Raw genomic sequence first — 230,686 nt, forward strand, 5'->3', positions numbered from 1 at the left:
GTAATTTACTCTTGATAAGATGTAACACCTTCAAATGAAGATATTAAAACCACTGCAAGACTTAGAGATTGCGGTCAACTATTAGGTATTGATTTATTAGATCATGTCATTATAGGCGACCATGAATATTTAAGCATGGTAGAAGCGGGTTACTTTGATTAAATAACAGTGATTTAAATATAATATTACTAACGATGTTTGGTTAAATTGTCATCGTATACTTAACGAGTATATTATATTTGAGGCATCAAATTAGGAGGTTAAAGGATGGAAAGTATACTTTTAGTAGCGCTGTTATTACCTGTGATTTATTTAATGCAAATGATTAAAATGAAAACTAATATGAGAATGAAACATATTTACAATACTTTATTGATTTCAACGATAGGTGTTACTATTTCCTCAACAGTACTAAGTTTTTTAAAGGATTATAATCATTCGCTTTTTAATGTGGTTTTTGGCGCGATTGTCCTTGGGGTTATTTGGGCGCTGTTATTGTGTGGTTGTTATTATTGTTATCAAGTACTTGCGAAAAAATAATCATTTGAATTATTAAAAAGCGCTTAATGGACGTCAATGTCTATAAGCGCTAAAATTTTAATTTATAAAATTAAAAAATTGATTATAATTTTCCATTAACCAAAGAATACCTTGGTATCCTAGATAAATACATAATACAATTATGCCAACATAGATTAAAAATCTTAAAATAGATAAACCTACTCTAAATAATAAGATAACTAAGAGTGCAAGCAGGATTATAGATAAAATACTCATCGTCTATTCACTCCTTTTAATATAGTTTAATATTAATGCATGAAACATACATCGGTCTATAGTTAAGATATAAATACACCTATAGTCTGATGATAAACTTTATTAAACATACTATAATTTTGATGAATAAAATAGGAGGATGGTTCATGCGTTTCATTTTTAGTATTATAAAGAATATTATAGCTATTATTGCAATTATAGTAATTGTATTTTTCGCACTCAAATATGCGCCCTTTTTGAAAGACCAAGATTGGAACCCAATTCATAATGATGAATCATCCTTAAATAATAGCGCAAATAAAGGTCATCTTACAGGTGGACAAAGATATTCAGTAGAAGATAACGATATTTTGAATAATGTTCCACTTAGTCAAACAAAAAATATGTTTAATTGGATTGATAAACGGGAGTTTATGTCAGTAACTGGTATCGAAAGAATGGGATATAATGACACTTATTTAGCTGGTCAACGTGGAGATGAATTTATTATTTATAAATTTGGTTCTGAATCTATGAGAGTTTATAAAACTGAAATAGAGATGAATCAAGACCTTAATCAATTGGGCGAACATATAGAATTGAAGCCAGCTTCAAATTATGAGTAATGGGTTTGAATTCTTTTAATAAATAAGTTAGCCTTATATAAGTAATATGAAAAGGTTGGTGTTTATAATGAGTGAAAAATCTAATGAAAAAAAAGCAGACGAACAAGCAAAAGCACAAAATTTATTTGCGCGTTGGCGTAAAGAAGAAACGCTTTATAAAGAAGATGAAAAAGAATCTAGTAAGTCTAATGACTCTAAAACATCATCAGATGAAGAGCAGAAATAGTATTCGTTTAATACGAGTACAGTAAGTTAATTAAATGTGTATGTAAGCTGTAGTTTATGTAGCTTCTAGGTAATTTTTTAGTTTAAAAAATTAATATGATAAATAACCGGGACGAGTTTTAAATCAATATGGATATGATTGATTTTAACTCGTCCTTTTTTATGAGATTGGATATTTATCAAAATGAGTAAACTGTTGTCCTAAAAAGGAATTTTCAATGACTATTTTAAAAATCAAATGGAACGTTTAAATTAATACTAAATAATACACTATTCTCTAAATTTATTGCTATAATACAAGTTATCACAATGTTTTAATATAAAATATAGTAAACTTATCTTCATATTAAAATTCTCAAATGAATTTTGTTTCATATTCTTTATGTTCGTGCTTTATTTCGTTTAAGTAGTAATATAAAATGATAGGAAGAAGATAAAATAGTTGGTTAATAGAGGTGTTTAGGTTGTCAAAGTTTTTTAGAAACAACAAATTGATTGTTATATTATGTGCAATCATTGTTTTTATCGCCTTGATTGGTGTGTCATTGCGATCCCAATCCCAATCACATGTTGAACAGTATGTTGGGGATACAGTAGCTTTTGGCCAAAAGGCTGTGAGTTATCCAGTCCATTTTATTACTGGATCTATCAATAGTATTTTTACCAGTGGTGATTCAAAAAAACAATCAAGTGAATTGAAACAGTTAGAGGCGGAAAATCAAAGGTTAAAGTCAGAGAATAAAAAGTACAAAAAAGAATTAGATATTGAAGATATATCTAAATTCGATCCAATTTCAAGCACAGTTCTTTCTAGAAACCCTGATCAGTGGATGAATACATTAGTCATTAATCAAGGGTCAAAAGATGGAATCAAAAATAATATGGCAGTAATGACTTCTGATGGTTTAGTTGGTCGAATCTCTAAAGTGAATCAGTTTTCTTCACAAGTAGATTTAATATCAACAAACACAAGGGCAAATCGCTTATCTGTCAATATCCAACATGATGATAAAAACGTGTTTGGCCTCATAGACCATTATGATGCAAAAAAGGAAGAGCTAGTAATATCTGATATTAACAATAAAGACAGTGTTAAAAAAGGAGATAAGGTAGTTACAAGTGGATTAGCTGATCAGCTTCCAACTGGGTTATACATAGGTGAAGTAGCAAAGGTTGAAAATGATGAGTATGGTTTAGCTAAAGAAGTAAGAGTGAAAACTGGTACTGATTTAGCTGATTTAAGTCATGTTTATGTTGCTAAAAGAGACCCTAATACAGTACCTGATACTGAAAGTGGTGATAATTAATGCGAGCTTTATACTACTTTCTAATAGGTATCATCCTTTTTTATATTGATACCGCAATTGCACTTGTCATACCTATGCAAATTTCTGGTAAAGAGATCATTTTTGTACCTCATTTAACAATTATGTACATCTTAATCATTAGTGTCTATAGAGGTTTTGGTGTAGCTCTGATTTTATCTACAGTATTAGGATTAATTACCGATTTATATTATGGTAGCTTTTACGGATTATATTTATTTGGCTATATTTTATTAGTCGTTATCATGGATTTTTTCTTCAAAGTATTTTATCGAGATCATTCGATGTTATTTACTATCGTATTGTTAAGTACACTCGTGTTAGAAATTTATGTAGCAGTTATATATAGTGTTTTAGGATTAGTTCAATTTAATCTGTTTGAGTTTGTGATTTTTAGAATGATACCGACATTAATTCTAAATTTAATTTTATTAATTGTTTTGTATCCGCTAATAACTAAATTTCTCAAAAAATCCAATTGAAGATTGACAGTGAAAGATCATAATGCTAAAATGCAGTAGTTGAGTAGTTTCTAGCTACATACAACCGCTCGGATTCAGGTTTAAGTACAAAGATGTCACCTGAGTTTGGCGTGACTTAAATTATAGGAGGTGCAAAGTATGTTTGCTATTATTGAAACAGGTGGAAAACAAGTAAAAGTTGAAGAAGGACAAGAAATTTTCGTTGAAAAATTAGACGTAAATGAAGGTGATTCTTTCACTTTTGATAAAGTACTATTTGTAGGTGGAGATTCAGTTAAAGTTGGTGCACCAACAGTTGAAGGTGCAACAGTTACTGCTACTGTAAACAAACAAGGTCGCGGTAAAAAAATTACTGTTTTCACTTATAGACGTCGTAAAGACTCTAAACGTAAAAAAGGTCACCGTCAACCATACACTAAATTAACAATCGACAAAATCAACGCGTAATTATGATTAATGTAGATGTTACATTAAATGATTCGGGTCAAGTAACAGACGTTATCATGGATGGTCATGCCGATCATGGTGACTACGGTTACGATATTGTATGTGCAGGAGCATCTGCAGTTATTTTCGGAAGTGTTAATGCTATAATGGGATTAACATCTGAGAAACCCGACATTGACTATAGTGATGACGGTGGATACTTCCATGTTAGAAGTGTCGATACGAATAACGAAAAAGCGCAATTAATTCTTCAAGCAATGTTAGTCTCTTTGCAGACCATTGAAGAAGAGTACAAAGAAAATATTAGATTAAATTATAAGTGAGGTGCAACCAAATGTTAAAATTAAACTTACAGTTCTTCGCATCTAAAAAAGGGGTAAGTTCTACAAAAAACGGACGTGACTCTGAATCAAAACGTTTAGGTGCTAAACGTGCGGATGGTCAATTCGTTACTGGCGGTTCTATTTTATTCCGTCAACGTGGTACTAAAATTTATCCTGGTGAAAATGTTGGTCGTGGTGGCGACGATACATTATTCGCTAAAATCGACGGCGTTGTAAAATTTGAACGTAAAGGTCGAGACAAAAAACAAGTATCTGTATACGCAGCTGCTGAGTAATTTTTGTTCATGTTAACACCAGAAGTGATGACTTCTGGTGTTTATTTTTTGTCTTTATTTTCTAGTTATATAGAAAATGCTATAATATACAAGATATGTAAATTAAGTTTTATAAAAAAGAGGTGAAATCATGTTTGTTGATCAAGTTAAAATATCACTCAAAGCTGGTGATGGCGGTAATGGCATAACTGCATATAGAAGAGAGAAATATGTACCATTTGGCGGTCCAGCAGGTGGTGATGGTGGTAACGGAGCTTCAATTGTGTTCGAAGTAGATGAAGGTCTAAGAACGTTATTAGATTTCAGATACCAAACACATTTCAAGGCTAAAAGAGGTGAAGGTGGTCAAAGCAGTAATATGCACGGTAAAAATGCTGAGCATTTAGTATTAAAAGTACCACCAGGTACAATTATTAAAAGTGTAGAAACTGAAGAAGTTCTAGCTGATTTAGTAGAGAATGGACAGCGTGCTACAGTTGCAAGAGGTGGTCGTGGAGGACGTGGGAATTCCCGCTTTGCTTCTCCACGAAACCCTGCACCAGATTTTAGTGAAAACGGTGAACCAGGTGAAGAAATTGAGGTTACTTTGGAACTGAAACTACTTGCAGATGTTGGTTTAGTCGGTTTCCCTAGTGTTGGAAAATCTACATTATTATCAACAGTTTCTAAAGCAAAACCAAAGATTGGAGCTTATCACTTCACAACAATTAAACCTAATCTAGGCGTTGTTTCTACCAAAGATCATCGTAGTTTTGTGATGGCAGATTTACCTGGACTTATACAAGGCGCTTCTGAAGGTGTCGGACTGGGTCACCAATTTTTAAGACACGTTGAGAGAACCAAAGTAATCGTGCATATGATTGATATGAGTGGTTCAGAAGGTCGTGATCCTTACGAAGATTATCAAGTTATTAATGAAGAATTAAAAGCTTATGAACATAGATTAGAAGACCGACCACAAATTGTGGTTGCTAATAAAATGGATATCCCTGATGCAGAAGATAATTTAACCATTTTTAAAGAACAATTAAATGATAAAAGTGTACGCATTATTCCCTTGTCTACAGTAATGCATGATAATATTGATGAATTATTATATGCTATTGCTGATACATTAGAAGAGGTCAAAGATGTAGATTTTAATAAGGAAGAAGAAGATTTAGGTGTTAATAGAGTAGTCTATAAACATACGCCTAGTCAGGATGCATTTACGATTACTAGAGACGATGATGCTGCTTACGTAGTGAGTGGTAAAGCTATAGAAAGAATGTTCAAAATGACTGACTTTAATAGTGATCCAGCAGTTAGACGTTTTGCGCGTCAAATGCGTTCAATGGGTATTGATGATGCATTACGTGAACGTGGTTGTGAAAATGGAGATATTGTAAGAATACTTGGTGGAGAATTTGAATTTGTTGAATAGGAGTGCTTGATATGGGCAAAAATGAAAATAAAAAGTTTTATTTAATTCGTGAAGATGTGTTACCTGAATCAGTGGTTAAAACTTTACAAATCAAAGAAGTTTTGAAAAACGACCCATCATTGTCCATATTTGAAGCAGTGAAACAATTCGATTTATCCCGAAGTGCATTTTACAAATATCGTGATACGATATTTCCAGTTGACGAAAAATTAGAAGAAACAAGAGAGTTTACATTGATTTTGTATGTGAATGACATCATAGGTATGTTAGCTGAGGTTTTAAATACACTTTCCAAATTAGATTTGTCAGTGTTGACGATTCATCAAAGTATACCGATGGACGGTAGAGCTACCATTACATTATCATTAGATGGCAAAGGCACAGATTTAGAAATAGATGAAGTCATAAATGCATTAAAAAAGATTGAACATATTTCTAATGTGGAACTCATTAGTATGACGATATAAGGAAGTGTGACTGTGTACGCATATATTAAAGGAACTTTAACCGTTTTAAATCCCACGCATGTAGTTTTGGAGGCTTCAGGCGTAGGTTATGAGATTCAAACTCCAAACTCATATCGATTTCAAAAATATAAAGACCAAGAGATTTTGATTCATACTTCGTTGATTGTAAGAGAAGATGCACAGCTGCTTTATGGTTTTATAAATCAAGAGGAAAAAGATATGTTTTTAAGCTTAATTAAAGTGACAGGCATCGGTCCAAAATCAGCTTTAGCAATTTTAGCTAGTAGTTCACCAAACGAAGTAAAAATTGCAATTGAAAATGAAAATGATGCTTATTTAACAAAATTTCCTGGCATAGGTAAAAAAACAGCGCGTCAAATTGTTTTAGACCTCAAAGGTAAAGTACAAGTAACAGAGGAAGATAGCAGTCAATTGTTTAATGTGGACCAAAATAATCCGCAAAATTCTGCAATTGTAAAAGAAGCGTTACTAGCTTTAGAAGCACTGGGTTATTCTAAGAGAGAGTTGAATAAAGTTGAAAAAACTTTAGATAAGGAATCTTTTGAATCAATAGATGATGCAGTGAAGCGTGGTTTACAGTTGCTTATATCTTAAGTTTGCTGAAATTTTATGAAGGGGGAAATATAAATGGATGATAGAATGGTAGATCAGTCTATGCATGAAGATGAATCATCATTTGAATTATCTTTAAGACCTGAAAGATTACGCCAATATATAGGACAATCAACGATTAAATCAAATTTAGAAGTTTTTATAAAAGCAGCTAAAATTAGGAAAGAACCGTTAGATCATGTACTTTTATTTGGCCCCCCTGGATTAGGTAAAACGACTTTATCCAACATCATTGCTAATGAAATGGAAGTCAATATTAGAACCATTTCTGGACCGTCTATTGAACGACCGGGTGACTTGGCTGCTATTTTGTCTAGTTTACAACCTGGTGATGTATTATTTATCGATGAAATTCACAGATTGAGTAGTGTTGTAGAAGAAGTTTTATATCCAGCAATGGAAGATTTCTTTCTTGATATTGTGATAGGTAAGGGAGAAGAAGCGCGAAGTATACGTATTGACTTGCCTCCTTTTACATTAATAGGTGCTACAACCAGAGCCGGGAGTTTAACCGCGCCTTTACGTGATAGATTTGGTGTTCATCTGAGATTAGAATATTATAAAGAACATGAATTGAAAGAAATTATAATCCGTACCGCAGAAGTTTTAGGTACAACTATAGATGATGAAAGTGCCATTGAACTTGCGAAAAGAAGCAGAGGTACGCCGAGAGTGGCAAATAGGCTGTTAAAACGAGTTAGAGATTTTCAACAAGTTAAAGAAGATGAATCGATAAGTATTGAAACTACAAAGCAATCTCTAGCATTATTACAAGTGGATGATGAAGGGTTAGATTATATCGATCATAAGATGATGAACTGTATCTTAGAACAATATAAGGGTGGCCCTGTAGGTTTAGATACAATCGCTGTTTCAATTGGTGAAGAACGTGTCACAATTGAAGATGTTTATGAGCCATTTTTAATACAAAAAGGTTTTATTGAACGTACACCAAGAGGGCGTAAAGCGACAGCGTATGCTTTTGAACATTTTAGTAAGAATGGAAAGAAGGAATAGTTTTGGATATTGAAGCATTTGATTATCATTTGCCAGAATCATTAATCGCTCAAACGCCTCTGAAAAATAGAGATGAGAGTAGATTGCTTGTGCTTGGTAGAAAAACTGGAAATATCGCACATAAACACTTTAAAAATATTATTGATTATATTGAATCAGGAGATACATTAGTACTTAACGACACCAGAGTGATGCCTGCACGTTTATTTGGTTTAAAAGAAGAGACAGGTGCAAAAGTAGAAATGTTGATGCTAACACAACTTGAAGATAATGATTGGGAAGTCTTATTGAAGCCAGCAAAAAGAATTAAAGTAGGCGACAAATTATCTTTTGGTGAAGGCAAAATAGTTGCTGAATGTCTTGAAACTTTAGATCAGGGCGGAAGAATCATGCGTTTAAATTATGAAGGTATACTACAAGAACGTTTGGATGAGTTGGGTGAAATGCCACTGCCTCCGTATATTAAAGAACGCTTAGATGATCCAGATCGTTATCAAACTGTTTATGCAAAAGCATCAGGATCAGCTGCAGCTCCTACAGCAGGACTTCATTTTACTGATGAACTACTTGAACAATTAAAAGCTAAAGGTGTTAATATTGCATTTATTACTTTACATGTCGGGTTAGGTACATTTAGACCTGTGAGTGTTGAAAATATAGATGACCATGAAATGCACAGTGAATATTATCAAATGAATCAAGAAACAGCAGATTTGCTAAATGCTACAAAAACAAATGGGCACCGTATCTTTTCAGTAGGGACAACTTCTACTAGAACATTGGAAACCATTATGCAAACACGTAACAATTTTGTAGCAGAGAGTGGATGGACCGATATTTTTATCTATCCTGGTTTTGATTTTAAAGCAATAGATGGTTTAATAACAAACTTTCACTTGCCGAAGTCAACACTAGTTATGTTAGTTTCGGCATTTAGTTCAAGAGATTATATTTTGAACGCTTATCAACAGGCTGTCAAATCTGAATATAGATTTTTTAGTTTCGGCGATGCAATGTTAATTTTTTAGGAATGAAACGAAAGGAGTTTTTGTATGCCAGCTGTAACATATGAACATATAAAAACATGTAAACAATCTGGAGCAAGATTAGGAATCGTGCATACACCACATGGATCGTTTGAAACACCAATGTTTATGCCTGTTGGTACTAAAGCCACAGTTAAAACGATGAGTCCTGAAGAATTGCATCAGATGGAAGCAAAAATAATATTAGGAAATACATATCATTTGTGGTTGCAACCAGGAAATGATATTATCAAAAAGAGTGGGGGATTACATCAGTTCATGAACTGGAATGGTCCAATACTGACAGATTCAGGTGGTTTTCAAGTATTTAGTTTAAGTAATTTAAGAAAAATTACTGAAGAAGGTGTTGAATTCCGTCATCATACTAATGGTTCTAAATTATTCTTGAGTCCTGAAAAATCAATGCAGATTCAAAATGATCTTGGCTCAGATATTATGATGGCATTTGATGAATGTCCACCTATGCCAGCTGAATATCAATATGTAAAAGAATCAATCGAAAGAACAAGTAGATGGGCAGCTAGATGTTTACAAGCGCATCAAAGACCTGAGGATCAAGCTTTATTTGGTATCATCCAAGGCGGAGAATATAAAGATTTACGTCAACAAAGCGCTGAAGAATTAGTAGCGTTGGATTTTCCCGGTTATGCTATCGGAGGTTTATCTGTTGGGGAACCCAAGCCAGTAATGTATGATATGGTTTCGCATACACAACAATTTATGCCTAAAGATAAACCACGTTATTTAATGGGTGTGGGTTCACCAGACGCATTAATAGAATGTAGCATTAGAGGTATGGATATGTTTGATTGTGTATTACCTACACGTATTGCACGTAATGGTACATGTATGACTTCACATGGCCGTGTTACTATAAAAAATGCTAAATATGCTGAAGATTTAGGTCCACTTGATGATAATTGTGACTGCTATACTTGTAAAAATTATAGTAGAGCATACATAAGACATTTAATAAAAGCAGAAGAAACTTTTGGTATCCGTCTTACTACTTATCATAATTTACATTTCTTGCTGAAATTAATGGAAAACATCAGACAAGCTATTCGCGATGATCGTTTACTTGATTTTAAAGAAGAATTCTTTGAACAGTATGGACTAAATGTAGAAAACCCAAAAAACTTTTAAAAGGGAGAAATAACTATATGCAATTTACTTCATTGATATTACCGATATTATTATTAGTATTAATGTGGTTCTTCTTAATTAGACCACAACAAAAAAAGGCTAAAGAGCATCGTGAAATGATTAGCCAAATTTCATCAGGTCAACATGTTACTACTATAGGTGGAATTAAAGGTACTGTACGTAGCGTTGACGAAACTACAGTTGTATTAACTTTAAATGGCAATGGTACAGAAATCACTTTAGAAAAACCAGCTATTAAACAAGTTGATCCTTCATAAATGATCTTATGATTACGAACTGATATATACTATCAGTTCGTTTTTTGTTTAACAAAACCTAAAGATATTGGACTTTAAAGACATAGTTGGTGTTATAATGAAAGATAGACAAAATCAAATTTTTAAATAGCTTAAGTAATCATTACATTTGGTAACACTTACATTTAAAAAGAAGTTACAAATAAGTTAAGTTTGTTTTTACACTACATGTAATGTGTTAAAATATGTAAGGTTATTTAGAAAATTTAATCGTTTAGTATATGAGAACGAAGGCGATTGAATTATGAATTTATAACATAAGCTTACAATGAGGTGTTCAAGTGAAGAAAAGTAGTAGAATTGTTGCATTTATATTGCTTGTAGTTCTATTGTTAGGCGGGATAGGACTTACATATAAAAATGTAGTAAAAAATGTCAGCCTCGGATTAGACTTACAAGGTGGCTTTGAAGTCTTATACCAAGTTGACCCTTTACAAAAAGGTGATAAGATTGATGATAAAGCTGTAAAAGCCACAGCAAAAACACTTGAAAACCGTGTAAACGTTTTAGGGGTTTCTGAACCTAAGATTCAAGTGGAAGATAAAAATAGAATCCGTGTACAATTAGCGGGTATCAAAAATCAATCTCAAGCTAGAGAAATTTTATCTTCACAAGCTAATTTAACGATTCGTGATGCTGATGACAATATCAAATTAACGGGTAAAGATATTCAACAAGGTTCAGCGAAACAAGAATTTAAACAGAATACGAATCAACCCGCAGTTACTTTTAAATTAAAAGATAGTGATAAATTTAAAAAAGTAACTGAAGAAATTTCTAAAAAAGATGAAAATGTCATGGTTGTATGGTTAGATCACGAAAAAGGTGATACTTACCATAAAGAAATGAACAAAAAAGATCCAAAATATGTGTCTGCTGCTTCAGTTGACAAACCTATCAATTCAGATAGTGTAGAAATTTCTGGTGGATTTAAAGGTGAAAAAGGTATTGAAGAAGCAAAACAAATTGCAGACTTATTAAATTCTGGTTCATTACCTGTAGACCTTAATGAAATTTACTCTAATTCTGTAGGTGCGCAATTTGGACAAGATGCTTTAGATAAAACAATATTTGCTGCAGCAATTGGTATAGCGGTAATTTATTTATTTATGTTAGGTTTCTATCGTTTACCAGGGCTAGTAGCTGTTATTGCACTTACTGTTTATATTTATTTGACATTAGTTGCATTTAATTTCATTTCTGGTGTATTAACATTGCCAGGCCTTGCAGCTTTAGTACTGGGTGTCGGTATGGCAGTCGATGCGAATATTATCATGTATGAACGGATTAAAGATGAACTGAAAATTGGACGAACGCTCAAACAAGCCTATAAAAAAGCGAATAAAAGTTCATTCTTAACCATAGTCGATGCGCAGCTTACAACAGTGATTGCTGCTGCTATATTGTTCTTCTTTGGTGAAAGTTCTGTAAAAGGTTTCGCTACAATGTTGCTACTTGGCATTTTAATGATTTTTGTAACAGCAGTATTTTTATCAAGATGGTTACTTTCACTACTTGTTTCTTCAAATTTCTTCAAAAAATCATCTTGGTTATTTGGTGTCAACAAGCATCATATTGCAGATATAAATGAAGGTAAAGAAGTTCATGATTTAAAAACACCGTATGAGCGTTGGGATTTCATGAAGCTAGCCAAACCATTATTGTCACTAAGCGTACTAATTTTAATCGTTGGTGCGGTTATACTGTTTATTTTCAAACTTAACTTAGGTATTGATTTTACAAGTGGTACAAGAGTTGATTTTGAATCGAAAGATAAAATATCTGAAGCGAAAGTGACAAAAACACTTGAGGATCAAGATTTTAAACCTACCCAAGTTTCTTTAGGTGAAAATGGCAAAAATGCAACAGTACAATTCAAAAATGACTTATCTAAAGATGAAGTGTCAAAAATTAAGAACACGATTGATAAATCATTCGGTAATGATCCAACTGTTAATACGGTTTCACCAGTTATAGGTCAAGAATTAGCTAAAAATGCAATGATGGCGCTATTGTATGCAGCTATCGGTATCATTATTTATATCACATTCAGATTCGAATGGCGTATGGGACTGTCCTCAGTGTTAGCACTGTTACATGATGCCTTTATGATTGTGGCTGTATTCAGTCTGTTTAGATTGGAAGTTGACATTACATTTATTGCAGCTGTGCTAACTATTATTGGTTACTCAATTAATGATACGATTGTAACGTTTGACAGGGTACGTGAGAACTTGCATAAAGTTAAAGTGATTACGAAACCTGAACAAATCGATGATATTGTTAATAGATCAATTCGTCAGACAATGACGCGTTCTATCAATACAGTGCTGACAGTGATTATTGTCGTAGTTGCACTATTAGCATTCGGTGCACCAAGTATTTTCAATTTCTCATTAGCGTTGTTAATTGGTTTAATATCTGGTGTGTTCTCATCAGTATTTATAGCTGTTCCTTTATGGGGAATTATGAAAAAACGTCAGCTTAAAAAATCAGACGACAATAAACTTATTGTATATAAAGAGAAAAAATCAAATGATGAAAAAATATTAGTATAATTAATATCAAAACATGTACTAATATAAAATAGGGTGGAGCAAAAGCGCACACTCTAAATGAAAGGCTAATCCATGGGATCATGGATTAGCCTTTTTTATTGTTAATATTTGCGATTTTGACCGTGCATGGTTGCCTGGGGATATGGCTCGAACCTGTAGTCTCTCACTCATATCATTTCCCTGGGCGTCCGCACGTTACAAAATCGTTTGAAATATTTCACAAGATACAAAATAAAAGGTTCATTTAAAACAACTCATTAACCCTAATAAATTGATGAAGTTCTTATTTTATAACCTTAATAACATGAATTAGCTTGAAATAATAAGTGATAAAGAATTGGTCCTTTTTATATGGATAACTTGCGATTTTGATCGTGCGTACTTGCCTGGTATATGGTTCGAGTCTGTAGATGCTCACTCATATCATTTCCCTGGGCGTCCGCACGTTACAAAATCGTTTGAAGTTTTAAGTATGGTTGAAATAAAGGTTACCACTTTTTATTTTTCAAATTCTTTTGTATAATTGCTTGTGGAAATGAGGGAGAATAGTATGATTAAATCAAAATATAATTGGGACGTTAAATTACCTGAAGTTGAAATAGCAGAAAATATTGCAACAGATTTAAAGCTAACTCCTATTGTAAAAAAAGTTTTGGAAAGTAAAGGTATAACTGATGAAACTGATATTCGAAATCTTTTAGAAGGGGTTCAAATTACACATGACCCTTGGAAGATGAGTGATATGGATAAGGCTATTGAGCGTATCAATGTAGCGATAGATCAAAACCAAAAGATTTTAGTATATGGAGACTATGATGCGGATGGTGTCACTTCAACGACTATAGTGGTTTCTACATTGAAAGAACTTGGTGCTCATGTAGGCTGGTATATACCGAACCGCTTTTCTGAAGGTTACGGGCCAAATGAATTGGCTTTTAAAAATGCTTATGATGAAGGGATATCATTAATTATAACAGTGGATAATGGTATTCAAGGGCATGATGAAATACAAATGGTTCAAGACCTAGGTGTTGATGTTATTGTCACAGACCACCATGAAATTGGTGAAACAATGCCTAATGCATATGCGATTGTCCATCCAATGCATCCTGAGTTTGAATATCCGTTTAAATATCTGTGTGGTGCAGGTGTTGCTTATAAGTTAGCTCAATGTTTATTGGATGAACCACCAGTTCATTTTCTAGGTTTGGTTGCTATTGGAACAATTGCTGATTTAGTATCCTTAACGGATGAGAATAGAACGCTGGTTCAAAATGGTTTAGCGTCATTAAATAAATATTGTCCGCCATCAATAAAAGCTATTTTAAACCAAGCTGGTTATAATGACGAAATAAATGAAGAAACTGTCGGATTTATTATAGGACCAAGGTTAAATGCTGTAGGGCGTTTAGAGGATGCTGCACTTGCTGCAGAGTTATTAATGACTGAAACAGAAGATGAAGCTATGTTTTTAGCTGAACAAGTTGAATTTTTTAATCAAGAGCGAAAAGATATCGTGTCTCAAATTACTGAAGAAGCGCTTGTAATGGCAGAAGAACAAGTACAGCAAGGTTCAAAATTCTTACTGTTAGCTCAAACAGATTGGCATGAAGGCGTACTTGGTATTGTAGCGTCAAGAATTGTTGAAACTTACAGTCTTCCAACATTAATTTTAAATATTGATAAAGCCCAAAACCACGCAAAAGGTTCAGCTCGAAGCATTGATCAAGTATCGATGTTTGAAATTTTAAGCGATTATTCACAGTTAATAACGAAATTTGGTGGACACCATATGGCAGCTGGGGTCACAATGCCTATAGAAAATGTTCAACAATTACAGAGTAGTTTAAATGCATGGATGGCACAATTAGCAGAAACAACTTCACTTGAACCACGTAAAAAAGTTGATGTAACTATTTCAGAAAGTGATATTACTATACAAAATATTAAAGATATTCAAAGATTGCGACCATTTGGTACAGATTTCACTAGTCCATGCTTCGAATTACAAGACGTCCTTGTTCAACAGGTAAAAGGTATTGGTCAAGAAAAAAAACACTTAAAACTCGTTATTGGCGAAAGTCAATTACAAGCAATCTTTTGGCAAAGCGGTCACTTAGTAAAAGAATTGGGTGTGCAACAACCTATCAATGTAATTGGAACATTACAAATTAATGAATGGAATGGATTTCAATCTCCTCAATTTATGATTGAAGATTTAGCAAGTCATAATTTACAGATTTTAGATTATAGAAGCAAAAACAAAGTAAATGAATTAAATGCAGATGCTGAGAATGTTGCTTACTTGATTCATCAAAGAAGTGAAAAGTTAGGTGAAAATTATCACTATTATGGTGATGAAATTATTAATAAGTATGATAAATACGTCTTTAGAGATTTGCCGACATCCATTAATGATTTAAAAACAACATTAAAAACAGTTGATATATCTCAAATTTATCTCGTGTTAAATCATGATAGATCGATATACTTTGAAGGTATGCCAAAAATAGAAACATTTAAACAATGTTTTAAAGCACTTGCAGCTAAAAAAGAAACAAATTTAGCTAAAGAAGGTGTACAACTAAGTAAATTTTTAAACATTCAACCACATATACTTAAATTTATCTTGAAAGTTTTCTTGGATTTAGAGTTTATTCAAGTTGAAAATGGTATAATTAAATTAAATAATGTTTCAACAAAACGTGATATTGCTTCAAGTAAATATTATCAAAGTCGTATCGACAGAATTGAAGTTGAAAAGTTATTGCTTTATGAGGATTTTAATCGTTTGAAGCAATGGATAAAGGATGAATTGGTAGAATAATAGGAGGAAGTTTGTATGGATTTAAAACAATATGTATCTGAAGTATCAGACTGGCCACAACCGGGTGTTAACTTCAAAGATATTACAACGATAATGGACAATGGCGAAGCTTATGGTTATGCCACGGATCAAATAGTTAAATATGCAAAACTACGAGACGTTGATGTAGTTGTAGGACCGGAAGCTAGAGGATTCATCATTGGTTGTCCTGTTGCATATTCAATGGGTATTGGCTTTGCACCAGTGAGAAAAGAAGGCAAACTTCCTAGAGAAGTCATTCGTTATGAGTATAATTTGGAGTATGGTACAAACGTATTAACCATGCACAAAGATGCAATTAAACCAGGGCAACGTGTGTTAATTACAGATGATTTATTAGCTACTGGCGGTACGATTGAAGCGGCTATTAAGTTAGTTGAACAATTAGGTGGTATTGTTGTAGGTATTGCATTTATTATAGAATTAAAATATTTAAAAGGTATTGAAAAAATTAAAGATTATGACGTAATGAGTTTAATTTCATACGATGAATAATCACATTTATAATAAAAGAAATTTTATAGCCAAATGAAAACATTTAAAATGATTTCATTTGGCTTTTTATATTTATAAATAGTTTTAATGATTCGTTAACTTAAATTATCTTTTATTTGTATTAAAAAATTAAAATTCAGCTACATTTTGCCAATTGTCTTATGTACGCATTTATTTATTTAATAACATGTAGTATTATATAACTATTATACATAATTTGACCTAATAGCGTAAAAATACGTTACAATCGATATAAAATAATACTGGGTATCTAATCGTGATTAATATTTAGTATAGGGGTGTCTTAAGTGAACAATGAATATCCATACAGTGTGGACGAAGTATTATCCAAAGCAAAATCATATTTGTCAAAAGAAGATTATGAATATGTATTGAAGAGTTACCATCTAGCTTATGAGGCACACGAAGGTCAATTTCGTAAAAATGGCTTGCCATATATTATGCATCCCATACAAGTCGCTGGGATTTTAACTGAAATGCATTTAGATGGCCCCACCATTGTTGCAGGTTTTTTACATGACGTGATTGAGGACACACCTTATACGTTTGATGATGTAAAAGGCATGTTTAATGAAGAAATTGCCATAATCGTAGAAGGTGTGACTAAGCTTAAAAAAGTAAAATATCGTTCTAAAGAAGAACAACAAGCAGAAAACCACCGCAAGTTATTTATTGCTATCGCAAAAGATGTGCGTGTTATTCTAGTTAAATTAGCGGATCGATTACATAATATGAGAACACTGAAAGCAATGCCAAGAGAAAAACAAATAAGAATATCAAAAGAAACTTTAGAAATCTATGCACCATTGGCACATAGATTAGGGATTAATACGATTAAATGGGAATTAGAAGATACAGCACTTAGATATATTGATAGTGTGCAATATTTCAGAATTGTTAATCTTATGAAGAAAAAGCGAAGTGAGCGAGAAGAATATATACAAAATGCTATTAACCGCATTGATTCAGAAATGGAAAAAATGAATATAATTGGTGATATTAATGGTAGGCCTAAACATATATATAGCATTTATAGAAAAATGGTTAAACAAAAGAAACAATTCGACCAAATATTTGATTTATTAGCTATAAGAATTATCGTTAATTCAATAAATGATTGCTATGCAGTACTAGGTCTTGTGCATACACTATGGAAACCCATGCCAGGTAGATTTAAAGATTATATTGCTATGCCAAAGCAAAACATGTATCAATCTTTACATACAACGGTCGTTGGACCGAATGGTGATCCTTTAGAGATTCAGATAAGAACTTATGAAATGCATGAAATTGCAGAACACGGGGTTGCAGCGCATTGGGCATATAAAGAAGGCAAAAAGGTTACTGAAAAAACACAAAATTTCAATAAAAAATTAAATTGGATTAAAGAACTCGCTGAAACGGATAGCACTACCACCGATGCAGAAGAATTTATGGAAACATTAAAATTTGATTTACAAAGTGATAAAGTCTATGCTTTTACGCCAGAAAGTGATGTAATAGAATTACCTTATGGTGCTGTACCAATCGATTTTGCATATGCTGTACATAGCGAAGTAGGAAATAAGATGATTGGTGCTAAGGTTAATGGAAAAATTGAGCCGATAGATTACGTGCTCAAAACTGGTGATATCGTTGAAATCAGAACAAGTAAGCACTCTTATGGTCCAAGTCGTGATTGGTTAAAAATTGTTAAATCTTCTAGTGCTAAAAGTAAGATACGTAGTTTCTTTAAAAAACAAGATCGGTCTTCCAATATTGAAAAAGGTAAGTTTATGGTCGAGGCAGAAATAAAAGACCAAGGGTACCGTGTAGATGCAGTTTTAACGGATGATAATATTGAAGTCGTAAAAGATAAATATAATTTTTCGAATGAAGAAGATTTATTTGCCGCAGTAGGGTTTGGTGGTGTAACAGCTTTACAAATTGTTAATAAGTTAACAGAAAAGCAACGCATTCAAGACAAACAAAAAGCATTGAATTCAGTGCAAGAAGTACAAAAATCTGTGCCAATTAAGGATGACATCACAACAGATAGTGGCGTATACGTTGAGGGAATTGAAAATGTACTCATTAAATTATCAAAATGTTGTAATCCAATCCCTGGTGATGATATTGTTGGATATATCACTAAAGGGCATGGTATTAAGGTGCATCGCACGGATTGTCCTAATATCAAAAATGAAAAAGACAGATTAATTAGTGTTGAATGGGTACGCTCTAAAGATGCGACACAACGTTATCAAGTTGACTTAGAAGTTACCGCTTATGACCGAAATGGATTATTAAATGAAGTTTTACAAGCCGTTAATTCCACTAAAAGTAACTTAGTTAAAGTTTCTGGTCGTTCAGATATTGATAAAAATGCAATCATTAATATTGGTGTTATGGTGAAAAATGTAAATGAAGTCTATCAAGTTGTTGATAAGATTAAACAACTCGGAGATGTTTACACAGTAACAAGAGTTTGGAATTAGAGGTGAAATACACATGAGGATTATTGTTCAAAGAGTGAAAGAAGCATCCGTTTCTAATGGTTCAATAGATAATAAAATAAATAAAGGCTTTTGTTTGCTTGTTGGCGTAGGTAAATCATCTACAGAAGCGGACATTGATACATTAGTAAGAAAAATTGTGAATGCCCGATTGTTTGAAGATGAGAATGGCAAACTTAATTTGAATTTACAGCAAGTACGAGGAGAGATTCTTTCTATCTCACAATTCACACTATATGCAGATGTAAGAAAAGGTAATAGACCTGGTTTTACCAATTCAATGCCGCCTGAAAAAGCAAATGAACTTTATGAAAAATTTAATGAGGCATTACGCACTTATAACATAAATGTATTAACAGGAGAATTTGGCACAGATATGCTTGTTAATATTGCTAACGATGGCCCAGTGACAATTATTTATGAAAGTCAGGATGGCAAAATCGTATGAAAACAATCAATACTTGGCTAGATAAACATAATTTAAAAAATTTCCCTACACTTATTGTTACGTTAGCATTTGTCATATTTATTTTTATGCTCATCGCTTTTCTAAATCACAATGATGAAGATGCGAGTACGATATATATAACGGAAGATACTGATTTGAGAACAGGTCCTAATGCTGTATATCCTACTATTAAACCGGCTAATCAAGGTCAAAGTTATAATAAAATTGGTAAATCCGGCAAATGGATTGAAGTTGAATCAAGTAATCATAAAGATAAAGGTTGGGTGGCTGGTTGGCATACAAATCTAGATATTCAAGCAGATGCTAATGCTAACGATAAACCACTTAAAGATAAAACAATTGTACTTGATCCTGGTCACGGGGGAAGTGACCAGGGAGCTTCAAGTATTACAAAGAAGAAGAGCACTGAAAAAGTTTATACACTGAAAACAGCGAAAGAATTGAAAAGTCTTCTTGAAAAAGAAGGCGCGACTGTAAATATGACGAGAAGTTCAGATAGTTATGTTAGTTTGGACGATCGTAATATTAAAGGTGATGCTTTTATCAGCATACATAATGATTCGCTAAAATCTTCTAAAGCTAATGGAACTACAGTTTATTGGCTTCAAGATAATCAAAAAGCACTTGCAGAAACATTAAATCTTTACATACAAAAAAAAGCGTTACTGACAAATAAAGGCGCTCGACAAGAAAACTTCCAAGTATTGAGACAGACGAATGTCCCCGCTGTTTTATTAGAGTTAGGTTATATTAGTAATCCAACTGATGAAGATATGATAACGAATCAATTACATCGCCACATTGTTGAACAAGCAGTTGTCGATGGTTTACGTGCATATTTTTCAGAATAAAAAGGTTGCATATTAATCAATAACTCGTTATTATTAGATATGAATTCTATATTAAAACCGTTATTATTCTTGACTATGCTAAATGAAACGTCAACATTTTAAATGTGTAGAGACATAATTCGAGGCTGGAAAATTATGCTTAGTAGTTTAGTTATTAAAACGCAAGAAGAGGTGCTTTATGAAATTAAAGCCGTGTGACGAACGTTATCCGTATGAAGTGGGTTGATATAGCTTGTTGATAAACTATATCTAACCAATTAGGGTGGCAACACGGATATTCGTCCCTTGTATAACTGTACAGTTATGCAAGGGACTTTTTATTGTATAAAAGGAGAGGTTTTATGATAAATATTCCTAGAGGAACACAAGACATTTTACCAAGCGAAACAAAAAAATGGCGATATATAGAAACAAAATTAGATGAATTGATGGAATTATATAATTATGAAGAAATTCGTACGCCTATTTTTGAAAGCACTGAATTATTTGCACGTGGCGTTGGTGATTCTACGGATGTCGTTCAAAAAGAAATGTATACATTCAAAGATAAAGGCGACCGCAGTATCACTTTGAGACCTGAGGGTACTGCTGCAGTAGTACGTTCATATATAGAAAATAAAATGCAGGGATTACCTAACCAACCGATTAAATTGTACTACAATGGTCCAATGTTCCGTTATGAACGAAAACAGAAAGGACGTTATCGTCAGTTTACACAATTTGGTGTAGAAGCCATAGGTGCAGAAAATCCTAGTATTGATGCTGAAATTTTAGCAATGGTCATGCATATTTATCAGTCATTTGGTCTTAAACATTTAAAATTAGTTATTAATAGCATTGGCGATATTGATTCGCGCAAAGAATACAATGAAGCCCTGGTTAAACATTTTGAACCAGTAATTGGCGATTTTTGTAAGGATTGCCAAGCACGTTTGCATACTAATCCAATGAGAATTTTGGATTGTAAAGTTGATAAAGATAAAGAAGCAGTGAAAACAGCACCGCGCATTACAGAATATTTAAATGATGATTCAAAAGCATATTTTGAGGAAGTAAAACAGCATTTAAACGATTTAGACATCAAATATGAAGAAGATCCTAACTTAGTAAGAGGCTTAGATTATTATACACACACAGCATTTGAACTGATGATTGATAATCCAAATTATGAAGGTGCGATTACGACTTTATGTGGTGGCGGCCGTTATAATGGTCTACTTGAATTGCTAGATGGTCCAAGTCAAACAGGTATTGGTTTTGCACTTAGCATTGAAAGATTGTTAATGGCATTAGAAGAAGAAGGCATTGATTTAGATGTTGACCATGATTTTGATTTATTTATCGTTACTATGGGTGAAGAAGCAGACCGTTATGCAGTAAAATTATTGAATGATTTACGTAAAAATGGTGTTAAAGCGGACAAAGATTATATGGAACGTAAAGTTAAAGGACAAATGAAACAAGCTGATAGACTGAATGCCAAACATACTGTTGTTATTGGTGATCAAGAATTAGAAGAAAAAAATATTAATGTAAAAAATATGGAAACCGGAACATCAGAACGTATTGATTTAAATGAACTTGTTAACTATTTTAGAAATTAAGGAGAAGATATCATGAGTAAACGTACAACATATTGTGGTTTAGTGACTGAATCATTATTAGAACAAGAAGTTATATTAAAAGGTTGGGTGCATAATCGTAGAGATTTAGGTGGACTTATCTTTGTAGATTTACGTGACCGTGAAGGTTATGTGCAAATTGTATTTAACCCGGATTTTTCAGAAGAAGCCTTGCGTATAGCTGAAACAATTAGATCTGAGTACGTTGTAGAAGTAAAAGGTATCGTAAAAAAACGTGACCCTCAAACAGTAAATCCAAAAATTGCTACAGGCCAAGTTGAAGTACAAGTTTCAGAGATTGAAATTATTAATAAAGCCGAAACACCACCATTTGCATTAAATGAAGATAATCAAAATGTGGATGAAAACATAAGACTAAAATATAGATATTTAGATTTAAGACGTCAAGAATTAGCACAAACTTTTAAGATGAGACATCAAACAACACGTTCAATTAGACAATATTTAGATGGTGAAGGTTTCTATGATATAGAAACACCAGTGCTAACTAAATCAACACCTGAAGGTGCGCGCGATTATTTAGTACCATCCCGTGTTCATGAAGGTGAATTTTATGCATTGCCTCAATCACCACAAATATTTAAACAATTGTTAATGATTAGCGGCTTTGATAAATATTATCAGATTGTTAAATGTTTCCGTGACGAAGATTTACGTGCAGACCGTCAACCAGAATTTACGCAAGTTGATATTGAAATGAGCTTTGTTGATCAAGAAGACGTCATGGATATGGGCGAAGAAATGTTACAAAAAGTTGTAAAAGATGTAAAAGAAGTGGAAGTGCCGCGTCCATTCCCAAGAATGACTTATAATGAAGCAATGGCACGTTTTGGTTCTGATAAACCAGACACACGTTTTGGTATGGAATTAATTAACGTTTCAGAACTTGGTGAAATCATGGACTTTAAAGTCTTCAAAGATGCAGTAAATAACGATGGACAAGTGAAGGCAATTGTAGCTGAAGGTGCATCTGATAATTACACTAGAAAAGATATTGATGCTTTAACTGAATTTGTTAATATATACGGTGCGAAAGGTTTGGCGTGGGTAAAAGTAGTTGAAGAAGGTTTAAATGGCCCTATAGCTAAATTCTTTGAAGCAGACCATGTTGAAAAATTAAAATCGTTGACTGGTGCAAAAGCTGGAGACTTAGTATTATTTGTAGCTGACAAACCTAATGTTGTTGCTCAAAGTTTAGGTGCGCTAAGATTAAAATTGGCTAAAGAATTAGATTTAATTGATGAAAGTAAATTAAACTTCTTATGGGTAACAGACTGGCCATTGCTTGAATATGATGAAGAGTTAAAACGTTATACTGCTGCGCATCATCCATTCACAGCACCAAAACAAGAAGATATTAATAAATTAGATGCTGAACCTGAAAATGCTCAAGCTAATGCATACGATATTGTGTTAAATGGTTATGAACTCGGTGGTGGTTCAATCAGAATTCATAATGAAGGTTTACAATCAAAAATGTTTGAAGTATTAGGATTTACTGAAGAGCAAGCTAGGGAACAGTTTGGTTTCTTATTAGATGCATTTAAATATGGCGCACCACCACATGGTGGAATTGCTTTAGGTCTAGACCGCTTAGTGATGTTGTTAACTGGTCGTACAAATTTACGCGACACAATTGCATTCCCTAAAACTGCATCTGCAACTTGTTTATTAACAAATGCGCCTAGCGAAGTATCAGAAAATCAATTAGAAGAACTTTCATTAAGAATTAGACATTAATTTTTACCAAGGCTTTATTCTTGCTAAATTCCAATAATGTGTTATTATACTTGCATAAGGTAGTCATCTGTCGTGTTCGTAAGTTTGCTTCATATTTGGGCCTAACACTCTTTGATCCGGGAGCCCAATAGGTTTTCTTGCAGCGCACACGCCTCTTAAGGAGGACTTGCAAAACAAGAAACAGGGCACCCACCTGTTAATAGCAGGCCGAATGATCAAGCAATTTATAACTACGGCACGCACGGACTCTATCGGTACGCAAGACTTCGGTCTTGCGTATTTTTTATATCGTTATAAATTAACAGAAAATGTTGTTTTACAAATAATCAGCAAGCAAAAATGTTATGATAATAGTATTCGCTAAATAAGGAGTTAAAAAATGAAACATCAATTTTCGAGAAATGAATTGGCATACGGCCAAGAAGGTTTAGATTTATTAAAGCAAAAAACCGTTGTTGTTTTAGGAGTAGGAGGCGTTGGCTCATTTGCAGCTGAAGCATTAGCTCGTACTAATATAGGCCATATTATATTAATAGACAAAGACGATGTTGATATAACGAACGTTAACCGTCAGCTACATGCATTAACATCTACAATTGGTCAAAGTAAAGTAACATTAATGGAAGAGCGTATTAAATTAATCAATCCAGAGTGTAAAGTCACATCACTTCATATGTTTTATACAGAAGAAACATATGAAGCCTTGTTTAATAACTATGATATAGATTATTTTTTAGATGCGAGTGATACACTTATTTACAAAGTTCATCTTATGAAAGAATGTCTTGAAAGAGGTATTTCTGTTATTTCAAGTATGGGTGCTGCAAATAAAACAGATCCTACACGTTTCCAAATTGCAGATATTTCTAAAACTTATATGGATCCAATGGCTAAATTGATACGTCGTAAATTGAAAAAGTTAGGTATATACAAAGGGATTCCTGTAGTATTCTCAGATGAAAGTCCAATCGTCATAAGAGAAGATGTCAAAGAAACAGTTGGCGATGCAAATGCCCCAACCAGAAAAGGGCAAATGCCACCATCCTCAAATGCATTTGTACCAAGTGTTGTAGGACTCATATGTGCAAGCTATGTAGTGAATGATATATTAAAAGATATACCCGTAACAAGAATCAAAGATAAATAAAGGAATTAAACAACCGCGTTTAACACAAGCAGTCTTTTGTAATGTGTTAACGCGGTTGTTTCATATGGTTGTAAATTAACTTTTATTTTGTTGCGCCTTATTGATGTTGTCAAAAATAGATTTAAGCTGTTGCTCAGTTTTTGATGTTGTTTTAGGCGTATAGTAAATTTTGTTTTTTAATTTATCTGGCAAATATTGTTGTGGTATAAAACCATTGTCATAATTATGAGGATATTTATAGCCTATTGCTCTACCCAATTCTTTGGCACCTGAGTAATGCCCATCTTTTAAATGATCGGGAATTTGTCCTACATGACCTTTTCGAATATCTGACAGTGCTGCATCGATAGCAGTGATTCCAGAATTAGATTTAGGTGACAGACATAATTCAATTACCGCTTGACTCAAAGGTATTCTTGCTTCTGGAAAGCCGAGTCTTTCAGCTGATTCAATCGCTGCTAAAGTACGTTGTCCAGCACCTGGTGAAGCTAAACCTATATCTTCATAACTAATAACTAATAATCTTCTGACAATAGTAGGTAAGTCTCCAGCTTCTATCAAACGTGCTAAATAATGCAATGCTGCATTAACATCACTTCCTCGAATTGATTTCTGAAATGCACTCATCACATCATAGTGCATATCGCCATCCTTATCACTGACAAAAGCACCTTTTTGTAAGCAATCTTTAGCATCTTCCAATGTAATATGTCTTTGATTATCAACCACCTCAGAACTGAGTACGGCTAATTCTAAAGCGTTCAGCGCACTTCTAACATCTCCTTGGCTTTGCGTTGTGAAATAATTCATCGCTTCTTCATCAATGACTGGATTGTATGAAGCTAGACCACGTGTTTCATCGGTTAGCGCTCTTTCTAAAGAAACTTTTATGTCGTTTTCATCTAATGGGTATAACTCAAAGATTTGTGCTCTTGATCGAATTGCAGGATTAATCGCATGATATGGGTTTGAAGTTGTAGCACCAATTAATACAATTTTTCCATTTTCAAGATGAGGCAATAAAAAATCTTGCTTCGCTTTATCTAAACGATGAATCTCATCTAATAATAGAATGACTTGTCCAGACATTTTTGCTTCTTCGACAATGAGTTGCATATCTTTTTTAGTATTAGTTACAGCATTTAGTTGGCGGAATTTAAACTGAGTACTGCCTGAAATAGCTTTAGCGATACTCGTTTTGCCAATTCCAGGAGGACCATAAAAAATCATGGACGATAATCGTTTGGTATTGACCATTCTGCGTATAATACCTTTGTCACCAACTAAATGATCCTGTGAAATGATTTCATCAATATTATTTGGTCGCATTCTTGAAGCGAGTGGTTCGTTCGTCACAATCTTTCACACCTTTCTAATATTATCTTAACGTAAAAAATGATAGAATGTTAATATATAGTATTCGAATTAAGTGAGGTTATATAATGAAAATATCAACAAAAGGTAGATATGGCTTAACACTAATGATATCCTTAGCCAAAAAGCAAGGGCAAGGATGTGTTTCGTTAAAATCTATAGCTGAAGAAAATAATTTAAGTGATCTTTATCTAGAACAACTAGTAGGTCCATTAAGAAATGCTGGTTTAATTCGAAGTGTTCGTGGTGCAAAAGGTGGTTATCAATTGAGAGTCTCAGCAGAAGAAATTACGGCTGGTGACATTATTCGTTTGTTAGAAGGACCAATTACATTCGTAGAAAGTATTGATTCTGAACCTCCTGCACAGAAACAACTTTGGATCAGAATGAGAGACGCAGTAAGAGAAGTATTAGATAATACAACATTGAAATACTTAGCAGATTATAATGAAACTAATAATTTAGATGGATATATGTTCTATATTTAAGATGTGAATAACGTTGTAAATTAAAACATTTCTTTGACTTTAACTGAAAATATTAAAAAAATTTGTTTTAAATGTTTATGACTTAATTATTGTGGTATTTAATTAATACATTGCTAAGGAGGTATTATTTATGGCAGATGAAAATAAATTCGAACAAGCAAAAGGAAACGTTAAAGAAACAGTTGGTAACGTAGCCGACAATAAAGAGTTAGAAAAAGAAGGCAAAGAAGATAAAAATTCTGGTAAAGCCAAAGAAGTAGTAGAAAATGCAAAAGATAAAGCAAATGAAGTTATCGATAAATTTAAAAAATAATAATCGTTAACTAATACTAAAAAGGTGGTTTTATTATGGCTGATTTCTTAAATAAAGCAAAAGAAACTGCAAAAAACGTTTCTGACAAATTAAAAGATACTGATAACGAAAAAGCAAAACAAGCATCTGAACAAATCGATAATTTCACTGGTGGCAGTGACGATAAAAAAGATGATAAAAAAGACGATAAAAAATAAAGTTGTCTTAAAAGTTTAAGCTTTTTCGCTTAAATATTAAAAAGCCCAGTTTCTAATATAGGAACTAGGCTTTTTTTATATTTAATTTAGTGTTGTAATCATATTTTTAAGTTTACGATATGATTCAAGTTGTGCTTCTTGATCATAAATGTAACTAATAGCCATCAATTCATCTATTTCACCGTATTCATCTATAAATGATTGTAATTTTTGTTTGACGGTTTCTTCAGAGCCAATAAGGGAACTTTGCATACGTTGTTTTGCTATTTCATACTCAGTAGGCGTAAGTAGTCCTTTTAAATCGTCAGTAGGTGGTTGTACAGGTTGCATTCTTCCTCGAGTAATACTTACCATAACCTGAGCCTGAGTTGTGGCCAGATATTCTGCTTGAGCATCTGTATCGGCAACGATTGCATTTAAACAAACAATCACATATGGTTTGCTCAACACGTCTGAGGGTTCAAATAGTTCTTTATAAATTTCAATAGCTTCTTTCATTTGTTGTGGTGCAAAATGCCCTGCAAAGACATAAGGTAATCCTTTGCGTGCAGCTAAGTGTGCTGAATCAGTTGAAGAACCCAATATATAAAGAGGAACGTTTTTACCAACTGCTGGATATGCACGGACATAAGTTTGTTGATTACCCGGTCCGAAATAAGTTGCAAGCTGTTCTACTTCTTCAGGAAATTCATAAACGCCATTGTGTTGATCTCTACGTAAGGCACTCGCTGTCATCATATCAGTACCTGGTGCACGGCCTAAACCTAAATCAACGCGATTTGGAAATACAGTTTCCATTGTCCCAAATTGTTCTGCAACAACAAGTGGAGCATGATTAGGTAACATGATACCACCAGAACCTACTCTTATTTTAGAAGTATGTTCTAATGTATGTTGTATTAATAACGCAGTGGCTGAACTGACAAGGTTAGGTGCGTTATGATGTTCTGCAATCCAATATCTCTCATAATCCAGTTCTTCTAAATTTTGTGCTAATTTAACCATATCGCTAATTGCATCTTGATCGGTTTGACCTTCTCTAATAGGAACGAGATTAAGTGCAGATAATTTTAAATCGTTCATTACACGATATCCTCCTTAAATATATTAATATATTGCAGTATAACAGTCTAAATAAAACTTGCGTAAGAAATTGCTCACTGTTATACTGTATGAAATTAAAAAAGTTAGGTGGTCTTATTAAGACAATGGATAAATCTCATAAGAACAATCAAAACAATTTAATTAATCAAAAAAGTAATATATGGGATACGATTATGTCTTAATAAAAAATGATCAGTAAAATACCTAACATAAATAATGTTCGGATTGTTAAGGCGTATCGTATCTCTTGAGAAAGAGGGAATTGGTATGTCTTTTTATTATGTTCAAAAACCATTTGAAAAATTTGGTAAAAATTTAATTAACTCTGTAGAAATTCAAATTGATAAGGGCGAACATGTTGCAATGATTGGTAACAATGGCGTAGGGAAAACAACATTGTTAGAAGCAATAAAGATGAAATATCAAGATGAAGCTTATTTAATGCATCAAAATATGTCTGTTTATGAACACTTAACAGGATTAGACTATGTAATGGCTATAAATCCTGAGTTGCTGCAGATAAAACAGAAGCTTAAGAGTAATTATAAGTATATTGCTGATTATAGTGCTTTAAATGGCTATGAATTTGAACAGAATATTATCACTCAAGCAAATCAATTGAATTTAACTGAAAGAGATTTAGAAAAACAAATTCAATATTTAAGTGGCGGCCAACAAATGAGACTAGCATTATTAAAAGCATTTATGTCAAACAAACCATTGATTTTGCTTGATGAACCTACAAATCATTTAGATTTAGAAATGTTAGAACAACTGATTAAAAAAATACAAAAATCAAAATATACAATTATCTTTGTATCACACCAGCGTGATTTTATCGATCAAACAGCGACTCATGTCATTGAAGTAACGTCTGAAAAAACGAATAAATATAATGGTAATTATTCCAAGTACCGTAAAATTAAAGATTTAACGTTACAAACACAACAAAATATGTACGAAAAGCAACAAAAAGAAATAGCAGAACTTAATCGCACGATACAACGAATACAAACATGGCATCATTCAGCACAACAAAAAGCAAGTGTCCGTAGCCCTCTTGAGCAGAAGAAACTCAGTAAGTTAGCTCAAAGAGCAAAGACGAAAGAAAAGCAAATGACTCAAAAATTAAATGAGAAGACGATAAATCAGCCAGATAATGAACAAAAACATTATCATTTTAATCATCAAGATCGTTTACGTAAACGCTTTTTAATTCATTTTGAAGACTTCAATGTTGCTATAAATGAACATCATATATTTGAACATGCTCATTTTGAAATGAAACAAAAAGAAAATATTTTAATTACTGGGCCAAATGGGAGTGGTAAATCACTTTTAATTGCAATGATCAGACAAAAGATACTTCCAAATCAAGGAAATATAAAAATCACCCCTTCACTAAAAATTGGATATTTTGATCAGACAAATAAAAACTTAAATGAAGCAGAATCTCCACTTTCGATGCTATTAACTACAAATAAAATATTACGAAGTGAGGCACAAACTATTTTAGCTTCATTTGGTTTTAATGAAGAAAAAATTAATGCGCCAATTAGTCAATTATCTATGGGCGAGAAAAGTAGATTTCAATTTGTACTACTATATTTCTCTGGTGCCAATTTATTAATTTTAGATGAGCCAACTAATTATTTTGATATTTCAACACAGGATTTAATTTTAAATATGATAAAAAGTTTTAACGGTCAAGTATTAGTTGTGACACATGATGAGTATTTTCAATCTAGATTTAAAGCGACACACTGGGAAATCAAAGATAAAAAATTATACAACTTAACGTTAAATAATACGACAAAATCAAATGTAGACGAAACATTAGCATTATTAGATGAATATGAAATGATAGATGAAAATGGACATTTTGAAACAGACAACTAGAAAAATTAAATAGATGGTGCTATCATTGGAACATTGATAAATTTGTAAGGAGTGTCAAACATGGAAGTATATGCAGATTACGCTGCTACAACGCCAGTTAAACAGCAAGTAATAGATAAAATGATGGAAGTCTATACAACGCATTACGGTAATCCGTCCTCTATACATAGTATAGGTAGAGATGCACGTAAATATTTAGATGAGTCACGTCGTTTCGTAGCAAAGCAACTCAATTCTAAGCCGAGTGAAGTAATCTTTACAAGTGGAGCAACCGAATCTAATAACACAGCGATTAAAGGTATTGCGTATGCAAATCAGGATAAAGGCAAGCATATTATTACAACTAAAATAGAACATCATTCAGTACTCCATGTTTTTGAACAATTAGAAAAAGAAGGTTTTGATGTAACATACCTTGATGTAGATGTGGAAGGCTTGATATCGTTAGAACAATTAAAAAGTGCGTTAACTGATGAGACGATACTCGTTTCAATCATGTTTGTTAATAATGAAATTGGAACAGTACAACCAATGTATGATATTGATGAAATTGTAAGTCATTCAAATGCCATATTTCATGTAGATGCGGTACAAGCAATCAGCCACTTAGACATAGATTTTCATGAATTTGATATCGATGCAATGAGTATTACAGCACATAAATTTGGCGGGCCAAAGGGTATCGGAGTTTTACTAATAAAAACAGGTACAACCATCAAGTTTCCACAATTAGGTGGAGAACAAGAAGTGAAAAGAAGAGCAGGTACAGAAAATGTTCCCCAAATTGTGGGGTTGTCTGAAGCTTTAAAACTAGCAAATCAGTATAGAGATGAAAACAATGTCCATTTGATGAATTTGAAAAATCAATTTCTTGTTTCATTACAAGAACGATCAGTTCCTTTTGAATTAAACGGCTCAATGACAGATACTACAGGTCACATCGTTAATTTGTATTTTCCATTTATTGATGTAGAAACCATGTTAACATTGCTAGATTTAGCCAATATATATGTAGCTTCTGGTTCAGCATGTACTGCAGGGTCCACATCGCCTTCACATGTTTTATTGGCAATGTATGGTGATGATACAAGAGCAAATCATTCTGTACGATTTAGCTTTAATGAACAAACGACCGAACAAGAAATAAAATATTTAGTTACTGAAATTCACAAAATTTATCATAAATTCAAGGAGGAAGTTTAGTTGTCAAATAAAGATACACGTGTTGTTGTTGGCATGTCAGGTGGCGTAGATAGTTCAGTTACAGCACACTTATTAAAAGAACAAGGTTATGATGTCATTGGTATTTTTATGAAAAACTGGGATGACACGGATGAAAACGGTGTGTGTACAGCTACGGAAGATTATAACGATGTCATAGCTGTATGTAATCAAATTGGTATACCATATTATGCAGTTAATTTTGAAAAAGAATATTGGGATAAAGTGTTTACTTATTTCTTAGATGAATATAAAAAAGGACGCACACCAAACCCCGATGTGATGTGTAATAAGGAAATTAAATTCAAAGCATTTTTAGAACATGCACTTAAGTTAGGTGCAGATTATGTAGCTACAGGTCATTATGCACGTATACGTCGCCATGAAGATGGACATGTTGAAATGTTGCGCGGTGTTGACAATAATAAAGATCAAACTTATTTCTTAAATCAATTATCACAATCTCAATTATCAAAAGTAATGTTCCCGATAGGTGATATTGATAAAAAAGAAGTTCGTAGAATTGCTGAAGCACAAGATTTAGCTACGGCTAAGAAAAAAGATTCTACTGGTATTTGTTTTATTGGTGAACGTAATTTCAAAACATTTTTATCTCAATATTTACCAGCACAGTCTGGTGAAATGCAATCATTAGATGGTAAAAAAATAGGCACACACACAGGATTAATGTACTATACTATAGGACAACGTCACGGTCTAGGTATTGGTGGAGATGGTGATCCTTGGTTTGTTGTTGGCAAAAATTTAAATGAAAATGTCTTATATGTAGAACAAGGTTTTCATCATGAAGCCCTTTATAGTGATTATTTGATTGCTTCAGATATTTCATTTGTTAACCCTGTCGATTTAGAAAATGGCTTTGAATGTACAGCAAAATTTAGATATCGTCAAAAAGATACAAAAGTTTTTGTTCAAAGAGAAAATGATAATGCGATTCGCGTAACATTTGATGAACCTGTTCGCGCAATTACTCCAGGTCAATCAGTTGTTTTATATGATGGTGATGTATGTCTAGGTGGCGCTACTATAGATGATGTATACAAAACATCAGGTCAATTAAGTTATGTTGTTTAAACAAATAAATTAATTGGCTTAGTAAATAGTAAAATAACAATGATTTATTGTTAATTAAATATAAAGTTTTATAGATGAACATGTTTTGAGGAGTAAGCGTACAATATCAAATTTAAATTTTTGATTTGTCACTTACTCCTTTTTACTGTTTTTTCATTCTTAAATGTTATAATAAGATGTTGAGAGAGAGGGATAGCATGAATCAAGAACAAATTTATACGCTGATAAAACAAGGTAATTTTGAGCAAGCTTTAGCAGCACTATTTGAAAATATAGAAGCAAACCCGAATGAAGTCGAAAACTATATCAATGCAGGTATATTAATAGCTGAAGCGGGTGAAATAGATAAAGCGGAAAAATTTTTCCAAAAAGCACTAACCATTGATCCGGAAAATGGTGCTGTTTATTACAATTTAGCTAATGTCTATTACAATGAGGGACGTTATAAAGAAGCGGTTAAATTATATCAACAAGCTTTGCAATATAAAGTAGACGAAATAGATACAAATTACATGATTGGTATGTCTTTTAACCAGTTAGAAGCTTTTACAGAAGCACTTCCCTTTTTAATGACTGCCGCTGAAAAAGATAATCGCAACGATGTAGAAGTACAATTTCAGTATGGGTTAGTATTGTGTCACTTAGAAATGTATGAACAAGCCGTTTCACAATTAAAGTATGTACTCACATTAGATGAAGCCCATACGGATGCTTTATATAACTTAGGTTTAGCAACCTATATGTTAACTGAAGATACTGAAAGTGCCATCGAATATTTTGAACGTGCAGTTTCTATCAACCCAGAACATTTGATGAGTCAACATGCCATCAAAACGTTTAAATCAATCGCAGAGGAGGAGTAATTAAATGGATAACCCTACATTATTTAATAATTCAATGATTAAAGGTACTGTAGATGCTATCTTGTTTCAAAACAAAGACAATTTTTATACTGTTTTAAAAGTAGATACGATAGAATCTAATGAAGAATTTGATTCTATGCCTACAGTTGTAGGGTTTTTTCCAGAAATTGCTGAAGGCGATGTTTATACTTTTAAAGGACAAGTCGTTTCACATCCTAAATATGGTAAACAGTTAAAAGCTGAAACGTTTGAAAAAGAGTTGCCTCAAACAAAAGAAGCTATAATTAGCTATTTATCTAGTGATTTATTTAAAGGCATAGGTAAAAAAACGGCCCAAAATATTGTAAACACACTTGGAGAAAATGCAATTTCAGATATTTTAAATGATTCATCTATTTTAGAAAAGGTACCTAGTTTGCCAAAGAAAAAGCAAAAACAAATTGCTGAACAAATTGCGAGTAATCAAGAAACAGAGCAAATCATTATTCGATTACATGATTTAGGGTTTGGGCCTAAACTCGCGATGGCAATCTATCAAGTTTATTTAGGCGATACACTCAATATTGTAGAAAACAAACCCTATCAATTGGTTTACGACGTGAAGGGTATCGGATTTAACAAAGCAGATACTTTAGCACGAAATGTAGGTATTCAATATAACGATGATGAGCGTTTAAAAGCTGGTTTATTATATGTATTAGAAGAAGAATGCATTAAGCAAGGACACACATACTTGCCGACACAAACTGTATTAGAAATGACACAAGAAATGTTGTCTCAACCACCTAATGAAGTGATTGAGCATCAACAGTTAGAAAATATGATTCAAGTCCTTGTTGAAGATACAAAATTAGTAAAACAAGAAAGTGAAATAGCAATTCCTAGTTTATATTATTCAGAACTTAAAAGTGTTCAAAACTTATATCGTAATTACACATATACGAATAAATTAAAAGAAATAGAACAATCTGAATTACAATTAGAAATTGGTGAAATAGAACAACGTAATCAGGTTACATATGCTAATTCTCAAAGAGAAGCGTTACAAACTGCAATCAATACTAAAATTATGCTGTTAACTGGCGGTCCAGGAACAGGAAAGACGACTGTTATTAAAGGTATTGTTGAATTATATGCAGAAATACATGGTTTATCTTTAGATTATGATGATTATCAAAACGATGACTATCCCGTTGTACTAGCAGCCCCGACAGGAAGAGCTTCAAAACGGTTGGCTGAATCTACGGGATTGGAAGCTATGACTATACATCGGTTAATAGGTTGGAATCAAGACACACAACCAGAGGATATTTTAGATAATGAGATTTCAGCGAAATTAATTATTATAGATGAAATGTCAATGGTCGACACTTGGTTATTTCATCAATTCCTTAGTGCCGTCCCTATAGATGCTCAAGTCATATTAGTAGGTGATGAAGACCAATTACCTTCTGTAGGCCCAGGTCAGGTTTTTAAAGATCTCATTGATTCTAAAGTAATTCCCAGAGTGAATCTAACTGAAGTTTACCGACAACAAGATGGATCTAGTATCATAGAATTAGCACATAGAATGAAATTGGGTGAACCTATTGATATTACACAAAGATTTCACGATCGTAACTTTATCAACTGTTCAACAGATCAAATACCTTCAGTAGTTGAAAAGGTGGTTTCAAGTGCTGTAAATAAAGGTTATGATATGAGTGATATACAAGTATTAGCTCCGATGTATAAAGGTTCAGCTGGTATAAAAAAATTAAATACTGTATTGCAAACAATTTTAAATCCTAAAGAGAAAGAAACACGTGAAGTTGAATTCGGGGATGTTGTCTTTAGAAAAGGAGATAAAGTACTACAACTAGTAAATAGACCAAGTGATAATATATTTAATGGTGATATTGGAGTGGTTGTTGGTATATTTTGGGCAAAAGAAAATGCCTTAAATAAAGATGTGATTGTCGTTGATTTTGACGGAAATGAAATTACTTTTGTAAAGCAAGATTTATTGGAATTAACACATGCATATTGTACGTCTATTCACAAATCACAAGGTTCCGAATTTCCAATCGTTATTATGCCTATGGTTAAGCAATATTTTAGAATGTTGCAAAAACCAATATTATATACTGGACTAACAAGAGCTAAGCAATCACTGGTATTTTTGGGGGACCCACAAGCTTTCGAAATCGGTTTAAATACACATGGCCAAGTGAGAATGACACAGCTTTGTACGTTCTTAAAAACGTATTTTAATAATGATGATCGTAAAGATGAAGATGAAGTTAATGCTACATTTGATTCGACGACTGTTTTAACAGAAGAAAATATATATAAAATTAATCCTATGATTAATATGGGAGATATTTCGCCATATGATTTTGTTGAACATTGACAACGTAGGTTAAAGTAAATACAATATAATTGATTGTGCATAAAGATGAGTAAACTATGGTAGTCGACAAGAGATGTACTGGCTGGTGAAAAGTACAGATAGCATAGTTGAAAGCTACTTTATGTTAAATAATAAATATACTTATTTAAAGTGATAAGCGAAATTAGTAATCATTATTAATGCTTATAACTAGGGTGGTACCGCGAAACGTTCGTCCCTTTTGATAGGATGGACGTTTTTTATTTTCTTTTTTATCAAATAACTGATATAACTTGAGTTGAGATGGAGGAATTTTAAGTATGAAAAACTTAAAAGCAAGTGAAATTAGACAGAATTTTATTGATTACTTTGTTGAACAAGGGCATATGGTTGAACCTTCTGCACCATTAGTACCTATAGATGATGATTCTTTACTATGGATTAACTCTGGTGTTGCGACATTAAAAAAATATTTTGATGGCAGAGAAACACCTAAAAAGCCTCGTATTGTTAATTCTCAAAAAGCTATAAGAACCAATGACATTGAGAATGTCGGCTTTACAGCTAGACATCATACTTTTTTTGAAATGTTAGGTAATTTTTCAATTGGTGATTATTTTAAAAAAGAGGCTATTGAATTTGCTTGGGCATTTTTAACGAATGAAAAATGGATGGCTATGGATCCAAAACGATTGTATGTAACGATACATCCTGAGGACAAAGAAGCCTATAAAATATGGAATGAAGACATAGGTTTAGAAGAGAGTAGAATTATTCGTATAGAAGGAAATTTCTGGGATATCGGAGAAGGACCTTCAGGCCCTAATACTGAGATATTCTATGATCGCGGTGATCAATTTGGACAAGATGATCCTGCAGAAGAAATGTATCCAGGTGGTGAGAATGAAAGATTTTTAGAGGTTTGGAATTTAGTATTTAGTGAATTTAATCATAATAAAGATCATACGTACACACCATTACCAAATAAAAATATTGATACTGGTATGGGGCTTGAAAGAATGGCATCTATAGCGCAAAATGTTCGTACAAATTACGAAACTGATTTGTTTATGCCAATCATTAATGAAGTAGAAAAAGTTTCAGGTAAAAAGTATCTTGAAAAAGATACTTATGATGTAGCATTCAAAGTCATTTCTGACCATATACGCACGATTTCATTTGCAATTGCTGATGGCGCATTACCAGCAAATGAAGGACGAGGTTATGTGTTGCGTAGGCTTTTACGTCGTGCTGTAAGGTTTAGTCAATCATTAGATATTAATGAACCATTTATGTATAAATTGGTTGATATCGTTGCAGATATCATGGAACCTTATTATCCGAACGTTAAAGAAAAAGCTGATTTCATCAAACGCGTGATCAAATCGGAAGAAGAACGTTTCCATGAAACACTGGAAGAAGGTTTAGCGATATTAAATAATTTAATTGCAAAAGCAAAATCAACGACAAATGAAATCAGTGGTAAGGATGCATTTAAATTATATGACACATATGGTTTTCCAGTTGAACTTACTGAAGAAATTGCAACACAAGAAAACCTTTCTGTTGATATGAATACTTTTGAAGATGAAATGCAAAAACAACGTGATAGAGCTAGACAAGCCCGTCAAAACTCTCAATCTATGCAAGTACAAAGTGACATATTGAAAAAAGTAACAACAGAGAGTCAATTTGTAGGTTATGATGTCATGGATCAAAAAACGTTTATTACCGATATCATTTATAATGGAGATTTCGTAAACGAAGCTGAAGCTGGAGAAATCATTTACTTTATTTTAAAAGAAACACCATTTTATGCAGTGAGTGGTGGACAAGTAGCAGATGAAGGTACAATAAGTAATGAACAGTTCGAAATCAAAGTTACTGAAGTAACCAAAGCACCTAATGGACAAAATTTACACAAAGGTGAAATTCAATTTGGAACTGTTAAAAAGAATGACGAAGTGCTTGCTAGTGTAAACCATGTTGAACGAAGAGATATTAAAAAGAATCACAGCGCCACACATTTATTACATGCGGCATTAAAAGAAGTACTTGGAGATCATGTCAATCAAGCAGGTTCACTTGTTGAAGCGGAGAGATTAAGATTTGATTTCACGCACTTTGGACCTTTAACTCAAGATGAAATAGATCACGTTGAGCGAAGAGTTAATGAAGAAATTTGGAATAGTATAGATGTGAATATACAAGAAATGCCTATTGCTGAAGCTAAAAAATTAGGTGCGATGGCATTATTTGGTGAAAAATATGGCGATGTCGTTCGAGTTGTCAATATGGCACCTTTCTCCATTGAATTATGTGGAGGTATCCATGTTAATAATACTTCTGAAATAGGTTTGTTTAAAATAGTGAGTGAATCGGGTACAGGTGCTGGTGTGAGACGTATAGAAGCATTTACTGGAAAATCAGCATTTCTATATTTAGAAACAATACAAGAACAATTTAATGCGGTGAAAGCACAAGTTAAAGTGAAATCAGATGATCAAGTTTTAGAAAAAGTTATCCAAATGCAAGCGGATGAAAAAGAATTATCTAAGCAACTTGAACAAAGAAATAAAGAAATCACTACACTGAAAATGGGTGATATTACAAATCAGGTAGAAGAAATTAATGGATTTAATGTACTTGCAACTGAAGTTGAAGTCGCAAACGCAAAAGCGATTCGTGAGACAATGGATGACTTTAAATCTAAGTTGCAAGATGCTATTATAATTTTAATCAGTAACATAGATGGCAAAGTGTCTTTAGTAGCTACAGTACCAAAAGAATTAACAGATAGTGTAAAAGCTGGTGACATTATTAAAAACATGGCACCAATTGTAGGTGGTAAAGGTGGCGGCCGCCCAGACATGGCTCAAGGTGGGGGCACTCAACCTGAAAACATAACAGAATCATTACGTTTCATTAAAGATTACATTAAATCTCTATAAGTTCTACGTTTAGTAATGTAGAATTAACAATAAGTACTTTTTAGTCGATACGAAGGAGTGTTACAAAATGGAAAACTTTGATAAAACAATGAAATTTAATTATGATGAAATTCCAAAAGAAGATGTCAAAACAGTACTTCAAAATGTCTATAACACGCTGAATGAACGTGGCTACAACCCTGTAAATCAAATTGTCGGTTATTTATTATCAGGTGATCCTGCGTATATTCCACGTAATAATGAAGCTAGAAACCAAATTCGTCGTATTGATCGCGACGATATCATGGAAGAATTAGTTTCAAATTATTTACAAGAGAACTCAAAGTAATTAATGCTAAAACATAAAATTTTAGGTTTAGATGTAGGAAGTAAAACTGTTGGCATTGCTATAAGTGATCTCATGGGTTGGACAGCCCAGGGATTAGATACACTCCATATAAACGAAGATAAGAATGAACTAGGTATAGAAAGACTAGTAACGATCATAGAGAAAGAAAAAGTTGGTACTGTTGTCATAGGTTTGCCAAAGAATATGAATAATTCTATTGGATTTCGAGGCGAAGCTTCGTTACAATACAAGGAGCAACTTCAGGAAGCATTGCCATCTGTAGAGATAATCATGTGGGATGAGCGTTTAAGTACCATGGCTGCAGAACGTTCTTTACTTGAAGCAGATGTTTCTAGACAAAAACGAAAAAAAGTAATAGATAAAATGGCTGCAGTATTTATATTACAAGGCTATTTAGATTCTATACAATAAAAAGGAGCGTTTTATAATGACTGAACATAACCATGAATCTGAATTAGAAATTAACAACCAAGAGGAATTATTAACTTTATTTGATGAAGATGGAAACGAAGTACTTTATCGAAAAGTATTAGAATTTTTCCATCCTGAATTCAAAAAAGAATATGTGATTCTTGCTGAAGAAGGTGCAGAATCAGATGATGATGATTTAATCGAATTAGTACCAATGATTAATGAGCCTGATGTAGATGGCGAAGGCGGAAAATTTTTACCAGTTGAAACTGATGAAGAATGGGATATGATTGAAGAAGTCGTTAACACTGAAATGGACGACCATGATCATAACCATGAATAATATTTGGACAACACTAAAAATACGCATTGATATTTAAAGTGTGAATCTGAATTACAAATTGATTCAATATTGTTTACACTTTGTCTTAGGTGACAATGTGTTTTTACCACTAATTTTACAAAAGCTAATGTGTAAAAATTCTGGTCATTATGTATTAATATCACGTTATCAAGCTGAAATTTTTAAATTTCAGCTCATACTGTCGACAAAGTTTCTGACTTTGTTGGCAGTTTTTTGTATTCATTATGTCGGGTGCTAACTCTTTCTGAAATCTGAGACTAGTGTTTTTTTACTCCAAGAGACAACACAAATCACTACAATATTTTACGCAAAAATTGTAATATATAACCATTGCACAATTGTGGTGTTTATTCTGTTAGATAATTTAATCGATAAAAGAGATAAAAACATAATAATTTCGATTTTTGTATTAGTTTCTTATACGCATTTATTATGTGAAGTTGATGTAATATTCAATATAGCTATATAAACAAGTTGGTTATCACAATTTACACTTATAATATATATGCCTTTGTGGTAAAATATATAAAGTTAAAATTAAATTTATGAGATAATTTCAAAGAATTATATAAAAAGTAGTTCGTAATATAAGAACATATAGCCGTTGTTATTAATTGAAATACAATCAGTCACAATCATTGACTGATTTATTTTATTTGTCAAAAACACTTTGAAATATTTACATTGAAGGAAGTTTTGAAATGGATAATAATCAATCATATTTATTAGAATTGCACAAAGAGAATGATATTGCTATAGAACAACTTAGACCATATGCTGTGGAACATCATGTTCCAATCGTGGATAGGCTAACTTTAGATATGATTAAACAACTGATCAGAATACATAAACCCAAGCGTATTTTAGAAATAGGCACTGCAATTGGCTATAGTAGTATGCAATTTGCTTCTGTTTCTAAGGATATAAAAGTGGTTACCATTGAGCGTGATGTCGATATGCAATTAAAAGCCAAAGAAAATTTTGCAAAATTTGGATATCATACGCAAATAGAGTTAATTGAAAAAGATGCCTTAGAAGCTTTTGAAAACATCCAACATGAATCATTTGATATGATATTTATTGATGCTGCGAAAGCACAATCAAAAAAGTTTTTTACTTTGTATGAGCCTTTACTCAAAGAAGGTGGAATAATAGTTACAGATAACGTTTTGTATCATGGTTTTGTTTCAGATATTGCTGTAGTGAGAAGTAGAAATGTCAGACAAATGGTAAAAAAAGTACAAGAATATAATGAATGGCTGATGGTTCAACCTCGTTTCACAACTAATTTCTTAAATATAGATGATGGTCTAGCTATTTCGATTAAAGGAGAATCAAAATGACAGAATTATTAGTAACGCCAAAATCTGTTAAACATATTGAGGCATTAATTGAAAAAGGTGCAGATGCTTTTGTAATCGGTGAGCAAAAATTTGGTTTAAGATTAGCAGGAGAATTTAAAAAAGAAGCATTGGTGGAAGCAGTGACATTAATACATAATCATGGGAAAAAGGCCTATGTGGCAGTAAATGGTATATTTCACAATTATCATTTAAATGCGCTGAAAGCATATATTGACTTTTTACATGAGATAAAAGTTGACCGTATTATATTTGGTGATCCAGCGGTAGTTATGTATGTAAATGAACAAGAAAACCCAATTCCATTAAATTGGGATGCAGAAGCATTAGTCACAAATTATTTTCAATGCAACTATTGGGGAAAAAAGGGGGCGCAACGCGCGCAACTAGCTAGAGAATTAAGTTTAGATGAAATATTAAATATAAAACAACATGCAGATGTAGAGGTTGAAGTACAAGTACATGGTATGACTTGCATGTTCCAATCAAAACGCATGTTATTAGGCAACTATTTTACTTTCCAAGAAAGACAAATGAAAATTCATCGAAACAAAGTAGCTAATGAGTTGTTATTATATGATGAAGAACGAGATAACAAATATCCTGTTTTTGAGGATTACAATGGAACACATATTATGTCTCCCAATGATATATGTTTGATTGAAGAGTTAGATCAACTTTTAGCAGCCAATATTGATGCATTCAAGATTGACGGTGTATTACAAACTGAAGAATATATCAATGTTTGTACAGAACAATATAGAGAAGCTATTGATTTATTCAATGAAGATCCAGAGGCTTATGATGATGAAAAATTTATGCTCGTAGATCCGATCGAAGCTATTCAACCTGAGCATCGTCCGTTTGATGAAGGATTCTTGTATAAGCAAACAGTCTATTAAGGGAGGTTTAAATAATGAAATTATTAGAAAAAGTTGAAGGCAATACTAATAATAAGATTAAAAAACCTGAACTACTCGCTCCAGCAGGTAATTTAGAAAAACTCAAAATAGCAGTACATTATGGTGCAGATGCAGTATTTTTAGGTGGACAAGCGTATGGTTTAAGGTCCAATGCGGATAATTTTACGATGGAAGAAATCAAAGAAGGTGTGACATTCGCACAGCAATATGGGGCAAAAATTTACGTTACGACTAATATTATTGCACATGATGAAAATATTGCAGGTTTGGATGAATATTTAAAAAATTTAGAGTCAGCCGGTGCCACTGGTATTATTGTTGCGGATCCACTTATCATTGAAACATGTAAGCGCGTAGCACCGAACTTAGAAATTCATTTATCAACACAACAATCACTTTCAAATTATAAAGCTGTAGAATTTTGGAAAAATGAAGGTTTAGATCGTGTAGTATTAGCACGTGAAACAGGTGCTATGGAAATGAAGGAAATGAAAGACAAAGTAGATATTGAAATTGAATCATTTATTCATGGCGCAATGTGTATTGCGTATTCTGGTAGATGTACATTAAGTAATCACATGACAGCTCGAGATTCTAATAGAGGTGGTTGTTGTCAAAGCTGTAGGTGGGATTATGACCTATTGGAAATTGATAAAGATGGTGATTTAGATTTATATTATGATGAAAATGCAGTGACACCTTTCGCAATGAGTCCAAAAGATTTGAAACTTATTGAGTCAATCCCTAAAATGATGGATATTGGTGTGGATTCACTTAAAGTTGAAGGACGCATGAAATCAATACACTACATTGCAACTGTTGTATCTGTATATCGCAAAGTCATCGATGCTTATGCAGAAGATCCTGATAATTTTAAAATTAAGCCAGAATGGTTAGCTGAGCTGGAAAAATGCGCTAACAGAGACACTGCTTCTGCATTTATTGAAGGCACACCTGGTTACGAAGAGCAAATGTTTGGGCAACAAAATAAAAAGAACTCAGCTTATGATTTTTGTGGATTAGTCCTTGGTTATGATGAAAAAACCAAACTCGCTACGATTCAACAGCGTAATAAATTTGAGCCTGGAGAAGAAATAGAGTTTTTTGGTCCTGAAATTGATACATTTAGACAAGTTGTTGAAACTATTTATGATGAAGAAGGTAACAAACTTAATGCTGCACGACACCCATTGCAAATTGTGCAAATTGAAGTTGATCATCCAATTTATACCAACAACATGATGAGAAAGGAAATTGGATAATGAAACGTACGACTATTATTGGAATCGCTGGTGGTTCTGGTTCAGGTAAAACATCAGTCACAAACGAAATTATGAAAAATTTAGAAGGCCATAGTGTTGCATTATTAGCACAAGACTATTATTATAAGGACCAATCGCATTTAAGTTTCGAAGAACGTTTAGAGACCAATTATGATCATCCTTTTGCTTTTGATAATGACTTATTAATAGAAAATTTAAACGATTTGAGAAATGGTAAACAGATTGAAGTACCAACATATGATTATACAAATCATACTAGAAGCGATGAAACGATTGCATTTAAACCAAAAGATGTTATTATCGTAGAAGGCATATTTGCGCTTGAAAATAAAACGTTAAGAGATTTAATGGATGTCAAAATTTATGTTGATACTGATGCAGATTTACGAATCTTACGTCGCTTACTTCGCGATACAGAAGAAAGAGGTCGTACAATGGATTCTGTTATAAATCAATATCTAAATGTAGTTCGACCAATGCATAATCAATTTATAGAACCTACAAAAAGATATGCAGATATTATCATTCCCGAAGGTGGAAGTAATAAAGTTGCGATCGATATAATGACGACAAAAATTCAGACTTTAGTAAGTAAACAATAGTATTTTAGTAAAGGAAGATGACAATATGGAAAACCAAAAACAATACCCTATGACGCAAGAAGGTTTCGAAAAGCTAGAAAATGAACTTGAAGAGTTAAAGACAGTTAAGAGACCAGAAGTCGTTGAAAAAATAAAAGTAGCTCGTTCATTCGGAGATTTATCTGAGAACTCTGAGTATGATGCTGCTAAAGATGAACAGGGATTCATCGAACAAGACATACAAAGAATTGAGCATATGCTACGTAATGCACTTATAATTGAGGATACAGGTGACAACAATCAAGTACAAATTGGTAAAACTGTAACTTTTGTAGAATTACCAGGTGAAGATGAAGAAGAATACCAAATTGTTGGATCTGCAGAATCTGATGCATTTAATGGTAAAATCTCAAATGAATCACCAATGGCTAAAAGTTTAATAGGTAAAAAATTAAACGAAGAGGTTCGTGTTCCACTACCAAATGGTGCAGAAATCAATGTAAAAATTGTAAATATCAAGTAATATTAAAATCCCCTTAACAACTAATGTTAGGGGGATTTTACACTTTATAAATAAAAATATATACTTATCTTCAACTATTTGATAAATTTATATCATTGATACAATTATTGAAATATTAAGATAATTTAGGGTTAATTTGTATTTAACAATAGTAGTTTATTATCACCAATTATAACTATTTCTAATTAAACATAGTGCGTTAGTTAATGATACAATTATAATGTTGTACACATATTAATGTTTAAAAAATAGTTTAATGTATATAATACAAAGGGGGAAAAGTGTTGGAATATAAATTAATCAATGAAGAGACAATTATGATTTACTTTGAACAACAAATTGATCCTTCGACATTTAAGGAAGTACAAAAAGTTGAAAAGTACATTAAAGATCAGCAACATGAAGCTATTATTGAAGTGATACCTTCTTATCGTGCAATTATGCTACATATAGATATTACTAAACAAAGTTTAGCGAAAGTTGTTAATGAACTGAAACTAGAACAATTAAACAAACTGGATTTTGATGAAAATTTAAATAGAGTAAAAACCATTAGTTTACCAGTACTTTATGGTGGTAATTATGGCCCAGATATTCAAGAAGTAGCTACACATAATCAATTATCAATAGAAGAAGTAATTAAGTTACATACAGAGAATACATATTTAATTTATATGCTTGGATTTATGCCAGGTTTTCCATTTTTAGGAGGATTAAATTCAAAGTTAGCTACTCCTAGAAGAGAAGAACCAAGAACAAGTATTCCTGCAGGTTCAGTTGGTATTGCGAATAATCAAACAGGATTATATCCAAAACAATGTCCAGGAGGTTGGCAAATCATCGGTCGTACACCAATTACGGTATTTGATATTTTAAGAACGCCTATGTGTTTATATGAATCCGGAGACTATATAAAATTCTATTCTATAGATGAATCTACGTTCGAACAGATTGTTGAAGCACAACAAGGTGAATTTGATATTGAGAAATGGGTGAAAATTCAATATGAGTATTAAAATTATTAATCCAGGTTTATTTAGTACGATCCAAGATTTAGGAAGAATCGGCTATCAAGACCAAGGATTTTCTACTGCAGGTGTTTTGGATCAATATGCTTATAGAACTGGGCTAGCGCTAATTGGTAATGAAGGGCCAGCGATTGAATGTACAATTATTGGCCCAACGATTGAATTTTTAGAAGATAATACGTTTGTATTAATAGGTGCTGAGTTTAACGCAACCGTTAACGATGCAACTATTGATGAATCTACTGTAATAGCAGTAAAAAAAGGCGACGTTTTGAAAGTTGGACAAGTCACTAATGGGGCAAGAGGATACTTATTATTTGGTAAACCTTTGAAAATTCAAAAAGTTGCAAATAGCTATGCTACTCATACACGAAGCCAAATTGGTGGTTTTAAAGGGCGTTCATTAAAATCTGGTGATGTAATAGAGTGTAAAAAAAATCATTCGTATACACGTAACCTTGGTTTGAGTTTACTTACTGATGTCGCAGAGGTTAAAGAAAACACTATTCAAATCATTGAGGGTCCTCAAATTGAAAGCTTTAGCCAAGAAGCGCAAGAAAAGCTAGTAGCCAATGAATTTAAAATATCAGAAAAATCAGACCGCATGGGTTATCGATTACAAGGTGAAACGATTTCACCAAACACATCGGCAGATATAATATCAGAACCTGTTGCCTTAGGCAGTATACAAGTTCCAAATGATGGTAATCCTATTATTTTATTAAATGATAAACAAACAGTAGGTGGCTATACAAAAATAGCAACCGTTTGTGCATCTGATTTACATAAATTAGCTCAAATGCAACCCAATGATACGATTCGTTTTGAATGGACCACAATCGATGAAGCAGTTAAAAAATTAGAACAACAAGAAGAAGCATTTAAAAATACAATCAAAAATATTTATGAGCAACCTATTTTTGATGTTACGCAATTGAGAGATACATCTATACGCATTAATCATTTATTGAAAGGGGAATTATAATGAATTTTGAAAAAGTAGAACAATTAATTAAAATTGTAAAAGATAACGGGGTTAAAAAATTTAATTATAAAGATTATGAAAATGAAATAACTATTGATTTTACAGATAATACATCTGCATCACCTGCGCAACAACAATTAGCTTCAAATAATGAATCAACTTTAAATGAGCAAGGTATATCAAATGAAGAACAATCAAATCAGGCTGTCAAATCACCTATGGTCGGTACGTTTTATTTACAAGATGAAAAAGAATTAACAAATCCACTCATTCGTGAAGGTGATGAAATTAAAAAAGGAGATACCATTGGTTACATAGAAGCGATGAAAGTAATGAATGAAGTAAAAAGTGATGTGGATGGTGTTGTAGACACAATACATGTCAATCACGGTTCAAATGTTGAATATGATCAAACGATTATAACTGTGAAATAAGTTTAAAGGGGGTATTTGAATTGTATCGTTGTTTAATTGCAAATAGAGGAGAAATTGCTGTAAGAATTATTCGCGCATGTAGAGAAATGGATATTGAAACTGTGGCTATCTATGCTTTAGGGGATGAGTCAAGTCTACATGTAAGTTTAGCTGATCAAGCGATATGTATTGGAGAAGCCAATGCTTTGGATAGCTATTTAAACCAAGACAGAATTATTAGTGCTGCAAAAATAAGTGGTGCAAATGCAATACATCCAGGGTATGGTTTTTTATCAGAAAGCACTTCATTTGCTAAAAATGTTGAAGAAAATGGTATTTATTTTATAGGGCCAACTGATCAAACCATGGAAATGATGGGTGATAAAATAACAGCACGACAAACAGTTGATCAAGCGAATGTACCAATCATACCTGGTTCTACTTCTGCAGTAGAGACAATCGAAGAAGTTAAAGAAATAGCGCATGACATTGGTTATCCACTTGTATTAAAAGCTGCCAGTGGTGGTGGCGGTAAAGGTATAAGAATTGTCAAAGCTGAAGAAGCTTTGGAAAAGTCGTTTAAGGAAGCAAAAAGTGAAGGACAAAAATATTTTAATGATGATCGCGTATATGTGGAAGCATTTATACCTGTAGCTAAGCACGTGGAAGTACAGGTGCTAGGAGACGGTAAAGATAATTACATACACTTAGGTGAGCGTGATTGCTCAGTTCAGAGAAAAAATCAAAAATTAATTGAAGAATCACCTTGTGCTACATTATCCGATAATATGAGAGCATCTATGTGTAATGATGCTGTAAAAGTGGCTAGAGCATCTAATTATAGAAGTGCAGGTACTATCGAATACTTAGTGACAGAAGATGCTTATTACTTTATTGAAATGAATGCGCGAATTCAAGTTGAACATACAGTAACTGAAATGAGAGCGAATCGTGATTTACTACACGCTCAGCTTTATTTAATGAAGCATGGTTCATTACCATTCAACCAAGACGAGGTACTATTTGATGGACATGTCATTGAAGCGAGAATCAACGCAGAAAATCCTCAGAAAGGATTTCAACCTTCTCCAGGCAAAGTAAAAGCATTACATTTGCCACAAGGATTTAACGTACGTATCGATAGTTTGCTTTATCATGGTTATACGGTATCACCAAATTATGATTCGCTAGTAGCGAAAGTTATCGTAAAAGCACCTAATAGAGCTTCAGCAATAAACAAATTAAAAGTAACATTGGATGAAATGGTAATTGATGGTTTTACTACAACAGCTGATTTCTTATATGCAGTTTTATCATATCCACAATATGCCAATGGTGATGCAAAAGATGTAGATATTAAATTCTTAGATAGACATCAAATAATTAAGGAGGAAGCATAATGAAAGTTGATTTGAACTGTGATTTAGGTGAAGCTTTTGGAAATTATTCATTCGGTGGAGACGATCAAATTATTCCGTTAATTACGTCAGCAAACATTGCATGTGGTTTTCATGCTGGTGACCAACATGTCATGAATCAAACGGTAGAATTAGCTAAAGCAAATGGTGTTGGTATAGGTGCACATCCTGGTCTTCCAGATTTACAAGGATTTGGCCGTAGAAATATGGACTTGTCACCGAGAGAAATTTATGATATCGTCATTTACCAGCTCGGTGCATTAAGTGGATTCTGTAATGTTCACCAAGTTAAAATAAACCACGTAAAACCACATGGTGCACTGTATCAAATGGGTGCACGTGATAAAGCAATCGCACATGCGATTGCTCAAGCTGTATATGATTTTGATGAATCATTAATTTATGTTGGATTATCAAATACACTACTTGTTACAGAAGCGCAAGCTGTTGGTTTAACTACTGCTTCAGAAGTGTTTGCAGATAGACGTTATGAAGATGATGGTCAATTAGTGAGTAGAAAAGAAAGTGATGCTTTAATAACTGACACAGAAGAAGCTATTGAACAAGTTGTCAAAATGGTTAAATCACAAAAAGTAATTACGAAAAATAACAAGGAAATTGATATTCAAGCAGATACAATTTGTGTTCATGGAGATGGTGAACATGCATTAGAATTTGTTACAAAAATAAGAGAAAGATTATCGAAAGAAGGCGTTTCTATATCTAAGCTGGGAGGCTAACACATGGGAGAAAAATTAAAAACAGAATCGAAGGATTTTGAATTTACAAAAAATCATAAAAGGTTATTATTAGGTTCTGTATTCTTAATGGCTACATCTGCAATTGGACCTGCATTTTTAACTCAGACAGCAGTATTTACTGCGCAGTTCACTTCAAGTTTTGCTTTTGCAATTTTATTATCAATATTGATTGATATAGGAGCGCAAATTAATATTTGGAGAGTGTTGGTCGTCACAGGTAAACGTGGTCAAGAAGTAGCTAATGAAATATTTAAAGGATTGGGTACTTTTATATCGATATTAATTGCAATAGGTGGACTCGCATTTAATATTGGTAATATTGCAGGTGCTGGATTAGGATTAAATGCAATTTTTGGCTTAGATGTAAAGATTGGTGCAGCTATTACAGCAGTATTAGCAATACTTATTTTTGTAAGTAAAAGTGGTCAAAAAATTATGGATGTTGTCACGATGTTTTTAGGTGTTTTAATGATTGTGGTTGTTGCATTTGTAATGTTTAAAGCTAACCCGCCTTATGCTGACGCAGCTAAACATCTTGTGATGCCGGAACAACCTTTAGCACTTGTTTTACCTATTATCACATTAGTGGGTGGAACAGTTGGCGGTTATATTACATTTGCTGGTGCACATAGAATATTAGATTCTGGCATCCGTGGTAAGCATTATTTGCCATTTGTAAACAAAGCGGCTATTTCAGGAATATTAACAACAGGTGTGCTTAGAGCATTATTATTCTTAGCGGTACTTGGTGTAGTCGTTACGGGCGTAACTTTAAATGATACAAATCCACCAGCTTCAGTATTTGAGCATGTATTAGGACCAATTGGTCGAAATATATTTGGTGTTGTATTATTTGCTGCAGCAATGTCTTCAGTTATTGGATCAGCATATACAAGTGCGACTTTCTTAAAAACATTGCATAAATCGATCTATAATAAAACAAATATTATTGTAATTTCATTTATAGTCATTTCAACTTTTGTTTTTCTATTTTTAGGAAAACCAGTAACATTATTAATCGTTGCAGGTGCTTTAAATGGACTTATCTTACCTATTATATTAACGACAATACTTATTGCTAGTAAACGAAAATCAATCGTAGGGGATTATCATCATCCAACATGGATGCTTTGGTTTGGTATTTTAGCTGTTTTAGTCACAGTTGTTACAGGTATATATTCACTGCAAGGATTGACACAATTAATAGGTAGTTAACAATATCATTATAGTTACAAAGTAACCATTCTCTAGTTCTTATGCTTATAATAAGGACTTAGAGAATGGTTTGTTTTATAGTTATACTTACATTAAATAAACATTGTCATTTCCTATTAAAATAAGAACAATGTATTTACATGTTAAATCAAATTGATAATGCGAAAATTTACATAAATTTCTTACGATAAATAATGAAATATAAATTTGATATAAATATGATTCAATCGTCGAGCTATCAGTTTAAATGTGGTAGAATAACTAAGGTTAGGATTTTAAATTGAGGTGAATAACAATGATCGGTATTATTGGAGCTATGGATGAAGAAGTAGCAATCTTAAAAAATAAACTTGTGAATTTAGAAGAGATTAATATTGCACATGTATATTTTTACAAAGGTTATATAAATGATAAAGCAGTCGTATTAACTCAAAGTGGCATTGGTAAAGTAAATGTAGCCATTTCAACAACATTATTAATTGAAAAGTTCAAACCTGATTTAATTATTAATACAGGTTCTGCAGGTGCATTGGATAAATCATTAAATGTTGGTGATATCGTAGTAAGCGATATGGTTGCTTATCATGATGCTGATGCTAGAGCATTTGGTTATCAGTTAGGACAAATCCCACAAATGCCTGAACAATTCGTAGCAGATAAATCATTGATTGACAAAGCGACACAAGTAATTACAAATCAACAACTAATTGCTAAGGTAGGCTTGATTGTAAGTGGTGACAGTTTTATTGGTACAAAAGACCAACGAATGAAAATTAAAACAAATTTCCCTCAAGCGATGGCTGCAGAAATGGAAGCAACTGCAATTGCACAGACTTGCTATCAATTTAATTTACCATTTATTATCACACGTGCAATATCAGATTTAGCAGATGGAGACGCTGGTATCACATTTGATGAATTTTTAACAAAAGCAGCAAAATCTTCTAGTACAATGGTAGAAAATTTAATTAAAAAAATATAAAAAAGGTGAATTGAAATAATGGGTATAATAAAGAAATACTTTATGCCAAATGAATATGTGCAATCTATTTTTCAAATTGATATAGATAAGCTTGCAGAATCTGGCGTAAAAGGTATCATTACTGATTTAGATAATACACTAGTGGGATGGGATGTTGCTGATCCTACAGAAGCAGTTAAAACTTGGTTTGAAGAGGCAAAACAAAAAGGTATTACGATTACAATTGTTTCTAATAATAATGAAAAAAGAGTTGGTAGCTTTTCTAAATCATTAAAAGTAGATTATATTTTTAAAGCAAGAAAACCAAGAGGGCGTGCATTTGATCGTGCAATGCATTCTATGAGTTTAGATCCATCAGAGATAGTGGTAATAGGTGATCAAATGTTAACGGATGTATTTGGTGGTAACAGACGTGGCTTATTTACTATTATGGTAGTACCTGTCAAACAGACAGATGGCTTGATTACTAAATTTAATCGTCTTATTGAACGCAGATTATTACAACATTTTAGAAAAAAAGGATATATAAAATGGGAGGAAAATTGATTGAGTGAAGTGGATGTATTGAAATGTATAGGTTGTGGTGCACCTTTACAGTCTGAAGATTCTGATGCACCGGGTTATGTTCCAGAACATAACTTATTTCGTGAAGATGTTGTGTGTAAAAGATGTTTTAGACTAAAAAATTATAACGAAGTTCAAGATGTAGGTTTAGATAGCGATGACTTTTTAAATTTACTTAATGGCTTAGCAGATAAAAAAGGAATAATAGTAAATGTTGTGGATGTATTTGATTTTGAGGGTTCATTTATCAATGCAATTAAACGTATCGTCGGCAACAAAAAAATTATTCTTGTAGCGAATAAAATAGATCTTTTGCCAAAACAAATAAATAAACGTCGTGTAAAAGAATGGTTGAAGAAAACAGCTAAAAAATATGGACTTGATGCTGAAGATGTCGTGCTTATTTCAGCAGACAAAAATGAAGGTATTGAAAATCTATTAACTTCTATTAACAGTATCAGAAACGATGAAGACGTATATATTGTAGGAACTACAAATGTAGGTAAATCAACTTTAATTAATAAATTAATAGAACGCAGTGTAGGAGAAAAAGATGTTGTTACAACTTCAAGATTTCCTGGTACAACCTTGGACATGATTGATATTCCACTTGATGAAACGACGTTTATGTATGATACACCAGGAATTATTCAAGCGCATCAAATGACACATTTAGTATCTGAACATGAACTTAAAACAATTATGCCTAGAAAAGAAATTAAACAACGTGTTTATCAGCTTAACGAAGGACAAACATTATTTTTCGGTGGACTTGCACGTATAGACTATATTAGTGGCGGAAAAAGACCGTTAGTCTGTTACTTTTCTAATGATTTAAATATTCATAGAACAAAAACAGAAAAAGCTAATGAATTATGGCGAAATCAATTAGGATCTGTATTAGCACCACCTCATAATCCTGAAAATTTTGATTTGAGAAATGTTAAAGCCGTAAGGTTAGAAACTGGTAAAGAAAAACGTGATGTAATGATTTCTGGATTAGGCTTTATCACGATAGACGCAGGTGCAAAAGTCATTGTACGCGTGCCAAAAAATGTTGATGTTATTTTAAGAAATTCAATTATGTAAGGTGTGTAAAATATGAAATATGCAGTAATAGGCCACCCAATTGATCATTCTTTATCTCCAGTGATGCATAATGCTAATTTTGAATCTTTAAATTACAATGCAGCATATGAAGCGATTAATATTCCTGAAGATAAATTCCATCTAATAAGAGAAATTATTTCAGATAAAGCACTTTCTGGTTTTAATGTAACAATTCCGCATAAGGAACGTATTATACCTTTTTTAGATGAAATTGATGAACAATCAGAAACTGTAGGTGCCGTGAATACGGTTAAGATAGAAGATGGTAAATGGATTGGTTATAATACAGATGGTATCGGTTATGTTAGAGGCTTGCAACGCGTGTATCCAGATTTAAAACATGCCTATATCTTAATTTTAGGTGCAGGCGGTGCTAGTAAAGGCATTGCGAATGAATTAACAAAATATGTACAACCCAAACTTACTATTGCAAACAGATCTTTGGACAGATTTGAACAATGGAATTTGAATGTGAACAAAATTCGATTATCTGATGCTGAATTAGCATTATCCGAATTCGATATTATCATCAATACGACACCAGCAGGAATGAACACAAATCAAGAAATACCAATTAGTTTGAAGCATCTAGAGTCTGATACGTTAGTGAGTGACATTGTGTACGTACCCTTTAAAACACCAATCTTACAACAAGCTGAAGTCCAAGGTAACCCAATCTATAATGGCTTGGATATGTTTGTTTATCAAGGTGCAGAAAGTTTTAAAATATGGACAGATACAGAACCGGACGTGCAAGTTATGAAACGCACAGTTTTAAATTATTTATAAAAGGAGCATTTTATGTTAACAGGTAAACAAAAGAGATTTTTGAGAAGTAAAGCACATAATGTTGACCCAACTTTCCAAATCGGAAAAGCTGGTGTTGGTGAAAATATGATAGAACAATTAAATGATATTTTAGAAAATAGAGAATTAATAAAAATACATGTATTACAAAATAACTTTGAAGACAAAAATGATTTAGCGCAAACTTTAAGCGATGCAACTCATAGTGAAATTGTTCAAGTAATCGGGTCTATGATTGTCTTGTATAAAGAATCACAAGATAATAAACAAATTCAATTGCCATAATGTCTAAAACGATAGTCTTATATGGTGGGCAGTTTAACCCGATTCATACAGCTCACATGGTTGTTGCTAGCGAAGTGAATCATGTTATTAAACCAGATTTGTTTTACTTTATTCCAAGTTATATGTCACCGCTCAAAGCGCATGATGATTACTTAGATGCGAAATATAGAATTGATATGATCCATTGTGCAATTAATGAACTTGGGTTTGGATCTGTTTGTTTAGACGAAGTCGAACGCAAGGGACAAAGTTACACGTATTTTACAATTAAACATATTTTAGAAAAACATCCCAATGCTAAACTATATTTTGTTATAGGTACTGACCAGTATATTCAGTTAGAAAAGTGGTATGAGATTGAAAATTTGAAATCAATGGTAACCTTTGTAATTGTGAATCGTGGTAAAGCAAAGCAAGAAGTTTCAAATAATATGATAGCAATTAATATTCCACGCATAGATATAAGTTCAACACTCATCAGGGAAAGAGTAAAACAACATAGTAATATTCAAACGCTGGTGCCTCAAAGTGTAGAGAAATATATCAGAGAGGAAGGATTATATGAAATTTGATGAAGCTGTCTCCCTAGTTAAAGACAAATTACCTGAGAAAAGATATAATCATTCACTAAGAGTAGCAGAAACTGCTGTTAAATTAGCTGAACAGTATGATGGGGATAAAGACAAGGCAGAACTCGCAGGTATATTACATGATTATAGCAAGTACGATGATTTGGGATCTATGTATCAGATTGTTAGACAAAATGATTTGGATAGCAACTTGTTGAGTTACGGATCAGAAATCTTACACGGTCCAGTTTGTGCAGTTATAATGGAGCAACAATTTGGTGTAAACGATGAAGAAGTATTACTTGCCATTAAAAATCATACAACTGGTCGTGCGCAAATGACCAAAACGGAAAAATTAGTTTTTATCGCAGATTATATTGAACCTGGTCGTCAAACCCCAGGCGTTGAAGAAATTAGAGATTTAGCATACAATCAAGGTAGCTTAGATAAAACCATTTATGAAATATCTAAGCGAACTGTTTTATATTTAATCACGAAAGATATTACCGTTTATGATGCCACGATTGCTTGCTTGAATTATTACAATTATAGTGACGAAAGAGTAAAGGATGATTAAATGAAATCAGATCAATTATTAAAGTTAGCTGTCAATGCAACTGAGAATAAAAAAGCAGAAGATATTATTTCTTTAAATATGCAAGGTATTAGCGATATGACTGACTATTTTATCGTATGCCACGGCAATAATGAAAGACAAGTTCAATCCATCGCACGTGCAGTTAAAGATGCTGCAAATGAAGCGGAAATCGAAGTAAAACGAATGGAAGGCTTTAATGAAGCAAGATGGATTTTAATTGACTTGGCCAACGTAGTAGTACACGTATTCCATAAAGATGAACGTGATTATTACAACTTGGAGAAATTATATCGTGATGCACCATTAGAATCTTATGGACAGGCAGTTTATTAATAATGGCTCAATATGAAGAAATGAGCTATTACTATGATCAATTAACTTTAGATCAGCCATACGAATCATGGCTTGATATTGTAAATTATTATGCTAAAAACAAATCAACTATCTTAGATATTGGTTGTGGTACAGGCAGTTTCACTTCAAAATTAAACGACTTTGATAATATAACGGGTATGGATTTGAGTGTTGATATGCTTTCGATAGCAATGCAAAAATCCAGTGAAGTGAATTGGATAGAAGGTGATATGACTGAATTCGACCTTAACCAACAATATGATGCAATAACCATTTTTTGTGATTCTTTAAATTATTTAACAGAATATGGAGATGTGTTATCCACTTTTCAGCAAGTATATCATCATCTAGAGCCGAATGAGGGTGTATTTATGTTTGATGTCCATACTGAACACAAGATGAATACATTATTCAATAATCAAAGTTATATTGATGAAACAGAAAATGTATTTTTAGCTTGGGAAGCGATTCGTGGCGAAGAACCTTTAAGCGTATGGCATGATATGACATTTTTTATAAAACAAGATGATAACTTATATAAAAGATTTGATGAGTCACATTACCAAAAGACTTATTCAAAAGATGTTTACACTAAAATGTTAGAATCATGTGGTTTTAAACATATAACGACATTTGTTGATTTTGAATTTGAAAACCAGAATGATAATCAAGAAGGAGAGCGCTTGTTCTTCATTGTTAAAAAATAAAAAAGTAAAATCACTCCTTTATGCGTGTAAACTATAAAGGAGTGATTTTTTGTTACCATTATGGGAATTGTTTAAAGAAAGATTTAGTCAATTTAATTCTACAATAAAGGTTTGTGTTATGCTATTTATAATAGTGACTGTAGCCATAACTTTATCATTTTTGATGAACCGTGATAACGAACAAATGAAAAAAATAATGATATAGCACCAATAGAATTGCCCGAGCATAACCAACCCATACCAAATGAAAAAAATGAACATTCATCGAATAAAACTGAAACACAAAGCAATGACCATACCAAAGATTCATTTGTTTATGTTGATATCAAAGGTGCGGTAAAATATCCAAATGTTTATAAAATGAGAAATAATGATCGAGTTAAACAGTTGTTGGATAAAGCAATCGTTTCAGAACATGCTGATTTAACGAACATTAATTTATCAGAACGATTAATAGATCAGAAAATGATATATATTCCTGAAAAGGGGGAACACACTCATTTACAAGCTCAGAATCAATTGAATAAAAGTGAAACCGCCACAAATTTTTCAGAAAAAAAGGATGCTGATGGTGCAACAGTAAATTTAAATACTGCATCAGAAAGCGAGCTTACCAGTATACCTGGAATAGGGAAGGTCAAAGCTAAAGCAATCATTGAATATCGTGAGCAAAATGGTAATTTTAAATCTATTGATCAGTTGAAAGAAATTAATGGATTCGGTACTAAAACAATAGAAAAATTAAGTTCATATTTAACAATCTGAAATTTTGTTGTAATTTTTCGAAAATCGATTTAATCTATAAATATCACATTAAAAATTTACATAAATTGGAGGTTTAGTATCATGGATCGTATTAAATGGGAAGAATACTTTATGGCGCAAAGTCATTTATTAGCGCTGCGTTCTACATGTCAAAGATTGTCTGTAGGAGCAACGATTGTAAAAGATAATAGAATTATAGCCGGAGGGTATAATGGTTCTGTGTCTGGAGAAGTACATTGTATTGATGAAGATTGCCTGCTGGAAGATGGTCATTGCATTCGCACGATACACGCAGAAATGAACGCATTGCTACAGTGCGCAAAACAAGGGGTGTCAACAGAAGGGGCAACGATTTATGTTACACACTTTCCATGTTTGAATTGCACAAAGTCAATTATTCAAGCTGGTATTAAAACGATTTATTATGCTGAAGACTATCATAATCATCATTATGCTTTAGATTTGTTAAAACAATCAGGTATTGTGTATAAAAAAATTCCATTTAATCAAGAACACGTAGCACAATATTTAATCAATAAATAACATTGATTTATTATGCTTTAGCTTATTTGTCTGGTAACTTGCTACTATTTAATAAATTTTTATCTTTTATTTTAATACTTGGGCTAGTCATAATAATGAAGAGAAAAAGCTTTAGTTTAATTCATTTTATCATGATAGTTATCATATCTTTAAGTAGTTTTATGATGTTTCAAAATGACTTGAGATCAGAAAAAGAATACCATTCTTCAATGATAAATAAAGTATTTCAAGGAAAAGCAAAGTTTATCACGAAACCCAATTTGGAGCATCGTATACTTAAAGGTAAAATTAAAATAGGTAAAAAGCTTTATACTTACATTTATAATATACATGCATCAAAAAATATAGAAATAAAAAATGTTTCTGAATTTTTGTTCCAAAAAACTTGTAAGTTACACGGACAGTTTAGAACATTAAAAAACGATACAAGACCTAATCTTATTTTTATTATTCAAAATATTCATCTTTCAAGTTGTTATGAAGACACAAGCACTTTTTCTGATACTTTAAATAAACATAAAGCGTTTATTTATGAAAAAATGAAACAATGGAAAATAGCTTTTCCCGAAAAAACAATTGCATTAATTACAGGCGATACATCGCTTATGAAAAAAGATGAATTAGATACAATTAAAAAGATTGGCATTGCGCATCTACTTGCTATTAGTGGAACACATATAGCTATAATTATTGCAATCATATGTTATATTCTTAATAGGATAAAATGTCCATTGTTTTTAACCAAACTAATATTAATCATATTATTACCTATTTATTGCATGTATACAAATATGTCTCCAAGTGCTGTTAGAGCAATATTTATGAGTTTGTTAATATTCATATTTCCAAAATACATTATAAAGAATTCAATGAACATTTTAGGATTTTTATTCATATTTTTAACATTTTTAAATCCCTCGTTAATTTATCATGTCGGATTTCAACTTTCCTTTTTAATCACTTTTTCAATCCTTTTTGCCAGTCCATTACTAAAGAATTTAGGTATTGTTCAATCTTTGTGCTATATCACGTGGATTGCACAATTAAGCTCATTTATCTTAAGTTGTATCCATTTTCATCAAATTCAATGGATTGGTCTAATTTCAAACATCTTTTTTGTTCCATTCTATTCTTTCATATTATTTCCCTTCGTTATTTTTCTTACTTTTATCATACATTTGCCAATCAAACCATTATTTATAATCAACTTATATAATCAATTAATTGTTTTGCATGATAAAGTGGTCGGATTTTTTGATAAACTCAACTTTTATCAATGGTACATTCCCAACTTAAATAATCTTCAAATAACTATAATATGTCTCATTTCGTTTCTATGTTTAGTTTTATTCGTTCATAAATGCTATAAATTTATGATAATTAGTTTAATTGCCTTATATATTGTCTCTACAATTCTACCTCAAGTACGCGACTACCAACTTACAATGTTGGATGTAGGACAAGGTGACGCCCTGTTATTTGAAACTAAATTACACGAATCATTATTAATCGATACGGGCGGTAATTTTAATTCGACACAGAACTTTGCGAATCACAGTATTTCAAAATATCATATCTTACCAACATTAAAACGACATAATATAAAAAAGATAGATTACGTTGTGGTTACACATCCACATCTTGATCATATCGGTGAACTAGATTATTTAACAAAAAGTTTAAAAATTAAAAATATCATTATCAATGCAAATAGTTTTAAAATTAAAGAACTAAATCATTTAAAAAATACTTGTTTAAAAAAGGATATCAAGTTAATAGATTTCAAAAATAAACTACAATTTTTTATGAATAAAGCGAAAGTTAATCTGTTAGATGCTACAATTTCCAATTCTGATAATTTAAATGAACAATCAATCATTATATTAATACAGTACAAAAGTTATAAAATTTTATTAATGGGAGATGCAACAAATAATAATGAAGAGAATTTAATACATAAATATCATTTATATAATGTTGATATTTTAAAAGTTGGACATCATGGTAGTCGTACGAGTACAAGTAATAATTTATTGAAAGCAATTAGGCCTAAAATAGCTCTCATTTCAGTAGGCGAAAAAAATAAATATAGACTTCCCAATCCACAAATTATCAATAGATTAAAATCTTTTGACATTAAAATATTTCAAACAAATATCAACGGAGAAGTGAACATTTTATTTAAAAACCAAATAGAAATTCACTCACAATTCAATTAAAATTTTTAATTAGTGAGAAGCTATGACGCGTGTTATAATTATAAAACGTGTAATAGAAATGAAAGGGTGCTAAGAATGAGCAGCAATATAATAACGATATATGGTGAAGTACCTGAACTAATTGAAAAAAAAGCTTCTGAAGTCATTGAACAATATTTAGATGCACCAAAAGATGAATTCAATTTCGTTAAATATAACTTATATGAAAATGATTTAGCTCCAATTATTGAAGAAACACTGACAATGCCTTTTTTCTCTAATAAAAAGGCTGTTTTAGTACAAAATGCATATGTATTTACTGGTGAGAAGCCACCTAAAGAGTTAAATCATAATATTGATCAACTGATAGAATTTATAGAAAAATACGATGGTGACACTTTAATATTATTTGAAGTAAATCATTCTAAACTAGACGAAAGAAAAAAAGTTGTTAAATCTTTGAAAAAACATGCACAAATTAAAAAAATAGAACAAATGTCAGAAGAAGAAATAAAGCATTGGATAAAAAGTCAACTGCATGAAAATTATAAAGATATTAAACAAGATGCACTAGATTTAGTTATTGAATTAACTGGAGTTAATTTTAATATTGTTAAGCAAGAAATAGAAAAACTTATTTTGTTTTTAGGTGATAGAACAACAATTAACAAAAATGATGTTCATCAAATTGTTAATAGGAGTTTGGAACAAAATGTTTTTTTGCTCACTGAATATATCCAAAAAAATAAGAAAACAAAAGCTATTCAATTGGTTAAAGACTTAATAGCGATGAAAGAGGAACCTATAAAATTATTAGCTCTAATTACGAGTAATTATCGACTTTTCTATCAAAGTAAAATATTAGGACAAAAGGGTTATAGTGGTCAACAAATTGCTAAAACAATCAATGTTCATCCTTATAGAGTAAAGTTGGCTTTAAATCAAGCAAGACACTACGAATTAGAAAGTTTATTAAATATCATTGATAATTGCGCAGAAACAGATTATAAATTAAAATCATCTTATATGGATAAACACCTTATACTTGAACTGTTTATTTTATCCTTATAAATTAAGCGTTTTTAGTTTTAACTAACCGTCATACTGCATATAGTGTTGTCGATGAATTATAACGTAAGTATCTATAATGTTTAATCTTATAAAACCATATATATATATATATAGAAAAAAGCCCAGAAGAGATTTCACTTATTGCAAATCATTTCTGGGCTAAATTTATGAAGCATGGGGTTCGATATATTTAAAAAATAAAAAAAGTTCAAGCGTAGGCTTGAACTTTAAATTATTTAGCAGCTGTCATTAAAGATGATTTAATTCTAGCAGCTTTGTTAGAATGTATTAAGTTGCGTTGAGCAGCTTTATCTACTTTTTTCAATGCAAAGCTTACTAATTCAGCTTTATCGTCAGCATTAGTGTCGATTGCTGTATGAGCTCTTTTCACAGCTGTACGCATTGCATTTTTTTGTGAAATATTACGTTCTTCAGTTACATGAGTAGTATTAACACGTTTAATTGCAGATTTAATGTTTGGCATGTCTGTCACCTCCTAAAAGTGTGATCTTCGCTATCAAAAATTAATTTGATTACAACAAGAAATATTTTATCAAAACAACCAGGTTTCTGCAATCATTTATTTATATTAAGACGCGTAAAGTCGCGATAAATGGTACAATAATAATTATAATGACAAAAGATATACATAAAAATAGTTACATAGACGATAAAATATACACATAACTTTAAAATTTACTATTAATTTTATCAAGTTTGCAATTAGTAAATAAAAACGTTATTATATCAAAGAATGTCATACATATTTACGGGCTAGAATTATGAAAGTGAGACTGATAATACATGGATAAAGAAAATCGTTTAAGCAAGCGTGAAAATATAAGAAACTTTTCTATTATTGCACATATTGACCATGGGAAATCTACATTAGCAGATAGAATTTTGGAAAATACTAAATCTGTTGAATCACGTGAGATGCAATCACAGTTATTGGATTCTATGGATTTAGAAAGAGAACGCGGTATAACAATAAAATTAAATGCTGTGCGTTTAAAATATGATGCAAAAGATGGTGAGACTTATACGTTTCACTTGATCGATACACCTGGACACGTAGATTTTACATATGAAGTTTCTAGATCATTAGCTGCCTGTGAGGGGGCTATATTAGTTGTAGATGCTGCTCAGGGCATAGAGGCTCAAACATTAGCCAATGTTTATTTGGCACTAGATAACGATTTAGAGTTATTACCAGTTGTAAATAAAATTGATTTACCAGCAGCAGAACCTGAACGTGTAAAGCAAGAAGTAGAAGATGTAATAGGGCTAGATAAAGATGATGTCGTATTAGCCAGTGCAAAATCAAATATTGGCATTGAAGATATATTAGAAAAAATTGTAGAAGTGGTACCACCACCTCAAGGAGATCCAGAAGCGCCGTTAAAAGCATTGATTTTTGATTCAGAATATGATCCGTATAGAGGTGTTATTTCTTCAATTCGAATAGTTGAAGGAACTTTGAAAACGGGTGATGAAATTAAAATGATGGCTACAGGAAAATCTTTTGAAGTTACCGAAGTAGGTATCAATACACCTAAACAATTACCAGTTAGTGAGCTGAAAGTAGGGGATGTAGGTTATGTCATTGCCAGTATTAAAAATGTAGATGATTCACGTGTCGGAGATACGATTACACATCTAGATCGTCCAGCAGCAGAGCCGTTAAAAGGTTATAAAAAAATGAATCCGATGGTTTTCTGTGGTTTATTCCCTATAGATAATAAAGATTACAATGATTTACGAGAGGCATTAGAAAAGTTGCAATTAAATGATGCTTCATTAGAATTTGAACCTGAGTCATCTCAAGCATTAGGTTTTGGATATAGAACAGGTTTCTTAGGTATGTTGCATATGGAAATTATTCAAGAACGTATTGAACGTGAGTTTGGAATAGAACTAATTGCTACAGCACCATCTGTGATTTATGAATGTATTCTTAAAAATGGTGATGAAATCTCTGTTGATAATCCAGCATATATGCCTGAAAGAGATCAAATTGATACGGTATATGAACCTTTTGTAAGAGCGACAATGATGGTACCAAATGATTATGTCGGTGCAGTTATGGAATTATGTCAACGTAAACGTGGACAATTTATTAATATGGAATATTTAGATGATATTCGTGTCAATATTATTTATGAATTGCCACTATCTGAAGTTGTATTTGATTTCTTTGATCAGCTTAAATCAAATACAAAAGGCTATGCTTCTTTTGATTATGAATTCATTGATAATAAAGAAAGTGACCTAGTCAAAATGGATATATTACTAAATGGAGAGAAAGTAGATGCACTTAGTTTTATAGTTCATAAAGATTTCGCATATGAAAGAGGAAAAGCGTTAGTTGAAAAGCTAAAAACGCTTATACCTAGACAACAATTCGAAGTACCTGTACAAGCAGCAGTTGGACAAAAAATAGTCGCCCGTACAAATATAAAATCAATGGGTAAAAATGTCTTATCTAAGTGTTATGGTGGAGATATTAGCCGTAAGAGAAAACTATTAGAAAAACAAAAAGCTGGTAAGGCAAAAATGAAATCAGTTGGTAATGTTGAAATACCACAGGATGCTTTCCTTGCAGTGCTTAAGATGGACGAAGATTAATATTATTACTTATTAAATATTGGGGCCTTAAATCCATTCGATTTATGTCCCGGTTTTTTTGTTATGTTAATCTATTTTATTTAACGAAAGAAGGTCATCTCAAAATGGAAGTGAAAAGTGCTTATATCCATATTCCTTTCTGTGTCAAAATTTGTACTTATTGCGATTTCAATAAATATTTTATACAAAATCAACCAGTGGATCAGTATTTAGATTGCTTAATAAACGAAATGAAACAAAGTAAAGTTAGATCTTTAGAAACAGTTTTTGTCGGTGGTGGCACACCTACTGCTTTGTCGTATGAGCAACTTGAGAAATTATTGACTGCAATTACAGAAATCTTTGAAATTAAAGGAGAATTTAGTTTTGAAGCGAATCCAGATGAATTAACTTTAGAAAAAGTACAATTGTTAAGGGATTATGGTGTGAATAGATTGTCGATGGGTGTTCAAACATTCAAACCTGAATTGTTAGAGATATTAGGACGTTCTCATAAGACTGAGGATATATACAGAGCCGTATCGAATGCAAGACAAGTTGGGATACCTTCTATAAGTTTAGATTTAATGTACCATTTACCACAACAAAGCTTAGAAGATTTCAAAGATAGTTTAGAAAAAGCGTTATCGATGGATATTGATCATATTTCAAGTTACGGCTTGATTTTAGAGCCTAAAACTCAGTTCTATAATATGTACCGTAAAGGGCAGTTGAAAATCCCGAACGAAGATGTCGGAGAAGAAATGTACGAATATTTATTAAAGAGGATGCATGAGACTGAGTTACATCAATATGAAATTTCAAACTTTGGTAAAAAAGGACATGAATCAGAACACAATAAAGTTTACTGGAAAAACGAAGGCTATTATGGATTTGGAGCCGGGGCAAGTGGTTACGTAAATGGCGAACGTTATAATAATGTAAATCCCGTGAATCATTATATAAAAAAGATACAAAATAACGAAAGACCTATTCTTGACGCAGTATATCCAACAGAAAGTGAACAAATGGAAGAAGAGATGTTTCTAGGTTTAAGAATGAACCAAGGTGTAAGTAGAAAACGGTTTAATCAAAAGTTTAATAAAACGATTGATGACGTTTATGACGAAGCGATTAAAGATTTAAAACAGAGAGAATTAATTTATGATACAGGTGACTATATTTCTTTAACAGAGAGAGGTAAAGTAATTGGAAACCTAGTATTTGAAGCGTTTTTACTGAATGTTTAATTTTTTAAAAAAACTGAGGCTTTAACATTGACTTACTTTGACCAATTTGATAAATTATAATTAGCACTTGAAACAAAAGAGTGCTAATGAGGTGAAAACATGATTAGTGATAGACAATTGAGCATTTTAAATGCAATTGTTGAAGATTATGTTGATTTAGGTCAACCAATTGGTTCCAAAACACTGATTGAAAGACATAATTTAAATGTTAGTCCTGCCACTATCAGAAACGAAATGAAACAACTAGAGGAACTTCATTTAATAGAAAAAACACATACTTCATCAGGACGTTCTCCATCAGAGTCAGGCATCAGATATTATGTGAATCAATTATTGCAACAAACATCTCATCAACAACACAAAAAAATACAACGTTTAGGAGATTTACTGGTTGAAAATCATTATGATATTTCCTCAGCCTTGAGTGAATTCGCGAATGAACTTTCAATCGCTTCTCAGTATACAACGTTGGTAATGCGTCCAAATCACAAAAAAGATATTATTAATAACATTCACTTGATTCGAGCAAATGCATATTTAGTAATCATGGTCGTTGTTTTTACATCTGGCCATGTTGAACACTTGCATTTAGTATCCAAAGCACGTTTATCGAGTGATGAATTGACAAATATAGCTAATTTTGTGACTGCAAAATATAATGCGTTAAATCAACAACGCTTGGAAAATGAACTAAATGCCTTTGCAAAGTCAGATTTTGAAAAAGACTTTATAAAGGATATGTTAGATACAATAGATGTTCATTTTGATAATCAAAGTAATGGCATTTACATGGGTGGAAAGGTTAAACTAATTGATGCACTAAACGAATCAAATGTTTCTTCTATTCAACCTATATTGCAGTATATTGAATCAAACAAAATTACTCAGCTACTTGATGAAATGTCAAATTCATCAATTAATGTTAAGATTGGACAGGAAATCGAATCAAGCTTGAGCGATATTTCTATTGTCACTACGGAGTATCACATTGACGATAGACTTAAAGGTCAAATTGCGGTTATCGGACCAACGGCAATGAATTATCAGAATGTAATACAATTACTAAATACGATTTGGTAATTAAGAATTGTATTGGATGGAGGGCAGAAAATGACAGAAAAAAATGAATCAGTATTCGATGAAAACGAAAAGACTGAAGATATCAATCAAGAAACACCAAACAATCAAACAACTTCAGTTGAAGATACTGATGAAATAGCTAATGAATCACAAGATAATCTGCAAAAGGAAAATTCTGAAGATATTGATGCAGATATCGATCCTAAAGATGAAGAAATTCAACAATTAAAAAATAATGTTCAAGAAGAAGAAGAAAAATATTTAAGATTATATGCTGAATTTGAAAATTATAAGCGTAGAATCCAAAAAGAAAATCAAACGATGAAAGCATATAAAGCTCAAAATGTTTTAAATGACATTTTACCGACTATAGATAATATAGAACGAGCTTTACAGATTGAAGGCGAAGATGAGCAATTTAAATCATTACAAAAAGGTGTAGAAATGGTTTATGAAAGCTTGTTGAACGCATTGAAAAATAACGGTTTAGAAAAAATTGAGGCTGAAGGTCAACAGTTTGATCCAAATGTACATCAAGCTGTAGTACAAGACGATAATCCTGATTATGAATCAGGTCAAGTTACTCAAGAACTACAAACTGGTTATAAATTGAAGGAACGTGTTTTAAGACCTTCAATGGTTAAAGTAAATCAATAAGTTTATTGATGAAAATACCGAATTTTTAAACAAACAGGAGGAATTTATTTATGAGTAAAGTAATAGGTATTGACTTAGGTACAACAAATTCATGTGTAGCAATTTTAGAAGGTGACGAACCAAAAGTTGTTCAAAACCCAGAAGGTGCTAGAACAACACCATCTGTTGTAGCATTTAAAAATGGTGAAACTCAAGTAGGTGAAGTTGCTAAGCGTCAAGCAATTACAAACCCTAATACAATTCAATCTATCAAACGTCACATGGGTACTGAGCACAAAGTAGACGTAGAAGGTAAATCATACACACCACAAGAAATATCTGCGATGGTATTACAAAACCTTAAGAGTACTGCAGAAGATTACTTAGGTGAAAAAGTAGAAAAAGCAGTTATCACTGTTCCTGCATATTTTAATGATAGTGAACGTCAAGCTACAAAAGATGCTGGTAAAATTGCAGGCTTAGAAGTTGAACGTATTATTAACGAACCAACAGCAGCAGCATTAGCTTATGGTTTAGATAAAACAGAACAAGACCAAAAAGTCTTAGTATTTGACCTAGGTGGCGGTACATTCGACGTATCTATCCTTGAATTAGGTGACGGTGTATTCGAAGTACTTTCAACTGCAGGTGATAATAAACTAGGTGGGGACGACTTTGACCAAGTTATTATCGATTATTTAGTTGCAGAATTTAAAAAAGAAAATGGCGTAGACCTATCACAAGACAAAATGGCATTACAACGTCTTAAAGACGCAGCTGAAAAAGCTAAAAAAGACTTATCAGGTGTTTCTCAAACACAAATCTCATTACCATTTATTTCTGCAGGTGAAAATGGTCCACTACACTTAGAATTAAGTTTAACACGTTCAAAATTTGAAGAATTAGCTGATTCATTAATCAGAAGAACGATGGAACCAACTCGCCAAGCTATGAAAGATGCAGGTATCAGTAGTTCTGATATCGATGAAGTTATTTTAGTTGGTGGTTCAACAAGAATTCCTGCAGTTCAAGACGCTGTGAAAAAAGAAGTAGGTAAAGATCCTCACAAAGGTGTTAACCCAGACGAAGTAGTAGCAATGGGTGCTGCTATCCAAGGTGGCGTTATCACTGGTGATGTTAAAGATGTAGTATTATTAGACGTAACACCTCTTTCATTAGGTATTGAAATAATGGGTGGACGTATGAATACATTGATTGAAAGAAATACTACTATCCCTACATCTAAATCACAAGTTTATTCAACGGCTGCAGATAATCAACCAGCAGTTGATATTCACGTATTACAAGGTGAACGTCCAATGGCTTCTGACAACAAAACACTTGGCAGATTCCAATTAACTGATATTCCACCAGCTCCACGTGGTGTACCACAAATCGAAGTAACTTTTGATATCGATAAAAATGGTATCGTTAATGTTACTGCAAAAGATTTAGGTACAAATAAAGAACAAAATATTACTATTCAATCAAGTTCTTCACTTTCTGATGATGAAATCGATCGTATGGTGAAAGATGCTGAAGAAAATGCTGAAGCAGATAAACAACGTCGTGAAGAAAGTGATTTAAGAAACGAAGCAGATAGCTTAGTATTCCAAGTTGAAAAAACAATTACTGATTTAGGTGAAAACATCAGTGAAGATGATAAAAATAATGCAGAAGAGAAAAAAGAAGCTTTAAAATCTGCGCTTGAAGGCGAAGATATTGATGACATTAAAGCTAAAAAAGAAGAACTAGAAAAAGTAGTTCAAGACTTATCTGCTAAAGTTTACGAGCAAGCTGCTCAAGCACAACAACAAGCACAAGGTGAACAAGCAAGTGGTTCAGATGATAGCAATGTTGAAGATGCTGATTTCACAGAAGTAAATGATGATGATAACAAAGACGACAAAAAATAAGTTTAGTTATTAATTGCTATTGAAAGCAGAATATGACACAATTGCTTAGCCAAATTAAGTCAAAGTCAATTGAACATTGGCTTTGACTTTTTCCTTTTTAATAAGTAATTTAATCAAACGTAAAAGGAGAGATAAAAGTGGCCAAAAGAGATTATTATGATATCTTAGGTGTTAGTAAAGATGCCTCTAAAGATGAAATAAAAAAGGCTTACCGTAAATTATCAAAAAAATATCATCCTGACATCAATAAAGAAGAAGGTGCAGACGAAAAGTTCAAGGAAATTTCAGAAGCATATGAAACGTTAAGTGATGAAAACAAGCGTGCAAACTATGATCAATTTGGTCATGATGGACCACAAGGTGGATTTGGCGGCCAAGGATTTGGTGGTCAAGACTTTAGCGGTTTCGGCGGCGGTTTCGAAGATATATTCAGTTCATTCTTCGGTGGTGGACGTCAAAGAGATCCAAATGCACCTAGAAAAGGTGATGACCTACAATATACAATGACTGTTACTTTTGAAGAAGCTGTATTCGGTACAAGCAAAGAGATTTCAATACGCAAAGATGTAACTTGTCATACTTGTGATGGTGAAGGTGCAAAACCGGGAACTAAGAAAAAAACGTGTCATTACTGTAATGGTTCAGGACATGTTGCTGTAGAACAGAATACAATATTAGGTAGAGTTAGAACTGAAAAAGTTTGTCCAGTATGTAGTGGTTCTGGTCAAGAATTTGAAGAACCTTGTCCGACATGTCACGGTAAAGGAACTGAAAACAAAACAGTTAAAATTAATGTTACAGTGCCAGAAGGTGTAGATAATGAACAACAAATAAGATTAGCAGGTGAAGGTGCGCCAGGAGAAAATGGTGGACCACAAGGTGATCTATACGTTGTATTTAGAGTTAAACCTTCTGAAACATTCGAAAGGGACGGCGACGATATTTACTTTTCACAAGATATCAGCATCGCTCAAGCAACACTTGGTGATGAAATTAAAGTCCCAACTTTAAAAGGTCATGTTATATTAACAATTCCTGACGGAACACAATCAGGAAAACAATTCCGTCTTAAAGAAAAAGGTGTAAAAAATGTTCATGGCTATGGCTATGGTGATTTATTTATCAACGTGAAAGTTGTCACACCTACTAAGATAAATGAACGTCAAAAAGAATTGTTAAGAGAATTTGCTGAAATTGATGGTGAATCATTAACTGAGCAACCGTCAAATTTTAAGGATAAAGCAAAAAGATTCTTTAAGGGAGAATAAAATATGAACTGGACTGAAATATCAATCACTGCAAATCATGATGCCATACCAATTATTTCTAATATTTTAGAAGAATTTGGATCAAACGGAGTTGTTATCGAAGATTCATTAGATCTTCGAAATGATTTTGCTGATAAATTTGGTGAAATTTATGAACTAAATCCTGATGATTACCCAGTTAATGGCGTAAGAGTTAAAGCATATTTTAATGAAATAAAATATACTCAGGATTTTAAAAATGATCTAATTCAAAAAATTAAAAATATCGAATCATTGGATGCAAAAATATTTGAATATCAACAACAAACAATTCAAGAACATGATTGGGAAAATGAATGGAAAAACTATTTTCATCCGTTTAGAGCGTCTGCTAAATTTACAATTGTTCCAAGTTGGGAAACATATCAAAAAGAAGACGAAAATGAAATGTGTATTGAGTTGGATCCAGGTATGGCATTTGGTACAGGTGATCATCCAACGACAAGTATGTGCTTGAAAGCTATTGAAACTTTTGTGAATCCAGATGATTCAGTGATTGATGTTGGTACAGGTTCAGGCATACTTAGCATTGCATCATATTTATTAGGAGTAGAACGCATAAAAGCGATTGATGTAGATGAAATGGCCATTAAAGTTGCGAAAGAAAACTTTGAAAAAAACAATTGTGTTAAAGCTATTGAGGCTGCGCCAGGCAATTTACTTACAGAAGAAACTGAAAAGTTTGATGTCGTTATTGCAAATATTTTAGCTCATATTATTGAAGAAATGATTGAAGATGCTTATAATACGTTAAATAAAGATGGTTATTTTATAACTTCTGGTATTATCACAGAGAAACACGAAACAATTTTAGTACAGATGAAGCGTGTAGGGTTTAAAATCATTTCTATTAATCATGAAAACGGTTGGGTATGTATCGTTGGACAGAAAGTGAGCGATTAAGCAATGCAGAGATATTTTATTGACCAAAACGCTGATATAAATCAGCGTTTTTTTATTACAGATCAAAATGATATACATCATATTACAAAGGTAATGCGATATCAAATTGGTGACCAAATTATTATTACTTTTTCAGATCAAAGCGTTTATAAATGTAAAATCGAAAATATGACTATGGCGCAAATTGAAATTACTTTAATAGAAAAAATAGATATCGATTCTGAATTACCACAACATATAACAATTTGCAGTGGGTTAATTAAAGCGGATAAGTATGAATGGATGATACAAAAATCCACAGAGTTAGGTGCAAGTCAATTTATCGCTGTTGGTATGCAAAGATCCGTTGTAAAACTAAATGAAAATAAAGTCATCAAAAAGTTAGAACGTTGGCAAAAAATTATAAAAGAAGCTGCTGAACAAAGTTATAGGCTAATTATTCCAGAAATAGAGTATAAGTCGAATTTAAAAGAAATTTATGATATTATAAATGAATATGATTATGTATTGATTGCTTATGAAGAATCTGCTAAGTGTGGGGAAAAAAGTACTTTTAAGGCAGTTGTTCAAAAATTTGAACCTGGTGATCGTGTGTTAATCATTTTTGGGCCTGAAGGTGGCTTGTCTGAATCAGAAATTAAGTTATTTGGTAGTTCAGCATACCAAGTTGGTCTAGGGCCTAGGATATTAAGAGCTGAAACTGCACCGCTATATACTTTAAGTGCTGTAAGCTTTCAAAAAGACTTATTGGGGTGATATTTATGTCAACAGTTGCATTTCATACATTAGGATGTAAAGTGAATCATTATGAAACAGAAGCAATTTGGCAATTATTTAAAGAAGCAGATTACGATCGTGTTGATTTTGAAACAAATGCTGATGTATTTGTTATTAATACGTGTACGGTAACTAATACAGGTGATAAAAAAAGCAGACAAGTCATTAGACGTGCTATAAGACAAAATCCAGAGGCAGTGGTATGTGTAACTGGTTGTTATGCACAGACATCTCCTGCTGAAATTATGGAAATACCTGGCGTAGATATTGTGGTCGGCACTCAAGATCGGACGAAGTTAATCGGTTATATCAATGAGTTTAAAAAAGAAAGACAACCAATTAATGGTGTGGGAAACATCATGAAAAATCGTACATATGAAGAATTAGAAGTTCCATACTTTACAGATAGAACAAGAGCCTCGTTGAAGATACAAGAAGGGTGCAATAATTTTTGTACTTTCTGTATTATTCCTTGGGCTCGTGGCTTAATGCGATCTAGAGACCCCGAAAAAGTGATAGAACAAGCAACTACACTTGTAAATTCAGGGTATAAAGAAATTGTTTTAACTGGTATTCATACAGGTGGATATGGTCAGGATTTAAAAAATTATAATTTAGCACAATTATTACGTGACTTAGAAACTGTAGATGGCTTAGAGCGTATTAGAATTTCTTCGATTGAAGCAAGTCAATTAACAGATGAAGTTATTAGTGTAATTGAGCAATCAAACAAAGTTGTACGTCATTTTCATATCCCATTACAATCTGGGTCTGATTCAGTGTTGAAGAGAATGAGAAGAAAATATACTATGGCTCATTTTTCAGAGCGATTGACTCGTTTACATGAAGCACTACCTGGATTAGCAGTCACAAGTGATGTCATTGTTGGTTTCCCAGGTGAAACTGAAGAAGAGTTCCAAGAAACATATGATTTTATTGTTGAACACAAATTTTCAGAATTACATGTATTTCCTTATTCTTCAAGAATTGGCACACCAGCTGCTAGAATGGACGACCAAGTTGATGAAAATATTAAAAATGAACGTGTACATCGCTTAATTCATTTAAGCGATCAGCTTGCTAAAACGTATGCATCAAAATTTGATCAAGAAGTACTTGAAGTTATTCCAGAAGAAGTTGGCAGTGAGCCAGGGACATTAATAGGTTTTGCTGATAATTATATGAAAGTTCAATTCGCTGGCGATGAATCTCTAATCGGTGAACTCGTAAAGATAAAAATCACTCAACCTGATTACCCAATCAATCAAGGTGAATTACTAAGAGTGGTAAATCATGCTACCAATACAACAGAACATTCTGTTACTGTATAAAATTTAATTGATAATGATTCAATGCAAACACCTCTACATGGTGTAAAATGAATCATGAAATTAAAATTTTACTAATTGACCACATTAATCAGATATATTATACTAATTAATACATGGTAATTACCGTGTAATGATTATAAAGTTTCGTTGATATTTGGAGGGAGGGAAATACACATGTCTAAAACAGTAGTCAAAAAGAACGAATCACTTGAAGATGCGTTACGTCGTTTCAAACGTACAGTTTCTAAAAGCGGTACAATTCAAGAAGTACGTAAACGTGAATTTTACGAAAAACCTAGCGTTAAACGTAAAAAGAAATCAGAAGCTGCACGTAAACGTAAATTCAAATAATTAATTGTTTCGTTGACTCCCTCAACACCAACATTAATTATAAACCATAATAGCCTTAGTTGTTCATACAGCTAAGGCTATTTTTATTTATTAACGTAGATAAATGAACTACACTATATATTCCTATTTATGATTTTCATAAGCATTAGAAAATCTTGTACTTAGTTTAAAAATTACCATATTCACGTTAATCAAGTATTAATGTCGTACATCTCGTGTAGCTGGTTGAAATTGATTATTTTTCTGGGAATATCATTTAATAATAAATGAATAATATTACGATTTTTATTGTGTAAACGGTATAATCATATATTTATTTCATGTATAATTAAATTGAGAGTGAGGTGATAAAGTGATTCCTTCGATGAGCAGTATACATACTATCTTTTCAACCAAACTTGTTGAAAACGGAAACTGGATAGACAATGTTTCTAACTTTATTGTTAGTCCAATAGGTGCTTTGATATTAACTTGTATTATCTTCTTAGGTTTTTTGTACCAGTTATATTCAAATAGAATAAATATTGTCGGAATTATATCAACATTAGCATTATTCATTTTCTTTTTAGGATTTTTTGTAAAAGGGGATGTCAACTTTTATTCTGTTGTTTTATTCGCCATTGGTGTGATATTCGTTATCATTGAATTATTTGTAGTGGGTGCAATTATTGGCATTATAGGTATGGCGTTAATCGTTTTCAGTATTGTTACTTTAGGTGATAATCTAGTGTACATGATTGCTAATGTTGTCGTAGCCTTAATATTATCAATCATAGAGTGGGTGATACTTGTGAAATTTTTCAAACGTAAAATACCGTTTTTAGATAAAGTTGTATTGAAGGATTCTACAAATGCAGAAGCAGGTTATACATCACATGAAGATCGCTCTCATTTAGTTGGAGAAGTTGCAACTACATCTACAGATTTGAGACCAGCAGGAATTATTATTTATAACAATGAACGTATCGATGCAGTTTCAGATGGTTCTTTTATATTACGGAATAAACAAGTTACTATTCTGGAAGTTGAAGGTACTCGAGTTGTTGTGAGAGAAATAGAAACATAAAGGAGAATGAGTATGATTGGAATTTTAATTATAGCAGTTATAGTCGTAATTGCATTATTGTTATTATTTTCATTTGTACCTGTTGGATTGTGGATTTCAGCAATCGCAGCGGGTGTAAAAGTAGGCATTGGTACCCTAGTAGGTATGAGATTACGTAGAGTTTCTCCACGTAAAGTAATATCACCTTTAATTAAAGCTCATAAAGCAGGGCTAAACTTGACAACGAACCAACTTGAATCACATTATTTAGCAGGTGGTAATGTTGACCGTGTTGTTGATGCAAATATCGCTGCACAAAGAGCTGATATTAATTTACCTTTTGAACGTGGTGCAGCTATTGACTTAGCAGGACGTGACGTGTTAGAAGCAGTTCAAATGTCTGTAAATCCAAAAGTAATTGAGACACCATTTATCGCCGGTGTTGCAATGAATGGTATCGAAGTTAAAGCAAAAGCAAGAATCACAGTACGTGCGAATATTGCAAGATTAGTCGGTGGTGCTGGAGAAGAAACGATTATTGCACGTGTTGGTGAAGGTATTGTTTCTACAATTGGTTCTAGTGAACATCACACACAAGTGCTTGAAAATCCTGATAATATTTCTAAAACAGTTTTAAGTAAAGGTTTAGATTCAGGTACAGCTTTTGAAATTTTATCAATCGATATTGCAGACGTAGACATTAGCAAGAACATTGGTGCAGATTTACAAACTGAACAAGCGCTTGCTGATAAAAATATCGCACAAGCAAAAGCCGAAGAACGCCGTGCAATGGCAGTAGCACAAGAACAAGAAATGAAAGCAAAAGTACAAGAAATGCGCTCTAAAGTTGTTGAAGCGGAAGCAGAAGTTCCACTAGCTATGGCTGAAGCATTACGTTCAGGAAATCTTGGAGTGAAAGATTATTATAATCTGAAAAATGTTGAAGCAGATACTGGTATGAGAAATTCTATTAACCAACGTACAAAAAAAGAAGATGATGAATCACCGGAATAATAAATAGGGGTGATTAAATGAATATAGGTATTATTATCTTTGTAGTATCTGTCATTTTTACGATAATTGGTGCTATTAACGATGATAGTCATAAAAAGCGAAAAAAACAACAACCACCAGCTAATAAACAGCCGAATCAGTCTGAAACACCACCAAAAAAACGTGGTTTCCTTGAAGAAGTTGGAAAAACATTTTCTGAGTTAGAAAAACAATTTAATGATGGTCCTTTTACTCAGGAAGAACATACACCAAAGCAGAATAAACCTGCTGAAACACGAGCTGAAAAGATGGAAACTGAGACGCCTCAACAAGAAACATCAACGGTTCCTAAACATAATGAAACCGAAGCTGAAAAAGTAAAACGTGAGCAAAAGCAACAAGATGATACACTTCAAAAAGAGCTTGAAGCTGATTTAATGGGCAAAATGGAAGACGTACGTAATGAAATCGATCGTGAAACTGAGAAAAAAATACAAAGAACTGAGAAAAAAGCACGAGAAATCATTTCTGATAAATATTTATCAGAGAGAACTAAGCGTTATCGTTTAAAACAGTTAATGAATGCGCATTCTGTTCAAAGCTCTGGCACAAATGCTCAATATAGATTTGCTGATGATGAAGTTGTTAATGGTATTATTTGGTCTGAAGTTTTAGAAAGACCAAAAAAATTATAAATTTATTTAAACTCAACTTATAAAGTTAGATTTTTGACTTTGTAAGTTGAGTTATTTTTAATTTCAAAATATATAATGATCGTTAATTTTTATACTATACTTTCTTAATGCTCTGGTTTACATAAAAATAGCAATTTATGTTAATTTTTAATTCACTTTGAAATAATATGAGAATATTTCATGATATAATAACATTGAAGTTGCAGTATGATTTATTGAAATTGTTAATTTTATAATAATGCTTATTTCATATCATGCATCATAATTATTTTTGTAACTTAAAATCTAATAGGATAAAATAATAGAAACGAATATATTTGTAAAGGAGCAACTATATGCCTGGAATTATTCAAATAGATGACATCAATGAAGCACAAGCACTCATTGGTAATAATGATGAAAATCTTAAATCAATTGAAGAAGGATTTGATGTCATAATACATGCTCGAGGACAAGAAATAGCCGTAAAAGGTGAAAAAATTGAGCATGTAGAACAAGCAGAATCAGTACTGATTAATTTATTAAAAGTAATACAGCAAGGCGTAACTATATCGCTCAAGGATGTAGAAGCCGCTGTTAAAATGGCAAAAAATGGTACGATTCATTACTTATTAGATTTATATGATGACGAAATTACTAAAGACGCGTTTGGTAAAACAATACGGGCTAAAACTATGGGACAAAGACTTTATGTTAATGCTATGTATCATAATGACTTGGTATTTGGCGTTGGACCAGCAGGTACAGGGAAAACATTTTTAGCCGTCGTTTATGCCGCTAAGCAACTGCGAAAAGGTAATGTTAAACGTATCGTGTTGACAAGACCTGCAGTAGAAGCTGGTGAATCATTAGGATTTTTACCTGGTGATTTGAAGGAGAAAGTAGATCCTTATTTGCGCCCGTTATATGATGGTTTAAATACTGTTTTAGGAAGAGAACAAACTGCTAGATTTATCGAGCGTGGCGTTATAGAAATAGCACCATTAGCATATATGAGAGGGAGAACACTTGATGATGCATTTGTTATTTTAGATGAAGCGCAAAACACTACGCATGCTCAGATGAAAATGTTCTTAACAAGGTTAGGTTTTGGTTCGAAAATGGTTGTAACTGGTGATAAGACACAAATTGACTTACCTAAAGGTGTTAAAAGTGGGCTTAAAGAAGCAATAGCAAAGTTACACAATGTTAAAGGTCTAAGTATCCATCATTTAGACCAAAACGACGTTGTTCGTCATCCACTTGTAAGTAAAATAATTGATCGTTATGAGGGAGAAGAGTAAATGTTTACAATAGATTTTAATGATCATACTGAATTAGTTGATAACAACTGGTTTAAGCAAATAGACGATCTTCTTACTTTTGCAAAAGAACAAGAAGGAATAGATAACGATGCTGAATTATCTGTGACATTTGTAGACAAAGCAGAAATTCAACAAATTAATAAAATGTATCGAGATAAAGACAAAGTAACAGATGTAATATCCTTTGCTTTAGAAGAAGATGAACCCGAAATTAGTGGTTTAGACATACCTAGAGTACTCGGAGATATTATCATATGCACTGAAGTTGCTCAATCACAGGCAGATGCATATGGACATTCGTTTGAAAGAGAACTTGGCTTCCTTGCCCTTCATGGTTTTTTACATTTATTAGGCTATGATCACATGGATGAAGCGGACGAAAAAGAAATGTTTGGTCGTCAAGATGAAATTTTAAATGCCTACGGGTTGCCAAGAGATTAGAGGTAGTTATGAAACGTTTTAAATATGCTTTTCAAGGTTTACTGGTCCTCTTTAGTAAAGACAAAAAGTTTTTAATCCATATTATTTTTGCAGTTATTGCAATTTTTCTTAGTATTTATTTAAAAATAAATACAGTTGAATGGATTTTAATCCTCATTGCTATAGGATTCGTGTTAACATTTGAAGCCATAAATACAGCACTTGAATATGTAGTGGATTTGATTACAGATGAATATCATGACTTTGCAAAGAAAGCTAAAGATACAGCAGCTGCTAGTGTTATGCTTGCTTCAATAATTGCGTTGGCAATTGGACTTATCGTTTTTTTACCATATTTTATAAAATAAACAATACGATTTTTAATCTATCTATATACTAAGCAGCAGTTAGTTTGAAATAACAATACAAAATTAAAAATTGAATAGGAGTGTTAAATTATGGCATACCAACCTGATTATTTTAAGGAAGTAAGAAAAGCACAAAGTAATGCTTATGCACCATACAGTAAATTTAAAGTAGGCGCATATTTAATTACAAAAGATGGTAAAACATATCACGGTGCAAATGTAGAAAATGCCGCTTATCCATTAGGTATTTGTGCAGAAAGGTCAAGCCTTGTTGCAGCTATTGCTGATGGATACCGACCAGGCGATTTCGAATCGATTACTGTAACCGTTGATGCAGAATCCCCTTCTTCGCCTTGTGGTTCTTGTAGACAAGTGTTAAAAGAGCTTTGTGATGATGAAATGCCTGTATATATGACCAATCATAAGGGTGACATGATACAATCTACAGTTAGTGATTTGTTACCTCTAGGATTTTCTGGAAAGGATTTAAACTAATGACAGCACATAAATCAGGATTTGTAACAATTATTGGTAGACCTAATGTAGGTAAATCTACCTTTGTAAATCGCGTCATCGGACATAAAATTGCTATTATGTCTGATAAAGCACAAACGACAAGAAATAAAATTCAAGGTGTAATGACTCAAGAAGATGCACAAATTATATTTTTAGATACGCCAGGTATACACAAACCTAAACATAAATTAGGCGATTATATGATGCGTGTGGCGACTAACACGTTATCGGAAATTGATGCTATTATGTTTATGGTCAATGTTAATGAAGATATTGGTCGTGGTGATGAATACATTATGGAAATGTTAAAATCAGTTAAAACACCAGTATTTTTAGTGTTAAATAAGATTGACTTAGTACATCCAGATGAACTTATGCCAAGAATAGAAAAATATAAAAAATATATGAATTTCACTGAAATTGTTCCTATATCTGCATTAGAAGGATTAAATGTTGAGCATTTTATCAATGTTATTAAATCTTATTTACCAGAAGGGCCCAAATATTACCCGGATGACCAAATTTCCGATCACCCTGAACAGTTTGTAGTGAGTGAACTTATCCGCGAGAAAATATTACATCTTACAAATGAAGAAATTCCACATGCGATTGGAGTCAATGTTGATCGAATGATTAAAGAAGATGAAGATCGAGTGAGAATAGAAGCTACTATTTTTGTGGAACGCGATTCACAAAAAGGGATAGTTATAGGTAAAGGTGGCAAAAAACTCAAAGAAGTTGGGAAAAGGGCACGCCAAGATATTGAAGGGTTATTAGGCTCTAAAGTGTATTTAGAATTATGGGTAAAAGTTCAAAAAGATTGGCGAAACAAAGTTAACTTTATTCGTCAAATGGGATATTTAGAAGATCGAGATTAATTTGAGAGTCGGTGAGCTAAAATGTTAATCAAACAAAAGGGTATTATTATTAAAACAATTGATTATGGCGAATCCGATAAAATCATCACAATTTTAAATGAATATGGTGCAAAAATTCCACTTATGGTTCGACGCGCCAAAAAGAGTAAGAGTGGTTTGCAAGCTAATACGCAACTATTTGTGTATGGCTTGTTTATTTATTCCAAATGGAAAGGCATGGGAACTTTAAGTTCTGTAGATGTCATCGACCAAAATTACCATTTGCGATTAGATATTTATGAGAGTAGTTACGCTAGTTTATGTACTGAAACGATAGATCGATCCATTGAAAATGATGAACTGTCGCAATTTAGTTACGAGTTATTACACTTTGTATTAGCTAAAATTAAAAGTGGTGTATCCGCTCAATTGATGTCAGTCATCGTATTGATTAAATCAATGTCAAAGTTTGGCTTCAGCGCAATATTTAATCATTGCGTTGTCACTGGTGATGACGACCAATCTAAGCTCATTGGCTATAGTTTTAAATTTGATGGTGCAATTTCAAATCATGCAAATCAACAAGATCCAAATGCGTTGCTACTGTCCAATAGAACACTTTATTTATTAGATGTGTTACAAAACTTACCGATAAGTAAAATGAGCGCTTTAAGTATTCATCAAGATATCGTTGATGAGATGTCGCAATTGATGATAATGTTATATAGTGAATATGCTGGCATGTATTTCAAAAGCCAAAAACTTATTAATCAATTACAAAGATTAGATAATTCAAATTAATTCTATAAATAGGGTCAAGTTCAATCAATCATTAAATTTTATAAAAAATAAAAACGTCAATTTCTATAAATTGTATAGAAATTGACGTTTTTCATTTAGTTCGACCACTTTTAAGGGTCGATAGATATATTGAAATTAAAATTTAACTTTTTCTGTTAAGAAACTTTCTAATTCAGCAATCGGCATACGTACTTGTTCCATCGTATCTCTGTCTCGTACCGTTACTTGCTGGTCTTCTAGTGAATCGAAATCAAATGTTATACAGTATGGTGTGCCGATTTCGTCTTGACGACGGTAACGTTTACCAATTGATTGTGATTCATCAAAATCAATTGCAAAGTTTGCGCTTAACTGTTCAAATATTTTAATTGCATCACCAGATAATTTTTTACTTAATGGTAAAACAGCAGCTTTATATGGTGCTAATGCAGGATGGAAGTGTAATACAGTTCTTGAATCTTTACTACCTTCAACACCTTCTTCTGCATATGCATCACAAAGGAATGCTAAAGTAACTCGATCCGCACCAAGTGAAGGTTCGATACAATATGGTAGGTATTTTTCACCAGTTTCTTGGTCATGATATTGGAAATCTTCACCAGAATGTTCACTATGTTGTTTTAAATCATAATCTGTTCTACTTGCAATACCCCATAATTCTCCCCAACCAAATGGGAAACGATATTCTATATCAGTTGTTGCATTTGAGTAATGTGATAACTCGTCTGCATCATGGTCACGTAAGCGCGTTGCAGATTCACTTAAATTTAAATCTTTTAACCATTGGCTTGCAAAAGTTTTCCAATAATTTTGCCACTCTATTTCTTCACCAGGCTTACAGAAGAATTCTAATTCCATCTGTTCAAATTCACGTGTTCTAAAGATGAAGTTACCAGGTGTAATTTCATTACGGAATGACTTACCAATTTGGCCAATTCCGAATGGCAATTTTTTACGCATTGTACGTTGAACATTTTTGTAATTGACGAAAATACCTTGTGCAGTTTCAGGACGTAAGAAAATTTCATTTGTTGAATCTTCCGTAACACCTTGGAATGTTTTGAACATCAAATTAAATTGACGAATATCTGTCCAATTAGCAGTGCCACTTACTGGACAAACAATACCTTCTTCATCAATAATACGTTTCATTTCATCGAAACTTAGACCATCAGCAACGAAATTTTCATCGCCTTTTTCATTTGCCATATAGTCTTCTATTATTTTATCTGCACGATAACGAATTTTACTGTCTTTATTGTCTATCATTGGATCATTAAAGTTACCTAAATGCCCAGACGCTTCCCATGTTTTTGGGTTCATTAAAATTGCTGCATCGATCCCAACGTTATATGGAGATTGCGTGATAAATTTTTGCCACCAGGCTTTTTTAATATTGTTTTTTAATTCAACACCTAATGGACCATAGTCCCATGTATTTGATAATCCACCATAAATGTCACTACCAGGGAATACAAAACCTCTATGTTTTGCTAACTGAACGATTGTTTCCATATCTTTTGCCAAAAAAACCACTCCTTTTAACATAAAAAACGCCCCAAGACAAAGAAAAAGCCAAAAAAACTTAATCATTGTCTTGGGACGAGTTAATTAATTTTAATCACATATAATTTATGTGTTTTTAATAAATTTTTAATAACCCGCGGTTCCACCCAATTTAGTGTGTACACTCGCTTTTGAAACTTCATTTGAAATTGTAGCCAATTGTTTTGTTAAGCTTTCACCACCCTTAACTCGCTTTAAATACAATTTTAATGTATTGGTTGATTATTAGCAAGTAAATATATGTATTTGTAGCAATTTATAATTCAATGTATAATTAAATGTAATGAGTAAAGGGGTGAAGTCTTATAGAACTGAGTAAAAGACAACAACAAATTGTTGATATTGTCAAAAATAATGGACCTATTACTGGTGAACATATAGCAGAACATCTTAGTCTTACTAGAGCGACCTTGAGACCAGATTTAGCAATTCTCACAATGTCTGGTATTTTAGAAGCTCGTCCACGTGTAGGCTACTACTATTCTGGAAAGCCAAAAAATAAATTAATTGCTGATCAATTAAAACAATATATTGTTAAAGATTACGCATCACACCCTGTAGTAGTAAAAAACGAAATGTCTGTTTATGATGCAATTTGTACAATATTTCTAGAGGATGTTAGTACGTTGTTTGTTATAAATAATGAAGGAGATTTTATAGGCGTTTGTTCTCGAAAGGATTTATTACGTGCGTCAATGATAGGTAAGGATATACATACGATGCCTGTTAATATTATAATGACACGTATGCCTAATTTAAGCTTTGTACTTGAAGACGAGCGTGTAATATTTGCTGCAAATCTAATGATTGAAAAAGAAATAGATTCTTTACCAATTGTGATTAAAAAAGAAAATGGAAAATATGAAGTTAAGGGCCGTATATCTAAAACAACAATTACAAAAATATTTGTCTCTTTACTAAATGAATAGGTGGTATGTATTAAATGGAAAATATTAAAATTATTGTTGCTTCTGACTCAGTAGGTGAAACTGCTGAACTTGTAGCAAGAGCTTGCATTTCACAATTTAACCCAAATCAATGTGAAAGTGAAATAAGTAGGTATCCGTATATTGAAGCTTTAGAAAATGTAGATGAAGTAATCTCAGTCGCAAAAGACACTGAAGCGATAGTTGTTTATACATTAGTGAAGCCAGAAATAAGAAAGTATATGGAGGCGAAAATAAAAGAATTTCAAATTAAGTCTGTAGACATTATGGGTCCACTGATGAATATATTATTAGATAAAATTGATGAACAACCTTATTTTGAACCAGGACTTGTGCATCAATTAGATGAAGCATATTTTAAAAAGATTGATGCTATAGAATTTGCAGTAAAATATGATGATGGTAAAGATCCAAAAGGTTTAGATAAAGCTGACATTGTTCTATTAGGCATATCTAGAACTTCAAAAACGCCTCTGTCACAATATCTTGCACATAAAAGTTATAAAGTGATGAATATCCCAATTGTGCCAGAAGTAACACCACCAGATAATTTATTTAACGTTGACACTTCAAAATGCATTGCATTAAAGATAAGTGAAGACAAATTAAATCGCATCAGAAAAGAAAGATTAAAACAATTGGGCTTAGGAGATAGTGCAAGATATGCTACAGAGCAACGTATTGTAGAAGAACTAAATTACTTTAATGAATTAGTTGAAAAGATTGGCTGCCCTGTGATAGACGTTACTGATAAAGCAATTGAAGAAACTGCAAATGATATTATTAGTATCATTGAGCAAAATAGTTTCTTAAAATAAGAAATTCTATTATAATATGATAACTACTGTCTAATAGGTGATAATTTTGCGAATTGAACAAGCAACAATTAATGAAATTAAAGAGAAAACGGATATTCTCGATTTAGTAAGTGAATATGTTAAATTAGAAAAAAGAGGACGCAATTACATTGGGTTGTGTCCTTTTCATGATGAAAAAACCCCATCGTTTACTGTTTCTGAAGATAAACAAATTTGCCATTGCTTTGGTTGCAAAAAAGGAGGGAACGTCTTTCAATTTACTCAAGAAATTAAAGACGTTTCTTTTACTGAAGCAGTAAAATTATTAGGTGAACGTGTAAATATTGAAGTTGAAACGCCTCAGACAGCGTCAGATCAACATCCTAATCATCAAATTGCTTCTGAAGATTTGCAAATGATTGAAATGCATGAATTAATGCAAGATTATTATCATTACGCCTTAAAGAAAACTGTTGAAGGTGAAGCAGCGTTAAATTATTTAAAAGAGCGTGGTTTTACTGATGAACTCATAGATAGTCGGAAAATAGGCTATGCGCCTAAAAATGCAAATTTTTGTCATGACTTTTTACAGAAGAAAGGTTATGATATTCAACTAGCATATGAAGCGGGTTTATTGTCTAGAAACGAAGAAAATTTCAGCTATTATGATCGTTTCAGAGATAGAATTATGTTCCCATTAACAAATGCACAAGGGCGAACTGTTGGTTATTCAGGGAGAACATATACAAATCAAGAGCCAAAATATCTTAACAGTCCTGAAACACCTATATTTCAAAAAAGAAGATTATTATACAACGTTGATCAAGCCAGAAAAGCGATTCGAAAAAATGATGAAATTATTCTACTCGAAGGTTTTATGGATGTGATAAAAGCCGATTATGCAGGATTACATCAAGTCGTAGCAAGTATGGGAACACAGATTTCACAAGAACATATCGCATTTATGAAAAAACTCACTTCAAATGTGACGCTGATGTTTGACGGGGATTTTGCTGGTAGTGAGGCCACTTTAAAATCTGGTCAAATATTGTTACAACAAGGTTTTAATGTATTTGTAGTACAACTTCCGAAAAACATGGATCCGGATGAGTATATTGGAAAACACGGTGCAGATGCGTTTAATTATTTTGTTGAACATGAAAAAAAGTCATTCATTCTTTATAAAGTGCACATGCATCAAGAAGAAATTGAAAATAATGATTTGGCATATGAAAGATATTTAAAAGAAATCACGAATGACATTTCATTAATGAAGTCCTCAATTTTACGTAAAAAAATATTGCAAGACGTGTCAGAATTGTTTAAAGTAAGCATGGACAGTTTAAATATTGAAGTAGGACAACGTGAAGATTATTATCAACCACAGTCATATCAATTTCCTAGTGTGCCACAATTCACTAATTTAAATAAACAAGAAAAGGCAGAGCGTGCTTTATTAAAACACTTTATGAATGATAAGGATATTTTCTTGAATTATCATAAATTACTTCAATCAGAAGACTTTACAAATCAGTATTTTAAGCGTATATTTAATGTTTTACATGAGTTTTATTCTGAGAATGATACGTTTAATATTAGTGATGTTTTACAATATATCGATTCAAATGAAATTAAAGAAGCATTTATATCATTGGATAACTATATGATAAATGAAGAACCCTATGAACATGAAATCGATGATTATTTAAACACACTTTTAACAAATAGAAATGAAGAAACGATTGAATCGCTTAATCATAAGTTACGGGAGGCTTCTAGATTAGGTGATTTAGAGTTGCAGAAATATTACCTAGAAAAAATTGTAAACTTCAATAAAAATAGAATGAATTAAATAAAAAATGAATATATTTGTATATTATTGGGTTTAACAACTTGAATAAATCGTATGAATTATGGGTAGATAATATTAAGATTATCTATCAAATGATATCACGGTTTCAAGTTGATATTATATTCGGGAGGCCTTTTCATGTCTGGAAATAAAGTTACACTTAAAAAGCAAACAATTGACCCATCTCTAACTTTAGAAGATGTAAAAAAACACTTAATTGAAAAAGGTAAAAAAGAAGGGCATCTTAGCCACGAAGAGATTGCAGAGAAATTGCAAAACTTCGAGATGGATTCTGATCAAATGGATGAACTATTTGATCAATTAACAGATAACGATATCAGTTTGGTAAACGAAAAAGATAGTTCTGACAAAGATGCTAAATTAAATCCTAATGATTTAAGTGCTCCTCCAGGTGTTAAAATTAATGACCCTGTACGTATGTATCTTAAAGAAATCGGACGTGTCGATTTATTAAATGCGCAAGAAGAAATAGAATTAGCTAAAAGAATTGAACAAGGTGACGAAGTCGCTAAATCAAGATTAGCTGAAGCAAACTTGCGTTTAGTAGTCAGTATAGCCAAAAGATATGTTGGCCGTGGCATGCTTTTCTTAGATTTAATTCAAGAAGGTAATATGGGCTTAATTAAAGCAGTTGAAAAGTTCGATTTCAATAAAGGATTTAAATTTTCAACATATGCAACTTGGTGGATACGTCAAGCAATTACACGTGCAATTGCAGACCAAGCTCGTACAATACGTATTCCAGTGCATATGGTAGAAACAATCAATAAATTAATCCGTGTACAAAGACAACTATTACAAGATTTAGGTCGTGATCCAGCTCCAGAAGAAATTGGTGAAGAAATGGATTTACCACCTGAAAAAGTAAGAGAAATATTAAAAATAGCTCAGGAGCCAGTTTCATTAGAAACACCAATTGGTGAAGAAGACGATAGTCACTTAGGTGATTTTATCGAAGACCAAGAAGCTCAAAGTCCATCTGATCATGCGGCTTATGAATTATTAAAAGAACAACTGGAAGATGTCTTAGATACATTAACTGATAGAGAAGAAAATGTACTACGCTTGCGTTTTGGACTTGACGACGGAAGAACACGTACGCTAGAAGAAGTTGGTAAAGTCTTCGGTGTTACGAGAGAGCGTATTCGTCAAATTGAAGCTAAAGCATTGAGAAAATTAAGACATCCGAGTAGAAGTAAACGTCTTAAAGACTTTATGGACTAATTTTTCAGCTCTTTTGTACCTTGTCGTACAAAAGAGCTTTTTACATTTACATAGAGGAGCGCTTTTATGGTTACATTAAATGAAAGATTAAAAAAAGTGAGTACATTTATAACAGGAGATTCCTTAGCAGATATTGGTTCAGATCATGCATATCTTCCGATTTATGCGATTGAAAATAATTTAGTCAAAAATGCAATTGCTGGAGAAGTAATCAAAGGTCCATTCGAAGCTTCGAAAAAGAATGTTGTAGAACATGATTTAGTAAATCATGTTGATGTTAGATTAGGTGATGGATTATCGATAATACAGTCGAATGATCAAATCAATTCCATTACAATTTGTGGTATGGGTGGGCCACTAATAGCTAAAATCCTTGAAGAAGGTAAAGAAAAATTAACCGCACATCCGAGGCTTATTTTACAAAGTAACATACAATCTAGCGCGATTAGAAATTTGTTAGAATCCATGCATTATAATATTATTGAAGAAGTAATTTTAGAAGAAAAAGGTCATATCTATGAAATAATCGTAGCAGATTTTTGTGAACAACAGCCACAAACACTTACTAAATCGGAATTAAAGTTTGGACCGATTTTATTAAAAAAGAAACATGAATTATTTTTCAAAAAATGGGAAAGAGAACGACAAGCATTGCAAAAAATCAAAAGTCATTTGGACTCTGAAAAACATGGCGAGCGATTAAATGAAATTAACAACGAAATCAATTTAATTAATGAGGTGTTGTAAATGAAAGTCAAAACGTTACTTCAAATAACAAATCAACATGTACCATTTAAAACTGCAGAATCATGGGATAATGTTGGCTTGTTAATCGGAGATGAATCTGCTGAAATTTCAGGTGTTTTAACTGCTTTAGATTGTACCAATGAGGTCGTTGATGAAGCAATAAATCATGATTTTAACACTATTATTTGTCATCATCCACTCATATTTAAAGGTGTTAAAAATATCATTCATCAAGATGGTTATGGCGCTATTTTACGAAAGTTAATTAAAAATGATATGAATTTAATTGCTTTGCATACAAATCTAGATGTTTACCCAAAAGGTGTTAATGCGATGTTAGCAGAAAAACTTCAATTGAATAATCAACATATCTTGAATCCAGAAATTTTAAAATACTATAAAGTGCAAGTGTTTATACCAGAAGCAAACCTTAAATCATTTAAAGATGCTTTGAGTGATGCAGGTTTAGCTGAAGAAGGAAATTATAAATATTGTTTCTTTGAGAGCCCAGGAAATGGGCAATTCAAACCCACTGGTAATGCTCAACCACATATTGGAACATTAGATAAAATCGAAGAAGTTAACGAGTTTAAATTAGAATTTATGATTGATGAAAACCAAAAGCATTTAGCAGAACAATTAATTAAAACGAACCATCCATATGAAACGCCAGTTTTTGATTTTATAGAAATGGAAAAAGAAGCAAATTACGGTTTAGGTATGATTGGAGAATTGGAATCTGAGATGGATGCACCTACTTTTGTGAAGCATGTCAAAACACAATTGGAAATGCCAAGTGTTAGATTTATTGGAAATTTAAAGCAAACGATTAAAAAGGTTGCGATTATAGGTGGTTCGGGTATTGGATTTGAGTATCAAGCGGATCATCAAGGCGCAGACATTTTTATAACTGGTGATATCAAACATCATGATGCCTTAGATGCAAAAATTGCGGGTATTAACTTATTAGATATTAATCATTATAGTGAATATGTAATGAAAGATGGTTTGTGTGACTTATTAATTAATTGGATTAAACCGGATGATATTACTTTTGAAATTAAGGGATCTAAACTCAACACGGATCCGTTTAATTATTTATAATTGTTATTGATATAACTGGAAGAAATAAAATTTCATTAATCCTTCCGACTAAGAATAGTTGAAATTTGGAAAAGATAATTATTTAAAATTTTATTTCAGTCAACGACTACCATTTACTTTAGGCTGAGGCATTACTTTATGTCCCAGCCTCTCTTACTTTCAAACTATATTTACCATCAACGGTTAGATAAAAAAATAATTAGTTCAAAATCGTTTGTGAATGCTTTATAATAGAAAAGATGAAGATTTAAGGAGGCCAAATCATGGCAAATCACCCATTTGATAAGTTTAATTTAGACCCTAGTTTAATTGACGCGGTACGAAATTTGAACTTTAATCAACCTACAGAAGTACAAAATAGAGTAATTCCAAAAATATTAAAACAAGTAAACTTAATTGGACAATCACAAACAGGCACTGGCAAATCCCACGCCTTTTTATTACCATTAGTACATTTAATAAATGTCGATGTTAAAGAACCACAAGCAATCATTGTTGCACCAACAAGAGAATTAGCACAACAATTATTTGATGTTGCTAGCCATTTAGCTGATTATAAAGGTGGCTTATCTGTTAAACTTTTCATTGGTGGCACTGATATTGAAAAAGATAGACAACGCGCTAAGAACCAACCGCAACTTATTATAGGTACGCCAACACGGATAAACGACCTAGCTAAACATGGAGATTTACATGTGCACTTAGCTTCTTATTTAGTTGTGGATGAAGCTGACTTAATGATTGATTTAGGATTAATAGAAGAGATAGACCATATTGCTACACGCTTAGATGAACAATCTCATATAGCTGTGTTTAGCGCTACAATCCCTAAATCATTACATCCATTTTTAAATAAATATTTAGAAAATCCTGAATACGTTGAAATTGAAAATGTTCAAAAGAATAACAAAAACATTGAATTCTTTTTAATTCCAACAAAGGGAGAGGCAAAGATAGAAAAAACGATAAAACTCATTGATATTTTAAATCCATATCTATGTATTATATTTTGTAATAGTCGTGATAATGCAAACGAACTTGCAGACCAGTTAAATGCTGCGGGATTAAAATTAGGTATGATTCATGGTGGTTTAACTCCTAGAGAGCGTAAACAACAAATGAAACGTATTCGTAACTTAGAATTTCAATTTGTTATCGCAAGTGATTTAGCTTCACGTGGGATAGATATTGAAGGCGTAAGTCATGTCATTAACTTTGATGTACCAAATGATATTGATTTCTTCACGCATCGTGTTGGACGTACTGGTAGAGGTCAATATAAAGGTGTTGCAATTACCCTATACAGCCCTGAGGAAGAAGAAAACATCGCGTTAATAGAACAACGAGGTTATCAATTTGAGAATGTTGATATAAAAAACGATGAATTGACACCAATAAAGGCACACAATACACGACAATCACGTAAAAATAAAGATGATCATTTAACAAACGAATTAAAAAACAAAGTGAAGAGAAACAAGAAAAAAGTAAAACCTGGCTATAAGAAAAAATTCCAACGTGATCTAGAACATTTAAAACGTCAAGAGCGTAAAAAATTCAGTAAGAAACAAAATCGTCAAGCCAGAAAAAATAAATAAAGGATTGGTGACTACTATGTTATTAGGATCTCACGTATCTATGAATGGCAAGAAAATGTTAGCAGGTTCAGCTGAAGAAGCACATAAATTCGGTGAATCTACTTTCATGATTTATACAGGTGCACCACAAAACACAAGAAGAAAGCCTATAGAAGAATTAAATATTGATCAAGGTCAAGAATTGATGCAAACTTATGGGCTTTCAAATATTGTAGTGCATGCACCTTATATTATAAATATTGCGAATACTGTTAAACCTCATGTGTTTAATTTAGGTGTTGAATTTCTACAAAGTGAAATTGAAAGAACTCAAGCAATAGGAGCTAAAGATATAGTATTGCATCCAGGTTCACATGTAGGAGAAGGTGCAGATGCTGGTATTAATAAGATCATAGAAGGACTAAATGAAGTACTTACAAATGATAATAATGTACGCATCGCACTTGAAACAATGGCTGGTAAAGGGTCAGAAATTGGAAGAAATTTTGAAGAAATCGCTCGAATTATAGATGGCGTTAAGCATAATGAACGTTTATCTGTGTGTTTCGATACTTGTCATACACATGATGCAGGCTATAACGTAAAAGAAGATTTCGATGGTGTATTAAATGAATTTGATAAGATTATTGGTATCGATAGAATAAAGGTTGTTCATGTAAATGATAGTAAAAATGATATTGGCGCACATAAAGATAGACACGAAAATATAGGCTTTGGTTATATCGGTTTTGATGCTTTAAATTATATCGTTCATCATGATACGTTCAAAGATATTCCCAAAATACTTGAAACACCATATGTAGGTGAAGATAAAAAGAATAAAAAACCACCGTATAAATTTGAAATTGAAATGCTTAAACAACAACAATTTGATCCTGAGTTAAAGGATAAAATTTTAATGCAATAACACTTAAAAAGACTGGATAATAACCAAATAAAGTACTGAATAAAATAATGTTTTGAAGGATGGAATAGTAAACTCAATTTATAATTGGGCTCTATTTCATCCTTTTTGTTAATTCGTAAACATTACTATTTACATAATTGTTAACAAGTTGTATAGTATAGAACGAGGTGAAAAGATGACTACTCCAGTGTTCGAATTAAAAAATATTGATTATTATTTTGAAAACAAAAAAGTATTAGAAAACATAAACATTAAAATTAATAAAGGTCAATTTTTGGCTATAGTTGGACCAAATGGTGCTGGTAAATCAACTTTGCTAAAAATTATATTAGGACTTTTACCTTTGCAAAAAGGTGAAATATTTGTAGATGGCAAAGCATATAATGGAAAGCAATCTTTATATAAAATTAGTTATGTTTCACAAAAAGCCCAAGCATTTAAAGCGGGCTTTCCTGCGAGTGTCAAGGAAGTTGTTATGAGTGGGCTTACAAAACGTAAAAAGTTATTTCAATGGTTTAATAAAAATGATGAACATAAAGTGGTGGACGTATTAAATCGTTTGAATATAGGTCATTTAATTAATAAAAATATTGCAGAATTATCGGGTGGGCAACAACAACGTGTATTAATAGCGCGAGCTTTGATTAGCAACCCCTCAGTACTTATACTAGATGAACCGACTAACGGTATAGATGCAAAACACGTTAGTGAATTCTATGAAACATTAGAGACCTTAAAAAATGAAGGAGTAACAATCATTTTAGTTACCCATGATATAGGTGTTGTAGCAGATACCGCTACAGAAGTAGTATGTTTAAACAAGCATCTACATTTTCATGGCACAACAGAGGATTTTAAGTCGTTAGATGAAGTGGAAATATCTAAAATATATGGTCATCCTATTCAATTTGTAGACCATCAACATAATAGGGAGTGTTGTTCATCATGATTGAGGCATTATTAAATTTTGATTTTATGAGATACTCTCTGATAAGTGGTATTTTGATTGGCTTTATTGCCCCATTAATCGGTGCATTTATTGTTGTTCGAAGGCTATCTTTAATTGCAGATGCATTAAGTCACGTTACACTTGGCGGTATTTCTTTTGGTATGTTTTTCGTGACGATTGCACCTGCACTTACATTTATTAATCCGATGTGGTTTGGGATATTATTCGCAGTCATTGGTGCATTATTAATCGAAAAGCTTAGGACATCGTATAGTAATTACCAAGAAATCGCGATACCAATTATAATGAGTGCAGGCATAGCATTAAGTGCTATTTTTATTTCATTAGCAGATGGTTTTAATCAAGAAATTGTTGGTTTATTATTTGGTTCCATTAGTGCTGTAACTATCAGTGATTTATCAACCATTATCGCAATCGTTATCATCGTATTAGCATTTATATTGTTATTTTACAAAGAGTTATTCATACTATCATTCGATGAAGAATATAGTAAAGTTATAGGTATTCCGAAATGGATACAGTTTTTATTTATCATTATAGTCGCAATGGTCATATCAGCATCTATGAGAGTAGTAGGTATATTACTAGTAAGTGCATTAATTACATTGCCGATAGCTATCGCAATGCGTATGACAAAAGGTTTCAAACAACTGATTATATTGAGTGTGTTAATTGGAGAATTTTCAGTTATAGCAGGGCTAGTATTAGCATTTTATATGAATATTTCTCCTGGTGGCGTGATTGTCGTATTACTTGTTCTTTTATTAGCAATAATGATGTCATATCAAAAGTTCAAATTAAAAACTGTGAAAGGGGCTATTAATAATGAAAATAGACGAAGCAATTAATATTCTAAAAGCAGAAGGACACAAATATACAAATAAAAGAAGAGATATGATAAATGTTTTTATAGAAGAAGATAAGTATATTAACGCAAAACATATACAACAAAAATTAGATAAAGATTATCCAGGTATTTCATTTGATACGATATATCGAAATTTACATTTATTTAAAGATTTAGGTATCGTTGAGGGCACGGAACTCGATGGTGAAATGAAATTTAGAATTGCATGTACAGATCATCATCACCATCATTTTATTTGTGAATCCTGTGGTGATACAAAAATAATTGATTTTTGTCCAATTGAACAGATAAAAGCGTTTTTACCTAAAGTTGCAATCCACACCCACAAATTAGAAGTTTATGGAGTATGTGAAGCTTGTCAGCATGCTTAAAATTTCCAGTGTATCTCTAAATGTAAAATAGCACCAATCGACGCTTATTACAAAAAAGTTTCCTTCTAAACATAGGTCAATAGTCTGAATTATATTGAATTTTTAAAATACTTTGTCTATTATGTTTAAAATCCACTAATTTGAGATATAATAATAAAGAACTAAAGATAACAAATATAATTTTATGACTTTTGAATAAGTTTGTAAGCATATTCATTGTTGTAATCATTTTTAGTTGTTATGCTTTATTTACAGATTAATTAGGAGGATGATTATTTATGGCTTTTGAATTACCAAACTTACCTTATGGTTCTGACGCATTAGAACCACATATTGATCAACAAACAATGGAAATCCATCACGACAAACATCATAACACTTATGTTACTAAATTAAATGCAGCAATTGAAGGTACTGATTTAGAGTCTAAATCAATTGAAGAAATTATTGCAAATTTAGACAGTGTACCAGAAGATATTCAAACAGCTGTTAGAAATAATGGTGGTGGACACTTAAACCATTCATTATTCTGGGAATTATTAACTCCAAACTCTGAAGAAAAAGGAACTGTAGTTGATAAAATTAAAGAACAATGGGGTTCTTTAGATGCATTTAAAGAAGAATTTGCAGATAAAGCTGCAGCTCGTTTTGGTTCAGGATGGGCTTGGCTAGTTGTTAATAATGGTAATTTAGAAATTGTTACAACTCCAAACCAAGATAACCCACTTACAGAAGGTAAAACACCAATCCTAGGCTTAGACGTTTGGGAACATGCTTATTATCTTAAATACCAAAACAAACGCCCAGAATATATTAGTGCTTTCTGGAACGTTGTAAATTGGGAAAAAGTTGATGAATTATATAACGTTGCTAAATAATTAAGCTTCTATTTTTGACGGCCTTACACAGGTCGTCATTTTTTTATTTAAAATAATAGAAATCTGTGTCAATTTCATATATCATTTAAAGTGATCACTTTTGAATAGAGGTATGTTGTTTTGCTAAAAAGATTAAAGGAAAAATCAAACGATGAGAAAATAAGAAATACGATGAACAAAAGAATAAGCTTTGTGTTTGGTCTAATTGTATTTATTTTTGCGGTTATTGTTTTACGATTAGGTTATTTGCAAATTGCGCAGGGCTCTCATTATAAGCAATTAATTAAAAACAGTGAAAATTTAACTGTTAATGAAGCTGTTCCAAGAGGGAGAATTCTCGATAGAAATGGTAAAGTCCTAGTAGATAATGCATCTAAAAAAGCCATTACTTTTTCTCGTGGAAGAAAAACGTCGCAATCAGAGGTTTTAAAAATAGCTAATGATTTATCAAAACTTATAAAAATGGATACTGATAAAATTACAGATCGAGATAAACAAGATTTTTGGATTTTAAAGCACCCTAATAAAGCTGATGAATTAATGAAAAAAGAACAATCATTATTAGATGATGGAAGTATTACTCAAGAACAATATGATGAAACATTACATAAAAAAATTGGAAAGAAACAATTTGATTCATTTTCTGATAAAGATTTACAAGTTTTAGCAATATTTAGAGAAATGATGTCTGGTTCTGCATTAGATCCTCAAATGATTAAAAATGAAGATGTTACAGATGAAGAATATGCTGCAGTGTCACAAAAACTTTCTGATTTACCAGGCGTTAATACCACGATGGATTGGGATCGAAAGTATCCATATGATGATACATTACGCGGTATTTTTGGTGATGTCTCTACTACACAAGAAGGTATTCCAAAAGAATTAACAGAACAATATTTATCAAAAGGATATTCAAGAAATGATCGTGTAGGAAAATCTTATTTAGAATATCAATACGATAATATTCTTAAAGGTAAAAAGAAAGAAATGAAATACACAACAGATAAATCAGGAGAAGTCATTGATTCACAAGTAATTCATGAAGGATCACGTGGAGACGATCTTGTTTTAAGTATTGATATAGACTTACAAAAGAAAACAGAAGCGTATTTGGAAAAACAAATAAGCAAATTACGTAGTGAAGGTGCTAAAGATATGGACAATGCTTTAGTGGTTGTCCAAAATCCTAATAATGGTGATATTTTAGCGATGGCAGGTAAACAAATTGATAAAAACGGTGATTTAACCGATTATGATATCGGAACGTTCACGTCACAATACGCTGTTGGATCGTCTGTTAAAGGTGGAACATTATTAGCAGGTTACCAAAATGATGCCATTAATGTTGGTGAGAAAATGGTTGATGAACCATTAAAATTTGCAGGCGGTCTCTCTAAACGTTCATACTTCAACCAAGATGGTAAAGTAACGATTGATGATAAAGAAGCTTTAATGCATTCATCAAACGTATACATGTTTAAAACAGCATTAAAAATTGCTGGTTCACCATACTCACCAAATATGACATTGCCTACTGATATTTCAGAAGCAGGTCAAAAATTACGAAAAGGGTTAAATCAAGTTGGTTTAGGCGTTAAAACAGGTATCGATTTACCAAATGAAACTGGCGGTCAGATAGAACCATTAACAGATAATCCAGGAAACTATTTAGATTTAGCAATTGGACAATATGATACTTATTCACCATTGCAGTTATCACAATATGCTTCTACAATTGCAAACGATGGTTATAGAATTCAACCACATATTGGCTTAGAAATTAGAAAAGCAACAAATAAAGATTCCTTAGGTCCAGTTAAACAGAAAGTAAAAGGCGACGTATTAAACAAAGTTAACAATACATCAGACCAAGTTAACCAAGTACAAGAAGGTTTTAAAATGGCATTTAATGAAAAAGAAGGTACAGGCTATCAAAGTTTCAATGATACGGTTGTCCCTTCAGCTGGTAAAACTGGTACAGCAGAAGTATTCCAAGATGGTGAACCAAAAGTAAATTCAACTTATGTTGGTTATGCACCAATTGAAGATCCAAAATTAGCATTTTCAATTGTATATACTAATCAACCTGTTCCAGAACCTTGGCTTAATGGTGGTGACTTAGGTCGCGATATAATTAACTATTATTTTAAGGAAAAAGATAAAAAGTAAACCATAAACAGCCTATTTTAAGTTTAAAACCTATGGGTATGGTCTATATTAAAAAATAATACTTTTCAATTTTATAACTAAATGGTATGATAAATAAGTCGTATTTTGAAAAGGTAAGGAGGAATTAGCATGCGCGTAAACGTAACACTAGCTTGCACAGAATGTGGAGAAAGAAACTACATTACAACAAAAAATAAACGTACTAATCCTGAACGTATCGAAATGAAAAAACACTGTGCTCGTGATAACAAACATACATTGCACCGTGAAACAAAATAATAAAAATTTTAACCAGATTCTAAAATTTGAATCTGGTTATTTTTTTTCAAAAATATATTGAAATAGCAGTATGATGACATAATATATTTTTATCGTTATAATAAAAGAGGATATAAAATGGGAAGGTGTCATATATGAGTAAACGTTCATTAAGAAAAGAAATAATAAAAATAATGAAGCAATTTTCCGAACAAGATCAAAAATTATCTACTGACCAATACTTAACACAACAATTATTGAGTTCATCTGAATATAAATCGGCAAAACGTATTGGCATTGTGCTCTCAATGGCACATGAAGTCGATACTTATCCAATCATTTCAAAAATGCTAAATGATGATAAAAATGTATATGTACCAGAAACTGATTATAAAACTAAAACAATGTCATTTAAAGGTTTAGATGATTTATCGAATCTTGCACCTGACGATAAAGGAATTAATTATGTTACAAGTAATACTGAAATAACTAATGATTTAGACTTGTTAATAGTACCAGGTGTAGTATTCAATAACAAAGGCTATAGAATCGGTTATGGTGGGGGCTATTTTGATAAATTTTTATCACAGCATCACCAGCCAACGATAAGTTTAATTTATGACTTCCAAATGAATGATTTTGAAATAGAAGCACATGATCAACCCGTGCAAAAATTAATTATAGCGACTACGAATTAATGGAGGAAAAAATGATAACTGAAAAGCACTTTTGGAAGTCAATTTATACTTGGGTAAAATATTTAAACTATCAAGTAGTACATCGTAATCAAGATGATTCTGAAATTTGGCTTGCAAATAAAAGAAAGCAATCTGTTGCAATATTTAAATTTGGTGCTAATTCTACACAAGAAGTTAGATTTGATAAAAGTAGAGTTCAAGACCATGAAGAAGATATTATTACATTTTTAGGTTTCAAACCCAAAAATTATAATTTATATATTTACACTGATAAAACATTTACAAATGAAAATTTAGACGAGCTAAAATCAGTTAAATTCAAAGTAAAAATTATTCGACAAGTTGAACATATGGATAAAATAATGCCCAATTTTTTAGTGAAATTTATGTTTAATCGCAGTACGAAGCATACAAAAGGCTATTATAAGCAAAGAGCATTAAATAATAATCCTATTGAAAAACATATGCTTAAATTTGCACCAGTTACATATTCATTAATTGTAATTAATATTATTATCTGGCTTTCGATGGTGCTATTTTTAAATCATTTTTCTGATTTAAAACTTTTAGATATTGGAGGTCTTGTACATTTTAACGTCGTTCATGGAGAATGGTACAGACTCATATCATCTATATTTTTACATTATAATTTTGAACATATATTAATGAATATGTTAAGTTTATTTATTTTTGGAAAAATAGTGGAAGCTATTGTTGGGCATTGGCGATTTTTAATTATTTATTTTGTTTCTGGCTTATTTGGTAATTTTGCTTCGTTATCTTTTAATACAGATACGGTTTCCGTTGGTGCAAGCGGTGCTATTTTTGGTTTAATTGGAGCCATTTTTGCTTTTATGCATATTGGTAAACAATTTAATCAAAAGTTAATTGGCCAATTATTAATTGTCCTAGTCATCTTAATTGGTGCTTCATTACTAATGCAAAATGTAAATATAATAGCACATGTGGGTGGTTTTATTGGTGGTTTACTAATAACGCTTATAGGATATTATTTTAAAATTAACCAAAATAAATTCTGGATTTTTCTAATTTTAATGATTGTTTTATTTATTGCAGCTCAAATTCGAATCTTTACGATTCAAGAGGATAATATTTATAATACAATCATTGAAAAGGAAATGAAGCATGGTAATTATAAAAGTGCTGAAGATATGGTGCAACACACGGTAAATAAAAGTTATGCCGATGATGAAACATACTACCTAAAAGGATTAATTAATGCGACAATGGATTCAAAATCAGAGGGCATGGCAACATGGGAAAGAGGTTTAAGAAATTTTCCAGATTCTGCATTATTAAATTACCAACTAGCGGTTGCAAATAGATCTATCGATAACAAAGATAAAGCAAAAAAACATATTAAAGCCGCTTTAAAAATAGATCCAACTAATCATGATTATATTAATTTAAATAAAGAATTGAGCGATGACGGTGATTCATGAGATTAATACATTTTATGATGTGCAACAACTTTTAAAAAAATTTGGTTTTATCATTTACTTCAAGGATAAGGAAGATATTTATGAAATGATGGAACAAGAGCTACATTCATTGTATGAATATAGTTTAATTACCAAAGATGATTATATTAAATCTAAATTAATTATTAATCAACGGAAAAATGAACGCTAATGCCTTGAATCATTATATGAGTAAGTAGTTTTTATAATATGGATACATACCATATTGGCAGTTTAAACAGTTAACAATCAATAGCCACATTTTTTGTTATTGATTATATAATATATCTTTATATTCGTTATCATTGCATTTGTGAAATGAAAAATATTAATATAGATATATATGTTTTATACAGAGAAAAAATATATTTTAAGGAAAAAGACAACTATTTTAACATGCAAAACGTTAAAATCGACTGTTGATGAAATCAAGATTTAGATTAGTATTCCTTAAAAAATAAGAGAAGGATGAATAAAATACATGAAAAAAATTATCTTAGCAGCAGATATTGGTGGTACAACTTGTAAGCTAGGTATATTCGACCAACAATTAGAACAAATTGAGAAATGGTCTATAAAGACTGATACGTCAGATGTTACAGGTTATGCACTTTTGAAAAATGTTTATGAATCTTTCGTTGAACATGTCGATAATTCTGACTTTGTTTTTTCAGATGTGTTAGGTGTTGGTATTGGTGTACCAGGACCAGTGAATTTTAAAACAGGTGAGGTTAATGGTGCAGTTAACTTATATTGGAAAGAAACTGTTAATGTCAGAGAAATTTTCAAACAATTTGTAGAATGTCCTGTTTATGTTGATAATGATGCTAATGTTGCAGCATTAGGTGAAAAGCACAAAGGTGCAGGACATGGTGCAGACGATGTAGTTGCAATCACATTAGGCACTGGTCTAGGTGGCGGTATTATTTCTAACGGAGAAATTGTGCACGGTCATAATGGCTCTGGTGCTGAAATTGGTCATTTTAGAGTTGACCATGATCAACGCTTTAAATGTAATTGTGGTAAATCAGGTTGTATTGAAACCGTTGCTTCCGCGACAGGTGTTGTTAATTTAGTGAATTTTTATTATCCTAAATTAACGTTTAAATCTTCGATACTTCAATTAATTAAAGATAATCAAGTTACCGCAAAAGCAGTATTTGATGCAGCGAAAGCTGGAGATCAATTCTGTATCTTTATTACGGAGCGTGTAGCTAATTATATTGCATATTTGTGCAGTATTATCAGCGTGACAAGTAACCCTAAATATATTGTTTTAGGTGGAGGAATGTCTACAGCTGGTTTGATTTTAATTGAAAATATAAAAACAGAGTATCATAATCTAACTTTTACACCAGCACAACAAGGAACAGAAATTGTTCAAGCTAAATTAGGTAATGATGCGGGCATTACTGGTGCTGCTGGCTTAATTTATACTTATATAATTGAAAAGGAAGGTGTGAAATAATGGCTATAGTAGATGCAGTAGTTATACCTGTGGGTACAGAAGGACCAAGTGTTAGCAAGTATATTGCTGAGATACAAACGAAATTAAAAGAATTTAAAGCACAAGGTAAAATTGACTATCAATTAACACCAATGAATACCTTAATTGAAGGAGATTTGAAAGATTTATTTGAAGTCGTTCAAGCCATTCATGAATTACCTTTTGATAAAGGTATTGATAGAGTTTGTACGAATATCAGAATTGACGATAGAAGAGATAAATCTCGAAAAATGAATGATAAACTAAAATCAGTTCAAAATCATTTAGATAATGGAGGTCACTAACAATGCAAATCTCTAGTTTAGCATTGGGCTTAGTAAAGACGAATACTTATTTTATTGAAAATGATAAGCATGTCATTATAGTTGATCCAGCGGCTGATTATGAATTAATTATAAAAAAATTAAACCAAATTAATAAACCTGTCATTGCAGTATTGTTAACACACGCTCATTTCGACCATATTGGTGCTTTAGATCAAATTGTTGATAAATATAAGGTGCCCGTTTATATGCATTACAGTGAGTTTGATTTTTTAACTAATACTGATAAAAATGGTTCACAGAAATTTAAGCAATATGGATTAACACCTGTCACAAGTCGCGTATCACCACAAAAGATTGATGAAGGTTCTATGGAAATTGAAGGCTTTAAATTCAAAGTACTTCATACGCCTGGACATTCGCCTGGTAGTTTGTCTTTTATATTTGACGATTTTGCTGTAGTCGGTGATACTTTATTTAAACAAGGTATAGGAAGAACTGATTTATATAAAGGTGATTATGAAACATTAGTTGACTCGATATTAGATAAATTATTCAAGCTAGATGATGATTTACCTTTATTCCCAGGGCATGGGCCATATACAACGATAGAAGATGAACAACTTAATCCATACTTGCATGGTTAATTTAATTTTAGAAAGTAATATTAACACCTCCTACGTGTATTATTGTAGGAGGTGTTTTTTTGAAGTTACTCTTTAAAAATATTATTGATAAAGCTATTAATGAAAATGTATCAGATGTACACTTTATCCCTGACCAAAACAAAGTACACATTAAATTTAGGAAAAAAGAATATTTAAGCACTATAGAAACAGTAGAAGTTCATATTTATAGGAAATTGCTCACATATATGAAATATCAAGCTGGCTTAGATGTCTCAACACATAGCACTGCGCAAAGTGGAAGATATGCTTACAAACTCAAACAATTATACTATTTAAGAGTTTCAACTTTACCTTTATCTCTAGGATTTGAAAGTTGTGTAGTGAGAATTATACCTCAATACTTTCAAAATTCTGCAAAAGCACTTAGTATTAATCAATTATTTAAGCTAGTTCATAAAAAACAAGGGTTAATATTGTTTAGTGGTCCGACGGGATCAGGAAAAAGTACACTAATGTATCAGCTCATAGTACACGCAAAGGAGCATTTAAATGTTAACATCATTACCGTAGAAGATCCTGTAGAGCGTTTAGTTGAGGGAATTACACAAGTGTCTATCAACGAAAAAGCAGGTATTAATTATGCTAATTCTTTTAAGGCTATTTTGAGGTGTGATCCTGATATAATACTCATTGGTGAAATCAGGGATGCAATGATTGCTAAACAAGTAATTCATGCAAGTTTAAGTGGGCATTTAGTACTTTCAACAATACATTCAAATAATTGTAAAGGAGCATTGAGTAGATTATTAGAAATGGGCATTACTATTCAAGAACTGCGACAGACGGTATTAAGTATTATTAATCAGAGATTAGTAATCACTTCAAAGAATGAACGTTCTCTTATTTATGAACAATTAAACCGTGAAGATATAGCCTTTTATTTTGAAAATCAACTTACACTTCCGAATACATTCAAAAATTTATCTTACAAATTGCAAGAAATGGCAAAAGAAGGAGAAATTTGTGAAGAAACACTCAATAGATATCTTTAATACACCTCGATTTATGCTTATCAGCGAAAAGAATCAAATTGACTTACTTCAAAGATTGCATGATTTACTTCAACATGGTTTTACATTATCGGAATCATTTAAATTTTTATTACAACATATAAAAATTAAATCGCCCAAATTAATTTCTCTGATTAATACACGTCTCGATCAAGGTGCACAATGTTATGAAATATTATTACTTCTAAAATATCCCAAAATTATAATCATGTTAATATATTTTTCAGAGTTATTTAGTGAACTCACATCAACACTACCACATGCAAAAGACTATTTGATTCGAAATAACAAAGCGAAGCAACAACTAATTAGAACACTGCAATATCCCTTACTATTAATTACAATTTTTATAGGAATGTTGATAATTTTAAATCATACTATTATACCCGAATTTCAAGCACTTTATAATAGCTTTGATATTGAAATATCAAAAACACAATTAATCTTATCCTTCATATTAATTTATCTACCTAAAACACTACTTATTATTACATTAAACTGCTTAATTTTTTCTTATTTATTTTATAAAATCACAAAAAAATTATCGATTAACTTGAAGTATAGAATTATATTAAAAATCCCCATTTTACGTACTTTTTTTAAATTTTATAAAACTTACAGACTTTCTACAGAATTTGCATTGTTTTATAAGAACGGTGTGACCTTACAATCAATCGTTGATATATATTTTAAGCAAAAAAATGACACATATTTAATTTATCTTGCTAGAAAATTAGCAACAGGTAGTCAAAGTGGTCATAAGTTAAGTGAAATTTTAAAAAAGATTTCTTGTTTTGAAGAAGGATTGATTAATTTTATTGAGGAGGGTGAAAAGACAGGGAAACTAGATATAGAATTAAAATTATATAGCGAAATCATATTTACAAAAATTGAAAGATATTTACAATTATTAATTAAATTTATACAACCAACTATATTTATCATGCTAGGGATACTGATCATTTCCTTATATTTAGTGATAATGTTACCTATGTTCGATCTAATGCAAACGATTAAATAATAACATTCGGAGGTTTTTAATGAACAAAATAAAAAGAACTTTTAATAAGCGTGCATTTACTTTAATTGAAATGCTCCTTGTATTATTAATTATAAGCTTATTATTGATATTGATTATACCCAATATTGCAAAACAATCTTCACATATTCAAAATACTGGTTGTGAAGCACAAATAAAAATGATTGAAAGTCAAGTTGAAGCATTTACTCTAAAACATAATAAAAAACCACAGTCTATAGATGAACTTATTGCGGATGGCTATATCAAAGAAAACCAAAAAAATTGTAAATCAGGATCAACCATTACAATTAACAACGGTGAAGTAATTGCAAACTAGTAAAGCATTTACATATATTGAAATGCTATTGGTTATGGGTATCATAAGTATCTTATTATTTATTCAAGTAAACCATATATCTATAAATGATAAGAAAATTAATAAAAACAATTACTTTATGAATACTTTAATCATTCAACTAAATTATTTGAAATCTAAAGCGATTAAAGATGATAAATCCATAACACTCATATTTAACGACTATTCAAATAAAATCATAGTTAGAGAACAGTCAACTGAAAATAAAGAAATAAATTTTCCACAAAATACTTATATACATCCTAAAAGTAATATAAATTATTTAACATTCAACAATAAAGGTAATACAAATAAATTTGGGAGTATTTTTTTATCAGTAGATAATGAACTTTTTAAATTAATATTTCATATTGAAAAGGGAAGATTAAGATATGAGAAACAAAAACATTAAAGGTAGTATACTTATGGATGCATATATCGCTTTTGTTTGTATGCTTATAATGTGCAGTGTTTTTTTGCCTATGATTTTACAATTAAATCATACTTTCAGCGATAAAATCGACAGATTAAGTATGAAAAGAATTACATTATTAACGTTAAAACATAATGATCGTAAAAGTTTACTAAAAGGCATTGATATTGAAGGATACAAAGTTAAATTAACCAATTCAAATTTATGTATTAGAATAAAGGACCAAGTTAATGAAAAATGTTTTTACAAATAAATATTCAAGTTTTACTTACATTGAAGTATTATTTGCACTATTTATTACTTTATTAATATTTACAATGTTACCTTTATTATATAAATCAATCACCCCTATAAAACATCAGTCTAATTTTGAATCATCCATTGATATAGAATTTTTTTCTAGAGACTTAACCGAAACACTATTGCAAAGAAATTCAAAGGCACTAGAAATTGATAAAAACGGACGAATATTAAAATTCGACACAAGAGAAAATATTATAAGATATGAGTTCAAAAATAATAAGATTATTAAAACAATAAATAATACAGGAAACATCACATTATTAAACAATGTAACAAATGCACAATTCATATTATTAAAAAATAAGCACATAAAATTAAAATTGAAAATGCATTATACAGGAGGTACTTTTGAAAAAGCAATTCAATTCTAACATAAACGGGTACATATACCCTTTTGTGATGGTTGTTTATATGCTATATTTATCACTAATAGCAATATATTCTTTTCAATTTAATATTCAGCTAAAAACGCTTGATAATATTGAGTCTTATTATGATAAACAAATTAAATTACAATTACAAAAGGAAGATATTTTTGAAAAATAAAATTAAAACACCGCTTATTTTAATAGGTTTTATGGGTACAGGTAAAACAACATTAGGGAAATATATTGCACAACACAATCAATTAACTTTTGTAGATTTAGATGAATTTATAGTACAACAAGAAGAGAAAACAATACCAGAAATTTTTGAACAATTAGGAGAAAAAGGTTTTCGTAACTTGGAGTTTAAATACTTAAAAAAATGTGTTAACCAATTTGATGTCATTGCTACAGGAGGGGGCATCATCGAGGGCAATGACGCTTTTAACTTATTAATAGAGCAAAAACATGTTGTATGGTTAGATTGTGATATAGAAATTCTATACGATAGAATTAAAAATGATAGCAACAGACCCAATGCAAATAATAAACCGCTTTTTAAACTAAAAAGCTTGTATTCAACTAGAGTTTCAAGATATAATGAAATCGCATTCATCAAAGTGAATAGTAATAAGTCGCTTCCAGTTACATATAAAAAAATATTGGAATCGATGAAAGCGAATGACCAGTATTAGAGAGAATGGTTAATAATTGATTTTAACCATCGCCGAAGGTGCAAGTTTAACGAAACTCTCAGGCAAAAGGATAATACTGAGACGCATTCCTGGATTTTTTGACAGGGTAGGCTTAGTCTACTCTGTCTTTTTTAATACAATAATAGGGGGTTTAGCAATGGTAAATGAATTAAAACACACGCCACTTTATCAAAACTTCGTGGATCTTGGTGCAAAAATTGTTGAATTTGGTGGTTGGGCTATGCCAGTTCAATTTTCAAGTATTAAAGATGAGCACAATGCTGTAAGAACAAATATGGGTTTATTTGACGTAAGTCACATGGGGGAAATTTTAATAAAAGGTTCTGAAGCAGATCAATTAGTACAATACTTACTTTCAAATGATACTGATAATTTAGACACAAAGAAGGCACAATATACAGCATTGTGTAATGAACAAGGCGGTATTATCGATGATTTAATCACCTATAAACTTAGTGAAAAAGAATATTTACTAGTCGTAAATGCTGGAAATACTGATAAAGACTTTGATTGGATGAAAAAACAAGCAGAAAATTTCGATGCTGAAGTTTTAAATGTTTCAACAGAATATGGACAATTAGCTATACAAGGTCCAAAAGCACGTGATTTTGTTCAAGAACATGTGAATCATGATGTATCAGAGATGACTCCATTTGAATTCCTACAAGATGTTGAATTCTTTGGTAAAAATGTAATATTATCACAATCTGGTTATACAGGTGAAGATGGCTTTGAAATTTATTGTAAATCAGATGATACACCATATCTATGGGAATCAATATTAGAATATGATGTAGAACCATGTGGTCTTGGTGCTAGGGATACATTAAGATTAGAGGCTGGTTTACCACTTCATGGACAAGATTTAAGTGAATCAATCACACCATATGAAGGTGGAATTGCATTTGCTGCTAAACCATTAATCGACGCTGATTTTATAGGTAAGAACGTGTTAAAAGATCAAAAAGAAAATGGTTCCAAGAGAAGAACAGTTGGAATTGAAATGATTGATAAAGGAATTCCAAGAACTGGTTACACTGTTTATGATATCGATGGAAATGAGATTGGTGAAGTTACTTCAGGTACACAATCTCCATTAAGTGGTAAGTCTATTGGTTTAGCTATAATTGATAGAGATGCTTTTGAAATGGGCAAGGAAGTTATAGTACAAATAAGAAAAAGACAAGCAAAAGCAAAAATTGTTAAGAAAAATCAAATTAATAAATAATTTAAAGGGGTGTTATTGTGAGTCATCGTTATATTCCATTAAAAGATCAAGATAAAAATGAAATGCTTGAGACAATTGGTGCTGAATCGATCAGTGAATTATTTGGAGATGTTCCCAAAGACATTTTATTAAACAGAGAATTAGCTATTCCTGATGCTGAATCTGAAACCACATTAACTAAAAGACTTAATAAAATTGCTAGTAAAAATATCACTAAAGAAACACATACTACATTTTTAGGTGCAGGTGTTTATGATCACTATGCTCCTGCAGTTGTAGATGCAATGATCTCACGTTCTGAATTCTATACTGCTTATACACCTTATCAACCTGAAATTTCACAAGGTGAGTTACAAGCTATCTTCGAATTTCAAACATTAATCTGTGAATTAACAGATATGGATATTGCCAACTCATCAATGTACGATGGTATGACAAGTTTCGCAGAAGCTTGTATTCTAGCATTTAATCAAACGCGTAAAAATAAAATTGTCGTTTCAAAAGGTATGCATTATCAAGCACTACAAGTGTTACACACATATGTAAAAACACGCGAAGAATTTGAAGTTGTTGAAGTTGATTTAGATGGTACAATTACAGATATAGAAAAACTTGAAAATGCAATTGATGATGATACTGCTGCAGTTGCAGTTCAATACCCAAATTTTTATGGTTCAATAGAGGATTTAGAAAAAATCCAATCATTTATCGAAGATAAAAAAGCATTATTCATTGTTTATACAAATCCAATCGCACTAGGCTTATTGACGCCTCCAGGTAGTTTTGGTGCAGATATTGTAGTGGGAGATACGCAACCATTTGGTATCCCAACGCAGTTTGGTGGTCCTCATTGTGGTTTCTTTGCTACTACTAAGAAACTCATGAGAAAAACACCTGGTAGACTAGTCGGACAAACTGAAGACCAAGATGGAAACCGTGGTTTTGTGTTAACACTTCAAGCACGTGAACAACATATTAGACGTGATAAAGCAACATCAAATATATGTTCAAATCAAGCATTAAACGCATTGGCTTCATCAATTTGTATGTCTGCTTTAGGAAAACAAGGTATCTATGACATTGCGGTTCAAAATTTTGAAAATGCAAACTATGCTAAAGAACAATTTAAACAACAAGGATTTGAAGTTAGTAATGGTACATCCTTTAATGAATTTGTTGTTAAATTTGATAAACCTGTTAAAGATGTAAACGATGCTTTAATTCAAGAAGACATCATAGGTGGATTTGATTTAAGTGAAATCGTAGAAAACTTCGACAATCACATGTTAATTGCAGTAACAGAATTACGAACGAAAGATGAAATTGATACATTTGTTAAGAAAGCAGGTGAAATAAATGGTAGTAAGTAAATCTAGTCCATTAATTTTTGAACGTTCTAAAGAAGGTCGCTATGCATATTCTTTACCCCAAAAAGAAATTGATAATGGGGCAGTTAATAAGCTATTAGATGACAAATTTATCAGAAAAAATAAAGCTGAATTTCCTGAAGTAGCTGAACTAGATTTAGTGCGTCATTATACAGAGTTATCAAATAAAAACTTTGGTGTGGATTCAGGATTTTATCCGCTAGGGTCATGTACCATGAAATATAATCCAAAGGTAAATGAGAAAATAGCCAGAATACCTGGATTTGCTGAATCACATCCACTACAAGATGAATCGCAGGTACAAGGTTCATTAGAAATTATTCATAGCTTACAAGAAGAACTTAAAGAAATAACTGGTATGGAAGAAGTTACATTACAACCAGCTGCTGGTGCTCATGGAGAATGGACAGCACTTATGATTTTCAAAGCTTTTCATGAAAAAAATGGCGAAGGACATCGTAACGAAGTCATCGTACCTGACTCTGCACATGGTACAAACCCAGCTTCAGCAGCATTCGCTGGATTTAAAGCTGTTACAGTGAAATCTAATGAACGTGGAGAAGTTGATATAGAAGATTTAAAACGACTCGTCAATGAAAACACTGCTGCAATTATGCTTACAAATCCAAATACATTAGGTATTTTCGAACAAAACATCATGGATATTCGAAACATTGTACATGAAGCTGGTGGGTTATTGTACTATGATGGTGCTAATTTAAATGCAATTATGGACAAAGTTAGACCTGGAGATATGGGTTTTGATGCTGTTCATTTAAATTTACACAAAACATTTACTGGGCCACATGGTGGTGGTGGACCTGGTTCAGGGCCAGTTGGTGTTAAAAAAGAACTTGCAAGTTTCTTACCAAAACCAATGGTCGTTAAAGAAAATGATGTGTATAAATATGATAATGATATCGAACATTCAATCGGTCGTGTTAAACCATTTTATGGTAACTTCGGTATTTATTTACGCGCTTACACATACATTAGAACAATGGGTAATAAAGGACTTGAAGAAGTTTCAGAGGCAGCAGTATTAAATGCAAACTATATTAAAGCAAGATTGAAAGAACATTTTGAAATCCCATACGAGCAATATTGTAAACATGAATTTGTATTAAGTGGTTCAAAACAAAAAGAATATGGTGTAAGAACATTAGATATGGCTAAACGTTTACTTGACTTTGGCGTTCATCCACCTACTATCTATTTCCCATTAAATGTAGAAGAGGGTATGATGATTGAACCAACTGAAACAGAATCTAAAGAATCATTAGATTATTTCTGTGACACAATGATTGAAATAGCGAAAGAAGCAAAAGAAAACCCTGACAAAGTTTTAGAAGCACCTCATACAACGATTATTGATCGTTTAGATGAAACAAAAGCTGCTCGTCAACCAGTATTAAAGTTTGAGAATTTAAGATCAGAAAAATAATTTTAATAGAACAAGTCAAATATCTTTTGGTTTTAATAAACGAAAAAGAGTATGAGATATTAAACTCAATCAAATTTAGAGGACTAATCCATATAAAAATGGATTAGTCCTTTTTGTGATCGATGTAAAACGTTAATCGTATAAGCATATATGGTTGTAATTATAATTTTTTAGGCTCTCACCTTGCAATTATACTAAGATGACAAAGCTTATTTTCCAATTAATACTCTCACTGCTTTATTGGAATATATTATTAAAAAAATTGAGCTATTAGTAAAATAACTAATAGCTCAATTTTTAAATGTTTATTTAACCATTTACTTTTTTGATTTGATTTTACCAGTCCATTTTTTATATCCGCCTTTAAGCATGAATATATCTTTATATCCGTTCTTTTTTAATATTCTAGCGGCACGATAACTGGCAATACCATTCGCGTCACAAAGATAGATTGGTTGATCCGTTCTCAATCCCTGATATCTTTGTTTAAACATTGTGATTGGAATGTTACGAGCACCATTAATATGACCATAATCATAGTCTACTTTTTCTCTCACATCAATCACTTGAGCTTTTCGTAAACCATTATGGAATTCATTTTGGTTTAATTCTGTTACCGCTTTTTTGTTCAAATATCTATTGAACAACATATAAGCGACGATTATTATTAAAATTGCTAAAGCTATAAACCAAAAATTACTCATCTTGCATCCTCCCTAATTAACCGATATTATATATTATAAGACTGTTAGCACAAATTATCAAAATATTTTTATCATGATAATTACATAATACTGACATTTTTGTACAATTATTGAAAACGATAACACACATTAGATGTTATCACAATTTAATTTTAATGAATGGAGTTTTGATTGTGACTGAAACATGGCATTTTATCAACACGGGTAGTAATGATCCATTTTACAATATGGCAATGGATGAAGCGTTATTAAATTTTGTTTCTAGAGGTGAGATTGACCCAGTAATAAGATTTTACACATGGGATCCAGCTACACTTTCAGTTGGCTACTTTCAAAGATTGACTAAAGAAATTGATATAGACAAGGTGGCAGAAAAAGGTTACGGCCTTGTTAGAAGACAAACAGGTGGCAGAGGGGTCTTACATGACAAAGAATTAACTTATAGTGTTATTGTACCAGAATCGCATCCGAATATGCCCAAAACGGTTACAGAAGCTTATAGGGTCATTTCTGAGGGTTTACTTGAAGGGTTCAAAACATTAGGTTTTAATGCCTCTTTTGCTATTCCACGATCCAAAGAAGAAAGGTCTAAATTAAAACAACCAAGAAGTGCAGTTTGTTTCGATGCTTCGAGCTGGTATGAATTAGTTGTAGAAGGACGTAAAATTGCAGGAAGTGCTCAAATGAGACAAAAAGGTGTTATTCTGCAACATGGTTCATTGTTACAAGATATAGATATCGATGATTTGTTTGATATGTTTATATTTAAAAATGACCGTTTGAAAGAAAAAATGAAACAAGCTTTTGTTGATAAAGCAGTAGCAATTAATGATATATCTGACCGTTACATCACTATAGATGAAATGGAAAGCGCATTCGAAAGTGGATTCAAAAAAGGATTAAATATTAATTTAAAACCTTTAGAATTAACCACTCAACAAAATGAAGAAGTTGAAGCATTAATTGAAAAGTACCAATCATCAGAATGGACTTATCGAAAATAATTTTATTCTTTATAAAAAAGCATTTACCCACACAATTAATTTCAAATATTGTAGGGTAAATGCTTTGATTTTTCGATAATGTTAAACTTTAAAAGTTTAACATTATTTTTTTTTATTTCTTTTTCTATACTTTCTTTGGGCACGCTTATATTTTCTTTGATCTTCTGTTAAAAAGAAAAAATAGTAAATTAAATAAATAATACCTGCAAAAATAGCTAAACTGATGGCCATTTTTACAAAACTAAATATAAATGCATCTAAGTTAAGTATTAAACCAACTAATGCAATTGCGATTACGATATAGAATATTGCTTGTTTCAAAATAAACACTCCTATTTATATGTCACGTTACTCATTACTTATACTTACTTTTGATAAAGTAGTTTGACCTTTATTAAGTTTCTTCTTATCTTTTTCGTTATAGCCATCCCTTATATCACTCATAGCTGAATCTAATGATTTGTTTAATTTAGTAATACTTTTATGTTTCTTTTTATCTTCATCATTCATTTTATCTTTATCAATTTTATTTTTATATGTAGAAAAAGCAGCATCAATTTTATTAGTAATATCTGTTAATTTGTTTTGAGTTTTTTCACTTTGTTTATTTTTTGAAACCTCATCTTCAATATTATTATAATCATCAATTGCTTTTGCGACATCTTGATAATATTCAGAAGACGCTTTAATATGATTCAGCTTATTTTTATTACTTTTTGCATTCTTAATATTGTTTTTATCTTTTTCTAATGCAGTAATATTTGTTTTTTCTTTTTTTATTTCTAATTTTAAATCTTGAATATTACTTTTTAATTTATGATTTTCATCACGTAGTTTTGTTGTTTTCTCTTCTAATGGCCCTAAATTTTGGCTCCCACACCCAGCGAGTATACACGAAGCGCTTAAAATAGCGAATAATTTCTTCTTCATAACTCTCTCCTAATTCAAAAACTATAAATTTGTACATTAATTATGCTATCATTTTAATGTATATATTGGAAATGTACAAATTTATTGAATAGGGTGATTACTGTTGAATAGAATAGATAAATTAAAAGCTGCTCTAAAAACAAAACATTTAGAAGCAATTATCGTTTTATCTGATTATAATAGACGTTACTTATCTGGATTCACTGGAACCAGTGGCGCACTAATTATTACAAATGAAGAAAAACTATTACTTACTGATTTCAGATACATAGAACAAGCGACTACTCAGGCTGCTGATTTTAAAGTAATTAAGCAACAGGGGCAATTGATAGAATCTATTAAATCAACACTTGAAGAATTAAATGTGCAAAATGTTGGTTTTGAAGGTAATTTAGTGAGCTATGATACTTATTTACAGTTAAGTAAATCTTATATTAGTTTAATAAGTATTTCTGGATTAATTGAAAAGATCAGAGAAGTCAAAGATGAACAAGAAATAGCAAATATTCAAAAGGCTGCTCAAATTGTTGATGATGCTTATGAGTATATTTTAACAGTTGCTAAAGCAGGAATGACAGAACTTGAGCTGAAAGCAAAATTAGAAAGTAAAATGCTCGAATTAGGTTCAGAAGGTCCATCTTTTAATACAATTGTTGCCTCTGGAGTCAGAGGGGCGCTCCCACATGGCGTAGCAAGTGATAAAGTAATTAACCAAGGAGAATTAATCACCTTAGATTATGGTGCTTATTACAATGGATATGCCTCAGATATTACTCGTACTTTTGCTATAGGCGAACCGGATGCTCAGTTAAAAGAAATATATCAAATTGTATTACAAGCAAATTTAAAAGGAATTGAAGCAGCTAAAAAAGGGATGACCGGAAAAGAACTTGATGCAGTTGCAAGAGATTATATCACTGAAAAAGGATATGGTGAAGCGTTTGGTCATTCACTGGGCCATGGTATTGGATTAGATGTACACGAAGGTCCAAATTTATCTAAAAAATCTGAATCTCCATTAGAGTTAAATAATTGTGTTACAATTGAACCCGGTATATATTTAGATGGAATTGGTGGCGTGCGTATTGAAGATGATATATTAATTACAGAAAATGGTTGCGAACGCTTTACTAAATCGTCTAAAGACCTTATTATTTTATAGAAGACCTTATATTAAGGAGGAAACTGAATGATTTCGGTTAATGATTTTAAAACAGGTTTAACAATTTCTGTAGATAATGGAATTTGGAAAGTTTTAGATTTCCAACACGTAAAACCAGGAAAAGGTGCTGCATTTGTACGTTCTAAATTACGTAATTTAAGAACAGGTGCTATCCAAGAGAAAACATTTAGAGGCGGAGAAAAAGTTGAAACTGCTATGATCGAAAATCGCCGTATGCAATATTTATACGCTGATGGTGATACACATGTTTTCATGGATAATCAAACATTTGATCAAATTGAATTATCTGCTGATTATTTAGAACATGAATTAAATTTCTTAAAAGCAAATATGGAAGTTCAAATTCAAAGTTATGAAAATGAAACTTTAGGTGTTGAATTACCTAAAAACGTTGAACTTACAGTCACAGAAACAGAACCAGGTATTAAAGGTGATACTGCTACCGGTGCTACAAAGTCTGCGACAGTTGAAACAGGTTATACATTAAATGTGCCACTATTTGTTAATGAAGGAGATACTTTAGTAATTAACACTAGCGATGGTAGTTACGTATCAAGAGCTTAATTCATCAACTTCACACATAATATGACTACAGTATCTTGCAAATTACTTAAAAGCCTTTCCAATTATTTAAATGGAAGGGCTTTTGTTATTTAAGAATAAACTGAAAATAACCTTGACACAAATAATCGTTAACCATTGATTAAATATAGTAATTAATGAGTTATAATAGAAAATATGTATATGCTTGAATTGAACATTTCACTAAAGTAAAATAAACTAGGTAATGAAAACAATCTGAAGGAGTCAGTATTTATGAATTTTAAAGAAATTAAAGAATTAATTGAAATTCTTGATCAATCCAGCTTGACTGAAATTAATATAGAAGATAAAGGGAATATAGTTAATTTAAAAAAAGAGAAAGAAACTGAGATTATTACACCTCAAGTTTCACAACAACCGATGCAACAAATTGCACCACAACAATCGGCTGTATCAAATCAACTCGATGCTCAAAGTTCTGAAGAGACAAGTTCTTCTCAGGAAAATGATAACTTGAAAACAATAAATGCACCGATGGTTGGTACGTTTTATAAATCACCTTCACCGGAAGAAAGTCCATATGTTCAAGTAGGAGATTCTGTTTCAAACGAATCCACTGTATGTATTTTGGAAGCTATGAAATTATTCAATGAAATACAAGCAGAAGTCACAGGGGAAATTACTGAAATACTTGTAGAAGACGGTCAAATGGTAGAGTATGGCCAACCGTTATTTAAGGTGAAATAATGAATAAAATTTTAATAGCAAATAGAGGGGAAATTGCTGTAAGAATTATACGTGCATGTCACGATTTAGGATTACAAACTGTAGCAATATATTCTGAGGGAGACAAAGATGCATTACATACTCAAATTGCTGATGAAGCATATTGTGTCGGTCCCACTCAATCTAAAGATTCTTACCTAAATATCCCTAATATTTTATCCATTGCGACTTCTACAGGATGTGATGGTGTTCACCCTGGATATGGTTTTTTAGCAGAAAATGGCGATTTTGCTGAACTTTGTGAAGCTTGTCAACTTAAATTTATTGGTCCAAGTTATGAATCAATTCAAAAAATGGGTATTAAAGACGTAGCTAAAGAAGAAATGAAGCGTGCTGAAGTACCTGTAGTTCCTGGCAGTGAAGGATTAGTTAAAGACATTAAAGAAGCTAAGAAAATTGCAAAAGATATAGGTTATCCTGTTATTATCAAAGCTACTGCAGGCGGTGGTGGTAAAGGTATACGTGTCGCACGTGATGAAAAAGAATTGGAAACTGGCTTCAAAATGACGCAACAAGAAGCAGAAACTGCTTTTGGTAATAGTGGCTTGTATCTTGAAAAATTTATAGAAAACTTTAGACATATTGAAATACAAGTGATGGGAGATAGTTATGGTAACGTCATCCATTTAGGAGAGCGAGATTGTACAATACAAAGACGTATGCAAAAACTTGTGGAAGAAGCACCATCTCCAATCTTAACTGATGCTAAAAGACAAGAAATGGGTAATGCAGCAGTACGAGCAGCAAAAGCTGTTAATTATGAAAATGCTGGTACTATTGAATTCATTTATGATTTAAACACTAATGAATTTTATTTCATGGAAATGAATACGCGTATTCAGGTAGAGCACCCCGTTACAGAAATGGTAACTGGTATTGATTTAGTAAAACTGCAACTTAAAGTTGCAATGGGTGAAAAATTACCATTCACACAAAAAGATATTGAAATCAAAGGACACGCAATCGAATTTAGGATTAACGCCGAAAATCCATATAAAAACTTTATGCCTTCACCAGGAAAGATTACACAGTATCTAGCACCAGGTGGTTTTGGAGTAAGAATCGAATCCGCATGTTATACTAATTATACAATCCCTCCATATTATGATTCTATGGTAGCAAAATTAATTGTTCATGAACCATCGAGAGATGAAGCAATTATGACTGGATTGAGAGCGTTAGGTGAATATTTAGTATTAGGAATTGACACTACAATTCCGTTCCATATTCGACTTTTAAATAACGATATATTTAGAAGTGGTAAATTTAATACTAACTTCTTAGAAACATATAATATAATGGATGAATAATCTAAATAGGAGGTTTGTGAAATGGTCAAAGTAGCAGAATCATCACATTCCAATTTAGGAAAAATAGAAATAGCACCTGAGGTTTTGACTGTTATAGCTAGTATAGCAACCTCAGAAATAAAAGGCTTAGAAGGACACTTTAAAGAAATTAAAGACTTAAGTGTTGAAAAAGTTACAAAAAAACAATTAGCACGTGGCATTAAAGTAGATACAAAAGATGATGGTATTCATATAGATGTTTATTGTTCATTTTCATACGGCATTAATATCTCAGAAACTGCAAGAAAAATACAAAATGCCATTTATAACTCATTATCTACGATGACAACCATCATACCAAGTCAAATTAATGTTCACATTACACATATCGTATCTACAAATTAAAAATAGCACTATGACTTTAATGTAGTCATAAAACAGGAGTTCCATAATCAAGTGATTAACAAAATTCTATTTTATATTAGTCATAAAGCGTACAATGCTAAAAGGAGTTTATAATGAGTCGAAAAGAATCAAGAACACAAGCCTTTCAAACACTATTTCAATTAGAAATGAAAAATAGTGATTTAACGATTGATGAAGCAATTAGTTTTATTAAAGATGATAATCCAGATTTAGAATTTGATTTTATTAATTGGCTAGTTACTGGTGTAAAAGATCATGAATCTGTGTTAGATAACAAAATTGCGCCACATTTAAAAGATTGGACGATCGACAGGTTATTAAAATCTGACCGTATCATATTAAGAATGTCAACTTTTGAGTTGTTAAATAGCGAAACGCCACAAAAAGTAATCATCAATGAAGCAGTTGAATTAGCAAAACAATTTAGTGATGATGATCATTATAAGTTCATCAATGGTGTATTAAGTAATATTGAATAAAAGAGTGATATAATATGTCAGATTATTTAAGTGTGTCAGCTTTAACTAAATATATTAAATATAAATTTGATCAAGATCCACACCTACAAAATGTATTGCTCAAAGGCGAGCTTTCTAACTTTAAAAAACATAGTAGTGGTCATCTTTATTTTAATGTTAAAGATAAAAATAGTGTAATCAGTGCAATGATGTTTAAAGGAAATGCTTCAAAAATTGACTTCGAGCCTAAAGAAGGTGACGAAGTGCTTTTAGAAGCACGTGTTTCTGTATATGAAAGACGTGGCAATTATCAAGTTTATGTTAATAAAATGCATATAGATGGCATTGGTAATTTATATCAAAAATTAGAACAATTAAAAAAGAAATTAACTAAAGATGGGTATTTTGATCAAAACCACAAGAAAATGATTCCTAAGTTTCCTGAAAAAATTGCTGTGTTGACTGCAGGTACTGGTGCAGCAATAAGGGATATCCATACAACTATCAATAGTCGATATCCTTTAGTTGAACAAATTCAAATTAATACTTTAGTACAAGGTGAGCAGGCTAAGCATGATATCATTGAAAAAATAAAACAAGCTGATGAGTTAAATGTAGATACTATTATAATTGGGCGTGGTGGTGGTTCTATAGAAGATTTATGGAACTTCAATGAAGAAGATGTTGTAAAAGCGATTTATACATGTGAAACACCAATTATATCAGCAGTAGGTCACGAAACAGACTTTACACTTAGTGATTTCGTAGCAGATGCACGTGCAGCAACACCTACACAAGCAGCAGTGATGGCTACACCTGATCAATATGAATTAAGACAATATATTCAACAACAAAAATTTTCTCTAACTAGGTTTATGAAACAACAAATTCAACATCGAAAACAGTATCTACAACATGTTGCTTCATACTATAAATTTAAAACGCCAACTTTGTTATATGATCAACAGATTCAAAAACGTGATGATTTAGAAAAACAACTTAATTTAGCAATAAACTTTAAAGTTAATCAACAGGTACAAAAACTGCAATTAATAAAACAGAATTTCAACTTAAAACATTTCAAACAAAGTATTCAGAGAGAACAAACAACGATCAATCAACAACAAACGAATCTTGTAAAATTAATGAATCACCTCATTGTAAAACAAAGAAATAATTTAACTAATAAAATAGAGAATTTGAATAATCTTAGTCCAACCAATACAATGTTACGTGGTTATACGATTGTGAATAAAGAGGATAAGATAGTAACGAGCACGAGTGATTTAACTGAAAATGATAATATTGTATTAACAATGAAAGACGGTTCTGTTGATGCACAAGTTATGAAAGTAAGGTGTAATGATGACGAATAAATCACAAAGTTTTGAAGAAATGATGAAAGAATTAGAAAATATAGTTCAAAAATTAGATAATGAAAATGTTTCTTTAGAAGAATCTTTAAACTTATATCAACGAGGTATGACATTATCAGCAAATTGTGATGAAACATTGAAAAATGCTGAAAAAAAAGTGAATGAACTTATGTCTGAAGAAAATGTTGAAGGCGATGAAGAAACTGAAAAGGAAGAAAATCATGATGAATCATAAAATTGACAATTTAACTGATGAAATAAATAAATTATTGCAAAAATCAATTCCGAATTCATCACTAAATACAGATTTAGAAAATAGTATGAGATATTCGTTAGAAGCAGGTGGCAAACGAATTAGGCCTGTTTTACTTTTATTAACACTGGACATGTTAGCAAAGGATTACAAACTTGGCTATTCTTCAGCACTTGGATTAGAAATGGTACATACGTATTCTCTTATTCATGATGATTTACCTGCAATGGATAATGATGACTATCGAAGAGGTAAATTGACAAATCATAAAGTGTATGGTGAATGGAAAGCAATACTTGCTGGTGACGCATTGCTCACAAAAGCTTTTGATATTATTATTAATGATGACAATCTGAAAGATGATGTTAAAGTAAAACTTATCAAGCGCTTGTCATCTGCAAGTGGACATTTAGGTATGGTGGGCGGTCAAACGCTAGATATGCAAAGCGAAGGTGAAGGATCTGCAGTAGACCTGAATACTTTAGAACATATACATCATGCTAAAACAGGAGCGTTATTAAAATTTGCTGTAATGGCTGCAGTAGATATTGCTGAGCCCGAAACCAATGTCGCCAGTTTATTGGAATCATATAGTGAACATTTAGGATTAATGTTCCAAATAAAAGATGATTTATTAGATATTTACGGTGATGAAGCAAAACTAGGAAAAGCTACAGGTAGTGATATCGAAAATGATAAAAGTACTTACGTTTCATTGTTAGGACATAATGGTGCAGAAGAGAAGTTAAAGTCACATACTGAATCTGCATATGCTTGTTTAGCTCGTTTACCTGAGCAGTATGACACAAGTAATCTAAAATTTATAATTGAATTATTTAATAATAGAGAATCTTAAAAAACTTATTAACTGTTTTTGATACTTTTATATTATTTCAAATATTAAGTCATGCTACTGATCGTAGCATGATTTTTTATTTATAAGAATTTATAATTTTATAAATAAATATTCATTTGCTACTAAAATTGTAACAGTATTAGCAGTATAAAATAGAAGTATGTGCAATATTAAACAATCTAAGAAAATAGGCAAGCAGTATATATAACAGTGAATAAAAGTATTTCAATTAGATTAACTTTAGTAGTAGTATCATCATCCATGTGTTAAAATCATTGTATAAATATTCGTTTATAGAGGTGCTACACATGGCAAAAAAATCAGTAAGACATATTAAAATAAGAGAAATTATATCTAATGAAAAAATTGAAACACAAGATGAATTGGTAAAGCGTTTAAATGAATATGAGTTAAATGTAACTCAAGCAACTGTTTCTCGTGACATTAAAGAATTACAATTAATTAAGGTACCTACACCTTCTGGTCAATATGTTTATAGTTTACCTAATGACAGAAAATATCATCCATTAGAAAAACTTGGTCGTTATTTAATGGATTCATTTGTAAACATTGATGGTACAGGAAATCTTTTAGTACTTAAAACATTACCTGGTAACGCTCAATCAATTGGAGCAATCCTAGATCAAATAGACTGGGATGAAGTGCTAGGAACAATTTGTGGTGATGATACTTGTTTAATTATATGCAGAGATGAATCTGCAAGTGAAAAAATTAAAACGCGTATCTTTAATTTACTATAAGTATAAGGAAGTGATTATGAATGCTACAAACCTTATCGATTAAACAATTCGCAATTATAGATGAATTAGAAGTGAATTTTGGTGATGGCTTAACTGTTTTAAGTGGTGAAACTGGTGCTGGTAAATCAATTATTATAGACGCAATTGGGCAACTAATTGGCATGCGTGCATCATCAAACTATGTTAGACACGGTGAGAAAAAAGCAGTGATTGAAGGTATCTTTGATATTGATAATAGTAAAGAAGCCATTTCAATACTTCATGATTTATCAATCGATATAGATGAGGACTTTTTATTAGTAAAAAGAGAAATATTCAGCTCTGGTAAGAGTATTTGTAGAGTTAATAATCAAACAGTTACTTTACAAGATTTGCGAAAAATAATGCAAGAATTACTAGATATACATGGCCAACATGAAACACAAACTTTATTAAAACAAAAATATCATTTACATTTATTAGATAGTTATGCTGAAAATACATATCAAACGCTACTTGAATCGTATGTTGATACTTTTGATAAATATAAAGCTAAGAAAAAAGAATTAGCCGATTTAGAGTCTGCTGATCAAGCATTATTACAAAGGTTAGACTTGTTGAAATTTCAATATGATGAATTACAAGAAGCGAATCTTATTGAAAACGAAGTCCCACAACTTGAAACCGATATCAAACGTATTCAAAATTCCGAAAGTCTAAGTTTAGCGTTAAACAATGCACATATTACATTAACGGATGAGCATGCTATTACAGACCGTTTATACGAATTGAGTCATCAATTACAATCAATCAGTGAAATTTTACCAGAAAAATACGATGAACTAAAAGAAGATGTCGACCAGTTTTATTACACACTTGAGGACGCTAAACATCAATTATACGATGATTTAACGAATACAGAATTTGATGAACAATATTTAAATGAATTAGAATCTAGGATGAATTTATTAAATAGTTTAAAGCGTAAATATGGTAAAGATATCAATGAACTTATTATGTATCAAGATAAAATGGCTGACGAAATTAATAAGATTGAAAATTATGAAGAAAGTACAGCTCAATTACGTCAAGAAATAGATGATTTATATAAAAATGTTATGGAATTAGGGGAAAAGTTATCACAAGAAAGAAGAATTGTCGCTCAATCTTTGCGTAATCATATTGTAGATGAAATCCAAAACCTACAGATGAACGATGCTAATTTAGAAATTTCATTTAAACCATTAGACACACCTAATCGAGAAGGTATAGAATTTGTAGAATTTTTAATCAGTCCAAATAAAGGCGAACCTTTAAAAAGCTTAAATAAAATAGCTTCTGGAGGAGAATTGTCCAGAATTATGTTAGCGCTAAAAACTATCTTTGTAAAAACTAGAGGCCAAACAGCCATTTTATTTGATGAAGTAGATTCTGGTGTGTCTGGTAAGGCTGCTCAAAAAATGGCAGAAAAAATGAAAGGACTGGCTGAACACATTCAAGTGATATGCATCTCGCATCTACCACAAGTTGCATCAATGAGTGACCATCATTTATTTATTAGTAAAAATACAGATGATGAAAGAACAACAACACAAGTTAAAGAATTGACTGGAGAAGAGCGTATCGATGAAGTAGCGAGAATGATTTCAGGCGCTACTGTGACAAAATTAACCAAACAAAATGCTAAGGAAATGATAGAACAGAATCACAATTTATAATAAAAATTTAAATTCATTATTGTTATTTTTAGTGCTAGCTGAATTTGATAAATAATCAGTGAAGGATGTTGATTTTATGCGATTCCAACAATTAGTTGAACCATGTGAAACAATGACTGGAAATGTAGCGGTTTTATATGCAAATGATGAAAAAATGATAGCAGTATTAGTTAAAGCATTAAAATTAACTAACATAGATATTTTTATTTATGATACCCAAGACACTACAGAAATCATACGTTCTTTTGATTTAGAACCCCAAATCTTGAATAGGATTCATGTGCTAACATTTTCAAGTGATTACCAATTACTAAAACAATGTTCAGAAGATCTATCACAAGGAAAAGTTACTGTTTTAATGAAAGGAAAAATGAAAGCCACATCAATGATTTCTTTTGTTTTAAGCAATAAAAACTTTATAGATCAATATGGCTTTTTAAATCATGTTGCGTGCTTTAGTATTCCTAATTATCACAAAACGTTAATGATTAGTGACGTTGCATATAATGTAGCCCCGACAATTGAAGAAAAAAAACAAATCATTAAAAATTTAACTACTTTCAGCAAAGCACTAGGTTATGATGAATTTAACATAGGTTTATTATCTTCAGTAGAACAAGCATCTAAAAAGATTTTGTCATCTATAGATGCTGAAAAATTAAAAAATATTTTCAATCGAACATCTGATACAGATGCGAAAATAGACGGACCCATTCTTTTTGATCATGCAATCAGTAAAAAAAGAGCAATTGAAAAAAATAATACATCTAGTATTGCTGGTAACGTTGATGCACTTCTAGTTTCCAATATAGATGTTGGGAGTGCATTGTTAAAATCTTTAACTTATTTTGGAAATGCTTCTGTTTCTAGTTTGTTACTCGGAGCAAAATTCCCTATTGTTTTCACATCTAGGACAGAAAGTAAACAAAATAAATTAAACTCTTTATTACTTGCTTTGAAATCACAAAATAAATTTAACTTCTAATTATATTTGAATTTTTACACTATTATTTAGGTTATTAATTTTATAATATTGAATTTTGATGTAAGATAGTAAAGGATATAAATTAATAGAAAACTATTTCTTTTGCGCTTGTATTTAAATAAAGTATGAAGCATACGATTTTTCTATAAAAGACTTATTGTAATCATAGTAACCATCAATATTTCATTATCTAGACAATTCTTTTAAAATATAGAATTAAAGCATTTGAAAAATAAAGGATTTTAGAAATTTTAAAAACACGCATTGAAATCACTTTTAAAACTCAAAGGTGATTTTATTCGCATGTTTAAAATAATTAATATCAAACAATTTAGTTTAATAAAAAATTAAAATTTGTTATGAATTTGATTTTTATATTGTATATTGATTTTCAATTACTTTGCTAAATTTTTTGTTTAAATATGATTATTGACATAGTACTAAGATTACAGTTAGGAGTAAAAATATGGCAGACGAAAAATATGATTTAGTAATTTTAGGTGGGGGCACTGCTGGGTATGTGTCCGCAATTAGAGCATCTCAATTAGGGAAAAAAGTTGCACTTGTAGAAAAGTCACTTTTAGGCGGCACATGTTTACATAAAGGATGCATACCAACAAAAGCACTTTTGAAATCAGCTGATGTATTAAGAACAGTAGTAAATTCGAGTGGATTTGGTGTAGATGTAGATGCATTTAAATTAAATTTTTCACGAATTCAAGCACGTAAAAATGAAGTTGTCCAACAAATGTTCAAAGGTGTTGAACAACTTATGAATCATAATAAAATTGATGTATTTAATGGGGTGGGACGAATATTAGGTCCATCTATTTTCTCACCTCAAAGCGGTACTATTTCAGTAGAATACGAAAATGGTGAATCAGAATTAATTCCAAATAATAATGTATTAATCTGTACCGGTACATCTCCAATGCCTTTACCCTTTTTACCATTTGATGGAAACACTGTGCTATCCAGTGACGATATATTAAAACTAGATAAATTACCCCAATCACTTGCGATCATTGGTGGAGGTGTCATAGGTTTAGAATTCGCATCTTTAATGACGGATTTTGGGGTTGAAGTAGTTGTCATAGAAGCAGGTAAACGAATCTTACCGACTGAAAGTAAATCCATCGCAAATACATTAAAAAATGATTTAATACAACGTGGTGTGAAATTTTATGAAAATACACAACTATCAAAAGAACAAGTCTCAATTGAAGACTCTGGTATCAATATTTTATTGAATGATGAAACGACTCATTTTGAAAAATGCTTAGTCGCAATTGGTAGAAAGCCCAATACGGATGATATTGGCTTAAATAATACAAAAATAAAATTATCAGATGCCAATCATATAATTGTAAATGAATATCAACAAACTGAAGACAAACATATATATGCTGCAGGTGATTGTATCGGTAAATTACAACTCGCACATGTAGGATCCAAAGAAGGCATAACAGCAATTGACCATATGTTTGATGCTTCACCAATATCAGTTGACTATGATAAAATGCCAAAATGTGTTTATACGCAACCTGAAGTTGCAAGTATTGGGCAAAATTTAGAACAAGCAAAATCTAATAAGCTTAATGCAAAAGCCTTTAAAGTTCCGTTTAAAGCAATCGGCAAAGCTGTTATAGAAAATGTTACAAATCAAAATGGCTTTTGTGAAATCATAATCGATCAGGATAATGATACTGTACTTGGACTTAATATGATTGGTCCACATGTAACAGAATTAATTAATGAAGTATCATTAATGCAATTTATGAATGGCTCCACTCTAGAACTTGGATTAACTACTCATGCTCATCCATCGCTGTCTGAAGTGTTAATGGAGTTAGGCTTAAAAGTTGAAAACAGATCGATTCATGTTTAAATAAGGAGGAAATAAGATGTTTGATTATAAATCAGTTGGACTTGAAGCGTCTGACTTACAAACCATGTATAAATGGATGGACTTAGGTCGTAAAATAGATGAGCGCATGTGGCTTTTAAACCGTGCTGGGAAAATCCCATTTATCATAAGCTGCCAGGGGCAAGAGGCGACACAAATAGGTATGGCATATGCTATGCATGAGGGAGACATATCTTCACCTTATTATAGAGATTTAGCGTTTGTAACTTATATGGGTATGACAGCATTAGACTCAATGCTAGCTGCATTCGGTAAACGTGATGATATAAATTCCGGTGGGAAACAAATGCCTTCTCATTTTGGAAAAAGAGAAAAAGGTATATTATCACAAAGTTCTCCTGTTGGCACACAAATATTACACGCTGTAGGTGCTGCATTAGCATTAAAGATGGATAATAAGCCTAATATTGCTATGGCAACTGTGGGAGAAGGTAGTTCAAACCAAGGTGATTTTCATGAAGGTCTCAATTTTGCTGGTGTTCACAATCTTCCATTTATTTGCGTGATTGAAAACAACAAATATGCAATTTCAGTACCCGACACGCTACAATATGGTGCAGAAAAATTATCTGATCGCGCTATTGGTTATGGTATGCATGGCGAGCATGTCGATGGTAATGATCCAATAGCAATGTATAAAGTAATGAAAGAAGCACGAGAACGCGCATTGAATGGAGAGGGATCGACATTAATCGAAGCAATGTGTACAAGAATGACTGCACACTCATCAGATGATGATGACAAGTATCGTACACAAGAAGAACGTGATGGGTTAAAATCATTAGACTGCAACCTAAAATTCAAATCTTTTTTATTAGAAGAAGGTATCATTGATGAACAATGGTTGGATGAAATAGAAAAAGAACATAAAGAGATTGTAAATCAAGCAACAAAAGAAGCTGAAAAAGCTCCTTATCCATCACCAGAAGAAACTTACACATATGTCTACGAAGAAGGGAGCTTAAATAATGGCTAAATTATCTTATTTAGAAGCAATTCATCAAGGCCTAGATCAAGCAATGGAAAAAGACAATGACGTTTTTGTATTAGGTGAGGATGTTGGTAAAAAAGGTGGCGTGTTTGGTCTCACATTAGATTTACAGCAAAAATATGGAGAAGCAAGAGTGTTAGATACACCACTTGCAGAATCGAATATTGTGGGTACTAGTATTGGTGCTGCTATGTTAGGTAAACGACCAGTTGCAGAAATTCAATTTGCTGAATATATTTTACCTGCAACGAATCAAATTATGAGTGAAGCAGCAAAAATGAGATACCGCTCTAATAATGATTGGCATTGTCCTATTACTATTCGTTCTCCATTTGGTGGAGGCATACATGGTGCACTTTATCATTCACAAAGTGTTGAATCCATTTTTGCTTCTACGCCGGGGCTCACAATTGTTATTCCGTCCACACCATATGATGCGAAAGGCTTATTATTAGCATCAATCGAATCAAATGACCCAGTATTATATTTCGAACATAAAAAAGCTTATCGCTTACTTAAAGAAGAAGTGCCAGAATCGTATTATACAGTGCCAATTGGTAAAGCTGATGTTAAGCGTGAAGGCGACGATATTACTGTATTTACTTATGGTCTTTGTGTCAATTACTGTATTCAAGCAGCTGATATGCTTGCTGAAGATGATATAAATGTTGAAGTAGTTGATTTACGCACAGTCTATCCTTTAGATAAAGAAACGATTATTGAGAGAGCTAAATTAACAGGTAAGGTTTTATTGGTCACTGAAGATAACCTAGAAGGTAGTATCATATCTGAAGTTGCTGCAATTATTGCTGAAAATTGTCTGTTTGATTTAGATGCACCGATAATGAGACTTGCTGGACCAGATGTTCCTTCAATGCCATTTGCACCAACACTCGAAGATGAGTTTATGATTAATCCAGATAAGATAAAAATTAAAATGCGTGAACTCGCAGAATTTTAAGGAGGCACAATGATGGAAATAAAAATGCCTAAACTCGGAGAAAGTGTGCATGAGGGCACAATAGAACAATGGCTCGTTTCAGTAGGCGATAAAGTAGAAGAGTATGACCCACTTTGTGAGGTTATTACGGATAAAGTAACTGCAGAAGTGCCTTCATCATACGCTGGTACAATCCGCGAAATTATTGTGGAGGAAGGTACAACAGTAGAAGTTGGTGAAGTAATTTGTTATTTAGATACTGAGGAAGAAGTATCCAATGAAAATACCGATAATAATACTACAAATGAACAAGATGAATATACATCAGAATCAACACAAACTATGGTTGATTCCTCTAATGTAAATGATAGCACGACTGATGCGTCAGATAATCTTCCGAAAAATAACGGACGCTTTTCACCGGTAGTATTTAAACTTGCGTCTGAACATCAAATCGACCTTTCACAAGTCAAAGGGACTGGCTTTGAAGGTAGAGTAACCAAAAAAGATATAGAGAAAGTAATCAAAGAAGGTACTAATAAATTAGGTTCAGAAATCATCGCTCCTAAAGACTCTCCTAAAGTCAATAAGCAAGTTCAATATAACGAACCATCTCCTGGCTCTGCAATTCCAGTAAATGGTGTTCGCAAACAAATAGCTGAAAATATGGTGAACAGTGTTAATGAAATCCCACATGCTTGGATGATGGTTGAGGCAGATGCTACAAACTTAGTTAAAACAAGAAATTATCATAAAAATAGTTTCAAAGAAAATGAAGGTTATAACCTTACTTATTTTGCGTTCTTTGTAAAGGCGGTTGCAGAAGGATTAAAAGCATATCCTTTACTCAATAGTAGTTGGCAAAATTCCGAAATAGTTATGCATAAAGATGTCAACATTTCAATTGCAGTAGCTGATGAAGAAAAATTATATGTTCCTGTAATCAAAAATGCAGATGAAAAATCCTTAAAAGGCATTGCTAGAGAAATAAATGATTTAGCACAAAAAGCACGTAATAAAAAATTAAAATCTGAAGATATGCAAGGTGGTACATTTACGGTCAATAATACTGGTACATTTGGCTCAGTATCATCTATGGGTATTATCAATCACCCAGAAGCCGCTATACTGCAAATTGAATCCATCATCAAAAAGCCCGTTGTTATTGATGATATGATAGCTATTAGACACATGGTTAATCTATGTATTTCTATTGATCATCGTATATTAGATGGTTTGCAAGCAGGTAGATTTATGAATTTCGTTAAGACAAGAATTGAGCAATACTCTATAGAAAATACAAGTATTTACTAGTTTTTATAGTATAAACAAATGGTAATTTATATCAAAATGGTAAGTTAGAAATCAAATTTGATTATTTTGATTTCTAACTTATTTTTTTAAATAACTATTGTTCAAGCATTTCACGAAAAGCGAACTTACTTTCTCATTAAACACACATGTTGAACTATTGTCTATATATTAGTAAAATGAAATTAATAAATTGATAATGAAAGGTGATTTGAATATGGATTTAAATTTTGATTTATATATGAATGATGTAGTAAGCCAAGCAAGAAATGAAATTGAGGAAGCGGGTTATGAACAATTAACAACAGCAGATGAAGTTGATAAAGTGTTAAGTCAAGAAGGTACATCACTTGTTATGGTTAATTCAGTTTGTGGTTGTGCTGGTGGGATTGCTAGACCAGCAGCTACGCACGCTTTACATTATGATAAATTACCAGACAGACTAGTGACAGTGTTTGCTGGACAAGACAAAGAAGCTACACAACAAGCAAGAGATTATTTTAAAGGATACGCACCATCAAGCCCATCATTTGCATTAATAAAAAATGGTGAAATCACACAAATGATAGAACGTCATCAAATCGAAGGCCATGATGTGATGGACGTTATTAATCAATTACAAAATTTATTTGATACTTATTGTGATGAAAGATAGAGGTTGACACCGATGATGCGATTAAATCCATATCGAATCGGATTCAGAACAATTAAAACTGCTGTAGGTATGGCACTAGGAATTATCATTGCTAAATTAATGGGATTAGATAATTTTGCTTCTAGTGCCATTTTAGTAGTGCTTTGTATTAAACATACCAAAGTGCATTCACTTCAAGCGATTATATCAAGATTTGTATCTTGTATATTAATCCTTATAATAGGGTCAATAGCTTTCAGTTACTTCGGTCAAAATGCTATTATTTTAGGTCTAATCGTATTATTTTTTATACCGCTCACTGTTGTATTTAAAGTACAGGAAGGCGTAGTTACAAGTTGTGTCATTTTGCTGCATGTATTTAATGCTGAAGTGATTGACATGCACTTGTTTATCAATGAAATTTTATTATTAATTGTGGGCCTTGGTATTGCATTCATAATGAATTTAATCATGCCTAGCCTAGACTTTAAACTTAAACAATATAAAGAAGAAATAGAAAATCAATTTACAACAATTTTTGAAATATTTAGTAATAATTGTAAAGAACCCAATGCTTCATTAAATATTTCTTTCAACCAGTTACAACTTACGATTCAAAAGGCAAAATCAATTGCATTTAGAGATGTTAAAAATCATTTCGTACGTAATGAAAATTCTTACTATCATTATTTTGATATGAGAGAAGAGCAGTTAGAACTACTTGAAAGAATGTCTAAAATGATACAAAACATTGAAACGAAAGATATGCTGTTAACTAAAATCAGCAGTTTATTTTTGGAAGTGGCTCATAACGTAAATAGTAATGACTATACAGTGTTACGATTGCATTCTCTCTATGAAATTAAAATAGAGTTAGAACAATTAGAGTTACCAAAAACACATGCTTCATTTAGAACTAGAGCAAGTATTAAACAACTACTCAATGAATTAGAAGAATATTTAGAAGTTAAATCACAATTTGGATCCTTAAAATTACATAAAGATACAAAATCAACAATTTTTTCATAGAAAGCATAAATAATAATCACCTTGGCCTAGTTAAGAGAATGACATCTATTTTCTTTATACCTAGGCCATTTTAATTAAAATTGTACAGAAAAAGAGCTTGTGATATAAAGTTCTTGGACTAGTGAAAAAAGACAATTTCTATTAAAATAACATAGAAATTGCCTTTTTCATTATTGTTTTGATTACGGTTGATGATATGATGTATTACCACGATGATATTTGAATACATCGAATACATTTGCAGGGATAGTTTCAACGATTTCATTAACATGTCGTGACAAACACATATAAATGCGACGTATTTTGGCGAGACGCTTGAGGGAACAGGACAAGCTGAAGACTACAAGCTAAAGCTGTCGCCTAAGAAAGTGAGCCTACAATACGAAGTATGGAATAAAAAAGAAGCACTCAGATGAAATGAATTAAATCATCTAAGTGCTATTTTTAACGGATTTATGTCTCAATCCGATAGAAAAAATTTTTAAAAGTTAAGCTTTGATTTTAATTCGTTAAAGGAACTATACTTGTCAAGATTAATGCAAGTACTACTGCTACCAACATAACTACAATTATAAATCTAAGCACTTTATTGTTATTCAATCTTTATTCCTCCATAATATATCCAATGCGTTTTATTAATCATTATTGTACTTTGAAGCATCCACAATAATTTTAAGTATCTTTATTTTATCAATGTATATTATAACATAACAAGTCTAACACGTATAAACATATTTGTTTTACTAAACTTTAAACTTATGTAAACTAAAATAAATTGTGATTATAGAAAAGGGGATAAATATGATAAATGAAAAACGTCTATTAGAGACATTTTTAACACTCGTTCAAATTGATTCAGAAAGTGGAAATGAACAAACTATACAAAACCATTTAAAAAAATTGATGGAGCAACAAAATATAGATATCAGCGAAGACAAAGCGAGTATTCAAAATGAAGCATTAGGTGCTAATAATTTAATATGCACATTAAAGGCTACTCCAAATTTTGAGCATCTTGAGAAAATATATTTTACAAGTCACATGGATACAGTTGTACCAGGTCAAAAAATTGTACCAACTGTAAAAGAAGATGGATACATATACTCAGATGGAACTACAATTTTAGGCGCAGATGATAAAGCAGGTTTAGCAGCTATTATAGAATTTATCCGTGTCATTAACGAACAAAATTTGCCTCATGGTCAAATACAATTTATTTTAACTGTAGGAGAAGAAATAGGTTTAGAGGGTGCGAAAGCTATAGATAAAACTTTACTAGATGCAAATTATGGCTTTGCGATTGATGCAAGTGTTCCAGTCGGTACAACAGTAGTAGGTGCGCCAACACAAATGAAACTGAATGCCACAATATTTGGAAAAACAGCACACGCCAGTACGCCTAACCATGGGATTAGCGCAATTAATGTAGCAGCAAAAGCAATTAGTGAGATGAACTTAGGTCGAATAGATGAATATACTACAGCTAATATCGGTCGCTTTGAAGGTGGATCAGCTACCAATATTGTGGCTGAAAAAGTAACATTAAATGCAGAAGCACGTTCGCATTTAGATGAAAGTATTATCAAACAAGTGAATCATATGAAATCTGTATTTGAAACAACTGCAAAAAAGTACCATTGTCATGCAGAAGTAGAAATCATCAAAAGTTATCCAGGATTTAAAATTTCTGATGATGCAACGGTTACTTCTATAGCAAAATCTAGCGCTTTATCTTTAGGTTTAGAAGCAAATACCGTCATTGCTGGTGGCGGATCAGATGGTAATATAATCAATCAACTTGGTATACCTACAGTCATTTTAGGTGTCGGTTATGAAAACATTCACACTACAGAAGAAAGAATATCAATTAAATCTTTAAATCAGTTAGCTAATCAACTTTTAAGTATCAACGATGTGGTTATTAAACAATCTATAAACTGATTATGTGAATCTAAAGATACCTTTGTGATACAATGTACTAGAAAACTTTAATAAGAGAGGTTAGTTAAATGACACAACAAATAGGTGTAGTAGGTTTAGCCGTAATGGGTAAAAACCTTGCTTGGAATATTGAATCACGCGGATACAGCGTATCAGTTTTTAACCGTTCTTCAGAAAAAACAGATGAAATGGTAAAAGAATCTGAAGGAAAAAACATACATCCAACATATTCAATGGAAGAATTTGTAAATTCCTTAGAAAAACCCCGTAAAATTTTATTAATGGTAAAAGCTGGTACAGCGACAGACGCAACAATTGATACTCTATTACCATTATTAGATGATGACGATATTTTAATTGATGGCGGTAATACAAATTATCAAGATACAATCAGACGAAACAAAGCTTTAGCTGAAAGTGGTGTTAACTTTATTGGTATGGGTGTATCTGGCGGTGAAGTTGGTGCATTGACTGGACCTTCACTTATGCCCGGCGGACAAGAAGCAGCTTTTAATAAAGTGAGTCATATATTAGAAGCTATATCAGCAAAAGCAAAAGATGGTGCACCATGTGTAGCTTATATTGGTCCAAATGGTGCTGGTCATTACGTTAAAATGGTTCATAATGGTATAGAATATGCTGACATGCAATTAATTGCAGAAAGTTATGCAATGATGAAAGACTTGCTAGGTATGTCACATAAAGATATTGCTCAAACATTTAAAGATTGGAATGCTGGTGAATTATCAAGTTATTTAATAGAAATTACTGGTGATATTTTCAATAAATTAGATGATGAAACGAATGGTCCATTAGTTGAACAAATATTAGATACAGCTGGCCAAAAAGGTACTGGTAAATGGACATCTATAAATGCTTTAGAATTAGGAATACCTTTAACAATTATCACTGAGTCAGTATTTGCTCGTTTTATTTCTTCAATTAAAGAAGAACGTGTAAATGCTTCAAAACAATTAAATGGACCAAATGCAAAATTTGAAGGTGATAAGGAAGCATTCCTTGAAAAAATCCGTAAAGCACTTTACATGAGTAAAATTTGTTCTTATGCACAAGGTTTTGCTCAAATGAGAAAAGCTAGTGAAGACAATGCATGGAACCTTCAACTTGGTGAACTTGCTATGATATGGCGTGAAGGTTGCATTATCCGTGCTCAATTTTTACAAAAAATTAAAGAAGCATACGATAATGATAGCGATCTACAAAACTTACTATTAGATCCTTATTTCAAAGATATCGTTACGAATTATCAAGAAGCTTTACGTGACGTTGTTGCAACAGGCGTACAAAATGGCGTTCCGACACCAGGTTTTTCTGCAAGTATTAACTACTATGATAGTTATCGTTCAGAAAATCTACCAGCAAACTTAATCCAAGCACAACGTGATTACTTTGGTGCACATACTTATGAACGTAAAGATCGTTCTGGTATTTTCCATACACAATGGATTGAAGAATAATTTAGATATATTATAATGGTCAGTTTTGAATAACTAACTTAGAAGACCTAAAAATTGTCAGAGATATACACAATTCAGACTTTAAATTATATAATTTCATTAGAATAATTATATAATAACTTCAAATAATGGAGTGAAATTAAAACACTTTCGTTGAATTCATAATAAAAAATGAATTTATACGGAAGTGTTTTTTCTCGTATCATAAATACATAATAATTTCTACGTTTTGTAACCTACTGACGCGTAGTGGTGTGTTAAGAGATAGATACTACAGACTCGGATTATGTAAATCATATCCCGAGGCAAGCATGCATAGTCAAAATAGAAAGCATTTTCATAAAGTTATCTTAATATTTTAAACATGAGATTGTTGTTTCTCCCATTTCACTTGCTTTCGAGTAATAATTATTAATATAAGTTACTAATTTTTTAACATTATATTGTTTTATCAATTATCTATATGCTTTTTCAAAAATAATAAATATATTCATTTGTAAGCGATTGCGCTAAAATTTTGACTTTTATACGTACATTAATTAATCTATTAATATATGTGATTAAGTCTATTATATTTAATATTGTATTAACCTATGACAGTTTAAACATTGATACTATTTTTCATGCTATATTTATATGACATGATTGTTCATAGTTAAAATTTTAGATATAAATATTGATAGGATTTAACAAATTCAATAACTTTAAAGGGGGATATATATGAAAAGGGAATGGTGGAAAGAAGCAATCGCTTATCAAGTTTATCCAAGAAGCTTTAATGATACTAATAGCGACGGTATCGGAGATTTAAAAGGTGTGATAGAAAAGTTAGATTACTTAGATGATTTAGGAATTGATGTTATTTGGCTTAGCCCAATGTATAAATCGCCAAATGATGATAATGGCTATGATATAAGTGACTATAAAGATATCATGGATGAGTTTGGAACAATGGACGATTTTGATCAATTATTAGATGAAGTACACCAAAGAGATATGAAGTTAATATTAGATTTAGTCGTTAATCATACATCAGACGAACATCAATGGTTTATAGAATCAAAATCAAGTAAAGATAACCCTAAACGTGACTGGTATATATGGAGAGATCCGAAACCAGATGGATCGGAGCCAAATAATTGGGAAAGTATATTTAATGGATCTACATGGGAATTTGATGAACAAACAGGTCAATATTATTTTCATTTATTCAGTAAAAAGCAACCAGATTTAAACTGGGAAAACCAAGAAGTCAGAAATGCTATTTTTGAAATGATGAATTGGTGGTTTAATAAAGGTATAGATGGTTTTAGAGTAGATGCTATAACACATATTAAAAAAACATTTGAAGCTGGTGACTTAAAACTACCAGAAGGAAAAGTTTATGCGCCGGCTTTTGAAGTAGATATGAATCAGCCTGGCATACAAACTTGGTTACAAGAAATGAAAGATAAATCTTTAAGTCATTATGATATTATGACCGTAGGAGAAGCAAATGGTGTTAGTCCAGAAAACGCTGAACCTTGGGTAGGTGAGACAACTGGCAAATTCAATATGATTTTTCAGTTTGAACATTTAAGCTTGTGGAATTCAGGCGATGTTAAATTTGACGTCAATGCATATAAAAATGTACTCAATGAATGGCAAAAGAAACTTGAAAATGTTGGATGGAATGCATTGTTTATTGAAAATCACGATCAGCCAAGACGTGTATCAACTTGGGGTGATGATACTCATTATTGGTTTGAATCTGCTACAAGTCATGCAGTCGTATATTTTTTGCAGCAAGGCACACCATTTGTCTATCAAGGTCAAGAAATTGGTATGACCAATTATCCATTTGATGATATTGAAACCTTTAATGATGTTGCAGTGGTCAATGAATACGAAATTGTCAAACAACAAGGTGGCGATGTCTCAAAACTATTAGATAAGCATAAAAAAGAAAATAGAGATAATTCTAGAACGCCTATGCAGTGGAATAGTTCTTACTTTGCAGGATTTTCAGATGTAACGCCTTGGTTTCCTGTAAATCCAAACTACAAAAACATTAATGTTGCACATCAACAAAAAGATCCAGATTCAATATTAAATTTCTATAAAGCTTTAATAAAGTTAAAAAAATCTCATGATGTTTTTACATATGGTGAATTTAATTTGGTTGATTCAAAAAATAACCAAATATTTGCATATACACGAGAATTAAATGAGCAATATGTACTAATTGTTGGTAATTTAACAAATAAAAAAGCTGCATTATCCTTTGATGCAAGCTTCCTAGAAGAAAACATATTACTACATAACTACAAAAATAACACGATTGATTTTGAAAATATACAACCATACGAAGCATTTGTAATTAAACTTTAGAAACAATTATCTAGCAATTAAGATAATGATTAACTAACAAAAATATAGCGAGTAAGCAACTTATATAAAAATATGTTTGCTTGCTCGCTATATATTGTTTAAGCGTATTTTTATGGTTTTATTCTAATATGTCATATTGTTCTTGATCAACAGGCATCCATAATTGAACTTTAGTGAATGGATCATCGAATGAAATGTCAAATGGATAAACTTCAACGTACAAACTATTATGTTCATAGGGTAAAGTCATTTGAAGGCTAGTCTCTATATAATACCACGCTTCATTGACTACATAATCCATCTCACCTTGTAAATTAAATTTAGCATATTGTCTTTCAGGTAAGAAACGACTTTCAAGGTGCGCAGGATATCTTTCACTCGGTACGCCAACAAAAATTTCCATTCCATTATCAAGCGGACAATTAACCACAAAGAGTTCATGTGGACTCGTATCATTATATCGTTGTAATTCTTTAATTTTATCGTCAATTAATAAATCCTCTAAAAAATCAGGCACTTTAAAAGGGTTATCAATTTCTTCTGAATTTAAGAACTTAGCATAACCTACTAAAGACAAACCTTGTGTATCTTCCAAACGGTACGCATAAGGGGCACGTTCTGTAGTAGTAAGTTTAATATAAAGCCTTGATTGCAATTTTAATTCGTCTCGTTTTGTATTGACTTGAATAGGAGAAACACCATGAAAATCACTAAAATCATTAGCAAAATCATTAGCGTCTTTATAACTATACTTTTTTGCAACATCTACCAAGCGAGCTGAACCACTTAAAATGTCTTGTGCTGCTAAAGTCAACCTTCTTGACCTTGCATATTCTGTTGGTGATTGACCTACAATCATTTTAAATGATTGATCAATATGAAATGGTGAAAGACCAACGTAATCACTAAGTGCTTGCAAATGTAGAGGCTCTAGCAAATGATCTTCAATATATACAATTGCCTGTTGGATTTGCTTGATAACGTCCAAAACTTTCACTCCTAAATTATAACGAAATACAAATGATTATGTACCTCGTTACTTTTCTATACATAATGTTATGAATCATTGTTGATTAATTCTATTTTACATCATTTTCATGTGACTTACATCTCAAAAATATTAAATAGGGTAAAATGTAAACATCCTAAAATTGTATATGAATGATTTAATCAATAGTCTAAATCATAACACAAATAAGGTATAATAAAAAAGCAACAACACAAGCTCAGATTGAAACTTGTATCATTGCCTTATTTTTAAAAAGTTGATTAATGGATATCGTCCCACCAGTGGAAGCCATCTCTACTCAATAGTAAATCACTCGCTAATGGACCATTTGTTCCAGCTGTATAATTAGGGAATTCTGGTTCATTTTGGTTCCACTCTTCTTGTATTGCATCAACAAATTTCCAAGTTGATTTTAATTCTTCCCAATGCGTAAAGTTAGTTGCATCTCCATTTAAACAGTCAAATAATAAATTTTCATAAGCATCCACTGTGTTCATTTTATCTTGTGCACTCATTGCGTATGATAGTTGAACTGGCTCAGTTTCAATGCCTTGTACATTCTTTTTAGCATTTAAGTGTAAAGAAACACCTTCATTTGGTTGAATATTAATAACTAATAGGTTGGAATCTAGTTTTTTATCTGTTTTATAGTATAAATTCATTGGAACTTCTTTGAATTCGACGACTACTTGTATCGTTTTACTCTTCATTCGTTTACCAGTTCTTATGTAGAACGGTACGCCAGCCCATCTAAAATTATCAATGGTTAGTTTACCAGAAACAAAAGTTGGCGTTGTAGAATCTTCTGCAACACGATCCTCATCTCTATATCTTTTAACTTGCTGTCCTTCTATGATGCCTTCATCATATTGACCACGAACAAAGTTTTGACGAACTTCTTCAGGTTCTAGTTTGCGTAATGATTTTAAAGCCTTAACTTTTTCTGCTCTGATATCTTCACTATTTAAACTTATAGGTGCTTCCATTGCTAGCAAAGCAACCATTTGCAGCATATGGTTTTGGACCATATCTTTTAATGCACCACTAGATTCGTAGTAGCCACCTCTGTCTTCAACTCCAAGTACTTCCGAAGAAGTAACTTGAATGTTTGAAATATATTTGTTATTCCATAATGGTTCAAACATTGCATTAGCAAAACGAAGTACTTCAATATTTTGCACCATATCTTTACCAAGATAGTGGTCAATACGGTAAATTTCTTCTTCCTTAAATGAACGACGTAGTTGTTCATTTAATTTTTCAGCAGATTCTAAATCTGAACCAAATGGTTTTTCAATAACTAAACGTTTGAAACCAGTTGTATCTGTTAATCCAGAAGATTTTAAATAATCAGATATAACACCAAAGAAATTTGGAGCCATAGCTAAATAAAAGAGTCTATTACCTTGTAATTGGAAATCGTGATCTAATTTATTACTGAATTCTAATAGTGATTGATAACTTGCTTCGTCACTTACATCGTATTTGTGATAAAATACGTGTTCCATAAACTTATCTAGGTGTTTAGTATCTTTAACGTGTTCTTGAATTGACGACTTCACTTGACTACGGAAATCATCGTTTGTTAAGTCTCTTCTACCAATTCCAACGATTGCAATGTGCTCATTCAAATTTTCTTGTTGGTATAAATGGAATAATGATGGAAATAATTTTCTGTGACTAAGATCACCAGTTGCTCCAAAAATTGTAATTAAGCATGGGATATCTTTATTTCTAGTATTCAAGATCAAAACCTCAATTCTTTATTAAATCTGTATTTATTATAGACCAATACACCAGTATCTTCCCACAATTTTGCTTGTAATATCATATTTTATTATATTTTTAATACTTTTATATGATAAAATATGAACAAGAAGAGGAGGCATATGCATGGAAATTACGTTTTTTGGGACAAGTGCTGGTCTGCCAACTAAAGAAAGAAATACCCAAGCGATTGCATTAAATTTGGAACCATACTCCAATAGCATTTGGCTTTTTGATGTTGGTGAAGGCACACAGCATCAAATATTACACCATTCAATCAAATTAGGAAAAGTAGATCACATTTTTATTACGCATATGCATGGTGATCATATATTTGGTTTACCTGGGTTACTCACAAGTCGATCTTTTCAAGGGGGCGAAGATAAGCCTCTTACTATTATTGGTCCAAAAGGTATTAAATCATATATAGAAACTACTTTAACTTTATCAGAATCAAAATTAAATTATCCAATCACTTATATTGAAATAGAGGAACAACTTTCTTATCATCACAATGGATTTAATGTTGAAGCACATATGTTAAATCATGGTATTCCTTCTTTTGGATATAGGGTAGAAGCGCCATATAAATCTGGTAAAATCAATGTTGAAGCGCTCAGAAACATTGGTTTAGAACCAGGACCTAAATATCAAGATGTAAAAAACAATGAAACATTTGAATACAAAGGTGAGATTTATAACTCTAAAGATTTTAAAGATGAAGCAATTAAAGGCCCAGTCGTAGCAATTTTTGGAGATACTATGCCTTGTAAAAATGAAATGATAATTGCACGTGATGCAAATATCATGGTACATGAAAGTACATATATAGAAGGAGATAAATCATTAGCTAATAGCTATCACCATAGCCATATTGATGACGTTTTTGAATTGATGAGAGAAGCAAATGTTGACTATAGTTTAATAACACATATCAGCAATCGTTATACTAAAGAAGAGGTGTGCGATATTAGTAAATCGCTTAAAGCTTTGAGTAATACACCACCATTTAGTTTTGTCAGTGATTTTGATTCTTGGCAATTTTAATAAATGAAAAGTGGGGCAGTTTTCTAAAAATTATAGTATTTTACAATTTAGATTACTGTCCCACTTTTTATAATAATTTAAGCTTTTTAAATTTTAATCATTGTCTTGGTTAGATAATTCAATACTTCTATTTACTGCAGAACGTAAACAATCTTCGAAAATAGCTTCTATATCATGATCTGCAAGTGCATTAAGGCCTGCTTGTGTTGTACCACCTTTAGAAGTAATATTTTTTCTTAACTGTTCCATACTCAATTCTGAGCGTTCTATCATTTTGCTCGTCCCTATGATTAAATTACGAATTGATTCTTCTACCTGTGATTTTTCCAAACCCAAACGTGTACCCGCTGTGACATATTGCTCAAAGACATGGTATAAAAAAGCTGGACCGCTTCCAGTAATTGCTGTAACTTGATGCAAATTATCTTCTGAAACTTCTATCGCAGATCCAAATGCGTTTATTAAATTATCAACTTCTTCTTTTGACTTAGCGCCAAAATTATTAGAAAAGCTAATACCAGTAACTGAATGTCCAACATGGGCATTTGTGTTTGGCATGATACGTGCAATTGGGTTGTTAGAAGCCAATTTTTCACGAATATAGTTTATCGGTAAACCAGCCATAATAGAAATGAATTTATTTTTTTCTGCAATATATGGCTTAATACGCTCTGCTAAATCATCAAAATCATATGGTTTCGTTCCTAAGAATACATAATCTGCATCTTTTAACAATGCTGCATCATCATAGCTATAATTAACACCTAACTCGTCAGCATATTCTTTTAATGCAACTTCATTTGAACGATTCGTTAAATAAATATTATTAGAATCAATCACTTTAGAACTAACAATACCTGTAAAAATTGCATGCGCCATATTTCCGGCACCATAAAATACTAGTTTCATGTGAAGACTTCACTTCCTCTTTGCTTTTTATGTTTCCATACTAACATAGATTTAAATTATGGCTAAGAATTTTTAAAGACCTGTGGCAAAATATCGTTTACACTCATATACTTAAACTATGAATTTAAAGCAAGGAGAATTTACTATGATAGGTAAACATTTTGTGTTAACTGGTGGTACAAGTGGATTAGGTAAAGCTATATTAAAAGCATTATTATCTAAAAGAGCATATGTTACTGTACTTGCCCGAAATCCAGATAAACTAAAACAATTCGCAACGCAATATGATACGGAACATCTAAATATCATTAAATGCGATTTACAATCACAACAAGAAATCATTGATTTAAAGGAATACTTTCAATACCAAACCATTGATGGACTTATATACAGTTCTGGCCTTGGGTATTTTAAATCTATTGAAGACCATACATTTGTAGAAATGCTTGAAACATATAAATTAAATGTGCTCCATTTCAATATATTAATGAAAGTTTTACAACCGGCATTCTCAAAAAATCCAATAATAGTAGGTATAGGTAGCCAAGCTGCCTTTATAAGTCAAGGTTATGCTGCACATTATGGTGCAAGTAAAGCAGCTTTTAACCAATTGTTAAATGCACTGCGTATCGAGAAACCAAATTATCATATTATGACTGTTAATACTGGGCCAATAGCGACACCATTTCATGAAAAAGCAGATCCATCTATGAAATTTGCCAAAAAATACAGGGACATGATGCTTGACCCAGAAAAATTAGCAAACCAAATTATCAATGGTATAATTGAGAAAAAATTAGAAATCAATCAACCTAGATGGATGCACCATTTATTAAAAATTTATCAATTGATGCCACGGTTTATAGAAAAAAACTTTACTTCATTATTTAAGAACAAAGGTTAGCACTTCTTCAAAGTTTGGAAATATTCATTTTGACTAAAGCATTAAAATAGAAGACAGCAATGTCATGGATTAAGAAGCTTTATAAAAATAAAAACGTCAATTTCTATAAAATCATAAGAGAAATTGACGTTTTTGCTTTGATAGAAGTTATTTATATTTTTATCTTTGCTCAGACATACATGTTTTAGGACAACGAAAAGAGATTTATTTAAAATGTTGGGTATATTCTAAATTTTTCACTCGATCTTGCGCTGCTTTTAATGCTTCTAAACTTATGTCTTTTGAACGTTGATAATTTTTTACATTTTCATCTAGCTGATCTGTACTACTTGCACCTACAATGATAGAACCTAATGCATCATGAGAAGTTAAATAATTAAAAGTAAGTGCAGATAAATTACTTTCAATTTCTTTAATTGATGCAATTGTTTCTCCAAGTTCTTGATAAGTATAATCAAAAATACCATCACTAAATTTTGAATCTAACACATTGTTACTTTTAGCAGTTAATAACCCTTTAAATACTGGACCACGTGCTAGTACTTTAACTTTTTTAGCATGTACATCATCTAAAAGTTGCTCTGGTCTGTTATCAATTAAATTAAATTGAGACATTAGCGTTTCGATATCGCTATGTTCTAAATAGTAATCAATCACGTTAGGTCTGATTGAAGAAATACCATAAGCACGGATAATACCTTCTTTCTTTAATTCATCGAAAGCACTAATTGTTTCATCAATTGGATCCTCGATTGTACCACCGTGTAACTGATATAAATCTAAATGATCTAATCCGAGTCTTTTCAAGGATCCTTTCACTGCTTCTTTGATATAAGATTTAGAAGGATCCCAAGTTGTAGAACCATCTTCTGTTAAACGATTTCCTACTTTTGTACCAATAATGATATCATCTCTATTTTGATATTTTTTTAAAGTCTCACCAACAATTGTTTCGTTTACACCTTTGTCATACATATCAGCTGTATCAAAATACGTGATACCATGTTCAATTGCACGTTCAATGATAGGCTCTGCTTGTTTCTTACTTGTTCCAAGACTCATACAACCTAAACCTAACTCTGAAATTTCTATACCGCTTTTCAAAACATTTTTTTGCATGTTTTATCTCCTTTCGATACACTTGAATAATAGGGCGTAGACGTAATAAAGTAAGATGGATTTTCAATATTAAATCTATACATAGCATAATGAAACAAGTATATGTTCATTCGCTATTCCCATAATAACTAATGAGTACATCTTAACAATATCTTAAATCAATTAAAAGGACTGTGATTATTTATGAACCTATTTGAAAAGACTTTACATAGTACTTCTATTTATAAAGGGACAATCATTGATTTAGAAGTCCACGATGTTGAACTACCCGATGGACAAACTTCTAAACGTGAATTGATATACCACAATGGTGCTGTCGCAGTTTGTCCAATTACACCTGAAAACAAAGTGATATTAGTGAAACAATTTCGTAAAGCTTGTGAAAAACCACTTTTAGAAATTCCTGCAGGCAAATTGGAACAAGGTGAAGAACGAATTTCAGCTGCCAAACGTGAACTTGAAGAAGAAACAGGTTATATTGCTGATGAATTAGAACATATAACTGAAATGTATGGTTCTCCAGGTTTCTCAAATGAGAAATTATCAATTTATATAGCTGAAAATTTAACAAAAGGTAAAATGCAATTAGATGAAGATGAATTTTTAGAATTAGCATATTATGATATGAACGAAATAAAAACGTTGTTAGACAATAAAGAAATAGAAGACGCAAAAACTATAATTGCTTTACAACATTTAATACTTAATTATAATCATTATAAATAAGATGCGAGAATACTTGCGAATTTTATCAATTATTGGTATTTTATATATATATATCATAACTAAATTAAAATGATTATAATTATTAGTAGGGGAGTGAGGCTTCCGTGGAAGAACGATTAAATCGCGTGAAGCAACAATTACAGCAATCATCTTATAAATTGACGCCACAACGTGAAGCAACTTTAAGAGTTTTAATTGAAAATGAAAAAGACCATTTAAGTGCTGAAGATGTTTATTTGAAAGTTAAAGACAAAGCACCTGAAATTGGACTTGCAACTGTATATCGTACTTTAGAATTGCTAGCAGAATTGAAAGTGGTAGATAAAATAAATTTCGGAGATGGTGTTGCTCGATTCGATTTGAGAAAAGAAGGAGCAAAACATTTTCATCACCATCTTGTTTGTATGGAATGTGGTAAAGTAGAAGAAATCGAAGAAGACTTATTACCTCGTGTAGAGGAAAGAGTTGAAAATGAATTTGAATTTAAAATATTAGACCATCGTTTAACATTCCATGGTATTTGTGCGTCATGCCAAGCAAAAGGGAAATAAATTTAAAAATACTATTTCAGAAATAGAGGTAGTACAGTGAAAAATATTATAGATGAATATTTGAAATTTATACAATTAGAAAAAGGGTTAAGTGTAAATACAATTGGTGCATATCGAAGAGATTTAAAGAAATATGATGAATTTTTAACATTACACAAAATTAGTCATATTGATTTTGTGGATAGACAACTTATTCAAGAATGTTTGGGTCACTTACATGATGAAGGCGCATCTTCAAAATCATTAGCTCGCTTCATTTCTACTATTCGTAGTTTTCATCAGTTTGCATTAAGAGAAAAATATGCAGCAAAAGACCCAACGGTATTAATAGAAACACCTAAATATGATCGTAAATTACCAGATGTTTTAGAAATAGATGAAGTACTGAGACTATTAGAAACACCTGATTTATCCAAAAACAACGGCTATAGAGATCGCACAATGTTAGAATTACTTTACGCTACCGGCATGCGTGTATCAGAACTGATTCAGATTGAATTAGAAGACGTTAATTTAATTATGGGCTTTATACGTGTTTTTGGTAAAGGAAATAAAGAAAGAATTGTGCCATTAGGCGATACAGTGATTGAATACTTAAACACTTATTTAGAAACGGTAAGACCACAATTATTAAAAAATACGGTCACTGATACACTATTTTTAAACATGCACGGCAAACCTTTATCGAGACAAGCGATATGGAAAATGATTAAACAAAATGGTATCAAAGCAAATATATTAAAAACTTTAACACCACATACATTAAGACATTCATTTGCTACCCATTTACTTGAAAACGGAGCAGATTTACGTGCAGTACAAGAAATGCTCGGTCATTCTGATATATCAACAACACAATTGTATACACACGTTTCGAAATCACAAATTCGTAAGATGTATAACGAATTTCATCCAAGAGCATAAACACAGACTGGTTTATTCGATTGAATAACTGGACTGTGTTTTTTTATTGATGCCATAGCATGTAACAAATCATCTACGTAAGTAAAGTGTTTATACTGATCTATTTCGCGCTTGTAATGCACGTTTCCTTGCCGCTTCAACTTCAGTTCTATCCCTTTTTAAATGGTGGTCTATGATATAATCATCTTCAATTTTATAATATGTCAGCACATAATTCGGGTACTGTTCTAATACAATTTGTTCCATTGTATCTGTTAAAGGTAGATGAATTGGCTCAAAAGATTTCTCTTTTTTTGCAGCTTTAATTAATCCAACTAGCAGACTTTTATACGGTTGTATATCTAGTCCAATATTAATCGCTGAATCATAGTTTTCAATAACTTTTAATGCCTTATTAAAAGATTTGTGGGCGCCTACATAATTTTGTCTACGGTAATGATAAGATCCAGTTGCAATCAATATAAGACTCACAACAGCATCATTCTTATTGTAATTTGGGTTAGTTTTCCAAGCTTCTTCTAAAATATCGTGACAAAGAAAATAATGTTGCTTTGTATGAAATTGAAAATAAAAATCTTTTAGTGCATTTTTCAACATGAATATCGCTCCGATTTTAAATGTTTATAATAAACATGCTATAATAATTTAGTGAATTACGCACTTAACTTGCTAATATGAGGTAGATAAAATGTATGAAGTAAAACTCGATGCCTTTAATGGTCCTTTAGATTTATTATTGCATCTTATTCAAAAATTTGAAATTGATATTTATGATATACCAATGAAATCTTTAACAGAACAGTATATGCAATATATACATGCGATGAGTCAATTAGAAATTAATGTGGCAAGTGAATATTTAGTTATGGCTTCAGAATTACTTATGATAAAAAGCAAAATGTTATTGCCTCATTCAGAAGAAGTTGACGATTTAGATGATGATCCACGCGAAAATTTGGTTGAGAGATTAATTGAATATCAAAACTATAAAGAATACACAGTGCTCTTAAACGAAAAAAGGGCGGAAAGAGAAAAGTATTATTCTAAACATCCAACGGATTTAACGCACTTAGAATCAAATGAAACTTGGGATCCTAATAATACGATTGATTTAACAGAGTTAATCATAGCTTACCAAAAGGTGAAAAATCGTGTTGAATATCAAACACCTAAATCCGTCGATATTCGAAAAGAAACGTTTACAATTCAACAAGCTACTTCACAAGTAACTCAACGTTTACAAAAACATGAATCATTCAACTTTTTTAGTTTATTCAATTTTACTGAACCATTGGAAATGGTTGTTACTCATTTCCTTGCAATACTAGAAATGTCTAAATCTGGAATAGTAAATATTGAACAACAAAAAAGCTTTGACGATATTAATATTTTAAGAGGAGTTAATTATGGCATTGAACGATAAAGGTATCCTGGAAGCATTACTTTATACTGCAGGTGATGAAGGACTTGAAGAAAAACAAATTCTAGAAATTTTAGACATTGACCAAGATAGTTTCCACACATTAATAAAAGAATATGACGCTTGTGGCTTAGAAATCCAACATTATGGGGAACATTATGTCTTAACAACTAAAAAAGACGCGTCAGAATACATTGAGAAGTTAATAGAACAAAAATCTAAAATGAAATTATCGCAAGCAGCAATGGAAGCTTTATCGATAATAGCATATAATCAGCCATTATCTCGAAGTGATATCGAAATGATTAGAGGCATTAATTCTGACGGAGCCGTCAAAACTCTAATAGCACGTGGTTTAATTGAAGCTAAAGATGAGGAAGATTCGAGAAGTCAACAATTATATACAACAGCATTATTTTTAAATGTATTTGGTATTGAACAATTAGATGATTTACCAACTACTGATGAAGAAGACGAAGAAATAGAAGCTTTCTTTAGTAATTTAGTAAATCAAAAAGGAGATAATAATGAATAAAGAAACAGAAAGATTACAAAAACGTATCGCAAATAGTGGTTATACATCAAGACGTAAAGCTGAAACATTAATTACAGAAGGTAAAGTAAAAGTAAATGGTGAAATTGAAACAGAATTAGGTACTAAAGTAAAACCGACAGATACAGTAGAAGTTGAAGGAATTAAATTAGAACAAGAAGATAAACTATATATTCTTTTCTATAAACCTTCGCAAGTTATCACTAGCGTATCAGATGACAAAGGTAGAAAGGTCGTTACTGATTATTTCAAACAAATTAAGACAAGGATTTATCCAGTCGGACGTTTAGATTATGATACATCAGGGTTACTTTTACTTACCAATGATGGTGAGTTCACTAACTTAATGACACACCCTCGTTATAAAATCAAAAAGAAATATGTAGTTAAATTAAAAGGTTATCTAATGCGTGAAGAAGTTAAAGCATTAGAACAAGGTATTAATTTAGAAGATGGAAAAACACAACCTGCAACAGTTAAAGTCAAAAACCAAGATAAAGATAAAAACACTACACTTGTTGAAATTACAATAACTGAAGGTCGCAATAGACAAGTCAGACGCATGTTTGAACACTTTGGTCATCAAGTATCAAAATTACAGCGCATAGAATTTGGTCCTTTAAATCTAAAAGGACTCAATGCAGGTGAAGGTCGCGTACTTACACCTCACGAAGTAAAAACGATACGTCAAATTGCAGAACACGGACATTAATTATGACTTTACTTTAACAAAAACTTGATATTGATAATTTTTTCACAAACTTTTCATTCATAAACACTTTTATAGCTCAACCTATGATATAATATGGTTGAAATTGAAAGTTAGCAGTGTGGGAGGGTACGAACCTATGTCAAACGAAATACTTATCGTCGATGATGAAGATAGAATCAGACGATTATTAAAATTGTACTTAGAAAGAGAATCTTTTGAAACTCATGAAGCTAGAGACGGACAAGAAGCATACAAAATGGCAATGGAACATGATTATGCATGTATCTTATTAGATTTAATGTTGCCAGAAATGGATGGCATTACTGTGGCATCTAGATTAAGAGAGCAAAAGGAAACACCAATTATTATGTTAACTGCTAAAGGAGAGGAAACAAACCGCGTAGAAGGTTTTGAATCCGGTGCAGATGATTATATTGTAAAACCATTTTCACCGCGTGAAGTGGTTTTACGTGTCAAAGCTTTATTAAGAAGAACTCAAGTTGCACATACAGAACAAAGCGAACCACATGCACGAGATTTAATAGAGTTTGAACATCTTGTGATTGATAATGACGCACACCGTGTGCTAGCAGATGGCAACCAAGTAAACTTAACTCCAAAAGAATATGAACTTTTAATCTTTTTAGCAAAAACGCCAAATAAAGTCTTTGATCGTGAACAACTTTTAAAAGAAGTATGGCACTATGAATTTTACGGAGATTTGCGTACTGTTGATACACATGTAAAACGTTTAAGAGAAAAATTAAATCGCGTTTCTGATGAAGCTGCCCAAATGATTCAGACCGTTTGGGGCGTTGGCTATAAATTCGAGGTTAAATCTGAAAATGAACCGACTCAATAACGTAGTAGTAAAACTGTGGTTAACTATAATCTTTATAGTAACGACAGTTTTAATTTTATTAAGTGCAGCACTTATAACGTTTATACAATCTTACTTTACGCAAGAAACCGAAGATTCATTACTTGAAGATGCTAAAAGAATAAGTCATTTAGTTGAGAATTCTGATGATAAAACAACTGCCATAAAACATAGTAAATCCCTTATCGAGGGGCCAGTAGGACTCATCATCATGAACCATAAACATATGGATAGTATTAATAATGATGAGACAAAAGAAAAGATGTTCAAAGAAATTAAAAGTAATAAAAACTATGAAAAAGTGTTTGATCGAGGAAAACAGATATCAGAGCACGTGACAATTGATATGAATAAACAGCAAAAGACTTATGTTTTAATAGGCTATCCATCTAAAAATCTAGAGTCTAGTCCTCATAATAGTAAATATAGTGGTGTTTTTATCTATCAAGATTTGAAAACGATAGAAGATACTAATAATGTTATTACAGTCATTATATTAATTATTGCAATAATCTTTTTATCTATTACAACTGTGTTTGCCTTTTTCTTATCATCACGAATTACAAAGCCCCTTAGAAATTTAAGAACACAAGCATTAAAAGTTTCTAAAGGGGACTATGCTCAAGTAGTTCCTGTTAATTCTCGAGATGAAATTGGAGAATTATCACGTGCTTTTAACACGATGAGTTCCGAAATACAACAACATATAGACGCATTATCCTCATCTAAAAATATCAGAGATAGTTTAATAAATTCTATGGTTGAAGGTGTACTTGGCTTTAATGATAAACAAGAAATAATCATATCAAACAAGATGGCACAAAATATTTTAAAGATATTAGATGCTCACGATTTAGACAAGCTTGATCGTCAAAACGAATTAACATTTAAAACCCAGCAAACACAATTCGAAGAATATGAAATTAGCACACGTTATTTTGTCATTATTACAAGTTATATTGAACAAATTCAACCTGATGGTCGAAGTGGTATTGTCGCTATTATTCGTGATATGACAAATGAGCATAATATTGATCAAATGAAAAAAGATTTTATTGCTAATGTATCGCATGAATTGCGTACGCCTATTTCATTATTACAAGGATATACAGAGTCGATTGTTGATGGTATTGTAACAGAGCCAGACGAAATACATGAATCATTGTCAATTGTCCTTGATGAAACAAAACGTTTAAATCGATTAGTAAATGAATTGCTCAATGTTGCACGAATGGATGCTGAAGGACTAACTGTAGAAAAAGTTAAACAACCCATTGATCCGCTGCTAAGTAGAATGCAACAAAAATACCAAAAACAAGCAAATGATTTAAAGTTAACAATGAATTTAAATCCAAATACACACAATCAATTATGGTATTTCGACACGGATAGAATTGAACAAGTGTTGACCAATCTCATTGATAATGCTACCAGATATACAGAACCTGGTGATTTAATATCAATTAGTTATGGAGAAACAGAAAGTGAAAATATCTTATACATTTCAGACACAGGATCTGGTATTGCTCCAGAACATTTACAACAAGTATTTGATCGTTTCTATAAAGTTGATACTGCTCGAAAACGGGGTAAACAGGGGACTGGTTTAGGACTGTTTATCTGTCGTATGATCATTGATGAACACGGAGGAACGATTGACGTTAAAAGTGAGCTTGGCAAAGGCACTACTTTTATAATTAATCTACCAAAACCAACAGATGAATATAAAAACACTTGATTATCAATTAATTAGTATAAAGTTAAATTTGATTTAGTTTATAAATATGAATATTTATAAAGCATGAGTGTGCTGAAAAAGGCGAGATAAGAAATCAATATTTTAATATTGATTTCCAATCTCGTCTTTTTTAAAAATAATATCATTTAATTAGAATAGAGCACGTCTATTGTTTTTATCTGAGTAATAGGCTATGATATATTTATAAAATTTAACAAATTCATCTTCGGGGTAGGGTGTAATTCCCAACCGGCAGTAATTTAAGCCTGCGACCCGTTTATCTATTAATGAGATAAATGGCTGATCTAGTGTAAATCTAGAGCCGACAGTATAGTCTGGATGGGAGAAGATGGAGGGTTTTTGTTGTGCAATTAAATCCTCCTTTTCTGTGTAAGATGAATGGAAGGAGATAATTGAATATGCAACAACAAACCAAACGACTTATTACAATAAGTATGTTAAGTGCGGTGTCATTTATTTTGATGTTTATTAAATTTCCAATTCCGTTTTTACCGCCGTATTTGACATTAGACTTTAGTGATATTCCAGCTTTATTAGCAACTTTTAGTTTAGGACCAGTAGCCGGTATTATTATATTATTTATAAAAAATTTACTTAATTTCTTATTTAATATAGGTGATCCAGTGGGCCCCATTGCTAATTTCTTAGCTGGTGCAAGCTTTATTTTAAGTGCTTTTTATATTATTAAAAATAAACATACTGTCAAAACACAAATTATTGGATTTGCTATAGCGACAATTGTCATGACTATTGTCTTAAGTATTTTAAACTATTTTGTTTTATTACCACTATATGGCATGATTATGAATTTAACTAATGTAGTTGAAAATATTAAAATTGTTATAGTTTCAGGTGTTATACCTTTTAACATAATAAAAGGTATCATAATTTCTTTAATATTTATGCTACTATTCAAACGTTTGGAAAAAATTTTACTTAACTAATAGTTAATTACACGTTTAAGTCTAAAAATATGAAACAAATAAGAATAAAAGACTCGAGAATGGCTGAGATAAATTTAATATCTCAGCTTCTTTCGTTATTAAAAGGTTTTGATAAATTTGAAACTTGAAGGAAGTTATTACCATTTATATTGTCTCTTTATTTGTTGTGCTTAAACGCCTCATTCATAACGATTTTGTAATGTGCTGACGCCTAGGGGAAAGATATGAGTGAGAGACTACTGGCTCGAGCCATATCCCAGGCAAGCATGCACGATCAAAATCGTAAGTTTTTTATATAAAATGGACTCATCCATCATGCATGTGTATTCATTTTAAGTTATATCTTTTGTTTAATTAAAAATATGACTTTCTATTAGTTGTACAAGTTAAATAATACGAGGCTTTTTTATTGTATTAAAACACATCACTTATAGAGATTTTGCATCGTGCTGACGCCCGAGGGGAAATGATATGAGTGAGAGACTACAGGCTCGAGCCATATCCCCAGGTAAGCATGCACGATCAAAATCGTAAAATATTAAAAAAATAACCAATCCTTTTGTATACGGATTGGTTATTTATTTTGTAAATAAGATTTATGTACAAAGCTTTACTCGTTCATTTCCAAATGATTATCTGCATAATGTTTGCTTTTTCCTAATATAAAAGCTCAGCATTTTCATTAATACAATGAATACACTGAGCTTTTATAAATTAAATTCATTCAAAAAATGAACATCTATTTGATTAATTTTATTATTCAAATTTTAAAGGATCGCCGTCAAAAGATTCCTCTTCAATTTTAATAGAATCTGTAGGACAACCTTCTAATGCATCTTCCATGTCTTCATATAATTCTTCTGGTACTTCCGCAGTACCTTGGTTATCATCTAGTATAACGTATGCGATACCTTCATCGTCATAATCATATATATCAGGGGCAGCAGCACCGCAAGCACCACATGCAATGCATGTATCCATATCAACAATTGTATATTTAGCCAAACTCTTCGCCTCCTTTAACAAACATGCTACACTAATAACACAATTAGTATTGTAGTTACTGTTTTAAATTTTTTCAAATGTTTTTGTTTTATAAAATGAGGGAGCACACATGTATAATTTAATTCACTTTACACGAACGCAAGCACATAATTACAAAACAGAAAAAAGCATATATAATATTATCACAGGCAAAAAGTCCCATCAAACCTTTTTTGACGCCTGTAGTCAACAGCTATTATCATTGTATCATAGCTTACCAAACTTAAAATATCCATCATTTGTTGGATATGCTCAAAATGAAACACAAGATGTTGATGATACGCAATTAATTCGTACTCATCCAAGGTATACATACGATAGTTTATTAAATACTTTTAAGGCAATTCAATTATTAACCCAAACAATTTCGAATATCGCACATGATTCATTTCAATTTGTACCTGTAACGCACAACAGTACAATTCAATATAGAGTGAAAAAAGTATATAACAACTTTAAAAATAAGGACATATCATTCAAATTAAATAACGAATTAAATATTTTATTTTCTTCAATTACGGAAAAGAATAATAAAACATACTTACATTACTATTTACAAGGATATAAAGAAAGCATGTATACAAGACAACAAGTTAGCTTAATAGAAGACATTTCCCAACAACATTTGTTTGTACTAGAAATGAATGATTTAGTAATAATGATGTTTGAATTAGAAAATGTAACTAAATATCCTATTTTAAGTCAATTGATTATTTTACCTACTTTACTTTTTAAAACAGAAGAAACATACAATGGTATAAAAAAAGGGCTCAGTTTTAAACAATTAGCCAAGATGCAAAATGTAAAACCAAATACAATCGAAGATCATATACTAGAATTATTTATCAAAGGATATTTATCACACTACGATACATTTATCAATGAGAAGTCGTATACACATTTTTTAAGTTATTATGTAGAAAATCGTAGCGAAAGACTAAGAAACTACAAAGAAAAATTTCCAAAATTAAATTACTTTGAAATAAAACTATTAATCATCGGTTATGAAAGAGGTGATTTAAATGTTGCATCATGAATTAAAAAAATGGTTTGGTTTTGATACATTTAAACCTGGGCAACAAGAAATTATAGAACATGTATTAAATGATAAAAATACTTTGGGTATATTGCCTACTGGTAGCGGGAAAAGTCTATGTTATCAATTACCAACCTATATTAAGCAAAAACCAACGCTCATCATCTCACCATTAATATCTTTAATGGATGATCAGGTCATGCAATTAAAACTTCAAGGCGAGCATTACGTTTCATGTATCCATTCAGGATTAGATGAAAATGAAAAAAAACAAAATATACAATCTTTGCTACATAGTCGCTTTATATTTTTAAGTCCTGAATTTTTGTTGCAACCACATAATTTTAAACTTATACAAAGTTTGGATTTAGGGTTAATTGTTTTAGATGAAGCACACTGCTTGTCTGAATGGGGTTATGATTTCAGACCACATTATGCCCTTGTAGGGAAAATTATCAATCATTTTCCTAAAGCAAACATACTTGCTTTGACTGCTACAGCACCACCATATTTAACATACGACTTAAATCACATGTTAAATAAAACATTTACTGTTGTGAAAACAACAACGAATAGAGAGAATATTACATTATCTCACAAAAATTTCGAAGATGATCACGGAAAGTTAAAATGGCTACTTCCAATGTTAGAACAATCAGGACCAACAATTATTTATGTTTCATCTAAAAAAATGTGCCTGACTTTAGCCAAAGCAATTTACCAATATGGCTTTTTAACAGGAATATACCATGGTGATTTAACCTATCAAGAACGACATACAGTACAACATCAGTTTATAAATAATGAAATACCCATTATTGTAGCAACGAGCGCTTTTGGTATGGGGATTAATAAAAAAGATATTCGAACAATCATACATTTTCATTTAGCTACGAGCCCATCAAGTTATATGCAAGAAATTGGACGTGCAGGACGTGATGGTAAGTCAAGCCAAGCAATCAGTCTTTATCAACCAGATGACAGCTATTTATTAGAAACGTTACTCTTTGCCGATATCATTACAGAAGAAGATGTGAGTTCATTTGAATTAGGTATGTTTTTACCACCTGAAAAAAATGAAATATTAGACGTTCTTAGTAGTTATTATAAAATTGAACAATTGCGTGCTATTTTCAAAGCAGCTTTTGAACGAAAACAACGAGGTTATTATCGAATGTTAGGTTATAAAAACTTAGATCAATGTCGCAGAGCATATATGATAGAATTTTTCGGTGAAAATCTAACATCTAAACCAACACAGTGTTGCGATAATGACTCAGAATTAAAATCAATTCATATAATTAATAGTAAAAAAGTGAAAAGAAAAATGGATTATAAAGAAAAATTACAAAATATATTCAAATAAAAGATAAATGCTTTACTTCACTTTTTCAATCAAGCTATAATACGAGATATACACTAAAGTTTTATTTATTTTTCATATAAAATTTATACATATATACTACCTTTTAGGGTAAAACAGTATATACTAAAATTAAATGACGGAAGGATGATGAATTTGTCTAATAATAATTTCAAAGATGATTTTGAGAAAAATCGTCAATCTATTGATCCAAAAGAACATCAAGATGATGTACAGGATTCTGTTAACGATTCCGTTGACAACGTAAAAGAGGAAGTTTCTGATAAAAAAGACGAACAATTCCCTCCTAGAAATGCTCAAAGAAGACAACGTAGAAGAGATACGGCAACACATCAAAATGAAGGAAACCAATCACCTGTTGATGAAAATAATGATAAATCAAGTCAAATAGATGATGAACAACAACAAGACACACATTCATCATCTCATACAGATGAAATCAATAAGAATCAAGACCCTTCAGAAAGCAATAATATAAATCAAAATCGAAGTGAAAAAGATAGTGATAACGAAACACATAACGACAACCAATCTGAAGATAAAAACGATAAGAAAAAAGGTGCTGCCGTGGCTGGTGGAGCGGCAGCTGCTGGTGCTGGTGCTTATGCCACTAAAAAACATCATGACAAAAAAGACGAATCTGTTGATTCAAAAGATGATATCACATCAACAAAAGATAAAGAAAAAAGTGGTGCTAGCACAGACGTAGGTGCATCTAATAATAAAGATCAACATACTGAAGAAACTAGTGCTAAATCTGAAAAAGATAAAGAGCAAAAAGACAACAAGAAAAAAGGTGCTACCGTAGCTGGCGGAGCAGCCGCAGCTGGTGCTGGTGCTGCAGGAGCAAAAGCTGCACATTCAAATGGCAACGGCTCTGGTGAAAATAATGGCAACGATAACAATAACAACGATAATAATGATGATGATAACAATAAGAACAAGAAAAAAGGTGCTGCCGCAGCTGGTGCTGGTGCTGCAGGAGCAAAAGCTGCACATTCAAATGGCAACGGCTCTGGTGGAAATAATGGCAACGGTAACAATAACAACGATAATAATAATGATGATGATAACAATAAGAACAAGAAAAAAGGCGGCTTGTTCGGAAAAATATTGCCTATTATAGCAGCAATTTTAATTTTAGCAGCAATCGGAATTTTTGGTGGTATGGCACTAACTGGCAATAATGATGATAGTGGCAGCAACGACGATAAAAAAGTAGCTGATAATAAAGATAAAAATGCTGACTCAGATAAAGACAACAAGAAAGATTCAGACAAAGACAAAGATGCTGATAGTGATAAAGCAAATAAAAACAGTGACGATAGCGCTGAATCAGATAATAATGATAGTTCAAATCAAACTGATTCTAATTCTGATGATGCTGCTACTAGCGACCAAAATCAAGCTACTGAATCAGACCAAAGCAATCAAAGTAATCAAAGTGATCAAAATGCACAAAGTGGTCAAAGCGATCAGTCTCAACAAGATAACCAAGCTACGAATCAAGATAATGATTCAGCAAATCAAGACCAAGCAACCAACAGCCAAAACAATCAACAAAACAATCAATCTTCAAACAACAATTCAGGACAACAAACACATACTGTAAATGGTCAAAACCTATACAGAATAGCTATCCAATATTATGGAAGTGGTTCTCCTGAAAATGTAGAAAAAATCAGAAAAGCCAATGGTTTACAAGGTAATGATATTCATAATGGACAACAATTAGTTATCCCTCAATAATATCATTCACACTGTACAAATATAATGAGCTTGAATATTAACTCCATTTCCATAAAAAGACTAATCCCTATCAAATGGATTAGTTACTGAACGTAAACAAACCCTTCGCATTAATTTGCGAAGGGTTTGTTTATTTTCTACTTATATAGTTTTTTCAAAATAGTAGTAGTCTTTCAGACCATTATTGGTACTTTTACTAGTCGCAATGCGATTTATTAAATTCATGGCACCACAAATTAGCGTAGTATCCGGCTTCTGGATCAGTTGTGCTTAACTTTTTTTGTTTTATTTTCCTCCTTGTTTTTACTTTTTAATGGCTTTTTTCTTAGTGCTCGTCTTTGTTTATTTATTTCATTGTCCAATTCTTTCTGCAAGTGGGGCGTATCTTTTTTCACAATTCTTTTGGTGTATTTATTCTTATTTGCATTTACTTTAATATGCATAAAATCAATAAATAAAAATGACTGATCTAATAGATTTCTTTTTGATAGCTATTTTTAGTATTTTCTCAAATATTTGTTCAAATAAATCTGTATCATGAAAACGACTTGTATAATTATTACTAAACAACTGGATCTATTGATGGTTTACCATTATCAAGACAATATTTATCTTCGACAAGTTCATATACAAAATTTAAATCTAATATCGCATCGACTTTACGTAATAAATGATTATTAGAGACAAATTCAGAAAAAGAAATTATTTTATCTTGCTCTCTTTTATTGATTGATTTATTCAACAGCATAAATAACATCACTGTTTAATTTACATATATTATAATATTGACAGTGATTTATGCCGACTCCTGCGGGAATAGCACTAGCCGAAGACTATAGGCTAAGGCAGTGCCCGCGGAAAGCATGCATAAAAACTGCCAACAAAGTCGGAGACTTTGTCGACAGCCTGAGACTAATCCTTATCAAATGGATTAGTCCTTTTTGTATTGTGCTAATTTCAATGAATTAATTTTTATTGTAAACAAATTTTCAAATTCTATCACTTGGTTTTTTAAAATCTACTGGTATAATAAATGGGTGGTAAAAGGAGGACAAATACTATGCAAACAGTAGAAAGTATAATCATTGGCGGTGGACCATGTGGTTTAAGTGCCGCTATCGAACAAAAGAAAAAAGGGATTGATACATTAGTAATTGAAAAAGGAAATGTAGTGGATGCTATTTATAACTATCCAACACACCAAACATTCTTTTCTTCAAGTGATAAATTAAGTATCGGTGACATTCCGTTTATTGTAGAAGAAAGCAAACCACGTCGAAATCAAGCATTAGTGTATTATAGAGAAGTTGTTAAACATCATCAACTACGTATCAATGCTTTCGAAGAAGTCCTTACTGTTAAAAAAATTAATAATCGTTTTACACTTACTACTACGAAAGATGTTTATCAGTGTCGATTTCTAACTGTAGCTACTGGTTATTATGGTCAACATAATACTTTAGAAGTAGAAGGTGCAGAACTACCAAAAGTAAAACATTACTTTAAAGAAGCACATCCTTATTTCGATCAAAATGTTGTTATCATCGGTGGCAAAAACTCAGCAGTAGATGCAGCATTGGAATTAGAAAAAGCTGGTGCACATGTCACAGTTATCTATCGTGGTTCTGACTATCCAAAAGCAGTTAAACCATGGATTTTACCTAACTTTGAATCATTAGTGAAACATGAAAAAATAAACATGGCTTTTAATGCTGACGTCACAAAAATAACTGAAGACAGTGTTATTTATGAGCAAGATGGGGAAGTAATTGAGATTCCTAACGATTATATTTTTGCAATGATTGGTTATCACCCGGACTATAATTTCTTAGAATCAATTGGAATTGAAATCAATGAAAATGAATATGGTACAGCACCGGTTCATAACAAAGAAACTTATGAAACAAATGTTGAAAATTGTTATATTGCTGGTGTAATTGCAGCAGGGAATGATGCTAATACGATTTTCATTGAAAACGGTAAATATCATGGTGGCATCATCACACAAAATATTTTATCTAAAAAACAAACACCTTTAGAGTCATAATATAAAAAAAAGAGCTGGATAAGTGATTATTATTTTAGAATTCCTTCAATATTCTAAAAATCCAATATTACTTATCTCAACTCTTTTTTTATTTTATAACTGAGCTTCAAAATACTTTTTCAATTGTTCAAACGTTAAATGATTACTTAAACCGATTAATAATTTCAGTCTCGCTTTTTGTCCATTTAATCCATTAGAGAAAATAACACCTTTTTCCTCTAATGTTGCTCCGCCACCTTCATAGGCATAAATTGGGCCAACAATGCCATTAAAAGATCTAGATACAAGTATGACTGGTATATGATTACTTAAACATTGATTCAATCCTTCTAAACATGTCGGAGGTAAATTACCTTGTCCGAGTGCTTCAATTATAATGCCATCCACTTGTTTTTTACTGTAGAAAGATAATACATCACTATTCATCCCCATATATGCTTTAACAAGGGGGATATTTAAAGTTTGATTTATTTCAGTCAGTACTAAATGATCAAATGGTCTGTGATGAAATTGTACACTTTGTTTTGTAATCACACCTAAAGGACCATGATTCGGACTTTGAAAAGTATTCGTATTAGAAGTATGTGTTTTCGTAACATTTCTAGCTGTATGAATCTCATCATTAAATACCACCATAACACCCATATTTAATGATTCATCACTTATTGCAACTCTAATTGCTGATAAAAAGTTATATAATCCATCTGCACCAATTTCATTAGAGGAACGCATCGCACCTGTGATTACAATTGGTTTCGAGGTATCCACTGTTAAATCTAATAAATACGCCGTTTCTTCTAGCGTGTCAGTGCCATGTGTAATCACATAACCATCATAGTCATCTTGTTTTTCAGATTGGTTAATAATTTGCTTTAATGTTTCTACATACTCAATATTCATATGTGGAGATGGTACATTAAAAGGTGTTATTTCAGTTACATCAGCATATTTATTAATAATATTTTGATGATTCGAAATTGGATTATCCGTATTTGTAACAACTTTGTTTGATTCATCTTGTGACATGCTAATCGTACCACCAGTATGTATGACAAGAAGTTTTTTCATGTGTGCATTCCTCCTATTTATAAAATACATATTTATGATAAAATAATATCTATAAAACAACAAGGAAGGGTTACTAAAATGAAACCAATAAATATCGCACTTGATGGACCTGCAGCCGCAGGTAAGAGTACAATAGCAAAACTTGTGGCAGCCAAATTGTCTATGGTTTATGTAGATACTGGTGCAATGTATCGTGCTATTACTTATAAATATTTACAATTAAATAAAACTGAAAATTTTTCTGAACTTGTTCAGTCAACGGAGCTATCATTAACTTATGATGAAGAAAAAGGGCAAAGAATTATTTTAGACAACCAAGATGTTACAGATTATTTAAGAGAAAATGATGTAACGAATCATGTTTCCTATGTTTCTTCAAAAGAATCAGTGCGTTCATTTGCAGTTGAAAAACAACAAGAATTGGCAGAGCAAAAAGGAATCGTAATGGACGGAAGAGATATCGGTACTGTTGTCTTACCTGATGCTGATTTAAAAATATATATGATTGCTTCTGTGGAAGAACGTGCTGTACGTCGTCAAAAGGACAATGAAATCAGAGGGATTCAATCAACAGTAGAACAATTAAAAAAAGAAATTTCTGAGCGTGATCAATATGATATGAATAGAGAAATATCTCCATTGAAAAAAGCTGATGATGCAATAACAATTGACACTACTGGTATGAGTATCGAAGAAGTTACTGATAAAATTTTAACATTAGTAGAAAAAATTTAAATAATTAAGCATGCATGGCAATTTGTTATTCTTTTTGTCTTTTTGTTAAAATAATGTAAAAAAGTTATAAAATATCAAAATTAGGGTATATTATTGTAGTAGATTTTTAAAATTTGTACTACATATAAGTCAATGTAAATTGCTATTGATATTAAAACTATTGTCTACATGATAAGTATCAATTAATATTTTTAAATGTATGGAATTAGAGTGTTCACTATAAAGTGGAATTTCTTGACAATTCTGTCAAATTATAAGATGTTATAAATATGTAGTGTAATAAGGAGGCAGACAAGATGACTGAAGAATTCAATGAATCAATGATTAACGAAATTAAAGAAGGGGATAAAGTTACTGGTGAAATTCAAGAGATTGAAGAAAAACAAGTAATTGTACATGTTAACGGTGGTAAATTTAACGGTATTATCCCTATAAGTCAACTTTCAACACATCATATTGATAATCCGAGTGATGCTGTTAAAGTTGGTGACGAAATCGGTGCATATGTTACAAAAGTGGAATATGACGAAGAAAATGAGACAGGTACTTATATCTTATCTAAACGTCAATTAGAAACTGAAAAGTCATATGAATTTTTACAAGAAAAATTAGATAATGATGAAATTATCGAAGCTAAAGTCACTGAAGTTGTAAAAGGTGGTTTGGTAGTAGATGTTGGTCAAAGAGGGTTTGTACCAGCTTCATTAATTTCAACCGATTTCATCGAAGATTTCTCTCATTTTGAAGGTCAAGTTCTAAAATTAAAAGTTGAAGAACTAGATCCAGCAAATAATCGCGTCATTCTTAGTCGTAAAGCTGTAGAAGCATTAGAAAATGCGGAGAAAAAAGATGACTTACTAAATAATCTTAATGAAGGCGATGTAATAGAAGGTAAAGTTGCACGCTTAACAAACTTCGGAGCGTTTATCGATATTGGTGGCGTAGATGGACTTGTACATGTTTCTGAATTATCACATGAACATGTTAAATCACCAGAAGATGTTGTCTCAATTGGTGATCAAGTAAAAGTGAAGGTAAAATCTGTTGATAAAGATTCTGAACGTATTTCATTATCAATTAAAGATACGTTACCAAGCCCATTCGAATCATTAAAAGGAGAAGTCAATGAAGGCGATGTAATAGAAGGTAAAGTTGTCAGACTTACAAATTTTGGTGCTTTTGTTGAAATCAAACCTGGAGTTCAAGGTTTAGTTCATATTTCAGAAATCAGTCATTCACACATCGGTACACCTGGTGAAGTGTTAGAACCAGGACAAGTTGTCAGTGTTAAAATACTCAGTGTCGATATTGATAATGAACGTATTTCACTTTCTATTAAAGCAACATTATCTGACGAAAACGTTGCTGAAAGTGATAATGAAACAACGCAATCGTATTTAGATAATAATGAAGATGAAGACAATCCAACACTTGGTGATGTTTTCGGAGATAAACTTAAAGATATTAAGTTTTAATAGTTATCATAAGACCAAACCTAAATCTTGTCCTATATTATGTTAGGGCAAGATTTATTTTTTTAGTGTCCATATCAATCAATTAAGTAATTGTATTTAATGGAAATCATTTAAATGGTTTCATTAATAATTTCTTTTGAAATACTTACCTCGTATGATAGAATTATAGAGATTAAAAAAGAGAGGAAGTTAGTTATGACTAAACCTATAGTTGCTATTGTAGGAAGACCGAATGTTGGAAAGTCTACAATTTTTAACAGAGTCGTAGGTGAACGTGTCTCTATTGTTGAAGATACACCAGGTGTGACTCGTGACAGAATTTATTCATCAGGCGAATGGTTAACTCATGATTTCAATATCATTGATACTGGAGGTATTGAAATAGGTGAAGCTCCATTCCAAACACAGATAAGAGCACAAGCAGAAATTGCCATAGATGAAGCTGATGTCATTATTTTTATGGTAAATGTTAGAGAAGGCTTAACACAAAGTGATGAAATGGTAGCTCAAATGCTATATAAATCTAAAAAACCCGTTGTATTAGCTGTGAATAAAGTTGATAATCCTGAAATGCGTAATGAAATTTATGATTTTTATTCACTAGGTTTCGGAGATCCTTATCCTATTTCAGGTTCACATGGTTTGGGATTAGGTGATTTATTAGATGAAGTAGTTAAAAACTTCAAAGAAGAAGAACCAGACCCATATGACGAAGATACAATTCGTTTATCAATCATTGGTCGCCCTAATGTTGGGAAGTCAAGTTTAGTTAATGCCATATTAGGTGAAAATCGTGTTATCGTATCAAATGTTGCTGGGACAACTAGAGATGCTATTGATACTGAATATAGCTATGATGATCAAGATTACGTCCTTATTGATACTGCTGGTATGCGAAAAAAAGGTAAAGTATATGAAAATACAGAAAAGTACTCAGTTTTACGAGCACTTAAAGCGATAGAACGATCAAACGTTGTTTTAGTAGTAATTGATGCAGAACAAGGCATTATAGAACAAGATAAGCGTGTCGCTGGGTATGCGCATGAAGAAGGAAAAGCGATTGTTATAGTTGTCAATAAATGGGATGCTGTAGATAAAGAAACAAACACAATGAAGAAATTTAAAGACGAAGTGCGTAAAGAATTTCAATTCTTAGATTACGCACAAATCGCATTTGTTTCAGCTAAAGAACAGAAAAGATTATCTACACTATTCCCATATATTCTAGAAGCTAGTGAAAATCATAAAAAACGTGTTCAAAGTTCAACATTAAATGAAGTTATCACAGATGCAATTTCTATGAATCCTACACCAACAGATAAAGGACGTCGATTAAACGTATTTTATGCTACACAAGTTGCAATAGAGCCTCCTACATTTGTTGTATTTGTAAATGACGTAGAATTAATGCATTTTTCTTATAAACGTTATCTTGAAAATCAAATAAGAGCTGCCTTTGGATTTGAAGGTACACCTGTACACATCATATCTAGAAGAAGAAATTAATAAATGGAGGGGTTACATGTCTAATATAACTGTCTTTGGTACGGGGAGTTTTGGTACGGCATTAGCAAATGTCTTAGCTGAAAATGGACACCAAGTATTAATGTGGGGAAAAAATGAAACGACTGTTAAAGAAATAAATGAATTACATTCAAACACAAAATATCTTAAAAATGCACAACTTGAGTTATCAATTAACGCAACTACTGATATAAATAAAGCAATAACACATTCAGATGTATATCTCATGGCTTTACCTACTAAAGCGATGAGAGAAGTTGCAAGTGAAATAGATTCACATTTATCATCGAAAAAAACCTTTATCCATGTTGCTAAAGGAATAGAAAACGACACTTATAAACGTGTTTCTGAAATGTTAGAAGACTCAATCAGCCCTGAACATAATGCAGGTATTGGTGTATTATCAGGGCCAAGTCATGCTGAAGAAGTTGTCATCAAACAACCAACTACAGTGGCTGCTTCTTCTAAATCAACAGAGGTGAGTAAGCTAGCTCAAGATTTATTTATGAACGATTATTTAAGAGTTTATACTAATGACGATCTAGTTGGCGTAGAATTGGGTGGTGCTTTGAAAAATATTATAGCTGTTGCAAGCGGTGTGATTTCAGGAATGGGTTTCGGAGACAATGCTAAAGCGGCATTAATGACTAGAGGTTTAGCTGAAATAAGTAGACTTGGTGAAAAATTAGGTGCAGATCCACTCACATTTTTAGGTTTGGGTGGTATTGGCGATTTAATTGTAACTTGTACCTCTACACATTCTAGAAATTATACACTTGGTTATAAATTAGGTGAGGGTAAATCCTTAGACAAAGCATTGGAAGAAATGAATATGGTTGTTGAAGGTGTATACACGACAAAATCAGTTTATAATTTAGCAAAAGAACACAATATTGATATGCCAATTACAACTGCATTATACAAAGTTTTATTTGAAAACCAACCTGTCGATGAAAGCGTAAAAGATTTAATGGAACGTGGCAAAAAAGCTGAATAAGATAGAAGTATTACACTTTTTAGCAAATATATAACAATTTGATATTAAAATCCTATTAATTCAACGTTTTTTACACATAAATCATTGCAGTTGCAGTATTCGTTGTGTTAAAGTCATACCATAATGATATTAAGTTATCATTATAAACCCTAGGGGAGGTGAATTCATAATGAACAAAACAGATTTAATCAATGCTGTTGCTGAACAAGCTGACTTAACTAAAAAAGAAGCTGGTTTAGCTGTAGATGCAGTATTCGAATCAATTCAAACATCACTTTCTAAAGGTGAAAAAGTACAATTAATTGGATTCGGTAATTTCGAAGTACGTGAACGTGCTGCTCGTAAAGGACGTAATCCACAAACTGGTAAAGAAATTGATATCCCTGCAAGCAAAGTACCGGCGTTCAAAGCTGGTAAAGCTTTAAAAGATGCAGTTAAATAATTCTTTACTTACAAGTGAAGCCCTTGTTACAGGGGCTTTTTTCTTTTGGTAAAAACTTTTAAACGCAAATAAAAATAGATTGTAAACTATGTCTCTTAATATGGTATCATTCGATATGATGATATGATATTAAGAGCTTTTTAAAATAATTAACAAAACATAATTCATTTCTTTGAATAATTTTTATTATTCACAAAATACATAAAACGTATATATTTATCAGTTTGAAAACCGTTGATTTTAATTTTCCTTATATAATGTTAATATGTATATTGATAATAACGTGAGGTGTGAACATGGAAACGACATTAAGTATTTTTGAAAAACAAATTACCCAACGCTTGAAAGGTATACATCATTATGACGCTATTTATATAAATGAAGTATTAGCAAAAATCCTTGATTCTTATGATATACCTGAAGATGCTAAATTAGCTTGCCTCACTATAGATACTGCCATGCGTCATTTAGATGAGGTTTCCAAAAATTTATCCTCTAAGAAAGCCATATTAATTGGTGATTTACTAAGCGCTCACTTTTATACATTATTAGCGAAGTTACATGATCCAATTTTTCAAAAGCAAATTAGTTCAGCGATTGTTGAAATTAACGAAATGAAATCTTCAATCCATAATGGAGTGATTCCAAGAGAAAAAATTGGACATTATATTTTAATGATAGAAAATAAATTTCCACTTATAACAATCAATCGATACGTACCAAATATAGAAACAGTAAATATAAACCAAAAATTATTAGCAAACATATTAGAAAATCATCCTTCGTATTTAAAGAAATATTCAAAAGATGAATTAACTACATTTTTAGATGAAATTAAATCAGAAATTTATTAAAAAAGAGGTAATCAATGATGACAGATAATAAAGCAAAAAAAGAACAAGTCCATAACGTTTTTCAAAATATTTCTGGAAAGTATGATCGCTTAAATAACATCATTAGCTTTGAACAACATAAAACATGGAGAAAACGTGTAATGAAAGAAATGAATGTCAAAGACGGTAGCAAAGCATTAGATGTTTGTTGTGGCACGGCCGATTGGACCATTTCTTTAAGCAAGGCAGTCGGTCCTTCTGGTGAAGTGATAGGTGTAGATTTTAGCGAGAACATGCTTGAAGAAGGGAAAAAGAAGACAACGGATATGCAAAACATCCAACTTATTCATGGTGATGCAATGAATTTACCGTTTGAAGATAATGAATTTGATTATGTCACAATCGGCTTTGGTTTGCGTAATGTACCTGATTATCTAGCAACACTTAAGGAACTTAATAGAGTATTAAAGCCTGGTGGTATGGTTGTTTGTTTAGAAACAAGCCAACCAACTGCACCAATATTCAAACAGTGTTATAAATTATATTTTAAATTTATTATGCCTATATTCGGTAAAATATTTGCGAAATCAAAAGATGAATATGAATGGTTACAACAATCCACTTTTGATTTTCCAGATAAAGAAAAATTGAAACGTTTATTTTCACAAGCAGGATTTAGTAATATAAAGGTACGTAGCTTCACTGGTGGCGTTGCAGCGATGCACCTAGGCTATAAATAAAATGAAACAACCAAAGGTGATGACTGTGTCAAAGTTAAATATGAATAATGAAATTAAAATAATTGAAAAACGATTAGAAGAAGCATTAATAAGTAAAGATCAAATTTTAGAAGATGCTTCTTATCATTTGTTTTCATCAGGTGGTAAACGTGTAAGACCTGCCTTTGTAATCTTAAGTAGTCAATTTGGTGAAGAAATGAATGAAGATGTATATCGTGTAGCTGTTGCACTTGAATTAATACATATGGCTACTTTAGTACATGATGATGTCATTGATAAAAGTGATAAACGTCGCGGTAGCTTAACTATTGCTAAAAAATGGGATCAGGATACTGCGATTCTTACAGGTAATTTTCTATTAGCAGTCGGTTTAGAATATATTTCAAATATAGAAGATAATCGAGTACATAAAGTGATATCTAGTGCTATTGTTGAAGTATGTATGGGTGAATTGTACCAATTTCAAGATCAATTTAATGCAAATCAAACAATTACAAATTATTTAAGAAGAATCAATCGCAAAACAGCCTTGCTCATACAATTATCAACAGAAGTTGGCGCAATTGCTTCACACGCCGATACCAAAACAGTTCGTAATTTAAAAATGATTGGACATTATATTGGGATGAGTTTTCAAATCGTAGATGATATTCTAGATTTTACTAGTTCTGAAAAAAAATTAGGAAAACCTGTAGGCAGTGATTTAATGAATGGTCACTTAACTTTACCAGTATTGTTAGAAATGCGTAAAAATCCTGAGTTCAAATCAAAAATCGAACAACTTGGCCCTAACAGTGATCAATCATTATTTGATGAATGTATTCAAACAATTAAACATTCTGATGTCATAAACCAATCGCAAGCAATCAGTGATAGATATTTAGATAAAGCCTTACATCTTATTGATCAGCTAGAAAGAGATGAAGCAAAACCTATATTTAAAAAAATTATTAAAAAAGTAGGAAAAAGAAACGGATAATTGTGTGAAAAGCATTGAAAGCGCTTAAATTAACTGTTAATATTATAATGTGCTTTAAGACATTATAATATTTTGTTTTATATTTTTATAAAACTTACATCATTAACAGGGGGATAAACACACAATGGAAAGAACATTTTTAATGATTAAACCGGACGCGGTTCAACGTAACTTGATAGGTGAAATCGTTTCACGTATTGAACGTAAAGGACTAAAACTTGTAGGTGCTAAACTAATGACGGTACCAAAATCGCTTGCAGAAGAACATTACGCTGAACATACAGATAAACCATTCTATGGTAATTTAATAGATTTTATTACTTCTGCACCGGTATTTGCAATGGTTGTAGAAGGTGAAGATGCTGTACATATTGCACGTCACATTATTGGAGCAACAAACCCATCAGAAGCTACACCTGGTACAATTAGAGGAGACTTTGGTTTGACTGTAGGCAGAAACATTATTCATGGTTCAGATTCAGTAGAATCTGCTAATAAAGAAATCAAGCTTTGGTTTAACGCAGAAGAATTAAGTGATTTCACAGAATCACGTGAAGCTTGGTTATATGAATAATTGTCTTTGAATTGACAAACCAATGCAAATAAGATGACATTCGTTATTAACTTTTAATACTTTCAACAATATAGATAAAAAGCTGATAGTTAAAAACACGATTCTTGGTCGTGTGATTATAATCAAAACACTTTCGTTGAATTCATAATAATATGAATTGATACGAAAGTGTTTTTTCTATGGATAAAAGTTGCAATTGCATTCTATAGTGAAGTCGTTTAATATCTTAAGTTATTACTAAAATTTAGCCAGATGTTATAGTTGAATGTAGGTAAATCTTATAAAGTTTAGTTATTTGAAATTTTTCTGTTAATTTGAACAAATGAATATGATAAGATAAGGAACATATAATCATTTAAAGTACTAAAGAACGGAGTGGGTAAATAATGAGATATTTAACTTCAGGAGAATCACATGGTCCACAGCTAACAGTAATTATTGAAGGTGTGCCAGCAAATTTAGAAATTAATGTTGCCGATATAAATGAAGAAATGTTTAAGCGTCAAGGTGGATATGGTAGAGGTAGACGCATGCAAATTGAAAAGGATAGTGTTGAAATTGTGTCTGGTGTGCGAAACGGGTATACACTTGGTAGTCCAATCACGCTTATTGTCACAAATGATGATTTTAAACATTGGAGAAAAATTATGGGTGCTGACCCTATTAGCGATGAAGATCAAGAAAACATGAAACGTGTGATTACAAAACCACGTCCTGGACATGCAGATTTAATCGGTGGTATGAAATATAATCATAGAGACTTAAGAAATGTATTAGAACGTTCTTCAGCTAGAGAAACTGCCGCGCGAGTAGCTGTTGGCGCTGTATCTAAAATATTACTTAAGCAACTCGATATTCATTTTTATAGTAGAGTTATGGAAATTGGTGGTATTAAAGATGATTTAGAGTATGATCTTGAAACGATTAAATCTAATATTGATAAAAATGATGTCCGTGTTATTAATGATGACATCGCTCAACAAATGAGAGATAAAATTGATGATGCTAAAAAGGCAGGAGATACTATTGGTGGTGTTGTGCAAACTGTTATTGAAGGTGTGCCAATTGGTATCGGCAGTTATGTCCATTACGACCGTAAATTAGATGGTAGAATTGCTCAAGGTGTCGTAAGTATCAATGCCTTTAAAGGTGTGAGTTTTGGAGAAGGATTTAAAGCAGCTGAAAAACCTGGTAGTGAAATACAGGACGAAATACTATATGATACAACCAATGGTTATTACAGAGGATCAAATCATTTAGGTGGATTTGAAGGTGGTATGTCTAATGGTATGCCTATTGTCGTCAATGGAGTTATGAAACCAATTCCAACACTATATAAACCTTTAAACTCAGTAGACATTAACACTAAAGAATCATTTAAAGCTTCTGTTGAACGTTCTGATAGTTGTGCTGTTCCAGCTGCAAGTGTTGTAGTAGAAAATGTTGTTGCATTTGAACTTGCAAAAGCACTATTAGAAGAATTCCAATGTAATCATATCGATCAATTAAAATCACAAATTGAAGAACGTCGCTTGTTGAATATAGAATACTAAGTTTTATTAAAATTTTAAGATTAGCCAGGTGATATCTATGAAATTACAAACTACGTATGAGACAAATAATTATCCCATCATCATAGAACATAACGCATTAAAGGATCTGCGTCATTATATTGAAAATTATAAAGATATTGTACTTGTCGTTGATACCGAAATCGCAAACAAATGGGATGACACATTAGAATTTATTACATCTGAATACGATGCACACAAGCTGATGGTTCCATCAGGTGAAACCACAAAATCTCTAGCTTATTATGCCGAAAGTATAGAAACATTATTGAGTAAAAATTTGACCAGAAATACGTGTATCATTGCAGTAGGAGGGGGAGCCACAGGTGATTTCGCTGGATTTTTAGCTTCTACCTTATTAAGAGGCGTTGATTTTATTCAGGTGCCTACGACGATATTAGCGCACGATTCTAGTGTTGGTGGTAAAGTGGGTATCAATTCGAAACACGGTAAGAATTTGATTGGTGCATTTTATAGACCAAATGCTGTTATCTATGATTTGAATTTTCTTTCAACACTCCCTTATACAGAAGTATTGAGTGGTTATGCTGAAGTATATAAACACGCATTATTAAATAGTGCGAACGCAGTACGAGATATTGAAGCGCATTTTTATGATAAAGCTACGTTAGCTTCCTTAAATGAAATGGAATATTATCTTTTTAAGGGCATAGAGACTAAGTTAAATATCATTGTAAAAGATGAAAAAGAATCTAACGTTCGTAAATTTTTAAACTTAGGACATACTTTTGGTCACGCCGTTGAATATGCATTTAAAATTCCACATGGTCATGCAGTAATGATTGGCATCCTATTCCAATTTATTGTGTCAAATCATATTTTAAATCAAAATTTTGATATTTCACATTACATCAATTATTTAAATTCTCTAGATTATCCATTAAATATCATCAATACCTTCGATTTTGATCCACTTTATGAATTGATGTTAAGAGATAAGAAAAATGATCAGCAAGGGGTGCAGATGGTTTTATTAGAAGGATTAGGTAACCCTGTGGTTAAACATGTTGATAAATCCATATTATTAGAGAGCTTTAATGCATTACAAACATATATTAAAAAGTAGGTGGCATATTTGGTTATTAGTAAAACAATTGATATAAAAGGTCCTCTGATTGGAGATATAGAAGTTCCTGGAGATAAATCAATGACGCATAGAGCTATTATTCTGAGCTCATTAGCATCTGGTAAATCAACGATATATAAACCATTACTTGGTGAAGATTGTATTCGTACAGTTGAAATTTTCCGTCTGCTAGGTGTGGAAATAGATATATTAGAAGATAAAATAGAAATTAATTCACCTGGATATAAATTTTTCCAAACACCACATCAAGTACTCTATACTGGTAATTCTGGAACAACTACACGCTTAGTTGCTGGATTATTGTGTGGCCTTGGTATTGAAACAGTGTTATCTGGTGATGCTTCAATTGGAAAAAGACCTATGGATCGAATTATGAAACCCTTGACCTTAATGAATGCAGATATTTCAGGTGTAAATAATAATTATACACCTTTATTAATCAAACCTGCTCAAATTAAAGGCATAACATACCAAATGGAAGTCGCAAGTGCTCAAGTTAAAAGTGCAATTTTATTTGCAAGCTTATTTGCAAACGAAAAAACGACTATTTCTGAAATCGGTATTACGCGTAATCATACAGAAACGATGTTTGAACATTATCAAATTCCAATCACTACCAATGATAAAATGATTGAATTACCTGAAAATAGTATCAAACATATTACTGCCACTGATTTTCATGTACCTGGCGACATTTCTTCTGCTGCATATTTCATTGTTGCTGGCTTGATAACACCAGGCAGTGATATTACAATTCACAATGTTGGCGTAAATCCAACACGTTCAGGTATTATTGATATCGTGACACAAATGGGTGGAAATATAACTTTATTCAATCAAACTAATGGTTCAGAACCTACCGCTTCAATACGTGTACAGTATACGCCAAACATGAAACCTATCCATATCGAAGGTGAGTTAGTACCTAGAGCAATTGATGAGTTACCAGTTATTGCATTACTTTGTACTCAAGCAAATGGCACAAGTATTATAAAAGAAGCGGAAGAATTAAAGGTCAAAGAAACAAATCGTATTGATACTACAGCAAACATGTTGAATTTATTAGGCTTTACATTGCAACCAACAAGTGATGGCATGATTATACATCCATCAAGATTGGAACAAACTGCCACAGTGGATAGTTTTACTGATCACCGTATTGGAATGATGCTTGCTGTAACTTCTTTATTAACTGATGATACATTAACGATTGATCAATTTGATGCAGTCAATGTTTCCTTCCCAGGTTTTTTAGCTAAATTTAAACAATTAGAAAAAGAGGGATAAAGTATGGAAGATATCTATAAACTTATAGATGATATCAACTTACAAAAACTAGACAACTTAGATACACGTGTAAATGACGCGTTAAGTTCTCCAAAAGATGATGCACTCTTTATACTTGGTGAAACACTATATAATTATGGATTAATGCCGCAAGGTCTTGAGGTATTTCGTACACTTTATCATAAATATCCAGATGAAAGTGAACTGTTAATTTATTTTATTGAAGGGCTGATCGCGGAAGACCAAACGGATGAAGCATTAGAATATTTAAGTACTGTTGAACTTTCTACGGAACGTTTGATGTTAGAAGCAGATTTGTACCAACAATTAAATATGCTAGAAGTAGCTATTGATAAATTAGTAGAAGCTATTGATATTGAACCCAATGACCCAATCATCCATTTCGCATTGGCAGAATTACTTTATTTTGATGGACAATATTTACGTGCTTCATCGGAATATGAAACGGTACTAGAAACGGGAGAATATCAGGTCAATAATGTTAATTTATTCTCACGTTTAGCTGATTGTAGCTTGCAAAGTGGAAATTATAGCGATGCAATCATGATGTTCGATGAAATCAGTGAAGATGAAATGGATTCAGAAAGTTACTTCAAAAAAGCGATTGCTTATGAAAAAAATGATTTAACACAAGAAGCTATCAAATTAGTACAAACATTATTATCAAAAGATCCGGATTTCCTACAAGGCTACTTTTATCTACAACAATTGTATGAAAACGAGCATAATCACGCAGATGCCATTGAAATTGGTAAAGAAGGATTGAGATTGAGTCAATTTTATAAAGAATTAATGGTATCAACAGGAAGTATTCAAATCGAACACGGAGATGCTAATGAAGGTGTTCAATTACTACTACAAGCATTAGATGTAGACAATGCTTATCAGGAACCACTATTAATCTTAAGTGATTTCTATAGACAAGAAGAAGATTACGAGTCAATTATTGGCTTACTACAATATGCAGATGAAGAAGATTTGGATCCAGTATTTATGTGGCACTTAGCACATGCATTAGGTCAAGAAGAGCGAGATAAAGAAGCTCAACATTTCTTTGAATTAGCTTATCCAACTATGAGAACGCAATCAGCATTTTTAAGTGATTATTATTTCTATTTAGTTGAAATTGGTTATATAGAACAAGCTCAACAAATCTTAAAACAATTACTGGAAATAGATCCATCTAATGAAACATGGCATGATGAAGCTGAGAGATTGCAATCATTCTAAAAAGTAAGGAAGGTGAGTACATTGACTGATACCTTACAACAAGTAAAAGCAAGTTTTATAGAATACGTATTATTCCATTATCGTTTTAAATCTCGAATTAGTGTATGGGTATTAAATTTGATAAAATCCTCACCTGAATTATTACAAAAAATATACTTTGTAGATGAGCAAATTCCTAGTCATAATACTTTAGAAATTGCTGCAGTGAATACAGACAATATCGCCATAAAACTTAAAGTGCAGAATCAACAATATATTAACAATGAAAAAATATTTGACTATATCGCAAATCAAAACATCCATTTTGATATCAAATTATATTTAAATAATGAAGGTTCAAGAGATACAAGATTAGATGAATTATTGTTAACACAATTACTTCACTCTCCTTATTATGCTTTATATATTCAAGATATTTATGGCTTGCCATTATCAAAACAAAGTGAATCATCTATTATCAAATATTTACAAGACAATATTGACTTAAGTTTACAATTACAAGATAAAGCTTTATTTTATCAATTATCTCAAATCCTTAATACATTTAAGTTGAGGAATCTTAATACATTATCGAAGGATTGACTATATGAACATTTATTCGCTTTGGCAACTTATCATTTATAATAAAGGGATGCTCTATTTCTTATTAATATGTAATTTATTAGGAACGATTTATGGGTATATTTGGTATGGTTCACAAATGAGTATTACTCCATGGTATTTTATACCTTTTGTACCTGATAGTCCGACTGCATCATTATTTTTATGTATTGCTGTACTAGGGTTAATTGTTAACCAGAACATACCAATCATTGAAGCACTTGCTTTTGTCACATTAATCAAATATGGTGTATGGGCTGTAATTATGAATATTATCCTATTTATCCAATACGACATGATTACAGTTATAGGTTGTATGCTGATACTTTCCCACGGCATTATGGCCATTGAAGCTTTTATATTTTATCCAAGATTTAAAGTGACTATGCTTTCGTTTTTCGTAGCGATGATATGGGTGTTCCACAATGACATTATCGATTATGTATTCATGCAATATCCTTTTTATGATTTTATTGAAAGTCACATTGGGGCAATTGCATACTTAGCATTTTGGTTAAATGTCATACCTTTAGTTTTATATTTAAGTTTAACTCTATTTAAAAAAGATAAAATATTTGACCATTATTAACGTCCACAGTAAAATGTTTATAAAGGAGTGAGGATTTTTGTCTTTTATTTATATGATTATATACTTTGTTATCTTAATGGTTCTGCCTCTATGGGCACAACACAAGGTTAAATCTAACTATGAAAAGTATTCTCAAGTAAGATCAACTAGTGGAAAAACAGGGCGTGAAGTAGCGCTTGAAATACTCCATTCAAATGGAATTTATGATGTAGACGTTGTCGAAGGTAAAGGATTTCTAACAGATCACTACGATCCTAGTAAAAAAGTACTTGTCTTATCTCCAGCGAACTTCAATAGACCTTCTGTAGCTGGAACAGCAATAGCTGCCCATGAAGTAGGTCATGCTATCCAGCATGCTCAGGGTTACTTCTTCTTAAGGTTTAGAACATCATTAGTACCTTTAGCAAATATTGGTAGTTCTTTAGGTTACATGGCAGTGTTTGCTGGTATTGTTTTAACTAGTTTACAGAGTACATTGGGTTCAACTGCACTTTGGATTGGCATTGCATTAATGTCATTTGCAGTACTTTTCTCAATTGTTACCTTACCAGTCGAATTTGATGCCAGCAGTAGAGCAATGAAACAAATCAAAAGTTTAGATATTGTTAATGAAAAAGAATATCGACATGCGAAAAAAGTATTATCTGCTGCTGCAATGACTTACGTTGCATCAACTGCTGTAGCATTAGCAGAACTTGCACGTTTCATTTTAATCGCTAGATCAAGTGAATAATTTGGTCATACACATGTGACAGAAGTCTAATTGGTTTCAAATGATTTCTTCGTCTTAAAATGGCAAGAATGACAATATTAGCATAAGAGGTTGAGACAATAAATTTGTCCAGCCTCTTTTTTATGCTTGCAATAATTATCCTTCAATATAAATATTTATCATGCTCATTTTTCGTAAGATTCATTATTACTGTGCTTTATGTGTTTTATATTATCATTATATTCAATGCTTACTTAACATTGAATAGCGTATAAAGGTTGCAGGAATAATGCATGAATCATAGAATTAGTCTATACTATAAAAGAAACTGTAAGAATGAGAGGCGTTTATCATGAAATCAATGAAAGATATGCAAATCGAAGTAGATGACTATATAAATCAATTTAAAACAGGCTACTTTTCACCTCTAGCAAATCTCGCAAGATTATCAGAAGAAGTGGGAGAATTATCAAGAGAAATTAACCACTTTTATGGTGAAAAAAAGAAAAAAGATAGTGAAGCAGCAAACACAGTAAAAGCAGAACTTGGAGATAATTTATTTGTGTTACTATGTATTGCTAATTCTTTAGATATAGACATGACGGAAAGCTTTAACGAAACGATGGATAAATTTAATACACGTGATAAAAATCGTTTTGAAAGAAAATAGATTGACATTGTTTAAGAAAGGATGTGCCACCTATGAAAATAGGAATTACATGTTACCCGTCTATGGGTGGTTCTGGTATTATCGCTACTGAATTGGGTATCAAGTTAGCAGAAAGAGGACATGATATCCATTTTATAACATCAAATATCCCCTTTAGGATTAGAAAACCATTACCAAATATTACATTTCATCAAGTTGAAGTGAATCAATATGCTGTATTCCAATATGCACCTTATGATATCACCTTAAGTACAAAGATCGCTGAAGTAATCAATGAGTATGACTTAGATCTATTACATATGCATTATGCGGTACCACATGCTGTTTGTGGCATCCTAGCAAAACACATGTCAGGTAAAGATATTAAAATAATGACCACTTTACATGGCACTGATATTACTGTATTGGGATATGACCATTCATTAAAAAATGCGATTAAATTTGGTATAGAAGGTAGTGATGTAGTAACAAGCGTTAGTAAATCACTAGCCGAACAAACAACTGATATTATTGAAACTGATAAAGCTATTATTCCAATATATAATTTCGTTAGAGAAAATGAATTTCCTACAAAACATTCAACGCCGACTGAATCCGATATCAAATTAAAGGCTTGTTACGGGATAAAACCTGAAGAAAAAGTGGTTATTCACGTTTCTAATTTTAGAGCCGTTAAACGTATTGATACAGTCATTGAAACTTTCGCAAAGATACACCAACAATTGCCATCAAAACTTATTTTATTAGGTGATGGTCCTCAATTAATGGATATGAAAACAAAAGCACGTGAATTAAATATTGAAGATTCCGTACTATTTTTAGGTAAACAAAATTGGGTAAGTGAATTTTATCAAATATCAGATATAGTATTATTATTAAGTGAAAAGGAAAGCTTTGGTCTCACATTACTAGAAGCAATGAAATCAGGTGTACTTCCAGTTGGCTCAACTGCTGGAGGTATCAAGGAAGTAATTAAACATAATGAAACAGGTTTTCTTGTAGATGTTGGAGATAGTGAGAAAGCTAGTACGTATGCCTTACAATTGTTGACAGATAATCAGCTTTATAAAAAAATGCAGCAGCAAATGTTGAATGATGTTGCTGAACGTTTTTCTTCAGATTTAATTGCTGATCAATATGAATATTATTATAAAAAAATGTTAGAGGGTAATCATGACTAAAACATTATTCAAACAAGCAAAACCTATATTAAAAACTTTACAAACTAACCAGCACCAAGCATATTTTGTTGGGGGATCTGTCAGAGATTATCTAATGCATAAAACAATACACGATATCGATATTACTACGAGTGCGACACCTGATGAAGTAGAAGCTATTTTTGAAAAGACAATTCCTATAGGTAGAGAACATGGTACAATCAATGTTGTTTATAACGGGGAACATTATGAAGTAACGACTTTTCGTGCAGAAGGTGATTATGATGATCATCGTAGACCTAACGAAGTATTTTTTGTGCGTGAATTATATGAGGATGTTAAAAGACGTGATTTTACAATGAATGCAATAGCCATGGACGCTGATTTTCATATTCATGACTATTTTAATGGGCAACAAGATATAAAAAATCGCATAATCAGAACTGTAGGAAATGCACAAGAACGTTTTAATGAGGATGCATTAAGAATCATCCGAGGGTTACGTTTTCAATCACAATTAGGATTCTCACTAGAAAATGAAACTTTTTACGGTATGCAATCACACATCAATGATATTGAACATTTATCAATTGAACGTATAGTGGTTGAGTTAAAGAAACTTACTTCTGGTAAATATGTAGCCAATAGTTTTGAAAACTTACAGCGTTTGAATGCATTTAATTACATTCCTTTTTTTAAACATTATAATCTAAATAATTTTATTTTGGATGAAGCCATTCCGTTCACTTTATTAGTAGCATTATTGAAAGTACAGCAACCTTCAATAAATGGCAATCTTAATGATTTGAAAATCAGTAATAATGACAAAAAATATATAAGCAAGTTAGAAAAGCTACTCAATCAATTACCCAATATTAAATCAAAATCAGACTTTAAAATACTTATTTATGATTATGGTGAGCAAGATATACAATCCATATTAAATTATATGGATTTACACATAAAAAACCATTTACCATCTTTTTCACCACTCATTATAAATACACAGTCTGTAAAAGAAGTATCCAAACAACTACCAATTCAATCGAGAAAAGATATTGATATTAATGGTAAAGATATCCTTGAAGTAGTCAATAAACAAAGCGGTCCTTGGCTAAAAACAATATTGAGAGATATTGAGATTGCGATTATCGATGGAGATGTTCAAAATATTAAATCAGAACTCATTAGGTGGGTGAATTCACATGTCGAAATACAGTAAAGATGTTATTCAAATCTTATATACAAATCAAGATGAATATATTTCTGGTCAATTTATCGCTGAACATCTTGCAATTTCTCGAACAGCAGTCAAAAAAGTCATCGATCAACTAAAGCAAGAAGGATGCGAAATTGAATCAATTAACCATAAAGGACATCGCTTAATTGAACTACCTGATAAATGGTATAGTGGGATTGTAGAACCTTTAATCGATGAGCAAAAAATGTTTGATCATGTTGAGGTAATAGCACAAATAGATTCCACACAGTTACTCGCTAAGCAGAAATTAGTTGGCAATACAGATACTTTTTTAATTTTAAGTGATGAACAAACGAAAGGAAAAGGCCGTTTCAATAGACCTTGGGATTCTTCACGTGGCAAAGGGTTGTGGATGTCTATTGTGCTACGACCAAAAGTTCCATTTGAAATGATAACGAAATTTAATTTGTTTATGGCATTGGGTATCAGAGATACAATGCAACAATTTAGTAATGAAAGCGTAACTATAAAATGGCCAAATGATATTTATATTGATGGAAAAAAAGCTTGCGGCTTTTTGACTGAAATGGTGGCTAATAGTGATGGTATAGAAGCGGTTATATGTGGTATTGGCATAAACATGAATCACTTAGCCGAAGACTTTCAAGGTGAGTTACAATTAAAAGCTACGAGCTTGAGAATACATGCTAACCAAAAAATACATCGCTATCATTTTTTAGAGCAATTGATAAATCAAATTGAAAGACGTTATCACCAATTTTTAAACCAGCCATTTTCTACTATACGAAATGAATATATTGAAGCTTCAAATATTTGGAATAGATCTTTAAAATTTACTGAAAATGCGCAACAATTTCAAGGTGAAGCTGTAGATATTGATGAGGATGGCTATTTAATCGTCATTGATGACCAACAGATACAACACAAACTTATGAGTGCAGATATAGAACTTTAAATTATAAGAAAAGGAGGAATGAAAATGACACAACCTTGTTACGCTGTTGTTGATTTAGAAACGACGGGTAATCAATTAGATTATGATGAAATTATTCAAATTGGTATTACTTTCGTTCGTGATAATAAAATAATTGGCACCTATCACTCTATGGTGAAAACAGATTTAGAAATTCCTCCTTTTATTCAAGCATTAACCTCAATTGAAGAAGAAATGCTAAATCAATCACCATATTTTCATGAAATTGCTGACGATATCTATAAGCAACTAGAAGGTTGCATCTTTGTAGCACATAACGTGACCTTTGACTTAAATTTTATAAAAAAATCGTTTAAAAATTGCAATATCAAATATAAGCCTAAAAAGGTATTAGATACATTAGAGTTGTTTAAAGTAGCTTTCCCAACAGATAAAAGTTACCAATTAAGTGAATTAGCAGAATCGCATGGAATTATTTTAAATAATGCTCACCGTGCTGATGAAGATGCTGCAACGACTGCACAACTCATGATACTTGCTTTTAATAAATTTGAAGCGCTCCATTTAGACACTTTAAAGCAACTTTATTATTTAAGTAAAAATTTAAAGTATGATTTACATGATATTCTTTTTGAAATGGCTCGAAACCATAATCATGAACCTCTAAATGAAGATTTCGATCAGTTTGAACAGATTATTTATAAAAAACAAAAAGATTTTAAAGCACCTACTGCAAATTTTGATGGAACCTTAAAAGATCTATATACAGATATTACTGAAAAATTAAATTTAACATATAGACCACAACAATTATATTTAGCTGAAATTATATTAGAACAATTGATGCATAGTGAAAAAGCCATGATTGAAGCACCGTTAGGAAGTGGCAAATCATTTTCTTATTTATTAGCATCATTAATGTATAATATTCAAACAGGGAAACATGTAATGATTTCTACGAATACAAAATTATTACAAAGCCAATTGTTGGAAAAAGACATACCTGCTCTAAAATCAGCTTTAAATTTTAAAATAAATGCTTCATTAATCAAAAGTAAAAGAGACTATATTTCTTTAGGATTAATCAGTCAAATTTTGAAAGATGAATCTAATAATTACGAAGTAAGCATTTTAAAAATGCAGTTATTAATTTGGATTACAGAAACGCATACTGGAGATATTCAGGAGTTAGATTTAAAAGGCGGACAGAAAATGTATTACGAACAAAAGTTAGAAACTTATGTTCCAGTGCGTAATGACATTAATTATTTTAACTTTATTAAACGCAACGCAAAAAATATTCAAATCGGTATTACTAATCATGCACATTTAATTCATGCTTCACATGATAATACAATCTATCAATTATTTGATGATTGTATTATTGACGAAGCACATAGATTACCTGACTATGCTTTAAATCAAGTTACGAATGAGTTAAGTTATTCTGATGTTAAGTATCAATTAGGACTGATCGGTAAAACTGAAAACGAAAAATTGCTTGCAGCAATCGACTATTTAGAACAACAACGTATACTTGAAAAGTTAGATATACCACCAATCGATGTTTTTGGCCTTAAAACAAATATCAATGAAATACATGATTTAAATGAACAATTGTTTAGTACTATGTTTAATAGCATCCAACAATCAGAAATACATGATGATGAAGTGCATAAAGTTCATTTTGTATATCATTTCGATGTAACGCCGATTTTGAATGATTTGCATGCCGTTATTCATAAATTAAACATGACTTTAGAATTCTTTAATGGCATGAGCCATAAAACGATTAAAACAGTAAGAAAACAATTACTTTATATCAATGATAAATTTAGGGCAATTGAAACTAGTTTGAAAAATAATCATATTAGTTATTTGTCTATTAAAAATATTAATCAAAAATCCACAATAAAATTAAATGTCAAAGATTATGATGTGAAAGAAATACTAACAAAACAAGTGTTAGATAAATTTAATGCGCTAATATTCATTTCAGGTACTTTAACCTTTAATCATTCATTTGAAAATTTCAAGCAGTGGTTTAATAAGGACATCGTTTTTAATACTTATGAACTTGATACTACTGCAGTATCTTCAAATCAGACAACAGTATTTATACCAAATGATATTGCTTCATATAATTATAAAAATATTGATGATTATGTGAGCTCTATTGTCAATTATGTTATAGAATATACAACAGTCGTTGAATCAAAATGTTTAATTCTTTTCACTAGTTATAAGATGATGCATATGGTACAAGAACTCTTGAATGAATTACCTGAATTTGAAGATTATGTAATACTCACGCAACAACAAAACCAAAACTATAAAATCGTTCAGCAATTCAACAGTTTTTCTAAAGCCATATTATTAGGGACTGGAACATTTTTTGAAGGGTTTGATTTTCAATCAAATGGTATCAAATGCGTGATGATCACAAAACTACCATTCATGAATCATAATAATACTAAATATTGGCTAATGGAATCTGAATTCACTTCCACATTCAAAGATTTTGTATTACCAGATGCTGTTACGCGTTTCAGACAGGGGTTAGGTAGACTTATTCGAAATGAACAAGATAAAGGCATAATTGTATCCTTTGATGATCGTTTAATTAAAAGTAATTACAAACAATTCTTTGAACAATCACTAGAAAGTTATCGCCAAAAAAAAGGTGATATAAAACAATTTTCAAGCTTACTTAAAAAAATAAAAAAAGAGACAATACATCATTAAAAGTTAACACGCGCAACTAGAACTTGTATCTTGATTTTGTTAAAATGTATAAGGATTAATAAAAGAAGACTACAAAAATATTAGGAGTTTGGTTATGAAAACAACGATAAAAGAAGCAAAACATTACATTAACCAAGAAGTAACGATAGGTGCTTGGTTAACGAATAAACGTTCAAGTGGTAAAATTGCATTCTTGCAGTTAAGAGATGGTACTGGTTTTATGCAAGGTGTCGTAGTAAAAGCTGATGTAGATGAAGAGACTTTTCAATTAGCTAAGGATATTACACAAGAAACTTCATTATATATTACTGGCGTTATCTCAGAAGATAATCGTTCTGACTTAGGTTATGAAATGCAAGTAAAATCTATTGAAATCATCGCAGAAGCACATGATTACCCAATCACACCAAAAAACCATGGTACAGAATTCTTAATGGATCACCGTCACCTTTGGTTACGTTCAAAAAAACAACATGCAGTTATGAAAATAAGAAACGAAATTATTCGTGCAACTTATGAATTCTTTAATAATACTGGGTTTACTAAAATAGATCCACCTATTTTAACAGCTAGTGCACCAGAAGGCACAAGTGAACTATTCCATACTAAATATTTTGATCAAGATGCCTTTTTATCTCAAAGTGGTCAACTCTATTTAGAAGCAGCTGCAATGGCTCATGGTAAAGTTTTTTCATTTGGACCGACATTCCGTGCAGAAAAATCTAAAACACGTCGTCATTTAATTGAATTTTGGATGATAGAAGCTGAAAAAGCATTTTGCGATCATAACGAAAGCTTAGAAATTCAAGAGCAATATGTAACTCATGTTGTTAAATCAGTACTAGAAAATTGTAAATTAGAATTAAATATTTTAGAACGTGACACTGAAAAGCTTGAAAAAGTTGCAACTCCTTTTCCACGTATCACATATGATGATGCAGTTGAATTCTTGAAAGAACAAGGTTTTGATGACATTGAATGGGGCGAAGACTTCGGTGCACCCCATGAAACTGCAATTGCAAATCATTACGATTTACCTGTATTTATTACAAATTATCCAACAAAAATCAAACCATTCTATATGCAACCAAATTCTGATAATGAGGATACTGTGTTGTGTGCAGATTTAATTGCACCTGAAGGGTATGGTGAAATAATTGGTGGTTCTGAACGTATTAATGACCTTGCATTATTAGAACAACGTATCAATGAATTTGAATTAGATGCTGAAAGTTATAGTTACTATTTAGATTTACGCCGTTATGGCAGTGTACCTCATAGTGGATTCGGATTAGGACTTGAAAGAACAGTTGCATGGTTATCAGGTGTAGAACATGTTCGTGAAACTGCACCATTCCCTCGTTTATTAAATCGTCTATATCCATAATCTTATCAATACAAGTAACTACCGAAGCTACGTCCAGTCTATTTTATGGCTGGACTTTTTTATAATATTTATACAAGATAAGGAGGGAAGTATTTGAATATAGATATGCTAAAGACTAGACCTGTTGTAATTCACAAAGAATTACTAGAGCACTATAATGAATTAGGTATCAATGAACGTGAATTAGTTATTTTGATAAAATTGATTCATGCATCGGAAATGACCAATAAACAACCATCTATTGAATCTTTACAAAAAGGAACTTCACTAGATTCCAGGGAAATTACTGCCATTATACAAAATCTTATTCAACGTGATTTATTAGAATTAAACGTTAATAAAGATGAAGAAGGCAAATTCACTGAATATATGAATCTCGATCCGTTTTATTATAAACTAAATGATATTATGCAACACGTTAATGATAATAATGATCAAAAACAAACTGAACTTGAATTCAACAAGCTTTTTCAACAAATTGAACAAGCTTTTGGTAGACCGTTATCACCATATGAAATTGAGACATTAAACCAATGGTTAGATGTAGATAAACACGACTTAAGTGTGATTCAAGCAGCTTTAGATGAGGCAGAAAGCCAAAACAAAATGAGTTTTAAATATATTGATAGAATTCTATTAAATTGGAAAAAAAATAATGTGAAAACCATTGAAGATTCCAAAAAAATAAGCCGACAGTTTAACCAACCTAAAATGAAACACACAGTAAAAAAAGTGCCTAAATTTGATTGGCTAAATGAGGAGAATCAAGATGATAAGTAATAAAAAATCTTTAGAAATGATTGACGTCATTGCTAATATGTTCCCAAACGCTGAATGCGAACTTGTACATGATAATCCATTTGAACTAACAATTGCAGTGTTATTATCAGCACAAACTACAGATATTTCTGTTAATAAACTCACTAAAAATCTTTTTAAAAAATATAAAACACCTGAAGATTATCTAAATGTAGATATCTCAGAATTAGAAAATGATCTTCGTACTATTGGCTTATATAGAAATAAAGCTAAAAATATCCAAAAATTATGTGCATCATTACTAAATAAATTTGATGGCGTCATTCCTCAAACACATGCAGAGCTTGAAAGTCTAGCTGGAGTGGGGCGTAAAACAGCAAATGTAGTGATGAGTGTTGCTTTTAATGAACCTTCGCTTGCAGTAGATACTCATGTAGAACGTGTAGCTAAACGTTTAGGTATTTGTAGGTGGAAAGATAATGTTAGACAAGTTGAAGATAAATTATGCAAAGTAGTACCTAGAGAACGTTGGAATAAAACGCATCATCAACTTATTTTCTTCGGACGCTATCACTGTTTAGCACGTAGCCCTAAATGTGATATTTGCCCCTTATTTAATGAATGTAGAGAAGGGCAAAAAAGATATAAAGCCAGTTTGAAAGAAGTGTGACACAATTGATTTCAAAAGAAGATTTTATAAGATTAGAAGAACAAATAGATTTATTCTCGAAACAAAAAAAATTAAATTCTGAAGAAGCTAAGGTATTAATTGATGAATATTTTGATATGATTGAAACTTTTTTTAAACAAATCAATCACATTCATACGATTGACTTTGAGCGATTAACCGATTATCCAGTTGTACCAATGAATTTTAAAGAACGTTATCATTATATGATTGCGCGTAAATATCATTTTATGGGTTATAGTCAAATGAAGACACTTAAATCGGAATTAATTAAAATGAATGCATCATACCAAATACGTAACAAAAATAAAGGCCATTAACACAAATATTTAGCGTTGAAATTGAGTTACAAATCAATTTTGTGATGTCATTACAATCATATAGCAATATTTTAAACAAAATGCGTCTTGAAACATCATTGATTCGTCCAGACTTATTCATATGGTCAATAGATAGTAGAGCTGAAATTAATAAGTCCCACTTCTCAATTTATTGAGTTAGTGGGACTTATGCATGAGCTACAGTTCAGATAATCCTCTTTTATTTTTTTCAATTATGGTCATCCTTGCCGAAGTGGACAACGAAACCATTTTAATATAATTAGATTTCTGTCTCATTTCTTTTTATTTAATTTCCAAAGGTTTTGGTGTTCTAAGCTTATCAAATTTACACTTGATATTTAGTTTCTTATTCATACAATTCCATAAGATGTCAATAAGTAACAAAATCTCTATAAAATAAAGAAAACGCCAATTTCTATTTAATTTCAATAGAAATTGGCGTTTATGTGTTCATAAATAATGATGATAACTAAGCACTTTTTGAGCTTTGTAATAGATACTCAAAAACTTCAACTAATAATTATTGCGCTCTTGATAAGCCATTAGAATTACTTGTATTACTACTGTTTGAGCTAGCTGATGAAGCTGATGAAGAACTATTGCTATTGCTGTTGCTATTATTATCACTGTCATCGCTATTACTACTACTGCTACCACCTTGTCCTCGAGGCTTATTACTTGTTGTGTTGTCATCAGGATGTCCTTCAACAGATAGGCTATCTTTACTATCACCATTTACTGAATCAGGTTTACTAAAGTCTTTGCCATCTCTTGGTGAGATATTGCTCATTACATCCTCGAATAGATACTGAGGATACTCTTGTTCGTCATGTCCAACAAATGAATTTACGCCACCTTGTTTAACTTCTTTGAAGCCCATCCACACAGACATGCTGTATTTTGGCGTGAAGCCATTCATCCATACATCTTTTGCAGCATCATCAGGCAAGCCGTATTGTTGGTAAGTTTGGTCACCATAAGTACCTGTACCAGTTTTTGCTGCAACGTTTACACCAGATATACCGTGGCCATATGCAGAACCATATGCTTCAAATGTACCTTTAAGTACTTCTGCTAACATATAAGAAGTGGAATCTTTCATTGCTTTCTTACTTGTATGATCGTAATTAATTGTTTCTCCATCTTCTTTTTCTACTTTTTTAATAGAATGTGCATTATTATATTCGCCACCATTTGCAATAGATGCAAATGCAGATGCTAATTGTGTAGGTGAGAATTCTGATGATGAACCACCTAATACTTCAGAAGGTCCTACATCTCCTTCATATTCTAAACCAACTTTATTAGCAAAATCTTTTGGTGCGTCATTTCCAGCGTTCTCTTTTGAAGATTGCCAAGCTTTTAATGCTGGTATATTGAAACTTTGACGTAAAGCATCATACAATTTAACTTCACCATGACCTTTAGTATCATAGTTTCTAAATGTGACACCATCAACTTGATATGCTTCTTCATCCTGAATTGCGTGATTCGTAGCCCAATTCATATTTTCAATGGCAGGGCCATACGCTAAGAATGGTTTTAATGATGAACCAGTAGGGTGAGCATCTGTAGCTAAGTTTCTATCAACAATATCTTTATAATTTCTACCGCCAGATATTGCAACTAAACCACCAGATTCACTGTCTACAATAGAAGCACCAACTTGTTGGTCTTCATTTTTATAGTAGCCACCATTATCTACACGATCTTGCAGTGTTTGTTGGACATCTTTGTCCATATTTGTGTAGATTTTAACACCACTATTAAGAACTTCACCTAAATCTTTGCCTTTGAATGCTTTATTATTCATTAATTCAGATTTTACGAAGTTAACGTAAGAATCATATTCAGGATTTGAACTTTTATCACTCACTTGGCGATCTTCTGAATCACGTTTTACTAAGTTATCTTCTAATGATGTATTTTGTGCTTCTTCTTTTTGTTTCTTAGTAATACGATTATGATATTCCATTAAGTATAAAACAGTATCTTTACGTGATTCTGCTTCTTTTGGATGATCATAAATATTATAAGTATTTGGAACTTGCGGTAAACCAGCAAGATATGCCGATTCAGCTAAATTTAAATCTTTCAAATCTTTATCGAAGTAATATTTAGCTGCAGCTTTCACACCATAAACACTGTCAGAATAGTAAATTTTATTTAAATACATCTCAAATATTTCATCTTTACTATATTCTTGTTCGAGTCTATATGATAAATAAGCTTCTTGTGCTTTACGTGCTATTGATTTTTGATCCGTTAAGAACGAACGCTTAACTACTTGTTGAGTTAATGTTGATGCACCTTGCGAACCAAATCCACCCGTAAAGTTTTTAGCCACTGCACCAAACAAACGTTTATAGTCAAGTGCACCATGGTCATAGAAACGATTATCTTCTGTTGCCAAGACAGCTGATTTCATGCTTTTAGGTACTTCATCTAAATCAACATGTTCACGTCTTTGCCCATTATCAATCGTTTTAATCAAATCGCCATCTTTATCATATATTTTAGCAGGAATTGGATCTTGTAATTTTGATTCTGTAAATGCAGGTGCTTTCCAAGCATAGTATGCAAATAATAAAATACCAATTAATGCTAGAACAATGAAGGCTATGATGAGAAACCCGATTATCTTAATAATCGTTCTTTTTATATTCCTATTCTTTTTTTCTCCGGACTTATCATTCTTATTTGAATCGGAAGTCCTTTTTTTCTCCGTCATACGCGGTCCTCACTTTCATCTAATATCAACTTATCAACTGCTTTGAGGTAATTCAATCTTGGTTGATACTGATAAGGAATATAGTAACCATTTTTTCTAATTTCTTCAACCGTAATCGACTTTTTAATTTCTTTTTTGTACCGATGCCAATAATATTTAAACTTGCGATAAGGCAACAAATAAACTTCATCTAATAATTTAAAGCGAATTAATAAAAAAACAATTCCTCCCTGGTCATAGCAAGCATCCATATGCACCACTTGGTGTTCATGCATGTTATTCAATGGAAAAGAAGTTTTATTTTTAGTTTCTTTCGCTTCAAAATCTAAATAGTGCGCTTTGTAAATACCATTGTAATCAGTAGTCGAAGGCGTTCGGAAATAAGCCTCATTAATTACCGCCTTACTTCTCATAGGATAATGAACATTAACTATTTGAACGGGGGTGGGCTTTTTATGTATAACAGCTTGCCCAAGTTTCAAATAGTGCGTATTAGATAATTCAATATCACTCTCAAGTGACATGCCTCTGCCACCATAGTTTATTTTACTCTTTTCATCCTTATAAGTTCGTCCGACTTGAGACTTATTTCCGTAAAATGGTTTCCCATTTGGATAATTCATTGTTTTTCACCACTTTAATTTGGTTTCAAAAACTTTTTTCATTATACATGAAAATAATCTTTTTTTCCAAACTATGAAATATAATGCAATGTATCTGTACATACATCAATATTTATTTTAACGTGCTTTTCTCAATTAAACAATATTTCCCTATAAATATGCCCGGAATATGACATAAATGTTAGATGATTGTTTCACAAATGACTATCAAATTTATTTGTGGTAAATTTAATGTGTAGGAGGAAACTTCATGCAACAATTAATTACCCAACTATTAAATGATGTGCAATTGATGCAAGATAGATATGAATCAGTTAAATCGAAAGATATAGACTATGATTTTTACAAAGATGTTGTTCCATTTACTAGTTACATAGATAACCTGTTAGAAACACTTAGCACATTCGAGCCTAAAATACTACAACTATCCTATATGAATAAGAAAAAATTTGATTTACTTATTTCAAATATTGAATCATTGTCAGTTGAATGTCATTTTAAAAGGACTAGCCGTAAATTATTCACAGAAAAAGTTAAGGCAGTACAATACGATTTAAGTTATATACAAAGAAGTGATGTTACATTATGATAAGGACAATTTATGTGACAGGTTATAAGTCATTTGAACTTAATATCTTTAAAGATGATGCACCTGAAGTTTCTTATTTGAAAAAATTTATAGCACATAAATTAAAATCATTGATTGAAGAAGGGCTTGAATGGGTATTAATACAAGGACAGATGGGTATAGAATTATGGACAGCTGAAGTAGTAATTGATTTAAAAGAGACATATCCTGATCTTAAACTCGGCGTGGTCACACCATTTTATGGTCATACTGAAAGATGGAATGAACAAAATCAAGCAAAATATAATCACATTGTACAACATGCTGATTTTGTAGATAGCGTATTTCATACATCATATGTAGGGCCACATCAATTTAAACAGACAGATCAATTTATGCTCGACCATACTGATCAATCATTACTGATATATGACGAAGAACAAGAAGCTAGTCCAAAATACTTTAAACAAATGTTAGTTGATTTTATGGAAAAAACAAATTATACTTGTGACATTGTTTCGTTCGATGAATTAACGGAATTTATCAACGATTTGCAGTGGTCTCAAGAACAAAGTTTCGAATGAGGTGGAAAAATATGTCAGATGTTTCATTAAAACTATCAGCTAAAGATATTTATGAAAAAGATTTTGAAAAAACTATGACACGTGGTTATAGAAGGGAAGAAGTAGATGCTTTCTTAGACGACATCATAGCAGATTATCAAAAGATGGCAGATTTAGATAATGAAGTTGTTAAACTTTCCGAAGAAAATAACAAATTAAAAAAAGAACTAGAAGAATTGAGATTACGAGTGGCTACTTCAAGACCACAAGAGAATAAAAACTTTTCAAAAAACGGTAATGCTACAAGCAATACTACTAATAATAACAACGTCGATATTCTAAAAAGAATTTCAAACCTAGAAAAAGCAGTGTTCGGTAAATAATATAACTAACTATCACAACAAATGACTATGTATACGTAGTAGTTATTGCGTACATAAAGATAAGTTTTGGTTTTCCCCAAAACTTATCTTATTTTTATTTGTTCTAGTCTTTGAAAAGTGATATACTCTTAAAGATGGTGTTTTGGGTAATCGCTATAGCGATATAGAGGAAAGTCCATGCTCACACAATCTGAGATGATTGTAGTGTTCGTGCTTGATGAAACAATAAGTCAAGGCATTAAATTGACGGCAACGAAATAACCTAAGTCTTTAGATAAGGTTAAAATAGTTTGAAAGTGCCACAGTGACGTAGCTTTTATAGAAATATAAAAGGTGGAACGCGGTAAACCCCTCGAGTGAGCAATCCAAATTAGGTAGGAGCACTTATTTAACGGAATTCAACGTATAAATAAGGTATACTTTTAAAGTATATAGACAGATGGTTACCACCAGCGTACGAGTGTAACTAGTACACGTTGGCAGTACAAAGGTACAAAACATGGCTTATAGAAACATCATTACTAGACCCCAAGCTCTCCCACTTAGGAGAGCTTTTTTAATGTTTAAAATTCACATAAAATTTTAATATGAACCTAAACAGAAGTTAAGTCATATCTATTTAAAATAACTTTTGATAAAATTAAATTAAATCAATTTAAAAAAAGGAGCAAAACAATGTATCAATTATTAGCTGTATGCCCAATGGGGTTAGAAGCAGTTGTTTCTAAGGAAATCCAAGATCTTGGTTATGCAACAACAGTAGAAAACGGCAAAATCTTTTTCGAAGGCGATGAAACAGCAATAGTTAAATGCAATTTATGGCTAAGAACTGCCGATAGAGTAAAAATTGTTGTTGGTCAATTTAATGCAAAAACATTTGATGAATTATTTGAAAAAACAAAAGAACTCCCATGGGAATCGATTATTGAAAAAGAAGGAAACTTTCCTGTACAAGGTCGAAGTGTGAAATCTACTTTATTTAGTGTGCCAGATTGCCAAGCAATCGTTAAAAAAGCAATTGTTGAACGATTAAAAACTGCTTATCAAGAAAAAGGGTGGCTAGATGAATCAGGTGCTAAATATCCAGTTGAAGTAGCTCTATTAAAGGATAAAGCACTATTGACAATAGATACTTCTGGATCAGGGCTAAATAAACGTGGTTATAGGCTTGCCCAAGGTGAAGCGCCTATAAAAGAAACGCTTGCTGCTAGTTTGATTAAATTAGCAAATTGGACAGGTGATACACCATTGATAGATCCATTTTGTGGTTCTGGCACGATTGCGATTGAAGCATGTTTAATAGCTCAAAATATTGCACCTGGTTTTAATCGAGATTTCGTTTCAGAAACATGGGGTATTATGCCTGATGGACTATACGATGAATTGAGAGATGAAGCTGATCAACAAGCTCATTACGATAGACCTTTAGAGATCTACGCATCAGATATTGACCCAGAAATGATAGAAATAGCGCATAGAAATGCTGAAGAAGTCGGCTTATCAGACATTATTAACTTTAAAGTTCAAGATGTTAACACCTTATCATTAGAGTCAGAAGCACCAATCGCTTTAATTGGCAATCCACCATATGGTGAACGTATTGGTGATAGAGCAGAAGTTGAAGAAATGTATCGTTATATCGGTCAATTAATGCAGGAACACCCTTATTTATCAACTTATATTTTAACAAGTAATAATGAATTTGAATTTTTAGTTAATAAAAAAGCTACAAAAAGAAGAAAGCTATTTAATGGTTATATCGAGTGTACTTATTATCAATATTGGGGGAATAAAAAACCTAAAAATTAGACTGCATGAATCAATCAGAAAGAGGTGCGACAAATGAATAACGAGTTTAAAAAAGGCATATTTTTTGCTTTTGGTGCATACATTTTATGGGGGATTTTACCAATATATTGGGATCTAATAGAAGATATTGGTGCATTTGAAATATTAGCTTTCAGAATTATACTTTCAATGATATTTATGCTGATAGTAGTAGTAATCACTAACAATACAGCCCCATTCAAACGCGATTTACAACAGCTCATTGCAACTCCTATACAACTCATTGCTATCATAGCTGCTGGCTATGTAATAACAATTAATTGGGGCACTTTTATATGGGCAGTTACGAACGGTCACGTATTACAATCAAGTTTAGGCTATTATATTAATCCACTCGTAAGCATTCTATTAGCGTTAATTTTCCTCAAAGAACGGTTTAATAAATTAGAATGGATTGCTATTGGATTTGCAGTCATCGGAGTTTTGTATATGACTATAAGAGTCGGTGTATTCCCAAGTATTTCATTACTATTAGCATGTTCATTTGGTATTTATGGTTTAATTAAAAAAATCGTGCCAATAGATGCAATTAGTAGTATTACAATAGAATGTATTGTTACTGCACCAGCAGGCATTATATATCTATGGTACATTTGGCAACAAGGTAGTTTAACATTTGGTTATAACTCCTCATCTTTTTGGTTGATTTTCTCAGGGGCTGTAACAGCAATTCCACTGATACTTTTCTCAGCTGGTGCACGTAGAATTCCATTGTCGCTTACTGGATTCATACAGTACATTGGTCCTACAATTATGTTTGTATTAGGTATTTTCTTATTCAAAGAACCATTTAGTGTCGACCAATTTATCACGTTCATCTTTATTTGGGTTGGCATTGTAATATATAGTATTTCACAGTATGTAAAAATTAAAAAAAATAATAATCCTGCTATCCACTAAATGGTATTGATTACTTCCCTAAGGTAACTTCATAAAAGTTGTTTAGGGATTTTATTTTGTCTTGAAATTAATCAAAACATGTTTACATATCATACAGCTCATTTTATTATATTCAATATCGTAAATATATCATTAGTATAAATCATGCATTTGTAGTATTGTGAAATTAGATATAAAGAAAAGCATCCAAAAAAATTATTATATATACTAATATTTTTAACCATATATTATAATGGAGTGATTATATGACTAGAGTATTAATACTAGGGGCAAACGGAGCAATTTCTAAAGCAGCTATTAATTCTTTTTTAGAAAATACCTCGTATACGCTGAGATTGTTTTTAAGAGACGCGAATAGATTACCTGATTATGCATCAGATCGCATTCGTGTTCGTGAAGGAGACGCTACAAACTTTGAAGATGTTAATAGTGCGATGGAAGATGTAGACATTGTATTTGCTAGTCTTTCAGGTGAATTAGATAAAGAAGCAAGTACTATTGTTAAAGCTATGGAACAGAATAAAGTTGATCGTTTAATATTTGTAGCTGCGCTTGGCATTTATAATGAGGTACCTGGTGAATTTGGCGAATGGGTAAATGAGCAAATCCATAATTACTTACCAATTTATAAAAAAGCAGCTGACACCATTGAAAGCTCAAAGCTCAATTATACAATTTTAAGACCTGCTTGGTTATCAGATATTAACGAAATTGATTATGAAATTACTCATAAAGATGAACCATTTAAGGGGACAGAAGTTTCCAGAAAAAGTGTTGCTGCTGTTGCAGTACAAATTGCCAAAAATCCTGAACTTTATTTAAAAGATAACATTGGTATTAGCAAACCTAATACTGATTTTAGTAAACCAAGCTGGAAATAAAATTTAAAAAATAACAACATTTTTGTAATGATTGCAAATGCCACCAATTAAGGTGGTATTTTTAATTTTAAATTAAGTCGCTATCAATAACTTTGTAACACTTCTTTGCTTTTACTAATAAATAAGTACTAAATACAATTTAATTTTGCTAACTTACTTTAGACCCACAATAATTTGTTATACAATAGAACTTAATTACATATAAGTAATAAAGGGGATACATAACATGTCTAAAACGAAGCAACTCGATATTCTATATAAACTAAAAAAAGAAGTTGAAAAATCAGATAATCATAGGCTTGTACATATTATAAACCAAGTGATTAAAAAAATATTTTTAGAACAATATACTGCTACATTTGTTGGTCATTTTTCAGCAGGAAAATCAACGCTCATCAATATGCTACTGGAAGAAAATATATTACCAAGTTCTCCAGTACCTACAACTAGTAACACAGCAATCGTTTCTGTATCAGATGAACCAGGTATTATAGCAAATTTGAGCAACCAAAAATATACTTTATTAACAAACTATGATGAAGTTAAACAAATGAATCGCGAAAATATTGATGTTGAATCTGTAGAAATTAAATTCCCTTCTGATAAATTTAATAAAGGGTTCACACTTCAAGATACACCAGGTGTTGATTCTAATGTATCGACACATCAATCTAGTACTGAAGAATTTATGTATACAAGTAATGTTCTATTTTACACTGTAGACTATAATCATGTTCAATCTGCAATGAATTTTCAATTTATGAAACAGCTTAATCATGCTGGTGTACCAGTAGTTTTTGTTATCAATCAAATAGATAAACATCATGAATCAGAGATTCCATTCGCCACATTTAAACAACGCGTTGAAAAATCGATTGATGAATGGGAAATCAAATTAGATCAAATATTTTATGTTTCTAAATTTGAACATGAACACAACCAAATTCAAGCATTATCAGACTATCTCATTGATAAAGATCAACGTAGAGAATCAATGTCGGATTATGTGGAACGTACTATCAATTTTATTACAGAGGAACAGCTATCATTTATACAACATGAAATTCAAGCAATTTTAACAGAGCTGGATATATTTGAAGCAGACTTTGACCAAGCATATTTAAACTTCCAACAACATCAACAAGTGAGTGAAGAAGCAAAATTACTAAATAATCCTGATCAGTTATATGATTTCTTAAAACAAAAACGTAAGGCGATTCTCGACAATGCATATGTAATGACACACGATACTAGGGAAAAAATAAGAACTTATTTGGAAAGCCGAACTAAAGATTTTAAAGTGGGTGGCTTATTCAATAAAAAGAAAAAAACATTAGAAACACAACAAATTAGACTTCAAGAACTACTTGAGCAATTACAAGAAAAGGTAAATCAAGAAATACGTCAACCTTTGAGAGAAGACATGTCCTTTTTGACTCGATTTATTAATTCTTCCGAAGTAACTGAGGCTATTTTAAACCAACATTATCAAATCCCTTCAAAACTCGTGGATGATTTGTATCAAATGCAAATATCTATTAGTAATCAATATGTCTTAACATTTTCAGATGATTTAATGAAATCCATCAAACAACATATTGTTAAAGAAACTGAACCATTATTTGAAAGAGCAATAAACCATTCTCAAGCAAACGACATTGGCACAGAAGAAGTAGATGATTATAATGATTATGTTAAATTTATGGAGCTACGTAATTTGAGAGAATCACTTGAAACACAAAATTACAGACACTACTATATTCATATTGATGATTCATTAGATAAATTAATAGATAGAGAAGAAATCACTTATCAAGCTAAACAGGAACATTCAGTGACTAAAAAACAAAATCAACCTAGTACCACTAAAGCAAAATCAACAAATACTTCAATTCAAGATATAAAACGTTCATTAGATTTAATAAAAAATATTCCATTATTTGAACAAACTAAGCAAGATATCAATGATGCATTAAATCGCCTTGATAATAAAATTATTAAAATAGGGGTTTTCGGAACATTCAGTGCCGGAAAAAGTAGTTTAATCAATGCGCTACTTGGTGATGCGTATCTTGTAAGCTCGCCAAATCCTACAACAGCTGCAATGACAGAATTGACTTATGGTGAGGAAAGTCAAATCACACTTAAATCATCAGAACAAATATTAGAAGAATTAAACCAATTATTTGAAGTGGAAAATAAATCTTTTGATTCAATTGAAGCATTTTTAAATCAAAATACACATAAGTTAACAGCATCTTTAGAAAAAAACAAATTAGCATTTATCAATGCAATTGACAAACATTACACGATGTATCAAAAAATGCTAGAACAAGGCTTAACCCATTCCATTGAACAGGACGAAATTAGAAAATGGAGTGCAGAAGATGAATATGCAACCTTTGTAAATACAGTTCACTTAAGATTACCCATTGATTGGTTAAAAAATAAAGTTATCGTAGATTCACTTGGATTACATTCCAATAATCAACGACATACAAATGAAACGGAAAAGATTTTAACTTCTTCAGATTTAATACTTTATGTAAGTTATTTTAATCATTCTTTCACAGATAATGATAAACGCTTTATTGAGCATATGAAAGAAATGAACCAATTAAGTGAAAACCAAGCATTTAAAATGATCATAAATGCCACTGATTTAGCTGAAACTGAAGAAGATCTGAATGCAGTCATAAACTATGTAAGTGATGCACTTAATCATGTAAATATGAATTCTGATATTTTTGCAGTTTCAAGTCGAAAAGCATTGAATACAGGTGACTCAGGAATTGATAAATTAAAAAATAGTATAGACTACTTTACTCAAGTTGAGTCGAAAGATATATTGCAACAACAAATGACTAAGCAATTAGCAAATATTTCAGAAGCATTTGATCAAATGATAGAAGATGCACAGCATAATCAATCAAAAATTAAGCAACGTAAAAATAAACTCGAACAGTACCAACAACAAATAATACTGAATAATAATATATTACAAATTGCAGTACAACGTGCTTCAAATGAAGTTGAAGATCAAATTTATCACTTAAATGAGCGTTTAAAAATTCAGTTGCTAGATGAGGTAAAATCAATTTATAACGGTCAAATGACACAAAGCAATAACTTCAATGAAGAAAAACGTCTTTCCACTAAACAATACTTAGATCAAATTCATCAAAGATTATATTTAGAACAATCCTTACTTGTAGAACGAATTAAAAAGTATTTCATTCAACAAATACATGAAGAAATCGCACCTTTAAAACAAAAATTGGAACAATTACACATTTTCATCGAACCAGAATTTAATAAAAGTAATATGGAACTAGACGATCCATATTTAAAAATTGAATTAAGCCAAATGATCTCTGTTTTGCCTAAATCACTGACTAAAAAGAACATTTTGCAACCAAAAATGCAAAATGAAATTCAAACTACAATAACTCAAAACACACTTGTGCAACTTAAACCTAGTATTGCTGATTTAAGGAAAGCATTAATTGAAATTGTAAATAAACTGAATAATGATGCAGAAACGAAATTCAATCAGTATGAAAAAGAGATACACACACAAATTAAACAACTTTTAGCTTTTAATATAGATGATTCATTAGTAAAACAACTTCAAGAAACAAATAGCGAACTAAAAGCTCAGTTGTTAACTTAGAAAGAGGTACGCACAATGTCCAAAAAAATATTATTAATAGATGGTATGGCTTTATTATTTCGTCATTTTTACGCAACAAGTTTACACAAACAATTCATGAGAAATTCATCAGGAATGCCTACGAACGGTGTTCAAGGATTTGTACGTCATGTATTTACCGCAATAAACGAAATACAACCCTCACATGTGGCTGTGTGTTGGGATATGGGAAAATCTACATTTCGAAATGAAATGTTTGATGGATACAAGCAAAATCGTCCCGCACCACCAGAAGAATTGATACCGCAGTTTGATTATGTAAAAGAGATAGCAAACCAATTTGGTTTTGTAAATATTGGTGTACAAAATTACGAAGCTGATGATGTTATAGGGACTTTAGCATATGAGTATTCACAAGAAAATCAAATTTATGTAATCACCGGTGATAAAGATATTTTACAATGTATTAATCCAAATGTTGAGATTTGGCTAACTAAAAAAGGATTCAATATTTACAATCGCTATACTTTAACCAGATTTCAAAATGAATATGGACTAAATCCACTACAACTCATAGATGTTAAAGCATTTATGGGAGATAGCGCTGATGGCTATCCTGGCGTTAAAGGCATTGGAGAAAAAACAGCTATAAAACTCATTCAAAATCATGGTTCAGTTGAATCAGTTATTGACGCTTTAAACGAATTAACACCTGGTCAACGTAATAAAATAGAAGATAACTTATATAATTTAAAACTTTCTAAATCATTAGCTAAAATTCATACAGAAGTACCAATAAATACATCCGATTTATTAAGTGATATGAAATTCGGAACTGATTTAGCTGAAATACTAAATATATGTAAAGAGCATGAGCTCTATGTATCTGGAAAGTATTTAGCAACACATTTTAGTTAAATAAAATAAACAACAATAAAGTACACGCTCATAGTTAAGGAGCCTGGAACATAAAGTTCTTGGACAAGTGAAAAAAGGCAATTTCTATTGAAATAATATAGAAATTGCCTTTTTCGCTATTATTTTAATTATAGCTAGCTCATTGAGCTACTATTTTTCTTATATTAAGTGTCATTAATATAACGCCAAGTTCACTTTTGTCGTGTTTGTTTTCCTAACTATACTACATTTTTCGTATTCAATAATATTACGTATTTTGGCGAGTCTCTTGAGGGAACAGGAGAAGCTGAAGCTGTCCCCAAAGTAAGCGAGCCAACAATACGAAGCATTGAATAAAAAAGAAGCATTCAGATGAATTGAATTAAATCATCTGAGTGCTATTTTTCTGAGATTTATATCCAATCTCCCTAATAATTAATATCGAATGCTTTTGACCGTGCATACTTGTCTGAGATATGATTTATATAATAGGAGCTCGTGGTCCATTGTTCATACAATTGTTTCGGACGAATTTGCATTAAAAATGTGTTATAAATGCAAAGGAATAACTATTAGCACCAACAACTAAAAAGTTTTGCACCAAAAAAGTTAATGTCTTAAGATTTTAAATAGATATTAACTTTTTATATCTTACTGGATATCTATCGTCCAGACACTATTTTTGACAATAAATTATTGTTTTAACGCTTTTTTTCTGCCGTTTTAATGATTTTATATAAGGCATTTTTGGCATGATGATTTGCCTCTTTATTTTGGTTTCTTGGAACCCATTTAACAAACAATAAATCAAAAGATGATTCTAATATTTTTATTTTATGGTAGTAATTTATGAACTGTTTATTTTTGACTTGTCCTTTGTTCATACTATCTTCTATTAATTTCGAATCAGTGTATACGAGTGCTATAGTGATCCCATGATGTTTTGCACATTCCAATGCAAATACAAAAGCTGCCCATTCTGCACTATGATTATCTAAAATCCCCAAATCAAAGTCATAATGCAATCGTTCTTGCTCAGTAATAATAACTATAGAGCATGCGCTTTGACCTGGATTACCTGCTGTAGCTGCATCAAAATATATTTTTGCCATAAATTCACCTTCAAATTTAATAAGTTAATTTTATATTAACAAAAGAGCATAAATAAGCATAATCATGAAGATATATTTTCTTGGAAAATACATCAAAATAACGTAAGCTATTACAGTTAATGAAAATGCACAAAATTAATATATACAAAGGATGATTTTAATTGAAAAACATGTTTATTATACATGGTTATCAAGCCAGTACAAAAAGTCATTGGTTTCAATGGTTAGCCTCACAGATGAAACCATATGGTTACAATGTTGAAATTGTATATTTACCAAATTCCGATTATCCTGAACTCGATTCATGGTGTCAGGCTATTGATAATATCGTACAAAATAAATTGAATTCAGAAACAATTATCGTTGCGCATAGTTTAGGTGTCATTTCAATATTACATTATTTAACTTCTTTTAAGGCTAATTCAAAAATAAAAGGGCTTTTTCTAATTTCTGGTTTTAACGAAAAATTGTCTAACATACCTGAACTAAATCAATATATCAATAACACCTGTATTGACATTAATAAATTAAACGCGCGTCACATTGTTACAATTGGTGCTTCAAATGATCCAGTAGTAAATATAGACGCGACTGATAGATTATCAAATCAATTAAATGTCAAAACACATTACATTAATCATGATGGTCACTTTTTAGAAACTGAGGGGTATGACACCTTCAATTACTTAAAAGATAAGATAATGGAAATTTTATAATTATATTCAATTCCTTGAAATATAAAAAGCCCGTAAATGAATTTCCGAAAATTCATTTACGGGCTTTTTTATCAGTTATATTGAAACACTTAATTAAAAATTAATAACCTTCATCTAACTTCTGAATCTTTCCTTTTCGGTACATTGATTTAGCCCAATAACCAAAAGGAACATTAAATATAGTAGAAATTATTTTTAATAAATACGTTGTAATAAAGATTTCAAGTACCGCTTCATTTGGCATTGCGCCTAAAAAGGCAATAATAACAAATAGTGCAGTATCCACGATATTACTTAAAATAGTACTACCATAAGCTCTTATAATAAATGTTTTATCAGAGCTGAACACTTTTTTGATTAATGAGAAAAGTAAAACATCTAAATGTTGTCCGATGATGTATGCTATAACAGAACCTAAAGCAATCCTTGGAACAATATTAAAAATAGATTCTAATGCTTTTTGTGTATTATCTACTGGGGAAGGTGTGAAATGAAGTGAAAATTGCATCACTATAATCATTACCAACGTTGAACAAAAACCTAGCCAAACTGCACGTTTAGCTATTTTGCGACCGTAGATATCATTTAAAATATCGGTTGCTAAATAGATTGATGCAAACATAACATTTCCCAGTGTTGCTGAAATAGTAAAAATATCGATTGTTTTAATAACTTGAATATTAGCTATAATTGTGCCAATAGCAATCCATGCAATCAAACCATGTTTACCAAACAAACGATACATAGTAACCAATAATATAAAAGTTACTAAAAAAGTAATAACACCAAATATTTCATTAAACAATTTTATTCCTCCTAAATTTTGATAATGCGGGTGTTTAGAAACCGCAAAATAAACAACTACATTATTTTACTAGAAAATTATAAAAAAGCAAGCTCAAATTGTAAATTATCAACAAATGTTTTCACCAATGCCCTATTTCAATTTAATGATTAAACAATCGTTGTTACAAATGATATAATGTCATCAAGTCTCAAATCTTATAATAAATTAGTTAATTGGGTACTTATAATTCATTTTTAGAAATACAGGAGCGTGAAGCGTATTCTAACCTATTCTGAAAAAGAGGCAATTGACGCCATAGACCAATTGATGAACACATATTGTAAAGCGTGTTTATTAAAACGTCATATTAAAAATACAAAAGGCAAAACACAAGCACATCATTTTTGTATAAATGAATGTTCAGTCGGAAAACAAATTAAACAAATCGGTAATGAACTACAATAAAAAGGAGCATACGATTATGGAAATATTAAATGTAGCAACGACACCAAATCCAAATACGATGAAAATTGATTTAAAATTAGATAGTGGTGATAACAAACCTAATACGTATACAAAAGTTAAAGAAGACCAACCAGCCTTCATCAACGCAGTATTAGAAGTTGATGGTGTCAAATCTATATTTCAAGCAATGAACTTTATATCAGTTGATAAAAATTCAGATGCAGATTGGGACACACTTTTACCAAATATAACAAAAGTATTAGAAGAAATATAAAAATAAGGAGGGTGCCTTTATGGAAATTGTACGTGTTGAGCCTACACCAAGTCCCAATACAATGAAAATTGTATTGAGTGAAAAAAGAGAGGATAACCAATCTAATACTTATTCATCAATTGCAGAAGGGCAGCCTGATTTTATCAATGATGTTTTAGAAATTGATGGCGTTAAATCTATATTTCATGTGATGGACTTTTTAGCTGTAGATAAAAAACCAAAGTTTGATTGGGAAGATGTTTTACCTAAAGTAACAGCAACTTTAAATGACGAACACGAAGTAACTTCCGAAGTGCTACCAGATGAACATTTCGGTGAAATAAAAGCAGAAGTTTTAACGTTCAAAGGTATTCCTTATCAAATTAAACTAACGACAAGTACAGAAGAACAACGTAAACAATTACCTGAAATATATGTCGACAGTATGTTAGCTGCCCAGAAAGATGATGACAATGTTGTGTTTCAACGTAAATGGGAAGATTTAGGCATACGTTATGGTGAGCTCTCAGAGGTAATGGAGGATGTCGTTGAAGAGATTACAGCTATCTATCCCAAAGATCAATTGCAAAAACGCGTGGAAGAAGCCTTAGCATCTGATATTACAATTCCTGAAACCAAATACAAACATGTAACCTTGGAAACATATCAATCAACTGAAAGTTGGAAAGAACGTTTAAGAATGCTAAAATCATTCCCAACACCTACAATTGAAGATTTACCGTTGCTCGGCGAAGTCGTGAGTGATGAACAGAAAACACCATTAAGACGTGAAGCTATCATACTTCTTGGAATGATTGAAGATGAAATAGTACTTCCTTATCTCTATAAAGGGTTAAACGATAAAAGTCCTGCAGTAAGAAGAACTGCTGGTGATTGTTTAAGTGATTTAGGTTTCAAACAAGCATTACCAGAAATGGAAAAAGCATTAGATGATCCTCACAAAATAGTCAGATGGAGAGCTGCTATGTTTATTTTTGATGAAGGTGGGCCAGAACAATTAAAATCACTACGTGAACATGCTGATGATTCAGCATATGAAGTGAAACTTCAAATAGAGATGGCTATAACAAGAATTGAAAATGGTGATGAAGCATTAGGTTCCGTTTGGAAGCAAATTGCTAATCGAAATAATGTCTAAAGAAACTATCATTTAATAAAATAGGAGTGTTATAAATGAATGCTTACGAAGCATATATGAATGAACTTGCAACACAAATGAGAAGCGAACTAACTAATCATGAATTTAATAGTTTAGAAACTGCAGATGCTGTCGATGACTTTATGAATAATGTATCTGAAGATGATACAACATTTGTCGTGATTAATTCAACTTGTGGTTGTGCAGCAGGATTGGCAAGACCTGCTGCAGTCACTGTTGCAGAACAAAATGAAAAAAAACCAACTCATAAAGTTACTGTATTTGCTGGTCAAGATAAAGAAGCAACTGAAGCAATGCGCGCTTTCATTCAACAAGCACCATCTAGTCCTTCGTATGCCTTGTTTAAAGGAAAAGAATTAAAACATTTCATGCCAAGAGAGCATATAGAAGGCAGAGATATTCAAGACATTTGTATGGACATTAAAGACATATTTGATGATTATTGTGATTAATCAATTAAGACCAAGGCTGAGATATAAATAAATGTCTCAGCCTTAAATTGCTTTAATGCTAAACACATAATTTCTGACTTTATCATGCATTTCATTAATGAACATATTTTGTTGTTTTGACTGATATGGTTGACCATCCCATTAGTATAGGATTAACTATTTAAAAAGTTGATTTTACTTTTGATTGTTTATCCCAATATTTAGAATAACAGACTTGTGTCACTAAGCCTTTCAAAACACAAGTCATTAATTGAATACATAAATATAATGCTCAAATTCCAATTATATTTTTTGTTTTACTAGTAGTTATCTCTTTAAATTATTGGTATTTTAAAATATGATTAAATAAAAATAACTATGCTGTTGAAAGGAGTGTGTTCCACATGTTAAATAAATTTGATCAATCCTATCATGATCTTTGTAACGAAATATTAGACATAGGAAAACAAAAAGAAGACCGCACAAATACAGGTACTATTTCAAAGTTTGGCCATCAATTAAGATTTGATTTGTCAGAAGGTTTTCCATTGCTAACAACCAAAAAAGTATCTTTTAAATTGATTGCAACTGAATTACTATGGTTTATCAAAGGCGATACAAACATTAAATATTTACTCCAATATAATAATAATATATGGAATGAATGGGCGTTTGAAAATTATATTAAATCAGTTGATTATAAAGGACCAGATATGACAAATTTTGGTCATAGAGCACAAACGGATGAGGCATTTAATGAAAAATATAAAGAAGAAATGCGTAAATTTAAAGAGCAAATTTTAAGCGATGAAGCTTTTGCAAACAAGTATGGTGATCTAGGTAATGTTTATGGCAAACAATGGCGCGATTGGGAAGATAAAAATGGCAATCACTTTGATCAGTTAAAAACTGTTATCGAACAAATTAAAAACAACCCAAATTCAAGACGTCATATTGTTTCAGCATGGAATCCAACTGAAATTGATACTATGGCATTACCACCTTGTCACACAATGTTTCAGTTTTATGTACAAGATGGTAAATTAAGTTGCCAATTATACCAAAGAAGTGCAGATATCTTTTTGGGTGTACCATTTAACATAGCTAGTTACAGTTTACTGACACATTTAATCGCAAAAGAATGTGATTTAGAAGTAGGAGAATTTATACACACGTTTGGGGATGCTCATATTTATACGAATCATATAAACGCCATAGAAACACAGTTGTCTCGTACTAGCTATGCGCCACCACAACTTAAAATAAATTCAAATGTCTCTATCTTCGACATTAATTATGAAGATTTAGAAATTGTTAATTATGAATCACACCCAGCAATTAAGGCACCAATAGCAGTATAAATAATAGAATATTTAATTTTAATGTTTATTTAATATATACTTTATGCTGAGAACGTTTATTTACTGAAGTCATACTACTATTAGGAGGGAAATTATGACACTTTCTATACTGGTTGCTCACGATCAGCAACGTGTTATTGGAGTTAATAATCAATTACCATGGCATTTACCAAATGATTTAAAGCATGTTAAAAAACTCTCAACTGGCAATACGCTTGTTATGGGACGTGCAACATTTGATTCTATAGGAAAACCTCTTCCTAATAGAAAAAATGTAGTACTAACAAGAAATAAATCATTTGCGCATGATGGTGTGGAAGTTATCCACTCAATTGACGAAATATTTAATTTATCCGGTCATGTTTTCATTTTTGGTGGTCAAACATTATTTGAAGCAATGATTGATAAAGTCGATGATATGTATATTACTGTTATTGAAGATAAATATAATGGAGATACATTCTTTCCACCTTATACATTTGAAGACTGGGAAGTGGAATCTTCTATTCCGGGAGAATTAGATGAAAATAATACGATTCCCCATACATTTCTACATTTAGTGCGTAAAAAAACAACATAGGAGGAAATAATATGAAAATGAAAATTGTAACTGATTCAACATCAGATTTATCTCATACTTATTTACAAGATAATGATATACATGTCATCCCGCTTAATTTAACTATTGATGGCAAGTCATATGTAGATCAAGTAGACATTTCCTCTGAAGAATATATTGAAAAGTTGGAAGAAAATGCTGATGTAAAAACAAGTCAACCAGCGATTGGTAATTTTATTGAATTATATGATGAATTAGGCAAAGATGGTTCTGAAATCATTAGTATACATATGACATCAGGACTTAGTGGTACGTATCAGACTGCGCTACAAGCAAGCCAAATGACAGATAGCAAAGTAACTGTTATAGATTCAAAATCTATTTCATTTGGATTAGGGTATCAAGTTCAACATGTAGTTGATTGGAATAATCAAGGGTTTTCATCAGAAGAAATTGTTTCAAAAATTACAGATTTACAGAGTAATATAAAATTATACGTCGTGATTGGTCAATTAAATCAATTAATCAAAGGCGGTAGAATCAGTAAAACTAAAGGATTAATAGGTAATATGATGAAAATCAAGCCAATTGGAACGCTTGATGATGGTAAAATTGAATTAATTCATAATTCCCGTACTCAAAATGGTAGTATTCAATTTCTAAAAAAAGAAATCAGCACTTTTTTAGGTGATAAAAAAATTAAATCAATAGGCATCGCGCATGCAAATATTTTAGAATTTGTGGATAAAATAAAAAAACATTTCACCGAAGAATTTAATGTCACTGAATATGATACAAATGTTACAACTCCTATAATATCTACACATACTGGAGAAGGTGCAATAGGTCTAGTTGTTTTAAAATCATAAACTAATTTATAATAAATTAAGGTTCGTTTTAATTATTCTTTCATTTGTTAAATTTTCAAAACAATTTAATAGCTTATCTCTGGAATTAATGATAACTTAATGACAAGATAATAAAAAAGGAGGTATACCATGGCATATGCGACATTAGCTGGAGGTTGTTTCTGGTGTTTGGTAAAACCATTCACATCTTATCCAGGCATTGAAAATGTTGTTTCTGGCTATAGTGGTGGACATGTTGAAAATCCTTCTTATGAAGATGTTAGCCGTGGACAAACCGGTCATGTAGAAGCAGTACAAATCACATATAACTCTGAAATCACTACCTTCGAAAACATTTTGGATGTTTATTTTAAGACATTTGATCCTACTGATAACGGTGGTCAATTTTTTGATAGAGGCGAACATTATCAACCAGCTATTTTTTATCATAATGAAGCGCAAAAAAAGGCCGCAGAAGCAAAAATTCAAGAATTAAATGAGCAGGCAATATTCAACAACCCTGTAATTACACCCATAAAACCATACAAAAACTTTTACCCTGCTGAATCATATCATCAAGATTATTATAAAAAGAATCCACTACATTATGAGCAATATCAGCGTGGTTCTGGCCGTAAAAGTTTTATAGAAAAACATTGGGGGAAACAATATGATTAAAAAAAATAAAAATGAGTTAACTGAAATAGAATATTTGGTAACACAAGAAGATGGAACTGAACCTCCATTTCAAAATGAGTATTGGAATCATTTTGAAAAAGGGATTTATGTTGATAAAATTTCTGGTAAACCTTTATTTACCTCAGAAGAAAAATTTGAATCAGACTGTGGTTGGCCTAGTTTCTCAAAAGCTTTAGATGATGAAGAAATCATAGAGCTTGTTGACAAAACATTTGGTATGGTACGGACAGAAGTACGCTCTGAAGATGCAAACAGTCATTTAGGACATGTTTTCAATGATGGTCCAACTGAAAGCGGTGGTTTAAGATATTGTATTAACTCTGCTGCTGTTCAATTCATACCATATGACAAACTAGAAGAATTAGGCTATGAAGATTTAATACCACATTTTGAAAAATAAGGAGCGAACAAGACATGTTTAAAAAATTATTTGGTAAAGGTAAAGAAGTCGACAAAGAAACAAGTGTATATGCACCTATTACAGGAGAATATGTAAAAATAGAAGATATTCCAGATCCAGTGTTTGCACAAAAAATGATGGGAGAGGGATTCGGAGTGAATCCAACTGACGGTGAAGTTGTTTCTCCAATCAATGGTAAAGTAGATAATATCTTCCCAACAAAACACGCTATTGGTTTACAAGCTGATAATGAACTTGAACTACTTGTTCATATTGGTTTAGATACAGTTCAACTTGATGGGGAAGGTTTCGAAGTATTAGTTGAAAGTGGCGATACTGTTAATGTTGGAGACCCATTATTACGTTTTGATTTAGATTATATTAAAGAAAATGCTAAATCAGTTATTTCTCCGATTATTGTTACAAACTCAGATAACACATCATCAATTGCAATTGCCGACGATGTAACTTCAGTAACTAAAGGTGAAACTAAAATTATAGATGTGACAATGAACTAATGAAAGATCATTCATTTTATCAATTTGCATTAACAGCACGTGGTCGAAAAGACGAAAAAGGCGAATTAGCAGAAGAAATTTTTGATGATTTGTCTTTTCCACGACAGGAAAAAGATTTTCATGCACTATCCGATTACATTGAAATGCAAGGAAGTTACACCGTTTCAATGTCTGTTTTTGATAGTTTATATGAAGAATATACTGAATGGTTAAAATTTTAGTCTTAGTTTATATTTGAGCGAATATAGTAAAGTATATTAAAATAATAGAGTATCATAGGGAGCTGGGATTAATCTTTAATGATTCAATCCCAGCTACTTTTATTTTCAAATCAATAAAATTTTGATTTGAAACATACATATATTTAGGAAGTGATAAAATGTCGGAAAGATCAGACATGGAAAATGAACACAACAAAGAAACTAAAACTGACGATGTAAATAACAAACAGCCCACTAAAAAATTAAGCTTTAAACGTAAAAATTTTATTTTAACAATCATAAGTATTGTGCTCATAACAGCAGTTTTAACGGTCTTTGCAACCATAGCAGTCATGCACTGGACAAGTGGACTGGATGGAAAGCAAAAAGCTGAAATGAAAAAAGTTGAAGATGTCTATCGTATTTTAAATAAAGAATATTATAAAAATACTGATTCAGAAAAAATATCTGAATCTGCAATTAAAGGGATGGTTAAAGATTTAGATGATCCATATTCAGAGTATATGACAAAAAAGGAGTCTAAATCGTTTAACGAAGATGTCTCAGGTGATTTTGTAGGTATCGGTGCAGAAATGCAAAAAAAAGGAGATAAAATCCAAATTACAAGCCCGATGAAAAACTCCCCTGCGGAAAAAGCTGGCATTCAACCTAAAGATGTAGTGACTAAGGTAAATGGTAAGTCTATTAAAGGACAACCACTTGAAGCTATTGTCAAAAAAGTGCGTGGAAAACAAGGAACAAAAGTCACATTAACAATTGAAAGAGCGAATCAAGCACACGAAATCACTATTAAAAGAGATAAAATACACGTTAAGAGTGTAGAATATGAAAAACATGGAAATACTGGTGTGTTTACAATTAATAAATTCCAAAGTAGTACATCAGGTGAGTTAAAATCTTTAATTATTAAAGCGCATAAAGATGGAATTAGAAAAATTGTTCTCGATTTACGTAATAATCCCGGTGGATTACTTGATGAAGCTGTGAAAATGGTGAATATTTTTATAGATAAAGATAAAACTGCAGTTCAACTTGAAAAAGGCGATCAAAAAGAACAAATAAAAACATCAAACGACGCTACCAAAGAAGCTAAAGATATGGATGTTTCAATTTTAGTAAACAAAGGTTCAGCCAGTGCATCTGAAGTATTCACAGGTGCAATGATGGATTATAATAAAGCCAAAGTTTACGGTTCAAAAACTTTTGGTAAAGGTATTGTACAAACAACGCATGAATTTGATGACGGTTCGTTATTAAAATTTACGAATATGAAATGGCTAACACCAAAATCCCATTATATTCACGGAAAAGGTATTACGCCTGATACAAAAATTAAAGAACCTGAATATCAATCATTAAATGTCATACCTAATACACAAACTTATCAATTGGGTGACGAAGACAAACATATAAAAACAATAAAAATAGGTCTATCTGCATTAAACTATGAGACTAATAATAAATCTAAAATCTTTGATAACGATTTAGAAGATGCTGTTAAATCATTCCAAAAAGATAATAATTTAACAGTTAATGGAAAGTTTGATAAACAAACCAATGATAAATTCACTCAAGCTTTAGTTAATAAAGCTAATAAAGAAGATACTGTATTAAAAACTTTATTAAATAAATTAAATTAAAGAGGTGAAATCCCCATGATAAGATTAGGTACTATAAAAGATTTACCAACTATTTTAACGATTGTAGAAGAAGCAAAATCAATAATGAAACAAGAAAATAACACACAATGGGTGAACAATATCCATTGAAATCACATTTTAAAGAAGATATTAGTAAAGACTCACTTTTTGTACTAGAAGAAAATGAGATAATTTATGCCTTTATAGTTGTCGACCAACAACAATCTGAATGGTATGATGAACTGGCATGGCCAATTGATAGAAAAAATGCATACGTTATTCATAGATTAGCAGCCTCATCAGAATATAAGGGTGCTGCAACAAAGTTATTTGATTTTGCTGTTAACCTTGCGTTAAAAGATAATGTACATGTAATGTTAACTGACACTTTTGCATTGAATAAACGTGCTCAAGGATTATTCCAAAAATTTGGCTTTATCAAATTAGGTGAAGTAAATATTGATTATCCTCCTTTCGACAAAGGGGAACCATTCTATGCCTATTATAAAAAATTAGAAGAATAGAGGTAATAATATGACAAAAATCGCATTTACTGGTGGCGGTACTGTTGGACATGTATCTGTAAATCTTAGTTTAATTCCAACAGCTATAGAGGAAGGACATGAAGCTTTTTATATTGGATCAAAAAATGGTATGGAACGAGAAATGATTGAATCTCAATTACCAGAGATTCCATACCATAAAATTTCAAGTGGCAAATTAAGACGATACATCTCTTTTGAAAATATCAAAGATATTTTTAAAGTTTTAAAAGGTATATTCGATTCAAGACGAATATTAAAAAAAGAACGTCCTGACCTATTATTTTCAAAAGGCGGTTTTGTATCTGTGCCAGTAGTTATTGCTGCTAAATCTTTGAAAATTCCAACAATCATACATGAGTCTGATTTAACACCAGGTTTAGCAAATAAAATTGCTTTAAAATTCGCTAAAAAGATTTATACGACTTTTGAAGATACATTGCAATATCTTCCTAGTGAAAAAGCAGATTTTGTAGGTGCTACAGTACGTGAAGATTTAAAAAGCGGTGATAAAAATAGAGGCTATCAATTAACAGAATTTAAAGATGATAAAAAAGTTTTATTAATCATGGGGGGGAGCCTTGGCAGTAAAAAGTTAAATGATATAATTAGAGATAATTTAGATGCATTATTAAAAAATTATCAAGTCATTCACTTAACTGGCAAAGGACTGCTAGATCAATCCTTAACGCATAAAGAAGGTTATGTTCAATTTGAATTTGTTAAAGACGATTTAACTGACTTATTAGCGATAACAGATACAGTTATTAGCCGTGCTGGTTCAAACGCTATATATGAGTTCTTAGCATTAAGAATTCCAATGCTCTTAATTCCTTTAGGTCTCGACCAATCAAGAGGAGATCAAATTGACAATGCGAAAAATTTTGAATCTAAAGGTTTTGGAAGAACGATTCCAGAAGACACTTTAACTGAACATAAACTTATCGATCAGTTAAAAAATATTGAAACACAACGTGAATCAATCATCACTCAAATGCAAACATACAAAGAAAGTTTTACACGCCAAGATTTATTTCATAAAATTGTTAATGATGCAAATAACTAATAATAGGGAGGATACGCAATGAGTCGTTGGAAAAGAATAAGTCTACTCATTATTTTTACATTAATTTTTGGCATTATTGCATCCTTCCATGAATCTAGATTAGGAAAATGGATAGACAATGAAGTTTACGAATTTATATATTCTTCTGAAAGCTTCATAACTACCACATTTTTCTTAGGAGTAACTAAAATCGGTGAAGTATGGGCAATGGTTTGTTTATCATTATTACTCATCGCCTATTTAATGCTAAAAAAGTTAAATATAGAGGCACTTTTCTTTGCTATAGCTATGAGTTTATCAAGTACTTTAAATCCATTATTAAAAAATATATTTGATAGAGAACGACCTACATTATTACGACTTATAGATATCTCTGGTTTTAGTTTTCCAAGTGGACACGCAATGGGCTCAGCTGCTTTCTTTGGCAGTACCATTTACATTGCTAATCGTGTCTTAAAAGGGAAAACAAAAGGGATAATGATAGGTCTTTCAGCACTATTTATTATTTTAATTTCATCATCAAGAGTATATCTAGGAGTGCATTATCCTACAGATATCATTGCTGGTATTATTGGTGGTGCTTTTTGCGTCGTTTTATCAACATTGATATTAAGACACAAGTTAAAAATATAAATGATAATTACACCTTGAGAAGTTAAATCACAATAAAATAGAGAAAAAGGCAATTTCTATACAAAAATAGAAATTGCCTTTTTTAAATTCATCTGAAATGATTTTATCTCAAACTTAATTTAATTGTGTCAAAAATTATTATAAAAACCGATTTCACACTGCAAAACCGGTTTTTATATATACGTTGTTTTACAACGTTAGTCTTTTACGGGCATATAAAAGGGGATATTTACGAAAATGATCATTCCTACTAAAACAAATATGTGTGGGGGGAATGTCTATGTAGTATTGATAATCATTTTCAATTACATTATACAATACTGAGAATAATTGTCAATTAGATTTCAAAAATTTTTCTGATCTTTTATTTCAAGATTGTTACACTTAATTATCTTCACTATCTTATTGTATTTTTAATACCCTGTTACTTTCTATAAACTGTTATTTCATATATTATATATTTTGAGGTGTAAGCTAATGACAAAAATTTTAATTGTTGAAGATGAACAAAATCTTGCTCGTTTCATCGAACTAGAATTAGAACACGAAAATTATGTAGTAGATATTGAATATGATGGCAAACCTGGGTTAGAGAAAGCTTTAACCAATGATTACGATTTAATTTTGTTAGACTTGATGTTACCAAATATTAATGGTTTAGAAATTTGTAGACAAGTAAGACAAAATAAAACCACTCCTATAATTATTATCACAGCTAAAAGTGACACTTATGATAAAGTAGCAGGATTAGATTATGGTGCAGATGATTATATAGTAAAACCATTTGATATTGAAGAATTATTAGCAAGAATTAGAGCAATGTTACGTAGACAGCCACAAAAAAACATCATAGACATGCAAGGCATTATTATAGATAGAGATGGCTTTAAAGTCACTGTAGATGGTAATACTTTAGATTTGACGAAAACAGAATATGATTTATTGACCTTATTAGCTGAAAATCGTAATCATGTATTACAGCGAGAGCAAATTATCGCAGATGTGTGGGGCTATGATTCAGAAGTTGAAACAAATGTTGTTGATGTATATATACGTTATTTAAGAAATAAGCTTAAACCATATGGCAAAGATAAAATTATCGAAACTGTACGTGGTGTGGGATACGTGGTTAGAAAATGAAACAGCGTAAATTAAAAACTAAGTGGATGATTATCACAACAACCATTACATTTTCAACAATTTTTATCTTCAGTTTAATTATTATATTCTTTCTAAGTAATGCATTACGTCACAATGAACTTAGCGAAGCAGAAAGAAGTTCATCAGATATCATTCAACTATTCGAAACTAAACAATTGAATGATATTACGCCATTAGATTTAAATGCATCGTTAGGTAATTTTCAAAAAGTGATTCTTTTTGATAAAAAAGGTGAAAAACAAATAGAAACTTCAAATGATAACGATATCGTTTTTTCACCCAATTTTAAACCTAAAGAAATCAATACTGCTTTGATAAAAAATTATCATAACAACGATTATTTAATTATTACAAATCGAATTAATACGCAGCACTTCAAAGGATATAGTGTAATCATTCATTCTTTAGAAAATTATAATGCACTTGTTAATTCACTATATTTTATTGCACTCATATTTGGGGTTATTGCTACTTTTATCACTGCAATGGTAAGTTACTTCTTCTCTGCACAAATTACAAAACCATTAATCTTAATGTCTAATAAAATGCAGCAAATTCGTCGTGATGGTTTCCAAGAAAAAGTTGATCTAGTTACAAATTATGAAGAAACAGATAATTTAATCGTTACCTTTAATGAAATGATGTTTCAATTGGAAGAGTCGTTTAATCAACAGCGACAATTTGTTGAAGATGCTTCTCATGAGCTACGTACACCATTACAAATTATTCAGGGACACTTGAATTTGATACAGCGTTGGGGCAAAAAAGATGCAGCAATTCTTGAAGAATCTCTCGATATATCTTTAGAAGAGATGACTAGAATTACAAAATTAGTTGAAGAATTATTATTATTAACAAAAGATAATAACAACAGTAAAGAAAATGAAACAGAAAGCGTAGAAATTAATCAAGAGATAACTTCTAGAATTAAATCTTTAAAACAGCTACATCAAGATTATATTTTTGAATTTGAACCGTATCATAAACCACTTAATATAAAAATGGATCGTTATCAATTCGAACAAGTATTAGTTATCTTTATTGATAACGCTATGAAATATGATCAAGTTAATAAATATATTCAAATTCAGACAAACCTGCGAAACAAACAAATATCAATAGAAATCACTGACCATGGTGTTGGTATTCCAAAAGAAGATATAGATTTTATTTTCGATAGATTCTATAGAGTAGATAAATCTCGTTCCAGAAAATTAGGAGGAAACGGTTTAGGTTTATCGATAGCTAAAAAAATCATTGAATTAAATCATGGTACGATTCATGTAGAAAGTGAAGTAGGAAAATACACGACATTTAAAATCACATTTTGATTTTTAACCGGTTACTATTTCGACAGAAAATATGTTACGCTATAAAATGAAAATATAATTAGCAGAGCCAAATAAAATCAGGTTCTGCTTTTTTCATATAACTAGTTATTGACACTTTAATTTGGTTATATTTAATGCTATTATTGATTTGTAAGCGTTTTAACTATTTTGTGGAGGGTGTAATATGAGCAACGAAAGTCAGGTTACCCAGGCACCTGTAAATTTCGGGGCAAATCTTGGATACATTTTAGATTTATATGATTTGTATTTGAATGATCCGGCTTCAGTCCCTGAAGATTTACAAGTCCTATTTAGTACAATCAAAAACGGTGAAGCAAACATCGCAACAAATACAGCTGAAGGTCAACAAAATGCGACTAAAGCTGATAGCACGATTAAACGTGTTATGCGTCTCATAGATAACATACGTCAATATGGGCATTTATTGGCAGATATTTATCCAGTTAACAAACCTGTAAGAGAAAATCTTCCAAAATTAAATATTGAAGATTTTAATTTGGATAGAGAAACATTAGAATCAATTTCAGCAGGTATCGTATCTGAACACTTTAAAGATATTTACGATAATGCTTATGAAGCTATTGTTCGTATGGAAAAACGTTATAAAGGTCCTATTGCATTTGAATATACACATATCAATAACAATAGGGAACGTGTATGGTTAAAACGTAGAATAGAAACACCATACAAAGCGACATTAAACGATAATCAAAAGATTGAATTATTTAAAAACTTAGCACATGTAGAAGGCTTCGAAAAATATTTACACAAAAATTTTGTGGGCGCAAAACGTTTCTCCATAGAAGGTGTAGACACACTAGTTCCAATGTTACAACAGACATTAAGACTTGCTAGTGATGAAGGCATTCAAAACATACAAATTGGTATGGCCCACCGTGGTAGATTAAATGTACTCACACATGTGTTAGAAAAACCATATCAAATGATGATTTCAGAATTCATGCATACTGATCCAATGAAGTTCCTACCGAAAGATGGCAGTTTAGAATTAACTTCTGGTTGGTCAGGAGATGTGAAATACCATCTCGGTGGTGTCAAAACTACAAATTCATATGGTAGTGAGCAACGTATTTCTCTTGCGAATAACCCAAGTCACCTTGAAATAGTTGCACCAGTTGTTTTAGGTAAAACACGTGCAAATCAAGATGATACTGATAAATCTGGAGCTGTTCACACTGATTTCCATAAATCTATGCCAATATTAATTCATGGTGATGCTGCATACCCAGGTCAAGGTATTAACTTCGAAGCAATGAATTTGGAAAATTTGGATGGCTATTCAACAGGCGGTACACTTCATATCATCACTAATAATAGAATTGGCTTTACAACAGAGCCAGAAGATGGACGTTCCACAACGTATTCATCTGATGTTGCAAAGGGTTATGATGTACCTATCATGCACGTTAATGCGGATAATGTTGAAGCAACAATTGAGGCAATCGAAATCGCTATGGCATTTAGGAAAGAATTCCATAAAGATGTTGTCATTGATTTGGTTGGATATCGTCGATATGGCCACAATGAGATGGATGAACCATCCATTACCAATCCGTTACCATACCACAATATTCGAAAACATGACCCTGTTGATGTACTTTATGGTCATCAATTAGTTCAAGATAATATTATTTCTGAAGATCAAATGAATCAAATCTTTGATGATGTTCAAAAAGAACTTCGTGCCGCTCATGATGAAATAGATAAAAACGACAAGATGGATAATCCTGATATGCAAAAACCAGATAGTCTTGCAGAACCACTCCAAAGTGTCGATGTGGATGTAAGTTATGAACAACTTAAAGAAATTAATGATGCAATGCTATCATATCCATCTAACTTTAATGTTCTTAAAAAATTAAATAAAGTCTTAGAGAAAAGAAGAGAACCTTTTGAGAGCGAAGAAGGATTAGTTGATTGGGCTCAAGCAGAACAATTAGCCTTCGCAACAATCACTCAAAAAGGTACACCTATTCGCTTAACTGGACAAGATAGTGAACGTGGTACATTCAGTCACCGTCACGCCGTACTTCACGACCCTGATTCAGGTGAAGAATATATCCCACTACACAATGTCCCAGGACAAAAAGCAACTTTTGAAGTGCGTAATTCGCCACTATCAGAAGCAGCGGTTGTTGGTTTTGAATATGGTTATAATGTGCAAAATAAAGATTGTATGACAATCTGGGAAGCACAATATGGAGATTTTTCTAATATGGCTCAAATGATATTCGACAACTTCTTATTTAGTGCTAGAGCCAAGTGGGGCGAACGTTCAGGTTTAACACTATTCTTACCTCATTCATTTGAAGGTCAAGGCCCTGAACATTCATCGGCACGTCTAGAAAGATTTTTACAATTAGCTGGAGAAAATAACGCTACAGTAGTAAACTTATCAAGCTCAAGCAACTACTTCCATTTACTGAGAGCTCAAGCTGCTAGCTTAGGTACACAATCAATGAGACCACTAGTGGTAATGTCTCCTAAGAGTCTCTTACGTAATAAAACGGTTGCTGATCCAATTGATAAATTTACATCTGGAAAATTCGAACCAATTTTACCAGAAGAACATGATAAGGATGCTGTTAAAAAAGTTATTCTAGCTTCAGGTAAAATGTTTATTGATTTAAAAGAATATTTAGCAAAAAATCCAAACAATTCAATTTTATTAGTTGCCGTGGAAAGATTGTATCCATTCCCAGCTGAAGAAATTGAAACGTTACTAAATGAATTACCTAATTTAGAAAATGTAGCTTGGGTACAAGAAGAACCTAAGAACCAAGGCGCTTGGTCATTTGTTTATCCATATCTAAAAGAATTAACAACTGATAAATACGATTTAAGTTATCATGGCCGTATTCAACGTTCAGCTCCTGCTGAAGGTGATGGAGAAATACACAAACTTGTTCAAAATATGATAATCGAACAAAGCACAAAATTTAACTAGGGGGAAGTTAAGCATGCCAGAGGTAAAAGTTCCAGAATTAGCAGAATCCATTACAGAAGGTACCATTGCAGAATGGTTAAAACAAGTCGGTGATAGTGTAGATAAAGGTGAAGCTATCCTTGAATTAGAAACAGACAAAGTAAACGTCGAAGTTGTTTCTGAAGAAGCTGGCGTATTGCAAGAATTACTTGCAAATGAAGGTGATACTGTAGAAGTTGGCCAATCTATCGCTGTTGTAGGCGAAGGAAGTGGCAATAATAATTCAGAAGCACCAAAACAAGACAATTCTGAATCACAAGCATCTGCTAGTAAGGAAGAATCAGAGCAACCACAAACAGAATCAGAATCTCAAAAGGATAATGATAGCACTACTGACGATTCACAAGATAAAGGACAACGTGTTAATGCGACACCATCTGCACGTAAATATGCTCGTGAAAAAGGCATTGACTTATCAGAAGTAGCAACACAATCAAATGACGTTGTTAGAAAAGAACATGTCGATCAAACACAAAATAATAAAAATGAACAAGCTGCACAATCATCAACAAAAGAAGAACCTAAAAAACGAGCAGCTCAACAAAACCCAACAAAACCAGTTATCAGAGAAAAGATGTCTCGCCGTAAGAAAACAGCTTCTAAAAAATTATTAGAAGTATCTAATAATACAGCAATGCTAACGACATTTAATGAAGTAGACATGACAAATGTGATGAACTTACGTAAACGTAAAAAAGAACAGTTCATTAAAGATCATGATGGCACAAAACTTGGATTTATGTCATTCTTTACAAAAGCATCAGTAGCAGCTTTGAAAAAATACCCTGAAGTAAACGCTGAAATTGATGGTGAAGACATGATTACTAAACAATTCTATGATATCGGTGTTGCAGTATCTACAGATGATGGTTTACTAGTACCATTTGTAAGAGATTGTGATAAGAAAAACTTTGCCGAAATTGAAGATGAAATTGCTAATTTAGCTATCAAAGCACGTGATAAAAAATTAGGTTTAGATGACATGGTGAATGGTTCGTTTACTATTACAAATGGCGGCATCTTTGGTTCAATGATGTCTACACCAATTATTAATGGTAGCCAAGCTGCGATTCTAGGTATGCATTCTATTATTACACGTCCAATTGCTATCGATGCAGATACAATTGAAAACCGTCCGATGATGTATATTGCATTAAGTTATGATCACAGAATCATCGATGGTAAAGAAGCAGTAGGTTTCTTAAAAACTATTAAAGAATTAATTGAAAATCCTGAAGATTTACTATTAGAATCTTAATCCACAACACAAAATAGTTTACTAACCCTAATACAACGGCGTTCAGCGTCGTTGTATTTTTATGTGTTTATTTCATTTTTTGATAACAATCAAATGCGCGCTCTAGTATTATTTTACTGTTGAAAGTCATTGTAATATTTGAATATAAAACAAAAGCACCCAAATAATTTAGGTGCTTTCAGACTGTCGGCAAAGTCTCCAACTTTGTTGGCAGTTTCTTTTATGCACGCTTCCGCGGACACTGCCTTAGCCTATAGTCTTCGGCTAGTGCTATTCCCGCAGGAGTCGTCATAAATCGTTGCCAATATTATAATATATGTTAATTAAACAGTGATGGTATTTATGATGTTGAATAAATCAATAGATAAAAGAGAGCAATATAAAATGATTTCTTTCTCTGAATCAGTCCTTAATATTGCCTCATTTAATATATCAAATTAAGCATACCCATATCATCAAACATGAAAAAACTGTAAAAACAGTCATTTCAATCAATTTATGTTATTACTTATTAATAATGAATAGTCATATGTAATCGTACAGCTACGTTGTGCTGATTTAAGTATTGATGGAACATATTTCCATTAAATTTAATAGCTTCATTTTTATGAATAACAAAGGTTTCCCCGTCTAATATAAGTGTTAAGGTACCTTCATAGACTGTGATATATTCCATTGTATTTGATCCATGGGGTGATCCATTCATTTCACCTTCACCTTCAATAATAACCATATAGCTTTCAAATTTCTTTTCAATATCAAACTTAAATAGAGGAAATACTTTGTATTTATTATCATCTGAGATTAAAGGTTGTATTTCATTTAAACTTATTTTCTGTATAACATTACCATTTTCTTGTGTTAATTCTGTAAAAGATATTTTTAAACCATTTGCTATCTTCCATAATGTAGTGATAGATGGAATAGATATCTTACGTTCTATTTGTCCCAACATTGTTTTACTTACACCAGTGGCTTCTGAAAATTGTTCTAACGAATATCCATTTTGTTTTCTATATAACTTTAAATTTTCAGCAATAATATCATTTATTTCTCTCATCAATTTTAACACCTCTATTTACAATATAACGTACAAAGCATATACTTTAAAGACCGAACACTATAACGTAAATTCAGACGTTATAGTGTTTTTGTGAATAGGGGGAGTTATAATGTTAACAATATCTATGCTTATATATGCCATTGTAGCAAGCTTTACACCTGGACCAAATAATATTATGGCATTATTTTTTTCTCAAAATTTTAATTTCAAAAGTAGTTTGCGATTTTCAATTGGTGTAGGATTAGGTTTTCTATTTTTATTATTACTATCTAATATATTTAACACAACAATGCATGCTGTTTTTCCTAAAATTGAATTATGGATGAAAATATTTGCATTTATATATTTACTTTATTTAGCTTTTAAAATTTCCATGAGTTCTATTTATGGGACGAAACAAACTTTTAATCACGAACTAAGTGGTTTAAAATCTGGTGTAATGCTGCAATTCATTAATCCTAAAGGAATCATTTATGCTTTAACAGTGATTTCCACTTTTGTTACACCATTTTATACGCATTGGCTAGAACAATTACCATTTATTATTTTATTGGCTATTATTGGATTTTTTGGCACTTTGAGTTGGGGTATTTTAGGCACTTTATTTAAATCATTTATAGCAGCACATGAGCGCTTATTTAATTTTGTCATGGCTGGTTTATTAGTTTATGTTGCTCTGAATATTTTAATGCATTAGTTATGAATTGATTTTACGTTAATGATTATCATATTGCTGTAAAAATTCGCGTGGACTACAACCATATGATGTTTTAAATCTTCTGTAAAAATTCGAATAATCAGTAAAACCACAATTGGTTGCTACTTGTTGTGGATTTTCTCCTTTTTTTAATAATCTTTGAGCATTTCGTAAACGTAAATTTAGTAAATAACGATAAGGTGGATAACCAACCAGTTTTGTGAATTGTTGTGTTATTTTGTGTCGACTTACAAAGAACTTATTTTCAAGTTGCTCTAATGAAATGTCTTCACTGTAATGCAATTCCATATAATCTAATACCTGTCTAACTAAATGACTAGATGGGTCATCACTATAATCAACAATATCTTCATTTTCTATTGCTGTCCTATTAAGTATGATTAAAAACTGAGTAAGTAAAGACTTAGCTGCTAATGCTTTACCAAAAGCTTGATTATCTTGCTCATTAATTAAACCTTGTAACAAATAATATAATTCTCTTTTTTGAGATTCCGATAATTGCAGTAGATATTTAAACTTTGGTGAATATTTATCAAAACACATGCTCAGATCACAATTTTCTACGGAAAGTTCATTTAATATTTTAGCATCAAATCTCAATCCAATACGCTCTGCATGACCATCCATTTGTTCATCCAAACGGTGAAATTCATACGGTGGGATAATAAGCATTGAACCAACCTCTAAATTAAAAGATTGTCCTTCTATGGTATAACGCAAATTTCCAGATAATGAAAAAAATATTTCATAATGATCATGATAGTGTAATTCATTTCCAAAATGTCCATCACTTATTCTATGCCATGCGGCGTATTTACCTTCAAAAGGTAGTGAAATAGTATCAAATTGATGGACAAATTCTTCTCTATTTTTCATGAACGTATCCCTCCTGCTCAAAAAACATACTTTTTTCCATGATTTACAATGTTGTTAATTTTCCCTCAAATTATAATTATATTATAACACTAAAATATAAATATTTTTGAAAGGAAGAATGAATATGACATCTACACAAATTGGCGTTCAAATGATGATGCTCAAACAAAAAGTACAAGAAGAAGGATTGTATAACGTGCTGAAGAAAGTCAGTGATTTAGGTTATAATGCGGTCGAGATTTCTCAAATCGACATGAATTCACAAAACATTGAAGAAATGCAACAAGCTATTAATGATTTCGGTATGAATATTGCAGCAATGTCCTGTGGTGTAGAGGATATATCTGCTAAACAAAAATATCCTGGAGATACTTTACAAAATGATTTCGATAAAATTGTAGCAGACTGTAAAGCTATAAACTGTTCTATATTGAGAATAGGGATGTTACCAATTAACTATATGGGGTCTAAAGAAAGCACCTTACAATTTGCTGAAATCTGTGAAACTTATGCCAAAAGACTTAAAGATGAAGGAATTGATTTATACTATCATGCGCATAATTTAGAATTTGTTCAATACAATGGACAGTTTATGCTTGATTTAATGAGAGACAATACTCATTATTTAGGTTTCGAGTTAGATGTACATTGGATTTGGAGAGCAGGACTGAATCCCATAGATGTCATACCAAAATATGCGAATCGTATTCGTGCTATACATCTTAAAGATTATCGTGTAGGCGAAATAGATATGTCGCAATATCCTGGGGAAGGTCATGAAAAAATATATTATATGTTGCATATGATTACTCAATTTGCTGAATTAGGAAAAGGTACTTTACCGCTTAAAGATATTATTGAAATTGGACGTGAAAGCGGCAGTGAATATTTCTTTGTTGAACAAGACGAACTATACGGCGAAGATCCATATGATTGTTTAACAATTAGCCGTAACCATTTATATGATTTAGGTTATAAATCTTGGTTTTAACATATGCTTTTAAATAAGAAATATGTGCTTATTTATCATCGAATAAGTAAGCGCTACCAAAAATGATGAGGATGTTGATACGATGTTTAAAAATATTGAGATCTCTGGATTTTCTGATGAAATCGCTTCAGATTTTCAGACACAGTTAAAAACGGTAAATGAGCTAGGCATGAGATATATTTCCTTACGTGGTATTAATGATAAAAATATTGGTGATTACTCAGTAGAAATGATTAAGAAAGATGTAGTTCCTCGCTTAAAGCAATGGGACATTGGTGTCTCTTCTATAGGTTCACCAATCGGTAAAATTTATATAAACGATGAAAATGCATTTAAAAAACAATTAACAATGCTCAAAGCATTATGTGAAATAAGTCAATTGCTCAATTGTCAGTATATTAGAATATTTAGTTTTTACATTCCTAAAGAGGACAATTTTGATGCTTATAAAGATATTGTGATTTCAAAATTAAAAGAATTTGCAAAAATCGCTGAGCAATACAATATTATACTGTTACATGAAAATGAAAAAGATATTTTCGGTGATATTGCTCGTCGATGTAAACTTATTCTTGATGAAGTAAACTCTCCAAATTTCAAGGCGATATTTGACTTTGCGAATTTTGTCCAATGTGGGGAAAATACACAAGACTGTTATGACTTACTTTCAGATGACATAGCGTATATCCACATTAAAGATGCAGTATATAAAGATAATTTTAATGTGCTTTGTGGTACAGGTGATGGTCAGATTGAAAGTATCTTAGTACAATTTTTTGAATCAGGTTATCAAGGTTTCTTAACACTTGAACCTCACCTTGTGGTTTTTGATGCTATTAAAGACTTAGAATTAGAACATTCAACTGAAACAATTCAAAATTCTGCTGCAAAAGATGGCGCAGAAGGATACAAAATGCAATATGAAGCACTTTTAAAAATATTATCTAATATAAATAAAAAGGAGAATACACAATGAAAAAAATCCGTTTAGGCATTATTGGTTTGGGCGCTCAAGGTAGTACGTATGCTGAATTTATTAAAGCTGGTAAAATACCACAAATTGAAATTGGTGCGATTTGTGACATCAATGCTGAAAAGAAAAGTGAAGTAGAAAAACAGTATCCTAATGTACCATTTTATAATGATTATATCGCTATGCTAGAAAGTGGAGATGTTGATGCAATTGTTACAACCGTTCCTCATTATCTGCATACTGATATAGGTAAAGAAGCATTAAAACGAGATATTCACGCTTTACTTGAAAAGCCGGCTGATATTTATGCTGAAAAAGTGAGAGAAATAAGTGAATTAGCAGCATCTAACCACACTTAACATTTGCTATATTCTTTAATCAACGCACAAATCCACTTTACCAAAAAGTAAAATCACTCATTGACGCCGGTGAAATAGGAAATGTTCGTCGCACGAATTGGATTATTACTACTTGGTGGCGTCCTCAAGCTTACTATAATCAAAGTTCATGGAGAGCAACTTGGTCAGAAGAAGGTGGAGGCGTTTTAGTAAACCAAGCACCACACCAAATTGATTTATTACAGTGGCTATGTGGTATGCCAAAATCTGTATTTGCAAATATTAAATATGGTTATCAGCGTGATTTAGCAGTTGATGATGATGTTACAACCATACTAGATTATGGAAATGGTGCGACAGGTGTGTTCATTACATGTACCCATGACATCATTGGCACCGACCGTTTAGAAATCACAGGTGATAAAGGGAAAATATTAGTTGAAGATAGTAAAACAATAACTTTGACACGTTTGAAAGAATCCGAGACACAAATGAATCGAAATATGACTTGGAAAGAAGCAGCTGAAATTTTTAAAGGCAATGGTTTAGAAAATATTTATGAGCAAGAAACACTTGAATTTGAAAGTGTATGGGGTGAACAGCATATGAATGTATTAGAAAATTTCGCTGCTAATATCATTGATGGTACGCCTCTAATTGCACCTGGAAAAGATGGTATAAACGGCGTGAATCTAGTAAACGCTATTTATTTATCTAGTTGGACAGGTAAAGAAGTAACAGTTCCAGTAAATCCCTCAGAATTTAAGGATGCATTAAATAAACAAATTCAAAACGAAGCACATTAAAAAAGTTTAAAATCGGAGCTGGTAATATGTTGAAAATTGGAATTATAGGGCTAGGTGATATTTCAGCAATACATCTAAACGTGATAGAGACAAATTCCAATGTAGAATTAGTTGCTGCATGTGATATAGATAAAGCTTTGCAAGCTAAAGTACCCAACGCTCTTTTTTTTACAGATTTTGAAGTTATGTTAGAGGAAGTGGCGCTAGATTGTGTACATATTTGCTTGCCGCATCATTTGCATGTATCTGCGACGACTGCCTGTGTAGAAAAAGGTATACATGTATTGCAAGAAAAACCTTTATCAATCAACGCTAAAGAAGGATTAAAATTAATACAATTAGAACAAAAAAATCCAAACACTAAAATATGTGTTTGTTTTCAAAATAGATTCAATGATACATTTCAAACTTTACAACAAATAGTAAAAAGCAACAAATTTGGTGACATCATTGGTATAAAAGGAATCGTTACTTGGTTCAGACCCGAATCATATTATACTGATAAACCATGGCGCGGTAAATTAGATACCGCTGGAGGAGGCGTATTAATTAACCAAGCCATTCACACGTTGGATTTAATGCAATTACTTTGCGGTCCCGTTGATACAATTAAAGGCAATGTATCACAGTTGTTAGATTATCGTATCGAGGTCGAAGATACTGCTTCTGCTCATATAAAATTTGAAAATGGAGCAAATGGTATGTTTTTTGCAACTAATGCTAATTTTGGCAATTCAAGTATTGAGCTTCAAGTCATTTTTAAAAATGAAAAATTTACAATTAAAGATAATATACTTACACGTGTCAATAAAGAAGGTTACAAAATCCATATTATTGAGGATAAAAAGCTACCAGGTACAAAATCGTATTATGGACCAAGCCATGGGACACTCATAAATCAATTCTACGAATCAATTTATGAAAATACCCAAAATTATGTACACGTCAATGACGCATTACCATCAATTGCAATCATTGATGCGATACAAAAATCTTCACAAGCAAATGAGACAATTCATTTTACTAGTGTTTAACATACAAATGAAATTTTGTTTTATTGTGGAACATGACCATTAGCGATTAAAAGCATACTTATTCAATTTAATTAATGAACCGGATAGAAATCTTTTTATATCGATTTCTATCCGGTTTTATTATCATTTGATTTATTGTAAATAGTAATTTTATAAACTATAATAAACATTACCAAAATAAGGAGTAATCACGATGCCTACAAATAAAATTATCTTAGATTTAGCGATTACATTGGATGGATATATAGAAGGACCGAATGGAGAAGTTGATTGGTGCATCATGGATGAAGAAATGAACTTCAATCATTTTTTAGATCAAATTGATACCATTATATATGGTAGGAAAAGTTATGATTTATGGGGCGAATTTATCCCAAATTTAAAGGACGATCAATTTGGAGATAAAACGATGTGGGACCAAATTCATAGCAAGCATAAATTCGTGTTTACTAACCAACATTATAACGATAAAGATCAAACAAAATTTATTAATAGTGACGATATCAGTGGGATGGTTTTTAAAATTAAAGAGCATAGCAATAAAGATATTTGGCTCTATGGTGGCTCAAATATTATCACAACTTTTATAAATCTTAACCTTATTGACGAGTATAGGCTTTCAATCCACCCAGTCATTTTAGGTTCTGGCAAACCACTTTTTGAACATATTCAAAATCGTGTAAACATAACTTTGTGTGACACACATGTTTACAAAAGTGGGGTAGTGCAAATGATTTATCAAAAATTAGAGTAAAAATAAAGGTATAGATATTAATCTCATGTTCAAAATAAAGGACGCATCCGTAGTTAATGGATGCGTCCTTTATTTAAAATTTACGATTTCAACCGTTATTGTCATTTATATTCTTGACTATTTTAAAACGTTTTATTTAAGCAATAAATACAAATAGTTCAATAATTGCTAGAATTAAAAACACTAGAAAAACAATGCCGTAAATATTATTTTTCTTTATACTTTCTTTGCTTGCTTTTTGCTGTTTTGCTTTATTATTTATATTGGAAAAGAAAGTAATACCTGAATAAACTGCAATAAGTACTGTGACACCAAATAAAATCCATGTACCAATCATATATACAACCTCCTCTAGTAACTTAAATAAATATTTGAACATATAAAATAATTATTCCTATTATATACCTATATTAATACATTTCTGCTAATCCTCCAATGTTTAAAAATTACAATTTTGTAAATACAAGCACAATCAGATACTTCATCATACAAATAACATGAAAAATAAGTTATAATGTATTGAAAAGATATGAATAGAGGGGTTAATATAATGAATGGTCTTAGAAGTGTTACTACAGGGACAAATGATTTAAGTAAAACCAAAGAGTTATTCTCAAACATACTTGGATTAAATGTGGCAGATAAAGGACAAGCTTTACGTTTTGGTGATGCTGAATTAAATTCAGGTACACGTATACATTTTGTAGAAGTACCAAACTATATTAACAAAAACAACCATATTGAAAATATCGGATTGAGGGTTCCAAGTGATGAAGGAATTGAAGAATATCAATCTATTTTAGAACAACATCAAATTTCTTTCAGTTCACCTACAGATTTAAATGGCCATAAATACTTCAATTTCCAAGATCAAAATGGTCAAACATTTAATATTTATTCCAATGAACATAATTCTGGCACACCATTAGGTATACCAACATTCGAAAGTAATGTAAACCCATTACATCAGATTCAAGGGCTAGGACCTGTAATCTTAAAAGTTAATGATATTGTACTCACACAATCTATTTTAACTAGAGTATTTGGCCTAGAACATTTTGCAGAATATACTCCTAGTGATCATGCTGAATTTAAAATACAAGTTTTTCGTATAGGTGATGGTGGTTTAGGCGGTGAGCTACATATTCACGCATCAAACGAGGAAATTTTAATGCCTGAACATGGTATTTTAGAACAAATCGAATTTGGAATAGAATCTAAATCACAATTTCAAAAGACTATTGAAGAACTTGAATCCATAGGAATACCTTATCAAACGTTAGATCAAGAAGGCGAAAGATCTTTAAGAATCACTGAAAAAAGTGGTATTACATTCATTTTAACCTTAGAAACTTCATAATAAAAAAGAGAGGATTTTTAGAAATGTTACACGAAACTTGGAAAGATCATACACCCATTAAAAAAGTAGAAGTTACACATACAGATGCGCAAAAATTCACAGTCTCTGACATGTTAACTGTGGGACAACAATATGATGTAATAAATGAAACTGAAGAATATTATCAAATCATCGACAACTCTGGACTTGTTGGTGGCTACTTTAAAACCTACTTTAAAGAGATATAATTTACAGTATGACACATGTACTATTGAAAATGTGCATTTTAAATATTGCTTAAATTAATAAGACTAGGGCTATAATATCAAACATTATTCAAGCCCCGGTCTATTTTTAATGAAATGGATTTTTTATAACTTATTTTAAATTTAAAGGAGTAAGAAACAATGACGAACTCACAATATATTAATAAAGATGAAACAGTATTTGATGATGCAAAATCATTGATGGCATTGAATAAAAATATTTTATTAAAAGGACCAACGGGCTCAGGAAAAACAAAGCTAGCTGAGACTTTAAGTGAAACAATACAACGACCAATGCATCAAGTCAATTGTTCAGTAGATTTAGATGCTGAAAGTTTATTAGGTTTTAAAACTATACAGACAAATGAAAATGGTACTCAAGAGATTGTATTTATTGATGGACCAGTAATCAAAGCAATGAAAGAAGGCCATATTCTTTATATCGACGAAATCAACATGGCAAAACCAGAAACATTACCAATTTTAAACGGTGTATTAGATTACCGCAGAAAATTAACAAATCCATTCACTGGCGAAGTGATTAATGCTGCTCCAGGATTCAATGTAATCGCTGCAATAAATGAGGGATATATTGGTACATTACCGATGAACGAAGCACTAAAAAACCGTTTTATAGTCATTCAAGTCGATTATATTGATGGGGATATATTAAATGATGTAATTAAAGATCAAAGCCAATTAGCAGATGATACGACAATACAAAAAATCATTAATTTTAATGAAGATTTACGAACAATGACTAAACAAGGTCAAATATCTGAAGAAGCAGCGAGCATACGTGCTTTAATTGATTTAAGTGATTTGGCTACCGTGATGCCTATAGAACGTGCCATCAAACGTACGATTATTGATAAACTAGAAGACGAACGTGAACAACAAGCGATATTAAATGCGGTAGAATTAAATTTTTAGTGAGGGATATTTATGAGCGATCGTTTTATATTATTTAATGATGAACAGCTAGATGCAAAGCAAGTGATGATGCTACAAGATTTAGCTCGATTATTACTAAAAAATGAACAAACACAAGTTAAAATTCAAAAATTCCCATATTACGATCCAATCAATAATATGTTAATAACGAGTTCTTTTTGGTCACATAGAAAAAAAGATATTGAAACAACAGGGCTTAAAACAGATGTTATGCTCGCAGCTTATGGCTACCAATTAATGGATGAAACAGTAGTCAACGAAGTTATTCACAATGATACGTTTAAACATCCAAAATTTTTTCAACAACTGTTTAAATTACTAGAAGATAAAAGAGTATTGAATGAAATTGTTAAGCAACGACCATCTACTAAAGATGCAATTCACATGCGCAATGAAGTTAGATTAAGCTATACACGTACTCAAATTAATGTATATAAAACAAAAAAGACATTTACAGATTTGCTCTTTTTATATTTAGAATCTTCATTTTTAACTGAAAACTTTTACGACGTACCTCAAATTGGTCCACAAATTGATGATATTCTGTTAAATATGTATCAATATCTACCTAATTTTTTCTATAACGATTCTTCTGAGGATAATTTGTACTTAGCTGAACGAATCATGTTTCAAATTGATGATATCTTAAATGAAGATATGCTAAACGAATATTATCATTTACCTAAAAAAGTATATGAGGCAATTCATGAGCTTAATTTTGAAGATTTAAAACGAACAGATGCAAGTAATACTGATAATGCTTCAAATAATGATCATGATGAAGAGAGTGTCAGTGAAGATATAGAATCCAATCATCAAGATAGTGCTTCACAAGGTGGTGCATATTTAGAAATGGAACTTCATGAAGGTGAAAATAGTGATGTTGTTGGTGATAATGACACTGCCAGAGAAGGTGATAGTGGTGATGATATGACAGATATGCAAACAAAGAAAGGTAAAGGTTCCACAAACCAAGTTGAAAGTGATGAGGGCGGATCAATCGGCAATAATTCTATTTTTGCATTAAAAGGCATAAATGCAAACGTAGACGTTAAATGGAACGTACCTGAAATACGACCTGAATTTCAAAATGAATATCACGATGTTGAAAACGAAGTACAATTTGAAACAAAAGATTTGATACAAATTATCAAAAAAACAATAGATAGAGAATACCAAGATGAGCGTCGAAATCTAACCAAAGGACGATTACAAAAAAATTTATTAAATTGGTTTATTGATGATCAATATAAATTATTTTATAAAAAGCAAGATTTAAGCCAAACTTTTGATGCAACATTCACATTGTTAGTGGATGCTTCGGCAAGTATGCAGGATAAAATGTCTGAAACAATCAAAGGTGTCGTTTTATTTCATGAAACGTTAAAATCATTAAATGTAAAACACGAAATTTTAGCATTCAATGAAGATGCATTTGATGCTGACGATACAAAACAACCTAATATCATTGATGAGATTATAGCTTATGATCAATCAACTATAAAACGAGAAGGACCTAGAATAATGGCCCTAGAACCTCAAGATGATAATAGAGACGGTGTGGCAATTAGAATTGGAAGTGAACGTTTAATGCGCAGAGCGCATAATCAGCGTTTTCTAATCGTATTCTCTGATGGTGAGCCATCAGCTTATAATTATAGTCAAGATGGTATTCTTGATACTTATGAAGCAGTGGAAACAGCTCGTAAATTAGGAATTGAAGTTTTCAATGTATTTTTAAGTCAAGACCCAATTACAGAAGATGTTGAAGAAACAATTCATAATATTTATGGTAACTATGCAATTTTCGTAGAAGGTGTAGAAAATCTACCAAGCCATCTTGCACCATTACTTAAAAAATTATTATTAAAATCTTTTTAGTACGTAATTTATTTATAAAATCACACATAAATTGAAATATTCAGAAATTTATATAGACGCATTCTTATAAATCGTGATAGAATAGTAAATATTATTTTATAGGCAAGAAGGAGAACGATTTATGAATAAAAATACATGGATTATAGGGTTTACACTGTTCGCTATGTTTTTCGGAGCAGGGAATCTTATATTTCCACCAAATTTAGGTTTAGATAGCGGTCAATTCTTTTGGCCTTCCATATTAGCATTTGCTTTAACAGGTATAGGATTACCATTATTAGGGGTAGTCGTTGGTGCTTTAGATAAACAAGGTTATATTGGTTCTTTGAATAAAATTTCGCCAAAATTCTCTGTTGTATTCTTAATTATCATATATTTAACAATAGGACCACTTTTTGCAATACCACGTACTGCATCAACGTCATTTGAAATGACAATTACACCAATTGCCCATACTAATAGCAGTTTAGCATTGTTTATATTTACAATTATTTACTTTTTAGTAGTTTTATGTTTATGTATCAATCCAAATAAAATGGTAGATCGCATCGGTTCATTGTTAACACCTTTATTATTGATTACTATTTTAGCGATGATTATCAAAGGGTTTGTTGATTATGGTAGCAATACACATAGTCAAGCAGCTGAAGCTTTCACTTCTAATTTTGCAGGATTTTCTCAAGGATTTACTAATGGTTATTTAACGATGGATGCTATTGCTGCCATTGCTTTTTCAATGATTGTAGTTAATGCGGTTAAAGCGACTGGTGTCACGCATGCTAATAAAATTTTCAGACAAACACTATTAGCTGGTATTATTGCTGCAGTTGCACTTATGTTCATTTATATTTCTTTAGGATTTATAGGTAACCACATGGCTGTACCGCAAGAGAAAGTTGCAAGTTTAATTGCTAATGATCAAAATATTGGTACATATTTACTAACAACAATGGCAAGCACTGGATTTGGTGCTTTTGGGAAGTACTTGCTAGGTATTATCGTAGCACTTGCTTGTTTAACAACTGCTTGTGGATTGATTGTATCTGTTTCAGAGTATTTTAATAGAATATTCCCGAGAATTTCATACAAAACTTACGTTATCATCTTCACATTAGTGAGTTTTATTTTAGCAAACCAAGGATTAAATTCAGTGATTACGATGTCAGTTCCAGTTTTAAGTATTGTATATCCAGTAGCTATCACTTCAGTACTACTAATATTAATTGCACGTTTTGTTCCAACAAAACCAATTGCACAGCAAATTCCTGTAGCGGTGGTTTCCATTGTTTCGATCCTTAGTGTGGTGCATACTCAAGGGTGGATTAAATTAGGCCTTATTGATAACTTACCATTGAAAGATTATTCATTAGAGTGGTTCCCAATTGCAGTTATTACTACAATTATTGGTTATATTGTAGCGCCATTGTTTAAAAAACAAGAAACTATCGTTTACGAAAAAGAATAATATAATCAAACAGCTAGGGTATCGTTATCC

The 230,686-nt window shown here is 31.6% G+C and carries 231 protein-coding genes, 2 other RNA genes, 4 pseudogenes, 2 riboswitches and 1 other annotated feature; of the genes and pseudogenes, 213 read left to right on the plus strand and 24 right to left on the minus strand.

The genetic code is table 11. The features are described 5' to 3' along the window. Positions 1-18: 18 nt before the first annotated feature. Both KA824_RS02770 and KA824_RS02775 read left to right on the plus strand, forming a co-directional pair. Positions 19-162: pseudogene (locus KA824_RS02770) on the plus strand (JAB domain-containing protein); the annotation flags it as partial. A gap of 105 nt (positions 163-267) precedes the next feature. Further along, complete coding sequence (locus KA824_RS02775) at positions 268-540, plus strand: hypothetical protein (protein WP_119517757.1); 273 nt, start codon at positions 268-270, stop codon at positions 538-540. Positions 541-597: 57 nt separating this feature from the next. Here KA824_RS02775 and KA824_RS02780 read toward each other — a convergent pair whose 3' ends face one another. Beyond that, positions 598-777 (minus strand): hypothetical protein, encoded by a 180-nt coding sequence (locus tag KA824_RS02780; RefSeq protein ID WP_107384774.1) that lies wholly within the window; start codon positions 775-777, stop codon positions 598-600. A gap of 146 nt (positions 778-923) precedes the next feature. Between KA824_RS02780 and KA824_RS02785 the strand changes: the two genes are divergently transcribed. From KA824_RS02785 to KA824_RS02900, 24 genes are all read left to right on the plus strand, one after another. After that, positions 924-1,382, plus strand: coding sequence for a DUF4930 family protein (locus KA824_RS02785; protein ID WP_107384775.1), 459 nt, complete (start codon positions 924-926; stop codon positions 1,380-1,382). A gap of 67 nt (positions 1,383-1,449) precedes the next feature. Continuing rightward, the gene (locus tag KA824_RS02790) at positions 1,450-1,608 is read left to right on the plus strand and encodes a hypothetical protein (protein WP_019468502.1); all 159 of its coding nucleotides are present in this window, start codon (positions 1,450-1,452) and stop codon (positions 1,606-1,608) included. Between the two features lie 463 nt (positions 1,609-2,071). Continuing rightward, complete coding sequence (gene mreC, locus KA824_RS02795; RefSeq protein WP_107384776.1) at positions 2,072-2,914, plus strand: rod shape-determining protein MreC; 843 nt, start codon at positions 2,072-2,074, stop codon at positions 2,912-2,914. Beyond that, positions 2,914-3,414, plus strand: a complete 501-nt coding sequence (gene mreD, locus KA824_RS02800; RefSeq protein WP_181187622.1) for a rod shape-determining protein MreD — start codon at positions 2,914-2,916, stop codon at positions 3,412-3,414. The genes mreC and mreD overlap by 1 nt, the downstream gene beginning before the upstream one ends. A 52-nt stretch (positions 3,415-3,466) precedes the next feature. After that, positions 3,467-3,540 (plus strand) — a sequence feature (ribosomal protein L21 leader region). 12 nt (positions 3,541-3,552) lie between these two features. Continuing rightward, entirely contained in the window at positions 3,553-3,861 is a 309-nt protein-coding gene (gene rplU, locus KA824_RS02805; RefSeq protein ID WP_019468505.1) for a 50S ribosomal protein L21, read from the plus strand. Between the two features lie 2 nt (positions 3,862-3,863). Further along, a complete protein-coding gene (locus tag KA824_RS02810; RefSeq protein ID WP_107384778.1) occupies positions 3,864-4,184 on the plus strand; it encodes a ribosomal-processing cysteine protease Prp in 321 nt (106 codons plus the stop codon). A gap of 11 nt (positions 4,185-4,195) precedes the next feature. Beyond that, a complete protein-coding gene (gene rpmA, locus KA824_RS02815; protein ID WP_019468507.1) occupies positions 4,196-4,480 on the plus strand; it encodes a 50S ribosomal protein L27 in 285 nt (94 codons plus the stop codon). 130 nt (positions 4,481-4,610) lie between these two features. Further along, a complete protein-coding gene (gene obgE / locus KA824_RS02820; RefSeq protein WP_181187621.1) occupies positions 4,611-5,903 on the plus strand; it encodes a GTPase ObgE in 1,293 nt (430 codons plus the stop codon). 11 nt (positions 5,904-5,914) lie between these two features. Next, positions 5,915-6,370: an ACT domain-containing protein gene (locus KA824_RS02825; protein ID WP_107384780.1), complete on the plus strand. Its 456-nt coding sequence runs from the start codon at positions 5,915-5,917 to the stop codon at positions 6,368-6,370. A gap of 12 nt (positions 6,371-6,382) precedes the next feature. Next, positions 6,383-6,985, plus strand: coding sequence for a Holliday junction branch migration protein RuvA (gene ruvA / locus KA824_RS02830; RefSeq protein ID WP_119535885.1), 603 nt, complete (start codon positions 6,383-6,385; stop codon positions 6,983-6,985). A gap of 33 nt (positions 6,986-7,018) precedes the next feature. Beyond that, positions 7,019-8,020, plus strand: coding sequence for a Holliday junction branch migration DNA helicase RuvB (gene ruvB / locus KA824_RS02835; protein WP_107384782.1), 1,002 nt, complete (start codon positions 7,019-7,021; stop codon positions 8,018-8,020). A gap of 2 nt (positions 8,021-8,022) precedes the next feature. After that, positions 8,023-9,048, plus strand: a complete 1,026-nt coding sequence (queA, locus tag KA824_RS02840) for a tRNA preQ1(34) S-adenosylmethionine ribosyltransferase-isomerase QueA (protein WP_107384783.1) — start codon at positions 8,023-8,025, stop codon at positions 9,046-9,048. Between the two features lie 24 nt (positions 9,049-9,072). Then, on the plus strand, positions 9,073-10,212 hold the full coding sequence (gene tgt / locus KA824_RS02845; protein ID WP_107384784.1) for a tRNA guanosine(34) transglycosylase Tgt: 1,140 nt from the start codon (positions 9,073-9,075) through the stop codon (positions 10,210-10,212). 17 nt (positions 10,213-10,229) lie between these two features. Continuing rightward, positions 10,230-10,490, plus strand: a complete 261-nt coding sequence (gene yajC / locus KA824_RS02850) for a preprotein translocase subunit YajC (protein ID WP_019468514.1) — start codon at positions 10,230-10,232, stop codon at positions 10,488-10,490. Positions 10,491-10,810: 320 nt separating this feature from the next. Beyond that, positions 10,811-13,087: a protein translocase subunit SecDF gene (gene secDF, locus KA824_RS02855; RefSeq protein ID WP_181187620.1), complete on the plus strand. Its 2,277-nt coding sequence runs from the start codon at positions 10,811-10,813 to the stop codon at positions 13,085-13,087. 550 nt (positions 13,088-13,637) lie between these two features. After that, on the plus strand, positions 13,638-15,914 hold the full coding sequence (gene recJ, locus KA824_RS02860) for a single-stranded-DNA-specific exonuclease RecJ (protein ID WP_181187619.1): 2,277 nt from the start codon (positions 13,638-13,640) through the stop codon (positions 15,912-15,914). 15 nt (positions 15,915-15,929) lie between these two features. Continuing rightward, complete coding sequence (locus tag KA824_RS02865) at positions 15,930-16,448, plus strand: adenine phosphoribosyltransferase (protein WP_107384787.1); 519 nt, start codon at positions 15,930-15,932, stop codon at positions 16,446-16,448. Positions 16,449-16,756: 308 nt separating this feature from the next. Next, positions 16,757-18,946, plus strand: coding sequence for a RelA/SpoT family protein (locus KA824_RS02870; protein ID WP_181187618.1), 2,190 nt, complete (start codon positions 16,757-16,759; stop codon positions 18,944-18,946). A gap of 13 nt (positions 18,947-18,959) precedes the next feature. Further along, complete coding sequence (gene dtd, locus KA824_RS02875; protein WP_107385039.1) at positions 18,960-19,412, plus strand: D-aminoacyl-tRNA deacylase; 453 nt, start codon at positions 18,960-18,962, stop codon at positions 19,410-19,412. After that, positions 19,409-20,284 carry an N-acetylmuramoyl-L-alanine amidase family protein gene (locus KA824_RS02880; RefSeq protein WP_181187617.1) on the plus strand — a complete coding sequence of 292 codons (876 nt, stop codon included), beginning with the start codon at positions 19,409-19,411 and terminating at the stop codon, positions 20,282-20,284. The genes dtd and KA824_RS02880 overlap by 4 nt, the downstream gene beginning before the upstream one ends. Before the next feature lie 341 nt (positions 20,285-20,625). Further along, complete coding sequence (gene hisS, locus KA824_RS02885; protein ID WP_107385037.1) at positions 20,626-21,888, plus strand: histidine--tRNA ligase; 1,263 nt, start codon at positions 20,626-20,628, stop codon at positions 21,886-21,888. A 12-nt stretch (positions 21,889-21,900) separates the two neighbouring features. After that, entirely contained in the window at positions 21,901-23,667 is a 1,767-nt protein-coding gene (aspS, locus tag KA824_RS02890; RefSeq protein ID WP_181187616.1) for an aspartate--tRNA ligase, read from the plus strand. Between the two features lie 61 nt (positions 23,668-23,728). Beyond that, a non-coding RNA gene (gene ssrS, locus KA824_RS02895) (6S RNA) lies at positions 23,729-23,919 on the plus strand. 127 nt (positions 23,920-24,046) lie between these two features. After that, positions 24,047-24,814: a tRNA threonylcarbamoyladenosine dehydratase gene (locus KA824_RS02900; protein ID WP_107505058.1), complete on the plus strand. Its 768-nt coding sequence runs from the start codon at positions 24,047-24,049 to the stop codon at positions 24,812-24,814. Between the two features lie 75 nt (positions 24,815-24,889). Here the strand turns inward: KA824_RS02900 and KA824_RS02905 are convergent, their stop codons facing one another. After that, complete coding sequence (locus tag KA824_RS02905; RefSeq protein WP_181187615.1) at positions 24,890-26,170, minus strand: replication-associated recombination protein A; 1,281 nt, start codon at positions 26,168-26,170, stop codon at positions 24,890-24,892. A gap of 86 nt (positions 26,171-26,256) precedes the next feature. Between KA824_RS02905 and cymR the strand changes: the two genes are divergently transcribed. The 3 genes from cymR to KA824_RS02920 all read left to right on the plus strand — a co-directional run bounded on the left by cymR (position 26,257) and on the right by KA824_RS02920 (position 27,186). Further along, a complete protein-coding gene (cymR, locus tag KA824_RS02910; protein ID WP_019469423.1) occupies positions 26,257-26,676 on the plus strand; it encodes a cysteine metabolism transcriptional regulator CymR in 420 nt (139 codons plus the stop codon). 130 nt (positions 26,677-26,806) lie between these two features. Then, entirely contained in the window at positions 26,807-26,989 is a 183-nt protein-coding gene (locus tag KA824_RS02915) for a CsbD family protein (RefSeq protein WP_040030019.1), read from the plus strand. Positions 26,990-27,024: 35 nt separating this feature from the next. Further along, entirely contained in the window at positions 27,025-27,186 is a 162-nt protein-coding gene (locus KA824_RS02920; RefSeq protein WP_019469421.1) for a hypothetical protein, read from the plus strand. A gap of 81 nt (positions 27,187-27,267) precedes the next feature. Here the strand turns inward: KA824_RS02920 and KA824_RS02925 are convergent, their stop codons facing one another. Continuing rightward, the gene (locus KA824_RS02925) at positions 27,268-28,269 is read right to left on the minus strand and encodes an LLM class flavin-dependent oxidoreductase (protein WP_107384963.1); all 1,002 of its coding nucleotides are present in this window, start codon (positions 28,267-28,269) and stop codon (positions 27,268-27,270) included. A 288-nt stretch (positions 28,270-28,557) separates the two neighbouring features. On the opposite strand from KA824_RS02925, the gene sal reads away from it, so the two are divergent. The 33 genes from sal (at position 28,558) to holA (ending at position 60,858) form a co-directional block, all read left to right on the plus strand. Continuing rightward, positions 28,558-30,189, plus strand: a complete 1,632-nt coding sequence (gene sal / locus KA824_RS02930; RefSeq protein ID WP_181187614.1) for a Sal family ABC-F type ribosomal protection protein — start codon at positions 28,558-28,560, stop codon at positions 30,187-30,189. A gap of 60 nt (positions 30,190-30,249) precedes the next feature. Further along, entirely contained in the window at positions 30,250-31,392 is a 1,143-nt protein-coding gene (locus KA824_RS02935) for a cysteine desulfurase family protein (RefSeq protein ID WP_181187613.1), read from the plus strand. Next, complete coding sequence (gene mnmA / locus KA824_RS02940) at positions 31,393-32,505, plus strand: tRNA 2-thiouridine(34) synthase MnmA (RefSeq protein WP_181187612.1); 1,113 nt, start codon at positions 31,393-31,395, stop codon at positions 32,503-32,505. Between the two features lie 197 nt (positions 32,506-32,702). Further along, positions 32,703-33,368, plus strand: coding sequence for a tetratricopeptide repeat protein (locus KA824_RS02945; RefSeq protein ID WP_040030022.1), 666 nt, complete (start codon positions 32,703-32,705; stop codon positions 33,366-33,368). A 4-nt stretch (positions 33,369-33,372) separates the two neighbouring features. Next, the gene (gene recD2 / locus KA824_RS02950) at positions 33,373-35,760 is read left to right on the plus strand and encodes an SF1B family DNA helicase RecD2 (RefSeq protein ID WP_181187611.1); all 2,388 of its coding nucleotides are present in this window, start codon (positions 33,373-33,375) and stop codon (positions 35,758-35,760) included. A gap of 299 nt (positions 35,761-36,059) precedes the next feature. Then, positions 36,060-38,690 (plus strand): alanine--tRNA ligase, encoded by a 2,631-nt coding sequence (gene alaS, locus KA824_RS02955; protein ID WP_107384958.1) that lies wholly within the window; start codon positions 36,060-36,062, stop codon positions 38,688-38,690. 67 nt (positions 38,691-38,757) lie between these two features. Continuing rightward, positions 38,758-39,018, plus strand: coding sequence for an IreB family regulatory phosphoprotein (locus tag KA824_RS02960; RefSeq protein WP_019469413.1), 261 nt, complete (start codon positions 38,758-38,760; stop codon positions 39,016-39,018). Between the two features lie 3 nt (positions 39,019-39,021). After that, positions 39,022-39,450 (plus strand): Holliday junction resolvase RuvX, encoded by a 429-nt coding sequence (ruvX, locus tag KA824_RS02965; protein ID WP_181187610.1) that lies wholly within the window; start codon positions 39,022-39,024, stop codon positions 39,448-39,450. 16 nt (positions 39,451-39,466) lie between these two features. Further along, on the plus strand, positions 39,467-39,793 hold the full coding sequence (locus KA824_RS02970; protein ID WP_107384957.1) for a DUF1292 domain-containing protein: 327 nt from the start codon (positions 39,467-39,469) through the stop codon (positions 39,791-39,793). A gap of 722 nt (positions 39,794-40,515) precedes the next feature. After that, positions 40,516-41,157 (plus strand): O-methyltransferase, encoded by a 642-nt coding sequence (locus KA824_RS02975; RefSeq protein WP_107504807.1) that lies wholly within the window; start codon positions 40,516-40,518, stop codon positions 41,155-41,157. Continuing rightward, entirely contained in the window at positions 41,154-42,077 is a 924-nt protein-coding gene (locus KA824_RS02980) for a peptidase U32 family protein (protein ID WP_107384657.1), read from the plus strand. Before KA824_RS02975 ends, KA824_RS02980 begins: the two co-directional genes overlap by 4 nt. 14 nt (positions 42,078-42,091) lie before the next feature. Then, complete coding sequence (locus KA824_RS02985) at positions 42,092-43,360, plus strand: peptidase U32 family protein (RefSeq protein WP_181187609.1); 1,269 nt, start codon at positions 42,092-42,094, stop codon at positions 43,358-43,360. Further along, on the plus strand, positions 43,360-43,983 hold the full coding sequence (gene udk, locus KA824_RS02990) for a uridine kinase (RefSeq protein WP_019469407.1): 624 nt from the start codon (positions 43,360-43,362) through the stop codon (positions 43,981-43,983). The genes KA824_RS02985 and udk overlap by 1 nt, the downstream gene beginning before the upstream one ends. A 25-nt stretch (positions 43,984-44,008) precedes the next feature. Further along, positions 44,009-44,485, plus strand: a complete 477-nt coding sequence (greA, locus tag KA824_RS02995) for a transcription elongation factor GreA (protein WP_019469406.1) — start codon at positions 44,009-44,011, stop codon at positions 44,483-44,485. Between the two features lie 284 nt (positions 44,486-44,769). Beyond that, the gene (gene pxpB, locus KA824_RS03000; RefSeq protein WP_181187608.1) at positions 44,770-45,501 is read left to right on the plus strand and encodes a 5-oxoprolinase subunit PxpB; all 732 of its coding nucleotides are present in this window, start codon (positions 44,770-44,772) and stop codon (positions 45,499-45,501) included. Beyond that, on the plus strand, positions 45,491-46,498 hold the full coding sequence (locus KA824_RS03005; protein WP_107384654.1) for a 5-oxoprolinase subunit C family protein: 1,008 nt from the start codon (positions 45,491-45,493) through the stop codon (positions 46,496-46,498). Before pxpB ends, KA824_RS03005 begins: the two co-directional genes overlap by 11 nt. After that, entirely contained in the window at positions 46,498-46,932 is a 435-nt protein-coding gene (locus KA824_RS03010) for an acetyl-CoA carboxylase biotin carboxyl carrier protein (RefSeq protein WP_107384653.1), read from the plus strand. Before KA824_RS03005 ends, KA824_RS03010 begins: the two co-directional genes overlap by 1 nt. Positions 46,933-46,952: 20 nt before the next feature. Beyond that, positions 46,953-48,311: an acetyl-CoA carboxylase biotin carboxylase subunit gene (locus KA824_RS03015; protein ID WP_181187607.1), complete on the plus strand. Its 1,359-nt coding sequence runs from the start codon at positions 46,953-46,955 to the stop codon at positions 48,309-48,311. After that, a complete protein-coding gene (gene pxpA / locus KA824_RS03020) occupies positions 48,311-49,069 on the plus strand; it encodes a 5-oxoprolinase subunit PxpA (protein ID WP_181187606.1) in 759 nt (252 codons plus the stop codon). Before KA824_RS03015 ends, pxpA begins: the two co-directional genes overlap by 1 nt. Before the next feature lie 3 nt (positions 49,070-49,072). Then, positions 49,073-50,305: an NRAMP family divalent metal transporter gene (locus KA824_RS03025; protein WP_107384650.1), complete on the plus strand. Its 1,233-nt coding sequence runs from the start codon at positions 49,073-49,075 to the stop codon at positions 50,303-50,305. 295 nt (positions 50,306-50,600) lie between these two features. After that, on the plus strand, positions 50,601-51,287 hold the full coding sequence (gene mtnN, locus KA824_RS03030; RefSeq protein WP_107384649.1) for a 5'-methylthioadenosine/S-adenosylhomocysteine nucleosidase: 687 nt from the start codon (positions 50,601-50,603) through the stop codon (positions 51,285-51,287). Between the two features lie 18 nt (positions 51,288-51,305). Further along, positions 51,306-51,833 carry a YqeG family HAD IIIA-type phosphatase gene (locus tag KA824_RS03035; protein WP_107384648.1) on the plus strand — a complete coding sequence of 176 codons (528 nt, stop codon included), beginning with the start codon at positions 51,306-51,308 and terminating at the stop codon, positions 51,831-51,833. A gap of 9 nt (positions 51,834-51,842) precedes the next feature. Continuing rightward, positions 51,843-52,940, plus strand: coding sequence for a ribosome biogenesis GTPase YqeH (gene yqeH, locus KA824_RS03040; RefSeq protein ID WP_394859704.1), 1,098 nt, complete (start codon positions 51,843-51,845; stop codon positions 52,938-52,940). A 12-nt stretch (positions 52,941-52,952) separates the two neighbouring features. Further along, positions 52,953-53,750, plus strand: a complete 798-nt coding sequence (gene aroE / locus KA824_RS03045; protein ID WP_181187605.1) for a shikimate dehydrogenase — start codon at positions 52,953-52,955, stop codon at positions 53,748-53,750. Positions 53,751-53,762: 12 nt separating this feature from the next. Next, a complete protein-coding gene (gene yhbY, locus KA824_RS03050; RefSeq protein ID WP_019469395.1) occupies positions 53,763-54,053 on the plus strand; it encodes a ribosome assembly RNA-binding protein YhbY in 291 nt (96 codons plus the stop codon). Continuing rightward, entirely contained in the window at positions 54,053-54,625 is a 573-nt protein-coding gene (gene nadD / locus KA824_RS03055; RefSeq protein WP_181187604.1) for a nicotinate (nicotinamide) nucleotide adenylyltransferase, read from the plus strand. The genes yhbY and nadD overlap by 1 nt, the downstream gene beginning before the upstream one ends. After that, positions 54,615-55,199, plus strand: a complete 585-nt coding sequence (gene yqeK / locus KA824_RS03060; RefSeq protein ID WP_107384644.1) for a bis(5'-nucleosyl)-tetraphosphatase (symmetrical) YqeK — start codon at positions 54,615-54,617, stop codon at positions 55,197-55,199. The genes nadD and yqeK overlap by 11 nt, the downstream gene beginning before the upstream one ends. Next, on the plus strand, positions 55,200-55,553 hold the full coding sequence (gene rsfS / locus KA824_RS03065) for a ribosome silencing factor (protein ID WP_073341865.1): 354 nt from the start codon (positions 55,200-55,202) through the stop codon (positions 55,551-55,553). 2 nt (positions 55,554-55,555) lie between these two features. Next, entirely contained in the window at positions 55,556-56,281 is a 726-nt protein-coding gene (locus tag KA824_RS03070) for a class I SAM-dependent DNA methyltransferase (RefSeq protein ID WP_107504805.1), read from the plus strand. 216 nt (positions 56,282-56,497) lie between these two features. Then, positions 56,498-57,046: a helix-hairpin-helix domain-containing protein gene (locus tag KA824_RS03075; protein WP_245335984.1), complete on the plus strand. Its 549-nt coding sequence runs from the start codon at positions 56,498-56,500 to the stop codon at positions 57,044-57,046. Positions 57,047-57,127: 81 nt separating this feature from the next. After that, positions 57,128-57,589: a ComE operon protein 2 gene (locus KA824_RS03080; protein WP_019469390.1), complete on the plus strand. Its 462-nt coding sequence runs from the start codon at positions 57,128-57,130 to the stop codon at positions 57,587-57,589. Positions 57,590-57,798: 209 nt separating this feature from the next. Beyond that, a complete protein-coding gene (locus KA824_RS03085; RefSeq protein WP_226952024.1) occupies positions 57,799-59,808 on the plus strand; it encodes a DNA internalization-related competence protein ComEC/Rec2 in 2,010 nt (669 codons plus the stop codon). A 75-nt stretch (positions 59,809-59,883) separates the two neighbouring features. Then, entirely contained in the window at positions 59,884-60,858 is a 975-nt protein-coding gene (gene holA / locus KA824_RS03090) for a DNA polymerase III subunit delta (RefSeq protein ID WP_181187603.1), read from the plus strand. A gap of 232 nt (positions 60,859-61,090) precedes the next feature. Here the strand turns inward: holA and rpsT are convergent, their stop codons facing one another. Next, on the minus strand, positions 61,091-61,342 hold the full coding sequence (gene rpsT, locus KA824_RS03095) for a 30S ribosomal protein S20 (RefSeq protein WP_019469386.1): 252 nt from the start codon (positions 61,340-61,342) through the stop codon (positions 61,091-61,093). 320 nt (positions 61,343-61,662) lie between these two features. On the opposite strand from rpsT, the gene lepA reads away from it, so the two are divergent. From lepA to recO, 19 genes are all read left to right on the plus strand, one after another. Then, entirely contained in the window at positions 61,663-63,486 is a 1,824-nt protein-coding gene (gene lepA / locus KA824_RS03100; RefSeq protein WP_210133236.1) for a translation elongation factor 4, read from the plus strand. A gap of 104 nt (positions 63,487-63,590) precedes the next feature. Continuing rightward, positions 63,591-64,715 (plus strand): radical SAM family heme chaperone HemW, encoded by a 1,125-nt coding sequence (gene hemW / locus KA824_RS03105; RefSeq protein WP_107384905.1) that lies wholly within the window; start codon positions 63,591-63,593, stop codon positions 64,713-64,715. 99 nt (positions 64,716-64,814) lie between these two features. Next, on the plus strand, positions 64,815-65,795 hold the full coding sequence (hrcA, locus tag KA824_RS03110; protein WP_107384906.1) for a heat-inducible transcriptional repressor HrcA: 981 nt from the start codon (positions 64,815-64,817) through the stop codon (positions 65,793-65,795). Positions 65,796-65,825: 30 nt separating this feature from the next. Continuing rightward, a complete protein-coding gene (gene grpE / locus KA824_RS03115) occupies positions 65,826-66,452 on the plus strand; it encodes a nucleotide exchange factor GrpE (RefSeq protein WP_181187602.1) in 627 nt (208 codons plus the stop codon). 50 nt (positions 66,453-66,502) lie between these two features. After that, the gene (dnaK, locus tag KA824_RS03120) at positions 66,503-68,347 is read left to right on the plus strand and encodes a molecular chaperone DnaK (RefSeq protein ID WP_019469381.1); all 1,845 of its coding nucleotides are present in this window, start codon (positions 66,503-66,505) and stop codon (positions 68,345-68,347) included. A 137-nt stretch (positions 68,348-68,484) separates the two neighbouring features. After that, complete coding sequence (dnaJ, locus tag KA824_RS03125) at positions 68,485-69,615, plus strand: molecular chaperone DnaJ (protein WP_181187601.1); 1,131 nt, start codon at positions 68,485-68,487, stop codon at positions 69,613-69,615. 3 nt (positions 69,616-69,618) lie between these two features. Continuing rightward, positions 69,619-70,557, plus strand: a complete 939-nt coding sequence (gene prmA / locus KA824_RS03130; protein ID WP_181187600.1) for a 50S ribosomal protein L11 methyltransferase — start codon at positions 69,619-69,621, stop codon at positions 70,555-70,557. A 3-nt stretch (positions 70,558-70,560) separates the two neighbouring features. Next, positions 70,561-71,313: a 16S rRNA (uracil(1498)-N(3))-methyltransferase gene (locus KA824_RS03135; RefSeq protein ID WP_107384910.1), complete on the plus strand. Its 753-nt coding sequence runs from the start codon at positions 70,561-70,563 to the stop codon at positions 71,311-71,313. Between the two features lie 5 nt (positions 71,314-71,318). Further along, a complete protein-coding gene (mtaB, locus tag KA824_RS03140) occupies positions 71,319-72,665 on the plus strand; it encodes a tRNA (N(6)-L-threonylcarbamoyladenosine(37)-C(2))-methylthiotransferase MtaB (protein WP_181187599.1) in 1,347 nt (448 codons plus the stop codon). Positions 72,666-72,839: 174 nt separating this feature from the next. Beyond that, the gene (rpsU, locus tag KA824_RS03145) at positions 72,840-73,016 is read left to right on the plus strand and encodes a 30S ribosomal protein S21 (RefSeq protein WP_002483157.1); all 177 of its coding nucleotides are present in this window, start codon (positions 72,840-72,842) and stop codon (positions 73,014-73,016) included. A gap of 364 nt (positions 73,017-73,380) precedes the next feature. Beyond that, complete coding sequence (locus tag KA824_RS03150) at positions 73,381-74,082, plus strand: NfeD family protein (RefSeq protein WP_154409384.1); 702 nt, start codon at positions 73,381-73,383, stop codon at positions 74,080-74,082. Between the two features lie 6 nt (positions 74,083-74,088). Further along, the gene (gene floA, locus KA824_RS03155) at positions 74,089-75,075 is read left to right on the plus strand and encodes a flotillin-like protein FloA (protein WP_026034799.1); all 987 of its coding nucleotides are present in this window, start codon (positions 74,089-74,091) and stop codon (positions 75,073-75,075) included. A 17-nt stretch (positions 75,076-75,092) separates the two neighbouring features. Continuing rightward, positions 75,093-75,749 carry a hypothetical protein gene (locus tag KA824_RS03160; RefSeq protein ID WP_181187598.1) on the plus strand — a complete coding sequence of 219 codons (657 nt, stop codon included), beginning with the start codon at positions 75,093-75,095 and terminating at the stop codon, positions 75,747-75,749. Positions 75,750-76,084: 335 nt separating this feature from the next. Then, positions 76,085-77,032 (plus strand): PhoH family protein, encoded by a 948-nt coding sequence (locus KA824_RS03165; protein WP_107385076.1) that lies wholly within the window; start codon positions 76,085-76,087, stop codon positions 77,030-77,032. Beyond that, positions 77,033-77,494: an rRNA maturation RNase YbeY gene (ybeY, locus tag KA824_RS03170; protein WP_107385075.1), complete on the plus strand. Its 462-nt coding sequence runs from the start codon at positions 77,033-77,035 to the stop codon at positions 77,492-77,494. 8 nt (positions 77,495-77,502) lie between these two features. Next, positions 77,503-77,841, plus strand: a complete 339-nt coding sequence (locus tag KA824_RS03175) for a diacylglycerol kinase family protein (protein ID WP_107505153.1) — start codon at positions 77,503-77,505, stop codon at positions 77,839-77,841. 90 nt (positions 77,842-77,931) lie between these two features. Then, entirely contained in the window at positions 77,932-78,336 is a 405-nt protein-coding gene (cdd, locus tag KA824_RS03180; RefSeq protein ID WP_019469371.1) for a cytidine deaminase, read from the plus strand. Next, a complete protein-coding gene (era, locus tag KA824_RS03185) occupies positions 78,336-79,235 on the plus strand; it encodes a GTPase Era (protein ID WP_107385073.1) in 900 nt (299 codons plus the stop codon). Before cdd ends, era begins: the two co-directional genes overlap by 1 nt. Positions 79,236-79,256: 21 nt before the next feature. Next, positions 79,257-80,015 (plus strand): DNA repair protein RecO, encoded by a 759-nt coding sequence (gene recO / locus KA824_RS03190; protein WP_107385072.1) that lies wholly within the window; start codon positions 79,257-79,259, stop codon positions 80,013-80,015. Between the two features lie 135 nt (positions 80,016-80,150). Here recO and KA824_RS03195 read toward each other — a convergent pair whose 3' ends face one another. After that, a complete protein-coding gene (locus KA824_RS03195) occupies positions 80,151-81,542 on the minus strand; it encodes a glycine--tRNA ligase (protein WP_040030033.1) in 1,392 nt (463 codons plus the stop codon). A 344-nt stretch (positions 81,543-81,886) separates the two neighbouring features. On the opposite strand from KA824_RS03195, the gene ccpN reads away from it, so the two are divergent. The 30 genes from ccpN (at position 81,887) to gcvPB (ending at position 109,196) form a co-directional block, all read left to right on the plus strand. Next, a complete protein-coding gene (ccpN, locus tag KA824_RS03200) occupies positions 81,887-82,510 on the plus strand; it encodes a transcriptional regulator CcpN (protein WP_071560292.1) in 624 nt (207 codons plus the stop codon). 14 nt (positions 82,511-82,524) lie between these two features. Beyond that, positions 82,525-83,346, plus strand: coding sequence for a pyruvate, water dikinase regulatory protein (locus KA824_RS03205; RefSeq protein ID WP_019469366.1), 822 nt, complete (start codon positions 82,525-82,527; stop codon positions 83,344-83,346). A 46-nt stretch (positions 83,347-83,392) separates the two neighbouring features. Further along, the gene (gene dnaG / locus KA824_RS03210; protein WP_107505151.1) at positions 83,393-85,177 is read left to right on the plus strand and encodes a DNA primase; all 1,785 of its coding nucleotides are present in this window, start codon (positions 83,393-83,395) and stop codon (positions 85,175-85,177) included. Positions 85,178-85,315: 138 nt separating this feature from the next. Continuing rightward, a complete protein-coding gene (rpoD, locus tag KA824_RS03215) occupies positions 85,316-86,422 on the plus strand; it encodes an RNA polymerase sigma factor RpoD (protein ID WP_046208153.1) in 1,107 nt (368 codons plus the stop codon). 66 nt (positions 86,423-86,488) lie between these two features. Continuing rightward, positions 86,489-87,169 (plus strand): tRNA (adenine(22)-N(1))-methyltransferase, encoded by a 681-nt coding sequence (locus tag KA824_RS03220; protein ID WP_107524477.1) that lies wholly within the window; start codon positions 86,489-86,491, stop codon positions 87,167-87,169. Next, the gene (locus KA824_RS03225) at positions 87,170-88,273 is read left to right on the plus strand and encodes a Nif3-like dinuclear metal center hexameric protein (RefSeq protein ID WP_181187597.1); all 1,104 of its coding nucleotides are present in this window, start codon (positions 87,170-87,172) and stop codon (positions 88,271-88,273) included. A 263-nt stretch (positions 88,274-88,536) separates the two neighbouring features. Continuing rightward, entirely contained in the window at positions 88,537-89,871 is a 1,335-nt protein-coding gene (locus KA824_RS03230) for a DEAD/DEAH box helicase (RefSeq protein ID WP_181187596.1), read from the plus strand. A gap of 16 nt (positions 89,872-89,887) precedes the next feature. Further along, positions 89,888-90,778 carry a deoxyribonuclease IV gene (locus KA824_RS03235; RefSeq protein ID WP_107386514.1) on the plus strand — a complete coding sequence of 297 codons (891 nt, stop codon included), beginning with the start codon at positions 89,888-89,890 and terminating at the stop codon, positions 90,776-90,778. Positions 90,779-90,953: 175 nt separating this feature from the next. Further along, complete coding sequence (locus KA824_RS03240; RefSeq protein WP_107385167.1) at positions 90,954-91,727, plus strand: metal ABC transporter ATP-binding protein; 774 nt, start codon at positions 90,954-90,956, stop codon at positions 91,725-91,727. Then, positions 91,724-92,596: a metal ABC transporter permease gene (locus KA824_RS03245; RefSeq protein WP_019469358.1), complete on the plus strand. Its 873-nt coding sequence runs from the start codon at positions 91,724-91,726 to the stop codon at positions 92,594-92,596. Before KA824_RS03240 ends, KA824_RS03245 begins: the two co-directional genes overlap by 4 nt. Continuing rightward, the gene (locus KA824_RS03250; RefSeq protein WP_107386512.1) at positions 92,574-92,987 is read left to right on the plus strand and encodes a Fur family transcriptional regulator; all 414 of its coding nucleotides are present in this window, start codon (positions 92,574-92,576) and stop codon (positions 92,985-92,987) included. Before KA824_RS03245 ends, KA824_RS03250 begins: the two co-directional genes overlap by 23 nt. A 278-nt stretch (positions 92,988-93,265) precedes the next feature. Continuing rightward, positions 93,266-93,865, plus strand: a complete 600-nt coding sequence (locus tag KA824_RS03255) for a superoxide dismutase (RefSeq protein ID WP_181187595.1) — start codon at positions 93,266-93,268, stop codon at positions 93,863-93,865. 120 nt (positions 93,866-93,985) lie between these two features. After that, a complete protein-coding gene (locus KA824_RS03260) occupies positions 93,986-96,037 on the plus strand; it encodes a peptidoglycan D,D-transpeptidase FtsI family protein (RefSeq protein ID WP_107385043.1) in 2,052 nt (683 codons plus the stop codon). Between the two features lie 129 nt (positions 96,038-96,166). After that, on the plus strand, positions 96,167-96,316 hold the full coding sequence (gene rpmG, locus KA824_RS03265) for a 50S ribosomal protein L33 (RefSeq protein WP_019469354.1): 150 nt from the start codon (positions 96,167-96,169) through the stop codon (positions 96,314-96,316). A 134-nt stretch (positions 96,317-96,450) separates the two neighbouring features. Continuing rightward, positions 96,451-96,993, plus strand: a complete 543-nt coding sequence (locus KA824_RS03270) for a 5-formyltetrahydrofolate cyclo-ligase (RefSeq protein WP_107524463.1) — start codon at positions 96,451-96,453, stop codon at positions 96,991-96,993. A gap of 11 nt (positions 96,994-97,004) precedes the next feature. Next, positions 97,005-98,456, plus strand: a complete 1,452-nt coding sequence (locus KA824_RS03275) for a rhomboid family intramembrane serine protease (RefSeq protein WP_181187594.1) — start codon at positions 97,005-97,007, stop codon at positions 98,454-98,456. After that, a complete protein-coding gene (locus KA824_RS03280; RefSeq protein WP_107385046.1) occupies positions 98,440-98,646 on the plus strand; it encodes a YqgQ family protein in 207 nt (68 codons plus the stop codon). The genes KA824_RS03275 and KA824_RS03280 overlap by 17 nt, the downstream gene beginning before the upstream one ends. 309 nt (positions 98,647-98,955) lie before the next feature. Next, complete coding sequence (locus KA824_RS03285; protein ID WP_107385047.1) at positions 98,956-99,942, plus strand: glucokinase; 987 nt, start codon at positions 98,956-98,958, stop codon at positions 99,940-99,942. After that, positions 99,942-100,265, plus strand: coding sequence for an MTH1187 family thiamine-binding protein (locus KA824_RS03290; protein ID WP_181187592.1), 324 nt, complete (start codon positions 99,942-99,944; stop codon positions 100,263-100,265). Before KA824_RS03285 ends, KA824_RS03290 begins: the two co-directional genes overlap by 1 nt. Before the next feature lie 2 nt (positions 100,266-100,267). After that, positions 100,268-100,891, plus strand: coding sequence for an MBL fold metallo-hydrolase (locus KA824_RS03295; RefSeq protein ID WP_107385049.1), 624 nt, complete (start codon positions 100,268-100,270; stop codon positions 100,889-100,891). A gap of 59 nt (positions 100,892-100,950) precedes the next feature. Further along, positions 100,951-101,925, plus strand: coding sequence for a competence type IV pilus ATPase ComGA (gene comGA / locus KA824_RS03300; protein WP_181187591.1), 975 nt, complete (start codon positions 100,951-100,953; stop codon positions 101,923-101,925). Then, entirely contained in the window at positions 101,897-102,964 is a 1,068-nt protein-coding gene (gene comGB, locus KA824_RS03305) for a competence type IV pilus assembly protein ComGB (RefSeq protein WP_348634142.1), read from the plus strand. Before comGA ends, comGB begins: the two co-directional genes overlap by 29 nt. Before the next feature lie 19 nt (positions 102,965-102,983). Beyond that, positions 102,984-103,301 (plus strand): competence type IV pilus major pilin ComGC, encoded by a 318-nt coding sequence (gene comGC, locus KA824_RS03310; protein ID WP_107385413.1) that lies wholly within the window; start codon positions 102,984-102,986, stop codon positions 103,299-103,301. Further along, the gene (gene comGD, locus KA824_RS03315) at positions 103,291-103,731 is read left to right on the plus strand and encodes a competence type IV pilus minor pilin ComGD (RefSeq protein ID WP_181187590.1); all 441 of its coding nucleotides are present in this window, start codon (positions 103,291-103,293) and stop codon (positions 103,729-103,731) included. Before comGC ends, comGD begins: the two co-directional genes overlap by 11 nt. Further along, a complete protein-coding gene (locus tag KA824_RS03320) occupies positions 103,712-104,005 on the plus strand; it encodes a hypothetical protein (protein ID WP_107524433.1) in 294 nt (97 codons plus the stop codon). Before comGD ends, KA824_RS03320 begins: the two co-directional genes overlap by 20 nt. Further along, complete coding sequence (locus tag KA824_RS03325; protein ID WP_107385159.1) at positions 103,983-104,426, plus strand: ComGF family competence protein; 444 nt, start codon at positions 103,983-103,985, stop codon at positions 104,424-104,426. The genes KA824_RS03320 and KA824_RS03325 overlap by 23 nt, the downstream gene beginning before the upstream one ends. Positions 104,427-104,590: 164 nt before the next feature. Beyond that, entirely contained in the window at positions 104,591-105,115 is a 525-nt protein-coding gene (locus KA824_RS03330) for a shikimate kinase (protein WP_107385157.1), read from the plus strand. Then, a riboswitch (glycine riboswitch) is annotated at positions 105,102-105,199 on the plus strand. Its footprint overlaps the gene before it by 14 nt. 73 nt (positions 105,200-105,272) lie before the next feature. Further along, positions 105,273-106,364 (plus strand): glycine cleavage system aminomethyltransferase GcvT, encoded by a 1,092-nt coding sequence (gene gcvT, locus KA824_RS03335; RefSeq protein WP_107385156.1) that lies wholly within the window; start codon positions 105,273-105,275, stop codon positions 106,362-106,364. A gap of 17 nt (positions 106,365-106,381) precedes the next feature. Further along, positions 106,382-107,734: an aminomethyl-transferring glycine dehydrogenase subunit GcvPA gene (gcvPA, locus tag KA824_RS03340; protein WP_107385155.1), complete on the plus strand. Its 1,353-nt coding sequence runs from the start codon at positions 106,382-106,384 to the stop codon at positions 107,732-107,734. Next, positions 107,721-109,196: an aminomethyl-transferring glycine dehydrogenase subunit GcvPB gene (gene gcvPB / locus KA824_RS03345; protein WP_107385154.1), complete on the plus strand. Its 1,476-nt coding sequence runs from the start codon at positions 107,721-107,723 to the stop codon at positions 109,194-109,196. Before gcvPA ends, gcvPB begins: the two co-directional genes overlap by 14 nt. Positions 109,197-109,513: 317 nt before the next feature. Here gcvPB and KA824_RS03350 read toward each other — a convergent pair whose 3' ends face one another. Then, entirely contained in the window at positions 109,514-109,900 is a 387-nt protein-coding gene (locus KA824_RS03350; RefSeq protein WP_107385153.1) for a rhodanese-like domain-containing protein, read from the minus strand. Positions 109,901-110,073: 173 nt separating this feature from the next. Here KA824_RS03350 and KA824_RS03355 point away from each other — a divergent pair, with 173 nt between their 5' ends. Further along, positions 110,074-110,904, plus strand: a complete 831-nt coding sequence (locus KA824_RS03355) for a lipoate--protein ligase family protein (RefSeq protein ID WP_107385152.1) — start codon at positions 110,074-110,076, stop codon at positions 110,902-110,904. A 102-nt stretch (positions 110,905-111,006) separates the two neighbouring features. Here KA824_RS03355 and KA824_RS03360 read toward each other — a convergent pair whose 3' ends face one another. Together KA824_RS03360 and KA824_RS03365 are read right to left on the minus strand one after the other, a co-directional pair. Further along, positions 111,007-111,225: an SA1362 family protein gene (locus KA824_RS03360; protein ID WP_107385151.1), complete on the minus strand. Its 219-nt coding sequence runs from the start codon at positions 111,223-111,225 to the stop codon at positions 111,007-111,009. 27 nt (positions 111,226-111,252) lie between these two features. Continuing rightward, on the minus strand, positions 111,253-111,834 hold the full coding sequence (locus tag KA824_RS03365) for a hypothetical protein (RefSeq protein ID WP_107505163.1): 582 nt from the start codon (positions 111,832-111,834) through the stop codon (positions 111,253-111,255). A 103-nt stretch (positions 111,835-111,937) separates the two neighbouring features. On the opposite strand from KA824_RS03365, the gene KA824_RS03370 reads away from it, so the two are divergent. The 18 genes from KA824_RS03370 to KA824_RS03455 all read left to right on the plus strand — a co-directional run bounded on the left by KA824_RS03370 (position 111,938) and on the right by KA824_RS03455 (position 129,279). Continuing rightward, a complete protein-coding gene (locus KA824_RS03370; RefSeq protein WP_107386455.1) occupies positions 111,938-112,996 on the plus strand; it encodes a M24 family metallopeptidase in 1,059 nt (352 codons plus the stop codon). A gap of 27 nt (positions 112,997-113,023) precedes the next feature. After that, the gene (gene efp / locus KA824_RS03375; RefSeq protein ID WP_019468387.1) at positions 113,024-113,581 is read left to right on the plus strand and encodes an elongation factor P; all 558 of its coding nucleotides are present in this window, start codon (positions 113,024-113,026) and stop codon (positions 113,579-113,581) included. Positions 113,582-113,833: 252 nt separating this feature from the next. Beyond that, a complete protein-coding gene (accB, locus tag KA824_RS03380) occupies positions 113,834-114,307 on the plus strand; it encodes an acetyl-CoA carboxylase biotin carboxyl carrier protein (protein WP_107385146.1) in 474 nt (157 codons plus the stop codon). Beyond that, positions 114,307-115,656, plus strand: coding sequence for an acetyl-CoA carboxylase biotin carboxylase subunit (gene accC / locus KA824_RS03385; RefSeq protein ID WP_107385147.1), 1,350 nt, complete (start codon positions 114,307-114,309; stop codon positions 115,654-115,656). Before accB ends, accC begins: the two co-directional genes overlap by 1 nt. A gap of 21 nt (positions 115,657-115,677) precedes the next feature. Then, positions 115,678-116,040: an Asp23/Gls24 family envelope stress response protein gene (locus tag KA824_RS03390; RefSeq protein ID WP_071560408.1), complete on the plus strand. Its 363-nt coding sequence runs from the start codon at positions 115,678-115,680 to the stop codon at positions 116,038-116,040. Between the two features lie 113 nt (positions 116,041-116,153). Further along, on the plus strand, positions 116,154-116,540 hold the full coding sequence (nusB, locus tag KA824_RS03395) for a transcription antitermination factor NusB (RefSeq protein ID WP_019468383.1): 387 nt from the start codon (positions 116,154-116,156) through the stop codon (positions 116,538-116,540). 14 nt (positions 116,541-116,554) lie between these two features. Further along, a complete protein-coding gene (gene xseA / locus KA824_RS03400; protein WP_107385148.1) occupies positions 116,555-117,895 on the plus strand; it encodes an exodeoxyribonuclease VII large subunit in 1,341 nt (446 codons plus the stop codon). Beyond that, positions 117,885-118,130: an exodeoxyribonuclease VII small subunit gene (locus KA824_RS03405; RefSeq protein WP_107385149.1), complete on the plus strand. Its 246-nt coding sequence runs from the start codon at positions 117,885-117,887 to the stop codon at positions 118,128-118,130. The genes xseA and KA824_RS03405 overlap by 11 nt, the downstream gene beginning before the upstream one ends. After that, on the plus strand, positions 118,117-119,004 hold the full coding sequence (locus tag KA824_RS03410; RefSeq protein WP_107524509.1) for a polyprenyl synthetase family protein: 888 nt from the start codon (positions 118,117-118,119) through the stop codon (positions 119,002-119,004). The genes KA824_RS03405 and KA824_RS03410 overlap by 14 nt, the downstream gene beginning before the upstream one ends. 308 nt (positions 119,005-119,312) lie before the next feature. Continuing rightward, complete coding sequence (gene ahrC / locus KA824_RS03415; protein ID WP_019468379.1) at positions 119,313-119,765, plus strand: transcriptional regulator AhrC/ArgR; 453 nt, start codon at positions 119,313-119,315, stop codon at positions 119,763-119,765. A gap of 20 nt (positions 119,766-119,785) precedes the next feature. Continuing rightward, positions 119,786-121,462, plus strand: a complete 1,677-nt coding sequence (gene recN, locus KA824_RS03420) for a DNA repair protein RecN (protein ID WP_107385016.1) — start codon at positions 119,786-119,788, stop codon at positions 121,460-121,462. 76 nt (positions 121,463-121,538) lie between these two features. Further along, positions 121,539-122,447: a phosphate acyltransferase gene (locus tag KA824_RS03425; protein ID WP_107385017.1), complete on the plus strand. Its 909-nt coding sequence runs from the start codon at positions 121,539-121,541 to the stop codon at positions 122,445-122,447. A gap of 466 nt (positions 122,448-122,913) precedes the next feature. Then, positions 122,914-124,335, plus strand: a complete 1,422-nt coding sequence (gene lpdA, locus KA824_RS03430) for a dihydrolipoyl dehydrogenase (RefSeq protein ID WP_181187589.1) — start codon at positions 122,914-122,916, stop codon at positions 124,333-124,335. A gap of 16 nt (positions 124,336-124,351) precedes the next feature. Further along, positions 124,352-125,350 carry a thiamine pyrophosphate-dependent dehydrogenase E1 component subunit alpha gene (locus tag KA824_RS03435; protein ID WP_181187588.1) on the plus strand — a complete coding sequence of 333 codons (999 nt, stop codon included), beginning with the start codon at positions 124,352-124,354 and terminating at the stop codon, positions 125,348-125,350. Continuing rightward, a complete protein-coding gene (locus tag KA824_RS03440) occupies positions 125,343-126,326 on the plus strand; it encodes an alpha-ketoacid dehydrogenase subunit beta (RefSeq protein ID WP_181187587.1) in 984 nt (327 codons plus the stop codon). The genes KA824_RS03435 and KA824_RS03440 overlap by 8 nt, the downstream gene beginning before the upstream one ends. A 12-nt stretch (positions 126,327-126,338) precedes the next feature. After that, complete coding sequence (locus tag KA824_RS03445; RefSeq protein WP_119535955.1) at positions 126,339-127,619, plus strand: dihydrolipoamide acetyltransferase family protein; 1,281 nt, start codon at positions 126,339-126,341, stop codon at positions 127,617-127,619. 214 nt (positions 127,620-127,833) lie between these two features. Continuing rightward, complete coding sequence (gene brxB / locus KA824_RS03450; protein ID WP_107385022.1) at positions 127,834-128,271, plus strand: bacilliredoxin BrxB; 438 nt, start codon at positions 127,834-127,836, stop codon at positions 128,269-128,271. A 12-nt stretch (positions 128,272-128,283) separates the two neighbouring features. After that, on the plus strand, positions 128,284-129,279 hold the full coding sequence (locus KA824_RS03455; RefSeq protein ID WP_181187586.1) for an aromatic acid exporter family protein: 996 nt from the start codon (positions 128,284-128,286) through the stop codon (positions 129,277-129,279). Between the two features lie 501 nt (positions 129,280-129,780). Here the strand turns inward: KA824_RS03455 and KA824_RS03460 are convergent. Further along, positions 129,781-129,870: pseudogene (locus tag KA824_RS03460) on the minus strand (hypothetical protein); the annotation flags it as partial. A gap of 210 nt (positions 129,871-130,080) precedes the next feature. Between KA824_RS03460 and KA824_RS03465 the strand changes: the two are divergent. From KA824_RS03465 to KA824_RS03475, 3 genes are all read left to right on the plus strand, one after another. Next, entirely contained in the window at positions 130,081-131,220 is a 1,140-nt protein-coding gene (locus KA824_RS03465; RefSeq protein ID WP_181187585.1) for a M20/M25/M40 family metallo-hydrolase, read from the plus strand. A gap of 68 nt (positions 131,221-131,288) precedes the next feature. After that, positions 131,289-132,698, plus strand: coding sequence for an NADP-dependent phosphogluconate dehydrogenase (gene gndA, locus KA824_RS03470; protein ID WP_107385326.1), 1,410 nt, complete (start codon positions 131,289-131,291; stop codon positions 132,696-132,698). Positions 132,699-133,418: 720 nt separating this feature from the next. Next, the gene (locus KA824_RS03475; protein ID WP_181187584.1) at positions 133,419-135,068 is read left to right on the plus strand and encodes a glycoside hydrolase family 13 protein; all 1,650 of its coding nucleotides are present in this window, start codon (positions 133,419-133,421) and stop codon (positions 135,066-135,068) included. Between the two features lie 118 nt (positions 135,069-135,186). Here KA824_RS03475 and KA824_RS03480 read toward each other — a convergent pair whose 3' ends face one another. Together KA824_RS03480 and zwf are read right to left on the minus strand one after the other, a co-directional pair. After that, positions 135,187-136,056: an AraC family transcriptional regulator gene (locus KA824_RS03480; protein WP_107504957.1), complete on the minus strand. Its 870-nt coding sequence runs from the start codon at positions 136,054-136,056 to the stop codon at positions 135,187-135,189. A gap of 281 nt (positions 136,057-136,337) precedes the next feature. Then, positions 136,338-137,822 carry a glucose-6-phosphate dehydrogenase gene (gene zwf / locus KA824_RS03485; RefSeq protein WP_181187583.1) on the minus strand — a complete coding sequence of 495 codons (1,485 nt, stop codon included), beginning with the start codon at positions 137,820-137,822 and terminating at the stop codon, positions 136,338-136,340. A 148-nt stretch (positions 137,823-137,970) separates the two neighbouring features. Here zwf and rnz point away from each other — a divergent pair, with 148 nt between their 5' ends. Beyond that, complete coding sequence (rnz, locus tag KA824_RS03490) at positions 137,971-138,891, plus strand: ribonuclease Z (RefSeq protein ID WP_107385122.1); 921 nt, start codon at positions 137,971-137,973, stop codon at positions 138,889-138,891. Between the two features lie 93 nt (positions 138,892-138,984). On the opposite strand, the gene proC is transcribed toward rnz, so the two are convergent. Further along, the gene (gene proC / locus KA824_RS03495) at positions 138,985-139,800 is read right to left on the minus strand and encodes a pyrroline-5-carboxylate reductase (RefSeq protein ID WP_107385121.1); all 816 of its coding nucleotides are present in this window, start codon (positions 139,798-139,800) and stop codon (positions 138,985-138,987) included. 145 nt (positions 139,801-139,945) lie between these two features. On the opposite strand from proC, the gene KA824_RS03500 reads away from it, so the two are divergent. After that, entirely contained in the window at positions 139,946-140,704 is a 759-nt protein-coding gene (locus tag KA824_RS03500) for an SDR family NAD(P)-dependent oxidoreductase (protein WP_107385120.1), read from the plus strand. Positions 140,705-140,908: 204 nt separating this feature from the next. Here KA824_RS03500 and KA824_RS03505 read toward each other — a convergent pair whose 3' ends face one another. Continuing rightward, positions 140,909-141,823: an aldo/keto reductase gene (locus tag KA824_RS03505; RefSeq protein WP_181187582.1), complete on the minus strand. Its 915-nt coding sequence runs from the start codon at positions 141,821-141,823 to the stop codon at positions 140,909-140,911. A gap of 183 nt (positions 141,824-142,006) precedes the next feature. Between KA824_RS03505 and KA824_RS03510 the strand changes: the two genes are divergently transcribed. The 3 genes from KA824_RS03510 (at position 142,007) to xerD (ending at position 144,024) form a co-directional block, all read left to right on the plus strand. Beyond that, positions 142,007-142,549: an NUDIX hydrolase gene (locus KA824_RS03510; RefSeq protein WP_107385118.1), complete on the plus strand. Its 543-nt coding sequence runs from the start codon at positions 142,007-142,009 to the stop codon at positions 142,547-142,549. 104 nt (positions 142,550-142,653) lie between these two features. Then, positions 142,654-143,100 carry a ferric iron uptake transcriptional regulator gene (gene fur / locus KA824_RS03515; protein ID WP_019468360.1) on the plus strand — a complete coding sequence of 149 codons (447 nt, stop codon included), beginning with the start codon at positions 142,654-142,656 and terminating at the stop codon, positions 143,098-143,100. Between the two features lie 36 nt (positions 143,101-143,136). Further along, positions 143,137-144,024, plus strand: coding sequence for a site-specific tyrosine recombinase XerD (gene xerD / locus KA824_RS03520; RefSeq protein ID WP_064208929.1), 888 nt, complete (start codon positions 143,137-143,139; stop codon positions 144,022-144,024). A gap of 90 nt (positions 144,025-144,114) precedes the next feature. Here xerD and KA824_RS03525 read toward each other — a convergent pair whose 3' ends face one another. Next, positions 144,115-144,618 carry a DUF309 domain-containing protein gene (locus KA824_RS03525; protein WP_107385277.1) on the minus strand — a complete coding sequence of 168 codons (504 nt, stop codon included), beginning with the start codon at positions 144,616-144,618 and terminating at the stop codon, positions 144,115-144,117. 94 nt (positions 144,619-144,712) lie between these two features. On the opposite strand from KA824_RS03525, the gene KA824_RS03530 reads away from it, so the two are divergent. From KA824_RS03530 to KA824_RS03555, 6 genes are all read left to right on the plus strand, one after another. Further along, a complete protein-coding gene (locus KA824_RS03530) occupies positions 144,713-145,447 on the plus strand; it encodes a segregation and condensation protein A (protein WP_107385275.1) in 735 nt (244 codons plus the stop codon). Beyond that, positions 145,431-145,979 (plus strand): SMC-Scp complex subunit ScpB, encoded by a 549-nt coding sequence (scpB, locus tag KA824_RS03535; RefSeq protein ID WP_107385274.1) that lies wholly within the window; start codon positions 145,431-145,433, stop codon positions 145,977-145,979. Before KA824_RS03530 ends, scpB begins: the two co-directional genes overlap by 17 nt. Further along, on the plus strand, positions 145,972-146,709 hold the full coding sequence (locus KA824_RS03540; RefSeq protein WP_107385273.1) for a pseudouridine synthase: 738 nt from the start codon (positions 145,972-145,974) through the stop codon (positions 146,707-146,709). The genes scpB and KA824_RS03540 overlap by 8 nt, the downstream gene beginning before the upstream one ends. Positions 146,710-146,845: 136 nt before the next feature. After that, positions 146,846-147,571: a response regulator transcription factor gene (locus tag KA824_RS03545; RefSeq protein ID WP_107385272.1), complete on the plus strand. Its 726-nt coding sequence runs from the start codon at positions 146,846-146,848 to the stop codon at positions 147,569-147,571. Beyond that, positions 147,555-149,327 carry an ATP-binding protein gene (locus tag KA824_RS03550; RefSeq protein WP_107505323.1) on the plus strand — a complete coding sequence of 591 codons (1,773 nt, stop codon included), beginning with the start codon at positions 147,555-147,557 and terminating at the stop codon, positions 149,325-149,327. The genes KA824_RS03545 and KA824_RS03550 overlap by 17 nt, the downstream gene beginning before the upstream one ends. A 218-nt stretch (positions 149,328-149,545) precedes the next feature. After that, positions 149,546-149,682: riboswitch (FMN riboswitch) on the plus strand. Positions 149,683-149,746: 64 nt separating this feature from the next. Then, positions 149,747-150,292: an ECF transporter S component gene (locus tag KA824_RS03555; RefSeq protein WP_107386628.1), complete on the plus strand. Its 546-nt coding sequence runs from the start codon at positions 149,747-149,749 to the stop codon at positions 150,290-150,292. A gap of 756 nt (positions 150,293-151,048) precedes the next feature. Here the strand turns inward: KA824_RS03555 and KA824_RS03560 are convergent. Further along, a complete protein-coding gene (locus KA824_RS03560; RefSeq protein ID WP_019468351.1) occupies positions 151,049-151,297 on the minus strand; it encodes a ferredoxin in 249 nt (82 codons plus the stop codon). A 109-nt stretch (positions 151,298-151,406) separates the two neighbouring features. On the opposite strand from KA824_RS03560, the gene KA824_RS03565 reads away from it, so the two are divergent. The 3 genes from KA824_RS03565 (at position 151,407) to ebpS (ending at position 155,505) form a co-directional block, all read left to right on the plus strand. Further along, positions 151,407-152,372, plus strand: a complete 966-nt coding sequence (locus tag KA824_RS03565; RefSeq protein ID WP_107385254.1) for a helix-turn-helix domain-containing protein — start codon at positions 151,407-151,409, stop codon at positions 152,370-152,372. Beyond that, positions 152,359-153,738 carry a RecQ family ATP-dependent DNA helicase gene (locus KA824_RS03570; RefSeq protein WP_119517909.1) on the plus strand — a complete coding sequence of 460 codons (1,380 nt, stop codon included), beginning with the start codon at positions 152,359-152,361 and terminating at the stop codon, positions 153,736-153,738. Before KA824_RS03565 ends, KA824_RS03570 begins: the two co-directional genes overlap by 14 nt. Positions 153,739-153,885: 147 nt before the next feature. Then, positions 153,886-155,505, plus strand: a complete 1,620-nt coding sequence (gene ebpS / locus KA824_RS03575; protein WP_107385351.1) for an elastin-binding protein EbpS — start codon at positions 153,886-153,888, stop codon at positions 155,503-155,505. Between the two features lie 562 nt (positions 155,506-156,067). Here the strand turns inward: ebpS and KA824_RS03580 are convergent. Then, positions 156,068-156,253, minus strand: coding sequence for a transposase (locus KA824_RS03580; RefSeq protein ID WP_226952016.1), 186 nt, complete (start codon positions 156,251-156,253; stop codon positions 156,068-156,070). 312 nt (positions 156,254-156,565) lie between these two features. Here KA824_RS03580 and ypdA point away from each other — a divergent pair, with 312 nt between their 5' ends. Continuing rightward, positions 156,566-157,552 (plus strand): bacillithiol disulfide reductase YpdA, encoded by a 987-nt coding sequence (gene ypdA / locus KA824_RS03585; RefSeq protein WP_107384502.1) that lies wholly within the window; start codon positions 156,566-156,568, stop codon positions 157,550-157,552. Between the two features lie 93 nt (positions 157,553-157,645). Here the strand turns inward: ypdA and KA824_RS03590 are convergent, their stop codons facing one another. Beyond that, on the minus strand, positions 157,646-158,620 hold the full coding sequence (locus KA824_RS03590; RefSeq protein WP_107384501.1) for an asparaginase: 975 nt from the start codon (positions 158,618-158,620) through the stop codon (positions 157,646-157,648). Between the two features lie 78 nt (positions 158,621-158,698). On the opposite strand from KA824_RS03590, the gene cmk reads away from it, so the two are divergent. The 25 genes from cmk to KA824_RS03715 all read left to right on the plus strand — a co-directional run bounded on the left by cmk (position 158,699) and on the right by KA824_RS03715 (position 183,922). Further along, entirely contained in the window at positions 158,699-159,355 is a 657-nt protein-coding gene (gene cmk / locus KA824_RS03595) for a (d)CMP kinase (RefSeq protein WP_107384500.1), read from the plus strand. Between the two features lie 296 nt (positions 159,356-159,651). After that, positions 159,652-160,830: a 30S ribosomal protein S1 gene (gene rpsA, locus KA824_RS03600; RefSeq protein ID WP_107384499.1), complete on the plus strand. Its 1,179-nt coding sequence runs from the start codon at positions 159,652-159,654 to the stop codon at positions 160,828-160,830. 195 nt (positions 160,831-161,025) lie between these two features. Continuing rightward, complete coding sequence (gene der, locus KA824_RS03605; protein WP_019468912.1) at positions 161,026-162,336, plus strand: ribosome biogenesis GTPase Der; 1,311 nt, start codon at positions 161,026-161,028, stop codon at positions 162,334-162,336. A 16-nt stretch (positions 162,337-162,352) separates the two neighbouring features. After that, positions 162,353-163,351, plus strand: a complete 999-nt coding sequence (locus KA824_RS03610; RefSeq protein ID WP_107384498.1) for an NAD(P)H-dependent glycerol-3-phosphate dehydrogenase — start codon at positions 162,353-162,355, stop codon at positions 163,349-163,351. Between the two features lie 169 nt (positions 163,352-163,520). Continuing rightward, the gene (locus KA824_RS03615; protein WP_019468914.1) at positions 163,521-163,793 is read left to right on the plus strand and encodes an HU family DNA-binding protein; all 273 of its coding nucleotides are present in this window, start codon (positions 163,521-163,523) and stop codon (positions 163,791-163,793) included. A 296-nt stretch (positions 163,794-164,089) separates the two neighbouring features. Next, positions 164,090-164,647, plus strand: coding sequence for a heptaprenyl pyrophosphate synthase subunit A (locus tag KA824_RS03620; protein WP_107384497.1), 558 nt, complete (start codon positions 164,090-164,092; stop codon positions 164,645-164,647). Between the two features lie 17 nt (positions 164,648-164,664). Beyond that, a complete protein-coding gene (locus KA824_RS03625) occupies positions 164,665-165,366 on the plus strand; it encodes a demethylmenaquinone methyltransferase (RefSeq protein WP_107384503.1) in 702 nt (233 codons plus the stop codon). Positions 165,367-165,391: 25 nt separating this feature from the next. Continuing rightward, the gene (locus KA824_RS03630; protein WP_181187624.1) at positions 165,392-166,345 is read left to right on the plus strand and encodes a polyprenyl synthetase family protein; all 954 of its coding nucleotides are present in this window, start codon (positions 165,392-165,394) and stop codon (positions 166,343-166,345) included. Between the two features lie 124 nt (positions 166,346-166,469). Continuing rightward, on the plus strand, positions 166,470-166,919 hold the full coding sequence (gene ndk / locus KA824_RS03635; RefSeq protein ID WP_019468918.1) for a nucleoside-diphosphate kinase: 450 nt from the start codon (positions 166,470-166,472) through the stop codon (positions 166,917-166,919). 386 nt (positions 166,920-167,305) lie between these two features. Continuing rightward, complete coding sequence (gene aroC / locus KA824_RS03640; RefSeq protein WP_019468919.1) at positions 167,306-168,472, plus strand: chorismate synthase; 1,167 nt, start codon at positions 167,306-167,308, stop codon at positions 168,470-168,472. Between the two features lie 37 nt (positions 168,473-168,509). Beyond that, a complete protein-coding gene (gene aroB, locus KA824_RS03645; RefSeq protein ID WP_107384495.1) occupies positions 168,510-169,577 on the plus strand; it encodes a 3-dehydroquinate synthase in 1,068 nt (355 codons plus the stop codon). A 9-nt stretch (positions 169,578-169,586) separates the two neighbouring features. Continuing rightward, complete coding sequence (gene aroA, locus KA824_RS03650; protein WP_107386369.1) at positions 169,587-170,885, plus strand: 3-phosphoshikimate 1-carboxyvinyltransferase; 1,299 nt, start codon at positions 169,587-169,589, stop codon at positions 170,883-170,885. Positions 170,886-170,888: 3 nt separating this feature from the next. Beyond that, entirely contained in the window at positions 170,889-172,136 is a 1,248-nt protein-coding gene (locus KA824_RS03655) for a tetratricopeptide repeat protein (protein ID WP_107384493.1), read from the plus strand. A 21-nt stretch (positions 172,137-172,157) separates the two neighbouring features. Then, positions 172,158-172,718, plus strand: coding sequence for a YpiB family protein (locus KA824_RS03660; protein ID WP_107524402.1), 561 nt, complete (start codon positions 172,158-172,160; stop codon positions 172,716-172,718). Positions 172,719-172,722: 4 nt separating this feature from the next. Next, positions 172,723-173,325 (plus strand): DUF1405 domain-containing protein, encoded by a 603-nt coding sequence (locus KA824_RS03665; protein ID WP_181187580.1) that lies wholly within the window; start codon positions 172,723-172,725, stop codon positions 173,323-173,325. Positions 173,326-173,362: 37 nt separating this feature from the next. Next, positions 173,363-174,058, plus strand: coding sequence for a zinc metallopeptidase (locus KA824_RS03670; protein WP_046208235.1), 696 nt, complete (start codon positions 173,363-173,365; stop codon positions 174,056-174,058). 331 nt (positions 174,059-174,389) lie between these two features. Further along, complete coding sequence (locus KA824_RS03675) at positions 174,390-174,707, plus strand: nucleotide pyrophosphohydrolase (protein WP_019468926.1); 318 nt, start codon at positions 174,390-174,392, stop codon at positions 174,705-174,707. Between the two features lie 32 nt (positions 174,708-174,739). Next, complete coding sequence (gene bshA / locus KA824_RS03680; protein ID WP_107384491.1) at positions 174,740-175,888, plus strand: N-acetyl-alpha-D-glucosaminyl L-malate synthase BshA; 1,149 nt, start codon at positions 174,740-174,742, stop codon at positions 175,886-175,888. After that, complete coding sequence (locus tag KA824_RS03685; RefSeq protein WP_107384490.1) at positions 175,881-177,089, plus strand: CCA tRNA nucleotidyltransferase; 1,209 nt, start codon at positions 175,881-175,883, stop codon at positions 177,087-177,089. Before bshA ends, KA824_RS03685 begins: the two co-directional genes overlap by 8 nt. Further along, the gene (locus tag KA824_RS03690; RefSeq protein ID WP_107384489.1) at positions 177,073-178,044 is read left to right on the plus strand and encodes a biotin--[acetyl-CoA-carboxylase] ligase; all 972 of its coding nucleotides are present in this window, start codon (positions 177,073-177,075) and stop codon (positions 178,042-178,044) included. Before KA824_RS03685 ends, KA824_RS03690 begins: the two co-directional genes overlap by 17 nt. Before the next feature lie 24 nt (positions 178,045-178,068). Continuing rightward, complete coding sequence (locus KA824_RS03695; RefSeq protein ID WP_181187579.1) at positions 178,069-180,768, plus strand: helicase C-terminal domain-containing protein; 2,700 nt, start codon at positions 178,069-178,071, stop codon at positions 180,766-180,768. A 94-nt stretch (positions 180,769-180,862) separates the two neighbouring features. After that, positions 180,863-182,155 (plus strand): asparagine--tRNA ligase, encoded by a 1,293-nt coding sequence (gene asnS / locus KA824_RS03700; protein WP_181187578.1) that lies wholly within the window; start codon positions 180,863-180,865, stop codon positions 182,153-182,155. 105 nt (positions 182,156-182,260) lie between these two features. Beyond that, on the plus strand, positions 182,261-182,935 hold the full coding sequence (locus KA824_RS03705) for a DnaD domain-containing protein (RefSeq protein WP_150822043.1): 675 nt from the start codon (positions 182,261-182,263) through the stop codon (positions 182,933-182,935). Next, a complete protein-coding gene (nth, locus tag KA824_RS03710) occupies positions 182,925-183,584 on the plus strand; it encodes an endonuclease III (protein ID WP_107385079.1) in 660 nt (219 codons plus the stop codon). Before KA824_RS03705 ends, nth begins: the two co-directional genes overlap by 11 nt. Before the next feature lie 5 nt (positions 183,585-183,589). Continuing rightward, positions 183,590-183,922, plus strand: a complete 333-nt coding sequence (locus tag KA824_RS03715) for a YpoC family protein (RefSeq protein ID WP_107385083.1) — start codon at positions 183,590-183,592, stop codon at positions 183,920-183,922. A 541-nt stretch (positions 183,923-184,463) separates the two neighbouring features. Here KA824_RS03715 and KA824_RS03720 read toward each other — a convergent pair. Both KA824_RS03720 and recU read right to left on the minus strand, forming a co-directional pair. Beyond that, complete coding sequence (locus KA824_RS03720) at positions 184,464-186,674, minus strand: transglycosylase domain-containing protein (protein ID WP_107386301.1); 2,211 nt, start codon at positions 186,672-186,674, stop codon at positions 184,464-184,466. Next, on the minus strand, positions 186,671-187,297 hold the full coding sequence (gene recU, locus KA824_RS03725) for a Holliday junction resolvase RecU (RefSeq protein WP_107385077.1): 627 nt from the start codon (positions 187,295-187,297) through the stop codon (positions 186,671-186,673). Before recU ends, KA824_RS03720 begins: the two co-directional genes overlap by 4 nt. Positions 187,298-187,547: 250 nt before the next feature. On the opposite strand from recU, the gene KA824_RS03730 reads away from it, so the two are divergent. From KA824_RS03730 to KA824_RS03770, 9 genes are all read left to right on the plus strand, one after another. After that, the gene (locus tag KA824_RS03730; RefSeq protein WP_107504882.1) at positions 187,548-187,886 is read left to right on the plus strand and encodes a DUF1798 family protein; all 339 of its coding nucleotides are present in this window, start codon (positions 187,548-187,550) and stop codon (positions 187,884-187,886) included. Further along, positions 187,883-188,449, plus strand: a complete 567-nt coding sequence (locus KA824_RS03735) for an SLOG family protein (RefSeq protein ID WP_107385008.1) — start codon at positions 187,883-187,885, stop codon at positions 188,447-188,449. The genes KA824_RS03730 and KA824_RS03735 overlap by 4 nt, the downstream gene beginning before the upstream one ends. A gap of 11 nt (positions 188,450-188,460) precedes the next feature. Then, positions 188,461-188,811 carry a cell division regulator GpsB gene (gene gpsB, locus KA824_RS03740; protein ID WP_107385007.1) on the plus strand — a complete coding sequence of 117 codons (351 nt, stop codon included), beginning with the start codon at positions 188,461-188,463 and terminating at the stop codon, positions 188,809-188,811. 138 nt (positions 188,812-188,949) lie between these two features. Then, positions 188,950-189,323: RNase P RNA component class B (gene rnpB / locus KA824_RS03745), an RNA gene on the plus strand. Positions 189,324-189,486: 163 nt separating this feature from the next. Continuing rightward, positions 189,487-190,620 (plus strand): THUMP domain-containing class I SAM-dependent RNA methyltransferase, encoded by a 1,134-nt coding sequence (locus KA824_RS03750; RefSeq protein ID WP_181187577.1) that lies wholly within the window; start codon positions 189,487-189,489, stop codon positions 190,618-190,620. A 33-nt stretch (positions 190,621-190,653) separates the two neighbouring features. After that, positions 190,654-191,559: an EamA family transporter RarD gene (gene rarD, locus KA824_RS03755; protein WP_107385005.1), complete on the plus strand. Its 906-nt coding sequence runs from the start codon at positions 190,654-190,656 to the stop codon at positions 191,557-191,559. 245 nt (positions 191,560-191,804) lie between these two features. After that, on the plus strand, positions 191,805-192,440 hold the full coding sequence (locus KA824_RS03760) for an SDR family oxidoreductase (RefSeq protein ID WP_107386296.1): 636 nt from the start codon (positions 191,805-191,807) through the stop codon (positions 192,438-192,440). Positions 192,441-192,666: 226 nt separating this feature from the next. Then, complete coding sequence (locus KA824_RS03765; protein WP_107385003.1) at positions 192,667-196,113, plus strand: dynamin family protein; 3,447 nt, start codon at positions 192,667-192,669, stop codon at positions 196,111-196,113. A gap of 15 nt (positions 196,114-196,128) precedes the next feature. Further along, a complete protein-coding gene (locus KA824_RS03770) occupies positions 196,129-197,010 on the plus strand; it encodes a 5'-3' exonuclease (RefSeq protein ID WP_107385002.1) in 882 nt (293 codons plus the stop codon). 680 nt (positions 197,011-197,690) lie between these two features. Here KA824_RS03770 and KA824_RS03775 read toward each other — a convergent pair. Continuing rightward, complete coding sequence (locus KA824_RS03775; RefSeq protein WP_107385001.1) at positions 197,691-198,101, minus strand: ribonuclease HI family protein; 411 nt, start codon at positions 198,099-198,101, stop codon at positions 197,691-197,693. A 170-nt stretch (positions 198,102-198,271) separates the two neighbouring features. Here KA824_RS03775 and KA824_RS03780 point away from each other — a divergent pair, with 170 nt between their 5' ends. Beyond that, the gene (locus KA824_RS03780) at positions 198,272-198,817 is read left to right on the plus strand and encodes an RBBP9/YdeN family alpha/beta hydrolase (RefSeq protein WP_233422667.1); all 546 of its coding nucleotides are present in this window, start codon (positions 198,272-198,274) and stop codon (positions 198,815-198,817) included. A 100-nt stretch (positions 198,818-198,917) separates the two neighbouring features. Here KA824_RS03780 and KA824_RS03785 read toward each other — a convergent pair whose 3' ends face one another. After that, positions 198,918-199,622, minus strand: coding sequence for a queuosine precursor transporter (locus KA824_RS03785; RefSeq protein ID WP_107523727.1), 705 nt, complete (start codon positions 199,620-199,622; stop codon positions 198,918-198,920). 252 nt (positions 199,623-199,874) lie between these two features. On the opposite strand from KA824_RS03785, the gene KA824_RS03790 reads away from it, so the two are divergent. From KA824_RS03790 to sucB, 19 genes and pseudogenes are all read left to right on the plus strand, one after another. Continuing rightward, positions 199,875-200,069 (plus strand): zinc-finger domain-containing protein, encoded by a 195-nt coding sequence (locus KA824_RS03790; protein WP_107385230.1) that lies wholly within the window; start codon positions 199,875-199,877, stop codon positions 200,067-200,069. Positions 200,070-200,085: 16 nt separating this feature from the next. Continuing rightward, positions 200,086-200,343 (plus strand): NifU N-terminal domain-containing protein, encoded by a 258-nt coding sequence (locus tag KA824_RS03795; protein ID WP_107385231.1) that lies wholly within the window; start codon positions 200,086-200,088, stop codon positions 200,341-200,343. A gap of 19 nt (positions 200,344-200,362) precedes the next feature. Further along, positions 200,363-201,481 carry a conserved virulence factor C family protein gene (locus tag KA824_RS03800; protein WP_107385232.1) on the plus strand — a complete coding sequence of 373 codons (1,119 nt, stop codon included), beginning with the start codon at positions 200,363-200,365 and terminating at the stop codon, positions 201,479-201,481. 35 nt (positions 201,482-201,516) lie between these two features. Further along, complete coding sequence (gene brxA / locus KA824_RS03805; protein WP_107385233.1) at positions 201,517-201,954, plus strand: bacilliredoxin BrxA; 438 nt, start codon at positions 201,517-201,519, stop codon at positions 201,952-201,954. Positions 201,955-202,337: 383 nt separating this feature from the next. Then, the gene (locus KA824_RS03810; protein ID WP_107385234.1) at positions 202,338-203,294 is read left to right on the plus strand and encodes a thymidylate synthase; all 957 of its coding nucleotides are present in this window, start codon (positions 202,338-202,340) and stop codon (positions 203,292-203,294) included. Positions 203,295-203,388: 94 nt separating this feature from the next. After that, on the plus strand, positions 203,389-203,874 hold the full coding sequence (locus KA824_RS03815) for a dihydrofolate reductase (RefSeq protein ID WP_107385235.1): 486 nt from the start codon (positions 203,389-203,391) through the stop codon (positions 203,872-203,874). Positions 203,875-203,885: 11 nt separating this feature from the next. Continuing rightward, positions 203,886-204,722, plus strand: a complete 837-nt coding sequence (locus tag KA824_RS03820) for a DegV family protein (protein ID WP_107386621.1) — start codon at positions 203,886-203,888, stop codon at positions 204,720-204,722. Positions 204,723-204,851: 129 nt separating this feature from the next. Further along, positions 204,852-205,379, plus strand: a complete 528-nt coding sequence (gene msrA / locus KA824_RS03825) for a peptide-methionine (S)-S-oxide reductase MsrA (protein WP_107385363.1) — start codon at positions 204,852-204,854, stop codon at positions 205,377-205,379. Continuing rightward, the gene (msrB, locus tag KA824_RS03830; protein WP_107385362.1) at positions 205,372-205,800 is read left to right on the plus strand and encodes a peptide-methionine (R)-S-oxide reductase MsrB; all 429 of its coding nucleotides are present in this window, start codon (positions 205,372-205,374) and stop codon (positions 205,798-205,800) included. The genes msrA and msrB overlap by 8 nt, the downstream gene beginning before the upstream one ends. A 14-nt stretch (positions 205,801-205,814) precedes the next feature. After that, on the plus strand, positions 205,815-206,318 hold the full coding sequence (locus KA824_RS03835) for a PTS sugar transporter subunit IIA (protein ID WP_071560120.1): 504 nt from the start codon (positions 205,815-205,817) through the stop codon (positions 206,316-206,318). Then, entirely contained in the window at positions 206,318-206,539 is a 222-nt protein-coding gene (locus KA824_RS03840) for a YozE family protein (protein ID WP_019468959.1), read from the plus strand. Before KA824_RS03835 ends, KA824_RS03840 begins: the two co-directional genes overlap by 1 nt. Positions 206,540-206,697: 158 nt before the next feature. Beyond that, positions 206,698-208,179, plus strand: a complete 1,482-nt coding sequence (locus KA824_RS03845; RefSeq protein WP_107385309.1) for a S41 family peptidase — start codon at positions 206,698-206,700, stop codon at positions 208,177-208,179. 15 nt (positions 208,180-208,194) lie between these two features. Continuing rightward, positions 208,195-208,703 (plus strand): annotated as a pseudogene (locus KA824_RS03850) (N-acetyltransferase family protein). 10 nt (positions 208,704-208,713) lie between these two features. Next, positions 208,714-209,787 (plus strand): undecaprenyldiphospho-muramoylpentapeptide beta-N-acetylglucosaminyltransferase, encoded by a 1,074-nt coding sequence (locus KA824_RS03855; RefSeq protein WP_107505132.1) that lies wholly within the window; start codon positions 208,714-208,716, stop codon positions 209,785-209,787. 18 nt (positions 209,788-209,805) lie between these two features. Beyond that, on the plus strand, positions 209,806-210,420 hold the full coding sequence (locus KA824_RS03860; RefSeq protein ID WP_019468963.1) for a phosphatase PAP2 family protein: 615 nt from the start codon (positions 209,806-209,808) through the stop codon (positions 210,418-210,420). A gap of 477 nt (positions 210,421-210,897) precedes the next feature. Further along, positions 210,898-211,560 (plus strand): response regulator transcription factor, encoded by a 663-nt coding sequence (locus KA824_RS03865; RefSeq protein WP_107385350.1) that lies wholly within the window; start codon positions 210,898-210,900, stop codon positions 211,558-211,560. Continuing rightward, entirely contained in the window at positions 211,557-212,912 is a 1,356-nt protein-coding gene (locus KA824_RS03870) for a HAMP domain-containing sensor histidine kinase (protein ID WP_181187576.1), read from the plus strand. Before KA824_RS03865 ends, KA824_RS03870 begins: the two co-directional genes overlap by 4 nt. A 184-nt stretch (positions 212,913-213,096) precedes the next feature. Further along, entirely contained in the window at positions 213,097-215,901 is a 2,805-nt protein-coding gene (locus KA824_RS03875) for a 2-oxoglutarate dehydrogenase E1 component (RefSeq protein ID WP_107523543.1), read from the plus strand. Positions 215,902-215,914: 13 nt separating this feature from the next. After that, positions 215,915-217,198, plus strand: coding sequence for a dihydrolipoyllysine-residue succinyltransferase (sucB, locus tag KA824_RS03880; RefSeq protein ID WP_181187575.1), 1,284 nt, complete (start codon positions 215,915-215,917; stop codon positions 217,196-217,198). Positions 217,199-217,709: 511 nt separating this feature from the next. Here the strand turns inward: sucB and KA824_RS03885 are convergent. Next, the gene (locus KA824_RS03885) at positions 217,710-218,258 is read right to left on the minus strand and encodes a helix-turn-helix domain-containing protein (protein WP_107383914.1); all 549 of its coding nucleotides are present in this window, start codon (positions 218,256-218,258) and stop codon (positions 217,710-217,712) included. A 112-nt stretch (positions 218,259-218,370) separates the two neighbouring features. Between KA824_RS03885 and KA824_RS03890 the strand changes: the two genes are divergently transcribed. Beyond that, positions 218,371-218,958, plus strand: a complete 588-nt coding sequence (locus KA824_RS03890; RefSeq protein ID WP_181187574.1) for a LysE family translocator — start codon at positions 218,371-218,373, stop codon at positions 218,956-218,958. A gap of 18 nt (positions 218,959-218,976) precedes the next feature. Here KA824_RS03890 and KA824_RS03895 read toward each other — a convergent pair whose 3' ends face one another. Beyond that, on the minus strand, positions 218,977-219,855 hold the full coding sequence (locus KA824_RS03895; protein WP_107505125.1) for an AraC family transcriptional regulator: 879 nt from the start codon (positions 219,853-219,855) through the stop codon (positions 218,977-218,979). Between the two features lie 124 nt (positions 219,856-219,979). Here KA824_RS03895 and KA824_RS03900 point away from each other — a divergent pair, with 124 nt between their 5' ends. From KA824_RS03900 to KA824_RS03920, 5 genes and pseudogenes are all read left to right on the plus strand, one after another. Then, positions 219,980-220,846, plus strand: a complete 867-nt coding sequence (locus KA824_RS03900) for a sugar phosphate isomerase/epimerase family protein (protein ID WP_107383917.1) — start codon at positions 219,980-219,982, stop codon at positions 220,844-220,846. Between the two features lie 82 nt (positions 220,847-220,928). Further along, entirely contained in the window at positions 220,929-221,822 is an 894-nt protein-coding gene (locus KA824_RS03905; protein ID WP_107383918.1) for a sugar phosphate isomerase/epimerase family protein, read from the plus strand. Next, a pseudogene (locus KA824_RS03910) lies at positions 221,819-222,963 on the plus strand (Gfo/Idh/MocA family protein). Before KA824_RS03905 ends, KA824_RS03910 begins: the two are co-directional and overlap by 4 nt. A 26-nt stretch (positions 222,964-222,989) precedes the next feature. Then, the gene (locus tag KA824_RS03915; RefSeq protein WP_107505122.1) at positions 222,990-223,997 is read left to right on the plus strand and encodes a Gfo/Idh/MocA family protein; all 1,008 of its coding nucleotides are present in this window, start codon (positions 222,990-222,992) and stop codon (positions 223,995-223,997) included. A 193-nt stretch (positions 223,998-224,190) separates the two neighbouring features. After that, positions 224,191-224,751 (plus strand): dihydrofolate reductase family protein, encoded by a 561-nt coding sequence (locus KA824_RS03920; protein ID WP_107383921.1) that lies wholly within the window; start codon positions 224,191-224,193, stop codon positions 224,749-224,751. 136 nt (positions 224,752-224,887) lie between these two features. Here KA824_RS03920 and KA824_RS03925 read toward each other — a convergent pair whose 3' ends face one another. Continuing rightward, positions 224,888-225,088, minus strand: coding sequence for a hypothetical protein (locus KA824_RS03925; protein ID WP_019468795.1), 201 nt, complete (start codon positions 225,086-225,088; stop codon positions 224,888-224,890). A 213-nt stretch (positions 225,089-225,301) separates the two neighbouring features. Here KA824_RS03925 and KA824_RS03930 point away from each other — a divergent pair, with 213 nt between their 5' ends. From KA824_RS03930 to brnQ3, 5 genes are all read left to right on the plus strand, one after another. Continuing rightward, a complete protein-coding gene (locus tag KA824_RS03930) occupies positions 225,302-226,111 on the plus strand; it encodes a VOC family protein (RefSeq protein WP_107383922.1) in 810 nt (269 codons plus the stop codon). Between the two features lie 23 nt (positions 226,112-226,134). After that, entirely contained in the window at positions 226,135-226,338 is a 204-nt protein-coding gene (locus tag KA824_RS03935; RefSeq protein WP_107383923.1) for a DUF6501 family protein, read from the plus strand. A gap of 159 nt (positions 226,339-226,497) precedes the next feature. Then, entirely contained in the window at positions 226,498-227,289 is a 792-nt protein-coding gene (locus tag KA824_RS03940; RefSeq protein WP_107383924.1) for an ATP-binding protein, read from the plus strand. A 12-nt stretch (positions 227,290-227,301) separates the two neighbouring features. Next, entirely contained in the window at positions 227,302-229,191 is a 1,890-nt protein-coding gene (locus KA824_RS03945; RefSeq protein WP_107383925.1) for a vWA domain-containing protein, read from the plus strand. Positions 229,192-229,312: 121 nt separating this feature from the next. Beyond that, positions 229,313-230,656 (plus strand): branched-chain amino acid-like transporter carrier protein BrnQ3, encoded by a 1,344-nt coding sequence (gene brnQ3, locus KA824_RS03950; RefSeq protein WP_210133237.1) that lies wholly within the window; start codon positions 229,313-229,315, stop codon positions 230,654-230,656. Positions 230,657-230,686 lie beyond the last annotated feature (30 nt).

Origin of the sequence: Staphylococcus sp. GDY8P198P (assembly GCF_017891615.1) — a bacterium.
GTDB classification, from domain to species: domain Bacteria; phylum Bacillota; class Bacilli; order Staphylococcales; family Staphylococcaceae; genus Staphylococcus; species Staphylococcus cohnii.

Bases quoted from the DNA above. Each gene is read 5' to 3' on its own strand.
- comGC (WP_107385413.1), top strand. From the start codon at position 102,984: ATGAACAAAATAAAAAGAACTTTTAATAAGCGTGCATTTACTTTAATT.
- aroC (WP_019468919.1), top strand. From the start codon at position 167,306: ATGAGATATTTAACTTCAGGAGAATCACATGGTCCACAGCTAACAGTA.
- KA824_RS03270 (WP_107524463.1), top strand. From the start codon at position 96,451: ATGAGTAAACGTTCATTAAGAAAAGAAATAATAAAAATAATGAAGCAA.
- tgt (WP_107384784.1), top strand. From the start codon at position 9,073: ATGCCAGCTGTAACATATGAACATATAAAAACATGTAAACAATCTGGA.
- KA824_RS03350 (WP_107385153.1), bottom strand. From the start codon at position 109,900: ATGAGTAATTTTTGGTTTATAGCTTTAGCAATTTTAATAATAATCGTC.
- cdd (WP_019469371.1), top strand. From the start codon at position 77,932: ATGGCATACCAACCTGATTATTTTAAGGAAGTAAGAAAAGCACAAAGT.
- recN (WP_107385016.1), top strand. From the start codon at position 119,786: ATGCTACAAACCTTATCGATTAAACAATTCGCAATTATAGATGAATTA.
- accB (WP_107385146.1), top strand. From the start codon at position 113,834: ATGAATTTTAAAGAAATTAAAGAATTAATTGAAATTCTTGATCAATCC.
- ndk (WP_019468918.1), top strand. From the start codon at position 166,470: ATGGAAAGAACATTTTTAATGATTAAACCGGACGCGGTTCAACGTAAC.
- KA824_RS02790 (WP_019468502.1), top strand. From the start codon at position 1,450: ATGAGTGAAAAATCTAATGAAAAAAAAGCAGACGAACAAGCAAAAGCA.
- KA824_RS03775 (WP_107385001.1), bottom strand. From the start codon at position 198,101: ATGGCAAAAATATATTTTGATGCAGCTACAGCAGGTAATCCAGGTCAA.
- KA824_RS03925 (WP_019468795.1), bottom strand. From the start codon at position 225,088: ATGATTGGTACATGGATTTTATTTGGTGTCACAGTACTTATTGCAGTT.
- aroB (WP_107384495.1), top strand. From the start codon at position 168,510: ATGAAATTACAAACTACGTATGAGACAAATAATTATCCCATCATCATA.
- ebpS (WP_107385351.1), top strand. From the start codon at position 153,886: ATGAATTTGTCTAATAATAATTTCAAAGATGATTTTGAGAAAAATCGT.
- KA824_RS03285 (WP_107385047.1), top strand. From the start codon at position 98,956: ATGAAAAAAATTATCTTAGCAGCAGATATTGGTGGTACAACTTGTAAG.
- KA824_RS03070 (WP_107504805.1), top strand. From the start codon at position 55,556: ATGGCTCAATATGAAGAAATGAGCTATTACTATGATCAATTAACTTTA.
- KA824_RS03160 (WP_181187598.1), top strand. From the start codon at position 75,093: ATGAATATAGGTATTATTATCTTTGTAGTATCTGTCATTTTTACGATA.
- KA824_RS03165 (WP_107385076.1), top strand. From the start codon at position 76,085: ATGCCTGGAATTATTCAAATAGATGACATCAATGAAGCACAAGCACTC.
- rplU (WP_019468505.1), top strand. From the start codon at position 3,553: ATGTTTGCTATTATTGAAACAGGTGGAAAACAAGTAAAAGTTGAAGAA.
- KA824_RS03510 (WP_107385118.1), top strand. From the start codon at position 142,007: ATGAACCTATTTGAAAAGACTTTACATAGTACTTCTATTTATAAAGGG.
- KA824_RS03505 (WP_181187582.1), bottom strand. From the start codon at position 141,823: ATGCAAAAAAATGTTTTGAAAAGCGGTATAGAAATTTCAGAGTTAGGT.
- KA824_RS03465 (WP_181187585.1), top strand. From the start codon at position 130,081: ATGATAAATGAAAAACGTCTATTAGAGACATTTTTAACACTCGTTCAA.
- KA824_RS03810 (WP_107385234.1), top strand. From the start codon at position 202,338: ATGTTAAATAAATTTGATCAATCCTATCATGATCTTTGTAACGAAATA.
- KA824_RS02980 (WP_107384657.1), top strand. From the start codon at position 41,154: ATGACAGAATTATTAGTAACGCCAAAATCTGTTAAACATATTGAGGCA.
- KA824_RS03555 (WP_107386628.1), top strand. From the start codon at position 149,747: ATGCAACAACAAACCAAACGACTTATTACAATAAGTATGTTAAGTGCG.
- KA824_RS02865 (WP_107384787.1), top strand. From the start codon at position 15,930: ATGGATTTAAAACAATATGTATCTGAAGTATCAGACTGGCCACAACCG.
- KA824_RS03920 (WP_107383921.1), top strand. From the start codon at position 224,191: ATGCCTACAAATAAAATTATCTTAGATTTAGCGATTACATTGGATGGA.
- dtd (WP_107385039.1), top strand. From the start codon at position 18,960: ATGAGGATTATTGTTCAAAGAGTGAAAGAAGCATCCGTTTCTAATGGT.
- gcvT (WP_107385156.1), top strand. From the start codon at position 105,273: ATGGTAAATGAATTAAAACACACGCCACTTTATCAAAACTTCGTGGAT.
- KA824_RS03475 (WP_181187584.1), top strand. From the start codon at position 133,419: ATGAAAAGGGAATGGTGGAAAGAAGCAATCGCTTATCAAGTTTATCCA.
- recO (WP_107385072.1), top strand. From the start codon at position 79,257: ATGTTAATCAAACAAAAGGGTATTATTATTAAAACAATTGATTATGGC.
- brnQ3 (WP_210133237.1), top strand. From the start codon at position 229,313: ATGAATAAAAATACATGGATTATAGGGTTTACACTGTTCGCTATGTTT.
- era (WP_107385073.1), top strand. From the start codon at position 78,336: ATGACAGCACATAAATCAGGATTTGTAACAATTATTGGTAGACCTAAT.
- bshA (WP_107384491.1), top strand. From the start codon at position 174,740: ATGAAAATAGGAATTACATGTTACCCGTCTATGGGTGGTTCTGGTATT.
- KA824_RS02985 (WP_181187609.1), top strand. From the start codon at position 42,092: ATGAAATTATTAGAAAAAGTTGAAGGCAATACTAATAATAAGATTAAA.
- recJ (WP_181187619.1), top strand. From the start codon at position 13,638: ATGATTAAATCAAAATATAATTGGGACGTTAAATTACCTGAAGTTGAA.
- udk (WP_019469407.1), top strand. From the start codon at position 43,360: ATGAAACGTACGACTATTATTGGAATCGCTGGTGGTTCTGGTTCAGGT.
- KA824_RS03080 (WP_019469390.1), top strand. From the start codon at position 57,128: ATGGATCGTATTAAATGGGAAGAATACTTTATGGCGCAAAGTCATTTA.
- KA824_RS02975 (WP_107504807.1), top strand. From the start codon at position 40,516: ATGGATAATAATCAATCATATTTATTAGAATTGCACAAAGAGAATGAT.
- KA824_RS03750 (WP_181187577.1), top strand. From the start codon at position 189,487: ATGTATCAATTATTAGCTGTATGCCCAATGGGGTTAGAAGCAGTTGTT.
- prmA (WP_181187600.1), top strand. From the start codon at position 69,619: ATGAACTGGACTGAAATATCAATCACTGCAAATCATGATGCCATACCA.
- KA824_RS03225 (WP_181187597.1), top strand. From the start codon at position 87,170: ATGAAAGTCAAAACGTTACTTCAAATAACAAATCAACATGTACCATTT.
- recU (WP_107385077.1), bottom strand. From the start codon at position 187,297: ATGAATTATCCAAATGGGAAACCATTTTACGGAAATAAGTCTCAAGTC.
- KA824_RS02825 (WP_107384780.1), top strand. From the start codon at position 5,915: ATGGGCAAAAATGAAAATAAAAAGTTTTATTTAATTCGTGAAGATGTG.
- KA824_RS03035 (WP_107384648.1), top strand. From the start codon at position 51,306: ATGGGTATAATAAAGAAATACTTTATGCCAAATGAATATGTGCAATCT.
- rpsA (WP_107384499.1), top strand. From the start codon at position 159,652: ATGACTGAAGAATTCAATGAATCAATGATTAACGAAATTAAAGAAGGG.
- KA824_RS02780 (WP_107384774.1), bottom strand. From the start codon at position 777: ATGAGTATTTTATCTATAATCCTGCTTGCACTCTTAGTTATCTTATTA.
- sucB (WP_181187575.1), top strand. From the start codon at position 215,915: ATGCCAGAGGTAAAAGTTCCAGAATTAGCAGAATCCATTACAGAAGGT.
- KA824_RS03545 (WP_107385272.1), top strand. From the start codon at position 146,846: ATGTCAAACGAAATACTTATCGTCGATGATGAAGATAGAATCAGACGA.
- scpB (WP_107385274.1), top strand. From the start codon at position 145,431: ATGGCATTGAACGATAAAGGTATCCTGGAAGCATTACTTTATACTGCA.
- KA824_RS03875 (WP_107523543.1), top strand. From the start codon at position 213,097: ATGAGCAACGAAAGTCAGGTTACCCAGGCACCTGTAAATTTCGGGGCA.
- KA824_RS03455 (WP_181187586.1), top strand. From the start codon at position 128,284: ATGATGCGATTAAATCCATATCGAATCGGATTCAGAACAATTAAAACT.
- KA824_RS03845 (WP_107385309.1), top strand. From the start codon at position 206,698: ATGTCGGAAAGATCAGACATGGAAAATGAACACAACAAAGAAACTAAA.
- dnaK (WP_019469381.1), top strand. From the start codon at position 66,503: ATGAGTAAAGTAATAGGTATTGACTTAGGTACAACAAATTCATGTGTA.
- KA824_RS03690 (WP_107384489.1), top strand. From the start codon at position 177,073: ATGTCGAAATACAGTAAAGATGTTATTCAAATCTTATATACAAATCAA.
- KA824_RS03945 (WP_107383925.1), top strand. From the start codon at position 227,302: ATGAGCGATCGTTTTATATTATTTAATGATGAACAGCTAGATGCAAAG.
- KA824_RS03235 (WP_107386514.1), top strand. From the start codon at position 89,888: ATGTTATTAGGATCTCACGTATCTATGAATGGCAAGAAAATGTTAGCA.
- der (WP_019468912.1), top strand. From the start codon at position 161,026: ATGACTAAACCTATAGTTGCTATTGTAGGAAGACCGAATGTTGGAAAG.
- KA824_RS03835 (WP_071560120.1), top strand. From the start codon at position 205,815: ATGTTTAAAAAATTATTTGGTAAAGGTAAAGAAGTCGACAAAGAAACA.
- KA824_RS03590 (WP_107384501.1), bottom strand. From the start codon at position 158,620: ATGAAAAAACTTCTTGTCATACATACTGGTGGTACGATTAGCATGTCA.
- KA824_RS03905 (WP_107383918.1), top strand. From the start codon at position 220,929: ATGTTTAAAAATATTGAGATCTCTGGATTTTCTGATGAAATCGCTTCA.
- rpsU (WP_002483157.1), top strand. From the start codon at position 72,840: ATGTCTAAAACAGTAGTCAAAAAGAACGAATCACTTGAAGATGCGTTA.
- mtnN (WP_107384649.1), top strand. From the start codon at position 50,601: ATGATCGGTATTATTGGAGCTATGGATGAAGAAGTAGCAATCTTAAAA.
- KA824_RS03770 (WP_107385002.1), top strand. From the start codon at position 196,129: ATGTCCAAAAAAATATTATTAATAGATGGTATGGCTTTATTATTTCGT.
- KA824_RS03665 (WP_181187580.1), top strand. From the start codon at position 172,723: ATGAACATTTATTCGCTTTGGCAACTTATCATTTATAATAAAGGGATG.
- KA824_RS03290 (WP_181187592.1), top strand. From the start codon at position 99,942: ATGGCTATAGTAGATGCAGTAGTTATACCTGTGGGTACAGAAGGACCA.
- KA824_RS03685 (WP_107384490.1), top strand. From the start codon at position 175,881: ATGACTAAAACATTATTCAAACAAGCAAAACCTATATTAAAAACTTTA.
- KA824_RS03565 (WP_107385254.1), top strand. From the start codon at position 151,407: ATGTATAATTTAATTCACTTTACACGAACGCAAGCACATAATTACAAA.
- obgE (WP_181187621.1), top strand. From the start codon at position 4,611: ATGTTTGTTGATCAAGTTAAAATATCACTCAAAGCTGGTGATGGCGGT.
- hemW (WP_107384905.1), top strand. From the start codon at position 63,591: ATGGAAGTGAAAAGTGCTTATATCCATATTCCTTTCTGTGTCAAAATT.
- sal (WP_181187614.1), top strand. From the start codon at position 28,558: ATGTCTTTTTATTATGTTCAAAAACCATTTGAAAAATTTGGTAAAAAT.
- KA824_RS03320 (WP_107524433.1), top strand. From the start codon at position 103,712: ATGAGAAACAAAAACATTAAAGGTAGTATACTTATGGATGCATATATC.
- KA824_RS03010 (WP_107384653.1), top strand. From the start codon at position 46,498: ATGAATTTTGAAAAAGTAGAACAATTAATTAAAATTGTAAAAGATAAC.
- cmk (WP_107384500.1), top strand. From the start codon at position 158,699: ATGAAACCAATAAATATCGCACTTGATGGACCTGCAGCCGCAGGTAAG.
- KA824_RS03205 (WP_019469366.1), top strand. From the start codon at position 82,525: ATGGAAAATATTAAAATTATTGTTGCTTCTGACTCAGTAGGTGAAACT.
- KA824_RS03870 (WP_181187576.1), top strand. From the start codon at position 211,557: ATGAAACAGCGTAAATTAAAAACTAAGTGGATGATTATCACAACAACC.
- KA824_RS03245 (WP_019469358.1), top strand. From the start codon at position 91,724: ATGATTGAGGCATTATTAAATTTTGATTTTATGAGATACTCTCTGATA.
- KA824_RS02935 (WP_181187613.1), top strand. From the start codon at position 30,250: ATGGAAGTATATGCAGATTACGCTGCTACAACGCCAGTTAAACAGCAA.
- KA824_RS02915 (WP_040030019.1), top strand. From the start codon at position 26,807: ATGGCAGATGAAAATAAATTCGAACAAGCAAAAGGAAACGTTAAAGAA.
- KA824_RS02925 (WP_107384963.1), bottom strand. From the start codon at position 28,269: ATGAACGATTTAAAATTATCTGCACTTAATCTCGTTCCTATTAGAGAA.
- KA824_RS03820 (WP_107386621.1), top strand. From the start codon at position 203,886: ATGAAAATGAAAATTGTAACTGATTCAACATCAGATTTATCTCATACT.
- KA824_RS03135 (WP_107384910.1), top strand. From the start codon at position 70,561: ATGCAGAGATATTTTATTGACCAAAACGCTGATATAAATCAGCGTTTT.
- KA824_RS02810 (WP_107384778.1), top strand. From the start codon at position 3,864: ATGATTAATGTAGATGTTACATTAAATGATTCGGGTCAAGTAACAGAC.
- rnz (WP_107385122.1), top strand. From the start codon at position 137,971: ATGGAAATTACGTTTTTTGGGACAAGTGCTGGTCTGCCAACTAAAGAA.
- ahrC (WP_019468379.1), top strand. From the start codon at position 119,313: ATGGCAAAAAAATCAGTAAGACATATTAAAATAAGAGAAATTATATCT.
- KA824_RS03275 (WP_181187594.1), top strand. From the start codon at position 97,005: ATGATAACTGAAAAGCACTTTTGGAAGTCAATTTATACTTGGGTAAAA.
- KA824_RS02960 (WP_019469413.1), top strand. From the start codon at position 38,758: ATGGAAAACTTTGATAAAACAATGAAATTTAATTATGATGAAATTCCA.
- greA (WP_019469406.1), top strand. From the start codon at position 44,009: ATGGAAAACCAAAAACAATACCCTATGACGCAAGAAGGTTTCGAAAAG.
- KA824_RS03860 (WP_019468963.1), top strand. From the start codon at position 209,806: ATGAGTCGTTGGAAAAGAATAAGTCTACTCATTATTTTTACATTAATT.
- KA824_RS02785 (WP_107384775.1), top strand. From the start codon at position 924: ATGCGTTTCATTTTTAGTATTATAAAGAATATTATAGCTATTATTGCA.
- KA824_RS03855 (WP_107505132.1), top strand. From the start codon at position 208,714: ATGACAAAAATCGCATTTACTGGTGGCGGTACTGTTGGACATGTATCT.
- KA824_RS03435 (WP_181187588.1), top strand. From the start codon at position 124,352: ATGTTTGATTATAAATCAGTTGGACTTGAAGCGTCTGACTTACAAACC.
- KA824_RS02920 (WP_019469421.1), top strand. From the start codon at position 27,025: ATGGCTGATTTCTTAAATAAAGCAAAAGAAACTGCAAAAAACGTTTCT.
- KA824_RS03655 (WP_107384493.1), top strand. From the start codon at position 170,889: ATGGAAGATATCTATAAACTTATAGATGATATCAACTTACAAAAACTA.
- nadD (WP_181187604.1), top strand. From the start codon at position 54,053: ATGTCTAAAACGATAGTCTTATATGGTGGGCAGTTTAACCCGATTCAT.
- holA (WP_181187603.1), top strand. From the start codon at position 59,884: ATGAGCAGCAATATAATAACGATATATGGTGAAGTACCTGAACTAATT.
- floA (WP_026034799.1), top strand. From the start codon at position 74,089: ATGAGTATGATTGGAATTTTAATTATAGCAGTTATAGTCGTAATTGCA.
- yajC (WP_019468514.1), top strand. From the start codon at position 10,230: ATGCAATTTACTTCATTGATATTACCGATATTATTATTAGTATTAATG.
- ybeY (WP_107385075.1), top strand. From the start codon at position 77,033: ATGTTTACAATAGATTTTAATGATCATACTGAATTAGTTGATAACAAC.
- KA824_RS03800 (WP_107385232.1), top strand. From the start codon at position 200,363: ATGGAAATTGTACGTGTTGAGCCTACACCAAGTCCCAATACAATGAAA.
- KA824_RS03405 (WP_107385149.1), top strand. From the start codon at position 117,885: ATGACGAATAAATCACAAAGTTTTGAAGAAATGATGAAAGAATTAGAA.
- KA824_RS03325 (WP_107385159.1), top strand. From the start codon at position 103,983: ATGAAAAATGTTTTTACAAATAAATATTCAAGTTTTACTTACATTGAA.
- KA824_RS03175 (WP_107505153.1), top strand. From the start codon at position 77,503: ATGAAACGTTTTAAATATGCTTTTCAAGGTTTACTGGTCCTCTTTAGT.
- KA824_RS03445 (WP_119535955.1), top strand. From the start codon at position 126,339: ATGGAAATAAAAATGCCTAAACTCGGAGAAAGTGTGCATGAGGGCACA.
- KA824_RS03530 (WP_107385275.1), top strand. From the start codon at position 144,713: ATGTATGAAGTAAAACTCGATGCCTTTAATGGTCCTTTAGATTTATTA.
- alaS (WP_107384958.1), top strand. From the start codon at position 36,060: ATGAAAAACTTAAAAGCAAGTGAAATTAGACAGAATTTTATTGATTAC.
- KA824_RS03705 (WP_150822043.1), top strand. From the start codon at position 182,261: ATGCTAAAGACTAGACCTGTTGTAATTCACAAAGAATTACTAGAGCAC.
- KA824_RS03425 (WP_107385017.1), top strand. From the start codon at position 121,539: ATGCGATTCCAACAATTAGTTGAACCATGTGAAACAATGACTGGAAAT.
- KA824_RS02900 (WP_107505058.1), top strand. From the start codon at position 24,047: ATGAAACATCAATTTTCGAGAAATGAATTGGCATACGGCCAAGAAGGT.
- KA824_RS02775 (WP_119517757.1), top strand. From the start codon at position 268: ATGGAAAGTATACTTTTAGTAGCGCTGTTATTACCTGTGATTTATTTA.
- brxB (WP_107385022.1), top strand. From the start codon at position 127,834: ATGGATTTAAATTTTGATTTATATATGAATGATGTAGTAAGCCAAGCA.
- KA824_RS03915 (WP_107505122.1), top strand. From the start codon at position 222,990: ATGTTGAAAATTGGAATTATAGGGCTAGGTGATATTTCAGCAATACAT.
- efp (WP_019468387.1), top strand. From the start codon at position 113,024: ATGATTTCGGTTAATGATTTTAAAACAGGTTTAACAATTTCTGTAGAT.
- KA824_RS03730 (WP_107504882.1), top strand. From the start codon at position 187,548: ATGCAACAATTAATTACCCAACTATTAAATGATGTGCAATTGATGCAA.
- KA824_RS03085 (WP_226952024.1), top strand. From the start codon at position 57,799: ATGATAAATAAAGTATTTCAAGGAAAAGCAAAGTTTATCACGAAACCC.
- brxA (WP_107385233.1), top strand. From the start codon at position 201,517: ATGAATGCTTACGAAGCATATATGAATGAACTTGCAACACAAATGAGA.
- KA824_RS03280 (WP_107385046.1), top strand. From the start codon at position 98,440: ATGACGGTGATTCATGAGATTAATACATTTTATGATGTGCAACAACTT.
- KA824_RS03295 (WP_107385049.1), top strand. From the start codon at position 100,268: ATGCAAATCTCTAGTTTAGCATTGGGCTTAGTAAAGACGAATACTTAT.
- xseA (WP_107385148.1), top strand. From the start codon at position 116,555: ATGTCAGATTATTTAAGTGTGTCAGCTTTAACTAAATATATTAAATAT.
- KA824_RS03885 (WP_107383914.1), bottom strand. From the start codon at position 218,258: ATGAGAGAAATAAATGATATTATTGCTGAAAATTTAAAGTTATATAGA.
- rarD (WP_107385005.1), top strand. From the start codon at position 190,654: ATGAATAACGAGTTTAAAAAAGGCATATTTTTTGCTTTTGGTGCATAC.
- KA824_RS03005 (WP_107384654.1), top strand. From the start codon at position 45,491: ATGAGTATTAAAATTATTAATCCAGGTTTATTTAGTACGATCCAAGAT.
- gndA (WP_107385326.1), top strand. From the start codon at position 131,289: ATGACACAACAAATAGGTGTAGTAGGTTTAGCCGTAATGGGTAAAAAC.
- KA824_RS03500 (WP_107385120.1), top strand. From the start codon at position 139,946: ATGATAGGTAAACATTTTGTGTTAACTGGTGGTACAAGTGGATTAGGT.
- mreD (WP_181187622.1), top strand. From the start codon at position 2,914: ATGCGAGCTTTATACTACTTTCTAATAGGTATCATCCTTTTTTATATT.
- ruvX (WP_181187610.1), top strand. From the start codon at position 39,022: ATGCTAAAACATAAAATTTTAGGTTTAGATGTAGGAAGTAAAACTGTT.
- KA824_RS03840 (WP_019468959.1), top strand. From the start codon at position 206,318: ATGAAAGATCATTCATTTTATCAATTTGCATTAACAGCACGTGGTCGA.
- rsfS (WP_073341865.1), top strand. From the start codon at position 55,200: ATGAAATCAGATCAATTATTAAAGTTAGCTGTCAATGCAACTGAGAAT.
- accC (WP_107385147.1), top strand. From the start codon at position 114,307: ATGAATAAAATTTTAATAGCAAATAGAGGGGAAATTGCTGTAAGAATT.
- KA824_RS03760 (WP_107386296.1), top strand. From the start codon at position 191,805: ATGACTAGAGTATTAATACTAGGGGCAAACGGAGCAATTTCTAAAGCA.
- KA824_RS03390 (WP_071560408.1), top strand. From the start codon at position 115,678: ATGGTCAAAGTAGCAGAATCATCACATTCCAATTTAGGAAAAATAGAA.
- KA824_RS03440 (WP_181187587.1), top strand. From the start codon at position 125,343: ATGGCTAAATTATCTTATTTAGAAGCAATTCATCAAGGCCTAGATCAA.
- proC (WP_107385121.1), bottom strand. From the start codon at position 139,800: ATGAAACTAGTATTTTATGGTGCCGGAAATATGGCGCATGCAATTTTT.
- KA824_RS03410 (WP_107524509.1), top strand. From the start codon at position 118,117: ATGATGAATCATAAAATTGACAATTTAACTGATGAAATAAATAAATTA.
- hisS (WP_107385037.1), top strand. From the start codon at position 20,626: ATGATAAATATTCCTAGAGGAACACAAGACATTTTACCAAGCGAAACA.
- KA824_RS03625 (WP_107384503.1), top strand. From the start codon at position 164,665: ATGACAGATAATAAAGCAAAAAAAGAACAAGTCCATAACGTTTTTCAA.
- aspS (WP_181187616.1), top strand. From the start codon at position 21,901: ATGAGTAAACGTACAACATATTGTGGTTTAGTGACTGAATCATTATTA.
- KA824_RS03895 (WP_107505125.1), bottom strand. From the start codon at position 219,855: ATGAAAAATAGAGAAGAATTTGTCCATCAATTTGATACTATTTCACTA.
- nth (WP_107385079.1), top strand. From the start codon at position 182,925: ATGATAAGTAATAAAAAATCTTTAGAAATGATTGACGTCATTGCTAAT.
- KA824_RS02880 (WP_181187617.1), top strand. From the start codon at position 19,409: ATGAAAACAATCAATACTTGGCTAGATAAACATAATTTAAAAAATTTC.
- rpmG (WP_019469354.1), top strand. From the start codon at position 96,167: ATGCGCGTAAACGTAACACTAGCTTGCACAGAATGTGGAGAAAGAAAC.
- KA824_RS03540 (WP_107385273.1), top strand. From the start codon at position 145,972: ATGAATAAAGAAACAGAAAGATTACAAAAACGTATCGCAAATAGTGGT.
- KA824_RS03250 (WP_107386512.1), top strand. From the start codon at position 92,574: ATGAAAATAGACGAAGCAATTAATATTCTAAAAGCAGAAGGACACAAA.
- KA824_RS03240 (WP_107385167.1), top strand. From the start codon at position 90,954: ATGACTACTCCAGTGTTCGAATTAAAAAATATTGATTATTATTTTGAA.
- KA824_RS03620 (WP_107384497.1), top strand. From the start codon at position 164,090: ATGGAAACGACATTAAGTATTTTTGAAAAACAAATTACCCAACGCTTG.
- KA824_RS02970 (WP_107384957.1), top strand. From the start codon at position 39,467: ATGACTGAACATAACCATGAATCTGAATTAGAAATTAACAACCAAGAG.
- KA824_RS03570 (WP_119517909.1), top strand. From the start codon at position 152,359: ATGTTGCATCATGAATTAAAAAAATGGTTTGGTTTTGATACATTTAAA.
- hrcA (WP_107384906.1), top strand. From the start codon at position 64,815: ATGATTAGTGATAGACAATTGAGCATTTTAAATGCAATTGTTGAAGAT.
- ruvB (WP_107384782.1), top strand. From the start codon at position 7,019: ATGGATGATAGAATGGTAGATCAGTCTATGCATGAAGATGAATCATCA.
- KA824_RS03255 (WP_181187595.1), top strand. From the start codon at position 93,266: ATGGCTTTTGAATTACCAAACTTACCTTATGGTTCTGACGCATTAGAA.
- KA824_RS03365 (WP_107505163.1), bottom strand. From the start codon at position 111,834: ATGAAGAAGAAATTATTCGCTATTTTAAGCGCTTCGTGTATACTCGCT.
- rpmA (WP_019468507.1), top strand. From the start codon at position 4,196: ATGTTAAAATTAAACTTACAGTTCTTCGCATCTAAAAAAGGGGTAAGT.
- KA824_RS03610 (WP_107384498.1), top strand. From the start codon at position 162,353: ATGTCTAATATAACTGTCTTTGGTACGGGGAGTTTTGGTACGGCATTA.
- lpdA (WP_181187589.1), top strand. From the start codon at position 122,914: ATGGCAGACGAAAAATATGATTTAGTAATTTTAGGTGGGGGCACTGCT.
- KA824_RS03550 (WP_107505323.1), top strand. From the start codon at position 147,555: ATGAACCGACTCAATAACGTAGTAGTAAAACTGTGGTTAACTATAATC.
- cymR (WP_019469423.1), top strand. From the start codon at position 26,257: ATGAAAATATCAACAAAAGGTAGATATGGCTTAACACTAATGATATCC.
- KA824_RS03720 (WP_107386301.1), bottom strand. From the start codon at position 186,674: ATGACGGAGAAAAAAAGGACTTCCGATTCAAATAAGAATGATAAGTCC.
- KA824_RS03935 (WP_107383923.1), top strand. From the start codon at position 226,135: ATGTTACACGAAACTTGGAAAGATCATACACCCATTAAAAAAGTAGAA.
- KA824_RS03765 (WP_107385003.1), top strand. From the start codon at position 192,667: ATGTCTAAAACGAAGCAACTCGATATTCTATATAAACTAAAAAAAGAA.
- aroE (WP_181187605.1), top strand. From the start codon at position 52,953: ATGAAATATGCAGTAATAGGCCACCCAATTGATCATTCTTTATCTCCA.
- KA824_RS03220 (WP_107524477.1), top strand. From the start codon at position 86,489: ATGGTTACATTAAATGAAAGATTAAAAAAAGTGAGTACATTTATAACA.
- msrB (WP_107385362.1), top strand. From the start codon at position 205,372: ATGATTAAAAAAAATAAAAATGAGTTAACTGAAATAGAATATTTGGTA.
- rpoD (WP_046208153.1), top strand. From the start codon at position 85,316: ATGTCTGGAAATAAAGTTACACTTAAAAAGCAAACAATTGACCCATCT.
- yhbY (WP_019469395.1), top strand. From the start codon at position 53,763: ATGTTAACAGGTAAACAAAAGAGATTTTTGAGAAGTAAAGCACATAAT.
- KA824_RS03735 (WP_107385008.1), top strand. From the start codon at position 187,883: ATGATAAGGACAATTTATGTGACAGGTTATAAGTCATTTGAACTTAAT.
- pxpA (WP_181187606.1), top strand. From the start codon at position 48,311: ATGAAAGTTGATTTGAACTGTGATTTAGGTGAAGCTTTTGGAAATTAT.
- KA824_RS03930 (WP_107383922.1), top strand. From the start codon at position 225,302: ATGAATGGTCTTAGAAGTGTTACTACAGGGACAAATGATTTAAGTAAA.
- KA824_RS03780 (WP_233422667.1), top strand. From the start codon at position 198,272: ATGTTTATTATACATGGTTATCAAGCCAGTACAAAAAGTCATTGGTTT.
- grpE (WP_181187602.1), top strand. From the start codon at position 65,826: ATGACAGAAAAAAATGAATCAGTATTCGATGAAAACGAAAAGACTGAA.
- recD2 (WP_181187611.1), top strand. From the start codon at position 33,373: ATGGATAACCCTACATTATTTAATAATTCAATGATTAAAGGTACTGTA.
- msrA (WP_107385363.1), top strand. From the start codon at position 204,852: ATGGCATATGCGACATTAGCTGGAGGTTGTTTCTGGTGTTTGGTAAAA.
- gpsB (WP_107385007.1), top strand. From the start codon at position 188,461: ATGTCAGATGTTTCATTAAAACTATCAGCTAAAGATATTTATGAAAAA.
- KA824_RS03675 (WP_019468926.1), top strand. From the start codon at position 174,390: ATGAAATCAATGAAAGATATGCAAATCGAAGTAGATGACTATATAAAT.
- KA824_RS03865 (WP_107385350.1), top strand. From the start codon at position 210,898: ATGACAAAAATTTTAATTGTTGAAGATGAACAAAATCTTGCTCGTTTC.
- KA824_RS03890 (WP_181187574.1), top strand. From the start codon at position 218,371: ATGTTAACAATATCTATGCTTATATATGCCATTGTAGCAAGCTTTACA.
- KA824_RS03150 (WP_154409384.1), top strand. From the start codon at position 73,381: ATGAGCAGTATACATACTATCTTTTCAACCAAACTTGTTGAAAACGGA.
- ypdA (WP_107384502.1), top strand. From the start codon at position 156,566: ATGCAAACAGTAGAAAGTATAATCATTGGCGGTGGACCATGTGGTTTA.
- KA824_RS03695 (WP_181187579.1), top strand. From the start codon at position 178,069: ATGACACAACCTTGTTACGCTGTTGTTGATTTAGAAACGACGGGTAAT.
- KA824_RS03615 (WP_019468914.1), top strand. From the start codon at position 163,521: ATGAACAAAACAGATTTAATCAATGCTGTTGCTGAACAAGCTGACTTA.
- gcvPB (WP_107385154.1), top strand. From the start codon at position 107,721: ATGGTAGTAAGTAAATCTAGTCCATTAATTTTTGAACGTTCTAAAGAA.
- KA824_RS03230 (WP_181187596.1), top strand. From the start codon at position 88,537: ATGGCAAATCACCCATTTGATAAGTTTAATTTAGACCCTAGTTTAATT.
- KA824_RS03795 (WP_107385231.1), top strand. From the start codon at position 200,086: ATGGAAATATTAAATGTAGCAACGACACCAAATCCAAATACGATGAAA.
- rpsT (WP_019469386.1), bottom strand. From the start codon at position 61,342: ATGCCAAACATTAAATCTGCAATTAAACGTGTTAATACTACTCATGTA.
- KA824_RS03900 (WP_107383917.1), top strand. From the start codon at position 219,980: ATGACATCTACACAAATTGGCGTTCAAATGATGATGCTCAAACAAAAA.
- asnS (WP_181187578.1), top strand. From the start codon at position 180,863: ATGAAAACAACGATAAAAGAAGCAAAACATTACATTAACCAAGAAGTA.
- KA824_RS03815 (WP_107385235.1), top strand. From the start codon at position 203,389: ATGACACTTTCTATACTGGTTGCTCACGATCAGCAACGTGTTATTGGA.
- KA824_RS03580 (WP_226952016.1), bottom strand. From the start codon at position 156,253: ATGCTGTTGAATAAATCAATCAATAAAAGAGAGCAAGATAAAATAATT.
- lepA (WP_210133236.1), top strand. From the start codon at position 61,663: ATGGATAAAGAAAATCGTTTAAGCAAGCGTGAAAATATAAGAAACTTT.
- nusB (WP_019468383.1), top strand. From the start codon at position 116,154: ATGAGTCGAAAAGAATCAAGAACACAAGCCTTTCAAACACTATTTCAA.
- KA824_RS03940 (WP_107383924.1), top strand. From the start codon at position 226,498: ATGACGAACTCACAATATATTAATAAAGATGAAACAGTATTTGATGAT.
- KA824_RS03025 (WP_107384650.1), top strand. From the start codon at position 49,073: ATGGGAGAAAAATTAAAAACAGAATCGAAGGATTTTGAATTTACAAAA.
- mtaB (WP_181187599.1), top strand. From the start codon at position 71,319: ATGTCAACAGTTGCATTTCATACATTAGGATGTAAAGTGAATCATTAT.
- yqeK (WP_107384644.1), top strand. From the start codon at position 54,615: ATGAAATTTGATGAAGCTGTCTCCCTAGTTAAAGACAAATTACCTGAG.
- KA824_RS02945 (WP_040030022.1), top strand. From the start codon at position 32,703: ATGAATCAAGAACAAATTTATACGCTGATAAAACAAGGTAATTTTGAG.